This window comes from Streptomyces sp. WAC 01529, assembly GCF_003945545.1.
In the GTDB taxonomy this organism is placed as follows: domain Bacteria; phylum Actinomycetota; class Actinomycetes; order Streptomycetales; family Streptomycetaceae; genus Streptomyces; species Streptomyces anatolicus.
On sequence record NZ_CP029617.1, the window covers coordinates 4806557 to 5033257 of the forward strand.

The 226701-nt window shown below is 71.0% G+C and carries 212 protein-coding genes, 4 tRNA genes, 1 pseudogene and 2 riboswitches (1 of these 219 running past the window's edge); of the genes and pseudogenes, 149 read left to right on the forward strand and 68 right to left on the reverse strand.

Annotated elements, in window-relative coordinates:
* The 8 genes from DMA15_RS21705 to DMA15_RS21740 all read left to right on the forward strand — a co-directional run.
* Positions 1-590 carry the 3' portion of an NADH-quinone oxidoreductase subunit J gene (locus tag DMA15_RS21705; RefSeq protein ID WP_125514440.1) on the forward strand. The gene continues 16 nt to the left of window position 1, outside the view, so only the last 590 of its 606 coding nucleotides appear in the window; its start codon lies beyond the left edge, outside the window; its stop codon occupies positions 588-590.
* The gene (gene nuoK / locus DMA15_RS21710) at positions 590-1006 is read left to right on the forward strand and encodes an NADH-quinone oxidoreductase subunit NuoK (protein WP_125514441.1); all 417 of its coding nucleotides are present in this window, start codon (positions 590-592) and stop codon (positions 1004-1006) included. Before DMA15_RS21705 ends, nuoK begins: the two co-directional genes overlap by 1 nt.
* Positions 1003-2997 (forward strand): NADH-quinone oxidoreductase subunit L, encoded by a 1995-nt coding sequence (locus DMA15_RS21715; RefSeq protein WP_125514442.1) that lies wholly within the window; start codon positions 1003-1005, stop codon positions 2995-2997. Before nuoK ends, DMA15_RS21715 begins: the two co-directional genes overlap by 4 nt.
* Before the next feature lie 6 nt (positions 2998-3003).
* Complete coding sequence (locus DMA15_RS21720; RefSeq protein WP_125514443.1) at positions 3004-4593, forward strand: NADH-quinone oxidoreductase subunit M; 1590 nt, start codon at positions 3004-3006, stop codon at positions 4591-4593.
* Positions 4590-6140, forward strand: a complete 1551-nt coding sequence (locus tag DMA15_RS21725; protein WP_240659888.1) for an NADH-quinone oxidoreductase subunit N — start codon at positions 4590-4592, stop codon at positions 6138-6140. The genes DMA15_RS21720 and DMA15_RS21725 overlap by 4 nt, the downstream gene beginning before the upstream one ends.
* Before the next feature lie 181 nt (positions 6141-6321).
* Positions 6322-7185 (forward strand): zinc metalloprotease HtpX, encoded by an 864-nt coding sequence (gene htpX, locus DMA15_RS21730; RefSeq protein WP_125514444.1) that lies wholly within the window; start codon positions 6322-6324, stop codon positions 7183-7185.
* A complete protein-coding gene (locus DMA15_RS21735) occupies positions 7182-7577 on the forward strand; it encodes a YccF domain-containing protein (RefSeq protein WP_125514445.1) in 396 nt (131 codons plus the stop codon). The genes htpX and DMA15_RS21735 overlap by 4 nt, the downstream gene beginning before the upstream one ends.
* Positions 7578-7638: 61 nt before the next feature.
* Positions 7639-8187, forward strand: a complete 549-nt coding sequence (locus DMA15_RS21740; protein ID WP_125514446.1) for an SMI1/KNR4 family protein — start codon at positions 7639-7641, stop codon at positions 8185-8187.
* A gap of 120 nt (positions 8188-8307) precedes the next feature.
* Here the strand turns inward: DMA15_RS21740 and DMA15_RS21745 are convergent, their stop codons facing one another.
* Positions 8308-9558, reverse strand: a complete 1251-nt coding sequence (locus tag DMA15_RS21745) for an APC family permease (protein WP_125514447.1) — start codon at positions 9556-9558, stop codon at positions 8308-8310.
* 103 nt (positions 9559-9661) lie between these two features.
* On the opposite strand from DMA15_RS21745, the gene DMA15_RS21750 reads away from it, so the two are divergent.
* Positions 9662-9928 carry a GlsB/YeaQ/YmgE family stress response membrane protein gene (locus DMA15_RS21750; protein WP_125514448.1) on the forward strand — a complete coding sequence of 89 codons (267 nt, stop codon included), beginning with the start codon at positions 9662-9664 and terminating at the stop codon, positions 9926-9928.
* Positions 9929-10018: 90 nt separating this feature from the next.
* Here DMA15_RS21750 and DMA15_RS21755 read toward each other — a convergent pair whose 3' ends face one another.
* Both DMA15_RS21755 and DMA15_RS21760 read right to left on the reverse strand, forming a co-directional pair.
* On the reverse strand, positions 10019-10405 hold the full coding sequence (locus DMA15_RS21755) for a hypothetical protein (protein WP_125514449.1): 387 nt from the start codon (positions 10403-10405) through the stop codon (positions 10019-10021).
* A 63-nt stretch (positions 10406-10468) separates the two neighbouring features.
* Positions 10469-10957 carry a YajQ family cyclic di-GMP-binding protein gene (locus tag DMA15_RS21760; protein ID WP_125514450.1) on the reverse strand — a complete coding sequence of 163 codons (489 nt, stop codon included), beginning with the start codon at positions 10955-10957 and terminating at the stop codon, positions 10469-10471.
* Positions 10958-11153: 196 nt separating this feature from the next.
* Here DMA15_RS21760 and DMA15_RS21765 point away from each other — a divergent pair.
* A tRNA-Tyr gene (locus DMA15_RS21765) sits at positions 11154-11235 on the forward strand.
* Positions 11236-11303: 68 nt separating this feature from the next.
* On the opposite strand, the gene DMA15_RS21770 is transcribed toward DMA15_RS21765, so the two are convergent.
* Positions 11304-14012 (reverse strand): NACHT domain-containing protein, encoded by a 2709-nt coding sequence (locus tag DMA15_RS21770; RefSeq protein WP_240659889.1) that lies wholly within the window; start codon positions 14010-14012, stop codon positions 11304-11306.
* 163 nt (positions 14013-14175) lie between these two features.
* Here DMA15_RS21770 and DMA15_RS21775 point away from each other — a divergent pair, with 163 nt between their 5' ends.
* Positions 14176-14388, forward strand: coding sequence for a hypothetical protein (locus DMA15_RS21775; protein WP_125514451.1), 213 nt, complete (start codon positions 14176-14178; stop codon positions 14386-14388).
* A gap of 51 nt (positions 14389-14439) precedes the next feature.
* Here DMA15_RS21775 and DMA15_RS21780 read toward each other — a convergent pair whose 3' ends face one another.
* Together DMA15_RS21780 and DMA15_RS21785 are read right to left on the reverse strand one after the other, a co-directional pair.
* Positions 14440-15096: an SDR family oxidoreductase gene (locus DMA15_RS21780; RefSeq protein ID WP_125514452.1), complete on the reverse strand. Its 657-nt coding sequence runs from the start codon at positions 15094-15096 to the stop codon at positions 14440-14442.
* An 83-nt stretch (positions 15097-15179) separates the two neighbouring features.
* Positions 15180-16451, reverse strand: a complete 1272-nt coding sequence (locus tag DMA15_RS21785; RefSeq protein ID WP_125514453.1) for an amidohydrolase family protein — start codon at positions 16449-16451, stop codon at positions 15180-15182.
* Positions 16452-16716: 265 nt separating this feature from the next.
* Between DMA15_RS21785 and DMA15_RS21790 the strand changes: the two genes are divergently transcribed.
* The 6 genes from DMA15_RS21790 to DMA15_RS21815 all read left to right on the forward strand — a co-directional run bounded on the left by DMA15_RS21790 (position 16717) and on the right by DMA15_RS21815 (position 19310).
* Positions 16717-16789 (forward strand) — tRNA-Thr (locus DMA15_RS21790).
* 48 nt (positions 16790-16837) lie between these two features.
* A tRNA-Met gene (locus DMA15_RS21795) sits at positions 16838-16910 on the forward strand.
* 89 nt (positions 16911-16999) lie between these two features.
* Complete coding sequence (rpmG, locus tag DMA15_RS21800; protein ID WP_006604855.1) at positions 17000-17164, forward strand: 50S ribosomal protein L33; 165 nt, start codon at positions 17000-17002, stop codon at positions 17162-17164.
* A gap of 100 nt (positions 17165-17264) precedes the next feature.
* Positions 17265-17729 (forward strand): MaoC family dehydratase N-terminal domain-containing protein, encoded by a 465-nt coding sequence (locus tag DMA15_RS21805; protein WP_125514455.1) that lies wholly within the window; start codon positions 17265-17267, stop codon positions 17727-17729.
* 4 nt (positions 17730-17733) lie between these two features.
* On the forward strand, positions 17734-18162 hold the full coding sequence (locus DMA15_RS21810; RefSeq protein ID WP_125514456.1) for a MaoC family dehydratase: 429 nt from the start codon (positions 17734-17736) through the stop codon (positions 18160-18162).
* Positions 18163-18254: 92 nt separating this feature from the next.
* Positions 18255-19310: a UDP-N-acetylmuramate dehydrogenase gene (locus DMA15_RS21815; RefSeq protein ID WP_125514457.1), complete on the forward strand. Its 1056-nt coding sequence runs from the start codon at positions 18255-18257 to the stop codon at positions 19308-19310.
* Here DMA15_RS21815 and DMA15_RS21820 read toward each other — a convergent pair.
* Both DMA15_RS21820 and DMA15_RS21825 read right to left on the reverse strand, forming a co-directional pair.
* A complete protein-coding gene (locus DMA15_RS21820) occupies positions 19300-20322 on the reverse strand; it encodes an adenosine deaminase (RefSeq protein ID WP_125514458.1) in 1023 nt (340 codons plus the stop codon). The genes DMA15_RS21815 and DMA15_RS21820 overlap by 11 nt on opposite strands.
* Positions 20323-20464: 142 nt before the next feature.
* Complete coding sequence (locus tag DMA15_RS21825) at positions 20465-21691, reverse strand: pyridoxal phosphate-dependent aminotransferase (protein WP_125514459.1); 1227 nt, start codon at positions 21689-21691, stop codon at positions 20465-20467.
* Positions 21692-21872: 181 nt separating this feature from the next.
* On the opposite strand from DMA15_RS21825, the gene DMA15_RS21830 reads away from it, so the two are divergent.
* The 11 genes from DMA15_RS21830 to DMA15_RS21885 all read left to right on the forward strand — a co-directional run bounded on the left by DMA15_RS21830 (position 21873) and on the right by DMA15_RS21885 (position 36226).
* A tRNA-Trp gene (locus tag DMA15_RS21830) sits at positions 21873-21945 on the forward strand.
* A gap of 107 nt (positions 21946-22052) precedes the next feature.
* Positions 22053-22340: a preprotein translocase subunit SecE gene (secE, locus tag DMA15_RS21835; protein WP_055564537.1), complete on the forward strand. Its 288-nt coding sequence runs from the start codon at positions 22053-22055 to the stop codon at positions 22338-22340.
* Between the two features lie 77 nt (positions 22341-22417).
* Entirely contained in the window at positions 22418-23365 is a 948-nt protein-coding gene (nusG, locus tag DMA15_RS21840) for a transcription termination/antitermination protein NusG (RefSeq protein ID WP_125514460.1), read from the forward strand.
* 192 nt (positions 23366-23557) lie between these two features.
* Positions 23558-23992 carry a 50S ribosomal protein L11 gene (gene rplK / locus DMA15_RS21845; RefSeq protein ID WP_030782612.1) on the forward strand — a complete coding sequence of 145 codons (435 nt, stop codon included), beginning with the start codon at positions 23558-23560 and terminating at the stop codon, positions 23990-23992.
* Positions 23993-24082: 90 nt separating this feature from the next.
* Positions 24083-24805: a 50S ribosomal protein L1 gene (gene rplA / locus DMA15_RS21850; protein WP_125514461.1), complete on the forward strand. Its 723-nt coding sequence runs from the start codon at positions 24083-24085 to the stop codon at positions 24803-24805.
* Positions 24806-24963: 158 nt separating this feature from the next.
* Entirely contained in the window at positions 24964-25866 is a 903-nt protein-coding gene (locus DMA15_RS21855; protein ID WP_125514462.1) for a hypothetical protein, read from the forward strand.
* A gap of 123 nt (positions 25867-25989) precedes the next feature.
* Positions 25990-26844: an LppX_LprAFG lipoprotein gene (locus tag DMA15_RS21860; RefSeq protein WP_125514463.1), complete on the forward strand. Its 855-nt coding sequence runs from the start codon at positions 25990-25992 to the stop codon at positions 26842-26844.
* 283 nt (positions 26845-27127) lie between these two features.
* On the forward strand, positions 27128-27658 hold the full coding sequence (rplJ, locus tag DMA15_RS21865) for a 50S ribosomal protein L10 (protein ID WP_030782600.1): 531 nt from the start codon (positions 27128-27130) through the stop codon (positions 27656-27658).
* A gap of 108 nt (positions 27659-27766) precedes the next feature.
* Positions 27767-28150, forward strand: coding sequence for a 50S ribosomal protein L7/L12 (rplL, locus tag DMA15_RS21870; protein WP_005313624.1), 384 nt, complete (start codon positions 27767-27769; stop codon positions 28148-28150).
* 577 nt (positions 28151-28727) lie between these two features.
* The gene (gene rpoB / locus DMA15_RS21880; protein WP_125514464.1) at positions 28728-32213 is read left to right on the forward strand and encodes a DNA-directed RNA polymerase subunit beta; all 3486 of its coding nucleotides are present in this window, start codon (positions 28728-28730) and stop codon (positions 32211-32213) included.
* 98 nt (positions 32214-32311) lie between these two features.
* Positions 32312-36226 (forward strand): DNA-directed RNA polymerase subunit beta', encoded by a 3915-nt coding sequence (locus DMA15_RS21885; protein ID WP_125514465.1) that lies wholly within the window; start codon positions 32312-32314, stop codon positions 36224-36226.
* 74 nt (positions 36227-36300) lie between these two features.
* On the opposite strand, the gene DMA15_RS21890 is transcribed toward DMA15_RS21885, so the two are convergent.
* The 6 genes from DMA15_RS21890 to DMA15_RS21915 all read right to left on the reverse strand — a co-directional run bounded on the left by DMA15_RS21890 (position 36301) and on the right by DMA15_RS21915 (position 42787).
* Positions 36301-37302 carry a M48 family metalloprotease gene (locus tag DMA15_RS21890; protein WP_125514466.1) on the reverse strand — a complete coding sequence of 334 codons (1002 nt, stop codon included), beginning with the start codon at positions 37300-37302 and terminating at the stop codon, positions 36301-36303.
* A 22-nt stretch (positions 37303-37324) separates the two neighbouring features.
* Positions 37325-37849, reverse strand: a complete 525-nt coding sequence (locus DMA15_RS21895) for a Pycsar system effector family protein (protein WP_125514467.1) — start codon at positions 37847-37849, stop codon at positions 37325-37327.
* Positions 37846-38886: a hypothetical protein gene (locus DMA15_RS21900; protein WP_125514468.1), complete on the reverse strand. Its 1041-nt coding sequence runs from the start codon at positions 38884-38886 to the stop codon at positions 37846-37848. Before DMA15_RS21900 ends, DMA15_RS21895 begins: the two co-directional genes overlap by 4 nt.
* Positions 38887-38939: 53 nt before the next feature.
* Positions 38940-41147 carry a hypothetical protein gene (locus DMA15_RS21905; protein WP_125514469.1) on the reverse strand — a complete coding sequence of 736 codons (2208 nt, stop codon included), beginning with the start codon at positions 41145-41147 and terminating at the stop codon, positions 38940-38942.
* Positions 41144-41941: a hypothetical protein gene (locus DMA15_RS21910; RefSeq protein ID WP_125514470.1), complete on the reverse strand. Its 798-nt coding sequence runs from the start codon at positions 41939-41941 to the stop codon at positions 41144-41146. The genes DMA15_RS21905 and DMA15_RS21910 overlap by 4 nt, the downstream gene beginning before the upstream one ends.
* 132 nt (positions 41942-42073) lie before the next feature.
* Positions 42074-42787, reverse strand: a complete 714-nt coding sequence (locus DMA15_RS21915; RefSeq protein ID WP_125514471.1) for a Crp/Fnr family transcriptional regulator — start codon at positions 42785-42787, stop codon at positions 42074-42076.
* A gap of 358 nt (positions 42788-43145) precedes the next feature.
* Between DMA15_RS21915 and rpsL the strand changes: the two genes are divergently transcribed.
* The 35 genes from rpsL to truA all read left to right on the forward strand — a co-directional run bounded on the left by rpsL (position 43146) and on the right by truA (position 65310).
* Positions 43146-43517, forward strand: a complete 372-nt coding sequence (rpsL, locus tag DMA15_RS21920; RefSeq protein ID WP_003948652.1) for a 30S ribosomal protein S12 — start codon at positions 43146-43148, stop codon at positions 43515-43517.
* 2 nt (positions 43518-43519) lie between these two features.
* On the forward strand, positions 43520-43990 hold the full coding sequence (gene rpsG, locus DMA15_RS21925) for a 30S ribosomal protein S7 (protein WP_003974303.1): 471 nt from the start codon (positions 43520-43522) through the stop codon (positions 43988-43990).
* A gap of 39 nt (positions 43991-44029) precedes the next feature.
* Positions 44030-46156: an elongation factor G gene (gene fusA, locus DMA15_RS21930; RefSeq protein WP_125514472.1), complete on the forward strand. Its 2127-nt coding sequence runs from the start codon at positions 44030-44032 to the stop codon at positions 46154-46156.
* Positions 46157-46299: 143 nt separating this feature from the next.
* Complete coding sequence (gene tuf, locus DMA15_RS21935; RefSeq protein ID WP_125517934.1) at positions 46300-47493, forward strand: elongation factor Tu; 1194 nt, start codon at positions 46300-46302, stop codon at positions 47491-47493.
* Between the two features lie 531 nt (positions 47494-48024).
* A complete protein-coding gene (rpsJ, locus tag DMA15_RS21940; RefSeq protein ID WP_003948644.1) occupies positions 48025-48333 on the forward strand; it encodes a 30S ribosomal protein S10 in 309 nt (102 codons plus the stop codon).
* 14 nt (positions 48334-48347) lie between these two features.
* On the forward strand, positions 48348-48992 hold the full coding sequence (gene rplC / locus DMA15_RS21945; RefSeq protein WP_030782583.1) for a 50S ribosomal protein L3: 645 nt from the start codon (positions 48348-48350) through the stop codon (positions 48990-48992).
* Between the two features lie 8 nt (positions 48993-49000).
* Positions 49001-49654, forward strand: a complete 654-nt coding sequence (rplD, locus tag DMA15_RS21950) for a 50S ribosomal protein L4 (protein WP_125514473.1) — start codon at positions 49001-49003, stop codon at positions 49652-49654.
* Positions 49654-50073: a 50S ribosomal protein L23 gene (rplW, locus tag DMA15_RS21955; RefSeq protein ID WP_125514474.1), complete on the forward strand. Its 420-nt coding sequence runs from the start codon at positions 49654-49656 to the stop codon at positions 50071-50073. Before rplD ends, rplW begins: the two co-directional genes overlap by 1 nt.
* Before the next feature lie 39 nt (positions 50074-50112).
* Positions 50113-50949 (forward strand): 50S ribosomal protein L2, encoded by an 837-nt coding sequence (gene rplB / locus DMA15_RS21960; RefSeq protein ID WP_055698225.1) that lies wholly within the window; start codon positions 50113-50115, stop codon positions 50947-50949.
* Between the two features lie 12 nt (positions 50950-50961).
* Positions 50962-51243 (forward strand): 30S ribosomal protein S19, encoded by a 282-nt coding sequence (gene rpsS / locus DMA15_RS21965; protein WP_125514475.1) that lies wholly within the window; start codon positions 50962-50964, stop codon positions 51241-51243.
* Positions 51244-51285: 42 nt separating this feature from the next.
* On the forward strand, positions 51286-51633 hold the full coding sequence (gene rplV / locus DMA15_RS21970) for a 50S ribosomal protein L22 (protein WP_004571827.1): 348 nt from the start codon (positions 51286-51288) through the stop codon (positions 51631-51633).
* Complete coding sequence (rpsC, locus tag DMA15_RS21975) at positions 51633-52475, forward strand: 30S ribosomal protein S3 (protein WP_125514476.1); 843 nt, start codon at positions 51633-51635, stop codon at positions 52473-52475. The genes rplV and rpsC overlap by 1 nt, the downstream gene beginning before the upstream one ends.
* Positions 52476-52480: 5 nt before the next feature.
* The gene (gene rplP, locus DMA15_RS21980) at positions 52481-52900 is read left to right on the forward strand and encodes a 50S ribosomal protein L16 (protein ID WP_030782563.1); all 420 of its coding nucleotides are present in this window, start codon (positions 52481-52483) and stop codon (positions 52898-52900) included.
* On the forward strand, positions 52900-53124 hold the full coding sequence (rpmC, locus tag DMA15_RS21985; protein ID WP_005481220.1) for a 50S ribosomal protein L29: 225 nt from the start codon (positions 52900-52902) through the stop codon (positions 53122-53124). The genes rplP and rpmC overlap by 1 nt, the downstream gene beginning before the upstream one ends.
* On the forward strand, positions 53124-53408 hold the full coding sequence (rpsQ, locus tag DMA15_RS21990) for a 30S ribosomal protein S17 (RefSeq protein WP_125514477.1): 285 nt from the start codon (positions 53124-53126) through the stop codon (positions 53406-53408). Before rpmC ends, rpsQ begins: the two co-directional genes overlap by 1 nt.
* A 97-nt stretch (positions 53409-53505) precedes the next feature.
* On the forward strand, positions 53506-53874 hold the full coding sequence (gene rplN / locus DMA15_RS21995) for a 50S ribosomal protein L14 (RefSeq protein WP_003974257.1): 369 nt from the start codon (positions 53506-53508) through the stop codon (positions 53872-53874).
* 2 nt (positions 53875-53876) lie between these two features.
* Entirely contained in the window at positions 53877-54200 is a 324-nt protein-coding gene (gene rplX, locus DMA15_RS22000; RefSeq protein ID WP_030685463.1) for a 50S ribosomal protein L24, read from the forward strand.
* Positions 54200-54757, forward strand: coding sequence for a 50S ribosomal protein L5 (gene rplE / locus DMA15_RS22005; RefSeq protein ID WP_125514478.1), 558 nt, complete (start codon positions 54200-54202; stop codon positions 54755-54757). The genes rplX and rplE overlap by 1 nt, the downstream gene beginning before the upstream one ends.
* Positions 54758-54762: 5 nt before the next feature.
* Positions 54763-54948, forward strand: coding sequence for a type Z 30S ribosomal protein S14 (locus tag DMA15_RS22010; protein ID WP_003956452.1), 186 nt, complete (start codon positions 54763-54765; stop codon positions 54946-54948).
* Between the two features lie 220 nt (positions 54949-55168).
* Positions 55169-55567 (forward strand): 30S ribosomal protein S8, encoded by a 399-nt coding sequence (gene rpsH / locus DMA15_RS22020; RefSeq protein WP_018528360.1) that lies wholly within the window; start codon positions 55169-55171, stop codon positions 55565-55567.
* A gap of 21 nt (positions 55568-55588) precedes the next feature.
* A complete protein-coding gene (gene rplF, locus DMA15_RS22025) occupies positions 55589-56128 on the forward strand; it encodes a 50S ribosomal protein L6 (protein WP_125514479.1) in 540 nt (179 codons plus the stop codon).
* A gap of 3 nt (positions 56129-56131) precedes the next feature.
* Complete coding sequence (gene rplR, locus DMA15_RS22030; RefSeq protein WP_125514480.1) at positions 56132-56515, forward strand: 50S ribosomal protein L18; 384 nt, start codon at positions 56132-56134, stop codon at positions 56513-56515.
* Between the two features lie 41 nt (positions 56516-56556).
* Positions 56557-57165 carry a 30S ribosomal protein S5 gene (rpsE, locus tag DMA15_RS22035; protein WP_007384078.1) on the forward strand — a complete coding sequence of 203 codons (609 nt, stop codon included), beginning with the start codon at positions 56557-56559 and terminating at the stop codon, positions 57163-57165.
* On the forward strand, positions 57165-57347 hold the full coding sequence (rpmD, locus tag DMA15_RS22040; RefSeq protein WP_005481207.1) for a 50S ribosomal protein L30: 183 nt from the start codon (positions 57165-57167) through the stop codon (positions 57345-57347). Before rpsE ends, rpmD begins: the two co-directional genes overlap by 1 nt.
* A 1-nt stretch (position 57348) precedes the next feature.
* Positions 57349-57804: a 50S ribosomal protein L15 gene (gene rplO / locus DMA15_RS22045; RefSeq protein WP_125514481.1), complete on the forward strand. Its 456-nt coding sequence runs from the start codon at positions 57349-57351 to the stop codon at positions 57802-57804.
* Positions 57805-58029: 225 nt separating this feature from the next.
* Positions 58030-59343 (forward strand): preprotein translocase subunit SecY, encoded by a 1314-nt coding sequence (gene secY, locus DMA15_RS22050; protein WP_125514482.1) that lies wholly within the window; start codon positions 58030-58032, stop codon positions 59341-59343.
* Positions 59343-59996, forward strand: coding sequence for an adenylate kinase (locus DMA15_RS22055; protein ID WP_125514483.1), 654 nt, complete (start codon positions 59343-59345; stop codon positions 59994-59996). The genes secY and DMA15_RS22055 overlap by 1 nt, the downstream gene beginning before the upstream one ends.
* Before the next feature lie 118 nt (positions 59997-60114).
* Positions 60115-60954 (forward strand): type I methionyl aminopeptidase, encoded by an 840-nt coding sequence (map, locus tag DMA15_RS22060; protein ID WP_125514484.1) that lies wholly within the window; start codon positions 60115-60117, stop codon positions 60952-60954.
* Between the two features lie 153 nt (positions 60955-61107).
* Entirely contained in the window at positions 61108-61329 is a 222-nt protein-coding gene (infA, locus tag DMA15_RS22065; RefSeq protein ID WP_003948620.1) for a translation initiation factor IF-1, read from the forward strand.
* A gap of 58 nt (positions 61330-61387) precedes the next feature.
* Complete coding sequence (gene rpmJ / locus DMA15_RS22070; RefSeq protein ID WP_003948619.1) at positions 61388-61501, forward strand: 50S ribosomal protein L36; 114 nt, start codon at positions 61388-61390, stop codon at positions 61499-61501.
* 189 nt (positions 61502-61690) lie between these two features.
* On the forward strand, positions 61691-62071 hold the full coding sequence (gene rpsM / locus DMA15_RS22075; RefSeq protein WP_030782528.1) for a 30S ribosomal protein S13: 381 nt from the start codon (positions 61691-61693) through the stop codon (positions 62069-62071).
* Between the two features lie 65 nt (positions 62072-62136).
* Positions 62137-62541, forward strand: a complete 405-nt coding sequence (gene rpsK / locus DMA15_RS22080) for a 30S ribosomal protein S11 (protein WP_003948617.1) — start codon at positions 62137-62139, stop codon at positions 62539-62541.
* Between the two features lie 114 nt (positions 62542-62655).
* The gene (locus DMA15_RS22085) at positions 62656-63678 is read left to right on the forward strand and encodes a DNA-directed RNA polymerase subunit alpha (RefSeq protein ID WP_016645160.1); all 1023 of its coding nucleotides are present in this window, start codon (positions 62656-62658) and stop codon (positions 63676-63678) included.
* Positions 63679-63813: 135 nt separating this feature from the next.
* Positions 63814-64314 carry a 50S ribosomal protein L17 gene (gene rplQ, locus DMA15_RS22090; RefSeq protein ID WP_125514485.1) on the forward strand — a complete coding sequence of 167 codons (501 nt, stop codon included), beginning with the start codon at positions 63814-63816 and terminating at the stop codon, positions 64312-64314.
* Positions 64315-64455: 141 nt separating this feature from the next.
* On the forward strand, positions 64456-65310 hold the full coding sequence (gene truA / locus DMA15_RS22095; protein ID WP_125514486.1) for a tRNA pseudouridine(38-40) synthase TruA: 855 nt from the start codon (positions 64456-64458) through the stop codon (positions 65308-65310).
* Between the two features lie 30 nt (positions 65311-65340).
* Here the strand turns inward: truA and DMA15_RS22100 are convergent, their stop codons facing one another.
* Entirely contained in the window at positions 65341-66219 is an 879-nt protein-coding gene (locus DMA15_RS22100; protein WP_164551803.1) for a hypothetical protein, read from the reverse strand.
* 74 nt (positions 66220-66293) lie between these two features.
* Here DMA15_RS22100 and DMA15_RS22105 point away from each other — a divergent pair, with 74 nt between their 5' ends.
* The 4 genes from DMA15_RS22105 to glmM all read left to right on the forward strand — a co-directional run bounded on the left by DMA15_RS22105 (position 66294) and on the right by glmM (position 70203).
* Entirely contained in the window at positions 66294-67499 is a 1206-nt protein-coding gene (locus tag DMA15_RS22105) for a glycosyltransferase 87 family protein (protein ID WP_125514487.1), read from the forward strand.
* A 244-nt stretch (positions 67500-67743) separates the two neighbouring features.
* Positions 67744-68187 carry a 50S ribosomal protein L13 gene (gene rplM / locus DMA15_RS22110; protein WP_030782512.1) on the forward strand — a complete coding sequence of 148 codons (444 nt, stop codon included), beginning with the start codon at positions 67744-67746 and terminating at the stop codon, positions 68185-68187.
* Positions 68188-68229: 42 nt separating this feature from the next.
* A complete protein-coding gene (rpsI, locus tag DMA15_RS22115) occupies positions 68230-68751 on the forward strand; it encodes a 30S ribosomal protein S9 (protein ID WP_030782509.1) in 522 nt (173 codons plus the stop codon).
* Between the two features lie 93 nt (positions 68752-68844).
* Positions 68845-70203 carry a phosphoglucosamine mutase gene (gene glmM / locus DMA15_RS22120; protein WP_125514488.1) on the forward strand — a complete coding sequence of 453 codons (1359 nt, stop codon included), beginning with the start codon at positions 68845-68847 and terminating at the stop codon, positions 70201-70203.
* On the opposite strand, the gene DMA15_RS22125 is transcribed toward glmM, so the two are convergent.
* Together DMA15_RS22125 and coaA are read right to left on the reverse strand one after the other, a co-directional pair.
* On the reverse strand, positions 70200-71147 hold the full coding sequence (locus DMA15_RS22125; RefSeq protein ID WP_125514489.1) for a DUF389 domain-containing protein: 948 nt from the start codon (positions 71145-71147) through the stop codon (positions 70200-70202). The two genes, glmM and DMA15_RS22125, sit on opposite strands and share 4 nt — an antisense overlap.
* Positions 71148-71189: 42 nt before the next feature.
* Entirely contained in the window at positions 71190-72185 is a 996-nt protein-coding gene (gene coaA / locus DMA15_RS22130) for a type I pantothenate kinase (RefSeq protein WP_125517936.1), read from the reverse strand.
* A 102-nt stretch (positions 72186-72287) separates the two neighbouring features.
* On the opposite strand from coaA, the gene DMA15_RS22135 reads away from it, so the two are divergent.
* From DMA15_RS22135 to DMA15_RS37575, 6 genes are all read left to right on the forward strand, one after another.
* Positions 72288-72656, forward strand: coding sequence for a holo-ACP synthase (locus DMA15_RS22135; RefSeq protein ID WP_125514490.1), 369 nt, complete (start codon positions 72288-72290; stop codon positions 72654-72656).
* A 625-nt stretch (positions 72657-73281) separates the two neighbouring features.
* Positions 73282-74721: an NAD(P)H-hydrate dehydratase gene (locus DMA15_RS22140; protein ID WP_125514491.1), complete on the forward strand. Its 1440-nt coding sequence runs from the start codon at positions 73282-73284 to the stop codon at positions 74719-74721.
* A 176-nt stretch (positions 74722-74897) separates the two neighbouring features.
* Positions 74898-76058, forward strand: coding sequence for an alanine racemase (gene alr, locus DMA15_RS22145; RefSeq protein WP_125514492.1), 1161 nt, complete (start codon positions 74898-74900; stop codon positions 76056-76058).
* A gap of 33 nt (positions 76059-76091) precedes the next feature.
* A complete protein-coding gene (locus tag DMA15_RS22150; RefSeq protein WP_125514493.1) occupies positions 76092-77306 on the forward strand; it encodes an alpha/beta hydrolase in 1215 nt (404 codons plus the stop codon).
* Between the two features lie 10 nt (positions 77307-77316).
* Complete coding sequence (gene tsaE / locus DMA15_RS22155) at positions 77317-77829, forward strand: tRNA (adenosine(37)-N6)-threonylcarbamoyltransferase complex ATPase subunit type 1 TsaE (protein WP_125514494.1); 513 nt, start codon at positions 77317-77319, stop codon at positions 77827-77829.
* A 193-nt stretch (positions 77830-78022) separates the two neighbouring features.
* The gene (locus tag DMA15_RS37575; protein ID WP_125514495.1) at positions 78023-78235 is read left to right on the forward strand and encodes a hypothetical protein; all 213 of its coding nucleotides are present in this window, start codon (positions 78023-78025) and stop codon (positions 78233-78235) included.
* Here DMA15_RS37575 and DMA15_RS22165 read toward each other — a convergent pair.
* A complete protein-coding gene (locus DMA15_RS22165; RefSeq protein ID WP_125514496.1) occupies positions 78207-78752 on the reverse strand; it encodes a hypothetical protein in 546 nt (181 codons plus the stop codon). The genes DMA15_RS37575 and DMA15_RS22165 overlap by 29 nt on opposite strands.
* A gap of 111 nt (positions 78753-78863) precedes the next feature.
* Between DMA15_RS22165 and tsaB the strand changes: the two genes are divergently transcribed.
* The 4 genes from tsaB to DMA15_RS22185 are packed head-to-tail and all read left to right on the forward strand — an operon-like array spanning position 78864 to position 81412.
* On the forward strand, positions 78864-79520 hold the full coding sequence (gene tsaB, locus DMA15_RS22170) for a tRNA (adenosine(37)-N6)-threonylcarbamoyltransferase complex dimerization subunit type 1 TsaB (protein ID WP_125514497.1): 657 nt from the start codon (positions 78864-78866) through the stop codon (positions 79518-79520).
* Positions 79521-79561: 41 nt separating this feature from the next.
* Entirely contained in the window at positions 79562-80047 is a 486-nt protein-coding gene (gene rimI, locus DMA15_RS22175; protein ID WP_164551948.1) for a ribosomal protein S18-alanine N-acetyltransferase, read from the forward strand.
* Positions 80040-81158 carry a tRNA (adenosine(37)-N6)-threonylcarbamoyltransferase complex transferase subunit TsaD gene (gene tsaD, locus DMA15_RS22180; protein WP_125514499.1) on the forward strand — a complete coding sequence of 373 codons (1119 nt, stop codon included), beginning with the start codon at positions 80040-80042 and terminating at the stop codon, positions 81156-81158. The genes rimI and tsaD overlap by 8 nt, the downstream gene beginning before the upstream one ends.
* Complete coding sequence (locus DMA15_RS22185) at positions 81155-81412, forward strand: hypothetical protein (RefSeq protein ID WP_125514500.1); 258 nt, start codon at positions 81155-81157, stop codon at positions 81410-81412. Before tsaD ends, DMA15_RS22185 begins: the two co-directional genes overlap by 4 nt.
* A gap of 159 nt (positions 81413-81571) precedes the next feature.
* Here DMA15_RS22185 and DMA15_RS22190 read toward each other — a convergent pair whose 3' ends face one another.
* The gene (locus tag DMA15_RS22190) at positions 81572-82846 is read right to left on the reverse strand and encodes a class I SAM-dependent methyltransferase (RefSeq protein ID WP_125514501.1); all 1275 of its coding nucleotides are present in this window, start codon (positions 82844-82846) and stop codon (positions 81572-81574) included.
* Positions 82847-82928: 82 nt separating this feature from the next.
* On the opposite strand from DMA15_RS22190, the gene DMA15_RS22195 reads away from it, so the two are divergent.
* From DMA15_RS22195 to groL, 3 genes are all read left to right on the forward strand, one after another.
* A complete protein-coding gene (locus DMA15_RS22195; protein WP_125514502.1) occupies positions 82929-83855 on the forward strand; it encodes a polysaccharide deacetylase family protein in 927 nt (308 codons plus the stop codon).
* A gap of 524 nt (positions 83856-84379) precedes the next feature.
* A complete protein-coding gene (groES, locus tag DMA15_RS22200; protein ID WP_017239619.1) occupies positions 84380-84688 on the forward strand; it encodes a co-chaperone GroES in 309 nt (102 codons plus the stop codon).
* Positions 84689-84824: 136 nt separating this feature from the next.
* A complete protein-coding gene (groL, locus tag DMA15_RS22205) occupies positions 84825-86453 on the forward strand; it encodes a chaperonin GroEL (RefSeq protein ID WP_125514503.1) in 1629 nt (542 codons plus the stop codon).
* 238 nt (positions 86454-86691) lie between these two features.
* On the opposite strand, the gene DMA15_RS22210 is transcribed toward groL, so the two are convergent.
* Positions 86692-87465, reverse strand: a complete 774-nt coding sequence (locus DMA15_RS22210; protein WP_125514504.1) for an SDR family oxidoreductase — start codon at positions 87463-87465, stop codon at positions 86692-86694.
* Between the two features lie 106 nt (positions 87466-87571).
* On the opposite strand from DMA15_RS22210, the gene DMA15_RS22215 reads away from it, so the two are divergent.
* A complete protein-coding gene (locus tag DMA15_RS22215; RefSeq protein ID WP_125514505.1) occupies positions 87572-88468 on the forward strand; it encodes a LysR family transcriptional regulator in 897 nt (298 codons plus the stop codon).
* 59 nt (positions 88469-88527) lie between these two features.
* Here DMA15_RS22215 and DMA15_RS22220 read toward each other — a convergent pair whose 3' ends face one another.
* Positions 88528-88857: a WhiB family transcriptional regulator gene (locus tag DMA15_RS22220; protein WP_055534091.1), complete on the reverse strand. Its 330-nt coding sequence runs from the start codon at positions 88855-88857 to the stop codon at positions 88528-88530.
* A 388-nt stretch (positions 88858-89245) separates the two neighbouring features.
* Here DMA15_RS22220 and DMA15_RS22225 point away from each other — a divergent pair, with 388 nt between their 5' ends.
* The 4 genes from DMA15_RS22225 to DMA15_RS22240 all read left to right on the forward strand — a co-directional run bounded on the left by DMA15_RS22225 (position 89246) and on the right by DMA15_RS22240 (position 93600).
* A complete protein-coding gene (locus DMA15_RS22225; protein WP_003948568.1) occupies positions 89246-89857 on the forward strand; it encodes a response regulator transcription factor in 612 nt (203 codons plus the stop codon).
* 266 nt (positions 89858-90123) lie between these two features.
* Positions 90124-90699, forward strand: coding sequence for a sigma-70 family RNA polymerase sigma factor (locus tag DMA15_RS22230; protein ID WP_125514506.1), 576 nt, complete (start codon positions 90124-90126; stop codon positions 90697-90699).
* A 147-nt stretch (positions 90700-90846) separates the two neighbouring features.
* Entirely contained in the window at positions 90847-92364 is a 1518-nt protein-coding gene (gene guaB / locus DMA15_RS22235; protein ID WP_125514507.1) for an IMP dehydrogenase, read from the forward strand.
* A gap of 111 nt (positions 92365-92475) precedes the next feature.
* Entirely contained in the window at positions 92476-93600 is a 1125-nt protein-coding gene (locus DMA15_RS22240) for a GuaB3 family IMP dehydrogenase-related protein (protein WP_125514508.1), read from the forward strand.
* 74 nt (positions 93601-93674) lie between these two features.
* Here the strand turns inward: DMA15_RS22240 and DMA15_RS22245 are convergent, their stop codons facing one another.
* Positions 93675-94928 (reverse strand): nucleotide sugar dehydrogenase, encoded by a 1254-nt coding sequence (locus DMA15_RS22245; RefSeq protein WP_125514509.1) that lies wholly within the window; start codon positions 94926-94928, stop codon positions 93675-93677.
* 228 nt (positions 94929-95156) lie between these two features.
* Between DMA15_RS22245 and DMA15_RS22250 the strand changes: the two genes are divergently transcribed.
* On the forward strand, positions 95157-96866 hold the full coding sequence (locus DMA15_RS22250; RefSeq protein ID WP_125514510.1) for a glycerol-3-phosphate dehydrogenase/oxidase: 1710 nt from the start codon (positions 95157-95159) through the stop codon (positions 96864-96866).
* Here the strand turns inward: DMA15_RS22250 and DMA15_RS22255 are convergent.
* Positions 96863-98092, reverse strand: a complete 1230-nt coding sequence (locus DMA15_RS22255; protein ID WP_125514511.1) for a serine hydrolase domain-containing protein — start codon at positions 98090-98092, stop codon at positions 96863-96865. The genes DMA15_RS22250 and DMA15_RS22255 overlap by 4 nt on opposite strands.
* Before the next feature lie 135 nt (positions 98093-98227).
* Between DMA15_RS22255 and DMA15_RS22260 the strand changes: the two genes are divergently transcribed.
* The 7 genes from DMA15_RS22260 (at position 98228) to DMA15_RS22290 (ending at position 112207) form a co-directional block, all read left to right on the forward strand.
* Entirely contained in the window at positions 98228-100297 is a 2070-nt protein-coding gene (locus tag DMA15_RS22260) for a serine/threonine-protein kinase (RefSeq protein WP_125514512.1), read from the forward strand.
* A gap of 154 nt (positions 100298-100451) precedes the next feature.
* Entirely contained in the window at positions 100452-103241 is a 2790-nt protein-coding gene (locus tag DMA15_RS22265) for a protein kinase (RefSeq protein WP_125514513.1), read from the forward strand.
* Between the two features lie 72 nt (positions 103242-103313).
* Positions 103314-104972, forward strand: a complete 1659-nt coding sequence (locus tag DMA15_RS22270; RefSeq protein WP_125514514.1) for a serine/threonine-protein kinase — start codon at positions 103314-103316, stop codon at positions 104970-104972.
* 123 nt (positions 104973-105095) lie between these two features.
* Positions 105096-106760 (forward strand): serine/threonine-protein kinase, encoded by a 1665-nt coding sequence (locus tag DMA15_RS22275; RefSeq protein ID WP_125514515.1) that lies wholly within the window; start codon positions 105096-105098, stop codon positions 106758-106760.
* A gap of 108 nt (positions 106761-106868) precedes the next feature.
* Complete coding sequence (locus DMA15_RS22280) at positions 106869-108530, forward strand: serine/threonine-protein kinase (RefSeq protein ID WP_125514516.1); 1662 nt, start codon at positions 106869-106871, stop codon at positions 108528-108530.
* Positions 108531-108675: 145 nt separating this feature from the next.
* Positions 108676-110292 (forward strand): succinic semialdehyde dehydrogenase, encoded by a 1617-nt coding sequence (locus DMA15_RS22285; RefSeq protein WP_125514517.1) that lies wholly within the window; start codon positions 108676-108678, stop codon positions 110290-110292.
* 76 nt (positions 110293-110368) lie between these two features.
* Positions 110369-112207, forward strand: a complete 1839-nt coding sequence (locus DMA15_RS22290) for a GMC family oxidoreductase (RefSeq protein WP_125514518.1) — start codon at positions 110369-110371, stop codon at positions 112205-112207.
* 107 nt (positions 112208-112314) lie between these two features.
* On the opposite strand, the gene DMA15_RS22295 is transcribed toward DMA15_RS22290, so the two are convergent.
* A complete protein-coding gene (locus tag DMA15_RS22295; RefSeq protein WP_240659890.1) occupies positions 112315-113301 on the reverse strand; it encodes an LAETG motif-containing sortase-dependent surface protein in 987 nt (328 codons plus the stop codon).
* A 263-nt stretch (positions 113302-113564) separates the two neighbouring features.
* Here DMA15_RS22295 and DMA15_RS22300 point away from each other — a divergent pair, with 263 nt between their 5' ends.
* From DMA15_RS22300 to DMA15_RS22310, 3 genes are all read left to right on the forward strand, one after another.
* Positions 113565-113930 (forward strand): hypothetical protein, encoded by a 366-nt coding sequence (locus tag DMA15_RS22300; RefSeq protein WP_206302790.1) that lies wholly within the window; start codon positions 113565-113567, stop codon positions 113928-113930.
* Positions 113931-114083: 153 nt separating this feature from the next.
* Positions 114084-114902 (forward strand): hypothetical protein, encoded by an 819-nt coding sequence (locus DMA15_RS22305; RefSeq protein WP_125514520.1) that lies wholly within the window; start codon positions 114084-114086, stop codon positions 114900-114902.
* Between the two features lie 138 nt (positions 114903-115040).
* Entirely contained in the window at positions 115041-115778 is a 738-nt protein-coding gene (locus DMA15_RS22310; RefSeq protein WP_240659891.1) for a hypothetical protein, read from the forward strand.
* A gap of 684 nt (positions 115779-116462) precedes the next feature.
* Here the strand turns inward: DMA15_RS22310 and DMA15_RS22315 are convergent.
* The gene (locus DMA15_RS22315; protein ID WP_125514522.1) at positions 116463-116837 is read right to left on the reverse strand and encodes a chorismate mutase; all 375 of its coding nucleotides are present in this window, start codon (positions 116835-116837) and stop codon (positions 116463-116465) included.
* Positions 116838-117248: 411 nt separating this feature from the next.
* On the opposite strand from DMA15_RS22315, the gene guaA reads away from it, so the two are divergent.
* Positions 117249-118835, forward strand: a complete 1587-nt coding sequence (guaA, locus tag DMA15_RS22320) for a glutamine-hydrolyzing GMP synthase (RefSeq protein WP_125514523.1) — start codon at positions 117249-117251, stop codon at positions 118833-118835.
* Positions 118836-119052: 217 nt separating this feature from the next.
* On the opposite strand, the gene DMA15_RS22325 is transcribed toward guaA, so the two are convergent.
* Positions 119053-119532: a pyridoxamine 5'-phosphate oxidase family protein gene (locus DMA15_RS22325; RefSeq protein ID WP_125514524.1), complete on the reverse strand. Its 480-nt coding sequence runs from the start codon at positions 119530-119532 to the stop codon at positions 119053-119055.
* A 65-nt stretch (positions 119533-119597) separates the two neighbouring features.
* On the opposite strand from DMA15_RS22325, the pseudogene DMA15_RS22330 reads away from it, so the two are divergent.
* From DMA15_RS22330 to DMA15_RS22340, 3 genes and pseudogenes are all read left to right on the forward strand, one after another.
* Positions 119598-119932: pseudogene (locus DMA15_RS22330) on the forward strand (class II aldolase/adducin family protein); the annotation flags it as partial.
* A 172-nt stretch (positions 119933-120104) separates the two neighbouring features.
* Positions 120105-121370, forward strand: a complete 1266-nt coding sequence (locus DMA15_RS22335; protein WP_125517937.1) for a hypothetical protein — start codon at positions 120105-120107, stop codon at positions 121368-121370.
* 167 nt (positions 121371-121537) lie between these two features.
* Positions 121538-122083, forward strand: coding sequence for a DoxX family protein (locus tag DMA15_RS22340; protein WP_240659892.1), 546 nt, complete (start codon positions 121538-121540; stop codon positions 122081-122083).
* Here DMA15_RS22340 and DMA15_RS22345 read toward each other — a convergent pair.
* Positions 122080-122319 (reverse strand): hypothetical protein, encoded by a 240-nt coding sequence (locus DMA15_RS22345; protein ID WP_125514525.1) that lies wholly within the window; start codon positions 122317-122319, stop codon positions 122080-122082. The genes DMA15_RS22340 and DMA15_RS22345 overlap by 4 nt on opposite strands.
* Complete coding sequence (locus DMA15_RS22350) at positions 122306-123673, reverse strand: PspC domain-containing protein (protein WP_125514526.1); 1368 nt, start codon at positions 123671-123673, stop codon at positions 122306-122308. Before DMA15_RS22350 ends, DMA15_RS22345 begins: the two co-directional genes overlap by 14 nt.
* Positions 123674-123856: 183 nt before the next feature.
* Between DMA15_RS22350 and DMA15_RS22355 the strand changes: the two genes are divergently transcribed.
* Together DMA15_RS22355 and DMA15_RS22360 are read left to right on the forward strand one after the other, a co-directional pair.
* Positions 123857-125146 carry an ATP-binding protein gene (locus tag DMA15_RS22355; RefSeq protein WP_125514527.1) on the forward strand — a complete coding sequence of 430 codons (1290 nt, stop codon included), beginning with the start codon at positions 123857-123859 and terminating at the stop codon, positions 125144-125146.
* Entirely contained in the window at positions 125143-125871 is a 729-nt protein-coding gene (locus DMA15_RS22360) for a response regulator transcription factor (protein WP_125514528.1), read from the forward strand. Before DMA15_RS22355 ends, DMA15_RS22360 begins: the two co-directional genes overlap by 4 nt.
* A gap of 51 nt (positions 125872-125922) precedes the next feature.
* On the opposite strand, the gene DMA15_RS22365 is transcribed toward DMA15_RS22360, so the two are convergent.
* Both DMA15_RS22365 and DMA15_RS22370 read right to left on the reverse strand, forming a co-directional pair.
* Positions 125923-126561 carry a hypothetical protein gene (locus DMA15_RS22365; RefSeq protein WP_125514529.1) on the reverse strand — a complete coding sequence of 213 codons (639 nt, stop codon included), beginning with the start codon at positions 126559-126561 and terminating at the stop codon, positions 125923-125925.
* A gap of 162 nt (positions 126562-126723) precedes the next feature.
* The gene (locus DMA15_RS22370) at positions 126724-127806 is read right to left on the reverse strand and encodes a C40 family peptidase (protein ID WP_125514530.1); all 1083 of its coding nucleotides are present in this window, start codon (positions 127804-127806) and stop codon (positions 126724-126726) included.
* A 344-nt stretch (positions 127807-128150) separates the two neighbouring features.
* Here DMA15_RS22370 and DMA15_RS22375 point away from each other — a divergent pair, with 344 nt between their 5' ends.
* Positions 128151-128504 carry a hypothetical protein gene (locus tag DMA15_RS22375; protein WP_125514531.1) on the forward strand — a complete coding sequence of 118 codons (354 nt, stop codon included), beginning with the start codon at positions 128151-128153 and terminating at the stop codon, positions 128502-128504.
* Positions 128505-128624: 120 nt separating this feature from the next.
* Here the strand turns inward: DMA15_RS22375 and DMA15_RS22380 are convergent, their stop codons facing one another.
* Complete coding sequence (locus tag DMA15_RS22380) at positions 128625-129842, reverse strand: C40 family peptidase (protein WP_125514532.1); 1218 nt, start codon at positions 129840-129842, stop codon at positions 128625-128627.
* Positions 129843-129849: 7 nt separating this feature from the next.
* A riboswitch (cyclic di-AMP (ydaO/yuaA leader) is annotated at positions 129850-130006 on the reverse strand.
* 243 nt (positions 130007-130249) lie between these two features.
* Between DMA15_RS22380 and pcrA the strand changes: the two genes are divergently transcribed.
* Complete coding sequence (pcrA, locus tag DMA15_RS22385; protein WP_125514533.1) at positions 130250-132796, forward strand: DNA helicase PcrA; 2547 nt, start codon at positions 130250-130252, stop codon at positions 132794-132796.
* A gap of 21 nt (positions 132797-132817) precedes the next feature.
* Here the strand turns inward: pcrA and DMA15_RS22390 are convergent, their stop codons facing one another.
* Together DMA15_RS22390 and DMA15_RS22395 are read right to left on the reverse strand one after the other, a co-directional pair.
* Complete coding sequence (locus DMA15_RS22390; protein WP_125514534.1) at positions 132818-134350, reverse strand: M23 family metallopeptidase; 1533 nt, start codon at positions 134348-134350, stop codon at positions 132818-132820.
* A gap of 215 nt (positions 134351-134565) precedes the next feature.
* Entirely contained in the window at positions 134566-135402 is an 837-nt protein-coding gene (locus tag DMA15_RS22395) for an alpha/beta fold hydrolase (RefSeq protein WP_240660242.1), read from the reverse strand.
* A gap of 604 nt (positions 135403-136006) precedes the next feature.
* On the opposite strand from DMA15_RS22395, the gene DMA15_RS22400 reads away from it, so the two are divergent.
* On the forward strand, positions 136007-136423 hold the full coding sequence (locus DMA15_RS22400) for a cobalamin B12-binding domain-containing protein (RefSeq protein WP_125514536.1): 417 nt from the start codon (positions 136007-136009) through the stop codon (positions 136421-136423).
* Positions 136424-136616: 193 nt separating this feature from the next.
* On the opposite strand, the gene DMA15_RS22405 is transcribed toward DMA15_RS22400, so the two are convergent.
* Both DMA15_RS22405 and DMA15_RS22410 read right to left on the reverse strand, forming a co-directional pair.
* Positions 136617-138542: a DUF5691 domain-containing protein gene (locus DMA15_RS22405; protein ID WP_240659893.1), complete on the reverse strand. Its 1926-nt coding sequence runs from the start codon at positions 138540-138542 to the stop codon at positions 136617-136619.
* Between the two features lie 23 nt (positions 138543-138565).
* A complete protein-coding gene (locus tag DMA15_RS22410) occupies positions 138566-139906 on the reverse strand; it encodes an SWIM zinc finger family protein (RefSeq protein WP_125514537.1) in 1341 nt (446 codons plus the stop codon).
* Between the two features lie 153 nt (positions 139907-140059).
* Between DMA15_RS22410 and DMA15_RS22415 the strand changes: the two genes are divergently transcribed.
* The 6 genes from DMA15_RS22415 (at position 140060) to sucD (ending at position 149663) form a co-directional block, all read left to right on the forward strand.
* Positions 140060-141193 carry an AAA family ATPase gene (locus DMA15_RS22415; RefSeq protein ID WP_125514538.1) on the forward strand — a complete coding sequence of 378 codons (1134 nt, stop codon included), beginning with the start codon at positions 140060-140062 and terminating at the stop codon, positions 141191-141193.
* On the forward strand, positions 141190-143631 hold the full coding sequence (locus tag DMA15_RS22420) for a DUF5682 family protein (protein WP_125514539.1): 2442 nt from the start codon (positions 141190-141192) through the stop codon (positions 143629-143631). The genes DMA15_RS22415 and DMA15_RS22420 overlap by 4 nt, the downstream gene beginning before the upstream one ends.
* A gap of 157 nt (positions 143632-143788) precedes the next feature.
* On the forward strand, positions 143789-144970 hold the full coding sequence (locus DMA15_RS22425; RefSeq protein ID WP_125517940.1) for a VWA domain-containing protein: 1182 nt from the start codon (positions 143789-143791) through the stop codon (positions 144968-144970).
* Positions 144971-146238: 1268 nt separating this feature from the next.
* Positions 146239-147255: a hypothetical protein gene (locus DMA15_RS22440; RefSeq protein WP_125514541.1), complete on the forward strand. Its 1017-nt coding sequence runs from the start codon at positions 146239-146241 to the stop codon at positions 147253-147255.
* A gap of 322 nt (positions 147256-147577) precedes the next feature.
* On the forward strand, positions 147578-148756 hold the full coding sequence (gene sucC, locus DMA15_RS22445) for an ADP-forming succinate--CoA ligase subunit beta (protein WP_125514542.1): 1179 nt from the start codon (positions 147578-147580) through the stop codon (positions 148754-148756).
* A gap of 22 nt (positions 148757-148778) precedes the next feature.
* Complete coding sequence (sucD, locus tag DMA15_RS22450) at positions 148779-149663, forward strand: succinate--CoA ligase subunit alpha (protein WP_125514543.1); 885 nt, start codon at positions 148779-148781, stop codon at positions 149661-149663.
* Positions 149664-149746: 83 nt separating this feature from the next.
* Here sucD and DMA15_RS22455 read toward each other — a convergent pair whose 3' ends face one another.
* A complete protein-coding gene (locus DMA15_RS22455; protein ID WP_125514544.1) occupies positions 149747-151027 on the reverse strand; it encodes a helix-turn-helix domain-containing protein in 1281 nt (426 codons plus the stop codon).
* Positions 151028-151178: 151 nt separating this feature from the next.
* Here DMA15_RS22455 and DMA15_RS22460 point away from each other — a divergent pair, with 151 nt between their 5' ends.
* Positions 151179-153146 carry a DUF6350 family protein gene (locus tag DMA15_RS22460; RefSeq protein ID WP_125514545.1) on the forward strand — a complete coding sequence of 656 codons (1968 nt, stop codon included), beginning with the start codon at positions 151179-151181 and terminating at the stop codon, positions 153144-153146.
* A gap of 116 nt (positions 153147-153262) precedes the next feature.
* Here DMA15_RS22460 and DMA15_RS22465 read toward each other — a convergent pair whose 3' ends face one another.
* Positions 153263-154039, reverse strand: a complete 777-nt coding sequence (locus DMA15_RS22465) for a hypothetical protein (RefSeq protein ID WP_240659894.1) — start codon at positions 154037-154039, stop codon at positions 153263-153265.
* Between the two features lie 214 nt (positions 154040-154253).
* On the opposite strand from DMA15_RS22465, the gene purN reads away from it, so the two are divergent.
* Positions 154254-154892: a phosphoribosylglycinamide formyltransferase gene (gene purN, locus DMA15_RS22470; RefSeq protein WP_240659895.1), complete on the forward strand. Its 639-nt coding sequence runs from the start codon at positions 154254-154256 to the stop codon at positions 154890-154892.
* Between the two features lie 11 nt (positions 154893-154903).
* Entirely contained in the window at positions 154904-156484 is a 1581-nt protein-coding gene (gene purH, locus DMA15_RS22475; protein WP_125517942.1) for a bifunctional phosphoribosylaminoimidazolecarboxamide formyltransferase/IMP cyclohydrolase, read from the forward strand.
* A 115-nt stretch (positions 156485-156599) separates the two neighbouring features.
* On the opposite strand, the gene DMA15_RS22480 is transcribed toward purH, so the two are convergent.
* Positions 156600-157226 (reverse strand): hypothetical protein, encoded by a 627-nt coding sequence (locus DMA15_RS22480; protein WP_125514546.1) that lies wholly within the window; start codon positions 157224-157226, stop codon positions 156600-156602.
* Positions 157227-157471: 245 nt separating this feature from the next.
* Between DMA15_RS22480 and DMA15_RS22485 the strand changes: the two genes are divergently transcribed.
* From DMA15_RS22485 to DMA15_RS22545, 13 genes are all read left to right on the forward strand, one after another.
* On the forward strand, positions 157472-158332 hold the full coding sequence (locus DMA15_RS22485; RefSeq protein WP_125514547.1) for a bifunctional methylenetetrahydrofolate dehydrogenase/methenyltetrahydrofolate cyclohydrolase: 861 nt from the start codon (positions 157472-157474) through the stop codon (positions 158330-158332).
* 20 nt (positions 158333-158352) lie between these two features.
* Positions 158353-158877, forward strand: coding sequence for a DUF3017 domain-containing protein (locus DMA15_RS22490; protein ID WP_125514548.1), 525 nt, complete (start codon positions 158353-158355; stop codon positions 158875-158877).
* Positions 158878-159083: 206 nt separating this feature from the next.
* Positions 159084-160268 carry a sensor histidine kinase gene (locus tag DMA15_RS22495; protein ID WP_125514549.1) on the forward strand — a complete coding sequence of 395 codons (1185 nt, stop codon included), beginning with the start codon at positions 159084-159086 and terminating at the stop codon, positions 160266-160268.
* 31 nt (positions 160269-160299) lie between these two features.
* On the forward strand, positions 160300-160989 hold the full coding sequence (locus DMA15_RS22500; RefSeq protein ID WP_125514550.1) for a response regulator transcription factor: 690 nt from the start codon (positions 160300-160302) through the stop codon (positions 160987-160989).
* 390 nt (positions 160990-161379) lie between these two features.
* Positions 161380-162513 (forward strand): XRE family transcriptional regulator, encoded by a 1134-nt coding sequence (locus DMA15_RS22505; RefSeq protein WP_125514551.1) that lies wholly within the window; start codon positions 161380-161382, stop codon positions 162511-162513.
* 359 nt (positions 162514-162872) lie between these two features.
* Entirely contained in the window at positions 162873-163862 is a 990-nt protein-coding gene (locus DMA15_RS22510) for a malate dehydrogenase (protein WP_125514552.1), read from the forward strand.
* 129 nt (positions 163863-163991) lie between these two features.
* Positions 163992-164237, forward strand: a complete 246-nt coding sequence (locus DMA15_RS22515) for a helix-turn-helix transcriptional regulator (RefSeq protein ID WP_125514553.1) — start codon at positions 163992-163994, stop codon at positions 164235-164237.
* Complete coding sequence (locus DMA15_RS22520; RefSeq protein WP_125514554.1) at positions 164237-164800, forward strand: hypothetical protein; 564 nt, start codon at positions 164237-164239, stop codon at positions 164798-164800. Before DMA15_RS22515 ends, DMA15_RS22520 begins: the two co-directional genes overlap by 1 nt.
* Positions 164801-164994: 194 nt before the next feature.
* The gene (locus tag DMA15_RS22525) at positions 164995-166524 is read left to right on the forward strand and encodes an aldehyde dehydrogenase family protein (RefSeq protein WP_125514555.1); all 1530 of its coding nucleotides are present in this window, start codon (positions 164995-164997) and stop codon (positions 166522-166524) included.
* A gap of 64 nt (positions 166525-166588) precedes the next feature.
* Complete coding sequence (locus tag DMA15_RS22530; protein ID WP_125514556.1) at positions 166589-168136, forward strand: GMC oxidoreductase; 1548 nt, start codon at positions 166589-166591, stop codon at positions 168134-168136.
* Entirely contained in the window at positions 168133-169275 is a 1143-nt protein-coding gene (locus DMA15_RS22535) for a glycine betaine/L-proline ABC transporter ATP-binding protein (RefSeq protein ID WP_125514557.1), read from the forward strand. Before DMA15_RS22530 ends, DMA15_RS22535 begins: the two co-directional genes overlap by 4 nt.
* Positions 169275-171251, forward strand: a complete 1977-nt coding sequence (locus tag DMA15_RS22540) for an ABC transporter permease subunit (RefSeq protein ID WP_125514558.1) — start codon at positions 169275-169277, stop codon at positions 171249-171251. The genes DMA15_RS22535 and DMA15_RS22540 overlap by 1 nt, the downstream gene beginning before the upstream one ends.
* A gap of 1 nt (position 171252) precedes the next feature.
* Complete coding sequence (locus tag DMA15_RS22545; protein WP_125514559.1) at positions 171253-172218, forward strand: ABC transporter substrate-binding protein; 966 nt, start codon at positions 171253-171255, stop codon at positions 172216-172218.
* 96 nt (positions 172219-172314) lie between these two features.
* On the opposite strand, the gene DMA15_RS22550 is transcribed toward DMA15_RS22545, so the two are convergent.
* Genes DMA15_RS22550 through DMA15_RS22560 form a run of 3 tightly spaced genes read right to left on the reverse strand, consistent with a single transcriptional unit; the run spans position 172315 to position 174040 of the window.
* Positions 172315-173058: an isocitrate lyase/phosphoenolpyruvate mutase family protein gene (locus DMA15_RS22550; RefSeq protein WP_125517943.1), complete on the reverse strand. Its 744-nt coding sequence runs from the start codon at positions 173056-173058 to the stop codon at positions 172315-172317.
* Complete coding sequence (locus DMA15_RS22555) at positions 173055-173501, reverse strand: carboxymuconolactone decarboxylase family protein (RefSeq protein ID WP_125514560.1); 447 nt, start codon at positions 173499-173501, stop codon at positions 173055-173057. The genes DMA15_RS22550 and DMA15_RS22555 overlap by 4 nt, the downstream gene beginning before the upstream one ends.
* On the reverse strand, positions 173498-174040 hold the full coding sequence (locus DMA15_RS22560) for a carboxymuconolactone decarboxylase family protein (protein ID WP_125514561.1): 543 nt from the start codon (positions 174038-174040) through the stop codon (positions 173498-173500). Before DMA15_RS22560 ends, DMA15_RS22555 begins: the two co-directional genes overlap by 4 nt.
* A 47-nt stretch (positions 174041-174087) precedes the next feature.
* Between DMA15_RS22560 and DMA15_RS22565 the strand changes: the two genes are divergently transcribed.
* The 3 genes from DMA15_RS22565 (at position 174088) to DMA15_RS22575 (ending at position 177534) form a co-directional block, all read left to right on the forward strand.
* Positions 174088-175494, forward strand: a complete 1407-nt coding sequence (locus tag DMA15_RS22565; RefSeq protein WP_125514562.1) for a PLP-dependent aminotransferase family protein — start codon at positions 174088-174090, stop codon at positions 175492-175494.
* Positions 175495-175602: 108 nt separating this feature from the next.
* Positions 175603-176493 carry an NAD(P)-binding domain-containing protein gene (locus tag DMA15_RS22570; protein WP_125514563.1) on the forward strand — a complete coding sequence of 297 codons (891 nt, stop codon included), beginning with the start codon at positions 175603-175605 and terminating at the stop codon, positions 176491-176493.
* 231 nt (positions 176494-176724) lie between these two features.
* Positions 176725-177534: an SAM-dependent methyltransferase gene (locus tag DMA15_RS22575; RefSeq protein WP_125517944.1), complete on the forward strand. Its 810-nt coding sequence runs from the start codon at positions 176725-176727 to the stop codon at positions 177532-177534.
* 78 nt (positions 177535-177612) lie between these two features.
* Here the strand turns inward: DMA15_RS22575 and rocD are convergent, their stop codons facing one another.
* On the reverse strand, positions 177613-178836 hold the full coding sequence (gene rocD, locus DMA15_RS22580) for an ornithine--oxo-acid transaminase (protein WP_125514564.1): 1224 nt from the start codon (positions 178834-178836) through the stop codon (positions 177613-177615).
* A 117-nt stretch (positions 178837-178953) separates the two neighbouring features.
* A riboswitch (ZMP/ZTP riboswitch) is annotated at positions 178954-179045 on the forward strand.
* A 38-nt stretch (positions 179046-179083) separates the two neighbouring features.
* On the opposite strand from rocD, the gene glyA reads away from it, so the two are divergent.
* The 4 genes from glyA to DMA15_RS22600 all read left to right on the forward strand — a co-directional run bounded on the left by glyA (position 179084) and on the right by DMA15_RS22600 (position 183378).
* Positions 179084-180382 carry a serine hydroxymethyltransferase gene (gene glyA, locus DMA15_RS22585; protein WP_125514565.1) on the forward strand — a complete coding sequence of 433 codons (1299 nt, stop codon included), beginning with the start codon at positions 179084-179086 and terminating at the stop codon, positions 180380-180382.
* A 99-nt stretch (positions 180383-180481) separates the two neighbouring features.
* Positions 180482-181495 carry a tryptophan--tRNA ligase gene (trpS, locus tag DMA15_RS22590; protein WP_125514566.1) on the forward strand — a complete coding sequence of 338 codons (1014 nt, stop codon included), beginning with the start codon at positions 180482-180484 and terminating at the stop codon, positions 181493-181495.
* Between the two features lie 55 nt (positions 181496-181550).
* Positions 181551-182138, forward strand: a complete 588-nt coding sequence (locus tag DMA15_RS22595; RefSeq protein WP_125514567.1) for a 2'-5' RNA ligase family protein — start codon at positions 181551-181553, stop codon at positions 182136-182138.
* Between the two features lie 37 nt (positions 182139-182175).
* Positions 182176-183378 carry a hypothetical protein gene (locus DMA15_RS22600; RefSeq protein WP_125514568.1) on the forward strand — a complete coding sequence of 401 codons (1203 nt, stop codon included), beginning with the start codon at positions 182176-182178 and terminating at the stop codon, positions 183376-183378.
* A gap of 18 nt (positions 183379-183396) precedes the next feature.
* On the opposite strand, the gene DMA15_RS22605 is transcribed toward DMA15_RS22600, so the two are convergent.
* On the reverse strand, positions 183397-184152 hold the full coding sequence (locus DMA15_RS22605; RefSeq protein ID WP_125514569.1) for a decaprenylphospho-beta-D-erythro-pentofuranosid-2-ulose 2-reductase: 756 nt from the start codon (positions 184150-184152) through the stop codon (positions 183397-183399).
* 13 nt (positions 184153-184165) lie between these two features.
* The gene (locus DMA15_RS22610; protein WP_125514570.1) at positions 184166-185545 is read right to left on the reverse strand and encodes an FAD-binding oxidoreductase; all 1380 of its coding nucleotides are present in this window, start codon (positions 185543-185545) and stop codon (positions 184166-184168) included.
* 160 nt (positions 185546-185705) lie between these two features.
* Here DMA15_RS22610 and DMA15_RS22615 point away from each other — a divergent pair, with 160 nt between their 5' ends.
* Genes DMA15_RS22615 through DMA15_RS22630 form a run of 4 tightly spaced genes read left to right on the forward strand, consistent with a single transcriptional unit; the run spans position 185706 to position 188626 of the window.
* Positions 185706-186227, forward strand: coding sequence for a phosphatase PAP2 family protein (locus DMA15_RS22615; RefSeq protein ID WP_125514571.1), 522 nt, complete (start codon positions 185706-185708; stop codon positions 186225-186227).
* Positions 186220-187176 (forward strand): decaprenyl-phosphate phosphoribosyltransferase, encoded by a 957-nt coding sequence (locus tag DMA15_RS22620; protein WP_125514572.1) that lies wholly within the window; start codon positions 186220-186222, stop codon positions 187174-187176. Before DMA15_RS22615 ends, DMA15_RS22620 begins: the two co-directional genes overlap by 8 nt.
* Positions 187173-187667: a GtrA family protein gene (locus DMA15_RS22625; RefSeq protein WP_206302794.1), complete on the forward strand. Its 495-nt coding sequence runs from the start codon at positions 187173-187175 to the stop codon at positions 187665-187667. Before DMA15_RS22620 ends, DMA15_RS22625 begins: the two co-directional genes overlap by 4 nt.
* Complete coding sequence (locus DMA15_RS22630; protein ID WP_125514573.1) at positions 187655-188626, forward strand: YihY/virulence factor BrkB family protein; 972 nt, start codon at positions 187655-187657, stop codon at positions 188624-188626. Before DMA15_RS22625 ends, DMA15_RS22630 begins: the two co-directional genes overlap by 13 nt.
* Here DMA15_RS22630 and DMA15_RS22635 read toward each other — a convergent pair.
* Positions 188571-189827, reverse strand: coding sequence for a D-alanyl-D-alanine carboxypeptidase (locus tag DMA15_RS22635; RefSeq protein WP_346428919.1), 1257 nt, complete (start codon positions 189825-189827; stop codon positions 188571-188573). The two genes, DMA15_RS22630 and DMA15_RS22635, sit on opposite strands and share 56 nt — an antisense overlap.
* A 109-nt stretch (positions 189828-189936) precedes the next feature.
* Between DMA15_RS22635 and DMA15_RS22640 the strand changes: the two genes are divergently transcribed.
* Positions 189937-190179, forward strand: coding sequence for a hypothetical protein (locus DMA15_RS22640; RefSeq protein ID WP_125514575.1), 243 nt, complete (start codon positions 189937-189939; stop codon positions 190177-190179).
* 2 nt (positions 190180-190181) lie between these two features.
* Positions 190182-191408 carry a metallophosphoesterase gene (locus DMA15_RS22645; protein WP_125514576.1) on the forward strand — a complete coding sequence of 409 codons (1227 nt, stop codon included), beginning with the start codon at positions 190182-190184 and terminating at the stop codon, positions 191406-191408.
* 4 nt (positions 191409-191412) lie between these two features.
* On the opposite strand, the gene DMA15_RS22650 is transcribed toward DMA15_RS22645, so the two are convergent.
* The 6 genes from DMA15_RS22650 to DMA15_RS22675 form a co-directional block, all read right to left on the reverse strand.
* The gene (locus tag DMA15_RS22650; RefSeq protein ID WP_125514577.1) at positions 191413-191862 is read right to left on the reverse strand and encodes a VOC family protein; all 450 of its coding nucleotides are present in this window, start codon (positions 191860-191862) and stop codon (positions 191413-191415) included.
* Between the two features lie 162 nt (positions 191863-192024).
* Positions 192025-192795, reverse strand: a complete 771-nt coding sequence (locus tag DMA15_RS22655; RefSeq protein WP_125514578.1) for a succinate dehydrogenase iron-sulfur subunit — start codon at positions 192793-192795, stop codon at positions 192025-192027.
* The gene (gene sdhA, locus DMA15_RS22660) at positions 192795-194549 is read right to left on the reverse strand and encodes a succinate dehydrogenase flavoprotein subunit (RefSeq protein WP_125514579.1); all 1755 of its coding nucleotides are present in this window, start codon (positions 194547-194549) and stop codon (positions 192795-192797) included. The genes DMA15_RS22655 and sdhA overlap by 1 nt, the downstream gene beginning before the upstream one ends.
* Positions 194550-194565: 16 nt before the next feature.
* Positions 194566-195060 (reverse strand): succinate dehydrogenase hydrophobic membrane anchor subunit, encoded by a 495-nt coding sequence (locus DMA15_RS22665; protein WP_125514580.1) that lies wholly within the window; start codon positions 195058-195060, stop codon positions 194566-194568.
* 8 nt (positions 195061-195068) lie between these two features.
* Positions 195069-195449, reverse strand: coding sequence for a succinate dehydrogenase, cytochrome b556 subunit (gene sdhC, locus DMA15_RS22670; RefSeq protein ID WP_125514581.1), 381 nt, complete (start codon positions 195447-195449; stop codon positions 195069-195071).
* Between the two features lie 170 nt (positions 195450-195619).
* Entirely contained in the window at positions 195620-196141 is a 522-nt protein-coding gene (locus tag DMA15_RS22675; protein WP_240660244.1) for a 2-oxo-4-hydroxy-4-carboxy-5-ureidoimidazoline decarboxylase, read from the reverse strand.
* 439 nt (positions 196142-196580) lie between these two features.
* Here DMA15_RS22675 and DMA15_RS22680 point away from each other — a divergent pair, with 439 nt between their 5' ends.
* The 4 genes from DMA15_RS22680 to DMA15_RS22695 all read left to right on the forward strand — a co-directional run bounded on the left by DMA15_RS22680 (position 196581) and on the right by DMA15_RS22695 (position 200362).
* Entirely contained in the window at positions 196581-198209 is a 1629-nt protein-coding gene (locus DMA15_RS22680) for a glycoside hydrolase family 20 protein (protein ID WP_125514582.1), read from the forward strand.
* 95 nt (positions 198210-198304) lie between these two features.
* Positions 198305-199129, forward strand: coding sequence for a DUF4328 domain-containing protein (locus DMA15_RS22685; RefSeq protein ID WP_240659896.1), 825 nt, complete (start codon positions 198305-198307; stop codon positions 199127-199129).
* A gap of 64 nt (positions 199130-199193) precedes the next feature.
* Positions 199194-199700: a hypothetical protein gene (locus DMA15_RS22690; protein WP_125514584.1), complete on the forward strand. Its 507-nt coding sequence runs from the start codon at positions 199194-199196 to the stop codon at positions 199698-199700.
* 95 nt (positions 199701-199795) lie between these two features.
* Positions 199796-200362 (forward strand): hypothetical protein, encoded by a 567-nt coding sequence (locus tag DMA15_RS22695; RefSeq protein ID WP_125514585.1) that lies wholly within the window; start codon positions 199796-199798, stop codon positions 200360-200362.
* A gap of 52 nt (positions 200363-200414) precedes the next feature.
* On the opposite strand, the gene DMA15_RS22700 is transcribed toward DMA15_RS22695, so the two are convergent.
* Positions 200415-202889 (reverse strand): FG-GAP-like repeat-containing protein, encoded by a 2475-nt coding sequence (locus DMA15_RS22700; RefSeq protein WP_240659897.1) that lies wholly within the window; start codon positions 202887-202889, stop codon positions 200415-200417.
* Between the two features lie 319 nt (positions 202890-203208).
* On the opposite strand from DMA15_RS22700, the gene DMA15_RS22705 reads away from it, so the two are divergent.
* From DMA15_RS22705 to DMA15_RS37060, 3 genes are all read left to right on the forward strand, one after another.
* The gene (locus tag DMA15_RS22705; protein ID WP_125514586.1) at positions 203209-204219 is read left to right on the forward strand and encodes a hypothetical protein; all 1011 of its coding nucleotides are present in this window, start codon (positions 203209-203211) and stop codon (positions 204217-204219) included.
* Between the two features lie 146 nt (positions 204220-204365).
* Entirely contained in the window at positions 204366-204992 is a 627-nt protein-coding gene (locus DMA15_RS22710; RefSeq protein ID WP_125514587.1) for an RNA polymerase sigma factor, read from the forward strand.
* Positions 204989-205630, forward strand: coding sequence for a hypothetical protein (locus DMA15_RS37060; RefSeq protein ID WP_206302796.1), 642 nt, complete (start codon positions 204989-204991; stop codon positions 205628-205630). Before DMA15_RS22710 ends, DMA15_RS37060 begins: the two co-directional genes overlap by 4 nt.
* 118 nt (positions 205631-205748) lie before the next feature.
* Here DMA15_RS37060 and DMA15_RS22720 read toward each other — a convergent pair whose 3' ends face one another.
* The 10 genes from DMA15_RS22720 to DMA15_RS22760 form a co-directional block, all read right to left on the reverse strand.
* Entirely contained in the window at positions 205749-206504 is a 756-nt protein-coding gene (locus DMA15_RS22720) for a succinate dehydrogenase/fumarate reductase iron-sulfur subunit (RefSeq protein WP_125514588.1), read from the reverse strand.
* The gene (locus tag DMA15_RS22725) at positions 206501-208450 is read right to left on the reverse strand and encodes a fumarate reductase/succinate dehydrogenase flavoprotein subunit (RefSeq protein WP_206302798.1); all 1950 of its coding nucleotides are present in this window, start codon (positions 208448-208450) and stop codon (positions 206501-206503) included. The genes DMA15_RS22720 and DMA15_RS22725 overlap by 4 nt, the downstream gene beginning before the upstream one ends.
* The gene (locus DMA15_RS37065; protein ID WP_206302800.1) at positions 208451-209152 is read right to left on the reverse strand and encodes a succinate dehydrogenase; all 702 of its coding nucleotides are present in this window, start codon (positions 209150-209152) and stop codon (positions 208451-208453) included.
* A gap of 110 nt (positions 209153-209262) precedes the next feature.
* Complete coding sequence (locus DMA15_RS22730) at positions 209263-210327, reverse strand: Gfo/Idh/MocA family oxidoreductase (RefSeq protein WP_125514589.1); 1065 nt, start codon at positions 210325-210327, stop codon at positions 209263-209265.
* Positions 210324-211784 carry an NDP-hexose 2,3-dehydratase family protein gene (locus DMA15_RS22735; protein ID WP_125514590.1) on the reverse strand — a complete coding sequence of 487 codons (1461 nt, stop codon included), beginning with the start codon at positions 211782-211784 and terminating at the stop codon, positions 210324-210326. The genes DMA15_RS22730 and DMA15_RS22735 overlap by 4 nt, the downstream gene beginning before the upstream one ends.
* 85 nt (positions 211785-211869) lie before the next feature.
* Complete coding sequence (locus DMA15_RS22740) at positions 211870-213171, reverse strand: nucleotide disphospho-sugar-binding domain-containing protein (protein WP_125514591.1); 1302 nt, start codon at positions 213169-213171, stop codon at positions 211870-211872.
* A 24-nt stretch (positions 213172-213195) separates the two neighbouring features.
* Positions 213196-213981 carry an SDR family NAD(P)-dependent oxidoreductase gene (locus tag DMA15_RS22745; RefSeq protein WP_125514592.1) on the reverse strand — a complete coding sequence of 262 codons (786 nt, stop codon included), beginning with the start codon at positions 213979-213981 and terminating at the stop codon, positions 213196-213198.
* On the reverse strand, positions 213978-215282 hold the full coding sequence (rfbH, locus tag DMA15_RS22750) for a lipopolysaccharide biosynthesis protein RfbH (RefSeq protein WP_125514593.1): 1305 nt from the start codon (positions 215280-215282) through the stop codon (positions 213978-213980). Before rfbH ends, DMA15_RS22745 begins: the two co-directional genes overlap by 4 nt.
* Positions 215283-215386: 104 nt before the next feature.
* Entirely contained in the window at positions 215387-216598 is a 1212-nt protein-coding gene (locus DMA15_RS22755; RefSeq protein ID WP_125514594.1) for a nucleotide disphospho-sugar-binding domain-containing protein, read from the reverse strand.
* Positions 216599-216735: 137 nt separating this feature from the next.
* The gene (locus DMA15_RS22760) at positions 216736-217815 is read right to left on the reverse strand and encodes an NAD(P)-dependent oxidoreductase (RefSeq protein ID WP_206302802.1); all 1080 of its coding nucleotides are present in this window, start codon (positions 217813-217815) and stop codon (positions 216736-216738) included.
* A 105-nt stretch (positions 217816-217920) separates the two neighbouring features.
* On the opposite strand from DMA15_RS22760, the gene DMA15_RS22765 reads away from it, so the two are divergent.
* Positions 217921-218544 carry a dTDP-4-dehydrorhamnose 3,5-epimerase family protein gene (locus tag DMA15_RS22765; RefSeq protein ID WP_125514596.1) on the forward strand — a complete coding sequence of 208 codons (624 nt, stop codon included), beginning with the start codon at positions 217921-217923 and terminating at the stop codon, positions 218542-218544.
* Here the strand turns inward: DMA15_RS22765 and DMA15_RS22770 are convergent.
* The gene (locus DMA15_RS22770; protein WP_240660246.1) at positions 218538-219776 is read right to left on the reverse strand and encodes a nucleotide disphospho-sugar-binding domain-containing protein; all 1239 of its coding nucleotides are present in this window, start codon (positions 219774-219776) and stop codon (positions 218538-218540) included. The genes DMA15_RS22765 and DMA15_RS22770 overlap by 7 nt on opposite strands.
* 202 nt (positions 219777-219978) lie before the next feature.
* On the opposite strand from DMA15_RS22770, the gene DMA15_RS22775 reads away from it, so the two are divergent.
* Positions 219979-221154, forward strand: coding sequence for a nucleotide disphospho-sugar-binding domain-containing protein (locus DMA15_RS22775; RefSeq protein WP_125514598.1), 1176 nt, complete (start codon positions 219979-219981; stop codon positions 221152-221154).
* A 109-nt stretch (positions 221155-221263) separates the two neighbouring features.
* Here the strand turns inward: DMA15_RS22775 and DMA15_RS22780 are convergent, their stop codons facing one another.
* The 5 genes from DMA15_RS22780 to DMA15_RS22800 all read right to left on the reverse strand — a co-directional run bounded on the left by DMA15_RS22780 (position 221264) and on the right by DMA15_RS22800 (position 226689).
* Positions 221264-221995 carry a VC0807 family protein gene (locus tag DMA15_RS22780; RefSeq protein ID WP_125514599.1) on the reverse strand — a complete coding sequence of 244 codons (732 nt, stop codon included), beginning with the start codon at positions 221993-221995 and terminating at the stop codon, positions 221264-221266.
* A complete protein-coding gene (locus tag DMA15_RS22785; RefSeq protein WP_125514600.1) occupies positions 221992-222804 on the reverse strand; it encodes an NAD-dependent epimerase/dehydratase family protein in 813 nt (270 codons plus the stop codon). Before DMA15_RS22785 ends, DMA15_RS22780 begins: the two co-directional genes overlap by 4 nt.
* 116 nt (positions 222805-222920) lie before the next feature.
* Positions 222921-224627 carry an FAD-dependent oxidoreductase gene (locus tag DMA15_RS22790; RefSeq protein WP_125514601.1) on the reverse strand — a complete coding sequence of 569 codons (1707 nt, stop codon included), beginning with the start codon at positions 224625-224627 and terminating at the stop codon, positions 222921-222923.
* Complete coding sequence (gene rfbB, locus DMA15_RS22795) at positions 224624-225628, reverse strand: dTDP-glucose 4,6-dehydratase (RefSeq protein WP_125514602.1); 1005 nt, start codon at positions 225626-225628, stop codon at positions 224624-224626. Before rfbB ends, DMA15_RS22790 begins: the two co-directional genes overlap by 4 nt.
* Complete coding sequence (locus DMA15_RS22800; protein WP_125514603.1) at positions 225625-226689, reverse strand: glucose-1-phosphate thymidylyltransferase; 1065 nt, start codon at positions 226687-226689, stop codon at positions 225625-225627. Before DMA15_RS22800 ends, rfbB begins: the two co-directional genes overlap by 4 nt.
* Positions 226690-226701 lie beyond the last annotated feature (12 nt).

Consider the following 226701-nt stretch of genomic DNA (forward strand, 5'->3'; position numbering starts at 1 on the left):
CCACCGCGGTCTCCGCGGCCAAGACCGCCGGGACCGCCGAGACCCACGGGTTCCTCTCCCCGACCGGCGTCGAGATCGCCTTCCTCCTCGTCGGCCTCGTCACGCTCGGCGCGGCCGTCATCACCGTCACGACCAGGCAGCTGGTGCACGCCGCCCTGTGGCTGGTCGTGGCGCTCGGCGGCCTCGCGGTCGAGTACCTCCTGCTGACCGCCGAGTTCATCGCCTGGGTGCAGGTCCTCATCTACGTAGGTTCCGTCGTCGTCCTCCTCCTCTTCGGCCTGATGCTCACCAGGGCGCCCATCGGCCGCTCCCCGGACGCCGACTCGGGCAACCGCCCGGTCGCGCTCGCGGTGGCCGCCGCCGCTGCCGCCGCCCTGGTCTGGGTCGTCGTGGACGCCTTCCGCACCACGGTGATCGACCTGGACGGCGCCGCCCAGGGCTCCACCGACGTCACCGGCTCGGTCCTCTTCCGGCACTGGGTGCTCCCCTTCGAGGCGCTCTCGGTCCTCCTCCTCGCCGCCCTCGTCGGCGCGATCGTCCTGTCCCGCAAGACGGCCAAGGGCACGCCCGCCCCGGAGGGAGACCGCTGATGCACCTCCACCTCGCCTATCCCGCCGTCCTCGCCGCCCTCCTCTTCTGCGTCGGCCTCTACGGCGTACTCGCCCGGCGCAACGCGATCCTGGTCCTGATGTCCGTCGAGCTGATGCTCAACGCCGTCAACCTCAACCTCGTCGCCTTCGACGTCTGGCTCCGCGACTCCCTCCACGCCGGCCAGGCCCTGACGCTCTTCGTCATCGCCATCGCCGCCGCCGAGATCGGCATCGGCCTCGCGATCGTCCTCGCGGTCTACCGCAACCGCGGCACCTCCGCCGTCGACGCCCTCCGCGACACCGCCGAGCCCTCCGCGCCGGACGAGTCCCAGGAGGCGCAGGAGCCTGACGACTCGCAAGAACCCCAGCAGTCACAGCAGTCACCGCAGTCGCAGAAGGCCGAGGCCACCGCGTGACCACGACCACCCTCGCCGTCCTCGTCCCCCTTCTGCCGTTCCTGGGCGCGGCCGCGGGCCTGCTCCTCGGCCGCCGGATCCCCGGACTCGTACGCCCCCTCGCGGTCCTGCCCACGCTGACGGCCCTGGTCCTCGCCGTGCTCGTGGCCGTCCGCCAGGGCGGTGACCGGCCGGTCGACGCCGCGACCGAGCTGACCCCGACCGGCTCGGTCCCCATCGAACTCGCCCTGCACATCGACGGCTTCGCCGCCCTCGTCGCCGTCCTGGTCGGCGTCGTCGCCTCCTGCGTGCAGATCTACTCGACGGGCTACCTGCGCGACGACCCGCGCTACCCCTCCTACGCCGCTCTCGTCTCCCTCTTCACCTCCGCGATGCTGCTCGTCGTCTACTCCGGCGACCTGATGGTGCTCCTGGTCGGCTGGGAGATCATGGGCATCTGCTCGTACTTCCTCGTCGGCCACTACTGGGAGACGCCCGAGGCGCGCGCCGCCTCCCTGAAGGCCTTCCTGGTCACCAAGCTCGGCGATGTCCCCTTCCTCATCGGCCTGTTCGCCCTCGCCGCGGACGCGGGCTCGTTCCGCGTCACGACGATCCTCGCGACGGTCGCGGACGGCGGCCTGGACCACCCCACGCTCATCGCCTTGCTGCTCCTCGCGGGCGTGGCGGGCAAGTCGGCGCAGTTCCCGCTGCACACCTGGCTGCCCGACGCGATGGCGGGCCCCACGCCCGTCTCCGCGCTGATCCACGCCGCGACGATGGTCGCCGCCGGCGTCTACTTCGTCGCCCGCCTCCTCCCGGTCTTCGCCGCCTCCGGGGCGGCCCTCGTCGTCCTCGCCGTCATGGCCGCCGTCACCATGGCCGGTTCGGCCCTCGCCGCGCTCGCCCAGGACGACATCAAGCGCGTCCTCGCGTACTCGACGATCGGCCAGCTCGGCTACATGACCGGCGCCCTCGCCGTCGGCGACCGCGGCGCCGCCGTCTTCCACCTCCTGTCCCACGGCGCCTTCAAGGCGCTGCTGTTCCTCACCGCGGGCGTGATCATCCACGCCGCCGGCACCAACTCACTGGCCGCCATGTCCCGTATGAAGGGCCTGCGCGACCGCGTCCCCGACGCGTACTGGACGATGACCGTGGCGCTCCTCGCGCTCGCCGCGATCCCGCCGTTCAGCGGCTTCTTCTCCAAGGAGGCCGTGCTCGGCGCCGCCGAGCACACCGCCACGGGCCACGCCGCGTCCGTGCCCACCGCCGCGGGCTGGATCGTCCTCGTCGCCGGTCTGCTCACCGCCCTCCTCACCGCCGCCTACGCGACGCGCCTGTGGCTGCTCGCCTTCCACGGCAGGGGCGCCGACGCTCCCGACCACGGGAAGCAGCCCCTCGCCATGACGGCCGTGCTGTGGGTGCTGGCCGTGCCCTCCCTCGCCTTCGGTACCGCCGTCGGGGTCCTGCCGGACTGGTTCGACGGCCGCTCGCTCTCGCCGACGCTCACCACCTCCGTCCTCGGCACGGGCCTCGCCTTCGGCGGCGCCCTCGTCACCTACGGCGCGTGGCGCCACACCACCGCGCTCGCCGCCCGCGTCCCGATGGGCGCCGTCGCGGTGAGCCCGGACGGCGACGGGGGACAGGTCGAGGCGGAGGCCATCGCCTCGCACGCCCCCGCGTACGGTGACGTGGCATCGGCCCACGACCCGGCCGACCCGGGCCGTCTGCTGCTCGGTCCCCTGCACCGCCACGCGGCCGCCGGCTTCCGCCTCGACGCCGTCTACGCGGCCCTGTTCGTCCGCCCGGTCCAGGCCGCCGCGCGCCTCGTCCGCTTCCTCGACCGCGAGGTCGTCGAGACGTACGTGCGCGGCGCGGGCACCGCGCCCCGCTGGCTCGGCACGGCCGTCCGGCGCGCGCAGACCGGCAACGTACAGACCTATCTGAGCGCGCTGCTCGCAGGCACGGTCGTCCTGGCCGTCGCCGCCGTCCTCGTCGCCACCGCCGGAGCGTGAGCAGCCGTGATCGGTATCAGTGAGTCCGTGATGCAGTTTCTTCTGGCGTTGATCGTCGCCGGCCCGCTCATCGGCGCCGTGGCCGCTCTCCTCCCGGCCCCGCCCGGGCTGAAGGGGAACTCGCCCGACCAGGCCGTGCTCCGCCACGGCGTGACCGTGACCGGTGCCGTCCTGCTCGCCGCGCTCGTCCTCGCGCTCGGCTTCGACCACGACCACCCGTCGAAGATGCAGGCCACGACCGACATCAGCTGGATCCCCGCACTCGACGTGCGCATCCACCTCGGCATCGACGGCATCTCGCTCCCCCTTCTGGTCCTGACCGCGCTGCTGACCTTCCTCTGCGCGCTCTACAGCTACTTCAAAATGCCGACGGGCCCGTCTCCCAAGGCATTTGTCGCACTGATCCTCGTCCTCGAGTCCGGCACCCTCGCGACCTTCGCCGTCCTCGATCTGCTGCTGTTCTTCCTGGCGTTCGAGATGGTGCTCATCCCGATGTACTTCCTCATCGCCCGCTGGGGCGGTGCACAACGCACGCAGGCGGCCTGGAAGTTCATCCTCTACACGCTGCTCGGCTCCGTCGTGATGCTGCTCGGCCTCCTCCTGATCGGGCTCAAGTCCGGCACGTTCGACATGGTGGCACTCGCCACTGACAACGGCCCGGGCCTGACCACATCCGTGCAGGTCATCGCCGTTCTGGCGATCGGGATCGGGCTCGCGGTCAAGACGCCGATGTGGCCGCTGCACAGCTGGCTGCCGGACGCCCACACCGCCGCGCCGACCGTCGGCTCGGTCCTGCTGGCCGGCGTACTGCTGAAGATGGGTACGTACGGTTTCGTCCGCATTCTGCTGCCCATCACCCCGGACGGGATGCGGGAGTTCGCGCCCTACCTCGCGGCCTTCGCGGTCGTCGGGATCATCTACGGTTCGCTGGCCTGCCTCGCGCTCGCCAGGCGGGGCGCGAAGGGCGACCTCAAGCGCCTCATCGCGTACTCGTCCGTCGGCCACATGGGCTTCGTCCTGCTCGGCATCGCGACGATGAGCCCGACCGGCGTGAACGGCGCGCTGTTCGCCAACATCGCGCACGGCCTCATCACCGGCCTGCTCTTCTTCCTCGTCGGCGCGCTCAAGGACCGCACCGGCACCACCGACCTCGACTCCCTCGCACAGGAGTCCGGCGCCGCGCTCTACGGCAAGGCGCCCCGCCTCGGCGGTCTGCTCGCCTTCGGCGCCGTCGCCTCGCTCGGCCTGCCGGGCCTCGCCGGGTTCTGGGGCGAGATGCTCGCGCTGTTCGGCGCGTTCGAGCCCGCCGACGACCTGAGCCGCCCCGCCTTCCTCACCTTCATGGCGATCGCCGCCTTCGGCACCCTGCTCACCGCCGCGTACATGCTCGTCGTCGTACGCCGTGTCTGCATGGGCCCGATGCCGCGGCCCGACGCCGAGCCCGCGCCCAAGGCGCTCGCCGACGTCCAGGGCTATGAACTCGCCGCCTGGACCCCGCTCGTCGCCCTCACCGTCCTCGCCGGACTCTGGCCCGCGGCTCTCCTCGGCCTGACCGACCCGGCCGTGCAGAAGCTCCTCACTGGAGGCAAGTCGTGACCGTGGCCGCCGAAAGCGCCTCAAGCTTGGTCCAGTCGGTCGACTGGCTCGCGATCGCGCCGCCCACCATCACGGCCGTCGTCGGCCTCGTCGTGCTCGTCGCCGACCTCTTCGTGGGCGACGGCAAGAAGGCCGTCCTCGGCTGGCTCTCCGTGGCGGGCCTGGCCGCGGCCGCGCTCTCCCTGCTGCCTCTCCTGGACGACGACCGCTCGACCTTCTGCCTGACCGGAAGCGGCACGCACGCGTGCAGCTACACCGCCGACCGCTTCACCCTCGTCATCCAGCTCCTCGTCCTCGGCGGCGCCCTGCTGGCCGCCCTGCTCTCCATGAGCACCCTGAAGGACGAGGAGGGCACCAAGGGCGAACTCCCCGCGGGAGAGTTCTGGTTCCTGCTGCTCTCCTCCGCGGCGGGTGCCGCCCTGCTGCCCGCCTCGCGCGACCTCGCGACCCTCATCGTCGCCCTGGAGGTCGCCTCCCTGCCCGCGTTCGCCCTCGTCGGCCTCAGGCACGGCGACAAGCGCTCCTCCGAAGCGGCCCTGAAGTTCTTCCTCTCCTCGGTCACCGCGACCGCCGTGAGCCTCATGGGCGTCAGCTTCGTCTACGCGGCGACCGGCACCCTGCACCTCACCGAGATCGCCACCAAGCTCCAGAGCGACCAGGTCACCGACGGGCAGCTGCACACGCTCGCCCAGGCCGGCGTCGCCCTCACCCTCGTCGGCTTCGCCTTCAAGGTGGCCGCCGTGCCCTTCCACTTCTGGGTACCGGACACCTACGTAGGCGCGCCCCTGCCCGTCGCCGCGTACCTCTCGGTCGTCGGGAAGGCCGTCGGCTTCACCGGGCTCATCCTCGTCACCGTCGTCGCCTTCCCCTCGTACGCGGACGTCTGGGGCCCGGTGCTCGCCGTCCTCGCCGCGCTCACCATGACCGCGGGCAACGTCGCCGCCCTGCGCCAGCGCTCCACGCGCGCGTACAGCGCGGTCCGCCTCCTCGCCTGGTCCTCGGTCGGCCAGGCCGGCTACCTCCTGGTGCCGATCGCCGCCGCCGGATACGCCGACAACGAGGCGGGCGCGGAGAAGGCCATCGGATCCACCGTCGCCTACGCCCTGATGTACGCGGCCGTGAACCTCGGAGCCTTCGCCGTCGCCGCGCTCGTCGGCCGCACGCAGCGCCTGAACCGCGTCAGCGACTACCGGGGCCTGTACGCGCGCAGTCCCCTGGCCGCCCTCGTCCTGGCCTTCTTCCTGCTTTGCCTCGCGGGCCTGCCGCCCGGCATCATCGGCCTCTTCGCCAAGGTCACGGTCTTCTCGGCCGCGGTCGACGCGGGCCTCGGTTGGCTCGCCGTGGTGATGGCCGTGAACGTCGTGATCGCCCTCTACTACTACCTCCAGTGGACCGCGCTCCTCTTCCGCGCCCCCGAGGGCGAGCCGGTCAGGCACCGCGTACCGGCGCCCCTCACCGCGGCCATCGCGCTGACCGCGGTCCTCGGCATCGCGCTCTCCGGAGCGCCCCAGCTCGTCCTGAGGTTCTCGGACACCGGTCTCTTCTGACGGGCCACCGAGGCCCTCCGGGTCGCCACGCGGGGCCTCACCCGCGTGGCGTACACCGCTCCTGAGCGCACAAGGGAACTAGTGCTCCCCGCCTGGCGTTGACCAGTACGGGAGGGTCCACTGAACAGTGGAAGCACCAGTCAGCAGAGGGTTCCCCCACGCACCACCAGGAGGGCGTACCGTGCACCGCCGGCACAACGGGTTGAAGACCGCCGTACTCCTCGGGGGACTGTCCGCGCTCATCCTCGTGATCGGCAGCTTCTTCGGGCGTACGGGCCTGTTCGTCGCGCTCTTGGTGGCCCTCGGCACCAATGCGTACGCGTACTGGAACAGCGACAAGCTCGCCCTGCGGGCCATGCGCGCCCGCCCGGTGAGCGAATTCGAGGCCCCCGCGCTCTACCGCATGGTCCGCGAGCTCTCCACCCAGGCCCGCCAGCCCATGCCCCGCCTGTACATCTCGCCGACCGAGGCCCCGAACGCCTTCGCGACCGGCCGCAATCCACGGAACGCGGCGGTGTGCTGCACCGACGGCATCCTGCGCCTCCTCGACGAGCGCGAGCTGCGCGGCGTCATCGGCCACGAGCTGAGCCACGTCTACAACCGCGACATCCTGATCTCCTCGGTCGCGGGCGCCCTGGCCTCCGTGATCATGTTCCTGGTCAACTTCGCCTGGCTGATCCCCGTAGGCCGCTCGAACGACAACGACGGCCCCGGCATCTTCGGAATGCTCCTGATCATGCTGCTCGGCCCGCTGGCGGCCTCGATCATCCAGCTGGCCATCAGCCGTTCCAGGGAGTACGAGGCCGACGCGTCCGGCGCGCAGCTGACCGGCGACCCGCTCGCACTGGCGAGCGCCCTGCGGAAACTGGACGCCGGCACGAAGCAGTTGCCGCTACCGCCCGAGCCCCGTCTCGAGACGGCGAGCCACATGATGATCGCGAACCCCTTCCGCCCGGGGCAGGGCATGTCCAAGATGTTCTCCACGCACCCGCCGATGGCGGAGCGCATCGCCCGACTCGAGCAGATGGCAGGTCGTCACCAGTGAAGACAATCCTCAACGTCATATGGCTCGTCCTCTGCGGCTTCTGGATGTTCCTGGCCTACCTGCTGGCGGGCGTGCTGCTCTGCGTCACGATCATCGGCATCCCGTTCGGCCTGGCCAGCTTCCGCATCGGCCGCTATGCCCTGTGGCCCTTCGGCTACACCACGGTCGACCGCCGCGACGCGGGCGCGCCCTCGTTCGTGGGCAACGTCCTGTGGCTGGTCCTCGCGGGCTGGTGGCTCGCGATCGGCCACATCGTCACGGGCTTCCTCCTGTGCGTCACGATCATCGGCATCCCCCTGGGCGTCGCCAATTTCAAGCTGATCCCGGTCTCGCTGCTGCCGCTCGGCCGCGAAATCGTCCGTACGGACCAGCCGTTCGCCGCGCGCCGGTAGGAAGCGGGCGGGGGAGCGGCGCCCGGGGCCGATTGTCAGTGCCGTGGTCCACCATGAACTCATGACCGACACCGAGCAGTTGCTGGCCCGCGTCACCGCTGAGGCGCGCGCCACCCGCCCCTGGGGCTGGGACGTCCTGCCCACGCCCGTGGACGCGGACACCCTGGCCCGGGCGGAGGCGGCCCTGGGCTTCCGCCTGCCACCCCTGCTCGCCGCGCTGTACACCCGCGTAGGCGACGGCGGATTCGGCCCGGAGTACGGCCTGTTGCCCTTGCTGGAAAACAAGTCCTCCGGAGGCGAGCCCGCGGTCGTCGAGAAGTACCTGGGGATGCGCCACGCCGACGACTGGGGCTGGCCGGAAGGCGTGCTGCCGATATCCCACTGGGGCTGCGCGATGTACGCGTGCGTGGACTGCCGCACCGACTCCGCCCAGGTCCTGCTCTTCGAGCCCAACGGCGGCGACCCGGAACACGCCTGGTTCATAGACTCCCCGAGCCTCATGGCCTGGTTGACGGCATGGCTCGACGGCACCGGTTGGTACGAGGAGGACAACGAGGGCGTGGAGCTACCACGTTGGCAGCACGCCCAGACCCGCACCACCCAGGCCTGAGGCCCGGCCCGCCACCCGGCGCCACCCCGCCCCAAGCTCCCACCGCTCCGAGCCCCCGCCACCCCAAGACCCGCCACCCCGAGCCGCCCCGCCCAAGACCCCCACCCAAGCCCCCCGCCCTCAACGAACCCGCCGAACCCGCCGAATCCGACGCACCCCATAGGCCCCCGCCCCCACCGCCAGCACAGCCCCGCCCGCCAGCACCGAGGACACGGGTAGGGCGAACGCCAGCGCCACGCAGCCGAGACCGCCGATCGCGGGCAGGACGCGGACCGCCGGGGAGGAACCGAGCGTCCACGCCGAGGCGTTGGCGATCGTGTAGTACACGAGCACCCCGAAGGAGGAGAAGCCGATCGCCCCCCGCACGTCCGCCGTCGCGGCCGCCACCGCCACCACCGCGCCCACGGCCAGCTCCGCGCGGTGCGGCACCCGGAAGCGCGGGTGCACGGCCGCGAGCGCACCCGGCAGGTGCCGGTCCCGCGCCATGGCCAGCGTCGTCCGCGAGACGCCCAGGATCAGCGCGAGGAGCGAGCCGAGCGCCGCCACCGCGGCCCCCACCCGCACGACGGGCACGAGCCCCGGCACACCCGCCGCCCGCACCGCGTCGGCCAGCGGCGCGGTCGCCCCGGCCAGCCCCGAGGGCCCGAGGACGGACAGCACCGCGACCGCCACGCCCGCGTACACGCACAGGGCGATGCCCAACGCCACCGGGACCGCCCGCGGAATGGTCCGCGCCGGATCGCGTACCTCCTCGCCGAGCGTCGCGATCCGCGCGTACCCGGCGAAGGCGAAGAACAGCAGCCCCGCGGCCTCCAGCGCCCCGCCGACCCCGCCCGAGAGCCCCACATCGAGCCGCCCCGCGTCGGACGCCCCCGACCCGAGGCAGGCGACGACGACCGCCGCCAGCACGGCGAGCACCACCGCCACGATCCCCCGCGTCAGCCACGCCGACTTCTGAACGCCCAGATAGTTCACGGCCGTCAGCAGCACCACGGCCGCGACCGCCACCGCGTGCGCCTGCCCCGGCCAGACGTACGCCCCCGCGGTCAGCGCCATCGCGGCGCACGACGCGGTCTTGCCGACGACGAACGCCCAGCCCGCCAGATACCCCCAGAACTCCCCGAGCCGCTCCCGCCCGTAGACGTAGGTGCCGCCCGACGCGGGATAGCGGGCGGCGAGCCGCGCCGACGCCGTCGCGTTGCAGTAGGCGACCACGGCGGCGACCGCGAGCCCCACCAGCAGCCCCGACCCCGCGGCGCCCGCCGCGGGCCCGAGCGCCGCGAAGATGCCGGCCCCCACCATCGAGCCGAGACCGATCACCACCGCGTCGAACACACCAAGGGTCCGCCGGAGCTCTGGCTGTTGTGTCATGCGCCGCACCTTACGGATCACCGCAACCGCGTCACTCCGTGGAGACGTCCTTCAGGACAACAGCGCACAAAAGCTCACCGCGCGAGAAAGGCCGGGTCATCGCATGGGCATCATCAGCTGGATCGTTCTGGGGCTGCTCGCGGGAGCCGCCGCCAAACTGCTGCTGCCCGGCCGCGACCCGGGCGGCTTCATCGGCACGACCGTCATCGGCATCGCGGGCGCCTTCACCGGCGGCTGGATCTCCGCCCGCTACCTCGACCGCCCGATCGAAAGCCACTTCTACGACGGCGCCACCTGGGCGGCGGCCATCGGCGGCTCCCTCGTCCTACTGGTCGCCTACCGCATCCTTTTCGGCCACTCACGACGCTGAGCCAGCCCCGCGAAGTCCCCCCGAAGCGCCGCCCCTCGCACTGCGGCCAACGGCAAAGGGCGGGCCCCGACTAGGGACCCGCCCGTCAGCTCAGCCGGTGACCACCGGCACGATCACGGCCGCGACGGCGGACGCGAGACCGCCCACGGCGATGAACGCCCCGAACTTCTCCTTGGCGGTCGGGAAGACCGCCCTTGAGATGTCTCCCGCCTTGCTCCGCAGAACCATCAGCTTGATCTTCTGCCACCGATGCTGTCGGAGCCCGCAGCCCATCAGGATCCCCGAGGCGTTGCGCCGGCAGTAGGTGCCGTTGCGGTTCACCGCTCCGCACCACACGGGAAGCTGAAAGGCCGCGTACGAGACGACCGCCAGCGAGAGGACCACAAGCACAGCGGTGGCAGCACCGCTGCTCCAGGCGACGATCAGAGCCGCCGCCGCGATGTAGCCCCAGTACGTCCACATCCCCCTCATGTTCATGGCTCGGGACGGTACTGCCGGGGTGGTGATCATGCACAGGGCGAGAATGAGCCAGCGCGATTACTACCGGTAGTTCACGAACTGCAGTGCGAAGTCGAAGTCCTGGCCCTTGAGCAGCGCCTGCACGGCCTGGAGGTCGTCCCGGCTCTTCGAGCTGACGCGCAGCTCGTCGCCCTGGACCTGCGCCTTGACGCCCTTCGGGCCCTCGTCACGGATGATCTTGGCGACCTTCTTCGCGTTCTCCTGGGAGATGCCCTCCTCGATCGAGGCGAAGATCTTGTACTCCTTGCCGGACAGCTGCGGCTCGCCCGCGTCCAGCACCTTCAGCGAGATGCCGCGCTTGACCAGCTTGGTCTGGAAGACATCGAGGATCGCCTTGACGCGCTCCTCGCCGCTCGCCTCCATCAGGATCTTCTCGCCGGACCACGAGATCGAGGCACCGGTGCCCTTGAAGTCGTAGCGCTGCGAGATCTCCTTGGCGGCCTGGTTGAGGGCGTTGTCGACTTCCTGCCGCTCGACCTTCGAGACGATGTCGAAACTGGAGTCGGCCATGTCCTGTGGCTCCTTGTATCGGGGTATGCGTACTCAGCGGTTACACGGCCGCCTGACGCTGGCCGCATCCGCAAAGCCTAGCCATCGCCCCGGTGCCGGGTGCCGATCAATCGGGTGGCGGAGCACCCCTGTCCATCAGGTATCGTTTACGTCGTTGCCACGGAGCACCGCGAAAGCGGAGCGAGGCAGCAACCCCGGCGGTGTGCCCGAGCGGCCAAAGGGAGCAGACTGTAAATCTGCCGGCTCAGCCTTCCCAGGTTCGAATCCTGGCGCCGCCACATGAAGGTAAACCCCCTCCGATCTGCGGAAACGTAGATCGGAGGGGGTTTCTTCGTTCCGCACCGTTTCACGCCGTGCTGGGGCAGCCTCGTACGACCTTCGTGGACTCCGGAAGCAGATGCGAGCCGACGAGTTCGGCGTCTTCCGGGACGCGGAGCGTGAGCAGGGAGCGCACCCTCTCCAGAGTGCTGAGGTCGATGCTCGGATGGAGTGTCTCAATGGTGAGTACACGCAGTGCGGGGAAGTGGCCCAGCCAGTCCCAGGCGGGCCCCATGTCGGACTCGACCCAGAGGTGGGTGAGGCGCTGGCTCGGGCACGTGGCGATGAACTCGTCGACGGCGAACTCCCCGGTGATCTTGATGCGGGAACGGCCGCCGAAACTCCGCAGCGCGGAGAGTTCCCGCAGGTTCGAGACGGGGAAGTAGAGGCCGTCCTCGGCGAGGTGTGCGACGACTTCCTGGCCGTACAGGTCGGTGTCGTACCTGCTCCACGCCTGTGCGAGTTCGCTGCGCACCCGCAGGTCCGGGTGGTCGCGGTACAGGGCGAGCACCTCGATGGCGGCGTCGGTCGCGATGGGCGTCGCCGTGAGCACTGTGAAGTACGCCTCATCCGCCACCGCCTGGTACGCGGCTTCGGCCGCCGCCGCCTCGGCTTTCTGCTCGTCAGTGGCGAAGGGGTCCAGGGCGGCCGGGCGCGGCGGGAGTTCCCGGGGGCCGGTCAGCAGTTCGAGTACGACAGGGCCGATCGCGGCCAGGGCGCGGGCCCGGTCCGTCGAACGCGGCGGGATCAGCGCCGCGGCTCGCTCCTGCACCTCGGCTCGCACCGCGGGATCCAGCTCTGTGGCGTGTTCCAGGCAGGCGGCCGCGAGGAGATGGAGACGGTCCCGGCCCTGCCGTGAGGTGTTCTCGCGCCTGATGAGGCCCGTCAGGAGGTGGGTCCGCTCCGTGGGCCGCGCGTGGGCGACGGCCATCCTGATGACGTCCTCCCACTGGTCCAGGTGCGCGTTGGCGATGAGGAAGTCGAAGTCGAGTTCCTCGACCGCCGCCTTGGCTCCCAGGTAGTCCTGGAACGTCCGGTGGACGAAGTCCATGGAGTTCGCACTCGGCTCCCGGAGCAGACCGCTGCGGACGAGCAGATGCCGGTACACGGCTTCCGGCGTGCCCTGCTCCGCGACCTTGGGCATGGCGGGCAGGACGCGGCGCAGCAGCTCCACCGCGTCCGTGCGGTTCATCTCGGAGCGGCCGTTGCGGATCATCCAGTAGGCCAGTTTCTGGATGAGCTGGATGTGTTCGGCCTCGCTGATGTGGATCGGGCCGGATTTGAGGACTCCGCGTTCGCGGTCACGCCGGAAGAGCAGCATGGACAGGGCCGCGTCGTAGATCTCCTTTCGGCCGTCGGGCAGATAGCCGCGGCGGTCCTGGTGCAGGGCGCAGATCAGGCCGCACATCAGGGGGTTGACCGCGAGCCCGCTCAGGTCCTGCTGGGCCCGGATCGCACGGAGCAATTCGGTGGCGTACTGGTCGCTGATGCCGGCGGCCTTGTGCCATCGCTGGATGAACTCGGCGATGTTGTCCCGGTTCATGGGGGCCAGGTCCAGCTCGGCGAAGTCGTCCTCGGCCAGCCAGCGTTCCCGTACGGCCGACGGCCTGGAGGTGACGAGCCAACGATTGTCCGGGTAGGCGCTGAGGAGTTCGCGAAGCCAGCGGCGGGCGTCACCGCGGTCGTCCTCGGGAATCTCGTCGATCCCGTCGATCAGGATGAGACCCCGGCCGGCTTGCAGCACCCGGTCGATCCACCCGGGCGGCTGGCTCCCGGCGATCGGGCAGTCCACCGCGGACAGGAACCCGTCGGGGGCGGGAAGCGGGGCACCGCTGCGCGTCAGCGTGCGCAGGGGCAGCACGAACGGTACGAGCCCATAGAGGTAGAGCAACTGTTCGTTGAGCGACTTCTTCGCCGTGGACACCGCCAGCCACTGGATGAGGGTGGTCTTCCCCGAGCCCGCCACGCCGCGCAGGAGTACGCGGTCGCGGCCCGCGAGGACGTGGTCGGCCGAGACCACCGTGGGGACGGGACTCAGCGCGTCGACGGCCGCGTCCAGGCGGAGATAGGCCACGTCGAGTCGCCAGCTCTCCGGAGCCCCGGACAGGTCGAGACCGAAGATGCTCAACTTGCCGTGCTTGGCGGCGATGTAGTGCGCGTACCGCTTCTCGAAGGGACCGTCCGCGGGGGGCGGCGACCGGGTGATCAGAGCGTCGATCTTCCGGGTCAGCTCCTCGATGCCGCGGCTCTGTTCGAGGAGTGTGCGCGGCACGAAGGTGGACCGCTGGGTGAAGAAGTTCAGAATGTGCAGGCAGGCGGTGTCCATGACGCCCGCATGCAGCGTGACGGCGTCGTGGGACAGGCCGAGCGTGGCCGTCCTGTTCTGGGCGCGCAGCTGCCTGGAGAGCGCGAGATGACCGAGGCGTACGGCCTGGACGTCGTCCATCGCGAGCGTGCCGAGAGAACGCAGTGAATCGGTGACGGCGTGGACGACGGCCCGCTTCTCGAAGGAAGGCAGTTCGTCCTCGACGCCTGTCGAGTGGGCGGCGCGCCTGACCAGCTCTTCCGCGATCTTGTACAGGTCCTTGTCGGAGAGTGTCCGCTTCTCGCCCCGGAAGGAGACGAGACCGGATACGGCGACGGGCCGGTCCACCAGGTCGGCCCCGGGACCTTCGGATACGAACAGTTTCTTGACCAGCGGCCCCACGATGCTCGACGCGAGCCGAGCTCCGATCACGGCGGGTTCCATCAGCCCTCCGAGGCGTCCATGCGGCGCGATGTGCACGTCGCCTTCGGGGCAGGATAGGGCGGAGCGCTCGGAGGCATCGCCCAACTTGACAAACAGGGAGCCGAGTTGGAGCGCAGACGTCGCCGAGGTCCGCAGGGCTCAGAATGGGACCATGTCGTCCCGCCGCAGAAACTGCCCGGAGTGCCGCCGCGAGATCGCCGTCGTCGGCGGACGGTTCGCCCGCCACGACCCGCCGGGCCAGCGCGTCACCGGCGACCTGGTCTCCTGCCCGGGATCCCGCAGGCACGCCCAGCTCGGCGCCGTACAGCCCGCTCTGGACGGCTACACGGTCCCGGACCTGCCGGGCCAGCTCCCGCTGTTCTGAACGCGCCTGAGGGGCCCTCAGGGCCGCTCAGGGCCTCCCTGTCAGCGGGCTTCAGTTCCCCGCAACGGACTTGACGGCCACCGACACCGGCACCGAGCCACTGACCAGCTCCAGCGTCAGCCCAGCCGTCGCCGACGTCTCCAGAAGCTCGGCGAGCACCGCGGCGACGTCGTCCCTAGGGATCGGCCCCCGCCCGGTCGACGCCTCCAGGCGTACGAGGCCGGTGCCCGCGTCGTCCGTCAGCATCCCCGGACGCAGGATCGTCCAGTCGAGCGCGGCACGCGCGCGTACGTTCGCGTCCGCCTCGCCCTTGGCCCGCAGATACGCGTCGAAGACCTCGTCGCCCTGGTGCGCGGCGTCCGCGCCCATCGACGACACGACGATGTACCGCCGCACCCCGGCCCGCTCCGCCGCGTCCGCGAAGAGCACGGCGGCGCCCCGGTCCACGGTGTCCTTGCGGCCGGCGTCGCTGCCCGGCCCCGCGCCCGCCGCGAAGACCGCCGCGTCGGCACCGCGCAGATGCCCGGCGACCTGGTCGACCGAGGCCGACTCCAGGTCGCACAGGACCGGTTCGGCACCGGCCTCGCGCAGATCCGCTTCCTGCCCGGCGTTCCGGATCAGCCCGGCGACCTCGTCACCACGCGCGGCGAGCAGACGCTCCAGCCGCAGCGCGATCTGACCATGACCTCCAGCGATGACAATGCGCATGTCTCCGACCGTACGGCAGCACGACCGCGTTCGCCGCGCGCGGAGAGTTCAGGCCACTCGAAGCAAGCCCCCCACAGCCGCCGTCAGGAGCCCCGCCCCGGCTCGTCACCTCCCTTGGCACGCCCCTGGCGCGGCAGATCCAGGGCCACGGCGGCAGCCGAGTCGCAGTACTCGCGCACCGCACTCGTCCGCGCCACCACACGCCCCCGGTGCACCACGATCCGGCTGTACGCGAGCGACAGCGCCCCCGCCAGCCGGTCACCGCGCACCGCGAGCAACTCGGCCGGGAAACCCGCCTCCACCCGGACCTCGGGCATCCCCATGGCCGCCCGCGCCGCCCCGCTCACCGTGTCGTACGCGTCCTCGGGCCGCAGCCCGCACCGCGAGGCCAGCAGGTACGCGGCCTCCAGGGGATCGCCCCGCCCCACGGGGTTCGACACATCCCGCATCGCCCCGCTCCCCGCGGCCACCCGCACCCCCGCCGCCCGCAGCAGCCGCACCGGCGCGAGTCCGCGCCGCTCCGCGCTCCCGCAGCCGCCCTGCGGCAGGCAGACCACCGTCACGCCGGCCGCCGCCAGCTGCTCCGCCGCCCGCGAGGCCACCTCCCTCGGCAGCCGCCCGAGGCCCCCGCACGGGCCGATGGTGACCCCGGCCCGCAGCCCGGCTGCCATCGCCGCGAGCCGCCCGAGCCGCGCCGGGTCGTCACCGTCCGTGTGCAGGTCGACGGGACAGCCGTGCTCGGCGGCCAGCTCCAGGACCGCCTCCGTGTACCCCGTCGGATCGGGGTCGAGATCCGGACAACCGCCCACTACGGAGGCGCCCATCTTCACCGCGTCCCGCAGCATCGCGAGCCCGTCCGCGCCCGCGACGCCGGTCAGCAGCCGCGGCACCGCGACCGCCGTCAGATCGACGAGCCCCCGCAGCGACCGGCGCGCCTGGAGCACGGCCTCCATGGGGTCGAGCCCCTGCACGTCACCGATCCGCACCTGCGACCGCAGGGCCGTCGCCCCGTGCCCGAGCTGGAGCAGGGCCGCCTCCGTGGCCCTGCGCTGCACGTCGGGGATGTCGTACGAGACCGGGCCCGGCACGTCCGCCGACAGCGCGGTGTCACCGTGCGCGTGCGGCTCCGCGGGGGCCGGCAGCAGCAGATAGCCGCCGAGGTCCACGCGCGCGGCGTGCGCGGGCAGGCTGCCGGCCGTACCGACCGCCTCGATGCGCCCGCCGCCGAGCCGGACGTCCACGGTCCTGCCGTCGGTGAGCCGGGCGCCGCAGAGCAGCAGCGACCCGGATTCGGCCGTGGGATCGGAACCGGAGGAGCCGGAGGAGTGGGGCTGCTGCGGCTGGCTGTCGGGCATCGCGCTCCTGGCGTTCGGGGGCGGCTGCTGTCGTTCGGGGCATCAAGATCACGCAGCGTGTGCCGAGCCTAGGGCGGCGAAAGGTCCGCTTCGCGGAGGAGCGCAATAGTCGTACCGGTGTGGTGCCACGGTCGTACGGGTGTGGTGCCAGGGCGTGGATGAGGCATCCGGAGAGGCCTGGGACGGCCCCGCCGATCCCCCCGGACGGCCCTGGCGAAACGGATTTGGGCGATCGGCGACCAACCGTGTAATGTCTTCATCGCTCGCCCCAATAGCTCAGTCGGTAGAGCGTCTCCATGGTAAGGAGAAGGTCTGCGGTTCGATTCCGCATTGGGGCTCTGATGTCGAGTGATCCTCGCCTTCGTGGCGGGGAGATCCGGCATCGCAGCGGTGTAGCTCAGTCGGTAGAGCAAGCGGCTCATAATCGCTGTGTCACCGGTTCAAGTCCGGTCACCGCTACTCCTGGTAGCCGATTGTGGGGTCGGTCCTTCGATCGGCTACTCTTTTATGCGTTCATCCGTCCATCCGTCCGTCCAAGGAGCACTCACGTGGCTGCCACCGACGTCCGCCCGAAGATCACGCTGGCCTGCGTGGAGTGCAAGGAGCGGAACTACATCACCAAGAAGAACCGGCGTAACGACCCGGACCGTCTTGAGATGAAGAAGCACTGCCCGCGCTGCAACTCGCACACTGCTCACCGCGAAACGCGCTGACACACAGGCTCGTACACGAGGCCGTCCCCGTTCGTCGGGGGCGGCCTCGCGTCGTTTTGCACGGTTCCACAGAAAACCAACCACAGGAGGTACCGAGTCCATGGCGCTCGACCAGTCCTTCGTGGGGCGGTCCTATCCGCCCACCGATCCTTATGAGGTCGGCCGGGAAAAGATCCGCGAGTTCGCCGAGGCGGTGGGCGACGCCAATCCCGCGTACACCGACTCGGAAGCCGCCAAGGCACTCGGTCATCCCGATGTGATCGCCCCGCCGACTTTTGTGTTCGCGATCACTTTCAAGGCCGCCGGGCAGGTAATACAGGACCCGCAGCTGGGGCTCGACTACAGCCGCGTCGTCCACGGCGACCAGAAGTTCGCCTACACCCGCCCCGTGCACGCGGGTGACCGGCTCACGGTCACCTCGACCATCGAGGCCGTCAAGTCGCTCGCGGGCAACGACATCCTGGACGTCCGCGGCGACGTCCACGACGCGGCCGGAGAGCACGTCGTGACCGCCTGGACGAAGCTCGTCGCGCGTGCGGCGGAGCCCGCGGCAGAGGAGGCCTGAGGCGATGACGGCGAAGATTTCCTACGACGATGTCGAGGTCGGCACCGAGCTGCCGGCGCAGACCTTCCCCGTGACGCGCGCCACTCTCGTCCAGTACGCGGGCGCCTCCGGGGACTTCAACCCGATCCACTGGAACGAGAAGTTCGCGCTCGAGGTCGGTCTTCCCGACGTCATCGCGCACGGCATGTTCACCATGGCCGAGGCGATCCGCGTGGTGACCGACTGGGCGGGCGACCCGGGAGCGGTCGTCGAGTACGGCGTGCGCTTCACCAAGCCCGTCGTCGTCCCCAACGACGACAAGGGCGCCACCATCGACGTCAGCGCCAAGGTCGCGGCCAAGCTGGACGACCGGCAGGTCCGGGTCGACCTCCTCGCCAAGAGCGGCGACCAGAAGGTCCTCGGCATGTCACGGGCGGTCGTGCGGCTGGCCTGACGGCCACCGGCCCGGGCCTCGCGCCCGCGGAATCGGCCCCGCGGAAACGGCCCCGCCAGGACCGGCGGGGCCGTTCTCGTACTCTTGGGCACGTGCAGGAACTCCATGACGCCCCCCTCGCCCCGCTGACCACCTTCCGCCTCGGTGGCCCCGCGACCCGTCTGATCACCGCGACGACCGACGCCGAGGTGATCGCCGCCGTCCGCGAGGCCGACGACGTCGGGACCCCGCTGCTGCTCATCGGCGGCGGCTCGAATCTGGTCATCGGCGACAAGGGCTTCGACGGAACCGCCCTGCGCATCGCCACCAAGGGCTTCGCGCTCGACGGCACGGCGCTGGAGCTCGCCGCCGGTGAGGTCTGGACGGACGCGGTCGCCCGCACCGTCGAGGCGGGCCTCGCGGGCATCGAGTGCCTCGCCGGGATCCCCGGCTCCGCGGGCGCGACGCCGATCCAGAACGTGGGGGCGTACGGCCAGGAAGTCTCGTCGACGATCACCGAGGTGATCGCCTATGACCGCAGGACGCGCGAGACGGTCGTCATTCCGAACGCCGAGTGCGCCTTCTCGTACCGCCACAGCCGCTTCAAGGCCGACCCCGACCGCTTCGTGGTCCTGCGGGTCCGCTTCCGGCTCGAGGACGCGCAGGGCATGAGCGCCCCCATCAAGTACCCCGAGACGGCCCGCACGCTCGGCGTCGAGGCGGGGGAGCGGGTGCCGGCCGCGGTCGCCCGGGAGACCGTCCTGAAGCTCCGCGCGGGCAAGGGCATGGTGCTCGACCCCGAGGACCACGACAGCTGGTCGGCCGGGTCCTTCTTCACCAACCCGATCCTCACCGACGAGGAGTTCGCGGCCTTCCACGCGCGCGTGGCGGACCGCCTCGGCCCGGACGTCTCCCCGCCCGCCTTCCCGACGGGCGACGGCCGCGTCAAGACCTCCGCCGCCTGGCTCATCGACAAGGCGGGCTTCACCAAGGGCTACGGAGAGGGCCGGGCCCGCATCTCCACCAAGCACACCCTGGCCCTCACCAACCGCGGCGGCGCGACCACCGAGGACCTGCTGGCCCTCGCCCGCGAAGTCGTCGCCGGGGTACGGGACGCCTTCGGGGTCACGCTGGTCAACGAGCCGGTGACGGTCGGCGTCAGCCTGTAGAGAGCCACGCGTCGACCCCGGAGAGCAGCTTCTCCCGTACGTCGACGGGGGCGGCCGAGCCGCGGATCGACTGCCGCGCCAGCTCGGCCAGCTCGGCGTCGTCGAAGCCGTGGTGCTCGCGTGCGATCTCGTACTGGGCGGCCAGCCGCGACCCGAAGAGCAGCGGGTCATCGGCGCCGAGCGCCATCGGCACCCCGGCGTCGAAGAGGGTGCGCAACGGCACGTCCTGCGGCTTCTCGTAGACCCCGAGGGCGACGTTGGACGCCGGGCACACCTCGCACGTGATGCCCCGGTCCGCGAGCCGCTTCAGGAGCCGCGGGTCCTCGGCGGCCCGCACCCCGTGCCCGATGCGCGCCGCGTCCAGGTCGTCCAGGCAGTCCCGGACCGAGGCGGGCCCGGTCAGCTCGCCGCCGTGCGGCGCCGCGAGGAGTCCCCCCTCGCGCGCGATGGCGAACGCCCGGTCGAAGTCCCGCGCCATGCCGCGCCGCTCGTCGTTGGAGAGCCCGAAGCCGACGATGCCCCGGTCCGCGTAGCGCACCGCGAGACGGGCCAGCGTGCGCGCGTCCAGCGGGTGCTTCATGCGGTTCGCGGCGACGAGGACCCGGATCCCGAGGCCGGTCTCCCGCGAGGCGCTGTCGACCGCGTCCAGGATGACCTCGAGGGCCGGGATCAGCCCGCCGAGCCGCGGCGCGTACGAGGTCGGGTCGACCTGGATCTCCAGCCACCCCGAGCCGTCGCGCAGATCCTCCTCCGCGGCCTCCCGCACCAGCCGCTGGATGTCCTCGGGCTCACGCAGACAGGAGCGCGCGGCGTCATAGAGCCGCTGGAAGCGGAACCAGCCGCGTTCATCGGTGGCGCGCAGCTTCGGCGGTTCGGCGCCGGTCAGCGCCTCCGGGAGCCGTACCCCGTACTTGTCGGCGAGTTCGAGCAGGGTGGCCGGCCGCATCGACCCGGTGAAGTGCAGGTGCAGATGGGCCTTCGGCAGCTCTCTTACGTCTCGTACACGCTCCATTCGAGGATCTTGCCGTACGCACCGGGGGTCCCGGTAGCGGCTTTCCCCCTTCGAGTCCGCCCCCGAACGAAGAAACGGGCCGCCTCTTCCACAGGAGAGACGGCCCGCACGCGCGCGTGGAGCGCTGTTTCGCGCCGGAACCTCAGTCGCGGGCCTCCGACAGGAGCTTCTGGATCCGCGAGACGCCCTCGACGAGGTCCTCGTCACCGAGCGCATAGGAGAGACGCAGATAGCCCGGCGTCCCGAAGGCCTCGCCCGGGACGACCGCGACCTCGGCCTCCTCCAGGATCAGCGCGGCCAGCTCGACCGAGTCCTGCGGGCGCTTGCCCCGGATCTCCTTGCCGATCAGGCCCTTCACCGAGGGGTAGGCGTAGAAGGCGCCCTCGGGCTCGGGGCAGATGACGCCCTGGATGTCGTTGAGCATCCGCACGATGGTCTTGCGGCGCCGGTCGAAGGCCTCCCGCATCTTCTCCACGGCCACCAGGTCGCCGGAGACGGCCGCGAGCGCGGCGGCCTGCGCGACGTTGGAGACGTTGGACGTGGCGTGCGACTGGAGGTTCGTCGCGGCCTTCACCACGTCCCTCGGGCCGATGATCCAGCCGACCCGCCAGCCGGTCATCGCGTATGTCTTCGCGACGCCGTTGACCACGATGCACTTGTCGCGCAGCTCGGGGAGGATCGCGGGGAGCGAGGTGAACTTCGCGTCTCCGTAGACGAGGTGTTCGTAGATCTCGTCGGTCATCACCCACAGGCCGTGCTCGACGGCCCAGCGGCCGATCGCCTCGGCGTCGGCCTCGCTGTAGACGGCGCCCGTGGGGTTCGACGGCGAGACGAAGAGCACCACCTTCGTGCGCTCCGTACGGGCGGCCTCCAGCTGCTCGACGGAGACGCGGTATCCGGTGGTCTCGTCGGCGACGACGGGGACCGGGACACCGCCGGCGAGACGGATCGACTCCGGATACGTCGTCCAGTAGGGGGCCGGGACGATGACCTCGTCGCCCGGGTCGAGGATCGCGGCGAACGCTTCGTAGATGGCCTGCTTTCCGCCGTTCGTCACCAGGATCTGCGAGGCGTCCACCTCGTACCCGGAGTCGCGCAGTGTCTTCGTGGCGATGGCCGCCTTCAGCTCGGGGAGGCCGCCGGCCGGCGTGTAGCGGTGGAACTTCGGGTTCTTGCAGGCCTCGACGGCCGCCTCGACGATGTAGTCCGGAGTGGGGAAGTCGGGCTCACCCGCGCCGAAGCCGATCACCGGGCGCCCGGCGGCCTTGAGGGCCTTGGCCTTGGCGTCGACGGCGAGGGTCGCGGACTCGGAGATCGCGCCGATGCGCGCGGACACCCGGCGCTCGGTCGGAGAAGTTGCAGCGCTCATGACCCCATCGTTCCAGACCTGAAACGCCCCCGGTGCGCGGGTTTCCAAGACCATCGGAACCCATCTTGTTCGACGGAGCGCCGTAGACCACGTACACTCACTGCTCGTTGGCCCTCACCGGCCGCACCCTCTCGACGCACTCCGTGCACATGGGCGGATGCGGTAGGTTGGGGGAAATCAAAGGGTCGTAGCTCAATTGGTAGAGCACTGGTCTCCAAAACCAGCGGTTGGGGGTTCAAGTCCCTCCGGCCCTGCTACACACTCCTTCGCCAGGATGTGTGCGCATGTACGTACTGCATTGCACCGCCGTGCGGCTCAACCGGGCGCGGCACGGCCACGACCCGGAATCAGGTGAGGACGAGTGACGGACGCCGTGGGCTCCATCGACATGCCTGATGCCCAGGACGAGGCGCCGGAGTCCAAGAAGAAGGCCCGCAAGGGCGGCAAGCGCGGCAAGAAGGGCCCCTTCGGCCGTCTCGCGCTCTTCTACCGCCAGATCGTCGCGGAGCTCCGCAAGGTCGTCTGGCCGACTCGCAGCCAGCTCACGACCTACACCACAGTGGTGATTGTCTTCGTCGTCATCATGATCGGTCTTGTGACCGTGATTGACTATGGCTTCAGCCACGCTGTCAAGTACATCTTCGGCTGAGCCGAGAGCGAAGGGCGCCGTTCCTGGCGCCCCTTTCGCGCGTTCCACCCCTCTGTATCCAGGAAGAAGCAGCCACCGTGTCTGACCCGAATCTGAACGACGCCGTTGAGCCTCGCGGAGAGGACGCGGAGTCCGTGGAGGACCAGCTCGACATCGTCGAGGCGGCGGACGCCGTGGAGCCGGATCAGGCCGAGGCCGCCGATGCCGCCGCGGGCGAGCCCGCCGAGGAGGCGGCCGTCCACCTGGAGGACGACGCCGAGGCTGTCGCCGAGACCGCGGACGACGAGACCGCTGACGATGTCGTCGGCGATGACATCGACGCCGAGGCCGTAGAGCCCACCGACGCCGAGGCCGCCGACGAAGACGGTGCCGCCGACGAGGAGAGCGTCGAGGAGGAGGCCGCGCCGGTCGACCCGATCGCCGCCCTGCGCGAGGAGCTGCGCACCCTCCCCGGCGAGTGGTACGTCATCCACACCTACGCCGGTTACGAGAACCGCGTGAAGACCAACCTCGAGCAGCGCGCCGTCTCGCTCAACGTCGAGGACTTCATCTTCCAGGCCGAGGTGCCGCAGGAAGAGGTCGCCCAGATCAAGAACGGCGAGCGCAAGACGATCCGCCAGAACAAGCTCCCCGGCTACGTGCTGGTGCGCATGGACCTGACGAACGAGTCCTGGGGCGTCGTCCGCAACACCCCCGGCGTCACCGGCTTCGTGGGCAACGCCTACGACCCGTACCCGCTGACCCTGGACGAGATCGTCAAGATGCTCGCCCCCGAGGCCGAGGAGAAGGCCGCCCGCGAGGCCGCCGAGGCCGAGGGCAAGCCGGCTCCCGCCCGCAAGGTCGAGGTCCAGGTCCTGGACTTCGAGGTCGGCGACTCGGTCACCGTCACCGACGGCCCGTTCGCGACGCTGCAGGCGACGATCAACGAGATCAACGCCGACTCGAAGAAGGTCAAGGGCCTCGTCGAGATCTTCGGCCGCGAGACCCCGGTCGAGCTGAGCTTCGACCAGATCCAGAAGAACTAGCCGGCGGCCCTCGCGGCTGCCTCGGCTTCCTCTGGAACACACGCCTCCGAACAGGTCAGACGGGCTGTCAAAGCCGGTCTGACCTGCTCGGTTTTTAGCCGCGCGACTATACCCGTTATCGTTGTGCGGTATGCCTCCATCCGGATGACCGGACGGTCGGCTGAAAACTCTCACTAGGACCCGGAGAGAGCAATGCCTCCCAAGAAGAAGAAGGTCACGGGGCTGATCAAGCTCCAGATCCAGGCTGGTGCCGCCAACCCGGCCCCGCCGGTCGGCCCCGCCCTGGGCCAGCACGGCGTCAACATCATGGAGTTCTGCAAGGCCTACAACGCCGCGACCGAGTCGCAGCGTGGCTGGGTGATCCCGGTGGAGATCACGGTCTACGAAGACCGTTCCTTCACCTTCATCACCAAGACGCCGCCGGCCGCCAAGATGATCCTCAAGGCCGCTGGTGTCGAGAAGGGCTCCGGCGAGCCCCACAAGACCAAGGTCGCCAAGGTCACCGAGGCGCAGATCCGTGAGATCGCGCAGACCAAGATGGAAGACCTCAACGCCAACGACCTGGACGCCGCGTCGAAGATCATCGCCGGCACCGCCCGTTCCATGGGCATCACGGTCGAGGGCTGAGACTCCTCCCCCCGTCTGACCTTTCTCCAGTGGTAGGGCCAAGCGCTGGCCCGCACCACGACTCCATACCTGAACACACCAGGAGCAGAAGTGAAGCGCAGCAAGACTCTCCGCGCTGCGGACGCCAAGATCGACCGGGAGAAGCTGTACGCCCCGCTCGAGGCCGTCCGTCTCGCCAAGGAGACCTCCGCGACCAAGTTCGACGGCACCGTCGAGGTCGCCATGCGTCTGGGCGTCGACCCGCGCAAGGCCGACCAGATGGTCCGTGGCACCGTGAACCTCCCGCACGGCACCGGCAAGACCGCCCGGGTCCTGGTCTTCGCGACCGGTGACCGTGCTGCGGCCGCGGAAGCCGCTGGCGCCGACATCGTCGGCTCCGACGAGCTGATCGACGAGGTCGCGAAGGGCCGCCTGGACTTCGACGCCGTCGTCGCCACCCCGGACCTCATGGGCAAGGTCGGCCGCCTCGGCCGCGTGCTCGGTCCGCGTGGTCTGATGCCGAACCCGAAGACCGGCACCGTGACCCCCGATGTCGTCAAGGCTGTCAACGACATCAAGGGCGGCAAGATCGAGTTCCGCGTCGACAAGCACTCGAACCTGCACTTCATCATCGGCAAGGTGTCCTTCGACGACACCAAGCTGGTGGAGAACTACGCCGCGGCCCTGGAGGAGATCCTCCGTCTGAAGCCGTCGGCCGCCAAGGGCCGCTACATCAAGAAGGCCGCCATCACCACCACGATGGGCCCCGGCATCCCGCTGGACTCGAACCGCACCCGCAACCTCCTCGTCGAGGAGGACCCGGCCGCCGTCTGAAACTGACGGCAGCCGCGTCGCGCACGCGTTCTGTGGACGGGCCCCGCAACCTTTCGAGGTGCGGGGCCCGTCCTGTTTGTGTACAAGCCTTTCGGATACGTCTGTCACAGGCCCGCGCCGGTGCGCGCGGGCGTCACAAAGCCAAGGGGTGGGACGAGATGAACACGACCATGCGGCGTACGGGCCTTTCGATCGCGGTGGCGGCCGCGCTGACGGGCCTGGCGGCCTGCGGTTCGGGGGACTCGGGCGGTTCCTCCGACAAGGCCGGGGGCGGGGCGAAGGACAAGGGCGGGATAAACGCCAGTCCGATAGCCGCCCTGCGCACGGTCGAGAAGTCGACCGACAGCGCGGACACCGCCCGGATCGACGGCACGACCACCATGGGCTCGCAGGCGTCCATGGAGATGAAGGGCGTCATGGGCTGGTCCGACGGCATCACGGGCGAGGTCACGGTGACCTTCACCGGTGGCGCCCAGGCCCAGCAGATGCAGCAGATGGGCCAGTCGAAGATCGACTACCGCTATCTGAAGAACGGCTTCTACGCGAACATGGGCGACAAGTTCGCGGCCCAGGCGGGCGGGGGCAAGCACTGGCTGGAGTACGACTACGACACGCTGGCCGAGATGAGCGGGGCCGCGGGCCAGGCGTTCCAGGACCAGATGCAGAACACCACGCCCAACCAGTCGGTGAAGATGCTGCTGGCCTCCGGCGACGTGAAGCGCGTCGGCGAGGAGGAGGTCCGCGGGACGAAGGCCACCCACTACTCGGGCGAGGTCGGCATCGCGGACTTCACCGCCAAGAGCACGAACCTCGACAAGGACCAGCTGACCGAGCTGAAGAAGCAGTTCGAGCAGGCCGGCATGGAGACGCAGACGATCGACATCTGGGTCAACGACGACGATCTGCTGGTCAAGAAGGTCGAGAAGGCCGACACCAAGAACGGCGCCTTCTCCCAGACGGCGTACTACAGCGACTACGGCACCCCGCTCTCCGTCCAGAAGCCGCCGGCCTCGGACACGGTGAGCTTCAAGGACGTCATGAACAAGCAGCCCGCCGCCTGAGGACGCACGGCTCTGCGCCCCTGACCACCGGATAACCCGGAGGAAGGCGCCGCTTTCCTTCGGGTAATCTCAGCCCACCGCAGCACATGGATCAAATGTTCTGATTTTCCTAGGGGTGGGGTCATGAGTATTTCCGTACGTATGGGGCGCAAGAGAGCCGCGAGTGCCGCGCTGGCGGCCATGCTGCTCGCCGGTGGAGCGGTCGGCTGCGGGTCGGAGAAGTCCGACAAGGCGGGGGAGGACATGGCGCCGGCGGCGGCCGTGAAGAAGGCCGCGGAGAAGACCGAGGACCTGACCTCCTTCACCTTCCGGATGAAGGGCACCGTCCCGGGGGACGGGAAGGTCCGGGCCGACGCGGCGATGAGCACCAAGCCGCTCGCCATGAGCATGAAGATGTCCGCGCCCGACCAGGGCCCGGAGAAGATGGAGCTGCGCTACGTCGACGGCGCGGTCTACCTCGGCGGCGGCAAGGAAGCCGCCAAGGAGATGGACGGCAAGAGCTGGATCAAGTTCGACGCCGCGGCCATGGGCAAGGCCGGCGGCAAGCCCGCGGCCACCTCGGCGGCCGGGCAGGCGGACAACAACCCGGCCGACCAGTCCACGCTCCTGACCAACTCCAAGGACCTGAAGAAGATCGGCAGCGAGTCGGTCGGCGGCGTCGAGACCACCCACTACGCCGGCACGGTCACGCTGGACCGGATCCGCGAACTCGCCAAGGACAAGGACGCGGCCGCCCGCAAGCGTGACGAGAAGGGCATCAAGCAGTACGAGGAAATGGGCATCGAGAAGCTCACGATGGACCTGTGGGTCGACGGCGAGGACCACACCAAGCAGTTCCGCGCCCGCGGCAAGGGCGACAAGGGCCCCCTCGACATGACCATCACCTTCGTCGACTACAACAAGCCGGTGAACGTCCAGGCTCCGCCGGAGAAGCTGGTCATGGACATCGGCAAGGAGATGAAGGGCATCGAGGGCTGACCAGGTTTGAACGGGGACCGGCCCGATTTGCCTGACCCGAACCTCTTCACGTAGTCTTCCCCAGAAGCCAAAGACCGCTGGTCGTTGCTGTGTTCTCACCTGAGGGTGCAGTGGCCGAAGGATCCGCTGAAACTGCGGACGACCCGCGTAGGTGACTGTGGAATGTGCTCCCGGACGGGATTCTGTTCGGTTGAGCTCACGCCCCGTGCGCCTGCGCCGGGGCGTCTCGTTTTTCCCAGCCCCTTCTGAGCGGTCCTCATCACCCGGAAGGAGGCCGACGCTCATGCCGACGCCCGACAAGGCTGCCGCGGTAGCCGAGCTCACGGACAAGTTCCGCAGCTCGAACGCCGCCGTGCTGACCGAGTACCGGGGTCTCACCGTGGCCCAGCTCAAGCAGCTGCGCCGTTCCCTCGGTGCGAACTCCGAGTACGCCGTGGTGAAGAACACGCTGACCAAGATCGCGGCCAACGAGGCCGGGATCAACACGCTCGACGACCTGTTCACGGGTCCGACGGCGGTCGCCTTCGTCACCGGTGACCCGGTGGAGTCGGCGAAGGGTCTTCGTGACTTCGCCAAGGAGAACCCCAACCTCGTCATCAAGGGCGGTGTCCTTGACGGCAAGGCGCTGTCCGCCGATGAGATCAAGAAGCTCGCGGACCTCGAGTCCCGCGAGGTTCTGCTCGCCAAGCTGGCGGGCGCCATGAAGGGCAAGCAGTCGCAGGCTGCCGCGCTCTTCCAGGCGCTTCCCTCGAAGTTCGTCCGCACCGCGGAGGCGCTTCGTGCCAAGAAGGCCGAGCAGGGCGGTGCCGAGTAATTCGGCTCGCACACTGACCGCCGCCTGAGGCGACGGTCACCGCGGGCCCAACGTACGCCCGCCTCCAAATACACCCGGCACCCGCCGAATTAGTGGAAGGACGCCATCATGGCGAAGCTGTCCCAGGACGACCTGCTCGCGCAGTTCGAAGAGATGACCCTCATCGAGCTCTCCGAGTTCGTGAAGGCCTTCGAGGAGAAGTTCGACGTCACCGCCGCCGCCCCGGTCGCCGTTGCCGCTGGTGGCGCCGCTGCCGCCCCGGCCGAGGCCGAGGCCGAGCAGGACGAGTTCGACGTCATCCTCACCGGCGCCGGCGAGAAGAAGATCCAGGTCATCAAGGTCGTGCGTGAGCTGACCTCGCTGGGCCTGAAGGAGGCCAAGGACCTCGTCGACGGCACCCCGAAGCCGGTCCTCGAGAAGGTCGCCAAGGACGCCGCGGAGAAGGCTGCCGAGTCCCTCAAGGCTGCCGGCGCCTCCGTCGAGGTCAAGTGACCTCACGAGTCGTCTGACTCTCTTCACCGCACGTACGGCGGAAACGCTGTAACGCGCGGGACGCCAAGGGCGATCACCCATGTGGGTGGTCGCCTTTCGGCGTTCCCGGGCATGCGTGTGAGGGCGCCTTGCGATGTCGGTCCCGGCGAGTATGGTGATCTTCGTTGTGCCTCCGAGCGGCCCGTGACGGTGACGCTCTCAGGGCCAAGTCGGGGCAAGGGGGGCCTTGACGAACCGCACGCAGCGCGCAATTCTCAGGACGCGTCGTCACAACGATCCGCATCCGAGGCATGGATCGGTGGCGAAGAGGGCAGTATCGATGTGCATCGAGGGCGTGGCTTGCAGCAGGGGTTGAGAAAAACGAGGGTCTCCCAGAACCCGCACTGGACATCAGTGGGCCAACTGGCTACACTGACCCTTTGCGCTGCCTGTTAGCTGCCTCCTGCCCGTCACCAGGGGCATGACCATGCTTGAGCACTGTGGACCGAAACTTCCCTGACCTGGGATTTTCTGTCCCTGTGTCCCGCCTGGGACCGGTACGCGCGTAGTGAGTCCGAGCCCTCGGAAGGACCCCCTCTTGGCCGCCTCGCGCACTGCCTCGACCGCGAATACGAACAACGGCGCCAGCACCGCCCCGCTGCGCATTTCCTTTGCAAAGATCAAGGAGCCCCTCGAGGTTCCGAACCTTCTTGCGCTGCAGACCGAGAGCTTTGACTGGCTGCTCGGCAACGACGCGTGGAAGGCTCGTGTCGAGGCGGCTCTTGAAAGCGGACAGGACGTCCCCACCAAGTCCGGTCTGGAGGAGATCTTCGAGGAGATCTCCCCGATCGAGGACTTCTCCGGGTCGATGTCCCTGACCTTCCGCGACCACCGCTTCGAGCCTCCCAAGAACTCGATCGACGAGTGCAAGGAGCGCGACTTCACGTTCGCCGCCCCGCTCTTCGTCACCGCCGAGTTCACCAACAACGAGACCGGCGAGATCAAGTCCCAGACGGTCTTCATGGGCGACTTCCCGCTCATGACCAACAAGGGCACCTTCGTCATCAACGGCACCGAGCGTGTCGTCGTGTCGCAGCTCGTCCGTTCGCCGGGTGTCTACTTCGATTCCTCGATCGACAAGACGTCCGACAAGGACATCTTCTCCGCCAAGATCATCCCGTCCCGGGGTGCCTGGCTGGAGATGGAAATCGACAAGCGCGACATGGTCGGTGTGCGCATCGACCGCAAGCGCAAGCAGTCGGTCACCGTTCTGCTCAAGGCTCTCGGTTGGACGACCGAGCAGATCCTCGAGGAGTTCGGCGAGTACGAGTCCATGCGCGCCACCCTGGAGAAGGACCACACCCAGGGCCAGGACGACGCGCTGCTCGACATCTACCGCAAGCTCCGTCCGGGCGAGCCGCCGACCCGTGAGGCCGCTCAGACGCTGCTCGAGAACCTCTACTTCAACCCCAAGCGCTACGACCTCGCGAAGGTCGGCCGCTACAAGGTCAACAAGAAGCTGGGTGCGGACGCTCCGCTCGACGCGGGCATCCTCACGGTCGAGGACATCATCGCCTCGATCAAGTACCTGGTGAAGCTGCACGCCGGTGAGACCGAGACCGTTGGCGACAGCGGTACGTCGATCGTCGTCGAGACCGACGACATCGACCACTTCGGCAACCGCCGTCTGCGCAACGTCGGCGAGCTCATCCAGAACCAGGTCCGCACGGGTCTGGCTCGTATGGAGCGCGTCGTCCGCGAGCGCATGACGACCCAGGACGTCGAGGCGATCACGCCGCAGACCCTGATCAACATCCGCCCGGTCGTGGCGTCGATCAAGGAATTCTTCGGCACCTCGCAGCTGTCGCAGTTCATGGACCAGAACAACCCGCTGTCGGGTCTCACCCACAAGCGCCGTCTGTCGGCGCTTGGCCCGGGTGGTCTCTCCCGTGAGCGGGCCGGCTTCGAGGTCCGTGACGTGCACCCGTCTCACTACGGCCGCATGTGCCCCATTGAGACGCCCGAAGGCCCGAACATCGGTCTGATCGGTTCGCTCGCCTCCTACGGCCGCGTCAACGCGTTCGGCTTCGTCGAGACGCCGTACCGCAAGGTCGTCGAGGGTCAGGTCACCGACGACGTCGACTACCTGACCGCCGACGAGGAGGACCGCTTCGTCATCGCGCAGGCCAACGCGCCGCTGACGGACGACCTCCACTTCGCCGAGGCCCGCGTCCTGATCCGCCGCCGTGGCGGAGAGATCGACTACGTGCCCGGCACGGACGTCGACTACATGGACGTCTCGCCGCGCCAGATGGTGTCCGTCGCGACCGCGATGATCCCCTTCCTGGAGCACGACGACGCCAACCGTGCCCTCATGGGCGCGAACATGATGCGTCAGGCCGTGCCGCTGATCACCGCCGAGGCTCCCCTCGTCGGCACCGGCATGGAGTACCGCTGCGCGGTCGACGCCGGTGACGTGATCAAGGCCGAGAAGGCGGGTGTGGTCCAGGAGGTCTCCGCGGACTACGTCACCGTCACCAACGACGACGGCACGTACACCACGTACCGCATCGCCAAGTTCTCCCGGTCGAACCAGGGCACCTCCGTCAACCAGAAGGTTGTCGTCGACGAGGGCGCCCGCGTGATCGAGGGCCAGGTCCTGGCCGACGGTCCCGCGACCGAAGAGGGCGAGATGGCCCTCGGCAAGAACCTGCTCGTGGCGTTCATGCCCTGGGAGGGTCACAACTACGAGGACGCGATCATCCTGTCGCAGCGCCTCGTGCAGGACGACGTCCTCTCCTCGATCCACATCGAGGAGCACGAGGTCGACGCCCGTGACACCAAGCTCGGCCCGGAGGAGATCACCCGGGACATCCCGAACGTCTCCGAGGAGGTCCTCGCCGACCTCGACGAGCGCGGCATCATCCGCATCGGTGCCGAGGTCGTCGCCGGCGACATCCTCGTCGGCAAGGTCACGCCCAAGGGTGAGACCGAGCTGACCCCCGAGGAGCGCCTGCTCCGCGCGATCTTCGGTGAGAAGGCGCGTGAGGTGCGCGACACCTCGCTGAAGGTGCCGCACGGTGAGATCGGCAAGGTCATCGGCGTCCGCGTCTTCGACCGCGAAGAGGGCGACGAGCTGCCGCCGGGCGTGAACCAGCTGGTCCGTGTCTACGTGGCGCAGAAGCGCAAGATCACCGACGGTGACAAGCTCGCCGGCCGCCACGGCAACAAGGGTGTTATCTCGAAGATCCTTCCGATCGAGGACATGCCGTTCCTCGAGGACGGAACTCCGGTCGACATCATCCTCAACCCGCTGGGTGTGCCGTCCCGAATGAACCCGGGACAGGTCCTGGAGATCCACCTCGGCTGGCTCGCCAGCCGCGGCTGGGACGTCTCCGGCCTCGGCGACGAGTGGGCGCAGCGCCTCCAGGCCATCGGCGCCGACAAGGTCGACCCCGGTACGAACGTCGCCACCCCCGTCTTCGACGGTGCGCGTGAGGACGAGCTGGCCGGTCTGCTCCAGCACACGATCCCGAACCGCGACGGCGAGCGCATGGTGCTCCCCTCCGGCAAGGCGCAGCTGTTCGACGGCCGCTCCGGCGAGCCGTTCCCGGACCCGATCTCGGTCGGGTACATGTACATCCTCAAGCTGCACCACCTGGTCGACGACAAGCTGCACGCGCGTTCGACCGGTCCGTACTCGATGATCACCCAGCAGCCGCTGGGTGGTAAGGCCCAGTTCGGTGGTCAGCGCTTCGGTGAGATGGAGGTGTGGGCGCTTGAGGCTTATGGCGCCGCGTACGCCCTCCAGGAGCTCCTGACGATCAAGTCCGACGACGTGACCGGCCGCGTGAAGGTCTACGAGGCCATCGTCAAGGGCGAGAACATCCCCGAGCCCGGCATCCCTGAGTCCTTCAAGGTGCTCATCAAGGAAATGCAGTCGCTCTGCCTCAACGTGGAGGTGCTGTCCTCGGACGGCATGTCCATCGAGATGCGCGACACCGACGAGGACGTCTTCCGCGCGGCGGAGGAGCTCGGCATCGACCTGTCCCGGCGCGAGCCGAGCAGCGTCGAAGAGGTCTGACGGGTCTGGTCGGGGCCTCCTCGTGAGGCCCCGGCCCTGCCCCGGACCCGTACAGACCATGATTGAGACTCGACCCCGAAAGAGGGATTGACGACAAAGTGCTCGACGTCAACTTCTTCGACGAGCTGCGGATCGGCCTTGCCACCGCGGACGACATCCGACAGTGGTCCCACGGCGAGGTCAAGAAGCCGGAGACCATCAACTACCGCACGCTCAAGCCCGAGAAGGACGGACTCTTCTGCGAGAAGATCTTCGGCCCGACCCGGGACTGGGAGTGCTACTGCGGCAAGTACAAGCGTGTCCGCTTCAAGGGCATCATCTGTGAGCGCTGTGGCGTAGAGGTCACCCGCGCCAAGGTGCGCCGCGAGCGGATGGGCCACATTGAGCTGGCCGCTCCCGTCACCCACATCTGGTACTTCAAGGGCGTTCCCTCGCGCCTCGGTTACCTCCTCGACCTCGCCCCGAAGGACCTCGAGAAGGTCATCTACTTCGCGGCGTACATGATCACGTTCGTGGACGAGGAGCGTCGTACCCGCGACCTGCCGTCCCTGGAGGCGCACGTCTCCGTAGAGCGTCAGCAGATCGAGAACCGTCGCGACTCCGACCTGGAGGCCCGCGCCAAGAAGCTCGAGACCGACCTGGCCGAGCTCGAGGCCGAGGGCGCCAAGGCCGACGTACGCCGCAAGGTGCGCGAAGGTGCCGAGCGCGAGATGAAGCAGCTGCGCGACCGTGCGCAGCGCGAGATCGACCGTCTCGACGAGGTGTGGAACCGCTTCAAGAACCTCAAGGTCCAGGACCTCGAGGGCGACGAGCTGCTCTACCGCGAGCTGCGTGACCGCTTCGGCACGTACTTCGACGGCTCCATGGGTGCCGCTGCCCTGCAGAAGCGCCTGGAGTCCTTCGACCTCGACGAGGAGGCCGAGCGCCTCCGCGAGATCATCCGTACCGGCAAGGGCCAGAAGAAGACCCGTGCGCTCAAGCGCCTCAAGGTCGTCTCCGCGTTCCTGCAGACCAGCAACAGCCCCAAGGGCATGGTGCTCGACTGCGTGCCGGTCATCCCGCCGGACCTGCGTCCGATGGTGCAGCTGGACGGTGGCCGCTTCGCGACCTCCGACCTGAACGACCTGTACCGCCGCGTGATCAACCGCAACAACCGCCTGAAGCGGCTTCTCGACCTCGGCGCGCCCGAGATCATCGTGAACAACGAGAAGCGCATGCTCCAGGAGGCCGTCGACGCGCTCTTCGACAACGGCCGTCGTGGTCGCCCGGTCACGGGCCCCGGCAACCGTCCGCTCAAGTCGCTGTCCGACATGCTCAAGGGCAAGCAGGGTCGTTTCCGTCAGAACCTGCTCGGCAAGCGTGTGGACTACTCCGCGCGTTCCGTGATCGTCGTCGGTCCGCAGCTGAAGCTGCACCAGTGCGGTCTGCCGAAGGCCATGGCGCTGGAGCTCTTCAAGCCGTTCGTGATGAAGCGCCTGGTCGACCTGAACCACGCGCAGAACATCAAGAGCGCCAAGCGGATGGTCGAGCGCGGCCGCACGGTCGTGTACGACGTCCTCGAAGAGGTCATCGCCGAGCACCCGGTTCTGCTGAACCGTGCGCCCACGCTGCACCGCCTCGGCATCCAGGCCTTCGAGCCGCAGCTGGTCGAGGGCAAGGCCATCCAGATCCACCCGCTCGTCTGCACCGCGTTCAACGCGGACTTCGACGGTGACCAGATGGCCGTGCACCTGCCGCTCTCCGCGGAGGCGCAGGCCGAGGCCCGCATCCTGATGCTGTCCTCGAACAACATCCTCAAGCCCGCCGACGGTCGTCCGGTGACGATGCCGACCCAGGACATGGTCCTCGGTCTGTTCTTCCTGACCACCGACGGTGAGCTGCGTGACACCAAGGGCGAGGGCCGCGCGTTCGGTTCCACCGCCGAGGCGATGATGGCGTTCGACGCCGGGGAGCTCGCTCTCCAGTCGTCCGTCGACATCCGCTTCCCGGTGGGCACCATCCCGCCGCGTGGCTGGACCCCGCCGGTCAGCGCCGAGGGCGAGGACTTCGGCGACGAGCGTGCCTACCAGCCGGGTGACAGCTTCCGGCTGCGTACGTCGCTGGGTCGCGCGCTCTTCAACGAGCTGCTGCCCGAGGACTACCCCTTCGTCGACTACTCGGTCGGCAAGAAGCAGCTCTCCGAGATCGTCAACGACCTCGCCGAGCGCTACCCCAAGGTCATCGTGGCGGCGACGCTCGACAACCTGAAGGCGGCGGGCTTCTACTGGGCGACCCGTTCCGGTGTCACCGTGGCCATCTCCGACGTCGTCGTGCCCGAGGCCAAGAAGGCCATCGTCAAGGGCTACGAGGAGCAGGACGAGAAGGTCCAGAAGCAGTACGAGCGCGGTCTGATCACCAAGGACGAGCGCACGCAGGAGCTCATCGCGATCTGGACCAAGGCGACCAACGAGGTCGCCGAGGCGATGAACGCGAACTTCCCCAAGACGAACCCCATCTTCATGATGGTTGACTCGGGTGCCCGAGGAAACATGATGCAGATGCGTCAGATCGCCGGTATGCGTGGTCTGGTGTCGAACGCGAAGAACGAGACCATCCCGCGTCCGATCAAGGCCTCGTTCCGTGAGGGCCTGACCGTTCTCGAGTACTTCATCTCCACCCACGGTGCCCGTAAGGGTCTGGCGGACACGGCTCTTCGTACCGCCGACTCCGGTTACCTCACCCGTCGTCTGGTCGACGTCTCCCAGGACGTCATCATTCGCGAGGAGGACTGCGGCACCGAGCGCGGTCTGAAGCTGAAGATCGCGGTCAAGGGCGAGGACGGTGTGCTCCGCAAGACGGAGAACGTCGAGACCTCGGTCTACGCCCGCATGCTGGCCGAGGACGTCGTCATCGACGGCAAGGTCATCGCGCCGGCCAACGTGGACCTCGGTGACGTGCTCATCGACGCCCTGGTCGCCAACGGCGTCGAGGAGGTCAAGACCCGCTCGGTCCTGACCTGTGAGTCCGCGGTCGGCACCTGTGCCTTCTGCTACGGCCGCTCGCTCGCCACCGGCAAGCTGGTCGACATCGGTGAGGCGGTCGGCATCATCGCCGCCCAGTCCATCGGTGAGCCCGGTACCCAGCTGACGATGCGTACCTTCCACACCGGTGGTGTGGCCGGTGACGACATCACCCAGGGTCTGCCCCGTGTCGTCGAGCTCTTCGAGGCTCGTACGCCGAAGGGTGTCGCCCCGATCTCCGAGGCCGCGGGCCGTGTCCGCATCGAGGAGACCGAGAAGACCAAGAAGATCGTCGTCACCCCGGACGACGGCAGCGACGAGACGGCGTTCCCGATCTCGAAGCGTGCCAAGGTCCTGGTGCGTGAGGGTGACCACGTCGAGGTGGGCCAGAAGCTCACCTTCGGTGCCACCAACCCGCACGACGTGCTGCGGATCCTCGGTCAGCGCGCGGTCCAGGTCCACCTGGTCGGCGAAGTCCAGAAGGTCTACAACAGCCAGGGTGTGTCGATCCACGACAAGCACATCGAGATCATCATCCGGCAGATGCTGCGCCGTGTGACGATCATCGAGTCCGGCGACGCGGAGCTGCTGCCGGGCGAGCTGGTCGAGCGTTCGAAGTTCGAGACCGAGAACCGTCGTGTGGTCACCGAGGGCGGTCACCCCGCCTCCGGCCGTCCGCAGCTGATGGGTATCACCAAGGCCTCGCTGGCGACGGAATCCTGGCTGTCGGCCGCCTCCTTCCAGGAGACGACCCGAGTCCTGACGGACGCGGCGATCAACGCCAAGTCCGACAGCCTCATCGGCCTCAAGGAGAACGTCATCATCGGTAAGCTCATCCCGGCCGGTACGGGTCTGTCCCGCTACCGCAACATCCGGGTGGAGCCGACCGAGGAGGCCAAGGCCGCGATGTACTCGGCCGTCGGCTACGACGACATCGACTACTCCCCGTTCGGCACGGGCTCCGGCCAGGCCGTTCCGCTGGAGGACTACGACTACGGGCCGTACAACCAGTAGGACTCAGGTCTGCCGGCAAGGCTCAGGTCTGTTGAGGGGCGGTCACCTTTTGGGTGGCCGCCCTTTGGCGTTTCCTACCGGCGCTGCCCGAGGTAGGGGCGCAGGCGGTGCACCCTGGTCGCGTAGTCGGGGTGGGTGGAGAGCAGGCGGGTCAAAAGCCCCGGTTCGGCGGGGGGACCGGCGGTGGCGGTGGGTCGCCGGCCGGCCTCGGTCTCGGCCGCATGCATGGACTGCAGCACCTGCGTGAGCATGGGGGCGAAGCCGAGGACCGCGGCGTGCCGGTCAGCCCGCAGCTCCGCCCGGCGGCCGACGGCCGCAGTGAGATACGGGGTGATCAGCAGCAGGAGGGGCAGCCCGTACAGGAGCGTGATCGTGGCGTATGTGAGGGTGCCGATCAGAAGCACCAGCGCGGCGGTCGCCCACCAGGAGAGCTGGCTGGTGAGGACCACGGTGTAGACGATGACCCACCGGATCGCGTACCAGGCTGCACGGCCCGGGAGTGTGTACCAGTAGCCCAGCAGGGACACCCAGACGTGGCCGCCTGCGTGGTGTCCCAGCTCGTGCGCGAGGACCGCGGCGAGCTGGGAACTCGGCAGCCGGTCCAGGGCGAACCGGGTGACCCCCACGATGTGCCCGGCCGCGGCATAGGCGTTGAGTTCCTCGCTGTCCTCCACCCATAGCTCGTACGTACGACCGTCGATGCCCGCGCGTGCGGTCACCTCCTGCCATACGGGGTCCAGCCGCGCGTACTCGTCGGGCATGGGACGTTGCAGCCGCAGGAGGTAGCGGGCGAGCAGGTCCTCGGTGGGGCGGTGGAAGAGCAGGGCCCCGGAGGCGAGCCAGACGGTCGGTGCCATCCAGGTCGGCAGGCCGAGCCAGGCCTTCAGCCCGGCGGAGACCAGGAGGACCACCAGCAGGCTCAGGGCCGTTCCAGGGACGTACAGGAGCAACTGGCCGAAGGCCGTGGCGTCGAATCCCCGGTGGCGGGTGACGTGGTGGACGCGCCTGCCACGGTGCAGGTACTCGAGGTCGTCGTCAGGGGGCTCAGGGCATGGCGGGCCGGTCGGTCGGGGCATGGTCAACCTCCAGAGGGGGGCGTCAGCCGATGAGGAGGGAGCTGGGGAGCAGTACGACTGCGGTGGCGAGGGCGATGAGGCCCGTGCGGATCCACTGGTGCTTGCGCAAGGCGATACGGCTGGTCTCGGACAGGGCTGCGACAGCACTCGCGGACGTGGTGCGTTCGGTCTCGGCCAGTGCCTGCTCCAGGCGGCCGCAGCGGGCGGCCTGCCGGACGTCGGCGAAGTGCGTCAGGGGAGCGCCTGGAGTCCAGCCGCGGGCGTCGTAGCGGGGCAGGACGGCCATGAGCAGGGCCACTACGGCCAGGCCCAGGGCGAGCAGACCCGCCCACCACGCGGAGCTGCCGGGTGCGGAGCGGGCGGCCGGTGACCACCCGTGCTCGGCCAGCAGGGTCGTGGCGGTGCCGGCGGTCACGCCGAGGGCCGCCATCAGCACCGCTGCCTTGGTGTCAGCGCGGGCGATCTCGGCACGGAGTTCCAGAAGCAGGCGTGCGGCCGCTTCGGCACCCGGCTCGGGAGCGGGTGTCCGGGTGTCGGCGCCGGTCATGGTGCCGACTCGGCTTGCTCGTCGCCGCCGTCCTGTTCCCGCTCTGATGGCGCGGCGGGGGAGCTGCCGTATCCGGGAGGTGGTCGCAGGCCGGGGAAGGTGTCGGGAAAGTCTGCCGTGCGAGCACCGGGAAGCGTCTGGCTGAAGACCTTGTCGATGACTTCCATGGCCCGTCGTTTGGGGCCTTCCAGCTCGTAGTTCTCTGTGCCGGCGCTGTGCAGCAGCTCCCGCGCCAGCTGGATCTCGGTGTGCAGCAGGCGGAGCTGGTCCTCTCGCATGTTGTCGAGGACCAGCCGTGAGTCCTCCGGGTGCGCGGCCAGGTGCATCGCCCAGGCCACCGTGCCGCCCTGTTCCAGGTGCTTCTGATAGAAGGCGATCTTCTGCAGCTCCAGCTCCCGTAGCTCCGCCATGCCGTGCCGTTCGGTACGGATCTGCTCGACGGCGGTGTGATCGATGGACTGGAGCCGCCGCTCGTGGTCGATGGCCTGCTGATCGCGCCGGAGCCGCAGGGTCCAGGTCACCCGCAGACCACAGGCGGCGCCGGGCGGCCCCAGACGGGCCAGCAGCTCCGTTTCGGCGGCAGCGCTGTCACCGATGGCGAACCGGCGGGTCAACGGACGTGCCGCCTGTCGCAGTTCGCCGAGAAGCAGGACGGGTACGTCCCGGTGGCCACTCCGCACGAAGAGCGCGGGGTCGCGGACCTGCCAGGAAAGGTCGACCTCGGCGGCGAACTCGAAGGCGTCGTTGTCACTGGGCAGAGTGATCTCGGCGTGATGCTGATGAACGCCCATGTCGACCTCGTACACAGCGGTGTAGTGGTTGGCGACCGCCTGCCTGCGGCTCGGTCGCAGGGGCGGGAGGTAGGACTCGTATCCGCCCCCGGCGGTCGAGAAGACCAGGGCGTGGTCGATTCGGGTCAGTGCCCTGCGGGCGAAACCGAACCGCGAGATCTGGCGCACGGTGACGACGGGATCGACGAGCGAGCTGTGCCGACCGGAGGGCTGCTGCCAGTCCGGTGCTTGACGGAAATCGGGCATGGCTCTTGTCTCCTTGACCGGTTCGTATGAGAGATGAGGGGAGGCGCGCGTGTTCAGCGGCGGTACGGGAGGGCGGTCAGCAGGCGCGTGGCCACCGGAGGCGGGGACAGGCCGTCCTCGCCGCGCACGGTGCGCAGGAGATGGCTGATGCGCCGCTGTTCCGCGGCGGTGGTGACCAGGGCGGGCAGCATGGCTGCCAGTGCCCACTCGCTCGTCGGGTCCAGATCGGCGACGCGGACCCAGTCGCCCAGCTCCTTGAGCGCGTCCTTCGTGTGGTGACGGTCGTCGAGCACCGAGCGCCAGAGTCGGCCGATCCCCGCCGCGGCACGTCCGCCGTCCGCCGCGGAGGTGCCGTACCAGTGGAGGACCAGCGGCTGTCCGTGCCGTTCGTCGTTCTCTCTGCGGCGGCAGGCGCTGAGGAAGCCGTTCAAGGCGAGTTCCCGTACGGGTCGGTCCTCGTCGAGGCCCCGGAGCAGTTCGTCGAGAACCTGGTCGCGGACGGTCGACAGCAGCAGCAGCTCCACCGACTGCGCGAGCTGCCCCACCATGAGCTGGTGGGTGCCGTTCGCGTCCGCCTCGGCGTCCGGCTCCATCCCGTCGTACTCCTTGCGGGCGGCCGCGCGGAGAGCGGCGACGGTCTGCTCCGGGCGTTCCGCGCCGATCAGGCCGTACGTGCGAATGGCCACCCAGCGCAGTCTCTGGTCATCGCCGCCGCTCCACGAGTCGAGGATGCTCGGGATGTTCGGTGCGTCGAGGAGATGGGCGAGCGTGAGCGCGTTCACGGCCACGAGGCGTCGGCGGAACAGGTGGGACCTGGCCCAGGGCTCGATGATCAGCGCCATGGTGGAGGGCAGGTCCGCGTACGCGAGGACGGCCACGGTCGAGGCCGCCCGGGTGCGTACGAGAGGTCTCCCGTCGTCGGCGAGTTGTCGCAGCCACCGCACCAGGGCGGGCCTGACCGAGGGGTGGCCGGTCCACACCTCGCGCAGCAGGACGAGCGAGATCCTGTCGTCGCGGAAGGCGGCCTTGGACTGGGTGACGGGGCCCCACTCCGTGTGCTCCTCCTCCTGATAGCGCTTGGCACGCGCGAGTTGGAGCCGTTTGCCGATATGGGTGCCGAACACGGGGACCCGGGGGCGCAGAGCGGCATCCTCAGTGCTCTGCAAGGCGGCGTAGAGCAGGTCGCTCAGCTCGGCCGTGAGCGCGTACGGACCACCGTCGAAGGCGGCCAGCGCGACCAGAAACGCCTTGTCCCGCAGCGGGACGCGTTCCTCGTCCTCCTCGAACCACTCCTGCACCTGGCGCTCCAGAGCCGCCAGTGAGAACCTCCCGATGGTCTCTTCGCCCTCCTCCCCGTCCGCGTACCGCCCAAGGGCCCGGGCGAAGGCCTCGACCTCGCGCAACTGGTGATCACGGTCAAGGAACTCGGCGACGGCGGGCAGGGAGAGCAGTCGCTCCGCCGTCGCCTCGTCGGTCAGTTCGCGCACATGTGCGGCGAGGACCGCGGCGGCGCCCGGCGGCCGCCACTCGATCGCGCGGATGTCCTCCAGCGCGGCCTGGGGGCCGACAGTGATCACCAAGTAGGCGTCATCCTTGGCGAGTTGCCCGCGGGCGGCGAGAAGGTGGGGTTCCCTGAGCGGTTGGTCGCGCCGCGTCGTCAGGTCGCACAGCACGTATCCCTTGGCGGGGTGCTGCTCGTCACTGAGCTGCTGCACCAGTTCGGCCGGGGTGGTGTCGCGGACGAGGGTGCGGACGGGGGAGACGCCCAGGCGGTGGAGCAGCATCAGTGCCGCGGTGCGGCGGCCCGTGAAGTGGGCGCCGGACAGCACGACGACCCGTTCGGCGCGGAGCCGTGCCAGGAGGCCTTCGAAGGCGGTCTCGTCGGTGACGAAGAAGGGCGCGAGGCGGTCCAGCGTCGACTGCGGCACCTCGCCGGATCCATGACTCACGGCGGAGAATCCGTAGTGGTGGATCTCCGTCTTGCTGCCCATGATCACATCGCCGGCGACCAGGCCGCCGCTCACGCCGTGCTGATCACCGGTGACCAGGCTGCCGCCGAAGCGGGCGTTGGCGCCGACGCCCATGGCCTTCGGGCTGTGGTCCACCAGGTCCCGCCGGGCGGACCACGCGTCCTGGGGCTGGTCCTGCTCCTCCTCCTTCTCGGCACTCTCACCGGCGCCGCTCCCCGGGCCGGGCTGCTGGGCGGCGTCGCCGTCCTTGTCACCGGGGCTTTGCGGAGGGCCCGGTTCGCCAGTGGTCATGCACGCTCACCGCGCCCGCGGGCATCGCCGCCTCCGAGGTGGACGTCCCCGTGCACGACGCCGCCGCTCACGCCGTGCTGGTCACCGTTGACGAAGCCGCCGCCGAACGACGGGGAGCCGCCGAGGAAGGTGACGGAGGCGGGTTCGGTACGCGTCGGACGGGGGGATCCGGCCGCGTGGTCCGAGCCGTCGGGGGCGTCGGGAGGGTCCGGGGTCATGTCCTGCGGTACCGGCCCGTGCAGCCACGCCCGCAGCGGCCCGTTCTTGCTGTCCACGGTGACGGCGTGGAACTCGTCCCTGGGAATGCCGGGGTAGTCGTGCCGGACGATCCCCCCGTGCACGGCCTCCGAGACGCACAGGGCGAAGTCGTCGGGGCGTTCCCGCAGTGCGGCGCGCAGGAGTTCGCCGTCGAGCAGACGGCAGGCGCGGTTCAGATCGGAACCCACCCAGCCATCGAGTTCGTCGATCGCGACGTAGCCCGTGGCCAGCACGGCCCGGAGCCGGATCTGGGCGGACATCGACGCCATCCGGTTCACTGTCCGCAGCTCCATCGGCGCCGCGGTCAGCAGGGCGCGGAGCAGAGCGGTCATCGAGGCAGCGGCGTCTATCAGCTCCATGACGGAGTCGCCGCGGTCGGCGCGACGGCGCAGGGTGGCGTCGATGCCCGCGCTCTCCAGGACACGGTCGGTGATGCCGTAGAGCATCCGCCGCAGGTAGGACTGCTCGACGTCGTCCCTGTCGCTGTACTTCTCGATGTCGAGCAGGAGGATGGTCCGGCTCACGGGATCGCTCATGGTCACCTCTCAGCGGGGGAACTGTGCCGCGCAGCAGCTTGGCGGCGGGGTGACCCGGACCGTGAGGTCGTCTGACGCACTCGAAGTGTGACCGCGTGCACAGAACGGATCCGGAGCGTGGGGGCGGGCCCGTCAGACGTCGGGGTGTTCGGCGCGGGCGATGCGCCGCAGCACATCAGGCCGCACGATGAGCAGAGTCCGGCGCCCGGTGACCACGACACCGCGGGCACGCAGCTCTTTGAGCAGGCGCTGGACCGCCTCCCTGGACGCTCCGACGGACCCGGCCAGCTCCTGCTTGCTCAGGGGTACGCACAATTCGATGCCCTCGTCGTTGCGTCGGCCGTGCGTGCGAGCCAGGTCGAGCAGTAGTACGGCGAACCTCTCGCGCACGCTCATCGACGCGAACTCCAGGCGTCGGCGGTCCGCGGCTCGGGTGCGGTCGGAGGTGAGTCCCAACAGCGCGAACGAGACGGTGGGGGAGCGCGAGAGGAAGTCGGTGAAGCGCTCACGCTCCACGGCCACGGCCTGCACCTGTTCCAGGGCGGTCACCGTCGCCGACCGCGGCCGACCGGTCAGCGCGGCTGACTCCCCGATGACGTCGCCGGGCCCGCGCAGCGCGAGCAGGGCCTCGTAGCCGTTGGGCGCGGCCGCGGTCACCTTTGACCAGCCGTGCACGAGGAAGAGGACGTGGGACGACGGATCACGTTCGTGCAGGAGAACGACGCGGGGCGCGAAGTTCATCATGTGGCCGAGGGCCAGGAGCGCGGATCGATCGGCACTTTCCAGCCGCGCGAGGAACGGCACCTGGTCGTCCAGGCCCCCGCCCGGTAAATACGCCCCCGTCATACGACCCTCCTTGATCGGTACGCACTGCACCGTTCAAGTTACTTAAAGTGTCCATGACATGGATCGGAATGGTCCAGCCGGTGATAGATCAAGGTCGAGAAGTCCGGCGTGTCGCGGTGGCCTGCATTTGTTTTGACCAGACTCGATGAGGTAGGTACGCTCAGACCTTGTGCCTGGGGTGTGCCTGGGCTCGTGCGCGTGTCTTCAACCGCATCGCGAGTCCGTCAACAAGGCCACCGCAATCTGCGCCCCCCTCCGCCTTGCGGCGGGAGTCTGCAGGATTCGACACACCCGACCGCGTGGGTCGGGGACGTTTCAGGTTAGCTTTACTATTCGGCACACAGAAACCGGAGAAGTAGTGCCTACGATCCAGCAGCTGGTCCGGAAGGGCCGGCAGGACAAGGTCGAGAAGAACAAGACGCCCGCACTTGAGGGTTCGCCCCAGCGCCGTGGCGTCTGCACGCGTGTGTTCACGACCACCCCGAAGAAGCCGAACTCGGCCCTCCGTAAGGTCGCGCGTGTGCGTCTGACCTCCGGGATCGAGGTTACGGCCTACATTCCGGGTGAGGGACACAACCTGCAGGAGCACTCCATCGTGCTCGTGCGTGGTGGCCGTGTGAAGGACCTGCCTGGTGTTCGCTACAAGATCATCCGCGGTTCCCTCGACACCCAGGGTGTCAAGAACCGCAAGCAGGCCCGCAGCCGCTACGGCGCCAAGAAGGAGAAGTAAGAATGCCTCGTAAGGGCCCCGCCCCGAAGCGCCCGGTCATCATCGACCCGGTCTACGGTTCTCCTCTGGTGACCTCCCTCATCAACAAGGTGCTGCTGAACGGCAAGCGCTCCACCGCCGAGCGCATCGTGTACGGCGCCATGGAGGGCCTGCGCGAGAAGACCGGCAACGACCCGGTCATCACGCTGAAGCGCGCGCTTGAGAACATCAAGCCGACCCTCGAGGTCAAGTCCCGCCGCGTCGGTGGCGCCACGTACCAGGTCCCGATCGAGGTCAAGCCCGGTCGTGCCAACACCCTGGCGCTGCGCTGGCTCGTGGGTTACTCCCGCGCCCGTCGCGAGAAGACCATGACCGAGCGTCTGCTCAACGAGCTCCTCGACGCCTCCAACGGCCTCGGTGCCGCTGTGAAGAAGCGCGAGGACACCCACAAGATGGCCGAGTCCAACAAGGCCTTCGCGCACTACCGCTGGTAGTCGCTACCCACATCGAGACCGAGAGAAGACTGAGCCGACATGGCTACCACTTCACTTGACCTGGCCAAGGTGCGCAACATCGGCATCATGGCTCACATCGACGCGGGCAAGACGACGACCACCGAGCGGATCCTGTTCTACACCGGTGTCTCGTACAAGATCGGTGAGGTCCACGACGGCGCCGCCACGATGGACTGGATGGAGCAGGAGCAGGAGCGTGGCATCACGATCACCTCTGCTGCCACCACCTGTCACTGGCCGCTGAACGACGTCGACCACACCATCAACATCATCGACACCCCGGGCCACGTCGACTTCACCGTCGAGGTGGAGCGTTCGCTCCGCGTGCTCGACGGTGCCGTGACGGTGTTCGACGGCGTCGCCGGCGTTGAGCCCCAGTCCGAGACCGTGTGGCGTCAGGCGGACCGCTACGGCGTCCCGCGCATCTGCTTCGTCAACAAGCTCGACCGCACGGGTGCCGAGTTCCACCGCTGCGTCGACATGATCGTCGACCGCCTCGGTGCGACCCCCCTCGTCATGCAGCTGCCCATCGGCGCAGAGGCTGACTTCAAGGGCGTCGTCGACCTCGTCACCATGAAGGCCTTCGTCTGGTCCGCCGAGACCAAGATGGGCGAGGCCTACGACATCGTCGACATCCCCGACACGCACACCGAGGCTGCCGAGGAGTACCGCGGCAAGCTGCTCGAGGCCGTCGCGGAGAACGACGAAGAGATGATGGAGCTGTACCTCGAGGGCCAGGAGCCCACGGTGGACCAGCTGTACGCGGCGATCCGTCGCATCACCATCGCCTCCGGCAAGGGCGGCGACACCACCGTCACCCCCGTCTTCTGTGGCACCGCGTTCAAGAACAAGGGCGTCCAGCCCCTGCTCGACGCGGTCGTGCGCTACCTGCCCTCCCCCCTGGACGTCGAGGCCATCGAGGGCCACGACGTCAAGGACCCGGAGCTGGTCGTCAAGCGCAAGCCGTCCGACGACGAGCCGCTGTCGGCCCTCGCGTTCAAGATCGCGAGCGACCCGCACCTCGGCAAGCTCACCTTCGTCCGGATCTACTCCGGTCGCCTGGACGCCGGCACCGCGGTGCTGAACTCCGTCAAGGGCAAGAAGGAGCGCATCGGCAAGATCTACCGCATGCACGCGAACAAGCGTGAGGAGATCGACTCGGTGGGCGCCGGTGACATCGTCGCCGTCATGGGCCTGAAGCAGACCACCACGGGTGAGACGCTCTCCGACGACAAGAACCCGGTGATCCTGGAGTCCATGGACTTCCCGGCGCCGGTCATCGAGGTCGCCATCGAGCCGAAGTCCAAGGGCGACCAGGAGAAGCTGGGTGTCGCCATCCAGCGCCTCTCGGAGGAGGACCCCTCCTTCCGCGTGCACTCGGACGAGGAGACCGGCCAGACCATCATCGGTGGTATGGGCGAGCTTCACCTCGAGGTGCTCGTCGACCGCATGAAGCGCGAGTTCCGCGTCGAGGCGAACGTCGGCAAGCCGCAGGTGGCCTACCGCGAGACGATCCGCAAGGCCGTCGAGCGCGTGGACTTCACCCACAAGAAGCAGACCGGTGGTACCGGTCAGTTCGCGAAGGTGCAGATCGCGATCGAGCCCATCGAGGGCGGCGACGCGTCGTACGAGTTCGTGAACAAGGTCACCGGTGGCCGCATCCCCAAGGAGTACATCCCCTCGGTGGACGCGGGTGCTCAGGAGGCCATGCAGTTCGGCATCCTGGCGGGCTACGAGATGACGGGCGTTCGCGTCACGCTCATCGACGGCGCCTACCACGAGGTCGACTCCTCCGAGCTCGCCTTCAAGATCGCCGGTTCGCAGGCCTTCAAGGAGGCCGCGCGCAAGGCCAGCCCCGTGCTGCTCGAGCCGATGATGGCCGTCGAGGTCACCACGCCCGAGGACTACATGGGCGACGTCATCGGTGACATCAACTCCCGCCGTGGCCAGATCCAGGCCATGGAGGAGCGCAGCGGCGCTCGCGTCGTGAAGGGCCTCGTGCCCCTCTCGGAGATGTTCGGCTACGTCGGAGACCTCCGCAGCAAGACGTCGGGTCGCGCAAGCTACTCAATGCAGTTCGACTCCTACGCCGAGGTTCCGCGGAACGTCGCCGAGGAGATCATCGCGAAGGCCAAGGGCGAGTAACTCACCCGAGTTCACGCTTTAGGCTTGACACCATCCGCCGGGGTTCGACCCCGCAGGGCGAGAACCCCGGCGGCTGGCTTCCCAGCAAAGATCACCTGGCGCCGATGAAGCAAGGCGTACAGAACCACTCCCAGGAGGACCCAGTGGCGAAGGCGAAGTTCGAGCGGACTAAGCCGCACGTCAACATCGGCACCATCGGTCACATTGACCACGGTAAGACGACCCTCACGGCCGCCATTACCAAGGTGCTGCATGACGCGTACCCCGACCTGAACGAGGCCTCGGCCTTCGACCAGATCGACAAGGCTCCCGAGGAGCGCCAGCGCGGTATCACGATCTCCATCGCGCACGTCGAGTACCAGACGGAGACGCGTCACTACGCCCACGTCGACTGCCCCGGTCACGCGGACTACATCAAGAACATGATCACGGGTGCGGCGCAGATGGACGGCGCCATCCTCGTGGTCGCCGCCACCGACGGCCCGATGCCGCAGACCAAGGAGCACGTGCTCCTGGCCCGCCAGGTCGGCGTTCCGTACATCGTCGTCGCCCTGAACAAGGCCGACATGGTGGACGACGAGGAGATCATGGAGCTCGTCGAGCTCGAGGTCCGTGAGCTCCTCTCCGAGTACGAGTTCCCGGGCGACGACCTTCCGGTCGTGCGCGTCTCGGCGCTGAAGGCGCTCGAGGGCGACGCCGAGTGGGGCAAGTCCGTCCTCGACCTGATGAAGGCCGTCGACGAGTCGATCCCGGAGCCCGAGCGCGACGTCGACAAGCCGTTCCTGATGCCGATCGAGGACGTCTTCACGATCACCGGTCGTGGCACCGTCGTCACCGGTCGTATCGAGCGTGGTGTCCTCAAGGTCAACGAGACCGTCGACATCATCGGCATCAAGACCGAGAAGACCACCACCACGGTCACCGGCATCGAGATGTTCCGCAAGCTGCTCGACGAGGGCCAGGCCGGTGAGAACGTCGGTCTGCTCCTCCGTGGCATCAAGCGCGAGGACGTCGAGCGCGGCCAGGTCATCATCAAGCCCGGTTCGGTCACGCCGCACACCGAGTTCGAGGCCCAGGCCTACATCCTGTCGAAGGACGAGGGTGGCCGTCACACCCCCTTCTTCAACAACTACCGCCCGCAGTTCTACTTCCGCACCACGGACGTGACCGGCGTCGTGACCCTCCCCGAGGGCACCGAGATGGTCATGCCGGGCGACAACACTGAGATGACCGTTGAGCTCATCCAGCCCGTCGCGATGGAAGAGGGCCTGAAGTTCGCCATCCGTGAGGGTGGCCGGACCGTCGGCGCCGGCCAGGTCACCAAGATCAACAAGTAAGCTTCCCGCTTGCTTGAGGATCGGGGAGACCCGGTCGCTCTGAACTGAGCGCAGCGAAAAGCCCCGTCCACCTCCGGGTGGGCGGGGCTCTTTGCGTACGCGGTACCCGCGCGATCCCGGCCGTGGCAGCTTGACAGTTCGGCCCGATTGGCCTTCGGCGTGCCCCGTATGGCACACTGTTCAGGTTGCTCGGTTGAGTGCCGATGCTGTGCGCCTCCCGCCGGGAGGACTGGAAGCGAGTCCCACAGTACTCGTCGCCTCATCTGCCGAGGGCCCTGAAAAGCCCGCAGGCAGCGCTGTGGCGGACGTACGGGAATCTTTCGGGAAGTGCGGTGCGGCGGCTCGGCCAGGCGCCCGGTGGGTTTCTTCCCCCGGACCCGCGGTCATCAGGGCCGCAGCCCCTAGCAGGGAAATCCTTCGGGAAATCTGTGTGAGCGGGACTGCGACACGCCCGACCGCGTGGGTCGGAGGAAGTAGAAAAAAGGGCCTTCCGGGGCCAGAGCGTTCGAGACAAAGGACTACTAAGTAGCCATGGCGGGACAGAAGATCCGCATCCGGCTCAAGGCCTACGACCACGAGGTCATCGACTCTTCGGCGAAGAAGATCGTCGAGACGGTGACTCGCACTGGTGCGTCGGTCGCAGGCCCGGTGCCGCTGCCCACTGAGAAGAACGTGTACTGCGTCATCAAGTCGCCGCACAAGTACAAGGACTCGCGCGAGCACTTCGAGATGCGCACGCACAAGCGCCTGATCGACATCCTCGACCCCACCCCCAAGACCGTTGACTCGCTGATGCGCCTGGACCTTCCGGCCGGCGTTGACATCGAGATCAAGCTCTGAAGGGCGAGCGAGAGATGACCAAGCAGATCAAGGGCATCCTGGGCGAGAAGCTCGGCATGACCCAGGTCTGGGACGAGAACAACCGTGTCGTCCCGGTGACCGTGGTCAAGGCCGGACCCTGCGTCGTTACCCAGGTCCGTACGAATGACAGCGACGGCTACGAGTCGGTCCAGATCGCCTTCGGCGAGATCGACCCGCGCAAGGTGAACAAGCCCCTCAAGGGCCACTTCGCCAAGGCCGACGTGACCCCCCGTCGCCACCTCGTCGAGATCCGTACCGCTGGTGCCAGCGAGTACACCCTCGGCCAGGAGCTGACTGCCGAGACGTTCGAGGCCGGTATCAAGGTCGACGTCACCGGCAAGAGCAAGGGCAAGGGCTTCGCCGGTGTGATGAAGCGTCACAACTTCCACGGCGGCAAGGCCTCCCACGGTGCCCACCGCGTGCACCGCAAGCCCGGTTCCATCGGTGGCTGTGCCACCCCCGGCCGTGTCTTCAAGGGCATGCGCATGGCGGGTCGCATGGGCAACGAGCGGGTCACCACCCAGAACCTGACCGTCCACGCCGTTGACGCGGAGAAGGGTCTGCTGCTCATCAAGGGCGCGGTCCCCGGTCCGAACGGCGGCCTCGTCCTGGTCCGTACCGCGGCCAAGGGGGCCTGAGGTAACCCATGAGCACCATTGACATCCTTTCGCCGGCAGGCGACAAGACCGGGACGGTCGAGCTCCCCGCGGAGATCTTCGACGTCGAGAAGATCAGCATCCCGCTGCTTCACCAGGTCGTCGTCGCGCAGCTGGCCGCGGCCCGTCAGGGCACGCACAAGACCAAGACCCGCGGTGAAGTCCGTGGTGGTGGCCGCAAGCCGTACCGCCAGAAGGGCACCGGCCGCGCGCGCCAGGGTTCGACCCGTGCGCCGCAGTTCGCCGGCGGTGGCGTCGTCCACGGCCCGCAGCCGCGTGACTACTCCCAGCGCACGCCCAAGAAGATGAAGGCTGCCGCTCTGCGTCACGCCCTCACCGACCGGGCGCGCAACTCCCGCATCCACGTCGTCTCCGGCGTGGTCGAGGGCGAGATCTCGACGAAGGCCGCGAAGAGCCTGCTCGGCAAGGTCAGTGAGCGCAAGAACGTGCTCCTGGTCATCGAGCGCTCGGACGAGCTTTCCCTGCTCTCCGCCCGCAACCTGCCCCAGGTGCACATCCTGGAGCCGGGCCAGCTGAACACGTACGACGTGCTCGTCTCGGACGACGTGGTCTTCACCAAGGCCGCGTTCGAGTCCTTCGTGTCCGGCCCGAAGGCCACTGACACCGAAGGGAGCGAAGCCTGATGGCCATTCGTCACCAGAGCATCGCGTCCAAGGCTGCGAAGGCCGCCAAGGCCGCGCGTGTCGCCAAGGCGAAGCGCATCGCGACCGAGGGCAAGATCGCCGTTGAGCCCACCCCGCTGAGCAAGTCCTTCTCGGACCCGCGCGACGTCCTCGTCAAGCCGGTCGTCTCCGAGAAGTCGTACGCGCTGCTCGACGAGGGCAAGTACACGTTCATCGTGGCCCCCGGCTCCAACAAGACCCAGATCAAGCAGGCCGTCGAGGCGGTCTTCTCGGTCAAGGTCACCGGAGTCAACACGATCAACCGTCAGGGCAAGCGCAAGCGCACCAAGTCTGGTTTCGGCAAGCGTGCCGACACCAAGCGCGCGATTGTGACCCTTGCTGAGGGCGACCGTATCGACATCTTCGGCCAGGCCTCCTAACGGAGCGCCCTGGTCCGAATATCGGACGAGGACTGAGAAATGGGAATCCGCAAGTACAAGCCGACTACGCCGGGCCGTCGTGGCTCCAGCGTCGCCGACTTCGTCGAGGTAACGCGGTCCACGCCGGAGAAGTCGCTGGTTCGCCCGCTGCACAGCAAGGGCGGCCGTAACAACGCCGGTCGGATCACCGTTCGCCACCAGGGTGGCGGACACAAGCGCGCCTACCGCGTCATCGACTTCCGTCGTCACGACAAGGACGGCGTGCCGGCGAAGGTCGCGCACATCGAGTACGACCCCAACCGCACCGCGCGCATCGCGCTGCTGCACTACGCGGACGGCGAGAAGCGCTACATCCTCGCCCCGCGCGGCACGCAGCAGGGTGACCGGATTGAGAGCGGCCCTGGCGCCGACATCAAGCCCGGCAACAACATGGCGCTGCGCAACATCCCGGTGGGTACGACCATCCACGCCATCGAGCTGCGGCCCGGCGGCGGCGCGAAGTTCGCCCGCTCCGCGGGTGCCTCCGTGCAGCTGCTCGCGAAGGAAGGCGCCATGGCGCACCTTCGTATGCCGTCCGGTGAGATCCGTCTGGTCGACGTCCGCTGCCGCGCCACCATTGGCGAGGTCGGCAACGCCGAGCAGTCGAACATCAACTGGGGCAAGGCCGGCCGCATGCGCTGGAAGGGCGTCCGCCCGACCGTGCGTGGTGTCGTGATGAACCCGGTCGACCACCCGCACGGTGGTGGCGAAGGCAAGACCTCCGGTGGTCGTCACCCGGTCTCGCCGTGGGGCAAGAAGGAGGGTCGTACTCGTGATCGCAACAAGGCGAGCAACAAGTACATCGTCCGTCGCCGCAAGTCGAACAAGAAGCGCTAGGAGCGGGTTTAGATGCCGCGCAGTCTCAAGAAGGGGCCCTTCGTCGACGACCACCTCGTAAAGAAGGTGGACGTCCAGAACGAAGCCGGCACCAAGAACGTCATCAAGACCTGGTCCCGTCGCTCGATGATCATTCCCAGCATGCTGGGTCACACGATCGCGGTGCACAACGGCAAGACCCACATCCCGGTGTTCGTCACCGAGTCGATGGTCGGCCACAAGCTCGGCGAGTTCTCGCCGACTCGCACCTTCCGCGGCCACGTCAAGGACGACCGGAAGTCGAAGCGCCGCTAGCGCGGGGTGGAAACGACTATGACTAACACCGAAGGGACAACCATGGAAGCCAGGGCCCAGGCGCGGTACATCCGCGTCACGCCCATGAAGGCCCGCCGCGTGGTGGACCTCATCCGTGGCATGGATGCCACGGAGGCTCAGGCGGTCCTGCGTTTCGCCCCGCAGGCCGCGAGCGTGCCGGTCGGCAAGGTGCTGGACAGCGCCATTGCCAACGCCGCGCACAACTACGACCACACCGACGCCTCTTCGCTGGTCATCAGCGAGGCGTACGTGGATGAGGGCCCGACCCTGAAGCGGTTCCGTCCGCGCGCTCAGGGCCGTGCCTACCGGATCCGTAAGCGGACCAGCCACATCACCGTGGTCGTCAGCAGCAAGGAAGGAACCCGGTAATGGGCCAGAAGGTAAACCCGCACGGGTTCCGGCTCGGTGTCACGACCGACTTCAAGTCGCGTTGGTACGCCGACAAGCTGTACAAGGACTACGTCAAGGAAGACGTCGCCATCCGTCGGATGATGACGTCCGGCATGGAGCGCGCCGGCATCTCGAAGGTGGAGATCGAGCGCACCCGTGACCGTGTGCGTGTGGACATCCACACCGCGCGTCCCGGCATCGTCATCGGCCGCCGTGGCGCCGAGGCCGACCGCATCCGCGGCGACCTCGAGAAGCTCACGGGCAAGCAGGTCCAGCTGAACATCCTCGAGGTCAAGAACCCCGAGGTCGACGCTCAGCTCGTGGCCCAGGCCGTGGCGGAGCAGCTGTCCTCCCGCGTCTCCTTCCGTCGTGCCATGCGCAAGAGCATGCAGTCGGCGATGAAGGCGGGCGCCAAGGGCATCAAGATTCAGTGTGGTGGCCGTCTCGGCGGCGCCGAGATGTCCCGGTCCGAGTTCTACCGCGAGGGTCGTGTGCCGCTGCACACGCTGCGCGCGAACGTGGACTACGGCTTCTTCGAGGCCAAGACCACCTTCGGCCGTATCGGCGTGAAGGTCTGGATCTACAAGGGCGACGTCAAGAACATCGCCGAGGTCCGCGCCGAGAACGCCGCGGCCCGTGCGGGTAACCGCCCGGCCCGTGGTGGCGGCAACGACCGCCCGGCCCGTGGTGGCCGTGGTGGCGAGCGTGGCGGCCGCGGCCGCAAGCCGCAGCAGCAGTCCGCGCCGGCTGCCGAGGCCCCCAAGGCCGACGCTCCCGCCGCCGCTGCCGCTCCGGCTGAGAGCACCGGAACGGAGGCCTGACCGAAATGCTGATCCCCCGTAGGGTCAAGCACCGCAAGCAGCACCACCCGAAGCGCCGTGGTCAGGCCAAGGGCGGTACGACGGTTGCGTTCGGCGAGTACGGCATTCAGGCCCTCACGCCGGCGTACGTGACCAACCGCCAGATCGAGGCGGCTCGTATCGCGATGACCCGCCACATCAAGCGTGGCGGCAAGGTCTGGATCAACATCTACCCGGACCGCCCGCTGACCAAGAAGCCTGCCGAGACCCGCATGGGTTCCGGTAAGGGTTCGCCTGAGTGGTGGGTCGCGAACGTTCACCCGGGTCGGGTGATGTTCGAGCTGTCCTACCCGAACGAGAAGATTGCTCGTGAGGCGCTTACCCGCGCTGCTCACAAGCTTCCGATGAAGTGCCGCATCGTCCGGCGCGAGGCAGGTGAGTCGTGATGTCGGCCGGTACCAAGGCTTCCGAGCTGCGCGAGCTGGGCGACGAGGAGCTTCTCAACAAGCTCCGCGAAGCCAAGGAAGAGCTGTTCAACCTCCGCTTCCAGGCGGCGACGGGCCAGCTCGAGAACCACGGTCGGCTCAAGGCCGTCCGTAAGGACATCGCGCGGATCTACACCCTGATGCGTGAGCGCGAGCTGGGCATCGAGACGGTGGAGAGCGCCTGATGAGCGAGAGCAACGTGACTGAGAACACCGAGACCCGCGGATTCCGCAAGACCCGTGAGGGTCTGGTCGTCAGCGACAAGATGGACAAGACCGTCGTCGTCGCCGTCGAGGACCGCGTCAAGCACGCGCTGTACGGCAAGGTCATCCGCCGTACGAACAAGCTCAAGGCGCACGACGAGCAGAACGCTGCCGGCGTCGGCGACCGCGTCCTCCTGATGGAGACGCGTCCGCTGTCGGCGACCAAGCGCTGGCGCATCGTCGAGATCCTCGAGAAGGCCAAGTAATTCTCCCAGGGGTATCCCTAGGAGTTCGTTCCGCCAGGCTCCCGGGGCAGTTCACTGAACTGCCCCGGGGGAACCGGCAGACAAACAGGAGATAGACGTGATCCAGCAGGAGTCGCGACTGCGCGTCGCCGACAACACGGGTGCGAAGGAAATTCTCACCATCCGTGTTCTCGGTGGCTCGGGTCGCCGCTACGCGGGCATCGGTGACGTCATCGTCGCCACCGTCAAGGACGCGATCCCCGGTGGCAACGTGAAGAAGGGTGACGTCGTCAAGGCGGTCATCGTTCGCACCGTCAAGGAGCGCCGCCGTCCGGACGGCTCGTACATCCGCTTCGACGAGAACGCCGCCGTCATTCTGAAGAACGACGGCGACCCTCGCGGCACCCGTATCTTCGGCCCCGTCGGCCGTGAGCTGCGCGAGAAGAAGTTCATGAAGATCATCTCGCTCGCGCCGGAGGTGCTGTAAGCATGAAGATCAAGAAGGGCGACCTGGTTCAGGTCATCACCGGTAAGGACAAGGGCAAGCAGGGCAAGGTCATTGCCGCTTACCCGCGCGAGGAGCGCGTCCTGGTCGAGGGTGTCAACCGGGTCAAGAAGCACACGAAGGCCGGCCCGACCGCCAGCGGCTCGCAGGCCGGCGGCATCGTGACCACCGAGGCCCCCGTCCACGTCTCCAACGTCCAGCTGGTCGTGGAGAAGGATGGCAACAAGGTTGTCACGCGTGTCGGTTACCGCTTCGACGACGAGGGCAACAAGATCCGCGTTGCCAAGCGGACGGGTGAGGACATCTGATGACGACCACCACCACTCCGCGTCTCAAGACGAAGTACCGCGAGGAGATCGCGGGCAAACTGCGTGAGGAGTTCTCGTACGAGAACGTCATGCAGATCCCCGGCCTCGTCAAGATCGTGGTCAACATGGGTGTCGGCGACGCCGCCCGTGACTCGAAGCTGATCGATGGCGCCATCCGCGACCTCACCACGATCACCGGCCAGAAGCCGGCCGTGACGAAGGCCCGGAAGTCCATCGCGCAGTTCAAGCTGCGCGAGGGTCAGCCGATCGGCTGCCACGTCACGCTCCGTGGCGACCGCATGTGGGAGTTCCTGGACCGCACCCTGTCGCTCGCGCTGCCGCGCATCCGCGACTTCCGTGGTCTGTCCCCCAAGCAGTTCGACGGCCGTGGCAACTACACCTTCGGTCTCACGGAGCAGGTCATGTTCCACGAGATCGACCAGGACAAGATCGACCGCGTCCGGGGTATGGACATCACCGTGGTCACCACGGCGACCAACGACGACGAGGGCCGTGCCCTCCTTCGTCACCTCGGCTTCCCGTTCAAGGAGGCGTAAGCGAGATGGCGAAGAAGGCTCTGATTGCCAAGGCTGCTCGTAAGCCCAAGTTCGGTGTGCGTGCGTACACCCGCTGCCAGCGCTGCGGCCGTCCGCACTCCGTCTACCGCAAGTTCGGCCTGTGCCGCGTGTGCCTTCGTGAGATGGCTCACCGTGGCGAGCTGCCGGGCGTGACCAAGAGCTCCTGGTAGTCCTGCCCTTCAAGGGTTTTCAAGGACTCCTGGATCTCTCGGTAAGTAAAGGGTCGGCAGAGGCCCGCCCCTCCATGGCTTAGGCTAGGAGGGTTGGGCGTCTGCCGCCCTGACCGACTTACTACGCCGTAGGTCCCCGCGCCGCACCCGTCCCGCCTCTGAGTGGGGAGAGGGATGGCGCAGATAGGAAACCCCGGCGAGAGAGGCCGAAGGCCAATTCATGACCATGACTGATCCGATCGCGGACATGCTGACTCGTCTGCGTAACGCGAACTCGGCGTACCACGACACCGTGGCGATGCCGCACAGCAAGATCAAGTCTCACATCGCGGAGATCCTCCAGCAGGAGGGCTTCATCACGGGCTGGAAGGTCGAGGACGCCGAGGTTGGCAAGAACCTCGTTCTCGAGCTGAAGTTCGGCCCGAACCGTGAGCGCTCCATCGCGGGCATCAAGCGGATCTCCAAGCCCGGTCTCCGGGTTTACGCGAAGTCCACCAACCTGCCGAAGGTCCTCGGCGGCCTGGGCGTGGCGATCATCTCCACGTCGCACGGTCTCCTGACCGGACAGCAGGCAGGCAAGAAGGGCGTAGGTGGGGAAGTCCTCGCCTACGTCTGGTAGTCGGGAACGGAGGAATAGCTAATGTCGCGTATTGGCAAGCTCCCCATCACGGTTCCCGCCGGCGTGGACGTCACCATCGACGGCCAGACGGTCGCGGTCAAGGGTCCCAAGGGCACCCTGAGCCACACCGTCGTCGCGCCGATCGAGATCGCTAAGGGTGAGGACGGCGTTCTGAACGTCACCCGCCCGAACGACGAGCGTCAGAACAAGGCCCTCCACGGCCTGTCCCGCACGCTGGTGGCGAACATGATCACCGGCGTGACCCAGGGTTACGTGAAGAAGCTCGAAATCAGCGGTGTCGGTTACCGCGTCCTGGCGAAGGGCTCCAACCTGGAGTTCTCGCTCGGCTACAGCCACCCGATCCTGATCGAGGCGCCCGAGGGCATCTCCTTCAAGGTCGAATCGGCGACCAAGTTCTCGGTCGAGGGCATCGACAAGCAGAAGGTCGGCGAGGTTGCGGCCAACATCCGCAAGCTGCGCAAGCCTGACCCGTACAAGGCCAAGGGCGTCAAGTACGAAGGCGAAGTCATCCGCCGCAAGGTCGGAAAGGCGGGTAAGTAAGCCATGGCATACGGTGTCAAGATTGCTAAGGGCGACGCTTACAAGCGTGCTGCCATCAAGCGTCGTCACATCCGGATCCGTAAGCACATCTCGGGTACGGCTGAGCGTCCGCGCCTGGTCGTGACGCGCTCCAACCGCCACATCGTGGCCCAGGTCATCGACGACATCAAGGGTCACACCCTGGCGTCGGCGTCGACCCTGGACGCCACGATCCGCGGCGCCGAGGGCGACAAGTCGGCGCAGGCCAAGTCGGTCGGCGCCCTGGTCGCCGAGCGCGCCAAGGCCGCCGGTGTCGAGACTGTCGTGTTCGACCGTGGTGGTAACCAGTACGCCGGGCGCATCGCCGCCCTGGCGGACGCCGCCCGCGAAGCCGGACTCAAGTTCTGAGTCGGTTCCGTAGCTAGCGGAAACAGAGAGAGGTAATTCCAATGGCTGGACCCCAGCGCCGCGGTGGCGGTGCCGGTGGCGGCGAGCGGCGGGACCGGAAGGGTCGCGACGGTGGCGCTGCTGCCGCCGAGAAGACCGCGTACGTTGAGCGCGTTGTCGCGATCAACCGCGTCGCCAAGGTTGTGAAGGGTGGTCGTCGCTTCAGCTTCACCGCGCTGGTCGTGGTGGGCGACGGTGACGGCACCGTGGGTGTCGGTTACGGCAAGGCCAAGGAGGTGCCGGCCGCCATCGCCAAGGGTGTTGAGGAGGCCAAGAAGCACTTCTTCAAGGTCCCCCGTATCCAGGGCACCATCCCGCACCCGATCACGGGCGAGAAGGCCGCGGGCGTCGTCCTGCTCAAGCCTGCTTCCCCCGGTACCGGTGTTATCGCCGGTGGCCCGGTGCGTGCCGTGCTCGAGTGCGCCGGCGTTCACGACATCCTGTCGAAGTCGCTCGGTTCGTCGAACGCGATCAACATCGTGCACGCGACCGTGGCGGCCCTCAAGGGTCTGCAGCGTCCCGAGGAGATCGCGGCTCGCCGTGGTCTGCCCCTCGAGGACGTCGCTCCCGCGGCTCTGCTGCGGGCGCGTGCCGGGGCTGGTGCTGCGTAATGGCACAGCTCAAGATCACGCAGACGAAGTCGTACATCGGCAGCAAGCAGAACCACCGCGACACCCTGCGTTCCCTTGGTCTCAAGGGCATCAACACGCAGGTCGTCAAGGAGGACCGCCCCGAGTTCCGCGGAATGGTGCACACCGTCCGCCACCTCGTGACGGTTGAGGAGGTCGACTGACATGGCGGAGCAGAACCCGCTGAAGGTCCACAACCTCCGGCCCGCCCCGGGCGCCAAGACCGCCAAGACCCGTGTGGGTCGTGGTGAGGCGTCCAAGGGTAAGACCGCTGGTCGTGGTACCAAGGGCACCAAGGCCCGTTACCAGGTTTCGGAGCGCTTCGAGGGTGGCCAGACCCCCCTCCACATGCGTCTTCCGAAGCTCAAGGGCTTCAAGAACCCGTTCAAGACCGAGTTCCAGGTCGTGAACCTCGACAAGCTGAGCGCGCTGTACCCGGAGGGTGGCGAGGTCACCGTCGAGGGTCTCGTCGCCAAGGGTGCCGTTCGCAAGAACAGCCTTGTCAAGGTCCTCGGCCAGGGCGAGGTCTCCGTGGCGCTGCAGGTGACGGTCGACGCCGTCTCCGGCTCCGCCAAGGAGAAGATCACCGCCGCGGGCGGTACCGTCACCGAGCTCGTCTGATTCCCTCAGACGTGTCGATGACATGAGCGATTCCCAGCCGGGGATGCCCCACAAAAGGGGCATCCCCGGTTGGTCGTTCCAAGGGGGGCACGGTCGCCGGTAAGGTGGCGTGCACTGTCTAAGCTCCGTGCGGTCTGCCCGCACGGTTTTGTTGACTGATACGTATTCGTCGAACCTCAAGACCACCACCTCTGGCGCACGCGCGCGGGGGTCGCAGGAGGCACCGTGCTCACCGCGTTCGCCCGGGCGTTCAAGACGCCCGACCTGCGCAAGAAGCTGCTCTTCACGCTCGGCATCATCGTGATCTACCGGCTGGGTACGCATGTGCCGATCCCCGGTGTCAACTACAAGAACGTCCAGACCTGCGTCGACAACGCCAGTCAGAACCAGGGCCTGTTCGGTCTCGTCAACATGATGAGCGGTGGCGCGCTGCTGCAGATCACGATCTTCGCGCTCGGCATCATGCCGTACATCACGGCGAGCATCATTCTGCAGCTGCTGACCGTGGTGATCCCGCGGCTCGAGGCCCTCAAGAAGGAGGGCCAGGCAGGCACGGCGAAGATCACGCAGTACACGCGCTATCTGACCATCGCGCTCGCGATCCTTCAGGGCACCGGCCTGGTGGCCACGGCTCGTACCGGCTCCCTCTTCCAGGGCTGCCCGGTCGCCAGCGAGATCGTCCCCGACCAGTCGATCTTCGTCACCATGACCATGGTCATCACGATGACCGCCGGTACGGCGTGTGTGATGTGGCTCGGTGAGCTGATCACCGACCGCGGCATCGGCAACGGCATGTCGATCCTGATGTTCATCTCGATCGCCGCGACCTTCCCGGCCGCCCTGTGGGCCATCAAGGAGGAGGGCTCGCTCGCCGACGGCTGGATCGAGTTCGGCACGGTCATCGCGGTCGGTCTCGTCATGGTCGGCCTGGTGGTCTTCGTCGAGCAGGCGCAGCGGCGCATCCCCGTCCAGTACGCGAAGCGCATGATCGGCCGCAGGTCCTACGGCGGTACGTCGACGTACATCCCGCTGAAGGTCAATCAGGCGGGCATCATCCCTGTGATCTTTGCCTCTTCGTTGCTCTACATTCCGGCGCTGGTCGCCCAGTTCGCGGGTGGCAACTCGGGATGGAAGCTGTGGATCGACGCGAACCTGACCAAGGGTGACCATCCGATTTACATCACCACGTACTTCGTGCTGATCGTCTTCTTCGCCTTCTTCTACGTCGCGATCTCCTTCAACCCCGAGGAAGTCGCCGACAACATGAAGAAGTATGGTGGCTTCATCCCGGGCATCCGGGCTGGCCGTCCGACCGCTGAGTACCTGAGCTACGTACTCAACCGGATCACCTGGCCGGGTTCGCTGTATCTGGGTCTGATCGCTCTTGTGCCGACGATGGCGTTGGTGGGCTTCGGGGCCAACCAGAACTTCCCGTTCGGCGGGACGAGCATCCTCATCATCGTGGGTGTGGGTCTGGAAACCGTGAAGCAGATCGAGAGCCAGCTCCAGCAGCGCAATTACGAAGGGTTCCTCCGCTGATGCGAATCGTCCTCGTCGGGCCGCCCGGTGCGGGCAAGGGAACGCAGGCCGCGTTCCTCGCCAAGAACCTGTCGATCCCGCACATCTCCACGGGCGACCTCTTCCGTGCCAACATCAGCCAGGGCACGGAGCTGGGCAAGCAGGCGAAGGCGTACATGGACGCCGGGAACCTCGTGCCCGACGAGGTGACGATCGGCATGGCGAAGGACCGCATGGCGAAGCCGGACGCCGAGAACGGCTTCCTGCTCGACGGGTTCCCGCGCAACGTGTCGCAGGCGGAGGCGCTGGACGTGGCGCTGAAGGCCGATGACGTGAAGCTCGACGCCGTCCTGGACCTGGAGGTCCCGGAGGACGAGGTCGTCAAGCGGATCGCCGGCCGCCGGATCTGCCGCAAGGACTCCAGCCACGTCTTCCACGTGACGTACTCGCAGCCGAAGCAGGAAGGCGTCTGTGACGTCTGCGGCGGTGAGCTGTACCAGCGCGAGGACGACAGCGAGGACACCGTCCGCAAGCGCCTCGAGGTCTACCACACGCAGACCGAGCCGATCATCGACTACTACCGGACCCAGGGCCTGGTCGTCACGATCTCGGCGCTCGGCAAGGTGGACGAGGTCACCGCGCGTGCGATGGAAGCCCTGAAGGGCGACAAGTAGTCAGTACGCTGTTTCGGCCGCGGTGCCCGTGAGGGGACCGCGGCCTTACTGTTGTCTACGTACTCGGTACGTGTGTACGTAGCCGGTTTGCCGACGGATGACGGAGAGCGGAAGCCCCATGGTGCAGATCAAGACCCCCGAGCAGATCGCGAAGATGCGTGAGGCGGGCCTTGTCGTCGCCGCCATCCACGCGGCCACCCGGGAGGCCGCGGTGCCCGGGGCCACGACCAAGGATCTCGACGAGGTCGCCCGCAAGGTGATCGCCGAGCACGGCGCGAAGTCGAACTTCCTCGGCTACGGCGGCTTCCCCGCGACGATCTGCACGTCCGTCAACGAGGTCGTCGTGCACGGCATCCCCGACGACAAGACCGTCCTCAAGGACGGCGACATCATCTCCATCGACGCGGGTGCGATCATCGACGGCTGGCACGGTGACGCGGCCTACACCGCGTTCGTCGGCACCGGTCACGCTCCGGAGCTGGTGGAGCTCTCCCGGGTGACCGAGGAGTCGATGTGGGCCGGCATCGCGGCGATGAAGCAGGGCAACCGCCTCGTCGACATCTCCCGCGCCATCGAGACGTACATCCGCCGCCAGCCGAAGCCGGGCGGCGGCAAGTACGGGATCGTCGAGGACTACGGCGGTCACGGCATCGGCACCGAGATGCACATGGACCCGCACCTCCTGAACTACGTCGAGCGCCGCCGAGGCAAGGGCCCCAAGCTGGTCCCCGGGTTCTGCCTGGCGATCGAGCCGATGGTCTCCCTCGGCACGCCGCGTACGGAGGTCCTCGAGGACGACTGGACCGTGATCACCACGGACGGCACCTGGTCCTCGCACTGGGAGCACTCGGTCGCCCTCACGGAGGAGGGTCCGCTCGTCCTGACGGCGCCGGACTGCGGGCGTGAGCGGCTCGCGGCTTACGGGGTGACTCCGGCGCCGGACCCGCTGGGTTCGTGACCCCCTTGCTTAAGGATCTTCGCGGTGGGGCAGACTTTCTCGATTCGTCTTTCCGAGTGCACTGACGTAGACTGACGCGTCGGCTCTCGTGCATCCGTGTGTCTGCATACGGAGCATGAAGTCGATCAAGGTAGTCGATTCGAAGGGCGAAGCGTGGCCAAGAAGCAAGGTGCCATCGAGATCGAAGGCACTGTCGTCGAGTCTCTTCCGAACGCCATGTTCAAGGTGGAGCTCCAGAACGGCCACCAGGTCCTGGCACACATCAGCGGCAAGATGCGTATGCACTACATCCGCATCCTCCCTGACGACCGGGTCGTGGTGGAGCTGTCTCCGTACGACCTGACGCGTGGCCGGATCGTCTACCGGTACAAGTAGATCTTGCCCGCACTCCGCTCACGCGGGGTGGTGGCACTGACCCGGAGAACCTCACCCAATGAAGGTCAAGCCGAGCGTCAAGAAGATCTGCGACAAGTGCAGGGTGATCCGCCGTCACGGCCGGGTCATGATCATCTGCGACAACCCGCGCCACAAGCAGCGCCAGGGCTGACGTACGACTGCAGTTCGCAGATTTTCGCGCGACGCAAGCAAGTAGATACGCAGGACCCGTCCCTCTTCAGTTCCATCAGGTAATGGAGGGCGACACCCCCGGTCGGAGGCCGGGGACCCAGTAGGTACCTCATACGGCCGCTGGGAGTGGTTCTGCTGAAGACCTCCGAAGAATCAACAGGAGCCATGAATGGCACGCGTTGAAGGCGTTGACCTCCCGCGCGAAAAGCGCATCGAGGTTGCCCTCACCTACGTGTTCGGCATCGGCCGCACGCTGGCCCAGCAGACGCTGGACGCCACCGAGGTGGACCGCAACACCCGCGTCCGCGACCTGACCGAGGAAGACCTCGTCAAGATCCGCGAGTACGTGGACGCCAACATCAAGACCGAGGGTGACCTCCGTCGAGAGATCCAGGCCGACATCCGCCGCAAGGTCGAGATCGGTTGCTACCAGGGTCTGCGCCACCGTCGTGGCCTGCCGGTCCGCGGTCAGCGCACCAGCACGAACGCCCGCACCCGCAAGGGCCCGCGTCGCGCCATCGCCGGTAAGAAGAAGCCGGGCAAGAAGTAGTCCTCGCTCAGCGGTCTATCGACAGCTGTCGCTGCAGGACCGACCACCTCCCGTAGGAGTTATAGATGCCCCCCAAGGGTCGTCAGGGCGCTGCCAAGAAGGTGCGCCGCAAGGAAAAGAAGAACGTTGCCCACGGGCACGCTCACATCAAGAGCACGTTCAACAACACGATCGTGTCCATCACGGACCCGACCGGCAACGTGATCTCGTGGGCCTCCGCCGGCCACGTCGGTTTCAAGGGCTCGCGCAAGTCCACGCCGTTCGCCGCGCAGATGGCCGCCGAGTCGGCTGCCCGTCGCGCGCAGGAGCACGGCATGCGCAAGGTCGACGTCTTCGTCAAGGGCCCGGGTTCCGGTCGTGAGACCGCCATCCGTTCGCTCCAGGCGACCGGCCTCGAGGTCGGCTCGATCCAGGACGTGACGCCCACGCCGCACAACGGCTGCCGTCCGCCCAAGCGCCGCCGCGTCTGACGCACGGTTGTACTGAGGTCCGGGCGGTACGGCTCTTCGGAGGCGTGCCGCCCGTACCCTTGTAGTGAATTCAGGGCATCAAATAGTGGGTGCCCCTGACTGAAGGATTCCTTCATGCTTATCGCACAGCGCCCGTCGCTGACCGAAGAGGTCGTCGACGAGTTCCGCTCCCGGTTCGTCATCGAGCCGCTGGAGCCGGGCTTCGGTTACACCCTCGGCAACTCCCTGCGTCGTACGCTCCTCTCCTCGATCCCGGGTGCGGCCGTCACGTCCATCCGCATCGACGGTGTCCTGCACGAGTTCACCACCGTGCCGGGCGTCAAGGAGGACGTCACCGACCTCATCCTCAACATCAAGCAGCTGGTCGTCTCGTCCGAGCACGACGAGCCGGTCGTGATGTACCTGCGCAAGCAGGGCCCGGGTCTGGTCACCGCCGCCGACATCGCCCCGCCGGCCGGTGTCGAGGTGCACAACCCCGACCTCGTCCTCGCCACGCTCAACGGCAAGGGCAAGCTGGAGATGGAGCTGACCGTCGAGCGCGGTCGCGGCTACGTCTCCGCCGTGCAGAACAAGCAGGTCGGCCAGGAGATCGGCCGTATCCCGGTCGACTCGATCTACTCGCCGGTCCTCAAGGTCACGTACAAGGTCGAGGCGACCCGTGTCGAGCAGCGCACCGACTTCGACAAGCTGATCGTCGACGTCGAGACCAAGCAGGCCATGCGGCCGCGCGACGCCATGGCGTCCGCCGGTAAGACGCTGGTCGAGCTCTTCGGTCTGGCGCGCGAGCTCAACATCGACGCCGAGGGCATCGACATGGGCCCGTCCCCGACGGACGCCGCCCTCGCCGCCGACCTGGCGCTGCCGATCGAGGAGCTCGAGCTCACCGTTCGGTCGTACAACTGCCTCAAGCGCGAGGGCATCCACTCGGTGGGCGAGCTCGTCGCCCGCTCCGAGGCGGACCTGCTCGACATTCGCAACTTCGGTGCGAAGTCGATCGACGAGGTCAAGATGAAGCTGAACGGTATGGGCCTGGCCCTCAAGGACTCGCCTCCCGGGTTCGACCCGACCGCTGCGGCTGACGCCTTTGGCGCCGACGACGACGCGGACGCCGGGTTCGTCGAGACCGAGCAGTACTGACGCTCGGGCCCGACGGTCTGATTTTGCTGCGGGATCGTCGTGGTTGATCGCGCAGTTCCCCGCGCCCCTTACGGGGCGCGGTGCCACTGACTCCGGTACCTGATACGGCCGGGGCAGACATCAAGGAGAAACACCATGCCGAAGCCCGCCAAGGGTGCCCGTCTGGGCGGCAGCGCCGCGCACGAGAAGCTTCTGCTGGCGAACCTCGCCAAGCAGCTCTTCGAGTACGGCCGCATCACCACCACCGAGGCGAAGGCCCGTCGTCTGCGTCCGTACGCGGAGCGTCTGGTCACCAAGGCGAAGAAGGGTGACCTTCACAACCGCCGCCAGGTGCTGTCCGTCATCACCGACAAGAGCATCGTGCACACGCTCTTCACGGAGATCGGCCCGCGCTACGAGAACCGCCCGGGTGGCTACACCCGTATCACCAAGATCGGTAACCGTCGTGGCGACAACGCGCCCATGGCGATCATCGAGCTGGTGGAGGCCCTGACCGTGGCCCAGGAGGCCACCGGTGAGGCCGAGGCGGCGACGAAGCGTGCCGTCAAGGAAGACTCCCTCAAGAAGGACGAGGCCGTCGAGGCCAAGTCCGACGAGGCCACCGAGGCTCCGGCCGAGGAGTCCAAGGACGCGTAAGTGTCCTGCCGGGGACCGCGCGTCGTCGGCTGCGGCCTCGTCGTGGCTTGTCGCGCAGTTCCCCGCGCCCCTTCGGGGCGTCGCGGGCCCGCCCCTTGCGGGGGGCGGGCCCGCTTTTGTGTTGCCTGAGAGGATCCACGAGTGAGTGACGAAGCAGAGCCCGGGTTCGTGCGGGTGCGACTGGATCTGTCGTACGACGGCAGGGACTTCTCCGGCTGGGCCAAGCAGCGGGACGGGCAGCGGACCGTCCAGGGCGAGATCGAGGCCGCGCTGCGGACCGTGACGCGGTCGCGGGAGACGTACGAGCTGACCGTCGCGGGACGCACCGACAGCGGGGTGCACGCACGGGGGCAGGTCGCCCACGTCGATCTGCCCGAGAGCGTGTGGGAGGAGCACCGCGAGAAGCTGCTGCGCAGGCTCGCGGGCCGGCTCTCGCACGACGTGCGGGTGTGGAAGGTCGCCGAGGCGCCCGCCGGGTTCAACGCGCGGTTCTCCGCCGTGTGGCGGCGCTACGCCTACCGCGTCACCGACCACCCCGGTGGCGTCGATCCGCTGCTGCGCGGTCATGTGCTCTGGCACGACTGGGAGTTGGACCTCGACGCCATGAACGCCGCCGCCGAGCGGCTGATCGGCGAGCACGACTTCGCCGCGTACTGCAAGCGGCGCGAGGGCGCCACGACCATTCGTACGCTCCAGGAGCTGCGGTGGGAGCGGCGGGCCGACGGGATTCTGGAGGCCACCGTGCGGGCGGACGCGTTCTGCCACAACATGGTGCGCTCGCTCGTCGGCGCCATGCTGTTCGTGGGGGACGGCCACCGGCCCGTGGAGTGGCCGGGGAAGGTCCTCGAAGCGGGGGTCCGGGACTCGGCCGTGCACGTCGTGCGGCCGCACGGGCTCACGCTGGAGGAGGTCGGCTATCCGGCCGACGAGCTGCTCGCCGCCCGCAGCAAGGAAGCGCGCAACAAGCGGACGCTGCCCGGCGCCGGGTGCTGCTGAGCTTCGGCCGCCGCGGCGCCGGCCGCCGGATTACTCCGGCGCCGCCGCCGCGGCCGACGCCTGGGCCTGGCCGCGCTGGTTGATCCGCTGGAAGGCGAAGCGGGCCATGGTGTCGCCGACGGCGTAGGCCTTGCGGTCGCTCGTCGTCACGTTCTTGCCGCTGGGGTAGCCGGTGGTGGTGAAGTACGCGTAGCGGCCGTAGGCGTTGTACGTCCCGCGGCACACGCCCGTCTGGCAGAAGCCCGGCACGCCCTTGCCCGGCAACGCGTTGACCAGGCCCTTGTCCACCTGCTTCTTGACCTTCGCGGCCTCGGCCGAGGTGTCGAAGACGGCGACGCCGATGGTGACCGCGAGGCTGCCCTTGACGTAGCTGGCGCGGATCAGGCGCGTGCAGTCGTTCTTCGTGAGGATCGCGCCGAGGGCGGGCTGGGTGACGGACGCGCACTGCTTGGTGCTGTCCGTGGCGCCCTTCTTGTAGACGTCCTCTCCCGAGGTGAACGTCTTCCCGGGGAAGAGGCCCTCGGGGGTGAGCGGCGCCTTGTCCTTCTTGGCGCTGGAGATGAAGTCCTTGGGGTCCGGCGGGGGCGGCGGGGTGGTCGGCTTGAAGGTCGGGCCCGGCTCGTCGCTCGCGCCGGGGATGTCCGCGGTCGCCGGCAGCTCGCTGGCGGGCTTGTTCGAGGCGGAGGCGTCGTCGCTGTTCGCGGAGACGACGGTGATCGCCACGGCCGCCGCGATGCCGATGGTGGCGAGCGCGCCGCCGCCGATCATCAGCCACTTGCGGCGCCGGGCGCGCGCCTCGGACGCCTCGGCGAGCGCCGCCCAGTCGGGTGTGGGCCCGCCACCGGGGCCGCCGCCGAGCCCGCCCGTTCCGCCCGGACCCCACTGAGGTCCCCCTTGCCCAAAGCTCATGGGGCGCATCTTAGACGGGGAGTTGGGGATGTTGAGCGGGGGTCACAGGGGCTTCCCGGCCTAGCCTGAGCCGTATGGATACGGGCAAATCGGCTGTTAGCGGATGGTTGTCGCGACCCGCCGGGTGGCATGTCCGGGCCGTCCTCGGTCTGGTGCTGGTCGCCGGGGCCGTCCGCGTGGGGCTGCGGACGCCGGACGGGGGGATGGACAACGCCATCGTGGTGCGTGCCGCCGAGGCGTGGATCCACGGGCGTTCGCCCTACGCCGACCGGCACTTCCTCTATCTCCCGGGTGCCGTGCTCGCCGCGGTGCCCCAGGCCCTGCTGCCGACCGCCGTGACCCGCTATCTGGTGCCCGCGGGCGTCACGGCGGGACTCGTCGTCGGGTGGGCGTGCGCGCTGCGGCTGTACGACGTGGACTGGCGCAGCCGGTTCGCGGTGTACGGCCTGCTGGGGCTCGCGCTCGGCTTCACGCCCTTCGGTCACCTCGTCCAGCTCGGCAACTGGACGGTGGCCTCCGCGGCGGCACTGCCGCTCGCGCTGCTGCTCGTGTGCCGGGGGCGCTGGGTCGGCGCCGGGCTCGTCATCGGCGCCGCCGTCGCCGTCAAGCCGCTGCTCGTACCCGTCGTGCTCCTCTTCGTCTTCGCGGGGCGGTGGCGGGCGCTGGGGGCCGCGGTCGCGGTGCCCGCGGTGGCGTCGCTCGCGGCGGCGCTGGTGATGCCGGACCCCGCCGGGTTCTTCACGCGGACGCTGCCCTTCCTGCTGCGGGGCGACGACGCCTTCGTACGCCTGTATGAGGCATCGCCGTCCGCGGTGCTCGCGCGGCTGGGAGTGCCGCAGTCGGCGGCGACGCTTCTCGCGGGGTGTGCGGCGGCGGCCGGGGTGTGGTGTGCCTGGCGGCGCTGGGGGAGGGGGGACGCGGGGCCTTCGCGGGTGGCGGAGTGCGCCACGATGCTGATGCTCTCCGCCTTTCTCGTCTCCCGGCCCTCCTACGACCATTACCTGCTGGTCGTCCTGCCGCTGCTGCTCGCGGGCGCGCTGCGGGCGGGGGCACCGGCGCGCGGTCCGTGGTTCTGGGTGGCGCTCGTGCCGCAGGTGCCGGGATTCGCCTGGCCCTGGCTCGAACCCATGACGCGGCGCGCCTTCAAGGACGCGGCGACGCTGTGTCTGCTCGCGGTCACGGTCGGGCGGGCGTGCGCGGCCGGGGCGCTGCGCGGTCGGTATGGAGTGGGACGGGCGGGCCGTTACCCTGAGGAGTGCAGACCTGTCCGTGGTGTGTGAGTCTCCGGTGCAGGTCTTCAGGGCCGCGTTTTGACCGGTACGGGGCGGCGCGGGTACTCTCGGGGATTGATACGTATTGGTGTCCTCGATCTCACGCGAAAGGGCCCTTACGTAGGTTCCCTGGAGCAGTTACCAGTGGCTCGCATACGGGCAGCGTCCCCGGCATTGTGAGCCCCAGCTGCATGATCGCTTCCTGGGTGCCGTGTGTCTGGACCCCATCCACTGAAGAAGCGAAGGCTACTAAGTGCGTACGTACAGCCCCAAGCCTGGCGATGTGACCCGCCAGTGGCACGTCATCGACGCCCGGGACATCGTCCTCGGTCGTCTGGCGACCACCGCCGCCACCCTCCTGCGTGGCAAGCACAAGCCGATCTACGCCCCCCACGTTGACACCGGTGACTTCGTCATCATCATCAACGCGGAGAAGGTGCACCTCTCCGGCAACAAGAAGACCCAGAAGATGGCGTACCGCCACTCCGGTTACCCGGGTGGTCTGCGTTCCGTCCGTTACGACGAGCTGCTCGAGAAGAGCCCCGAGAAGGCCGTTGAGAAGGCCGTCAAGGGCATGCTCCCCAAGAACACCCTGGGCCGTCAGATGCTCTCGAAGCTGAAGGTCTACGCGGGCGACCAGCACCCGCACGGCGCTCAGCAGCCGGTCCCGTTCGAGATCACCCAGGTCGCGCAGTAGTTCCGGCCACCCCCTAAGACGAAAAGAAATCTGAGGAGAATCGTGGCCGAGACCACCGTTGAGCAGCCGGTCGAAGAGACCGAGGTTGTTGACGTAGAGCAGTACACCACCGAGTCCGAGGCTCCCCTTGAGGGCGAGTACACCTCGGAGTCGAACGCCGCGCGCTTCGGCGACCCGCAGCCGGCCGCCGGCCTGGGCCGTCGCAAGAACGCCATCGCCCGCGTCCGGATCGTCCCGGGCACCGGCAAGTGGAAGGTCAACGGGCGCACGCTCGAGGACTACTTCCCGAACAAGGTCCACCAGCAGGAAGTCAACGAGCCCTTCAAGGTGCTCGAGCTCGACAACCGCTACGACGTCATCGCCCGCATCTCGGGTGGCGGCGTCTCCGGTCAGGCCGGTGCGCTCCGTCTCGGTGTCGCCCGCGCGCTGAACGAGGCCGACGTCGAGAACAACCGCGGCGCCCTGAAGAAGGCCGGTTACCTCAAGCGTGACGACCGTGCGGTCGAGCGCAAGAAGGCCGGTCTCAAGAAGGCCCGTAAGGCCCCGCAGTACAGCAAGCGCTAATCGCTGCCTGCTCGTACTTCTCGTTCGCCCCGGCGGCACTCACCGTGCTGCCGGGGCGTTCGTCTATCAGGAACGAACGTTCGGAGGACAGCAGTGGGACGACTCTTCGGCACGGACGGCGTGCGTGGTGTCGCCAACGCGGATCTGACGGCCGAGCTGGCGCTCGGACTCTCCGTGGCGGCGGCGCACGTACTGGCCGAGGCGGGCACCTTTGAAGGCCATCGCCCGGTGGCGGTGGTCGGGCGTGACCCGCGCGCGTCCGGGGAGTTCTTGGAGGCCGCGGTGGTCGCGGGCCTCGCGAGCGCGGGCGTGGACGTCCTGCGCGTCGGTGTGCTGCCCACCCCCGCGGTGGCGCATCTCACCGGGGCGCTGGGCGCCGACCTCGGCGTGATGCTCTCCGCCAGCCACAACGCCATGCCCGACAACGGCATCAAGTTCTTCGCCCGCGGCGGCCACAAGCTCGCCGACGAGCTGGAGGACCGCATCGAGGCCGTGTACGAAGAGCACGGCACCGGCGCTCCCTGGCAGCGGCCCACCGGGGCGGGCGTCGGCCGGGTCAAGTCGTACGACCAGGGGCTCGACCAGTACATCGCGCACCTGCTCGGCGTGCTCCCCAACCGCCTCGACGGACTGAAGATCGTCCTCGACGAGGCGCACGGCGCCGCCGCCCGCGTCTCGCCCGAGGCGTTCACGCGCGCCGGTGCCGAGGTCATCACCATCGGGGCGCAGCCCGACGGCCTGAACATCAACGACGGCTGCGGCTCGACCCATCTCGACCTCCTCAAGGCCGCCGTCGTCGAGCACGAGGCGGACTTCGGCGTCGCGCACGACGGGGACGCGGACCGCTGCCTGGCCGTGGACCACACCGGCGCGGAGGTGGACGGCGACCAGATCCTCGCGGTGCTCGCCCTCGCCATGCGGGAGCACGGCACGCTGCGTCACGACACCGTTGTCGCCACCGTCATGTCGAACCTCGGCTTCAAGCTCGCCATGGAGGCCCAGGGCCTGTCCCTGGTGCAGACCGCCGTCGGCGACCGGTACGTCCTGGAGTCGATGAAGGAGCACGGCTTCGCCCTCGGCGGCGAGCAGTCCGGGCACGTCATCGTCCTCGACCACGCGACGACCGGTGACGGCACGCTGACCGGCCTGCTCCTCGCGGCACGCGTCGCCGAGACCGGGCGGACGCTCGCGGACCTCGCGAGTGTCATGGAGCGCCTGCCGCAGGTCCTCATCAACGTGCCCGACGTCGACAAGGCGCGCGTGAAGACCTCCGCCGAGCTGTCCGCGGCCGTCACCGAGGCCGAGCGCGAGCTGGGCTCCACCGGCCGGGTGCTGCTGCGCCCCTCGGGGACCGAGCCGCTGGTGCGGGTCATGGTCGAGGCCGCCGACATCGAGCAGGCGCGGTCCGTCGCCGAGCGCCTCGCCGACGTGGTGAAGTCGGCGCTGGGCTAGACGCTCCGCGACTTCGCGGTACGTTCGCGCTGACCGGCCCAGAGTGCCTTCTGGGCCAGCAGCGTGAGCGTACCGGCGAGGACGATGCCGAGGAGGTTCAGCAGGAGCTGCTCGGTGGAGCCCCACGCCTGCTTGTACTCGTTGTAGCTGAACGCGACCGCCGCGTTCGCCGCCGCGGGGACCGTCGTCACGGAGATCGCCACTCCCACCAGGGCGCCCGACTTCGCCGAGGTGAGCGAGAGCGTGCCCGCCGCGCCCGCGAGGACCGCCACCACGAACGAGAACCAGTCCGGGCGGTAGATGAAGTTCGTGTTGGGCCGCTCCGCCTTGAGGGCCTCGTGGCTGAAGAGGTCCGTGGCGTCCATGAAGTAGCTGAACCCGACCGTCACCAGCATCGCCACCAGGAAGCCCACGAGCAGCGCGATCAGTGAGCGCAGGGCGAGCCGGGGCGCGCGCCGCACCAGGGCCGTGCAGAAACCGGCGAGCGGGCCGAACTCCGGTCCGACGGCCATCGCGCCCACGATCAGGATCGCGTTGTCCAGGACGACACCGCAGGCCGCGATCATCGTGGCGAGCGTGATGAACGCGATATACGTGATCGAGAGCGTCGACTCCTCGTGGGTCGCCTCGGTCAGCTGCTCCCACAGGACCGCGTCCGAGCCCTCTCCCGGCGCCTCGTCCTCGGCCTTGTCGGCGCGCTCGGAGAGGGAGAGGTCGATGTTCTCGACCGCGATCGAACCGCACTTGTCGAGGTCCAGCGCGCGCAGGCCCTCGATCAGCTCGTCGCCCGCCTCCCGGGCGACATCGCACATGATGACGTCGCCCGTGGGGTTGCGGGCCGCGCCGGGGACCACGGCGAGGTGCGTGGTGCCGGTCGTCCCCTCGATCAGGCGCAGCACGTCGTCGGTCTTGTCCGCGGGGGAGATCAGGCGCAGGTGCAGCATGTGCGCAGGGTAGTCGGGCGCGGAGGGCCGGGAGGCGGCGCCTCAGAGTTTGCGCAGGCTCAGGCGCTGGACCTTGTGGTCGGGTCCCTTGCGGACCACCAGGGTGGCGCGGCCGCGGGTGGGGGCCACGTTCTCCACGAGGTTCAGCTTGTTGATGGTGCGCCAGGTCGTACGCGCGTAGTCGAGGGCCTCCTCCTCCGACACCTGCGTGTACTTGCGGAAGTACGAGGACGGGTTCTGGAAGGCCGTACCGCGCAGCTTCTTGAAGCGGTTCAGGTACCAGCGCTCGATGTCCTCCGTGCGGGCGTCGACGTACACGCTGAAGTCGAAGTAGTCCGCGAGGCCCACGCGGGTGCGGCCGTCCTTGCCGGGGAGCGCGGGCTGGAGGACGTTCAGGCCCTCGACGATGAGGATGTCGGGGCGGCGGACCGTGAGGCGCTTGCCCGGGACGATGTCGTAGATCAGGTGGGAGTAGACGGGGGCGGTGACCTCGGCCTTGCCCGCCTTGATGTCCGCCACGAAGCGGGTGAGGGCGCGGCGGTCGTACGACTCGGGGAAGCCCTTGCGGGACATCAGGCCGCGGGCCTCCAGCTCCTTGGTGGGCAGGAGGAACCCGTCGGTGGTCACCAGTTCCACGCGGGGGTGTTCGGGCCAGCGGGAGAGCAGGGCCTGGAGGAGGCGGGCGACGGTCGACTTGCCGACGGCCACGGAGCCGGCGACCCCTATGACGAAGGGGGTTCCGGACTGGGAGCCCTTCTCGCCGAGGAAGGTGTTGAGCGCTCCGCGCAGGCCGTCCGTCGCGCCCACGTAGAGGTTCAGGAGGCGGGAGAGCGGGAGGTAGATGTCGCGGACCTCGTCCAGGTCGATGACGTCACCGAGGCCGCGCAGCTTCTCCACCTCCTCCGCCGTCAGGGGCAGCGGCGTCTTCTCCCGCAGAGCGCTCCACTCGGCGCGGGTCAGGTCGAGGTAGGGAGTCGCCTCCGGCTTGTGCCGGTGGGCGCTCCGCTGCGCCTTGTCTGGCGCGGAGACCGAAGAGATCACAGTCCATTGTTACGGCTGTTTGAACGGCTGGGGGGTGGGGGTGTGGTGGGGTGTGTCACGCTGGGCCGATGATTTTCGGGTGCTTTGTGGGGTGAGCCTGTGATTATTGGGGTCGGCATCGATGTCGCCGAGATCGAGCGGTTCGGGGCGGCGATGGCCCGGACGCCGGGGATGGCGGAACGGCTGTTCGTGGAGAGCGAGTTGCTCTTGCCGAGCGGGGAGCGGCGGGGGGTGGCCTCGCTGGCGGCCCGTTTCGCCGCGAAGGAAGCGGTGGCGAAGGCGCTGGGGGCGCCGGGTGGGCTTCGGTGGACGGATGCCGAGGTGTATGTCGAGGACAGTGGGCAGCCGCGGGTGCGGGTGCGGGGGACTGTGGCCGAGCGGGCCTCCCTGTTGGGGGTTCGGGCCTGGCATGTTTCCTTGAGTCATGACGCGGGGGTGGCGTCGGCGGTGGTGGTGGCGGAGGGATAGCGGGCTCTGGCCTCTGGCCTTGGGCGGGGTTTGACTCGGCTCCCCGTTCTTCTGGCCCGCCCCGGCTTCCTTTTCTGGCTCGCCGCGGCATCCTCTCTGGTCCGGCGCTGCTTCTTTTCCTGGCCCCGTCGCCGCTTCCCTTCTGCCCCGCTGCTGCTTCCCTTCTGGTCCGTCGTTGCTTGCTTGGTGGCCCTGCCGTCGCTTCTCTCCTGGCCCGGCGCTGCTTCCTTGCTGGTCTGCCGCCGCTCTTTTTCTGGCCCGTCGCTGCTTCCTTTTCTGGCCCGCCGCTTCGCGGCGGATGCTTTCCCACCCACCCACCCGTCTCGCTGCGCTGGTGTGGTGCGGGAGGGGGTGGTCGCCTGCCCCTCCTCAGCCTCCGCGGTGCGGGGTAAACGGGTGGGTGGGTGGGGAGCACTCGGTGAGGTGCGGCGGGGTGGGGCTTTGTGGGGACGGCGCCTTGGGTGCGTTGGTGGTGCGGGGTGAACGGGTGGGTGGGTGGGGAGTATCCCGTGCGGAGCGGCGGGGCGGGGGGTTTTGCGGGGGCGGCGCCCTGGGTTATGGAGGTGCGGGGTGAACGGGGGGAGTGCCCCGCGCGGAGTGGGGGGTGGGTGGGCACACTGGGGGGATGCGTAGTGCGTATGGCGTGGAGAGTGTCCGGGCCGCTGAGCGCGAGGTCATGGCGCGGGGGCCCGAGGGCGCGCTGATGCGGAGGGCCGCGGCCGGCCTCGCCGCGGAGTGCGCCCAGCTGCTCGGCAAGGTGTACGGAGCCCGGATCACGCTGCTTGTGGGCAGCGGGGACAACGGCGGCGACGCCCTGTACGCGGGCGCGGGCCTGGCCCGGCGCGGCGCGGGAGTCACCGCCGTGCTGCTCAGCCCGGAGCGGACCCACGCCGGCGGCCTCGCGGCGCTGCGCGCGGCCGGCGGGACGGTCGTGGGCGGTGACGAGGACCGGGCGGAGCGAGCCGTCGCGCGGGCCCGCCTCGTCGTGGACGGGATCGTCGGCATCGGGGGGCGCGGCGGGCTTCGGGAGCGCGCCGCCCAGCTCGTCGCCGCCGTCGCGCGGGACGCCCTCGTCGTCGCCGTGGACCTGCCCAGCGGCATCGACGCGGACACGGGCGAGGTGCACGGAGAGGCGGTGCGCGCCGATGTGACGGTGACATTCGGCGCGTACAAGCCGGGGCTGCTGATCGATCCGGGGCGCGAGTACGCCGGTGCGGTGCGGCTCGTCGGCATCGGGCTCGAACTGCCCGCGGGCGAGCGGGTGCTGGAAGCCCTTCAGTACGTGGACGTGGCGGGGCTGCTGCCTCAGCCGGGCGGGGAGAGCGACAAGTACCGGCGCGGTGTCGTCGGCGTCGTCGCCGGGTCCGCGCGGTACCCCGGCGCCGCCGTGCTCTGCGTGGCCGGGGCGCTGCGCGGCGGCGCGGGCGCCGTGCGGTACGTGGGGCCCGCCGCGGACGCGGTAATCGCGCGGTTCCCCGAGGCCCTGGTGTCCGCCGGGCCGCCGTCGAAGGCGGGGCGGGTGCAGGCCTGGGTCGTGGGGCCCGGGCTCGGGGACGACGAGGAGCGGCTGCGGGACGTGGTCGCCGCCGAGGTGCCCGTACTGATCGACGCGGACGGCCTGCGGCTCGCGGGGGAGCGGGAGGTGCGGGCCCGGCGCGCGCCGACGCTGCTCACACCGCACGCCGGGGAGGCCGCCGCGCTTCTCGGCGTCGCCCGTGAGGAGGTGGAGTCGGCCAGGCTCTCGGCCGTGCGGGAACTGGCGGGGCGGTTCGGCGCGACCGTGCTCCTGAAGGGGTCCACCACGCTGGTCGCCTCCGGGGAGGGCGCCGTGCGCGTCAACCCCACCGGCACGCCCTGGCTCGCCACCGCGGGCAGCGGTGATGTCCTGTCCGGGCTCGCGGGTTCCCTGCTCGCGGCGGGCCTCGGCGCGCGGGACGCGGGTTCCGTCGGCGCGTATCTCCACGGCCTCGCCGCGCGGCACGCTTCGGACGGGGCGCCGGTGGCCGCGCAGGACGTGGCGGACGCGATTCCGGCCGCGTGGCGGGATGTGCGGCGGCCTGGCTGACCGGGACCGGCCCCACGGTCAGGGCGCCCCGTCGGTCAGGGCGCGCCGTCGGTCAGGGCGCGGGGACACGGAGGTACGGAAGCCGTCCGGGGCGAGCCGCCCGCCTCGGCCCGCGCCGGACCGGCAGAGGCCCGGCGCAGCGGGGCAGGCCACGCGCTCTGAGAGACTTGTGCGCGATGAACGAGACAGCACCCTTCCGTGTCCGGGCCGAGATCGACCTCGCCGCCCTCCGCGCCAACGTGCGCGCGCTGCGTGCCCACGCGCCGGACGCCGCGTTGATGGCCGTGGTGAAGGCCGACGCGTACGGCCACGGAATGGTGCCCTGCGCCAAGGCCGCCGTCCAGGCCGGTGCCGGCTGGATCGGGACCGCGACGCCCGAGGAGGCCCTGGCCCTGCGCGCTGCGGGGCTGCCGGGGCGGATCATGTGCTGGCTGTGGACGCCGGGCGGCCCCTGGCGCGAGGGCGTCGAGGCCGACCTGGACATGGCGGTGAGCGCGCTGTGGGCGCTGGAAGAGGTGACGGCGGCCGCCCGTGCGGCGGGCCGCACCGCCCGTGTCCAGCTCAAGGCCGACACCGGCCTCGGTCGCAACGGCTGCATGCCCGCCGACTGGCCCGAATTGATCGCCGCGTCCCTGCGCGCCGAGGCCGAGGGGCTGATCCGCGTCACCGGGCTCTGGTCGCACTTCGCGTGCGCCGACGAGCCGGGCCACCCGTCGATCGCCGCCCAGCTCAGCGTCTTCCGCGAGATGGTGGCCTTCGCCGAGGAGCAGGGGATACGCCCCGAGGTGCGGCACATCGCCAACTCCCCGGCGACGCTCACGGTCCCGGAGGCGCACTTCGACCTCGTACGGCCGGGCATCGCGATGTACGGCGTCTCGCCGAGCCCCGAGGTGGGCACTCCCGAGGACTTCGGGCTGCGGCCCGTCATGACGCTCTCCGCCTCGCTCGCCCATGTGAAGCACGCTCCGGCCGGTCACGGGGTCAGCTACGGACACCACTACGTCACCCCGGGCGAGACGACTCTCGGTCTCGTCCCCGCCGGGTACGGCGACGGCGTCCCCCGCCACGCCTCCGGTACGGCCCCGGTCCTCGTCGACGGCAAGTGGCGTACGGTCGCGGGCCGCGTGGCGATGGACCAGTTCGTGGTCGACCTCGGCGGGGACGAGCCCGAAGTGGGCACCGAGGCGGTGCTGTTCGGACCCGGTGACCGCGGCGAGCCGACCGCCGAGGACTGGGCGCAGGCCGCGGGCACCATCGCGTACGAGATCGTCACCCGCATCGGATCGCGTGTCCCGCGCGTCTACGTGAATGAGCGGCCCGGCATCGGAGAGATGTGAACGAGCAGTCCGACCACTGACTAGGAGCGGCACGTGAGCGAGAGCAGCACGGGGGCTGCCGCGGCGGAAGCGGTGACGGAGGCCGCCGCCGCGGCGGGGAACTGGCGCCGGGCCGGAGTGGCCGGTACCGCGCTGGGCGTGCTCGCCGCGGGCGCGGCCGCCGGGGTCGCCATCGAGCGGCTCACCGTGGGGCGCGGCATGCGCAAGAAGGCCCGCCTCGCCCTGGACGCCTCGGGTCCGTACGGCTCGCTGCGCGGCATGCCCGGCACGGCGTACGCGGACGACGGCACCGAACTCTCGTACGAGGTCGAGGAGGTCGAGACGGACGGCGAGCAGGCCGCGCGCGTACGCCGGGGCTTCGGACGCCGCTCCTCCGCGCCCGTCACCGTCGTCTTCAGCCACGGCTACTGCCTGAGCCAGGACTCCTGGCACTTCCAGCGGGCCGCCCTGCGCGGCGTGGTCCGCGCGGTCTACTGGGACCAGCGCAGCCATGCCCGCTCCGGGCGGGGCGTCGACCAGGCCGAGCGTGATGTGCCGGTCTCCATCGACCAGTTGGGGCGCGATCTGAAGGCCGTCATCGACGCGGCCGCGCCCGAGGGGCCGCTCGTCCTCGTCGGGCACTCCATGGGCGGCATGACGACGATGGCCCTCGCCGACCAGTTCCCCGAGCTGATCCGCGACCGCGTCGTGGCCGTCGCCCTCGTCGGTACGTCGTCGGGGAAGCTCGGTCAGGTGAATTTCGGGCTTCCGGTCGCCGGGATGAACGCGGTCCGCCGGGTGCTGCCCGGCGTGCTGCGGGCGCTCGGCTCGCAGGCGGAGCTGGTGGAGCGGGGGCGGCGGGCCACCGCCGACCTCTTCGCCGGGGTCATCAAGCGCTACTCGTTCTCGCGCAGGGACGTGGACCCGGCGATCGCGCGGTTCGCGGAGCGGATGATCGAGGCGACGCCGATCGACGTGGTCGCGGAGTTCTACCCGGCGTTCGCCGAGCACGACAAGGCGGCGGCGCTCGGGCACTTCGCCGGGCTGCCGGTGCTGGTGCTCGCGGGGGAGAAGGACCTGGTCACGCCGAGCGAGCACAGCGAGGCGATCGCGGCGGTGCTGCCGGACGCCGATCTTGTGCTGGTCCCCGACGCCGGGCACCTGGTCATGCTGGAGCACCCCGAGGTGGTCTCGGACCGTCTCGCGGAGCTGCTGGCGAGGGCGGGCGCCGGGCGGGCGGCAGCCGATGCGGGGTCGTCCAGCGGCTAACGTGGACGGTATGGAAGCACCGCACCACCAGGCCCCCGCCAACGTACTCAAGATCACCGTCAACTCCCCCGAACAGATGGGCGAGTTGGGCCGCCGCCTCGCGAAACTCCTGCGCCCCGGTGACCTCGTGATGCTCACCGGCGAGCTGGGCGCCGGAAAGACGACGCTGACCCGCGGCCTCGGTGAGGGCCTCGGCGTGCGCGGCGCCGTCACCTCCCCGACCTTCGTCATCGCCCGCGTCCACCCCCCGCTCGGGCAGGGCCCCGCGCTGGTGCACGTCGACGCGTACCGCCTGGGCGGCGGGCTCGACGAGATGGAGGACCTGGACCTCGACGTCTCGCTGCCCGACTCGGTGGTCGTCGTCGAGTGGGGCGAGGGCAAGGTCGAGGAGCTGTCGGACGACCGGCTGCACGTCGTCATCGACCGGGCCGTGGGCGACACGACGGACGAGGTGCGCGAGGTGACGCTGACCGGGCTCGGCGGGCGGTGGTCGGACGCGGACCTGGCGTCGCTCGCGGCGTGAGCCGCGCGGGGCGTTCGGCCTCGGTCACGCGGCGCCCCGCGGCCTGAGTCGCGGCGGCTCGGTAGGTTCACCCAAGGTTCCGACAAGCCGTCGGCAAAATCTTGCGTTGCGTGCGCCGGGCGTGGTCACATGGGTACCGGTACTGGTTAGGTCTACCTAACCACGTCTGCCCCCGGGAGCCCAGGAGGCATCCATGCCGGCTTCAGAACGTGACGTACAGCCGCGGCCGCCGCACGTGCTGCCGGGACCTGTGGCCGTCTCGCGCCCCGCGCACCCGTCGATGAGTGAACTGCTGGCCTCGTGCGCCGCCGCGACCGCGGTCTCCACGCCGCCGCGCGATCCGGCGCCCCGCGCTCCGGCGCCCGCCGGGAGCACCCCTACGGAACGACGACGACCTTCTTGCTGATCGTCGCGAACTCCCACATGGCGTTGCCGTGCGCGCGCGACTCACGGATGCCGCCCGTCTTCTTCGACGGGTCCGGCTTCGGCGTCGAGCCGTCGACCGCCGCGCTGAAACCGATCGTGATCCCGTCGACGGTCGTGAACCGCACGACGTGCTCGATCGGCACCCCGTCCGAACCGGTGACGGTCCCCGAGCGCGAGGTGACGGCGTACGTGCCCGGGGCGGGGTCCACCGAGCCAGGCGTGACCTGGAACGTGATCCGCGGCTTGCCGGACGCCTCGACCAGCCAGACCCGGTCCTCGCTCACGGAGTACACGACCCGCTCGCCCGCGCCGGACTCGGCCGGCACCACCGCCGGGTTCGCCCGGTCCCTGGGGGAGCGGGGGGCGCTGGCGCCCGGCGACTGCTCGGGCTTGGCCGGATCGGGAACGCCGGCCGAGGCCTGATAGGCGAGGAAACCGATCGCGGCGACCGCGGCGGCGGTGAGCCCGGCCACAAATCCCGAGCTGCTCCTTGACACCTTGCGCCACCCACCTTTTCGTACTGCGACGGCTGTGAGGCGACGGTAGCAGGGGGTAACCGACATCCCGGGGCGGCCGTGCGGCGGGCGCGGGAGCCGTAGGCTGTTCGCGTGCTCTTGCTCGCTCTTGATACCGCAACGCCCGCCGTCACCGTCGCCCTCCACGACGGCTCGTCCGTCGTGGCCCAGTCGAGCCAGGTGGACGCCCGGCGCCACGGGGAGCTGCTGCTCCCGGCCGTCGACCGCGTGCTCGCCGACGCAGGTCTGAGACTCGACGCCGTCACCGCCGTCGTCGCCGGAGTGGGCCCCGGCCCCTACACCGGGCTGCGCGTCGGCCTGATGACCGCCGACACGTTCGGCCTCGCCCTCGGCGTGCCCGTGCACGGGATCTGCACGCTGGACGGCCTCGCCTACGCCTCCGGCATCGAGTCCGGCCCCTTCGTGGTCGCCACCGACGCCCGGCGCAAGGAGGTCTACTGGGCGCGCTACGACGACGTGCGCACGAGAGCGAGCGAGCCCGCGGTCGACCGGCCCGCGGACATCGCCGCCGAGGTCGCGGGGCTGCCCGCCGTCGGCGCGGGCGCGCTGCTCTACCCCGACACCTTCCCCGACGCCCGCGCCCCCGAGCACGTCTCGGCGGCGGCGCTCGCGTCCCTGGCCGCGGAGAGGCTGGCCGCGGGCGAGGAACTGCCCGAGCCCCGGCCGCTGTACCTGCGCCGCCCCGACGCGCAGGTGCCCAAGAACTACAAGGTGGTCACACCCAAGTGACCGAGGCGACCGAGGTGCCCGCGGCCGCCGGGCTGCGCGAGATGCGCTGGTGGGACATTGACGCGGTGTTCGCCCTGGAGAAGGAGCTCTTCCCCGACGACGCCTGGTCGCGCGGCATGTTCTGGTCCGAGCTGGCCCACTCGCGCGGACCGCTGGCCACCCGCCGCTATGTGGTGGCCATGGACGGCGACCGCCTCGTCGGGTACGCGGGGCTCGCCGCCTCCGGGGACCTCGCCGACGTCCAGACCATCGCCGTCGCCCGCGACCACTGGGGCACCGGGCTCGGCGCCCGGCTGCTCACCGATCTGCTGCAGGCCGCGACCGCCTTCGAGTGCCCCCAGGTCATGCTCGAAGTACGGGTCGACAACACCAGGGCGCAGAAGCTGTACGAGCGCTTCGGCTTCGAGCCCATCGGCTTCCGGCGCGGCTACTACCAGCCCGGCAACGTGGACGCCCTGGTCATGCGCCGCACCGATCCCTCCACCCCCGCACCGACTGGCGTACAAGGAACCGAGATTCATGGCTGACTCGCGCGACGAACCCCTCGTCCTCGGCATCGAGACCTCCTGCGACGAGACCGGCGTCGGCATCGTCCGCGGCACGACCCTGCTCGCCGACGCCGTCGCCTCCAGCGTCGACGAGCACGCCCGGTTCGGCGGCGTCGTGCCCGAGGTCGCCTCCCGCGCGCACCTGGAGGCGATGGTGCCGACCATCGAGCGCGCCCTGAAGGAAGCGGGGGTGAGCGCGAAGGACCTCGACGGCATCGCGGTGACCGCCGGGCCCGGGCTCGCGGGCGCGCTGCTCGTCGGCGTCTCGGCCGCGAAGGCTTACGCGTACGCGCTCGGCAAGCCGCTGTACGGCGTCAACCACCTCGCCTCGCACATCTGCGTGGACCAGCTGGAGCACGGGCCGCTGCCCGAGCCGACCATGGCGCTCCTGGTCTCCGGCGGCCACTCCTCGCTGCTGCTCTCCGCCGACATCACCTCGGACGTGCGGCCGCTCGGCTCGACCATCGACGACGCGGCGGGCGAGGCCTTCGACAAGATCGCGCGGGTGCTGAACCTCGGCTTCCCGGGCGGTCCCGTCATCGACCGGTACGCGCGCGAGGGCGACCCGAACGCCATCGCCTTCCCGCGCGGGCTCACCGGGCCGCGCGACCCCGCGTACGACTTCTCCTTCTCGGGTCTGAAGACGTCCGTCGCCCGCTGGATCGAGGCGAAGCGGGCCGCGGGCGAGGACGTGCCGGTGCGGGACGTGTCGGCCTCCTTCCAGGAGGCGGTCGTCGACGTGCTGACCCGCAAGGCCGTGCGCGCCTGCAAGGACGAGGGCGTCGACCACCTCATGATCGGCGGTGGCGTGGCCGCCAACTCGCGGCTCCGCGCGCTGGCGCAGGAGCGGTGCGAGAAGGCCGGGATCCGCCTGCGCGTGCCGCGCCCGAAGCTCTGCACGGACAACGGCGCGATGGTCGCGGCCCTCGGCGCGGAGATGGTGGCGCGCAACCGTTCGGCGTCGGCCTGGGACCTGTCGGCGGACTCGTCGCTGCCGGTGACGGAGCCGCACGTGCCGGGCCACGCGCACACGCACGCGCACGATCACGACCATGTGCACGAGGTCAGCAAGGGGAACCTGTACTCGTGAGCGTCGCGCTGATGTGGGAGGCCCGTGCCGTGGAGGGGCGGGGCGCCGAGCTGCTCGCGTGGGCGCGCGAACAGCGGTTCGACGTCGCGCCGCTGCGGCGGGAGACCTTCCGCGCGCCGCAGGACCGGGTCCTCGTCATCACCTGGTGGGACGCGGCGTACGACGCCGACCTGCCGGAACTGCCGGAGCCCGCACCGGAGTTGGTGACACGGGCGGTGCATCGCTGGCGTTTCGAGCCGGTCGACGCGGACTGACGCTCACCGCTGGCGGTGCGTCAATAAGTACCGCCAAGCGGGGGCGTGTGGGTGCCGCGCGGCAGGGGTGGTGGTTGCTCGCGCAGTTCCCCGCGCCCCTTACGGGGCCCGTGGTGCGCCCCGTAAGGGGCGCGAGGATCCGCCGGTGTACGGGGGCCCTCAGCGCACCGGATGGCCGATCAGCATCGTCGGCGCGCCCGCCACCCGCGTCAGGAACACCGTCGCCGCGTTCTTGCCCTGCGGCTTCACCTTGCGGCGCAGTTCCTCCGGCTCCACCGCCGAGCCCCGCTTCTTCACCGTCAGGGTGCCGACCTCCCGCTCCCTCAGCAGGGCCTTCAGCTTCTTCACGCCGAAGGGGAGCCGGTCGGTGATCTCGTACGCCACCGCGTAGGGCGTCTCGTGCAGCGCGTCGGACGTGACGTACGCGATGGTCTCGTCGATCAGCCCGCCGCCGACCCGTGCCGCGACCTCCGCGACCAGATGCGCACGGATGACGGCGCCGTCGGGCTCGTACAAGTACCGCCCCACGGGCCGCACTCCGGGGTCGGGCAGCATCGTGGCCAGCGGGCTCCACAGGGAGACGTTCCGGGGCAGGAGCGTCGCGCGGTGCGAGGCGGGCGCGTCCGTGCCGAACCACAGCACGGCCTCCTTCACGTCGCCGCCGTCCGAGATCCACTCGGCCTCGGCCTCGGCGGGGATCGCCTCGTGCGGGATGCCGGGGGCGATCTTCAGCGCGGCGCGCGGGGCCGCGCGGGCCGTCTCGATCGCCCAGGACAGCGGCGGGGAGTAGGACTCCGGGTCGAAGATGCGGCCGCGCTTGGAGGAGCGCCGCGCCGGGTCCACGAACACCGCGTCGTACGCCGACGTGTCCACGTCGGTGACATCGGCCTCCCGGACCTCGATCAGATCGGCGAGGCCGAGCGCCCGGGCGTTGGCGCGGGCGACCGCGCAGGTGAGCGGGGACCGGTCGACGGCGAGCACGGAGATCCCGGCCCGCGCGAGGGCGATCGCGTCGCCGCCGATGCCGCAGCACAGGTCGGCGAGGGAACGCACCCCCAGCTTCCTGAAGCTCGCGGCGCGATGGGTGGCGACGGAGGCGCGGGTGGACTGCTCGACCCCGTCGGGCGTGAAGAACATCCGGGCCGCGTCCTCGGCGCCGAACTTCGCCGCGGCCCGCCGGCGCAGCCGCGCCTGGGCGAGGGCGGCCGAGACCAGCGGCGCCGGGTGGTCGCGGCGCAGCCGGGTGGCGGCGGCCAGCTCCTGCGCGGGCTCGACGTCCCGCACCTCGTCGAGCAGGGCGCGGCCCGCTTCGGTGAGCAGGGCGGCGAAGGCGGCGAGGGGATCGCCGAGGCCGGTGTCCTTGGTGCCTCCGGTGGCGCGGTCGGCGGCAGGGGCGCTCGGCGGCGGCGTGTTCGGGTCGTTCACCCGCCCCATTGTGGGCCAGTCGGTGGATGGTGCGCGGCCGGTGGCGGTGTCGGCCCCTGGGAGCGCCGGTGAGCTGCGAGGATCCGGCGCCATGCAACTTGTACGACAAAAGGAAGAATCCGCCGCACGGCGGAAGAATCAGACGCGTGCCGTCGTGGCGGTCCTGACCGCCGCGGCGATCGCCTCGGGCTGCGCCTCCGGGGACGGCTCCGACCCCGTGCGGCCCGCCCACGGCCAGCAGCCGCTCAAGGCCCCGCCCGCCAGGGCCCTCGACTCCTACGCCCAGCAGCTGGGCGCCGCCCAGGCCGCCCGGGTCGCGGCCGCCAAGCGCTGGCGCCTCGCCAAGACCCCGCTGGCCGCGCCCGCACCCCCGAGGGCGAAGCCGCGGCTCACGACCCGCAAGGGCTTCGAGGTCAAGGGTCAGGCCAAACTGCCGCCGGTCTTCACGACCATCCCGACCAAGCAGAAGGTCGTCTTCCTCACCATCGACGACGGCGCCGAGAAGGACCCGGCGCTGCTGCGGATGATGAGCGACCTGAAGATCCCGTACACCGCGTTCCTCAGCGACTACCTGGTCAAGGAGGACTACGCGTACTTCAAGAAGATGCAGTCGCGCGGGGTGACCCTGAACAACCACACCCTCAACCACCGCTACATGCCCGGTCTTTCGTACGAGGGTCAGCGCCGCGAGATCTGCGGCATGCAGGACACCATCGAGAAGCACTACGGCAAGCGGCCCGAACTCTTCCGCCCGCCCTACGGCAACTACAACGAGGACACGCTGCGGGCCGCGAAGTCCTGCGGCATCAAGGCGGTGCCGCTGTGGAACTCCGAGGTCTTCGCGGACCGCATGGAGTACCGCGAGTGGGACCGTGACCTGCACCCCGGTGACATCATCCTCACCCACTTCAGGGGCCGCGAGGACTGGAAGGGCACCATGCCCGACATGGTCCGCAGACTCATGAAGACGGTCACGGACAAGGGGTACGCGGTGGCCAGGCTGGAGGACTACCTGTGACCCGGCGGGCGCGAGCGCACCGCCGCCTCCTCGCCGGGGCCCTCCTGTGCGGAGTACTCGCGCCCGCGCTGCTGACGTCCTGCGCGGAGTCGGTCGACCCGATCGAGCGACTGGGCCGCAAGGCCGCGGAGAAGCTCCCCGACAGGGAGCCGCCCGCTCCCGCCTGTGGGCAGGCGTTCCGCAGGGCGGAACGGGTGGGCACAGCCCCAGGTGCCGGGCGACAGAAAACGAGGCCTCCGCGAGCCGCAGACAGGGAACCCGCAGTCACCGAGAGCCGTTGCCCCGAACGGGGGAAAACGCCGCCTGCCCCGGCCCGGGGCACCTCGATCCGCTGAAGCCAGGCGCCGCCGATTGGCACTCCGCTTGACCGAGTGCTAACCGCCGTCCTAGTCTCGCTCCTGGCACTCCCCGTTGGAGAGTGCCAACAGCGACGGGCAGGTCCGGCACCCGCGACGACGGATCCACCTGGTCGCCACACCTAAGACTGTTAACCCCGTGAGATCTCCGAAGGGGGAGACCGGATCGTGACGACCACCAGCTCCAAGGTTGCCATCAAGCCGCTCGAGGACCGCATTGTGGTCCAGCCGCTCGACGCCGAGCAGACCACGGCCTCCGGCCTGGTCATTCCGGACACCGCCAAGGAGAAGCCCCAGGAGGGCGTCGTCCTGGCCGTGGGCCCGGGCCGCTTCGAGAACGGCGAGCGTCTGCCGCTCGACGTGAAGACCGGCGACATCGTGCTGTACAGCAAGTACGGCGGCACCGAGGTGAAGTACAACGGCGAGGAGTACCTCGTCCTCTCGGCTCGCGACGTGCTCGCGATCGTCGAGAAGTAGTTCACCGCTTCACCTGCATCACCTGCTTCACCAGCAGATTTGCTTTTGAGCTGCGCCCCTGGTCACCCCGCTGATTGCCGGGCGGCGAGGGGCGCGGTTCGTTCACCCGAGTTTTCGAGAGGGCTGAATCGCTCCCATGGCGAAGATCCTGAAGTTCGACGAGGACGCCCGTCGCGCCCTTGAGCGCGGCGTCAACAAGCTTGCCGACACGGTCAAGGTGACGATCGGCCCCCGCGGCCGCAACGTCGTCATCGACAAGAAGTTCGGCGCCCCGACCATCACCAACGACGGCGTCACCATCGCCCGTGAGGTCGAGGTCGAGGACCCGTACGAGAACCTCGGCGCCCAGCTGGTGAAGGAGGTGGCGACCAAGACCAACGACATCGCTGGTGACGGCACCACCACCGCCACCGTGCTCGCCCAGGCCCTGGTCAAGGAAGGCCTGCGCAACGTCGCCGCCGGCGCCTCCCCGGCCGCCCTGAAGAAGGGCATCGACGCCGCCGTCGCGGCCGTCTCCGAGGAGCTGCTCGCCACCGCCCGCCCGATCGACGACAAGGCCGACATCGCGGCCGTCGCCGGTCTGTCGGCCCAGGACCCGCAGGTCGGCGAGTTGATCGCCGAGGCGATGGACAAGGTCGGCAAGGACGGTGTCATCACCGTCGAGGAGTCCAACACCTTCGGCCTGGAGCTGGACTTCACCGAGGGCATGGCCTTCGACAAGGGCTACCTGTCCCCGTACATGGTCTCCGACCAGGAGCGTATGGAGGCCGTCCTCGACGACCCGTACATCCTGATCCACCAGGGCAAGATCTCCTCCATCCAGGACATGCTGCCGCTGCTGGAGAAGGTCATCCAGGCCAACTCCTCCAAGCCGCTCCTGATCATCGCCGAGGACGTCGAGGGCGAGGCCCTCTCGACCCTGGTCGTGAACAAGATCCGCGGCACCTTCAACGCCGTCGCGGTGAAGGCCCCCGGCTTTGGCGACCGCCGCAAGGCGATGCTCGGCGACATGGCCACCCTCACCGGTGCCACCGTCATCGCCGAGGAGGTCGGCCTCAAGCTCGACCAGGTCGGCCTTGACGTGCTCGGCACCGCCCGCCGCGTCACCATCACCAAGGACGACACCACGATCGTCGACGGCGGCGGCAACAAGGCCGACGTCGAGGGCCGCGTCGCCCAGATCAAGGCCGAGATCGAGGCCACGGACTCCGACTGGGACCGCGAGAAGCTCCAGGAGCGCCTCGCGAAGCTGGCCGGCGGCGTGTGCGTCATCAAGGTCGGCGCCGCCACCGAGGTGGAGCTGAAGGAGAAGAAGCACCGTCTGGAGGACGCCATCTCCGCGACCCGCGCCGCGGTCGAGGAGGGCATCGTCTCCGGTGGTGGCTCCGCCCTGGTCCACGCCGTCAAGGTGCTCGAGGGCAACCTCGGCAAGGAGGGCGACGAGGCCACCGGTGTCGCCGTCGTCCGCCGCGCCGCCGTCGAGCCGCTGCGCTGGATCGCCGAGAACGCCGGCCTGGAGGGTTACGTCATCACCTCCAAGGTCGCCGAGCTGGAGAAGGGCTTCGGCTTCAACGCCGCGACCGGCGAGTACGGCGACCTGGTCAAGGCCGGCGTCATCGACCCGGTCAAGGTCACGCGCTCCGCGCTGGAGAACGCCGCGTCGATCGCTTCGCTGCTGCTGACGACCGAGACGCTGGTCGTCGAGAAGCCGGCGGACGACGAGGGCGACGCGGGTCACGGGCACGGCCACGGTCACTCGCACTGACCGCTGCTCGCTTGAACGGTGACTGAGGCCCGGCTTCCCCTGCTTGCGGGAAGCCGGGCCTCGGCTTTTTCGGGGGCGTGCGGGTCTGTTCTTGGCTGGTCGCGCAGTTCCCCGCGCCCCTGACGGGGCCGGTGGCGCGCCCCGTCAGGGGCGCGGGGAACTGCGCGAGGACGGACCACGGCCCGCACCCGGCAACGCGGACCAGCCCGGCAGACGCGGCCCGCCCCCGCCCAAAGACCTACTGAGGCCCGTACTTGCGGCCCGTGCGAGACGTGACACCTCCCAGGAGGGACCTCGGCGTCACCTTCACCAGGCCCATCAGGGCCTTGTAGCGCGGATCGGGGATGGATACGGTCCGGCCCCGCGCCAAGTCGGCCAGCGCCGAAGCGACCAGCTTGTCCGCGTCCAGCCACATCCAGCCGGGAATGTTGGCCGTGCCCATCCCGGCCCGCTCGTGGAACTCCGTACGCACGAAGCCGGGGCACAGCGCCATCAGCCGCACCCCGCTGCCCGCCAGGTCCTTCGCCGCGCCCTGCGTGAACTGCACGACCCACGCCTTCGAGGCGCCGTACGTGCCGCGCGGCACGAAGGCGGCGACCGAGGCGACGTTCACGACACCGCCCCGGCCGCGCTCCCGCATCGACTCCGTGGCCGCCGACGTCAGCCGCAGCACCGCCTCGCAGTGCACCTTGAGCATGGTCAGCTCGTCGGCCATCGGCACCTCCAGGTAACGGCCCTTGTTGCCGAACCCGGCGTTGTTGATCAGCAGGTCCACCGCGTCCCTGCGGTGCGAAAGCCGCTTCTCGACGGCCTCGATGCCCTCGTCCGTGGCGAGGTCGGCGGTGAGCACCTCCGCCTCGATGCCGTGCCGGTCGTGCAGTTCGGTCGCCTGCTCGCGCAGCCGCTTGGTGTCGCGCGCCACCAGGACGAGGTTGTGGCCGTCACCGGCGAGGCGGCGCGCGAAGGCGGCGCCGATGCCCGCGGTGGATCCCGTAATCAGAGCCGTAGTCATGGGCCAAGGCTAGTGACCACCGCGACCCGAGGCGCGACCCGAAGCCCGACCCAAAGGCGCCACGCGACATTTCACGCGGAGCCCAAGCCTCGCTTATGCTCGAAGCATGATCGAGGCCCGTCATCTCCGTGTCCTGCGCGCCGTGGCCGCCACCGGCTCCTTCTCGGCCGCGGCCCGCGAGCTGGGCTGCACCCAGCCCGCCGTGAGCCAGCAGATGAAGGCCCTCGAATCCTCCACGGGCACGCCCCTGCTCATCCGCACCGGCCGTGAGATGCGCCTGACGCAGGCGGGCGAGGCCCTGGTCAGGCATGCCGCGGGCATCCTCGCCGGGCTGACCGCAGCCGAGGAGGAGGTCGCCGCCATCGCGGGCCTGCGCGCGGGCCGGGTGCGGCTCGTCTCCTTCCCCAGCGGCAGTTCGACGCTCGTGCCCGGCGCCCTGGCGGCGCTGCGCGCGGCCCATCCGGGTACGCGCGTCTCGCTCGTGGAGGCCGAGCCGCCGCGCTCGGTGGAGATGCTGCGCGAGGGCGACTGCGATGTGGCGCTGGCGTTCCGGTACGACGGCGCGTCCGCGGCGGAGGAGTGGGACGACCTCGTCGTACGGCCCCTGCTCGCGGACCGGCTCGTCGGTCTCGTCCCCGAGGGGCACCGGCTCGCGGAGGCGGACGCGGTCACCATCGGGGAGTTCGCCGACGAGCCCTGGATCGCGGGCTGCCCGCGCTGCCGCAGGCAGCTGGTCGAGGTCTGTGAGAGTGCGGGCTTCGCGCCCCGTATCGACTTCGCGACCGACGACTATCCGGCCGTGATCGGCCTGGTCGGGGCGGGCCTGGGAGTCGCGGTGCTGCCCGAACTCGCGATCGAGTCGGTACGTCCGAGGGGCGCCCGTACGGTCACGGTGGAGCCGGCGGTGCGGCGGGAGATCGTCGCGCTCACGCTGCCGGACCTGGCGCAGGTGCCGGCCGTCGCCGCCACCCTCGACCATCTCGCGCGGGCCGCGGCGCGCTGACGGGCAGCCGCCGGCCCGGCGTTTGCAGAAACGTTCCTTCAGCGAGGTGACACGGCATCTCAGTGGTGCGTGACAGGTCTCCCCGCCGACGCGGCCGCCGTCACCAGGCGATTGCGCGCCCGCCCCATCAGCTCTTCGCGCTCATCCTCCGTCAGTCCGCCCCATACGCCGTACGGCTCGCGCACCGCGAGTGCGTGAGCGGCGCACTCCGCGCGCACCGGGCACCGCATGCAGACCTCCTTGGCGGAGTTCTCTCGTGCGCTGCGCGCCGCGCCCCGCTCGCCCTCCGGATGGAAGAAGAGCGAGCTGTCCACCCCGCGGCAGGCCGCGAGGAGCTGCCAGTCCCACAGATCTGCGTTCGGTCCGGGAAGGCGGGAGAAATCTGCCATTGCTGGTCCCCTTGAAGCCGTTCTGACGCGGGTCGGTGCCCATGACCGTACATCTACTGTCTAAGGAGATGAAAATATGACTCATTGCGAATCTAGCCACAGACACCGAGAAAAGGGAAGAAAAGGCGCTAAATGGGGCATAGCTTGTGATGAAACCTTGAGGGTCTCCCGCGCGCTCTGCGCTGTGTCCGCGCCCTCACGTAGAGTGCCGAAGATGGCTGACTGCCCCGTAACTCTTTCGGGTGACCGTCGTTGAGAGTGCGAGGCGGTTGAAAGAAGAAGCGCTCGGGCAGGTGTCCGAGAGCGTCAACCGCACAGGTGACGAATATGTACCAGCCTGGAGGCTCAAGGTGACGCGCAGCAGCTGTGAGAGCCGCGGAGGACAGTCATGACATCCGTCCTCGTCTGCGACGACTCCCCGCTTGCCCGAGAGGCGCTCCGCCGCGCGGTCGCGACCGTGCCCGGTGTCGAGCGCGTGACGACGGCGGCCAACGGCGAGGAAGTCCTCCGCCGCTGGGGCGCCGACCGCTCGGACCTGATTCTGATGGACGTACGCATGCCCGGTCTGGGCGGCGTCGAGACCGTCCGGCGGCTGCTGTCCGCCGACCCCGGTGCGCGCATCATCATGCTCACCGTCGCCGAGGATCTCGACGGGGTCGCGCTCGCGGTCGCCGCCGGTGCCCGCGGCTATCTGCACAAGGACGCCTCGCGCGCCGAACTGCGCGCGACGGTCACGCAGGCGCTCGCCGACCCGACGTGGCGGCTCGCCCCGCGCAGACTGCGCTCGGCCGAGATGGGCGCCGCGCCCACACTCACCGCGCGGGAGATCCAGGTGCTGGAGGGCATGAGTCACGGCCGGTCGAACGCGGAGATCGGACGCGAGCTGTTCCTCTCCGAGGACACGGTGAAGACGCACGCCAGGCGCCTCTTCAAGAAGCTCGGCGCCTCGGACCGGGCGCACGCGGTGGCGCTCGGCTTCCGCTGGGGTCTGGTCCGCTGAGTGTGCCGCAGCGGGGGCCCGGCGCTCCCCGCCCGCCGACCGGTGGGCGGGGTGACCGGCGCCCGCGGCGCCCCTCCTCGGGAGCGGTTGCCGTCGCTTCGCGGCGGATGCCGCATCCTTGAGGTGTGGAGTTCCTCGGGGACGAGTCGATCGAGCGGGAGGGGAGGGCGCAGGAGATGAGTTCCGGCGCACCTGCTCATAACGCTTCAGTGCACAACTACGGACGCGGTGCCGCAGATCAGTCGCCACCAAGGCACCATGGACCGATGCGCGATGACAAGACGACGGTGATCGGTGCCCTCGTCCTTCGCGCCGTAGAGGGCGACGAGCAGGCCACGCACGACCTTCTCGCACACGTGCACCCCCTCGCCCTGCGCTACTGCCGCACCCGGCTCTCCCGGCTGCCGGGTGATGCCCGCCACTTCGTGGAGGACCTGGCGCAGGAGGTCTGCGTCGCCGTCCTGCTCGCCCTGCCGCGCTACAAGGACACCGGACGCCCCTTCGAGGCGTTCGTCTTCGCGATCGCCGCGCACAAGGTGGCCGACCTCCAGCGCGCGGCGATGCGCCGCCCCGGCTCCACCGCCGTGCCCTCCGACGAGATGCCCGAGCGCCCCGACGACTCGCTCGGCCCCGAGGAGCGCGCCCTGCTCTCCAGCGACGCGGAGTGGGCCAAGAAGCTCCTCGCCAACCTCCCGGAGAACCAGCGCGAGCTGCTGCTGCTCCGGATCGCCGTCGGCCTCACCGCCGAGGAGACCGGCCAGATGCTGGGGATGTCCCCGGGGGCGGTGCGGGTGGCCCAGCACCGGGCGCTGAGCCGGCTGCGGGCGCTCGCCGAGCAGTAGCCGTACGGGAACTCGCCGAGCAGTAGTCGTACGGGAAGACGTGCGAACGTACAAAGAATGCCGATGATCTTGGTCGTGGAATGAGACACCCCTCGTTCCCGTTAGCATGGACATCCGCACCGATCAAGGCCATTTGGGGAAGGTGTCATGACTGCAAACGGCGGTTCTTCGACTGGGGTGCCCGAGAAATTCGCGACACTCGGGCTGACCTACGACGATGTGCTGCTGCTGCCGGGCGCGTCGGACATGGCGCCCGACCAGATCGACACCTCCTCGTACATCTCGAAGAACGTCCGGGTGAACGTCCCGCTGCTCTCCGCCGCGATGGACAAGGTCACCGAGGCCCGCATGGCGATCGCCATGGCGCGCCAGGGCGGCGTCGGCGTGCTGCACCGCAACCTCTCCATCGCCGACCAGGCCAACCAGGTCGACCTGGTCAAGCGCTCCGAGTCCGGCATGGTCACCGACCCGATCACGGTGCACCCGGACGCGACGCTCGCCGAGGCCGACGCGATCTGCGCGAAGTTCCGCATCAGCGGTGTCCCGGTGACCGACGCGGCGGGCAAGCTGCTCGGCATCGTCACCAACCGCGACATGGCCTTCGAGAACGACCGCAGCCGCCAGGTGCGCGAGGTCATGACGCCGATGCCGCTGGTCACCGGCAAGGTCGGCATCTCCGGCGTGGACGCCATGGAGCTGCTGCGCCGCCACAAGATCGAGAAGCTTCCGCTGGTCGACGACGCGGGCGTCCTCAAGGGCCTCATCACGGTCAAGGACTTCGTGAAGGCCGAGAAGTACCCGAACGCCGCCAAGGACGGAGAGGGCCGCCTGCTCGTCGGCGCCGCCGTCGGTGTCGCGGGTGACGCCTTCGAGCGCGCCCAGGCGCTGGTCGCCGCGGGCGTCGACTTCATCGTCGTCGACACCGCGCACGGCCACTCCCGCCTGGTCGGCGACATGGTCGCCAAGATCAAGTCCGACGCCCCCGGCGTCGACGTCATCGGCGGCAACATCGCCACCCGCGAAGGCGCCCAGGCGCTCATCGACGCTGGTGTCGACGGCATCAAGGTCGGCGTCGGACCGGGCTCCATCTGTACGACGCGTGTCGTCGCCGGTATCGGCGTGCCGCAGGTGACGGCCATCTACGAAGCGTCGCTCGCCGCCAAGGAGGCCGGTGTCCCGGTCATCGGCGACGGCGGCCTGCAGTACTCCGGAGACATCGCCAAGGCCCTCGTCGCCGGCGCGGACACGGTCATGCTGGGCTCGCTGCTCGCCGGGTGCGAGGAGTCGCCGGGTGAGCTGATGTTCATCAACGGCAAGCAGTTCAAGTCCTACCGCGGCATGGGCTCGCTCGGCGCCATGCAGTCCCGCGGCGACCAGCGCTCCTTCTCCAAGGACCGCTACTTCCAGGAGGGCGTCGCCTCCGACGAGAAGCTGGTGCCCGAGGGCATTGAGGGCCAGGTGCCCTACCGCGGCCCGCTCTCGGCCGTCGTCCACCAGCTGGTCGGTGGCCTGCGCCAGTCGATGTTCTACGTCGGCGGACGCACCGTCCCCGAGCTCCAGGCCAACGGCCGCTTCGTGCGCATCACGTCGGCGGGTCTCAAGGAGAGCCACCCGCACGACATCCAGATGACGGTCGAGGCGCCGAACTACAGCCGTCACAAGTAGTCTTCCGGCTCCACGCGCGCGTGGAGGGGCGGTCCCGGCTCACCGGGGCCGCCCCTTCCGTGTGTGTCGGGGATACTGGACAGGCAGACCAAGAGGGAAAGGCCCCACAACGTGACTGAGATCGAGATCGGGCGCGGCAAGCGCGGCCGCCGCGCGTACGCCTTCGACGACATCGCCGTCGTACCGAGCCGGCGCACCCGCGACCCGAAGGAGGTCTCGATCGCGTGGCAGATCGACGCCTACCGCTTTGAGCTGCCCTTCCTGGCGGCCCCCATGGACTCCGTCGTCTCGCCGCAGACGGCCATCCGCATCGGCGAGCTGGGCGGCCTCGGCGTCCTGAACCTGGAAGGCCTCTGGACGCGGTACGAGGACCCGCAGCCGCTGCTCGACGAGATCGCCGAGCTGGACGCGGAGACCGCCACCCGCCGCCTCCAGGAGATCTACTCCGCCCCGATCAAGGCCGACCTCATCGGGCAGCGCATCAAGGAGGTGCGCGACTCCGGTGTGGTCACCGCCGCCGCGCTCTCCCCGCAGCGCACCGCCGAGTTCTCCAAGGCCGTCGTCGACGCCGGTGTGGACATCTTCGTGATCCGCGGCACCACGGTCTCCGCCGAGCACGTCTCCGGCGCCGCCGAGCCGCTGAACCTGAAGCAGTTCATCTACGAGCTGGACGTCCCGGTCATCGTGGGCGGCTGCGCCACCTACACCGCCGCCCTGCACCTGATGCGCACGGGCGCCGCGGGCGTCCTGGTCGGCTTCGGCGGCGGCGCCGCGCACACCACGCGCAACGTCCTGGGCATCCAGGTGCCGATGGCCACCGCCGTCGCCGACGTCGCCGCCGCCCGCCGGGACTACATGGACGAGTCCGGCGGCCGGTACGTGCACGTCATCGCCGACGGCGCCGTGGGCTGGTCCGGCGACCTGCCCAAGGCCATCGCGTGCGGCGCCGACGCCGTGATGGTGGGCTCCCCGCTGGCCCGTGCCACGGACGCGCCCGGCAAGGGCCACCACTGGGGCATGGAGGCCGTCCACGAGGACGTGCCGCGCGGCAAGAAGGTCCACCTGGGCACGGTCGGCACGACCGAGGAGATCCTCACCGGTCCCTCGCACATCCCGGACGGCTCGATGAACTTCTTCGGGGCGCTGCGCCGCGCGATGGCGACGACGGGCTACAGCGAGCTGAAGGAGTTCCAGCGCGTCGAGGTGACGGTCGCCGACGCGCAGCACAAGCGGTGACGCTCGCGCTGAGCGTGTGACGTCGTGAAGGGGCCCGGACGCGGACGCGTCCGGGCCCCTTCACGCGCGCGTGCCTACAGGCGGTGGGCCGCGCCCGCCGGGGTCGCGCCCCGGGTGTCGAGGAGCAGCTGGGCCTTCACGGCCAGGCCTTGCAGGTCGTACGTGCGGTGGTGCTGGAGGAGGATCGTGAGGTCGGCGTCGGCGGCCGCCTCGTAGAGCGAGTCCGCGCGCGGGACGGGCCGGCCCAGGATGTTCCAGTGGGGGACGTAGGGGTCGTGGTAGCTGACGGCCGCGCCCAGCTCCATGAGGCGGGTCGCCACCTCCTGGGCGGGGGCGCCCTGCTGGTCGGCGAGGTCGGGCTTGTAGGTGACGCCGAGGAGCAGGACGCGGGCGCCGCGGGCGGACTTGCCGTGTTCGTTGAGCAGGGTCGCCGAGCGCTGGATGACGTACTGGGGCATGCGGTCGTTGACCTGCTGGGCCAGTTCGACCATGCGCAGGGGGCGGGCGCCGCGGGACGGGTTCGGGATGTCCAGGGGGACGCCGTGGCCGCCGACGCCGGGCCCGGGGCGGAAGGCCTGGAAGCCGAAGGGCTTGGTCTCGGCGCAGCGGATGACGTCCCACAGGTCGATGCCGAGGTCGTGGCAGAGCACCGCCATCTCGTTGACCAGGGCCATGTTCACGTGCCGGTAGTTGGTCTCCAGGAGGTGCACGGTCTCGGCCTCGCGGGGGCCCCGGGCGCGGACGACCTTGTCGGTGAGGCGGCCGTAGAAGGCGGCGGCCGACTCGGTGCAGGCCGGGGTGAGCCCGCCGATGACCTTGGGGGTGCCCGCGTAGCCGTGCGAGCGGTTGCCGGGGTCGAGGCGGCCGGGGGAGTACGCGAGGTGGAAGTCGCGGCCCGCGCGCAGGCCCGAGCCCGACTCGAGGATCGGACGGACGAATTCCTCGGTGGAGCCCGGATACGTGGGGGATTCGAGGATCACGGTGGTGTGCGGGCGCAGCCGCGCGGCCAGGGCGCGGGCGGCCTCGGCGACCTGGCTCAGGTCGAGCGAGCGGTCGGCGGCGGGCGGAGTGGGGGCGCAGATGACGGCGGTGCGGACCCGGCCGAGGTCGGCCGGGTCGGTGGTCGGCCGGAAGCCCCCCGAGAGCATCCGGCGGACGTCGGCGGCGGTGAGGATCCCCTCGGCGCCGTCGCAGGGCAGGCGGCCGCCTGCGAGGTCGGTGGCGCGGACGGGGTCGTAGCCGATGGTGGCGATGCCGCGTGCGACGGCGGCCTGCGCAAGGGGCAGGCCGAGGTGGCCGAGACCGATGACTGCGAGATCTGCGGGCATGGCGGTGGGCCGTCCTCCCAATAGCCGGAGCGGGACGAGCGCGCAAGCCCTGTGGACAAGGCGGACCAGCGCAATGTCAGACTAGGAGTAAATATGACCGATTTACGGTATTGCGCCGCGCCGAAGTCCGGAGTGTTGTCCACAGGCTGCGGGGTGCGATCGGCGAGCGGGGACGAAATCTGGGCATGATGTGAGTCCGACCACACCCGATCACAGCGGGAGGCAGCGGTGAGGACAGCGACACTGGGGCCGGCCGAGCGTGCCGAGTCACTTGCGGGAATGGCCGACCGGGAGCTGGACATCCTGGTCGTGGGCGCGGGGGTGGTCGGCGCGGGGACGGCTCTCGACGCGGTCACCCGCGGCCTGTCCACCGGCCTGGTCGAGGCCAGGGACTGGGCGTCGGGCACCTCCAGCCGTTCGAGCAAGCTGATCCACGGCGGCCTGCGCTATCTGGAGATGCTCGACTTCGCACTCGTGCGGGAGGCGCTGAAGGAGCGCGGCCTGCTCCTGGAGCGGCTCGCCCCGCATCTGGTGAAGCCCGTGCCGTTCCTCTACCCCTTGCAGCACAAGGGCTGGGAGAGGTGGTACGCCGGATCGGGCGTCGCGCTCTACGACGCCATGTCGATGTCGCGCGGGCACGGCCGCGGCCTGCCCATGCACCGCCATCTGACGCGCCGCCACGCCCTGCGCGTCGCCCCGTGCCTGAAGAAGGACGCCCTGGTCGGCGCGATGCAGTACTACGACGCGCAGATGGACGACGCCCGCTATGTCGCCACTTTGGTGCGCACGGCGGCGGCGTACGGCGCGAAGGTCGCCAACCGCGCGCGCGTCACCGGCTTCCTGCGCGAGGGCGAGCGCGTGGTGGGTGCCCGGGTGCAGGACGTGGAGGGCGGCGGGGAGTACGAGATCCGCGCCAAGCAGGTGGTGAACGCGACGGGCGTGTGGACGGACGACACGCAGGCGATGGTCGGCGACCGCGGCCAGTTCCACGTCAGGGCGTCCAAGGGCATCCACCTGGTCGTGCCCAAGGACCGGATCAACTCCACGACCGGACTGATCCTGCGGACCGAGAAGAGCGTCCTGTTCGTCATCCCCTGGGGACGGCACTGGATCGTGGGCACGACCGACACGGACTGGGACCTCGACAAGGCGCACCCGGCCGCGTCGAGCGCCGACATCGACTACCTCCTGGAGCATGTGAACTCGGTCCTTGCGGTCCCGCTCTCGCGCGACGACGTCCAGGGGGTCTACGCCGGGCTGCGCCCGCTGCTCGCCGGGGAGTCGGACGCCACGAGCAAGCTGTCCAGGGAGCACACGGTCGCGCACCCGGCGCCCGGCCTCGTCGTCATCGCGGGCGGCAAGTACACGACGTACCGCGTCATGGCCAAGGACGCCGTCGACGAGGCCGTGCACGCCCTCGACCAGCGGGTCGCCGAGTGCGTCACGGAGGACATCCCGCTCGTCGGCGCCGAGGGGTACAAGGCGTTGTGGAACGCCCGGGCGAGGATCGCCGCGCGGACGGGCCTTCATGTGGTGCGCGTCGAGCACCTGTTGAACCGGTATGGCGCACTGGCCGAGGAAGTGCTCGAACTGATCACCGCGGACCCGGCCCTCGGCGAACCGCTGCCGGGAGCCGACGACTATCTGCGGGCCGAGATCGTCTACGCCGCGTCGCACGAGGGCGCCCGGCACCTCGACGACGTACTGACGCGGCGCACCCGCATCTCGATCGAGACGTTCGACCGGGGCACGCGCAGCGCCCGGGAGTGCGCCGAGCTGATGGCGCCCGTCCTCGGCTGGGACAAGGACCAGATCGAGCGGGAGGTGCAGCACTACGAGAAGCGGGTGGAGGCCGAGCGGGAGTCGCAGCGCCAGCCCGACGACCTGACGGCGGACGCGGCGCGGCTGGGCGCGCCCGACATCGTGCCGCTCAGCTAGCGGGGCGGCCCGTCCGGGGCGCGGGGGCAGAACTCGGCGGTGAGAAGCGCCGCTTCCAGCCCCGGGTCGGCCAACTTGTCCGTGTTGATGCGGAAGGTGAGGACATGTCGGCCGTCGCGGGTGGCGGCGGTGCGGACGTAGTTCCCGGCGATATGGCCGTTGTGGCCCCACACCGTGGTGCCGCAGGGGAGCTTTCGCGGATACAGGCCCATGCCGTAGTGGCCGTGTGCGGCGCGGGTGTTGAGCATCTCGCGCAGGAGGGGCGCGGGGAGGAGGAGGCCGGTGAGCAGGGCGGCGTAGAAGCGGTTCAGGTCGGCGAGGGTGGAGATCACCTCGCCGGCGGCGCCCGCGACGCGTGGGTCGAGCCTGGTGACGTCCTTGCCGTCGCCCGAGTAGGCGCGGCCGTGCGGTGGGGGGAGTGTGGTGCGGGCGCCGGGGAACGAGGTGCCGGTGAGTCGGAGGGGGGCGAGGACGCGGCGCTCGGCCTCGGTGGCGTACGTGTTGCCGGTGACGCGTTCGATGACCATGCCGAGCAGGACGTAGTTCGTATTGGAGTACGCCCAGCGGCCCTTGGGGGTCCCGGGGCGGGCCAGGGCGGTGCGGACCGCCTGGGCGGGGGTGACGGGGGTGGTGCCGTGAGTGACGGCGGTGAAGTCGGAAAGGCCGCTGGTGTGGGTGAGCAGGGCGCGCAGGGTGAGGGTCCGGCCGTCGGCGCCGGGGCCGCGTACGAGCCCGGGCAGGTGGCGCTCGACGGGGTCGGACAGGGAGAGCCGGTGCTCGGCCGCGAGTTGGAGGACGACCGTCGCGATGAACGTCTTGGTGATGCTGCCCACCCGGAAGTGATCGGCGGGGGCGGGAGCGGGGCCGGTGCGGGCGGCGTGGGCGAAGTGGACACGGAGGCGGGCGTGCGGTCCCGGGGCGGCTGCCGCCGCCCGGGACCCTCTCGGCCGCGGCGCGCCGGATACCGGCGGTGCCGGGCGTACGGGCCTTGTCCCGTGGGGCTGTTGTGGCTCCGCGGGGGGCCGCTGGTGGCGCGGTCCTGCGGTGCTCGGGAGCGGTGCGGTCAGTTCGCGGGTCAGGAGGGCCGCGGCCGGGGCCTTGCCTCGGCCGATGAGCAGCGGAAGAGTGGCGTCCGTGGTCGACGTCGTGGGTTGCGGCGGGCCTGCCGTCAGGCTGATGAGGGTCGCCGCCACGACGATGGCCGCCAGTGAGCGCGGTGTCGGCATGGCGCTCCCTCCTTGTGCGCGGTCCATCATGCGGGACGGTGGACCCTGGGCGCCGGCCGGTCCCCGAGTAGGGGACAATGAAGGCTCTGTCAGGGCGGGTTGCGCGGGTAGCAGCGGTAGCAGCAGAGGGGACGCATGTCGGACGCGGAGCAGACGGGTGAGTCCCGTCGGGACAGGAGCGAACGTCTCCTCGCCGGCCGGTACCGGCTGGGAGAGGTGCTCGGCCGCGGCGGCATGGGCACCGTGTGGCGCGCCAAGGACGAGACACTGGGCCGTACGGTCGCGGTGAAGGAGCTGCGGTTCCCCTCCAGCATCGACGAGGAGGAGAAGCGGCGGCTCATCACGCGGACGCTGCGCGAGGCGAAGGCGATCGCGCGGATCCGCAACACCAGCGCGGTGACGGTCTACGACGTGGTCGACGAGGACGACCGGCCGTGGATCGTGATGGAGCTGGTCGAGGGCAAGTCCCTCGCGGAGGCGATCCGCGAGGACGGGGTGCTCACGCCGAGGCGGGCGGCCGAGGTCGGCCTCGCCGTGCTCGACGTGCTGCGCTCCGCGCACCGCGAGGGCATCCTGCACCGCGACGTGAAACCGTCGAACGTGCTGATCGCCGAGGACGGCCGGGTCGTGCTCACGGACTTCGGTATCGCGCAGGTCGAGGGCGATCCGTCGATCACGTCGACGGGCATGCTCGTCGGCGCTCCCTCGTACATCTCCCCGGAGCGTGCCCGCGGGCACAAGCCGGGTCCCGCGGCCGACCTGTGGTCGCTGGGCGGTCTGCTGTACGCGGCGGTGGAGGGCGTGCCTCCGTACGACAAGGGGTCGGCCATCGCGACCCTCACCGCGGTGATGACCGAGGACGTCGATCCGCCGAAGAACGCCGGTCCGTTGGAGAAGGTCATCTACGGCCTCCTCGCCAAGGACCCCGAGCAGCGGCTCGACGACGCGGGGGCGCGGGCGCTCCTGAGGGACGTGATCCACGCGCCGGAGCCCAAGGCGGAGCCGGACCCGGTCGAGGCGACCAAGGTCGTGCCGCTGCCTCCGGTGCCTCCGGCGCCGAAGAAGACGGCCAGGACGGCCAAGCCCGTCAGGGCGGGCACGCCGGCCCGGCTGACGAAGAAGTCGGGCGCGGCCGCCGGTGCCGCGGGCGCCGCCGGTGCGTCCGGGGCCGTCGCGGGCCGCAAGGGCGAGGAAGCCGCCGACGGGCTGAAAGGCGCGCTGCGCTCGGTCCGCAAGGCGGCCTCGGCGGCGACGGGCGCAGCGGTGGGCGCGGTCTCCGGTCCGCAGGCGGGGACGGGTTCGGCGACGGGGCCGGGTGCCGGCTCGGTGGCGGGCGTACCGCCACGTCCGAGTGCGTCGCCGATGGCACCTGCGGGTGCGTCGCCGCGCGTGGCTCCGAAGGCGTCGCTCACCGATGTGGTGCCGCGTCGGACGCTGGTGATCGTGTCCGTGGTGGCCGTGCTCGCCGTGCTCGGTACGGTGCTCGCCTTCGCGCTCTCGGGCGGGGAGGACGGCGACTCCGGCAAGGACAGCAAGGGCGGCGACAAGGCCGCGTCCAGCGGGGCGAGTGCCGGGGGCGACGGGCAGGGCAAGGACGGCGCCGACGCCGGTAAGGGCGACGCCGGTAAGGACACGGACAAGGGCTCCGGTTCGGGCTCCGGGTCCGGGGACGACAAGGAAGAGGGCCAGGGCACCGACCCGGGCAAGGGTTCGGACGCCGACGAGGGCGAGGGCCACGACCCGGGCCAGGACGACGGCAAGAAGCCGGGTGACGGCGCCGAATCCACGTACGAGCACTCCCAGGGCTTCAAGATCGGGCTGCCGAAGGGGTGGAAGTACCAGTCCACGAGCGTCGCGGGCGCGCGGTTCACCGGGCCCGACGGGCAGAAGCTGCTGGTCGGTTGGACGACCGCGCCCAAGGACAACCCGGTGCTCGACTGGAAGAACCAGGAAAGGCACATGGTCCGGTCGCAGTATGACCGGATAAGGATAGAGAAGGTGGATTTCCGCGGGTGGAACACCGCCGACTGGGAATTCACCTATGTGGAGGGCGGGACCAAGTACCGGTCCGTCGACCGGGGCTTCGTCGTCAACGGCGGACTGGGCTACGGAATCATGTACACGGCCAAGGCCGACGACTGGAAGGGCGATCAGCGGCGGGACACGTGGCGGACCTTCACGAAGACGTTCCAGCCGAAGTCGTGAGTCCGCGCCGGGCCTGAGATTGCGGTGACGGGATCTCGTATCCCCTCATTGCGGTTCGCCCACGGCACGTATCGTGAGTGCCTGCGGACCGTACGCAGCCGCAACGAGCCACAAGACGAACGGAATTGACCACCGGGCGGACGGGGGAGGCATCGTGGACGACTATGCGGGACGGGTGCTCGCCGACCGCTACCGCCTGCCGCTGCCGCCCACGGACGAGTACGAACTCGCCGAATCCCGCGCCTTCGACACGTACAGCGGGCAGGAAGTCCTCGTCAGGCAGGTCCCGCTGCCGGAGATCGTCGAGGCGGAGGTCCTTGAGGAGGACGACCTGCCCGAGGGGTTCGTCCCCCGGGCGGGTGCGGGCGGCGCCGGAGTGCGGCGCTCCGCGGCGCGGACGACGCGCAGGCCCACGGATCCGGCCGTGCGGCGCGCGATGGAGGCGGCGCAGACAGCCGCGCAGATACCGGACCACCCCCGGCTCGACCAGGTCTTCGACGTGTTCGCGGAGGGCGGCTCGCTCTGGATAGTGAGCGAGTTGGTGGCGGCGAGGCCGCTGGCGGCGCTCCTCGCGGACCGCCCGCTGAGTCCGTACCGGGCGGCGGAGGTCGCGGCGGACGTCCTCGCGGCGCTGCGCGTGCTGCACGCGCACGGGTGGGTGCATCGGAACATCACCGCGCGCACGGTCCTGATCTGCGACGACGGCCGCGTGATGCTGACGGGCCTGGCGGCCGGGGCGGCCGAGGAGGCCCTGTGCGGGTACGACCCACGGCCCGTGGAGGCGGGGGAGGCCACGGGTTCCGCGGGGTCGGTCGGGAATGTGGCGGCGTACGAGTCCGGGGACGTGCCGCTCGAACCCGCACCGGAGGCGTACGAAGGGGCCGAAGCGTACGAAGGGGCCGACGAGGCCGTCGAGTTCGGGGGGCGCGCGCGGGGCGGCGGGGATGCCGTGGCGCGGCGGGCTGTCGAGGCGTCGGAAGCGGCGGAGACCGCGGGCGCCGCGGGGGCTGCCTGGGGCGAGGCGCGGGGCGGGCGCGGCGGGTCCATCGCGGCGTACCGCGCGGGGGCGGCGCGGGCGGCGGCCCGGGTCGACGAGGAGACTCCCGGGGTGCCGGGGCCGCGGAGCGGTGAGGGCGGCGGCTTCGGGACGGCCCCGGAGACGGCCGGGTACGAGACGGCGTATGAGTCGGCGTACGAGGCGGCGGGCGGAGAGTGGGAGCCCGGGGCGGCCGGGCGGATCTCGGACCCCTACGGAGTCGGCGAGACGAAGCCCTGGCACGGGGCGGTGCCGCGGGGGCCCGGCGCCGGTGCCGGTCGAGGCGAAGCCACCGTCCCCGGCCAGGGCGTGATCCCCAGTCAGGGCATGCCCCGCAGTCAGAGCGGCCCCGGTCCGGGCGTGAGCTTTGGCCAGGGCCCGGCCTACAAGGAGCACGGAGAAGTCGGCGAGGAGTACCGGAACCGGGAGCAGGGCGCCCGGGAACAAGCCCCGGAGCAAGCCCGGGAACAAGCCCCGGCGCAAGGCGACTGGGGCGTGCCCGAGGGCGAGGCGGCCGGGCTGCGCGGGCCCACCACCGCTCTGGCCGCCGAGCGGGCCCGGCACGCCCGCATGGTCGTCGTCGGCGCCGTCACCGAGCGGTGGGCGCCCGAACAGGCCGGCCCCGTGCACGAGAACTGGCAGCTCGCCGCGCCGATCGGTCCCGCCACCGACCTGTGGGCCCTCGGGGCGCTGCTCTTCCGCGCCGTGCAGGGACACGCGCCCTACCCCGAGGACAACACCGCCGAGCTGGTGCAGCTGGTCTGCGCCGAGCCGCCCGCCTTCGCCGAGGAGTGCGGCCCGCTGCGGCCCGTCGTCGAGTCCCTGCTCCGCCAGGACCCCACCGAGCGGCTCGACTTCGAGGAGCTGGGCGGCTGGCTGCGCTCGTTGGTGCGCTCCGCGCCGGAGCCGGAGGCCGGGGCGCATGTCGTGCCGGTGCCGCCCTACGACGCCGGACGACTGCCCGTCGTACGCCGCAGGGGCGAGGTCGTGCGCAGGTGGCGTGCGACGGCGCCCGCCACCACCGGCGGGCCGGGGCACGGGCGGCACAAGCGGGGGCGCGGCAAGGACGTGCGGGCCGCGCGCGGGCGCCGCGACCGCGAGCCGCGAAGGGTCCGCGAGACCGCGCCGCCGCGCGAGCCCAGGCTGGTCCACGAGACCGGGCCGAGCCGCGCGCCGCGGGCCAGTGGCCCGGCGCGGCCCCGCTCGCTCGGGCGGCTGCTGCTCCTCGCCATCCTCGTCGGGCTCGTCGCGGCGATCGCGTACGCGATGTTCTTCATGCCCAAGAGCGACGACAAGGCGTCGGGCGACCGCGCCGGGACCGTGGGCGAGGCGAGCACGGACCCTGGCCGCGAGGCCACCACGGGCCCCGGCCGCGAGCAGACGGCGCCGCCCGGCGATGACGAGCCCAGCAGAAGCCCCAGCTCACAGGAGCCGCAGACCTCCGGCCCCGAGCCGGCGCAGGGATTCGCGCTGCGCAAGGACGCGGAGGGCTTCCGCGTCGCCGTGGCGCGCGGCTGGGACCGTCAGCCCAAGAACGGGCGCGGCCAGGTCCGTTACACCCACGGCGGATTCGAACTGCTCGTCGTGCCGGGCCGCGACACCACGGACGGTTACGGCAGCGACCCCATGGAGTACCAGCGCGAGCACGAGCGCGAGCTGCAGCCGTTCCGCGACTCCTCCTGGGCGACCTCCAGCGGCATGCGGCGCATCGACGTCGGCGGACGTGCCATGGCCGAGGGGCAGTTCACCTGGCAGGACGCGCAGGGCCGCGAGATCTACGTACGCAATCTCGTGATGGTCGTCGGCGGGAAGTACCACGTCGTGCAGGTGCGCGGGCCCGAGGCGGAGCGGGACGAGGTGTCGCGGCTGTACGAGCAGGCGTCGAAGACGTACCAAGTATCCGGCTAGCGACGGCCCCTGTGGTTCCCCGCGCGCTCCTCCCTCCTTAACCTGGCCTTGTCAAGACCATTGCGGGGGAACGTGAATCAGAGCCAGGGCCTGCTCCTCGCGGGCCGCTACCGACTCGGGGAGCCCATCGGCCGCGGTGGCATGGGACGCGTGTGGCGCGCCCAGGACGAGGTGCTGCACCGTGCCGTCGCCGTCAAGGAGCTGACGGCCGCGCAGTACGTGCAGGAGGCCGACCGCGCGGTCCTCTTCGCGCGCACGCGGACCGAGGCGCGGGCGGCCGCCCGGATCAACCACCCCGCTGTCGTCACCGTTCACGACGTCGTGGAGTACGACGACCGGCCCTGGATCGTGATGGAGCTGGTCGAGGGCTGTTCGCTGGCGGACGCCGTCAGGGAGCGGGGCCGCGTCGAGTCCGGCGAGGCCGCCCGCATCGGCCTGTGGACCCTCAGGGCCCTGCGCGCCGCGCACGCCGCCGGGGTGCTCCACCGTGACGTCAAGCCGGGCAACGTCCTGCTCTCCGAGGACCGGCGGATCCTGCTCACCGACTTCGGGATCGCGGCGATCGAGGGGGACTCGACGGTCACGCGGACCGGCGAAGTCGTCGGTTCCGTCGACTACTTGGCGCCCGAGCGGGTCAGCGGCGCCGTCCCGGGCCCGGCGTCCGACCTGTGGGCGCTCGGCGCCACGCTGTACACGGCGGTGGAGGGGAACTCCCCGTTCCGGCGCACGTCACCGATCGGCACCATGCAGGCCGTGGTCACCGAGGAGCCCGCGCCACCCGGGCACGCGGGCGTCCTCGCACCTGTCATCAGCGCCCTCCTGCGCAAGGACCCGGCGGCCAGGCCCACCGCCGAGGAGGCCGAACTGATGCTCGCCGAGGCGGCGGAGGGGCGGCGGCCGAGCGGGGTGCAGGCGTACGAGCCGACGCGGGTGCACGCGCGACACCCCGTACCCGGGCGGAGCGGGACCGACTCCGGGCTGAGCGGGACCGACTCCGGGCGGAGCGGTTCCGACGCCGCGACCGTGGTCGAGGGGGCCGCCGGGGGCCCGGACGCGGGTGGCGGTGAAGGCTCCGCCGGGGCGCGCGACAGACCCGCGTCCGCACCGTCCGGCCGCTCCGCCGGAAGCCGCGGCTGGCCCGCCGTCGTCGCCCTCGCCCTCGTGGCCGCGCTGGTCGGCGGCGGTGGCGTCTTCGGCTACCTGCGCTTCATGGCCGACGACGACGGCCGGACGCGGGCCCCGGCGGCCGAAGGCGGCCCGGGCGAGACCGTCAGCGGCATCCCCGAGAACTGGCGGCGGGTGCACGACCCGAACGGCTTCAGCCTCATGCTGCCCAAGGGCTGGAAGCGTGAAGTCGACGGCGACCAGGTCGACTACACACCCGACGGCGGCCGCCGCTTCCTGCGCATCGCCGTCGAGAAGAACCCGCAGTACGAGACCCCGTACCGGCATCAGCTCTCCCTGGAGAGACCCCTGCGCGAGAAGCTGCCCGACTACCGGCGGCTGCACCTCAACTCCAACACGTTCCGCGACCAGCGTGGCGCCCTCTGGGAGTTCAGCTGGACGGCGGGGGCGAACGACACCACCGCGGGCCCGCGCCGCGCCATCGAGCAGATGTATATCGGCCGTGACGGCGTCGAGTACGGCCTCTACATGTCGGCCCCCGCCGACAACTGGGCGAGCACCAGGCAGCAGTTCGACGCGATGCTGCGGGGATGGCGAGAGGGGTGAGCGCCCCCGCGCGCTCCTGGGGCATCCGGTGCGCCCCCGATGCGCCCAACGACTGCGGCCGGAACCCGTCCGCCACTCGGTGAGACCCATTCCGTTCGCACACCTGTGGGGCATGATGGCCGCATGGGGAGCCTGGGAGACCGCGCAGGTGGGGGCAGCGACCGTGTGATCGCCGGCCGTTACCGCCTGGAGGCGCGACTCGGCCGGGGCGGGATGGGAATCGTATGGCGCGCCACCGATCTGCTTCTCGGGCGGCAGGTCGCCGTGAAGGAGCTGGAGCGGGACGAGACGCTCTCCGACACCGAGGCGACGCAGCAGCACGAGCGGTCCCTGCGTGAGGCGCGTGCCGTGGCCCAGCTGCGGCATCCGCACATCGTCGTCGTCCATGACGTGGTCGTGGAGGACGAACAGCCGTTCATCGTCATGGAGTTGATCGAGGGCGGTTCGCTGGCGGCCCGCATCGCGCGGCACGGGCCGATCGACGCGGAGACCGTCGCCCGCATGGGCATCGACCTGCTCGGCGCCCTGAGCACCGCCCACGAGGCGGGCATCCTGCACCGCGACCTCAAGCCCGGCAACGTCCTCATGGAGCGGGACACCGGCCGTGTCGTCCTCACCGACTTCGGGATCGCGCAGGTCACAGGGGCGACGACGCTCACGGAGGTGGGGTCGTTCGTCGGCTCGCCCGAGTACACCGCGCCCGAGCGCATCGCGGGGGAGCACACCGGCCCCGAGTCCGACCTGTGGTCGCTCGGCGCGCTGCTCGTCACCGCGCTCGCCGGTGAGTCACCCTTCCGCAGGGACTCCATCGGCGGAGTCCTGCACGCGGTCGTCTACGAGGAGATACGCCCGCCGGACAGCGCGGCACCGCTCCTCCCGGCCGTCCTCGGCCTCCTGGAGCGCGACCCCCGGCGGCGGCTGGCCGCCGCGGAGGCGGAACGGCTGCTGCGCGCGTACGTCGACACGGGGCGGATGCCCGAGCGGCCGGGGAACGGCAGGCCCGGCCCGCTCACGCCCGCGCCCGGCGGCTTCCTCCACCCGCGCCGCGGGTCCGCACCCGGCGGCTTCCTCCACCCGCGCCGCGAACTGTTCCCGGGGCGCGCCGAGCCCGCCGGGCCGCGGGGCCGCCAGAGCCGGGCCATGCTGATCGCCGCGGCGCTGGTGGCGGCCGTGGCCGGGGCCGGGGTCTCGGCCACCGCGCTCCTGCTGGGCCGGGACGGGGACGGCGGCACGCCGACCAACTCGGCCTCGCCCTCCACCACCGTCGGCGACCCGACCCCCACGGTGACGGTCACTCAGGGCACGCGTACGCCCGAACCGGCCCCGCCCAGGCCGTCCACGCCCCAGCCGCCCGAGGGCTACCGGCTGGCGAAGGACCCCGAGGGCTTCACGATCGCCGTGCCGAAGGGCTTCAAGCGGAAGACCGACGGGCCCCGGGTCTTCTACATCTCGCCGAGCGGCACCTACCGCGTCGGCATCAAGGAGACGGACCCCGAGCCGGGCGGCCCGCTCGCCGCGCAGCGCCGCGCCGACACCGAGGGGCCGCGGAACAACCCCGGCTACCGCAACAGCGAGGTCACCGAGACCACGCGCAACGGCCGGCCCGCCGCCCTGTGGGAGTTCACCTGGGACGGCTTCAGCGAGACGGAGGGCGAGCGGCACACCTACGACCTGTGCTGGGAGGAGGGCGGCAGGATGTACGACGTGTGGGTCTCGGGCCCGGCGGAGCAGGCGGAGCAGACCCGGAAGTACTTCGACACGGCGGTCGACACGTTCGTACGCGGGTAGCGGCGGACCCCGCGCGCCATGGCCCCTGCGTGACCTCGTGCATCACCCCGGTCACAAGTCGAGGGTCTGGCTGGAAACCGAGGTACCCCGCACGGTAATCATGGGGACATGAGTAATGACGGGGGCACCTCATACGGCCCGTACGAGCCCACCAGCTACGGCCTGCAACCGCCGCGACAGCCCGGCGTCCCCGGACAACTCGGCCCGAATCCATACGTCCAGCCCGCCCACGTCGCCCCCGTACCGGACCAGCCGTCCGAGATCGACCCCGGCGCGGGCCGTCTGATCGCGGGACGCTACCGGCTGCTGGCCAAGCTCGGCCACGGCGGCATGGGAACGGTGTGGCGCGCCAAGGACGAGACGGTGGACCGCGACGTCGCGGTGAAGGAGCCGCGCCTGCCCGACCACCTGCCCGAGCGCGAGCGCGCCAACGCCTTCGAGCGGATGCGCCGCGAGGCGCGCGCCGCCGCCCGCCTCGACCACCCCGCCGTCGTCAACGTCCATGACGTGGCGGTCGAGGACGGGCAGCCGTGGATCGTCATGGAGCTGGTCCAGGGCCGTTCGCTCGGCGCCGCGCTCCAGGAGGGCACCCTGGGCGCCCGCGAGGCCGCCCGCATCGGCCTCCACGTCCTGAACGCCCTGGACGCCGCGCATCAGGCCGGCATCCTGCACCGGGACGTGAAGCCGGACAACGTCATGCTCGGCAGGCACGACCGGGTCATCCTCACCGACTTCGGCATCGCCCAGATCGAGGGCGAGACCAATCTGACGGATACGGGCGGCTTCGTCGGCTCGCCCGAGTTCATCGCCCCGGAGCGGGTCCTCGGCCAGCGCCCGGGCCCGGCCTCCGACCTCTGGTCGCTGGGTGTCGTCCTGTACGCGGCGACCGAGGGCGTCTCGCCGTTCCGCCGCAGCAACACCCCGGCGACGCTCCAGTCCGTCCTCAACGCGACGCCCGCCGCGCCCGCCGCGGCCTCCGGCCCGCTCGCCGAGGCGATCAACGGCCTGCTCGCCAAGGACCCGGCGCACCGCCCGGACGCGGCGCGGGTCCGCGCCCTCCTGGAGGAGGCGGCCAAATCCCCGCAGCCGGCGCCGACGCAGGTCGTCACGGTCGCGGGCGGCGGCGACGGGCGCGGCGGCAAGGGAGTCTTCCTGAGCCGCAAGGCGCTGGCGGTCATCGCCGGGGTGGTCGTCGTGGCCGTGGCGGCGGGCGTGCTGGCGGCGCTGAACCCGTTCGCGGGTTCGCAGGCCGAGGGGTGGAAGGAGCACGAGGCGAAGGAGTTGGCGGCGACCGTCTCCGTGCCCGACGGGTACAAGAAGACGGAGGACGACAACTCCGAGGAGAAGAAGCACTGGGTCCAGTACACCGACCCGAGCGGCAGCGTCTGGGTCAACCTCTCGCTGATGAAGAAGGCCGAGGACAGCAGCGGGGAGATCGCGGCCACGGCGGCCGCGGAGATGTACGACGACGACGCCGTCTTCAAGGAGTCCGGCAACTACGAGTTGGGCATGGCCTCCGACCCCGTACCCAAGAGCGACTCCAAGGAGACCGAGTTCAAGGAGGAGAAGGCCGCCGAGAACACGGTCGTCTACTCCACGACGGACAGCGAGAACCCGCGCCCGCGCGAGCTGAAGGCCTTCTACTACAAGACCAAGTCGGGCGACATGTACCGGATGCTGATCGGCTACCCCGGCAAGGGCGACTTCACCGAGCGGGGCCGCGAGGTCGCGAGGACCGCCATCGAGAACCTGGAACTCGACAAGCTCTGAAAAGGTCTCCCCGAGGGGCGTGGCGGGTGACAACGCGCTGATCAGCAGCTTTGTCGCCAGCAATCACTGGCGTCTTGCGAGTGGGCGGTGAAGGCTGATTACCGATGGGTACCCAAAACCCTGACGTGCGCCTACTCTCACGAGCATGACGGACACGCAGGCCACCGCAGCGCCCCTCGGAACGAACCCGACCGCCCCGGCCCCCGCAGGCGCGCGCACCGCCGCCGACGTGGTCACGCCCGAGCTGATAGCCCAGCTCACCCGTGACGTCATAGGTTCGGGGCGCACGGCCAACCACACGCCGCTCACCGGCGAGAAGCTGGCCGACCTGCCCGAGTCCACCCCCGAGGACGTGGCCACCGCGTTCCAGCGGGCCCGCACCGCCCAGATCGCCTGGGCCAGGACGCCCGTACGGCAGCGCGCCGCGGTGCTGCTCCGCTTCCACGACCTGGTGCTCCAGCGCCAGGCCGAGGTGCTCGACCTGATCCAGCTGGAGACCGGCAAGGCCCGCCTCCACGCGCACGAGGAGATCCAGGCCGTGGTGGTCGCCGCCCGGCACTACGGCCGCAAGGCCCCCTCGTATCTGAGCCCCAAGCGGCACACCGGCGTCGTCCCGGTGCTCACCAAGGTCACCGAGAACCGCCAGCCGCGCGGGGTCGTCGGACAGATAGCTCCCTGGAACTACCCCCTCGAACTCTCCATCGGCGACGCGCTCCCGGCGCTCGTCGCGGGCAACGCGCTCGTGATGAAGCCCGACACGGAGACCTGCCTCACCGCCCTGTGGGCCCGTGACCTGATCATCGAGGCGGGCCTGCCGTCCGAGGTCTTCCAGGTCGTCCTCGGCGAGGGCCCGGTCGTCGGCCCGGAGATCGTCAAGCACGCCGACTACGTCTCCTTCACCGGCTCCACGCGCACGGGCCGCGAGGTCGCGCAAGGCGCCGCGGCCCGCCTGGTCGGCGTCTCGCTCGAATTGGGCGGCAAGAACGCGATGCTGGTCCTGCACGACGCCGACATCGACAAGGCGGCGGCCGGCGCGGTGCGCGCCTGCTTCTCGTCGGCGGGCCAACTCTGCATCTCCATCGAGCGGTTGTACGTCCACGAGTCGATCGCCGACCGGTTCGTGGAGCGCTTCGCCGAGCGGACGCGGGCGATGCGGCTCGGCACGTCCCTCGCGTACGGCGCCGACATGGGCTCACTCGTCGGCGAGCGGCAGCTGGAGACCGTGACCCGGCACGTCGAGGAGGCCGTCGCCAAGGGCGCCACGCTGGTCACGGGCGGCGTCGCGCGCCCGGACATAGGCCCCTACTTCTTCGAGCCGACCATCCTGGACAACGTCGAGGCCCCGATGGCGGTCTGCACCGAGGAAACGTTTGGTCCGGTCGTCTCCCTCTACCGCTTCACGGACGAGAACGAGGCGATCGAGCTGGCCAACGCCACGTCGTACGGCCTGAACTCCTCGGTCTGGACGAAGGACGGCAGCCGCGGCCGCAAGATCGCCGCCCGCCTGCGCACCGGCACGGTGAACGTCAACGAGGGCTACGCGCCCGCCTACGGCAGCGCCCAGTCCCCGATGGGCGGCATGAAGGAGTCGGGCCTCGGCCGCCGCCACGGCTCCGAGGGCATCCTCAAGTTCACCGAGGCGCAGACCGTCGCCCACCAGCGGCTCATGCCGCTGGCGCCGTCCTTCGGCCTCGACGACGAGAAGTACGCGGCGTTCATGACCACGAGCCTCAAGGTCATGAAGGCGCTCCGACTGCGTTAGCTGCGCCCCGTAAGGGGCGCGGGGAGCTGCGTGAGCAACCACAGACGGCCTGCGGGCAATTTGACGAGGAGAGTCGATGTCACAGGAGAGCTCTGCCCGGAACCAGGGCACCGACGTGCCCGGCGACGCGTACGACAGCGACGCGTACGACTACGACGTCATCGTCGTGGGCAGCGGCTTCGGCGGCGCGGTCTCCGCCCTGCGTCTGACGGAGAAGGGCTACCGCGTCGGCGTCCTCGAAGCCGGGCGCCGCTTCACGCGCGCGACGCTGCCCAAGAACTCCTGGGACCTGAAGAACTACCTCTGGGCGCCCGCCCTCGGCCTCTTCGGCATCCAGCGCATCCACCTGCTCGGCAACGTGATGGTCCTCGCGGGCGCCGGAGTCGGTGGCGGCTCGCTCAACTACGCCAACACCCTCTACGTACCGCCCGCCCCGTTCTTCAACGACCCGCAGTGGAAGAACATCACGGACTGGCAGGACGAACTGAGCCCCTACTACGAGCAGGCCAAGCGCATGCTCGGCGTACGGCTCAACCCGACGACGACACCCTCGGACGTCCATCTGAGGGCCGCCGCCGAGGAGATGGGCGTCGGCGACAGCTTCCACATGGCGCCGGTCGGCGTCTTCTTCGGCGACAAGGACGACGCGGACGGTACGTCGACGACCCGGCCCGGCGCCGAGGTCCCCGACCCCTACTTCGGCGGCGCGGGGCCCTCGCGGCGCGCCTGCACCGAGTGCGGCGAGTGCATGACCGGCTGCCGGCACGGCGCGAAGAACACCCTCAACGAGAACTACCTCTACCTGGCGGAGAAGGCCGGGGCGGTCATCCACCCCATGACGTCGGTCGTCGCCGTCACCGAGGACTCACGGGGCGGTTACGCCGTCGCCACCCTGCCCACCGACGACAGGCGCAAGGGCAAGGGTCGGGTGTTCAAGGCCCGCAAGGTCGTCATCGCCGCCGGTACGTACGGCACGCAGACGCTCCTGCACCGCATGAAGGACAGCGGCCTGCTCCCGCGCGTCTCCGCCCGGCTCGGCACGATGACCCGCACCAACTCCGAGGCCCTGGTGGGCGCCCAGACCACCGACCGCCGCTACCGCAAGCGGCACGGCGGGCAGAAGGTCGACTTCACCAAGGGCGTCGCGATCACCTCCTCGATACACCCGGACGAGAACACGCACATCGAGCCCGTCCGCTACGGCAAGAAGTCCAACGCCATGGGCAGCCTGACCGTCCTCCAGGTCCCCTACAGCGCGAAGGGCGGCAAGGCGCGGGTCGCCGGCTGGCTCGCCAACGTCGCCCGCCACCCCATGCTCACGGTCCGGTCGCTCTCCAACCGGCGCTGGTCGGAGCGGGTCATCATCGGCCTGGTCATGCAGTCGCTCGACAACTCCCTGACCACGTACCGCAAGGAGAAGGGGATCGGGAAGGGCCTGCTCACCGCCCGGCAGGGCCACGGCGCGCCCAACCCCGACCAGATACCGGAGGCCACGCGCGCGGCGACGCTCCTGTCCAAGGAGATCAACGGCTTCGCCGGTTCGAACATCGGCGAGCTGATGGGCACCCCGCTGACCGCCCACTTCCTCGGCGGCTGCCCCATCGGCGACTCGGCCGACACCGGTGTCATCGACCCCTACCACCGGCTCTACGGCCACCCGGGGATCTCGGTGGTCGACGGCGCCGCCGTCTCCGCGAACCTGGGCGTCAACCCGTCCTTGACCATCACCGCGCAGGCCGAGCGCGCGATGTCGTTCTGGCCCAACAAGGGGGGTGTGGACCCGCGTCCGACGCAGGGCGAGCGGTATGTGCGGCTCACGGCCGTGGAGCCGAAGACCCCGGCGGTCCCCGCGGACGCCTTCGGCGCGCTGAAGCTGCCGTTCCTGGGGATGCCGACGGTGCCGCCCAAGCGGTGAGCGGGGTCGGACGCGCGTCCGGAGATACACGTAAGGACCTGCGCCCCCCTCCGAGCGCAGGTCCTTCCGCGTGCTTGTGAGCCGCCGTCATCCGGCGGCGCGCCGCCCTATCCGGTGGTGTCGGCGGTGTTGGCGGTCTCGGCTTCGGTCTTGCGGCGGCGTACGACGAAGACCGCGCCCGCACCGACGACCACGGCGGCGCCGCCGACGAGGCCGATGGCCGGCAGCGCCGAGCTGGAACCGGTCTCGGCGAGGCTGGGGGTCACGGGGAGATTCTTGGCACCACCCTGCGGCTGGGTGACGACGGACGGCTTCTTCGTCGGCTTCTTCGGCTTCGGCGTACCCGGGTGCTCGTTCTCGCTGCCGGGCTTGAGGATCGTCAGCGGGTACTCCGTGAACGAGTTGTGTACGCAGTCCAGCTCGGAGTCGACGTAACCGCCGAGGCCGAGCGCGTAGCCCGCACCGGCCGGGGCCTTGGCGCTGATGTTGAGCCGCAGCTTGATGTCGACGCTCTCCTCGGCGCCCAGCTCGACGACGCCGAAGGCGAGGCCGCCGTTCAGGTCGCTGTCGACCGAGGTCCAGGTCCCGGTCTCGGGGTCGAGGAACTGAAGGTCGGCGTGGTTGCTCAGCCAGTCCTTCGTGTCGTCGCTCTCCGACTCGTTCTCCACGGCCGCGGACCAGTTGACCTCGCCGAACGCCTCGTCGGTGGGGTTGGTGGCGGTCAGCTTGAACGGGTGCCAGCCGCTGCCCGCGACGATCTTGCCGGGCAGGCCGGTCAGCTCGATCTCCAGCTCGGAGTCGAGGTCGACGCCGGTGTCCTCGTCGACCGGGCAGTCGGCGGGCTCCGGCTCCTCCTCGTCGTCCTCCGGGTGCTGCGACTCGTCCGTCGTCTCGTCGTCCGTGGGCTCGGGGCCGGGCTCACCCGGCTCTTCGGGGTCTCCGGGCTCTTCGGGGTCTCCCGGCTTCTCCGGGTCCGCCGGCTTGTCGGCCGGGGGCTTCGGCGGGGCGGGCTTCTTGGTCGGCTCGGCCGTCTCAGCCAGTGCAGGGGCGGTGCCCTCGGTGGCGTACGCGGCCGGAGCCGACAGAAGCGCCATCGGGGCGATGACAGCCGTAGCGGCCGCTGCTGCCATGGCACGGCGAAGCTTCATGAAGTCCCCGGGAGTGGCTGGGTGGAGTGGCTTTTGTCGGAGTGGTTTCTGTTACTGCATGCATGACCTGCGATCCCTGTGAATGGTTGTCCTCGCACTCACGGAATCCTTATGTGGCGTGGCTCACACCGCTTGTGCCGCTGCGACGGGGTGCCGTAGAACTGCCCCCGCCCGAGGGGGCGATGGGGAGATATGGGGAGGGGACAGCGTTGGCCATACCCGAGGAGGTGTGGGAGAGGTTCGAGAAGGACAGCGAGCGGGACATTCGCTCGTCCGCGCCGAAGGAACCGTCCGCGCGGGCCCGCATGGTGGCCGAAAGGCTGCGGCGCCTGGACGAGGAGGCCGCGCGTGAACAGGTGCGCCAGGCCGGGCGGTTGCGCCGCAGGCGGGCGAGGCGCGATGCCGAGTCCGTGCGGTGGCGGCCGGACGACTGGCGCTCGGCGCCCCTCGGCCCGCGCCGCGACGCACGTTCCGAGCGCCGCCGCCGGATGTGGAGCGTGGTGATCGTCATCGGCTGCATGGCCCTGGCGATCGCGGTGCTCAGCCCGTTCCGGTTCTGGATGTGGGGCTGGTGACTCCCGGCCCGGTGCGGGGAGCGGGCGGGGTGGAACCGTAAGCGATCTTCTGCCGTCGTAGAAGTGGTGCGAGTGCCCTCGTAGCAGTGGTGGTGCGTACCGCGAGACGTAAGTGAGCTGAGCAGGTGAGCTGAACAGGTGGGGGCAGAGATCGTGAAGTCAGCTGTGTCGCGGGTCGTGGTGGCCGTCTCGGTGGTGGCCGCTCTCGGAGCGACCGCGGCTTGCGGCGGAGGCGGCGACGACGGCAAGGATTCGGCCAAGCCGGGCGCGGGTGCCTCGAAGGACGCGTCGACGGACGCCTCGAAGGGCGGTGCCGAGGCGGCCGGCCGGCTGGAGAAGGCGGCCCTCGCCACGGGTGACGTCAAGGGCTACAAGGTCGAGAAGCCGAAGACCCCCGATGCCTCCGCGGCCGCGGCCCCGGCCGCCGGGAAGACCTCGCCCGCGGTGTGCGCCCCGCTCACCGCCCTGCTCGACCCCGACGTCTCCGCGAAGCCGAAGCCGAAGTCGGTGCCGGAGCCGAAGGCGCACGTCGGCCGGATCCTGACCAACCCCGGCGGCAGGGCCCTCACGACGACCGACGTCGGACTGTCCGCCTACACGCGGGCCGACGCCGAGCGCGTCATGGCCGACCTGCGCACCGCGGCGAAGTCGAAGAAGTGCGCCGCGTTCCGCGTCGACGGCCGCCGCTACCTCGACGTCAAGGCGCTGCCCGCGCCGGACAAGGGCGACGAGGCGGTCTCGTACAAGCTGACCCATCGCAAGGGCGAGTACACGGCGCGGGAGCGCGTCACGGTCGTACGCGACGGCTCCACGCTCCTGACCTTCGACGCGTCGAACCTGTACGACCCCGCGGGCGTCCAGGACGACCGGGAGGCCGAGCGCGAGGGCATGAAGGGCATCGGCACGCCCAAGGCCGACGAGGACCCGAAGGTGGACACCGCGATCATCGACGCGCAGCTCGGCAAGCTCTGATTTCACACGCGCCCCGTACAACCTTTTCGGCGGTTTCTGATCGTTATGCAAATCGCTGGCAAAGTTGGCGTGTTTGCAGCTTTCATTTCGCCTCGGTGCGGGCCTGTCGCCCGCGCCACGCGAATGAAGGTAGGAAACGTGAAGTCATCTGTGTCTCGGGCCGTCGTGGCCGCGTCCGTCACGGTCGCGCTGGGCCTGACCGCAGCGTGTGGCAGCGACGACGACGGCAAGAAGCCGTCGGAACCGGCCAAGTCCGCGCAGGGTTCCGGGGGTGGCAAGGACGCGAAGCCGGCCGGCGCGAAGCAGGGTGCGCTGACCACCGCCGAGCTGGAGAAGGCGGTGCTCGCCAAGGGCGACCTCAAGGGCTACAAGCTGGAGAAGCTGTCCGCCGCGGACATGCCCGCGCAGACCGTGCCTTCCGACCCGGTCAAGTGCCAGCCGCTCGCGGACATGTTCATGTTCGCCACCGACCCGGCCTCCAAGGCCCGCGTCGGCCGGACCATGACCGGTCCGGACGAGATGGACGCCACGATCATCACGCTCGCGCTGCTCGCCCACGAGAAGGACGACGCGGAGAAGGTCATGGACGGCCTCCGCACGGCCACGGAGAAGTGCGAGGCGTACGAGCACGCGGGTTCCAAGTACCGCGAGGTCGCGCCCCTGTCCGCCCCGAAGTCGGGCGACGACGCCGTCTCGTACAAGGTCGTGGGCCTCATCGAGGGCCAGAAGACGCCGATGAGCTTCACCGTCGTACGCAGCGGTTCGACGCTCGCCGCCTTCTACTCGATCAACCTGCTCAAGCCGAAGGAGTTCGGCGTGCCGAGCAAGATCGTCGAGGCGCAGGTCGACAAGCTCGCCGAGGCCGGAAAGCGGTAGCGCTGACTGGCTGTCTGACTGGCTGTCTGTAGCTGTAGCTGTAGCTATAGCTATGCCGGTTGTGTACAGAGCGAAGGGCCCCGCGGGACGGATCCGCGGGGCCCTTCGCTGTCAGCACCGACGTCAGGGCAGCGTCGGTGCCGCGGGGCGACGCCGGGGGAGTGCGCCGCTGGTTCCTCGGTGCGCCGGTGGCCGACCCGGCGCACAGGGGGCGCTCGCGTGGTATCGACCATTGGCAGTGCGGTGGTGGACGGGGGCCCGGAGGCTGTCCGCCCTCCTGGGCATCGTGCTCGATGGGCTGCCGGGGACGCAACCGTTTCGACCACATCTAGAGGGAAATTCGACCGCGTCCAGAGGGAAACTAAAGGGAAATGGGGAGGGGCGGCAGGGGAGTGGGACGGAGGCCGGCCGGCCCCGGGCGTCCCCGGAGCCGACCGTTCTCTTGGGTGACCGGGCTGCTGTCCCCTGCCGTCCGGTCACATCGCTGGAGCGAGGTCCCACGGCGTACGACATGATCCGTACGCCTCATCGCTCCAGCGGAGCCACGCGTGGTTCTTACGGGACCGCCCCTGGCTGACACGGACATCGGGACCAACGAACCCCGCCCGGAACCGGTCACGCGCCGTACGGGTGAGAAGCGACCCGAACTCAGATCCGCAGGTGCCCGGGGTGGGGGCGGCGGGGTCAGACGCGGCCCCGGCACAGCTCAAGAAGCGTCATCGCGAGCGTGGTGCCGGGCTTGCCGAGCGCGTCCCTGTAGTGGCCGAGGACCTCCATCTCGCGGGAGAGGTTCACCCGCCGCCCGCCCGAGGTGATGCGGGCCTCCTGGATCACGGCCGAGACGGCCATCCGTTCCTGGACGAGACCGATGATGCGGTCGTCGAGCATGTCGATCCGCTCCCGGGCGTTCTCGATCACACCGGCGGCCTCGGCGGTACGGGCACCGGTCTTCTCGGTGGGGGTGGCGATCGCGGAGGTGGCGACGGCGGAGGCGGTGACGGAGTTCGCGGAGGTCGCGGAGGTGGCGACGGCGGAAGCGGTGGTGGCGGTGGCGGTCATGTGGGGCTCCTTGTGGTTCCTGGGGTTCTCGCGGAAAGGTGCCCCGGAGCGACGAGGCCCGGAAATGACAGAACGCCCCGGGCCTTGTCGGCCCGGGGCGCCTGGGAAGTCGCTTGTCAGTGGATCAAGCAGCTCGACCATGGCAGCCGGCGAGCCGGGTGCCATAGGTAAAGAGGAAGCCGAGGTGCTTGTTCACGGGGCCAGTATGCCCTCACCCGCGCGTGCCCGGTCAATCCGATACGGCGGGTCGCCCGGATGCTGAGACGCCTGTCCGGGGACGCGCTCCCTGCCGCGGACTTCCGTCGGATGCGACGAGGGAGGCCCCACCGCGCCCGGTAGAATCGACAAAACAGACCCCCTGCACACGCACTGAGCCTCTCGCTCAACGCTCAACGCCGGAAGGCCGCCGCCGTGCCATCAGCGCCCCACGCTGCCGCCGCTCCCGACACCGTTCTGGTCGTCGACTTCGGAGCGCAGTACGCCCAGCTCATCGCCCGTCGCGTCCGTGAGGCCCGGGTCTACAGCGAGATCGTGCCGAGCACGATGCCCGTCTCCGAGATGCTCGCCAAGAAGCCGGCGGCGATCATCCTCTCCGGCGGCCCCTCGTCCGTGTACGCGGAGCAGGCGCCCACCGTCGACCGCAGCCTCTTCGAGGCCGGCGTCCCCGTCTTCGGCATGTGCTACGGCTTCCAGCTGATGGCGACCACGCTCGGCGGCACCGTCGACGACAACGGCGCGCGTGAGTACGGACGCACGCCCCTGACCGTCTCCAAGCCCAGCTCGACCCTCTTCGAGGGCACCCCGACCGAGCAGTCCGTGTGGATGTCGCACGGCGACGCGTGCAGCGCGGCGCCCGAGGGCTTCACGGTCACCGCGTCCACGGACGTCGTGCCGGTCGCCGCCTTCGAGGACGACGAGAAGAAGCTGTACGCCGTGCAGTACCACCCCGAGGTGATGCACTCCACGCACGGCCAGCAGGTCCTGGAGCACTTCCTCTACCGCGGCGCGGGCCTCAAGCCCGACTGGACCACCGGCAACGTCATCGACGAGCAGGTCGCCGCCATCCGCGAGCAGGTCGGCACCAAGCGCGCCATCTGCGGTCTGTCCGGCGGCGTCGACTCCGCGGTCGCCGCGGCCCTCGTCCAGAAGGCCATCGGCTCCCAGCTGACCTGCGTGTACGTCGACCACGGTCTGATGCGCAAGGACGAGACCGAGCAGGTCGAGAAGGACTTCGTCGCCGCGACCGGCGTCCAGCTGAAGGTCGTCGACGCCCAGGAGCGGTTCCTGGCCGCGCTCGCCGGGGTCTCCGACCCCGAGGAGAAGCGGAAGATCATCGGCCGCGAGTTCATCCGGGTCTTCGAGCAGGCCCAGGCGGAGATCGTCGCCGAGGCCCCGGGCGACCAGCCGGTCGAATTCCTGGTCCAGGGCACGCTCTACCCCGACGTGGTCGAGTCCGGCGGCGGCACCGGCACGGCCAACATCAAGTCCCACCACAACGTGGGCGGCCTCCCCGAAGACCTCGAGTTCAAGCTCATCGAACCGCTGCGCAAGCTGTTCAAGGACGAGGTCCGCATGGTCGGCGCCGAGCTGGGCCTTCCGGACGAGATCGTCCAGCGCCAGCCCTTCCCGGGCCCCGGCCTCGGCATCCGCATCGTCGGCGAGGTCACCAAGGACCGCCTCGACCTGCTGCGCGAGGCCGACGCCATCGCCCGCGAGGAGCTGACCAAGGCCGGTCTCGACCGGGACATCTGGCAGTGCCCGGTCGTGCTCCTCGCGGACGTCCGCAGCGTCGGCGTCCAGGGCGACGGCCGCACCTACGGCCACCCGATCGTGCTGCGCCCGGTCTCCTCCGAGGACGCCATGACGGCCGACTGGACCCGCATGCCGTACGACGTCCTCGCGAAAATCTCCACCCGCATCACGAACGAGGTCGCCGATGTGAACCGCGTGGTCCTCGACGTCACGTCGAAGCCGCCGGGCACCATCGAGTGGGAGTGACCCCCAGGGTCTTCCCCAAGGCTTGCTGAGCGCCGGTGCCGCCACTTCACGACAGGAGTGGCGGCACCGGCGCTCTCGCGTCCACCGGGGCTTCTGTGTCCACCGGAGCTTTTCCATCCACCCGAGCTTCTGTGTCCGTTGGCGCTCGCACCTCCGCCCCCGGCAGGCGAGCGCCGATTCGCGTCGTGTCCCCTGCCTCACGGTCGTGTCCCCCGCCTCACGTCCGCCGGGACGTGCGCAGCGGGACGCCCGGCTTCCAGAGCTGCACCGCCAGGTACTTCTCGTCCTCGATGTAGGTGCGCACCACCTCCGTCAGCTCGGCGCGGAAGAGATGGAACGCGTCCGGATCGGGCGGATTGACCTCCTCCGTATACCGCGCTCTCTCCTGCGGGTCCCGCACCTCGACCGCGCGGCCCGCGACGCGGACATCGCCGCCCGCCATCTCCGTGCCGGGCCCCGGGTTCGCCTGCAGCGCGAAGCGCGGATCGCGGCGCAGATCGAGCGCCTTGAGGGAACCCGGCATCATTCCGAGCCACAACTCCCCGTGCAGGAAACGGACTTCGATCCCCGTGGTGCGCGGCGAGCCGTCCTTGCGGAGCGTGGCGAGGACGTGGTGGGTGAAGGCGCCGAAGCGACCCTCGACGGTGCCGGCCAGAGCAGGTTCCGCGGCGGCGAAGGCCGCCCAATTCGACTTCATGCGCCGATTGTGGCGCCGATACCCGACATCCTCTGTCGCCTATCGATTCCCCCTTGCGCACTCTCTTCTCCGGGCACGCCCAGGCGCACCTCGCTCGGCCCGATGTCGTCGCCGTCGCGCACTGCCACTCCCCGCAGGGCAGCGCGCTCTCCACGCTCGGCGAACTCCTGGATCCGATCACCCAGGAGGCTGCGCCTTCCACGAGAGCCACGCGCTGTACGGCGGCTACACGGGCGTCGTCGTGGACGCCGAGGAGGGGCGCAGGATCGCGTCCGCGCTCGGCGGCCACAAGCAGGCGGTGCGGACCCGGGAGCAGCTCGGCAGCGATCCGGTCGCGTGGATCAACTACCAGCCCCCGTGGCAGGAGATCAGCCGCAGCGAACCGGGCCTGCTGACCTGAGATCCCTGCCGGCGCCCGCCACCGGTCCGTCAACACGCAGTTGGCCCATTCACCCCCGCTGACCTGACCCACGGGATCCATTCACCCTTCAGTGCGGCACAATTCCCTTTCTCTGCAAGGAAGTTCACAACAGCCCCCAGGGGCTTCGAGGGTGGGGAAGGCGGCGTACGCGGTGGCGGTGCAGGAGGCGAGACAGGGCGCGCACGGGGGCGGCTGCACGTGCGGCGGCTGCCCGCACGGCGCGCGCGAGGGGCACCGGCGTGCCGTGGCCGCGTTCCTCACCAAGCGCGACGAACTGGCGGCCGGGCGGGGGCTGCCCGCGGCCGTCGCGCACTCGGCGGGCGCGTCACGGCAGTGGGTGTCGGACGAGCTGACGCAGTCCGCGCAGGCGGTCGCCGAGCGCGGCAGGGCCGAGGGGGAGGCCTGGCTGCGGCGGCTGTGGACGCGCACGCTCGGCGTCGTCTGGGGCACCTTCGTCGTGCTCCTCCTGGTCCAGGCGCTCACGGCGATCGGCACCGGCTGGACGACGGCGCGCACGGCAGGGCTCCTCGCCGCGCTGGCCGTGGGCGGGCTGCTGACCGGCGCGGCATACGTCCACCGGGAGCGCGGCGGCATCCTCGCCCCCGTCATCGGTGAGGACAACCGGCTCTCGACCTCGCGCTCCGTGGCCGCCTCCTGGGTGCTCCTCGTGGTCTTCGCGCTCCTCGTCCTCGCGGGCCAGCTGGCAATGGCCTCGGGGAACGGACGGCGGGACGAGCTGATCGCCGGGCTGGAAATCGGCCGTGCCGCCGGGATGATGACCGTCCTCGCCGCGGTGTGCGGGGCCGCCGTCCTCGTACGCGGGGTGGTCGGTCTGCGGGTGCTGGGCCGGCGGCTGCAGAAGGTGCCCGCGGACCGGCCGCGGGCCGCCGATCCACTCACCGACGACGCGGGCCGCGGCAGCTTCGCCGACACGCAGTACGTCCTGATCAGCAGCGTCGCCGTGGTCTTCGCCGCCGTACGCCTGGCGCGGCGGCCCGAGCAGCTGCCCGATCTGCCGTGGGGGCTCGCCGTGCTGGTGCTGGTGTCGGCGGCGACATACCTGGCCGCCAAATTCTCCGAAGGCGGCCGCCCCGTGATCCTCTCCGTCGTCCGCGCGCGGGAGGCCGGGGATCTCGACGCCCCGATCCGCACGGGCGACGACATCGAGATCCGCGGCGCCGGTTTCGTCCCGCCCGGCGCCGGTGACGCGGACCGGCTCGCCCGCATGGTCGTCCGCATCGGCGCCGTGCACGTCCACGTACCTCTCGTGCCCGTGCCGGGCGGCTTCAGCAATCCGGCTGACACGACACTGACCGTGCCCGTCCCCGTCGACGTCGAGCCGGGTCGCGTGGACGTGCAGGTGATCACCGCCGCAGGTCTGGAGACGAACCGCGTCACCATCGACGTCACGGACTGAACCAACGGGCCCAGCCATCGGCTGCACCACCTCGGCTGACGCATCAGAGCCTCCCCCTGGGGCTTCCCGGTCGATGTCATGGAATTCCGCCGCACGCCGGTGAGCAGCGGCCTCTTCTCGTACGTATGGTCAGAAGACGGGGTCGACGGGAGAGGCGGCGCGAAGCCATGGCTCACGGCATGCGGACGGACCGGCACACCAGCTACGCCCGGCGTGAGGACTGGCGGGAGACCGCGACTCGCTACGCCCTGCTCCCCCTGCGGATCTTCCTCGGCGTCACCTTCGTCTACGCCGGTCTGGACAAGCTCACGGACAGCTCCTTCATGCGGGCGGACGGAACGGGCTCGATCGGCGAGATGATGGAGGGGGTCCGCGACATCTCCGCGATCCCCGCCCTGGTCGACCTCTCCCTCAAGAACCCCGTCGGCTTCGGCTACGCCATCGCCCTCGGTGAACTCGCCGTTGGCATCGGTACCTTGATCGGCCTGTTCGCCCGGGTCGCCGCGCTCGGCGGTGCGCTCATCTCACTCAGCCTCTGGCTGACCGTCAGCTGGCACGAGGAGCCCTACTACTACGGCAACGACCTCGCGTACCTGATGGCGTGGCTGCCGCTGGTGCTCGCCGGGGCCTCGGTCCTCTCCGCCGACGCCAAGCTCGCCGCCCGCCGCAGGAACCGCTACGACTCCGCTTCCCCAGGTTCCCCAGGGCTTTAGTCCCCCAGCTTTCCGGAGCCCCGCGAGCCGCCTTCCGGGCGGGCCGTGCCGCGCGGGCGTATCCCGTGGATCGTCGCCGCCACCCCTGCCAGGAGCAGGCCCGCCATCACGAGCGGGAACGCGACGAACCACGGCGCTTCCCAGGCGCCGCCCGCATCGCCCGCGTACACGACGGCGACCGTCAGCAGGGAGAGGCCGGCCACCAGCTTGCCGGGGTGGAATTCATGACGTAGCACGGGTCACCTTCGCTTGTCCGATGCCGACTTCGAGCCGCAGATCGATCGTGCCGCCGTCCTTGCCGCCCGTGGGCGGCTTCAGCGTCACCTTCTCCTCACGGCCCGGAGCGACGTCCACGTCCTTGCCCTTGTCGCCCGGCAACACGATGTCGCCGACACCCACTTCCGCGTGCAGCCGCACGGTGGCGTCCTTCGGCACGATCACCCTGAGATCCCCCACGCCGGTCTCGGCACTGGTCTTCAGCGTCCGGTCCTTGCCGACGTCGATCTTGCTCAGGTCGAGCGTGCCCGTGCCGAGCCCCACCTCGTACTGCGGGCGGACTTCCGCCGCCGACGCCGGTATCCATTCGGCGCGGGCGTAGTGCGTGGTGATGTTCTTCGGGAGGGCTGCCGTGGCCGCGAGGAGAGCCGCGGTGAGGACCGCGAGCACGATCGAACCGGCACCCGTGCGGCCCAGGAAGGCGCTGAGCGCGATCCCGATACCGAACACCGCGAGCGCGCACGCCAGGCCCGTCTGCAACGTCGTGCCGAGCGGCTGGTCCTCCCAGGTCAGGCCGGTGCCCAGGCCTCCCGCGAGCAGGGCCAGGAGGAACACCCAGCCACCGATCCAGCGCGGTCCGCGGGGTGTGGGCGGCGGGAGAGGAGTCGCCGGCTCGGGGCTGCTCCCACCATGGTGGTGGGCCGTCGGCTGATAGGCGATGCCGGGGCCCTCGGGGCCCCAGAAGTAGCCGGAGCCCCCGTCGTGCGTGCCGTCCTTGACTATCGGGTCACGCCACCAGGACGGGCCCTCGACGACGGGCGGCGCCTTCGCCTCGGGCGGGGCATCCGCGGCGGCCTGCGCGGCGACCGGGTCGGGATCGAGGGCCCCGCGCTGCTGCGACCAATACCCCGCGCCCGCGAGGAGGAGGGTGAGGACGGCGGCGAAGGTGAGCGCCCCGCCGTTGTTCAACAAGGTGAGGAAGACGCCGCAGCCGACGAGCGCGAAGAGCACGGCCGTCAGGGCCTGGCCGTCGACCCGGCCGGAGAGGACCCTGCGGGCCTCGTTCTCCTCCTCGTCCTCGTACGGCACGAGGAGCCAGGCGAAGCCGTAGACCACCAGGCCGAGGCCGCTGGTGATCGCGAGGATCGCGACACCGATGCGGAAGATCACCGGGTCCATGTCGCAGTACCGCCCGAGCCCCGCGCACACCCCGCCGAGCCTTCTGTGCCGGCGGTCGCGGCGGAACTTCCGCTCCTGCGCGGGCAGGCCCGGCTCCTGGCCGTACGCCGGGCCGTGCGGCTCGCCGGGCGCGCCGGGCAGGGCGTCGCGGATGGCGGCCTCGGTCTCCGTCTCGGCGGGCTGCTGATCTGTCATGTGTCCATGGTGACGGTCCGGGGCCCGCCGCGGCAGTCGGGAAAACCCTGGTCCGACCCTGAGATCGCCCCTGAGACCCGGCGGGCGCTCACCCTGACAGGGCTGGGCCAGGGGCCGAGATCAGGGAAGTCTCGGGGGTCGACCCTGATGCCCGCGTCCGCGCCCGCGTGTGAATATCGAGACATGCCGGAAGCCGCCGCACCACCCCTCGACGCCGTCAGACCGCTGCGCAAGCTCTACCGCAGCGGCGACGGGCGTTGGCTCGGTGGGGTCGCGCGCGGTCTCGCCGGGCATCTCGGGCTGCCGGTGATCTGGGTCAGGCTCATCTTCGTCGGCCTGTTCACGGCGGATGGCCTCGGCGCCCTGCTGTACGGGGCGTTCTGGTTCTTCGTCCCGCTCGGTATCGGCGGCGTCGACGCCGAGCGGCCGCCCGCGGCCGTCATGACTGACACTTCGCCGGACGGCCGCCGCAGACTCGTGGCCCGCAAGCCGGACAAGGGTCAGATCGTCGCGCTCCTCGCGATGGTCGTCGTCTCCATGGTCTTCGTCGGCAATGTGAACCTGGACGGCTCGACCAAGGCCTACGTCGTGCCGACGCTGCTCGTCGCCGCCGGAGTCGCGCTGGTCTGGCGCCAGGCCGACAATGCCCGCCGGGCCCGCTGGATGGCCGTCGGCCGCCGTCGGCGCACCCTGACGCTCGCCCGTTCGGCGGCCGGGGTACTCCTGGTCGGCGCCGGTGTCAGCGGCATATTCGTGCTCCAGGGCTCCGCGGCGCACCTGGGCGCCGTGTTGCAGGCCGCGCTGGCCGTGCTCGTCGGTATCGCGCTCCTCGCCGGCCCCTACCTCGTCCGTATGACGCAGGACCTCTCCGAGGAGCGGCTGATGCGCATCCGCGCCCAGGAGAGAGCCGAGGTCGCCGCCCATGTGCACGACTCCGTGCTGCACACCCTGACGTTGATCCAGCGCAACGCGGAGAGCCCGAGCGAGGTCCGCCGCCTCGCCCGTGCGCAGGAGCGCGATCTGCGGGTCTGGCTCTACAGACCCGAGGGCACCGGCAAGGACGAGGATGAGGAGCCGGACACCGTCGCCGAGGCGGTCCGCCGGAGCGCGGCGGAGGTCGAGGACAAGCACGGCGTCCCGATAGAGGTCGTCGTGGTCGGCGACTGCCGGCTCGACGACCGGCTGACCGCGCAGATGCAGGCCGCGAGGGAAGCCATGGTGAACGCCGCCAAGTACGGTGGCGAGGGCGGCGCGGTGCAGGTCTTCGCCGAAGTCGAGGAGGAGAAGGTCTTCGTGTCCGTCCGGGACCGCGGGCCCGGCTTCGACCTGGATTCCGTTCCCGACGACCGCATGGGCGTACGAGAATCGATCATCGGCCGCATGCAGCGCAATAGCGGCACGGCGCGATTGCGCGCGGTGCCCGGCGGCGGCACGGAAGTCGAGCTGGTTATGGAGAGGACGGCGACGACATGAGCGACGCGACCGAGGCGGGCGGACCCGCGGAACCGACGGGGTCGGACGAGGGCGGTGCGGGCGGGCGTCGTGTGCGGGTCGTCCTCGTCGACGACCACCGGATGTTCCGTACCGGCGTGCAGGCGGAGATCGGCCGGACCGACATCACCGGCGTCGAGGTGGTCGGCGAGGCCGCCGACGTCGACCAGGCGGTCACGGTGATCACGGCGGCGCGCCCCGAGGTCGTGCTCCTGGACGTGCACCTCCCCGGTGGCGGCGGCGTGGAAGTGCTCCGCCGCTGCGCGCCGTTGATGGCCGATGTGGAGAACCCGGTGCGTTTCCTCGCGCTCTCGGTCTCGGACGCCGCCGAGGACGTCATCGGTGTCATCCGCGGCGGCGCCCGCGGCTATGTCACCAAGACCATCACCGGCACCGACCTGGTGGACTCCATCTTCCGTGTGCAGGAGGGCGACGCGGTGTTCTCGCCGCGCCTGGCCGGCTTCGTCCTGGACGCCTTCGCCTCCACCGACGCGCCCCCGGTCGACGAGGACCTGGACCGCCTCACACAGCGCGAGAGAGAGGTGCTGCGGCTCATCGCCCGTGGATATGCGTACAAGGAGATCGCCAAGCAGCTCTATATCTCCGTGAAGACGGTCGAGTCGCACGTCTCGGCGGTGCTGAGAAAGCTTCAGCTCTCCAACCGCCATGAGCTGACGCGGTGGGCGACGGCGAGACGGCTGGTCTGAGCCCCGGCGCACCGGCGGTCTGCTCCGAAATTTCGCGGTCGGCCCTGAGCCCTAGCGGGCGGTGACGCCGGGCGTCGGTGCCGGACCTCGCGTCCGGAGTGCCCAGCGGTAGTGGCCGGCGGCCTTCGCGGCGCCCACGAGGCCCGTCAGCCACAGGATCAGGCCGACGCCCATGCCGAGGACGACGTCGGCGTAGGTGTCGCGGCCCGGTTCTGCGTACGCGGCCGCGGCGAAGGACGCCCACAGGCCGAGCGCGCACACGGCGAGGGAGGACAGGAGCCACAGGAGGCTGAGGCCGGGGGAGCGCAGGCGGGCGTCAGACACCGGGTGGTGGTCCAACGCGAGCCAGGCGTCGGTCAGTTCCCGTATGCGCCGGTCGCGGCGGATGCCGAGGGCGACGCCGACCACCGCGGGGCCCAGCGCCGCGAGGCCGAGGACCGCGAGGACCGGGCCGAGGATGATCCCCGTGGCGTCCCCGTCCTCGATGTACTTGAGCGGCCGCACCAGCAGCACCCAGCCGATGACGGCGCCGAACCCGCACAGCCACAGCAGGAGCAGCCGGTGTACGCCGAGGTGGCGCCTGCGCAGTTCGTGCAGGGCCAGGCCGCGGTCGGTGAGCATCGTCTGCCGGTCCGGCCAGGTGCGCAGATGCACGGGAGGGGGAGGCGGTGGCAACGTACGGCTGAGCATGAACCCGACAGTACTTCGGGCCCGGGGAGCGGCTGAACGGTGGCTGGTGGGCGCCGCGGGTTCGGCGGCGAGGCGCCCTCCTCGGGGCGCGGGGCCCGGTCATGCCGCCCGCGGACGGCATCTGGCCACGTCACCCGTGTGGCACCCGCCAACGGCATCTGGTCACGCCACCCGCGTGGCACCCGCGAACGGCATCTGGTCGATCGGCGCGAGCCGCACCGGGGCGCTCGGGTTGGGGGCGTGGATCATCTGGCCGTTCCCGACGTAGATGCCGACGTGACTGATGCCCGAGTAGAAGAACACCAGGTCACCGGGGCGCAGCGCCGAGCGCGGGACTCGTTGGCCCGCGGCGATCTGGGCGTAGGTGGTGCGGGGCAGGGAGACGCCCGCCGAGCGGTACGCGGCCTGCGTCAGGCCTGAGCAGTCGAAGGCGTTCGGACCTGTGGCGCCCCAGACGTAGGGGCTGCCGATGGCTTTGTACGCGTAGGAGACGGCGGCCGCGGCGCGGGCGTTGGGGGCCTTGGCGGCGGTGCCACGCTGAAGGGTGCGGGCGTCGAGCTCGCGGGCGCCCGGCTGAGGGGCGCGGGTGTCCGAGCGGGCGGCCCGGCCGTGGTCGCCGGTGAACTCCGCGCGCTCTTCCTCGGTGAGCTGGGCCAGCAGCCGCTTGGCCTCGCCGAGCTTGGTGATGACGGTCCTCTTGTGCTTCCTCAGGTCCGCCTGGCGTGAGCGGAGGGCGGATAGGCGGTCGTCGGCCTCGGTGCGCAGCTGGTCGATCTCCCGAAGCTGCTTGCGTACGCCGCCGACGGCCGCGGCCTGACGGCTGCCCGCCCGGTCGACGAGCGAGGCACGGTCCAGGAACTGTTCGGGGTCCGAGGAGAGCGCGAGCTGGACGGAAGGGTCGATGCCGCCCGCGCGGTACTGGGCGGCCGCGTAGGAACCGAGGCTGTCACGGGCGGCGTTGAGCTTCTCCGTCTTGCGGGCCGCCTCGTCACGCAGCCCGCCGAGCGATTTCTCGGCCTTCCGGGCCTTCTCCTTCGCGCCGTTGTACTTCTCGGTGGCGACCTCCGCCTCACGGTAGAGCGCGTCGACCTTGGATCTCACCTCGGCGGGGCTGAGCCGGGGGTCCGCGTGTCCCGAGCCTTCGAGGGCGGTCGCCGAGGCGGCTCCCGCGAGGGCGAGGGTGGCGGCGGTGCGGGCCGTGTGGCCGGTGAGCGAGCGCTGTCTGGGCTTGCGGTGCGCTGCCACTAAGAGGGCTCCTTACCTGTCCGGCGGCGGCCCGCACAGGGGGAGCGCGCCGCCGCCGGATTTCTCGGCGGTGGTGGCCGACTGCTGCCCTCGGCGGGCGGCGGTGGGGAGCCGGTCACCTGGTGAAGGACGCTAAACCTGGCCGTCACGGGCCGGTGTCGGATTGCGCGTAATCGTCATAAGTGGGCGGAATGGCGAACGTTTCTGTCCGTACCGATGGTGAGGCGATGCCCTCTTCGCTCACAACTGCGACTAGTAGGGCGTTTGTGCCTACCGGGGCCGTAGCGGAGTGGTATGGGGCCGCCTACGGGGAGCGGTGAGGGGCCCGGCTAGGCTCCGGCCTCATGGACGTACTCATCCATCTCTTCGTCGGCCTGCACATCATCGGCATCGCCTCGCTCCTGGGCGGCTTCCTGACCCAGATGAAGCAGATGGGCCAGGGCACCGCCCGCTTCAGCCCCGCGATGCTGCACGGCGCGCTGGTCATGCTCGTCACCGGTGTGGCCCTGGTGGGCCTCAACCAGGCGGACGACAACACGGTCAACAACCTCAAGATCGGCATCAAGATGGCCGTGTTGATCGTGATCCTCGCGCTGGTCTATGTGAAGCGGGACGAGGAGAAGGTCGACAAAGGCATGTTCGGCGCGGTGGGGCTGCTGACCACGGCGAACATCTTCATCGCCGTCCTGTGGACCTGATGCCTCTGCTGGACCTGACGGCCTCTGCGGACGAACGCCCCCTGAGCGCCCTCTACGCGCGCGTGGCACGCACTCCCGGGAGAGTGCGTGCCACGCGCGTAGAGGGCGCTTTTTTCGTGGTCAGGCCGGGCGCACCACGCTGTGGATCGGCATGTAGTAGATCGACTCGACCCGTACGTTCGTGCCCGGCTTCGGGGCGTGGATCATCTTGCCGTCGCCGATGTAGATCCCTACGTGACTGATGTCGTCGTAGAAGAAGACCAGGTCACCGGGTTCGGCGTCGGCGGTCTTCACGGTCGTGCCGGCCTTCACCTGGTCCCACGTGGTGCGCGGCAGCGAGATGCCCGCGGCCTTCCACGCGTCCTGGGTGAGGCCCGAGCAGTCGTACGAGTCGGGTCCCGTGGCGCCCCAAACGTACGGCTTGCCGATCTGGGCCTCGGCGAAGCGGATCACCTTCGCGGCCTTGGTGGCGTAGCCGCCGTCCGTGCTGCCGGAGCCGGAGCCGCTGCCTGAGCCCGCGCCGCTGCCCGAGCCGGAGCCCTCGCCCTGCCCTTGGCCCTGGCCCCCCTGCCCCTGCTCTTTCTCCTTCTCCTTCTGCGCCGCCTCTTCCGCCTCGCGCTTGCGCTCCGCCTCCGCGGCCTGCTCGCGGGCCAGCTCCTCGGCCTTGCGCTTCGCCTCCCGCTTTTTCTCCCGCTCGATCGCGGCGAGCCGCGCCTTCTCCTCGGCGGTCAGCTCCGACAGCAGCCCGCGCGCCTCGCCCAGCTTCTTCTGTACGGCCCGCTTGCTCGTCCTGAGATCGTCCCGGGACTCGCTGAGCGTCTTGAGGCTCTTCGCCGCCTTCGTGCGCTGCTTCGTCGCCGACGCCTGCTCCGCCTGGTAGTCGTCGACGGCCTTCTTCTGCCGGGAGGTGAGCCGGTCCGCCAGGTGGTGCTGGTCGAAGTAGCCCTGCGGGTCGTCGGCGAGCATCATCGTGGCCGTCTGGGACGCGCCGCCCGTGCGGTACTGGGCGGCGGCGAAGGAGCCGAGCTGCTGGCGCGCCTCGTTCAGCCTGTCCGCGCGCTTGGCCACGTCGTCGAGCAGGCGGCCGACCCTCTTGCGCTGCTTCTCGGTCTTCTCCTTGGCCGAGTTGTACTTCTGGGTGGCCACGCCCGCCTGGTGGTAGAGGTCGTCGACCTTCTTGCGTACCTCTTCGAGGCTGGGCTTCGCCGGCGAGGAGGGTGCTGCCTGTGCGCTCTGCGACAGGAGCGCCACGGAGGTGAGGGCGGCCGTGGTGATGCCGACGGCCGGGGTGGTGCGTACGCCGGCTGACCGGGCCCGCGGCTTGCGGTGCGACGCCAAGGGAGGCGACTCCTTCCGTAGACCGCCTACCGGGTTAGCTGTCGGGTTCGGGCGGGTGGTCCGGAAGGTTGCCCTACAGTCCCGTACGAAGTACGGGACCGATTCACCCCAAGTTTTCGGTGGGTCCCCGGCTCCGAACATGTCGGACTCGGCGGAGGCCACCCGTTCCCGGCGGGGTTCGCCGGTGGGGGACGAGCGGCCCGCGCAGCACGCTAGCCAACTCGTGTGGCACGTGTGAAGGTTGATGTTCGATATGCCCGATACATTTCCGTGACTTTACGAGGGCCGGGGTACGGGCCCCGCAGCGGCGTGGCGGAGCGTGACGGGCCGCGGGCGGGGCGTGAGTGGAGTCCGGTGACCGGAACCCGGGGCGGGTTGTCAGTGGGGCCGCCTAGACTCGGGAGGCGATGAGCAGCCTCTTTGATGACAGCTTCCTGGCGGACATGCGGCCTTCCCGGGCCGCGGACGAAGAGCCCCCGCCGCCGCCCGAGGACAGCGCTCCGGAACCGGTTCCGGACGACTTGTTCAGCGGGAAGTTCGACGTGCCCATGGGCCGGGACACGCACTACCGCGACGGAGCCCCGCGCCCGGTCATCGACCCGGCGACGCTCCTGGAGGGGCTGAACGAGAACCAGCGCGCGGCCGTGGTGCACGCGGGCTCCCCGCTGCTCATCGTCGCCGGCGCCGGTTCCGGCAAGACGCGCGTCCTGACCCACCGCATCGCGTACCTCCTCGCCGAGCGCGGTGTGCACCCCGGCCAGATCCTCGCGATCACCTTCACGAACAAGGCCGCGGGCGAGATGAAGGAGCGCGTCGAGAACCTCGTCGGCCCCCGGGCCAACGCGATGTGGGTGTCGACCTTCCACAGCGCCTGCGTCCGCATCCTGCGGCGGGAGTACAAGAAGCTGGGCTTCACGTCCTCCTTCTCGATCTACGACGCCGCGGACTCCAAGCGCCTGATGGCCCTGGTCTGCCGTGATCTCGACCTCGACCCCAAGAAGTTCCCGCCGAAGTCCTTCAGCGCCAAGATCTCGAACCTGAAGAACGAGCTGATCGACGAGGAGGACTTCGCGGTCCAGGCCGCCGACGGCTTCGAGAAGACCCTCGCCCAGGCCTACGCCATGTACCAGTCGCGTCTGCGCGAGGCGAACGCGATGGACTTCGACGACCTGATCATGACGACGGTCCACCTCCTGCGTGCCTTCCCGGACGTCGCCGAGCACTACCGCCGCCGCTTCCGCCACGTCATGGTCGACGAGTACCAGGACACGAACCACGCCCAGTACGCCCTGGTGCGCGAGCTGGTCGGCCCCTCCGGAGGCGAGGGCGACGACCCGGCCGAGCTGTGCGTGGTGGGTGACGCGGACCAGTCGATCTACGCCTTCCGCGGCGCCACCATCCGCAACATCCTCCAGTTCGAGGAGGACTACACCGACGCGACGACGATCCTCCTGGAGCAGAACTACCGCTCCACGCAGACGATCCTCACCGCGGCGAACGCGGTCATCGAGCGGAACGAAAGCCGCCGCCCGAAGAACCTGTGGACCAACCAGGGCGCGGGCGCCCGCATCACCGGCTACGTGGCCGACACCGAGCACGACGAGGCGCAGTTCGTCGCCGACGAGATCGACAGGCTCACCGACGCGGGCGACGCGAAGGCCGGCGACGTCGCGATCTTCTACCGCACGAACGCGCAGTCCCGTGTCTTCGAAGAGATCTTCATCCGCGTCGGCCTGCCCTACAAGGTCGTCGGCGGCGTCCGCTTCTACGAGCGCAAGGAGGTCCGCGACGTCCTGGCCTACCTGCGCGTGCTCGCCAACCCCGAGGACGCGGTCCCGCTGCGGCGCATCCTCAACGTCCCCAAGCGGGGCATCGGCGACCGCGCCGAGGCGATGATCGACACGCTCGCGCAGCGCGAGAAGATCTCCTTCCCGCAGGCGCTGCGCCGCGTCGACGAGGCGTACGGCATGGCGGCCCGCTCGACCAACGCCGTCAAGCGGTTCAACACGCTCATGGAGGAGCTGCGGACCGTCGTCGAGTCCGGCGCGGGCCCGGCCGTCGTCCTGGAGGCCGTGCTCGAACGGACGGGCTACCTCGCCGAGTTGCAGGCGTCGACCGACCCGCAGGACGAGACCCGCATCGAGAACCTCCAGGAACTCGCTGCCGTCGCCCTGGAGTTCGAGCAGGAGAACGCCCAGGCGGCGAGCGTCCAGGAGGGCGCCCAGGAGGGCGACCAGACGGATGACGGTCAGACGGAAGGCGGGTCGGCGGAAGGCGACGAAGGGGCCGCGGCCCCGGCCGGTACGCTCTCCGACTTCCTGGAGCGCGTCGCCCTCGTCGCCGACTCCGACCAGATTCCGGATGAGGAGGACGACGGCTCCGGAGTCATCACGCTCATGACGCTGCACACCGCGAAGGGCCTCGAATTCCCCGTCGTGTTCCTGACCGGCATGGAGGACGGCGTCTTCCCGCACATGCGCTCTCTCGGGCAGGTCAAGGAGTTGGAGGAGGAGCGCCGCCTTGCCTACGTGGGGATCACCCGCGCGCGTGAGCGGCTCTATCTGACGCGGTCCTCGATGCGCAGCGCCTGGGGCCAGCCCTCGTACAACCCGCCGTCCCGCTTCCTCGAAGAGATTCCGGATGTGCATCTGGACTGGAAGCGGAAGGGCTCCGTCGGCGCCCCCGCGTCGTCCGGTCCCGCCGCGGGCATCGCCTCGTCGCTGTCGTCCTCGCGCTCGCGCACGGGCGGCGCGCAGGGCTTCGCCACGCGCCGCGCCTCGGAGAAGCCGGTGGTCTCGCTGGCGGTCGGGGACCGGGTCACGCACGACCAGTTCGGTCTCGGGACCGTGGTCGGGGTGAAGGGCACGGGGGCGAACGCGGAGGCGACGGTGGACTTCGGCGAGCCCAAGCCGAAGCGGCTCCTGCTTCGGTACGCGCCGGTCGAGAAGTTGTAACGCCGGGGGCGGCGGCCGGAGTTACGTCGGGTCGAGGCCGTGGCTGCGCAGCCACGGCAGCGGGTCGATCGCCGAGCCGCCGCTGGGGCGCACCTCGAAGTGCAGGTGCGGGCCGGTGGAGTTGCCGGAGTTCCCGGAGAAGGCGATCGTCTCGCCCGCCTTCACGGGACCGCTGGAGATCTTGTGCGAGGAGAGGTGGCAGTACCACGTCTCCGTGCCGTCCTTGGCGGTCACGATCGCCATGTTGCCGTAGGCGCTGTTCCACTTCGTGGTCACGGTGCCGTCGGTCGCGGCGAAGACCTCCGTGCCGTACGACACGGGGAAGTCGATGCCGGAGTGCGCCGACATCCAGTTGACGCCGGCCTGGCCGTACTGCGCGCTCAGACCGTGCTGCTTCACCGGCAGCGCGAACTTGGGGCGGAGCCGCTCCTTGCGCGCCGCCTCCGCGGCCGCCTTCTTCTGGGCGGCCACCTTCTCCGCCTTCAGGTCGATGCGCTCCTGCGTGCGGCTCGCGCGGTCCGCGAAGTCGCCCGCGTCCGCGGAGAGGTTGGCCAGCTGGGTGTCGAGCTTGTTGTTGGCGGCGGAGGGCTTCACGGACGTGGTGGTGTCCGGGGCCGAGGCCGTCGTGTCCTTCTCGTCGTCCCCGCCGAAGCTGCCCACGGAGGCGGCGGCCACCCCGGCGACACCCATCACACAGGCCGATGGCACGGCGACGGTGAGGAGGGCGGAGCGCTTGGCGGGGGTACGGCGCCGCGTTCTGGAGCGGCCCGCGCCCGATCCGCCGCTCTTGCCGCGAGCGGCGCGGGGGGCGGGGGCCGGGATCTCCGAGGTGGACCCGGACTCCGCGTCCTCGTACGGGGCCTCGCCGCCGTACGGGCTCTCGCTGTCGTAGGGGGCTTCGGGGGAGATCTCGTACTGCTCGGTCAGCTCGTACGGCTGCGGAGTCTCGTGCGACTGCGGGGCTTCGTGCGGCTCGTGCGATTCGTGTGGCTCGTGCGACTCGTGTCGCTCGTGTGACTCGTCGGCGGTGTTCCACGCCGTCGCGTCGTACGCGCCCGTGTCGAAGGACTGGGTGTCCCACTGGCCGGTCGCCGGGCCCTGGTCCCAGGAGGAGGTGTCCCACTGGCCCGTGCTGTCGGGGGTCGGTTGCGACGGGATGTCGGCCAGGTTCTGGTAGCCGCCGGTCGACCAGCCCGAGGTGTCGTAGCCGCCGGTGTCGTAGGTGGCGGCGTGCTGCTGTGCGGCGTACGCGTCGTAGTCCAGCGTTTGCTGGGTACTCGTGTGCTGGGTGCTCGTGGTCGCCCACTGGCCCGTGTCGTACCCGCTGTCCGCGGCGGTGCCGGTACTGGCGCCGGGCATGTCGCCGAAGAGGGGGTCGGTGGCGAAGCTTCCGGTGCTGATGCTTCCGGTGTCGAAACCGCCGGTGGAGTAGGCGTCATAGCCGTAGCCGCCGGGCTGGGCGCTTTGCTGGTCGTACGTCGCGTAGTGCGCGTAGTCGGCGCCGGGTGCCGAGGGCTGGGGAGTCGAGCTCCCCGACGGGTGACGGTCGTTCACCAACTTCTCTTTCGCCTCGGCAGCAGGGGCAGAGCAGTGCGGCGACTGTACCCGGCGGTATACGGGCGCGACAATCTACGGCAGGTTTCATGGTCTCAGGAAACGGGCATTCGGCCGTCTTTCGGCGGTCTGCGGGCACAGCCTTGGCCCTGCGTTCGAGCAACGTTCGATACTGAAGCTCTTTCTGGGAGCCCTGGTTCGGTGCCTCGCCGTGGTCAGGCGACCGTGAGTCCGCCCGGTGCTTCCCTGGCGTCGGCTCCTGGATGGGCCAGGTCGAGCGCCTGGCGTATGCCGTTCGCGACCGCCGGGTGCACGGGTAGCGCGAGATGGCCGATTCCGGTCACACGGATGTTCTGCGCGACGAGGTCGGGGTGGTCGACGCACGCCGTCTCCAGCGGGTCCATGATCTGGTCCAGGTCGCTCCAGAAACTCACGAACTGCGTGCGGCAGTCCGGCGCCGGTTCCTTCAGCTCCTCGATCACCGCGGAGCCCGGGCGCATCTGCCGCACGATCGGGTGCGCGTCCGCGAGCGGCGCGACGCGGGTACCGCCGTGCGGTGTGCCTAGCGTGACCAGCGTGCGTACGCGTACGTCGCCGCCGAGGCGCTGTGTGTAATAGCGGGCGATCAGGCCGCCGAGGCTGTGCCCGACGATGTCCACCTGGCGGTGGCCCGTGCGCTCGCACAGCTCATCGACGTGGCGGCCGAGCAGCTCGGCCGCGGTACGGATGTCGCAGGTCAACGGGGAGTAGTTGAGTGACTCCACGCGGCGCCCGCCGTCCTGGGACAGGGCGCGGCGGAGCAGGACGAAGACCGAGCGGTTGTCGATGAAGCCGTGCAGGAGGAGGACCGGGGGCCTGCTGTCCACGGGGAGGCGGGGTGCGTCGGGGGGCGGATGGACGGGCGTCGCCCTGCGCTCCTGGGCGATGCCCGAGGGGTAGAGGACGAGGTGGCCCGCGAGGACCGCCACTTCGAGGGCGGTCGCCTTCAGAAGGGCCAGGGAGACGCGGCCTGCCACCTGGGCGGAGAGCGCGGGGAGTGCTGCTCCCGGCAGCCTCGCCAAACCTGGCAGCCTCGCGAGACCCGGCACCCTCGCCAGACCCGGCAGGCTTGCCAGCCCCGGTAGTCCCGGTAGCCCCGCCAGTCCCAGCAGACCCGTGAGTCCCGGGGGCCTCGGCAGTCTCGGCAGCGGAAAGCTGAGCGCGCGAAAGGGGCGGGCTCCTGTGAGCGGCATCGTCGACCTCCCGAGTGGCGCACGGGAGGACGGCTCCGTCCCCCGTGTGCCCTAGGGGGAGTCGTGAGCGAGGAGTCGGCTGTGCGACGGCGTTCTGCGGCCACCGTGGTGCGGTGACGCCCTGCCCCCGTTGCGTCGCCGATGCGCTGGAGCGCCACGCCGGGCGACTGCCGACGCGGTGGTCCAACGATCTCGTTGCGGCTCCCCTCGCGCCTGGTCCGGGTGCGGAGCGTGAGCCCCTGGTAGTGGACGGCGCGCAGCGAACGTGTCCCAACGTGTGATTTCCCCCTCCCTCTCCACCGCGAAACTGCCGCTTGCGCGATGCTGGAGATAACGTTCGTTCACTTCCCCGGCCGGTGCGGTGCGGGGTATCTGTGCTTGGACAGATGGATGTCGGTACGGATATCGGTACATGGAGGCAGTGATGGGTGTGGCAGCCGGGCCGATCCGCGTGGTGGTCGCCAAGCCGGGGCTCGACGGGCACGACCGCGGGGCCAAGGTGATCGCGCGGGCCTTGCGTGACGCCGGTATGGAGGTCATCTACACCGGGCTGCACCAGACGCCCGAGCAGGTGGTGGACACCGCGATCCAGGAGGACGCCGACGCGATCGGCCTCTCCATCCTGTCCGGGGCGCACAACACGCTGTTCGCGCGGGTGCTGGAGCTTTTGAAGGAGCGGGACGCGCAGGACATCCTGGTGTTCGGCGGCGGCATCATCCCGGAGGCGGACATCGCGCCGCTGAAGGAGAAGGGCGTCGCGGAGATCTTCACACCCGGGGCCACGACGACTTCGATCGTGGAGTGGGTCCGGGCCAACGTGCAGGAGCGGGCCGGGGCGTGATCGGGCGGGGGCGTCTTGGACGGGGGCCCTCGGGCGAGGGTGCCTGACCGGGGCTTGGGGGTCGGCTCGTCTGCTTGATGACTCCGTAGCGATAGGGGCTGTGGCAGCGGGTGTGGCTGTGGCCGGGGTGTCTGCGGCCGTTGCCCGGGTGAGCGTGCGGCTCCCCGCGCCCTGGTTGGGCCCTATAGCGGCCCTACAGCGGCGGCAGCTCCTCCCGTATCGCCGCGCGGAGGCGCAACGTGGTGACCAGGCGCTGGAACGCCTCCGACCAGTAGCTTCCCGCCCCCGGTGACGCGTCCTCCGGTTCGTCGGGTATCGCCGTGAGCGCTTCCAGGCGGACCGCTTCCGCCGGGTCGAGGCAGCGTTCCGCGAGGCCCATGACCCCGCTGAAGCTCCAGGGGTAACTGCCCGCGTCCCGCGCGATGTTCAGGGCGTCCACGACCGCTCGGCCCAGTGGCTCGGACCAGGGGACCGCGCATACGCCGAGGAGCTGAAACGCCTCGGACAGGCCGTGCGAGGCGATGAAACCGGCCACCCAGTCCGCCCGTTCCGCAGTGGGCAGTGCGGCGAGGAGCTTGGCGCGCTCGGCGAGCGATACGGCCCCCGGGCCCGCGGCTTCCGGCGCCGCGGGCCTGCCGAGCAGGGCCCTGGACCAGGTCGCGTCGCGCTGCCGTACGGCAGCGCGGCACCACGCGGCGTGCAGCTCGCCCCGCCAGTCGTCGGCCACCGGGAGCGCCACTATCTGGGCCGGGGTGCGGTTGCCGAGCCGCGCGGGCCAGGTGGCGAGCGGGGCCGCTTCCACCAACTGGCCCAGCCACCAGGAGCGTTCGCCGCGCCCGGCGGGGGGCTTGGGGACCACGCCGTCCCGTTCCATCGCCACGTCGCACTCGTGCGGCGCCTCGACCATGAGGGTCGGCGTACTGGATACGTGGTCCACGGCCACGCAGGAGGCGGCCCGGGACGCCATCCGCCCGGCCAGTGCCGATTCGGGGAGCGCGGAGAGCAGTTCCGCCGCGGTGGCGCGGACGTTGCGGCTGCGGTCGGTGAGCGCCTGCTCCAGGAACGGCTCGTCCGCGGCGGAGAGGCCGGTGCGGAGCGAGTCGAGGAACATCAGGCGGTCCTCCGCCCGTTCCGTCGGCCAGGTCGTGGCGAGCAGGTCCCGGGCGGCGTGGGGGTCGTGGGCGCGGAGTGCGGCGAGGAGGGCCACCCGCTCCGCGAAGAGGCCTTCCTCCCAGAGCCGTTGGGTCTGGGCTGCGTCATCCGCGGCGGGCAGTGCCATGCCGCTGCCCGGGGTGGCGCGGAGGGCGAACTTCCAGTCCGGGTTGAGCCGGGCGAGCCACAGGGCTCTGGGTCCCGCGAAGGTGAGCGCCTGGGGGCGCAGGTCCGTACGGCCGCGAGCCGCGTTGAGGAGGGCGGGCAGCAGCTCGGGCGGCGCCCCGTAGCCCCGGGTGTTGGCCAGGGCCAGCCACTGGGGGAGGAGTTCCATCAGGTCCGGAGTGGCGCCTCGCCTGCCGCCGCTGCCGGTGCCGGGCTGGTCGGTGAGGAGCGTGGCGAGCCTGCGCCGGGCCGCGGGCGGCAAGGGCGGCCTGGGGTCCTTCGCCGCGGGCTCGGGCGGGGCGGCGGCCGGCACGGGGCGCAGTCCCGCCCTGCGTCGGACCGTCTGCACGGCTGCCTCGTCCAGGAGCGCGATCGGCGCCTCCTTGCCGGGGGCGTGCAGGGCGGCCGGCAGCGCGCGTCGATCAGTACCGAGCAGCGCAGCGGTGACCAGCTCCTCCCAGGAGGGGGGCGGGGGCGTTTGCTCGTCCCGAGGGGGGTGGGGGGTGGCCTGATCGTCCCGAGGGGTGTGGGGAGTGGTTACCCGGTTCCGAGGGGCGTGCGGGGCGGCCGGGTGGTCCTGAGAGGGGCCCGGGACCGGCGGGTTGTCCAGGGGAGGGTGCGGGGTGGGCAGGTTGTCCCGGAAGGGATGCAGGGTGGCCAGGTCTTCCTGGGAGGGATGCGGAGCTGCCCGGTCCTCCCGGGTAAGGCCGGGCGGGGTCGGCTCATCCCGGGGCAAGGGCGGGGTGGCCGGGGTCTGGCGAGAGGTGGGTGAGGGCGTGGTCCTCGTGGCAGGGCTGGGCATCTGTTCCTCCTCGCGTTCGTTCCTCAGCACAGCGGCACCGTCTCTCCCGTGCCCTGGGGCCAGGCCGCCAAGGGGGTGAAGCCCCGGTGGCCGCACTCGCCGAACACCGTCAGCGGTGCGCCTCCGGACAGGGCGATCAGGCGCCAGAGACCCGGCGAGGGAGTCGCGGGCGCTATGGGGAGCGCCGACGTGCCGTCCGCGTCGGCCAGTTGCCATCCGGTGTCGGTCCGGGCCGGTATGACCTCGGAGAGCGTCGCGGGCCAGGACTCCAGCCAGGGATCGTCCCGCAGCGCCTCGCCGTACAGGGCGGCTGCCTCCTCCGTCCGTACCCCCGGTGGACGCTCTGCCGTGGGCGCCGGGGCCGTGAACTGCTCGCCCAGGTCCGCCCGCGGCTGCCGCGCGCCCGGGTATCCGGTCAGCTCCGCGTCGAGCGCGAGGCCCACCGGCAGGGCGAGCGTCGGGGCGCGGCCCGCGGCGCCGTAGGAGAGGAGCAGCGCGGTGCGTCCGGAGTCCGTGCCGTAGAGCCAGATGCGGCGCGTGGTCAGCTTGCTGTCCGCCGTGTCGTATTGCGCGAGGACCAACCAGTGGTCCCGCAGCGGGGGATTCTCCGGCTGGGCGGGCAGGCCGACGCGGGAGCGGACCGTGGCCGCCAGCTCGTGCGGCAACTGGTCACGGCGGAGCCAGCCCTGGTCGAGGAGGTGCAGCAGGGCGCACTCCTCCAGAAGGCGCACCGGCCAGCCCGGACCCGAGGAAGGTATCGCCCCCAACTCCCGTACCCGCGCGGCCAGTCCCGGCGCCTGCGCGTCGACCATGCGGGCCGCCGTCTCCTCCCACAGGCCATACCCCGACCGCTCGGCCGAGGCCGTGCCGGCGCGCAGCAGGTCGGCCAGGCGCTGCTCCAGCTCCGTCGCCCCCGCCGTGATCCGCTCGGCCCGCTTCTCCGCTCTCCTGCGCGCCGCGTCAGCGTCCGCCGCGGGCGGAGCGGGCGAACTCCGCTTTTCCTCCGCTCTCTTGCGGCGGGACGCCAGCCACTCCTCGGCCCAGGCGGGCGGCGCCCCGTCCGGCACGGTGCCGTCGCCGCCCGACCAGATCAGCAGCAGTCCCAGCGCGTGCTTGCACGGGAACTTGCGGCTCGGGCAACTGCACTTGTACGCCGGACCCGCCGCGTCCGCGATGTCCACGACCGTCCGGTACGGCTTGCTGCCGCTGCCTTTGCACAGCCCCCACACCGCCCCCTCGTCAGAACTGCCCGCCTCCGACCATGGGCCGGCGACGCCGAGTTTGCTCCCCGCCTTGCGTGACGGAGCGTCAGGCGCCAGTGCCAGCACCTGATCCGCCGTCCAGCGCACCCCCTGCTGAGTCATGTCTCGAAGGTAGGTCCCGCCACTGACAATTGACCTGGGCGCGACTATTTATGCAGGTCAGAGGCGTGCGAGGGGCGATTGTCAGTGGCGTGGTGCACGGTGGAGACACATCCGGGCCAGACGTGCCCGGGCGAGCTGGAGGGGGATCGCTCCATGACCGTTTCCGTCGACGCGCCGACGTCCGCGACCGCGAATCCGTCGAATCCGTCCGGGGTGCTGCGCCCCCACGCCGAGCACGCCTTCGCCGCCGAACTGGCCGCGCTCGCCGCGCAGGACGACCGCCCGAGGCCGCAGCGGTGGAAGCTCTCGCCGTGGGCGGTGGCGACGTATCTGCTCGGCGGCGAGCTGCCCGACGGCACCGTGATCACCCCGAAGTACGTGGGGCCGCGCCGCATAGTCGAGGTCGCCGTCACCACGCTCGCCACCGACCGCGCCCTGCTGCTGCTCGGCGTGCCCGGCACCGCCAAGACCTGGGTCTCCGAGCATCTGGCCGCGGCGGTCAGCGGTGACTCGACACTGCTCGTGCAGGGCACGGCGGGCACGCCGGAGGAGGCGATCCGGTACGGGTGGAACTACGCCCAGCTCCTCGCGCACGGCCCGAGCCGCGACGCCCTCGTGCCCAGCCCCGTCATGCGGGCGATGGCCGAGGGCATGACCGCCCGGGTCGAGGAGCTGACCCGCATCCCCGCCGACGTACAGGACACGCTGATCACGATCCTGTCGGAGAAGACCCTGCCCATTCCAGAGCTGGGCCAGGAGGTGCAGGCCGTGCGGGGCTTCAACCTCATCGCCACCGCCAACGACCGCGACCGCGGGGTCAACGACCTGTCGAGCGCCCTGCGCCGCCGCTTCAACACCGTCGTCCTGCCGCTCCCGGAGAGCGCCGACGCCGAGGTCGACATCGTCTCGCGCCGCGTCGACCAGATCGGCCGCTCGCTCGACCTGCCCACGGGCCCCGAGGGCATCGACGAGATACGCCGTGTCGTCACCGTCTTCCGCGAGCTGCGCGACGGGGTCACGGCCGACGGGCGTACGAAGGTGAAGTCGCCCAGCGGCACCCTGTCGACGGCCGAGGCGATCTCCGTCGTCACCAACGGGCTCGCCCTGGCCGCCCACTTCGGGGACGGGGTCCTGCGCCCCGGCGACGTCGCGGCCGGCATTCTCGGCGCGGTCGTGCGCGACCCCGCGGCGGACCGGGTGATCTGGCAGGAGTATCTGGAGGCGGTCGTGCGTGAGCGTGACGGCTGGAAGGACTTCTACCGCGCGTGCCGCGAGGTGAGCGTATGACGGGGCAGCGCACGGAGTCCGCGGCGAGGGCCGGGGGGACGCTGCTGCTCGGGGTGCGGCACCACGGGCCCGGGTCGGCCCGCGCGGTGCGGGCCGCGCTCGACGAGGCACGGCCCGATGCCGTCCTCATCGAGGGGCCGCCGGAGGCCGACTCCTTGGTGCACCTCGCCGCCGACGAGGCGATGCGGCCGCCGGTCGCGCTGCTCGCGCACGTGGTGGACGAGCCGGGCCGCTCGGCGTTCTGGCCGCTCGCCGGGTTCTCCCCGGAGTGGGTCGCCATCCAGTGGGCCGCCGGACGTGGCGTGCCGGTCCGCTTCATCGACCTGCCGGCGGCGAACTCGCTGGCGCGGGCCGAAGAAGGGGGCGGGGCGGCGGGTCCGGAGGGCGATACCGCGCCGGTGGGCGAGGCGGCGCCGGGGGACGAGGTGGCTCCGGGCGCTGAGCCGGCCTCGGGAAACGACTCGGCTCCTGAGGGTGAGGACGCCGTGCGGATCGATCCCCTCGCCGTCCTCGCCGAGACCGCCGGGTACGACGATCTCGAGCGCTGGTGGGAGGACGTCGTCGAGCACCGGGGGTCGGGCGCCGACGCGTTCGCGCCCTTCGAGGCGCTGGGCGAGGCCATGGGGGCGCTGCGCGAGGCGTACGGGGACGGCGGGCACGGCCGCGACCTGGTGCGCGAGGCGCATATGCGGCTTCGGATGCGGGCCGCGCAGAAGGAGTTCGGGCCCGACCGGGTGGCCGTGGTGTGCGGGGCCTGGCATGTGCCCGCGCTGCGGCGCAGGGTCACCGTGGCCGCCGACCGGGCGCTGCTCAAGGGGCTCCCCAAGGTGAAGGCGGAGATGACGTGGGTGCCGTGGACGCACCGCAGGCTCTCCCGGGCCAGTGGGTATGGGGCGGGCATCGCGTCCCCCGGTTGGTACGGCCACTTGTTCGATGCCCCCGACCGGCCTGTCGAGCGCTGGATGACGAAGGTCGCGCGGCTGCTGCGCGAGGAGGACCGGCCCGTCTCGTCCGCGCACGTCATCGAGGCGGTCCGGCTTGCCGACACGCTCGCCGCGATGCGGGGGCGGCCGCTGGCCGGGCTCACCGAGACGACCGACGCGGTGCGGGCGGTGATGTGCGAGGGCTCGGACATCCCGCTCGCCCTCGTGCACGACAGGCTCGTCGTCGGGGATGTGCTGGGGGAGGTCCCCGAGGCGGCGCCCGCGGTGCCGCTCCAGCGCGACCTGACCCGGCTCCAGCGCAGGCTGCGTCTGAAGCCGGAGGCCCTGGAGCGGGAGTTGGAGCTGGACCTCCGCAAGGAGACGGACGCGGTCCGCAGCACACTGCTGCACCGGTTGCGGCTTCTCGGCATCGGCTGGGGTGAGCCGGTGCGGTCCCGGGGGAGCACGGGGACGTTCCGGGAGACCTGGCGGCTGCGGTGGGAGCCGGAGCTATCCGTGCGGGTCGCGGAGGCGGGGGTGTGGGGCACCACGGTGTTGGGCGCGGCCGGCGGAAAGGCGGCGGTAGACGCGGTCGGGGCGGTGACCCTCGCCGAGGTCACGGCGCTCGCCGAGCGGTGCCTGCTGGCGGAGTTGCCGGACGCGTTGCCCGTGGTGATGCGGGTGCTCGCCGACCGGGCGGCGCTGGAGGCGGACGTCGGGCACCTCGCGCAGGCGCTGCCCGCGCTCGTGCGATCACTGCGGTACGGGGATGTGCGGGGGACGGACACGGCGGCTCTGGGCCAGGTGGCTCTGGGCCTCGCCGAACGGGTCTTCGTCGGGTTGCCGCCTGCCTCCACGGGGCTCGACGCGGATGCGGCACTGGAGATGCGGGGGCATGTCGACGCGGTGCACCAGGCGGTGGGGCTGCTGGGGGAGTTGACGCCGGGGAAGCCGACGGCGGGGGCGACGGGGCCGGGCGGGGCGGGTTCTCAGGGGGTGCGGGACCGATGGGGCTCCGTGCTGCGTGCGCTCGCCCGGCGGGAGGCCGTCGCCGGGGTCGTGCGGGGGCGTGCTGTGAGGCTGCTGCTGGACGGCGGGGAGTTGGCGGACGAGGAGGTCGCCCGGCTCATGGGCCTCGCGCTGTCCCGGGGGAGCGATCCGGCTCAGGGGGCCGCCTGGATCGAGGGTTTCGTCGGCGGCGGATCCGGGGGCGGAATGCTGCTCGTGCACGACGACCGGCTCCTCGGCCTCGTGGACGACTGGCTGAGCGGGGTGTCGGCCGACGCGTTCATCGACGTACTGCCGCTGCTGCGCCGCACGTTCTCGGCGTACGAGCCGGGGGTGCGGCGCACGTTGGGGGAGCTGGTGCGGCGCGGGGCGGCAGGGGGCGGGGCAGCGGTGGGCGGGACCGGTGGTGTCCCCGGTTTCGCGCAGGAGATCGATGTGGTGCGGGCGGACGCGGTGGTGGCGACGGTACGGGTGCTGCTCGGGGCGGCGCCGGTAGGGGGGCGGTGACGTCGTGGGGGCGATGGGTGGGGCTGGAGTGGCTGGTGGGTTGAAGCGGGCGGCCGACGTGTCCGGAGTGGCTGCTGACGGGTCGGAGAGGGCGGCTGGCGTGTCCGGAGAGGCTGACGAGTCGGAGAGGGTGGCTGGCGTGAGGGACGGGCTTGAAGTGGGGGCAGACGTGGCTGAGGGGCGGGAAGAGCGGTTGCGGCGGTGGCGGCTTGTGTTGGGCGGGGCCGAGGGGGAGGGGACGGGGTGTGTGCTTGCGGGGCGGGATGCGGCTATGGATGGCGCGCTCACCGCGTTGTACGGGGCGGGGAGTGGGAAGGACGGCCGGGGGCGGGAGCGTGCGGCGGGGCTCGGGGGGTCGGCGCCGTCCGTGGCGCGCTGGCTCGGGGACATCCGGACGTACTTCCCCTCGTCCGTCGTCCAGGTCATGCAGCGCGACGCCATCGACAGGCTCGGCCTCTCCACGCTGCTCCTGGAGCCGGAGATGCTGGAGGCCGTGGAGGCGGACGTGCACCTGGTGGGCACGTTGCTCTCCCTCAACAAGGCCATGCCCGAGACGACCAAGGAGACCGCGCGGGCCGTCGTGCGCAAGGTCGTCGAGGAGTTGGAGAAGCGGCTCGCGACGCGGACCCGTTCCACGCTCACCGGAGCGCTCGACCGCAGCGCGCGCGTGAGCAGGCCCCGCCACCACGACATCGACTGGAACCGCACGATCGCGGTCAACCTCAAGAACTACCTGCCGGAGTACCGGACGATCGTGCCCGAGCGGCTCATCGGGTACGGGCGGGCCTCGCACTCCGTGAAGAAGGAAGTCATCCTCTGCATCGACCAGTCGGGCTCGATGGCGGCGTCCGTCGTCTACGCCTCGGTGTTCGGCGCCGTGCTCGGCTCCATGCGCGCGCTCAACACCCGGCTCGTCGTCTTCGACACCAACGTCGTCGACCTGACCGAGCAGCTCGACGACCCGGTGGACGTCCTCTTCGGCACGCAACTGGGCGGCGGCACCGACATCAACCGCGCCCTCGCGTACTGCCAGTCGCGGATCACCCGGCCCGCCGACACGGTCGTCGTCCTCATCAGCGACCTCTACGAAGGCGGCATACGCGACGAGATGCTGAAGCGGGTCGCGGCGATGAAGGCTTCCGGGGTGCAGTTCGTGACGTTGCTCGCGCTCTCCGACGAAGGGACACCCGGGTACGACCACGAGCACGCGGCGGCGCTCGCCGCGCTGGACGCACCTGCCTTCGCCTGCACGCCGGACCTCTTCCCGGAGGTGATGGCCGCGGCGATCGAGCGGCGACCACTTCCCATACCGGACACGGCCGCAGCGAACGGGACATGAGTGTGCATCGGGAGCAGGGGGCTTGCGCGGGGCCGGGCGTTCCGTGCGAGGATCGGCGCGCCGTGCGTGCGGAGTGACGCGTTCCGCAGGCCTGACGCTTCATCGCAGCAGAGGAATCTCTCCGTCTTGATCCCCGCTTCCGCAGCCGTTCCGTCCGGGGCCGCCGTGCGTGTCGTGCGCGCGGTGGCCGGGCGGCGCGCGTTGCGGGTGGCGTTGCGGGTGGCGCTGCTGCTCGGGGGGTTGCTCGTCCTCGGGTTCCTGTTCGGGGAGCGGGCGCAGGCGGCGGATGGGCCGCTGCGGCCGGCGGAGCGGGTTCAGCCCGGGACGCGGGCCGTCGCGGAGCAGCAGGCGCGGCTGGATTCCGGTGCGCTCTCCTCCGCTTCCTCTTCCGCTTCCTCTTCCGCCTCCGCTTCCGCTTCCGCCTTCGCCTCCGCTCCCGCCCCTGACCCCGCCTCTGCTTCCGTCTCTGCCTCCAGCTCCGTCTCTGCCCCCGCTCCGGCCTCCCGCGCCGTGCGGAACATCGCTGAGCCTGTGGCCGATCCGGCTGTCGATGCGGTGGATGCAGTGGATGCGGTCGATGCGGTGGTCGTGCCGGTCGTGGAGCCTGTTGTGCGGCGTGCCCCGCGTCCCGTGGGTGAGGGTGTTGACGACGTCGCCGATGCGGTGCGCAAGGCGCCGCCCGCGGCGGAGCTGCTTCCCGAGCAGCCGTTGCCGGGGCCAGGCCTGGACCCCGGTCACGGTGCCGAGCCCGCGCCCGCCCCGGGCCCCGCGCCCGCCCCGGGCCCCACGCCCTCCCCTGCCCCCACCCCGGCGTCCGCCCCCGAGGCACACGCAGAAGCAGGACCGCAGGGCCACGGCGGCCCCTGTCACGGCCTCGGCCGGCAGGGTGGCCGTCAGGGTGGCCGTGACGCAGGCGCGGGTGAGTACAGGACGGCGCGCGTGCCTTCGCCTCCGTCCGGGCCGGTCGCGCCCGGGGGCAGCCTCGGTGGCGCCACCGCCGTTGACGGCGGTGCCTCGCGGCACGGTGATCTGCATGCCGCCGCGCTCGACGGGCGGGCGCCGGTTCGGCTCCTCGCGGGACCCGGGTGTGCCGCGGGCCCCTTCCCGACGTGCGACAGGCACCGGGACATTCCCGAATTCCCTGGCTAGGGCAGCCCTTTCCCCGCGATGACCTGCCGCGCGGGGGCGGAACAGGTCTGCCCGCCGGTCCGTGGACTCCCCGGACCGGATCCGAGCCAGAGCACGAATTCGAAGGATCTGACGTAAGCATGAACAAGAACATCCGCCGTTCCCTCGTCATAGCCGCCGGTGTCACCGGGGCGTGGGCCCTCGGCTCCGCCGTCGCCAGCGCCGACGAGCTGCCGCAGCACTCCGTCGCGGTGCCGGACCAGGCGTCCGACGCGGTCTCCGACGTCACGGGTGACGTCGCCCGCGTGCCCGGCGATACCGCCGACGTGCGGGACAAGGCGTCCGACCTGCGGGACAGCGCGTCCGACGTACGGGACAGCGCGTCCGACGTGCGGGACAAGGCGGCCCACGTACAGGACGAGGCGCCCCACGCCCGTGGCGCCCAGGGCAAGCTCTCCCAGCCCAAGGCCCCCACCGCCCCCACCGCGCCCGCCACCCCCGCCCCCTCCGCCACCGCTGACTCCCTGAACGACGACGTCGACTACCTCTTCGGCCCCCTCTCCACCTTCGCCCCGCACCTCACGCAGGCCCCTGCCGAGGCCCAGGACACCGCCACCCCCATCGCCGACGAGACCGCCGCCGCCGTGCTGCCGCCCATCGCCGCCACCGCCGTCGACGGCGTCGTGCCGGTCGCCGGGCAGGCCGTCGGGGACGTGGCCGGGCTGGCGCGGGGCGTGGTCGGCGACGTACGGCCGTTCGCGGGCGGGGTCGTCGGTGAGGTCCCGCCGTTCACGCGGGCGGTCGTGGGCGAGGACGTCCAGCCCTTCGCGGACGGCGTCGTCGGCTCGGTCACGCCGCTCGTGCGGACGGTCGCCGACCAGGTGCGGCCCGTCGTGCGGGGCGTCGGCGGCAGCGCCGAGGGGCTGGCGCGGGGTGTGACCGGTGATGTCCAGCCGTTCGCGGGCGGCGTCACCGCGCGGATCCAGCCGTTCGCGCAGGACCTGACCGGCGGCACCGTCACCCCCCACGCCCGGACCCTCGCGGGCCACGCCGTCACCGGCGTCCAGGACGTGGCCGACGACGTGACGCCGAGCTACCTGCCGAGCGAGGGCCCGGCGTACGACTCGGTCGCCTCGTACGCCCCGTACGCCATTTGATCGCCGGTGCAACGGAAGCAATCGCCGGTGCAACGGAAGTAAACGGGCGGCCCCTGCCTCAGCAGGGGCCGTCCCCCGTTCCCGCCCCCGCGCCTTCGCGGCAGCGATCTGTGACCGTCATCACCGCCCAAATGTGATCTGCGATTTAGGGACCCACGTCCCACGGCGATAACCTGCGGGACGGACATGCCGCGTACTGGACTCCGTCCTACGCCTCCCTTGTGACAGCGCAGTCACGTTGCCCTCCGCGGCACGCCCACGCAGACAGCTGACACCAAAGCAGCGAGATCGCAGCGAGATCACGGATTAGGGACGGACGCGCGTGGACCTGTTCGAGTACCAGGCGAGGGACCTCTTCGCCAAGCACGGTGTACCGGTGCTGGCCGGTGAAGTCATCGACACGCCTGAGGCGGCGCGCGAGGCCACCGAGCGTCTTGGCGGCAAGTCGGTCGTCAAGGCGCAGGTGAAGGTCGGTGGCCGAGGCAAGGCCGGCGGCGTGAAGCTGGCGGCGAACCCGGACGAGGCCGTCGCTCGCGCGACGGACATCCTCGGCATGGACATCAAGGGCCACACGGTCCACAAGGTGATGATCGCCGAGCTGTCTCCGGAGATCGAGGCCGAGTACTACGTCTCGTACCTCCTCGACCGCACCAACCGCACCTTCCTGGCGATGGCCTCGGTGCAGGGCGGCATGGACATCGAGGAGGTCGCGGAGAAGACCCCCGAGGCCCTCGCGAAGGTCCCGGTCAACGCCGTCGAGGGCGTGACCATCGAGAAGGCCCGCGAGATCGTCGCGCAGGCGAAGTTCCCGGCCGACGTGGCCGAGGGTGTCGCCGAGGCCATGGTGACCCTGTGGGAGACCTTCGTCGCCGAGGACGCGCTCCTCGTCGAGGTCAACCCGCTGGTGAAGACCAAGGACGGCCGCATTCTGGCCCTGGACGGCAAGGTCTCGCTCGACGAGAACGCCGACTTCCGCCAGCCGGAGCACGAGGCTCTCGAGGACAAGGACGCAGCTAACCCGCTCGAAGCTGCTGCCAAGGCCAAGGGCCTCAACTACGTGAAGCTCGACGGCGAGGTCGGCATCATCGGCAACGGCGCGGGTCTCGTCATGAGCACCCTCGACGTCGTCGCGTACGCCGGTGAGGCGCACGGCGGCGTGAAGCCCGCCAACTTCCTCGACATCGGTGGCGGCGCCTCCGCCGAGGTCATGGCGAACGGCCTGGAGATCATCCTTGGCGACCCGGACGTCAAGTCCGTATTCGTCAACGTCTTCGGTGGCATCACCGCGTGCGACGAGGTCGCCAACGGCATCGTGCAGGCCCTGGAACTGCTCGCCTCCAAGGGCGAGAAGGTCGAGAAGCCGCTGGTCGTGCGCCTCGACGGCAACAACGCGGAGCTGGGTCGCAAGATCCTGAGCGACGCCAACCACCCGCTCGTGCAGCGCGTGGACACCATGGACGGCGCGGCCGACAAGGCCGCCGAGCTCGCGGCTGCGAAGTAAGGGAAGAGGTTAAGACACCACCATGGCTATCTTCCTCAACAAGGACAGCAAGGTCATCGTCCAGGGCATGACCGGTGCCACGGGCATGAAGCACACCAAGCTCATGCTGGGTGACGGCACCAACATCGTCGGCGGCGTGAACCCGCGCAAGGCGGGCACGAAGGTCGACTTCGACGGCACCGAGGTCCCGGTCTTCGGCTCCGTCAAGGAGGCCATGGAGAAGACGGGCGCCAACGTCTCCGTCCTCTTCGTGCCGCCGGCCTTCTCCAAGGCCGCCGTCGTCGAGGCGATCGACGCCGAGATCCCCCTCGCCGTCGTCATCACCGAGGGCATCGCCGTCCACGACTCCGCCGCCTTCTGGGCGTACGCGAAGTCGAAGGGCAACAAGACCCGCATCATCGGCCCGAACTGCCCCGGTCTCATCACCCCGGGCCAGTCGAACGCCGGCATCATCCCGGGCGACATCACGAAGCCGGGCCGCATCGGCCTGGTCTCGAAGTCCGGCACGCTGACGTACCAGATGATGTACGAGCTGCGTGACATCGGCTTCTCGTCGGCCGTCGGCATCGGTGGCGACCCGGTCATCGGCACGACGCACATCGACGCCCTGGAGGCGTTCGAGGCCGACCCCGACACCGACCTGATCGTGATGATCGGTGAGATCGGCGGCGACGCCGAGGAGCGCGCGGCGGAGTACATCAAGGCCAACGTGACCAAGCCGGTCGTCGGCTACGTCGCGGGCTTCACGGCGCCCGAGGGCAAGACGATGGGCCACGCCGGCGCCATCGTCTCCGGCTCCTCCGGCACGGCCGCCGCCAAGAAGGAGGCCCTCGAGGCCGCGGGCGTCAAGGTCGGCAAGACGCCGACCGAGACGGCGAAGCTGGCGCGAGCCATCCTGGCCGGCTGACCCAGCCTTCGAAAGAGCGGGCCCGCACCTCTTGTGAGGTGCGGGCCCGCTTCTCATTTCTCCGGGGCGCCTCGCGGCGGGCGCTACTTGGCCTGGGGGACGAGGCGGTGGGGCCCGCTCGGCACCTCCCCGCGGAGTTTCGCGCGCAGTTCCTCCTCCTCGTACGTGAGGGGGCCCGGGCCCATGAGGGGCGGCACGCCGCTGACGGCCCGGCCCGGGGCCTGCGGGGGCTCGTAGTGGGTGGGGGCCGTGCGCAGGGTCAGGGCCGTGGCGCCGATGATCAGGGTCGTGAAGGCGATGGCCGCGCGGGTCCAGACGCGGGCGCGGTGCTCGCCGGTGATCCTGACCCGTTCCGGTTTCGGCGGCCGGAGCTTCTCCGCGCCGCCCAGCGCGGCGAGGCGCCGGTGCAGTGTCTCGGGCTCGGCCAGGTCGGGCAGCCGCTCGGCGATGGCCTCGCGCGCGTGCAGGAGGCGGTTCGCGGCGGTGGGCGTGCTCGCCTCCGTCTCGGCCGCGGTCTCCGGCAGGTCGAGGCCGACGCCGTCGTAGAGCAGCAGGGTGCGGCGCTGGGCGGGTGACAGGCTCAGGAGTACGTCGAGGAAGGCGCGGTCGGCCGGTTCGGCGGGCGGGGCGTCCGGGCGCCGCAGGGAGGGGCGGAAGCTGTGCCAGGGCGACATCGCGTACTCGTGCACGGCGGCGCGGACCCAGCCCGCGGGGTCGCGGTCAACGGCCACCTCGGGCCAGCGGTACCACGCCTGCTGGAAGGCGCGCTCCACCGCTTCCTGCGCCAGGGTGCGGCGTCCCGTGAGCACGTAGGCCTGGCGGACCAGGGCGGGGGCCGTGTGGGCGCAGAGGGCGTCGAAGGCTTGTGCGGGGGTGGCGGGCCGAGCGGGGGTGGGGGGCTGTGGGGCCGAGGGCTCGGGGGTGGCCTCCGCTGCGGGCTCGGCGTCGGCTTCCGGGGCGGGCTTGGGCTCGGGCTCGGGGGCGAGGGTGAGGGCGAGGGGTGACGGCTGGTGGGCGTGGCCGGTCACCGCGACCGGGGCCGGGGCCACTGCCGTCGGGGTGTACGGTTTCGCCGCGCGTTTGACCGGGGGCTCGGGTCTAGTCGTCGACCGGCTGCCGTCCGTGCGGGGCGCCTGCCTGTTCCGCCGTGGAGCGGCCTGTTCCTCCGCCAGGGCGTTCAGGAGCTTCGCGTACGCCTCATGGGAGCGGCCACGGGGGTGCGTGCGGCCCTTTTCCCAGGAGCGGACCGTTTCGCGCGTGACGCCCAGCTTCGCGGCGACATCGGCATGGCTCAGCGACTTCGCCTCGCGCAGCCTGCGGCGTTCCTTGGGGGACGGCAGAGACGTGGCAGGGCTCTGGGGCATGTCGGGTTCTCCGCAGCGTGGGCCGACGTGCGACGGGCGGCCGGGCGCAGCCGATCCGCCGTACGAAAAAGTACATAAACGTATATTGAGCGACACATCCGATATTCGCCTGTTACGGGAAGAAAGCGCGTGTCGTTGGGAGCATGGGCCGGTGACCCAGACGACCGATCACAGCGCCTCGTCGCCGCCGTTGCTGTCGCGTGAGCACACGCCCGTCCGTTCCCCCGGGTTCGCCACCTGCCTGGCGGGCGGGGCCGTCGCGGCGGGCCTGGGGCTCGGCGCGCTCGCCGTCCTGGTGATCGTCCTGTGGATCAGTTCGCCGTATCCGGACAGCGGTCCCGACGGGGCGCTGCACGTCGCGGCGGGGCTGTGGCTGCTCGCGCACGGCACGGAACTGATCAGGACGGACACCCTCGCCGGGCCGCCCGCGCCGGTCGGCGTGACACCGCTGCTCCTCGTCCTGCTGCCGGGCTGGCTCGTGCACCGCGCGGCGCGGGACGCGACGGCCCCCGAGGAGCGCGGGCACCCGGCGCGGACCGCCTGGTGCGGGGTGGTGAGCGGCTATCTGCTGGTCGGCGTGGCCGCGGCGCTGTACGCGACGGGCGGCGAGCTGCGGCCCGACCTGGTCGGCGCGGCGATCCATGTGCCGCTCCTTGTGGCGGTGGCGGCGGCGCTCGGGGTGTGGACGGCGCACGGCTGCCCGCGCGGGCCGCTCCCGGTCTCCCTGCGGCCCGCGCTGGCGGCGCTGCCCCAAGGGGTACGGGCTCATTGCGTACGAGGGGTCTTCGTGCGCGGCACCACGCTTGCCGTGGCGCGGGCCGGTCTTGTGGGGGCGGCGGTGCTCGTGGTCGGCGGCGCGGTGCTGGTCACGGTGTCGATCGCGCTGCACGCGGGGCTCGTACGGGAGTCGTTCGCGCAGGTCACCGACGTGTGGTCGGGGCGGTTCGCGGTACTGCTTTTGATGCTCGCGCTGGTGCCGAACGCGGGGGTGTGGGGCGCGGCGTACGGCCTCGGCCCCGGCTTCGTACTCGGTACGGGGAGCGTGGTGAGCCCCCTCGCGGCGGACGCGGTGCCGATGCTGCCGGCGTTCCCGCTGCTCGCGGCGGTGCCTTCGCAGGGGCCAGGGTCGCCGCTCACCTGGGCGGCCGGGGCGGTGCCGGTGGGGGCGGGGCTCGCGGTGGCCTGGTGCGCGGTCCAACTGGCGGCGCCCGCGTTCGGGGAGCGGGAGGAGGCCTGGTCACGGAGGCGCACGGCGGCGGCAGCGGCGATGGCGGCGGCGATGTGCGGGGCGACCATGGCGGGCCTCGCGGCGCTGGCGGGCGGCCCGATGGGAGTGGCGGTATTGGCCGACTTCGGCCCGGTGTGGTGGCAGACGGGCGCGGCGGCACTGGCGTGGACGGCGGTGGTGGGGGTGCCGGGGGCATTGGCGTTGCGGGGGTGGCGGGTGCGGGTGCGGGTGCTGGCCGGGGCGCCTCAAGCGGGGGTGCCTGGTCCCGGGGGCGGGGTGGGGGCTTCCCGTGGCCGCGCGCTGATCGGGGCGCCGAGGGCGCTGGGGCGCCGGGTTTGGCGTCGGGGTTCGGGGCTCACTGGGCCCGGTGCCGGGCCGACTGACGCGGGGGGATCCCCCGGTGCGGTGCCCGCCGGGCCGTCCGACAGCGAGCCCTCGCCCGGCGCCACCCGCCGGGCCTGGCTCCCCCCGAGGCGGGAGCGGCTGCCGCAGCCCGCAACGGAGCACGACGGACGCCCGCGCCTGGGGTTGCCCCGCGTCAGCCTTCCTTGGCGGAGCCGAGCCACCACGGACACGCCCTCGCCCCAGGAGACGGCTGCGGAGCCGGGCCCGCGGCCGAGCGAGGACACCCCTGGCCCCGAACCCTCCAACCCCTCCGAGCCTCCTGGACTCCCCGAACCCCCCGCCACCCCGCCCGACTTCGAGCCGTACAGCTTTCTGCCCGAGAAGGCGGCGCCCCCGCGCGCCAAGCGTCCCGACCTCCCCTACGACGACGCGTCCCCCTGGCACGACGACGCGTTCCGCGAGGCCCGCTGGCGGGCGTTGAAGGAGGCGGGGGAGGAACAGCCGCCCGAGTCACCCAAGTCACCTGAGTCGCCCGAGCCCCACTGAAGCGACCCCCGGCCCCACCCGCACAGAAGACCCACCCGCACAGAAGGCCGCCCACACAAAAGGCCCGCCCCCTCCCCGCATCGCGGAGTAAGGGCGGGCCCGAGTCCAGGGAAGCCTTAGTCCTGCTCCCCCAGGAGCGGACGCAGCTGCTTCGGGAGCAGTTCCTCGCAGGACTGCTTCGACGTGCTGGTGAGCGCGTCGTCCACGCACGTGTAGTAGTCCCGGTACACCAGCTGCGCCGTGAACGTCCCCGCCACCATCAGCAGCGCCAGCGCCCCCGTGACCAGGCCACTGATCGCGGCCGTCGTCTGCGGGCGCGTCGTCGAGGGAGGCCCGGCCGCGCCGCCCGGAGCGGCGGCGGCAGGCGCCGGGGCCGTCGGGTCCTGCGTACGCGGCTTGGCGCGCAGCGACTGGATGGCCCAGTTCAGCGCGAGCGCACCGAGCAGCAGCGCCACGTACCGCCAGCCGAAGAGCGCGAAGAAGAAGGCCCACATGCCCGAGAGCAGGGCGTAGCGCGCACGGCGCTGGGCCGGGTCCGTCGGGTCCCAGCGCAGGCCACCGCCGCCGGGACCGGAGGGGCCTTCCTTGCCGGGCCCGCCGCCCTGCTGGCCCGGGCGCTCGCCGAAGCCGCCCGGGGAGCGCCCGGGCTGGCGGTCGCTCCACTGGCTGCCCCACGGGGAGCCGGTGGAGCCGTCGTCCGAGCCGTCGGGCGAGGGCGAGGAACCGTCCGAGGGGCGGCGCGGCTGCCACGGCCGGTCCGGCGTCCCCTCCGGCGGCGGCGCGAAGGGGTTGTCGTCGTCCTTGCCCGTCCCCCGGGAGCCCGGGCCCCGGGACTCCGGTCCCTGGGAGTCGGGATCCTGCGGTGGAGACGAAGGGCGGCTACGGTCCGGCATCAGGTGTGCGTCTTCCCCTAGGTAGGTGTTCGGCGCCTTTCCCCCAGACGCTACCTTCCGTCCGCGCCCCCGTCCCGTGAGGGGCGGTTCCGTGTGCCGGTATCGTTGCTGGCGGTCGGCCGCTTTGGAGAGTTCCCCGTATCGCGGGGCCCGAAGCCTTCGTACGACCGTACAAAGACGCATCTCCCGAGAACTCCCGAGAAAGGGCCCCGCTGTGGCCGAGAGCGCTGTGGACCCGCGCCCCAAGCGACTCGTCGTGCTGGTCTCAGGGTCGGGCACGAACCTGCAGGCCCTGCTCGACACCATCCACGCCGAGGGGCCGGGGGCCTACGGGGCCGAGGTCGTCGCCGTCGGCGCCGACCGTGGCGGCATCGCGGGCCTGGAGCGCGCCGAGCGCGCCGGGATCCCGACCTTTGTCTGCCGGGTGAAGGATCACGCGACCCGCGAGGAGTGGGACGCCGCCCTGACGGCGGCGACCGCCGCGCACGAACCCGATCTGGTCGTCTCCGCCGGGTTCATGAAGATCGTGGGGAAGGAGTTCCTCGCGCGCTTCGGCGGGCGGTTCGTGAACACCCACCCCGCGCTGCTGCCCAGTTTCCCGGGGGCCCACGGCGCGCGCGACGCGCTCGCGTACGGCGTGAAGGTCACCGGCTGCACCGTCCACTTCGTCGACGACGGCGTCGACACCGGCCCGATCATCGCCCAGGGCGTGGTCGAGGTCCGGGACGAGGACGACGAGAGCGCTCTGCACGAGCGCATCAAGGAAGTCGAGCGCACGCTGCTCGTCGATGTCGTGGGGCGTCTGGCCCGGCACGGCTACCGCATTGAGGGACGAAAGGTTCTTATCCCGTGACCGCCGAAGCTATGAACACCGCGAACGCCGCAGGCACCGACGGCACGCGGCGCCCCATCAAGCGCGCCCTCGTCAGCGTCTACGACAAGACCGGCCTGGAAGACCTCGCGCGCGGCCTGCACGAGGCGGGCGTCGAGCTGGTCTCCACCGGTTCGACCGCCGCGCGGATCGCCGCCGCCGGGGTGCCCGTCACCAAGGTCGAGGAGCTGACCGGCTTCCCCGAGTGCCTGGACGGCCGCGTCAAGACCCTGCACCCCAAGGTCCACGCGGGCATCCTCGCCGACCTGCGCCTGGCGGACCACCGCCGCCAGCTCGACGAGCTGGGCGTCGAGCCCTTCCAGCTGGTCGTCGTGAACCTCTACCCCTTCAAGGAGACCGTCGCCTCCGGGGCCACCCCCGACGAGTGCGTCGAGCAGATCGACATCGGCGGCCCCTCGATGGTCCGCGCCGCCGCCAAGAACCACCCCTCCGTCGCGGTCGTCACCGACCCGCAGCGGTACGCCGACGTCCTCGCGGCGGTCAAGGCGGGCGGCTTCGACCTGGCCGCGCGCAAGCGGCTCGCGGGAGAAGCGTTCCAGCACACGGCCGCGTACGACGTCGCGGTCGCCGGCTGGTTCGCCGAGGGGTACGCCGCCGCGGACGACTCGGGCCACCCCGGGTTCCTCGGCGCGACGTACGAGCGCAAGAACGTCCTGCGCTACGGCGAGAACCCGCACCAGGGCGCCGCGCTCTACGTCGACGGCACGGGCGGTCTCGCCGAGGCCGAGCACCTGCACGGCAAGGAGATGTCGTACAACAACTTCACGGACACGGACGCCGCGCGCCGTGCCGCGTACGACCACGACGAGCCCTGCGTCGCGATCATCAAGCACGCCAACCCGTGCGGCATCGCGATCGGCGCGAACGTCGCCGAGGCGCACCGCAAGGCGCACGCCTGCGACCCGCTCTCCGCGTTCGGCGGCGTCATCGCCGTCAACCGTCCGGTGAGCAAGGAGATGGCGGAGCAGGTCGCCGACATCTTCACCGAGGTCATCGTCGCGCCCGAGTACGAGGACGGCGCCCTAGAGGTCCTCACCCAGAAGAAGAACATCCGCGTGCTGCGCGCCCACCGGGCGCCGTCGAGCGCGGTCGAGGTCAAGCAGATCGACGGCGGCGCGCTGCTCCAGGTCACCGACCGCCTCCAGGCCGACGGCGACGACCCCGCCAACTGGACGCTCGCCACGGGCGACGCCCTGAACGAGGGCGAGCTGGACGAGCTGGCGTTCGCCTGGAAGGCGTGCCGCGCGGTCAAGTCCAACGCGATCCTGCTCGCCAAGGACGGCGCCTCGGTCGGCGTCGGCATGGGCCAGGTCAACCGCGTCGACTCCGCGAAGCTCGCCGTCGAGCGGGCGGGCGAGGAGCGGGCGCGCGGTTCGTACGCCGCCTCCGACGCGTTCTTCCCCTTCCCCGACGGTCTGGAGATCCTGACCGCCGCGGGCGTCAAGGCCGTGGTGCAGCCGGGCGGTTCGGTCCGCGACGAGCTGGTCGTGGAGGCCGCGAAGAAGGCGGGCGTCACGATGTACTTCACGGGGACGCGGCACTTCTTCCACTGAGCCGCGTCCGACGTGCGACTGAACTGAGCCGCATCTGACCCGCATACGACGGTGGCCGCGCCCTTCCTCCAGGAAGGACGCGGCCACCGTCAGTGCCCCGTGCGGGCCAAGTCGCTCAGTAGCGCGGCCGGTTGAACCACGCGGTGCCGCTGGGGACGACCGGGGCCATCGTGATGACGACGGCGAAGACGACCCAGATGAGCGGGCCGATGATCGCGCTCGCGAGGCCCGAGTCGAGGCCGACGAAGAGGCCGATGAGGCCGACGATCCCGCCGAGCGCGCCGTAGATCACGGTGGTGATCCGCACGCCCTGGCCGCCGCGGCTGAACTTCACGCCGAGCGTGATCGACAGCGCCGCGAACCCGGCCGCGATCAGCGCGCCGATCACGGCGATGCCGGTCAGCGCGTCACCGCCGTCACTCACACCGCCGAGGCCGAAGTCGTCGGCGTTGTCGGAGACGTCGTTCGCGATCGCGGCGACGTAGAGGTAGATGATCGCGAACAGGATCTGCACCGCCGAGATCAGGAACAGGAAGACGCGCGCGGTGACCAGGAGACCCGGCATCGACTGCGGCATCATGTTGCCGCCCGGGTAGCCGGGGTACGCCGGCTGCTGCGGGTAGCCGTAGCCCTGCTGCGGCGGGACGCCGGGCGGGGCCTGCTGGGGGTAGCCGTATCCGGGAGCGGGCGGGGGCTGCTGGGGCGGCTGCCCGTAAGGGTTGTTCGGGTCGCCGTAACTCATGGCGGTCTTCCTCCGTCGGGTAGTGCGGGGACGACGCGGCACATCACGGAGGAATGTTCTACAGATGCGGTCCGTCCCCCCGACACTGCCCGCGGCACTGTGCCGCTCATCGTTCTTTAGGCCCGGCTTATTTGTCCAGCCGCATTCGGTATGTGTTGTGCAAGTGCAACCTCGCTGATCAGCGGGCGGGACCGCCGGGGCGCCCTGATTGGTACCGGGCGGGTCTCATCCGGGAAGATGGGGTCATGACCGCCCAGATTCTCGATGGCAAGGCCACCGCAGCCGCGATCAAGTCCGAACTGACCGCCCGCGTGGCGGCCCTGAAGGAGAAGGGCGTCACGCCCGGACTCGGTACCGTCCTGGTCGGCGACGACCCGGGCAGCCAGAAGTACGTCGCGGGCAAGCACCGCGACTGCGCGCAGGTCGGCATCGCCTCCATCCAGCGCGAACTGCCCGCCACCGCCTCCCAGGAGGAGATCGAGGCGGTCGTACGCGAACTGAACGAGGACCCCGCCTGCACCGGCTACATCGTCCAGCTCCCGCTGCCCAAGGGCATCGACGAGAACCGCGTCCTGGAGCTGATGGACCCGGACAAGGACGCCGACGGACTGCACCCGATGAACCTCGGCCGTCTCGTCCTGAACGAGCCGGCCCCGCTGCCCTGCACCCCCTACGGCATCATCCGGCTGCTGCGCCGGCACGACGTGGAGATCAAGGGCGCCGAGGTCGTGGTCGTGGGCCGCGGCGTGACCATCGGCCGGCCCATGCCGCTCCTGCTCACCCGCAAGTCCGAGAACGCGACCGTCACGCAGTGCCACACCGGCACCCGTGACCTGGCCGCGCACCTGAAGCGGGCCGACATCATCGTGGCCGCCGCGGGCGTCCCGCACCTCATCAAGCCCGAGGACGTGAAGCCGGGCGCCGCCGTCCTGGACGTCGGCGTCTCGCGCGACGAGAGCGGCAAGATCGTCGGCGATGTCCACCCCGGCGTCGCCGAGGTCGCCGGGTGGATCTCCCCGAACCCGGGCGGCGTCGGCCCGATGACCCGCGCCCAGCTCCTGGTCAACGTCGTCGAGGCCGCCGAGCGAATCGCCGCCGCGAGCTGACCCGGGGAAGGGGCGAGCGCATGAACGCAGAACCTGAGCCGGAGACCAGACCGGTCCCGGAGGCCGAGCCCGCTCCCGAGGCCGAGCCCGCTCCGGAGGAGGCCGTGCACGCCAAGGGCACGGTCAGCGCACCCGGACCGGACGGGCAGCCGCGCAAGGTCTCGCGCCGCTTCCCGCTCTTCACCCGGGACACGGCACGGCCCGAGGGCGGCGGCCGCGCGGCTTCCGGCGACGCGCCCGCGCCCGCCCGGCAGTGGCCGCTGCTGAGCGTCGCCTCCGTGGTCGGGCTCGGACTGCTGCTCACCGCGCTCGACGTCTTCCGCGTCGGCACGATGCTGGTGGGCGTCGCGCTCATCGGCGGCGCCGTGCTGCGGTGGGCGCTGCCGGACGTGGGCATGCTGGCGGTGCGCTCGCGCTTCACGGACATGGTCACGTACGGCGCGCTGGGCGTCGCCATCGTGCTCCTCGCGATGATGGCGCAGCCCCATCCGTGGCTGGAGATCCCGTTCCTGGACGACACGCTGCACTTCACGATCGACAGCTAGCCGCAGCTGGGCGACGGTGACCCGTCCTCCCCCGAGGGGACGGGCCACCGCTGGTCAACGACGCTACGCGCGCCCCCGCCGGGCGTCGTCCCCCGCTCGGCGGAGATCCCGCTGCTCCCGCCGTCGTATCCGCGCGGTTCCTACAACTTCCGCGGTACCGCGGGAGGTTGACGTTCCGCCGGCCGCACGCGGGTTACGCTGCGGCGATGCGGATGCGCCCCCTCGTCGTCGACGCGCTCATCGCGGCCGCCCTGACCACGGTGGCGGTGCTGCTCGGCCAGGAGTCCGTGCGGCAGGGCTGGCCCGCACTCGACGCCACCGGTTACGCGTTGGTGGCGCTGGCCAATCTCCCCGCAGTGCTGCGCGGCAAGGCGCCGCTCGCCGTGCTCCTCTTCATCCACAGCGTGTGGATCGTCTACGTCACGGCCGGCTACTGGCCCGTCCTGAACACCTTCGCCCCCATGCTCGCCCTCTACACGGTCGCGTCGCTGCGCCCCGCCCGCGTCTCCCTGCCCTGCGCGGTGCTGTTGGGCGCCGCCTGGATCTACGCGGGCCTTGTGACGGACGGCTCGACCATGACCGCCGTCGTCGCCCAGGCCATCGGCTTCCCCCTGGTGATCTGGCGCTTCGGGTACGCCGCCCGCCGGACGGCCGAACTGGCCAGGCAGCTCAAGCGGGAGCAGGACGAGCGGGCCCGGCGCGAGGTCGCCGAGGAGCGCGGCAGGATCGCGCGCGAGCTGCACGACGTGGTCGCCCACCACATGTCGGTGATCTCCGTGCAGGCGGGCCTCGCCACGTTCGTCTTCGGCTCGGACCCCGCCACGGCGCGCGCCGCGCTCGGCACCATCGCCGGGACCAGCGGCGAGGCCCTCGAAGAGCTGCGCCGCATGCTGCGGGTGCTGCGCGCGGAGGAGCCCGGAGACGGCGGGGACGGCGACGGGACCGGCGGGGACGGCCCCGCGGCGCCCATGCCCGGCCTGGCCCGCCTGGGCGAGATGGTGGAGCGGGTGCGGGCGGGCGGCGTCCCCGTCGAGCTGCGCGTCACGGGAACCCCTCGCCCGCTGGCCCCCGGTATCGAACTGTGCGCGTACCGCGTGGTGCAGGAGGCCCTGACCAACGTACTGAAACACGCCCACGGCGCCTCATCGGCCGTCGAACTCGTCTACCGGGAACGGCATATCGAGGTTTCGGTCAGCAACGACGGGCAGGGGGTGATTCAGGACAGAGTGCGCACCGGCAGTGGACACGGCTTGATTGGGATGCGGGAGCGGGCCAAGCTCTACGGCGGGACGATCAGCATCGGCCCGCTGAGCGAGGGGGGATTCGCCGTGCGTCTCACCCTGCCGACCTCGGCGCGGGCCGAGGCTCGGGGGGACGACGGGGCGGGATGACCGCTCGGGGGGACGACGGGGCGATGACCGGATGACCGGCTCCATCAAGGTACTTGTCGTCGACGACCAGTTCCTCATCCGCGCGGGGCTGGTCGGTCTGCTGCGCGCCGCGCCCGGCATCGAGGTCGTCGGCGAGGCGGGCGACGGGGACGAGGCCGTCGAACTCGCCGCCCGGACCCGGCCCGACGTCATCCTCATGGACATCAGGATGCCGGGCATGAACGGCATCACGGCCACCGCGCGGATCCTCGCCGAGGCCCCCGAACCGGCCCCGCGCGTCCTGGTGTTGACCACCTTCGACCTCGACGAGTACGTGTACGGGGCACTGCGCGCCGGTGCCTCCGGCTTCCTGCTCAAGGACTCCGGGCCCGAACGACTCCTTGCCGCGGTGGCCGCGGTCGGTGGCGGCGACGCGCTCTTCGCGCCCAGCGTGACGCGCCGCCTCGTGGAGGCGTTCGCGCGGCAGACCGCGGGGCCCGGCGGCGACGAGGGCGAACCGCTGCCCGACCTCGCGGCGCTGACCCTGCGCGAGGTGGAGGTCCTGAAGCTGATCGCGCGCGGTCTGACCAACGCGGACATCGCCGAGCGGCTCTACATCAGCGAGGCCACCGTCAAGACGCACCTCAACCGCACGATGAGCAAACTCGGCCTGGACAGCCGGGCGCAGGCGGTGGTGGTCGCGTACGAGACGGGGCTCGTCAGGCCGGGGACCCCGGGCTGAGCGCGCGACGGGACGGCGCCCGTCCTCTCCCCCGTGGGAGGACGGGCGCCGCCGTTCGGTGAGGGTGTTCCGGCGGATCGCTGGGACTCCCGGAATCTCCCGATGTAAGCGGTGCGTTCCGCTCGAGATCCAGAGTCATGGACGCGCCAATCGCGTTCAAGGGATGCCCTGGCCCTGTGGCACGGAGGTGACCATTCCGCAACGGTGTTCGCGGCCTGCAACGAGCCTGATCCGAAAGTCCGGTCGATTGTCCGGGGCGCCGGGAACTGACAGCGTTGCTCCGCGCATCCCTCTGGGTAGCGTCGGAGGGCGGACGCCGGGCACCGGCGGGGGTGGGGAGGGGAACGTACGGGGGCAGGACAGGCACGTACGGGGGGAAGAGGGGGAGCAATGCCTCGTTGGAAGGCGCTGCCGGACGAACTCGGCCCGGAGGTCAGGGAGTTCACCGACCAGTTGCGTAGGCTCGTCGACCACAGCGGTCTGAGTATCGCGGCGGTCTCGGACCGGACCGGCTACAGCAAGACGTCGTGGGAGCGCTATCTGAACGGGCGGCTGCTCGCGCCGAAGGGCGCGGTCGTCGCGCTCGCCGAGGTGACGGGCACGCAGCCGGTCCACCTCATCACCATGTGGGAGCTGGCGGAGCGGGCCTGGAGCCGTTCCGAGATGCGGCACGACATGACCATGCAGGCGATACGGATCTCGCAGGCACGGGCGGCGCTGGGGGAGCTGGGGGAGCCGGGCCGGGCACGCCCGCCGTCGGAGCCGAAGGCGAAGGCGCGCAACGGCACCGGGGGCGTCGGGAGCCTCACCGGTGTGGCCGGGCCGGCGGGCGTCTCACCCACGGTGCCGCCACAGGCTTCACCTACGGTGCCGCCACAGGACTCGCCCACGGTGCCTCCGCAGGCCTCGCCCCCCTATGGCGCGGCCTCCTCTTCGTACGCTGATGTGTCCACGTCGGCCTTCGGCGCGGCACCGGCACCGGCAGCGGGAACGGCACCGGCGGCCGTATCGCCCGACGGGCAGCGGCGGCGGCGGAAGCTGACGATGTTCCTCGCGGGCGTGGTCGGGGCGCTCGTCGTCATCGCGGCGGCGCTCTTCCTCACGGACCGGGGCGGCGACGGCGAGGAGAAGGCCGGGACCGAGCCGTCCGCGTCGCCGACCACGAGCGACGCCAAGCTGCCCGCCGGGGTGGAGTGCCGGGGCGCGGACTGCGCGGGCAAGGACCCCGAGAACATGGGGTGCGGCGGCGAGCTGGCGAGGACGACCTCGCGGGCCACGGTCGGCAAGACGCTGATCGAGGTGCGGTACAGCAAGACGTGCGCGGCCGCGTGGGCGCGGATCACCCAGGCGACGCCGGGTGACGAGGTCACGGTCACGGGGTCGGGCGGCGGCGCGTCGGCCAAGCAGAGGGGCACGGTGAACGAGGACTTCGACGCGTACACCCCGATGGTCGCGGTCAAGGCGGGGACCACGGCCAAGGCCTGCGCGGTGCTGACGTCGGGGGAGAAGGGCTGCACGGAGTAGGCGAAAAAAAGTGGGGTGCGGAGGTGCATGACCTCGAAAGGGGAGGGCAGGCGGAACGTACCCCCACGGGAGTGGTCACACCCCCACGGCGGCCGTCACGCTCCCTCCCCCGAGGTGACGGCCGCCCCCCGTTCGAGGGTGCGGAAGGGCTGTGGGCCGGGCCACATGTGACCCGGCGTTCACGGAAGGCCCGGGCGCGATAGCCTGACCGCCGGATCTCTCTTGATGCCAAGAGATCGATCATCGAGAGGCGATCGAGGACTCGAAGAGGCGTCGGCGGGGATCCAGGAAAAAGGGGATCCAGGACACCAGTCCGAGGGACAGGGAACCCCACCGCCAGCTGTCTTACGGAGATCGCCATGACCCGCACTCCCGTGAATGTCACCGTCACCGGCGCGGCCGGCCAGATCGGCTACGCGCTGCTCTTCCGCATCGCCTCCGGCCACCTGCTCGGCGCTGACGTGCCGGTCAACCTGCGCCTTCTTGAGATCACGCCGGCGCTGAAGGCCGCCGAGGGCACCGCCATGGAGCTCGACGACTGCGCCTTCCCGCTGCTGAACTCGATCGAGATCAGCGACGACCCGAACGTGGCCTTCGACGGGGCCAACGTCGCCCTGCTCGTCGGCGCCCGCCCCCGCACCAAGGGCATGGAGCGCGGCGACCTCCTGGAGGCCAACGGCGGCATCTTCAAGCCGCAGGGCAAGGCCATCAACGACCACGCCGCCGACGACATCAAGGTCCTGGTGGTGGGCAACCCCGCCAACACCAACGCGCTCATCGCGCAGGCCGCCGCCCCGGACGTACCGGCCGAGCGCTTCACCGCGATGACCCGTCTGGACCACAACCGCGCCCTGTCGCAGCTGTCGAAGAAGACCGGCGCCCCGGTCTCCGACATCAAGCGCCTGACGATCTGGGGCAACCACTCGGCCACCCAGTACCCGGACATCTTCCACGCGGAGATCGCCGGCAAGAACGCCGCCGACGTCGTGGGCGACCAGTCCTGGCTCGCCGACGAGTTCATCCCGACCGTCGCCAAGCGCGGTGCCGCGATCATCGAGGCCCGTGGCGCCTCCTCGGCCGCCTCCGCCGCCAACGCCGCCATCGACCACGTCCACACGTGGGTCAACGGCACGGCCGCGGGCGACTGGACCTCCATGGGCATCCCCTCGGACGGTTCGTACGGCGTTCCGGAGGGGCTCATCTCCTCCTTCCCCGTCACCGCCGAGAACGGCACGTACAAGATCGTCCAGGGCCTGGAGATCAACGAGTTCTCGCGTGCCCGCATCGACGCGTCCGTCAAGGAGCTGACCGAGGAGCGCGAGGCAGTGCGCGCGCTCGGCCTCATCTGAGTCCTCTTCCAGGGCGCTCCCGCCCCCGGCAGCCGTGCACCGCGGCCGCCGGGGGCGGTTCTGTTTCCGGGGCAGGTTTCCCGTCCTGGACCGTTGCCTACGTACTCATGAATGTAGTACTTCTTATACATGAGCGAGCAAGTGCACAACAGATTGGCGATGGTGCGCGCCGAACGGAAGGTGTCGCGTCAGAGCCTGGCCGAGGCGGTGGGGGTCCACTACCAGACCATCGGCTACATCGAGCGGGGGCAGTACAACCCGAGCCTCGACCTCGCACTGAAGATCGCGAAGTTCTTCGGGCTGCCGGTCGAGGCCGTGTTCTCCCTCGAGCCGTTCCGCCCGCTCACGGATGAGGTCTACGGGAGGAACCAGTGATGACGACCAGCGAGCAGCGCCCCCTGACCGGCTACGACCGGCGGATGTACCGGCTGATGAACCGCCGTGAGGCGGCGCCGCTGCACGCCACCGCCGCGCGCAGGCGTGCCGTGGTCTGCGCGCACATCGCCCTGACCGGCGTGAGCGTGGCGGCCTGGCTGTGCACCGTCGTGGGGGACCGGCGCTGGGCGCTGTTCGCCATGCTCGGCCTGCTGCTGCCGTGGTGCTTCGCGACCGGCGTCATCAACAGTTCGACGCGCGGCCTGCTCGAACTGCGCGTGCGCGCCCTCGACGAGCGGCAGCGCGCGGAGAAGAACCGGGTGGCGGCCCTCGCCCACCGCGCGATGCTCTGGGTGCTCCTCGCGGCGACCGTCGGCTCGGGCGCCGCCGCTCTCGCGGACGTGGAGATCGAGGGGCTCGTCTTCCCCGCCCTGTTCACCGTCTTCGTCGTGCACTGGCTGATGCCGCTCTGGGTGGCCGGGCTCACCGCGCGGGACGAGCCGGACCTCGACGACGACCTCGTCGAGGCCGGGGGGTCCGCGGCGGCCACCGGCGGAGTGTGAGTCAGGACTCCTGGACGTCCCGTAGAGCGGACACGCGGGTACGGTCAGGAGGTCGACAGCATGGAACAAAGCGCACTTTTCACCCCCGCTGTCGGCACGCGCAGTGACAAGGCGCACTTTCGGCCACCGAACAGGCATGCTTTTCCCGCCGTGGGGCAGGTGCACCCGGCTACCGCGAGTGACGGGCGGGGCATATGACAGGAACGGAAGGCAAACGGGACGTGTCCGCACAACAGACCATTCATGTGGGCGGAGAGTGGCTGAGCGCCGCCTCCGGCGCCACCCGCGAGATCCTCGACCCGGCAGACGCCAAGCCGTTCGCGCTGATCGCCGAGGGCGGGACCGAGGACGCGGACGCGGCCATCGCCGCCGCCCGCAAGGCCTTCGACGACGGACCGTGGCCGCACACGCCCGTCGCCGAGCGTGCCGCGCTGCTCCGCAGGGTCGCCGACCTCCTCGTACGCGACCGCGAGGAGATCGGTCTCCTGGAGAGCCGTGACGCGGGCAAGACCCTCGAAGAGGGGCGCGTCGACGTGGACTGCGTCGCGGACGCCTTCCGTTACTTCGCCGATCTGGTCATCGGCGAGGGCGCGGGCCGCGTCGTCGACGCCGGTTCCGACGACATCCACAGCGTCGTCGTGCACGAGCCCGTCGGCGTCTGCTCGATGATCACGCCCTGGAACTACCCGCTGCTCCAGGCCAGCTGGAAGATCGCCCCGGCCCTCGCCGCGGGCAACACCTTCGTCATCAAGCCCAGCGAGATCACCCCGCTGACGACGGTCGCGCTCATCGACCTCCTCGTCGAGGCCGGGCTGCCCGCCGGTGTCGCCAACATCGTCACCGGCCCCGGCCACACCGTCGGCGCCCGCCTCGCCGACCACCCCGACGTCGACCTGGTCTCCTTCACCGGCGGCCTCGTCTCCGGCACCAAGGTCGCCCAGGCCGCCGCGCTCGGCGTGAAGAAGGTCGCCCTGGAGCTGGGCGGCAAGAACCCCAACGTCGTCTTCGCGGACGCCTGCGCCACCGACGAGAGCTTCGACACCGCCGTCGACCAGGCGCTCAACGCCGCCTTCATCCACAGCGGGCAGGTCTGCTCCGCCGGTGGCCGCCTCATCATCGAGGAGTCCGTCCGCGAGCGCTTCGTCGCCGAACTGGCCCGCAGGGCCCGCAAGATCAAGCTCGGTCGCGGCACCGAGGACGGCGTCGAGTGCGGTCCGCTCGTCTCGCAGCAGCAGCGCGAGAAGACCGAGATGTACGTCGCCTCGGCCCTGGAGGAGGGCGCGGTACTCCGCTCCGGCGGCAAGCGCCCCGAGCCGAGTGACGTCCGGCCCGCCACCGGCTACTTCTACGAGCCGACCGTGCTCGACCAGTGCCACCGCGAGATGAAGGTCGTACGCGAGGAGGTCTTCGGACCCGTCCTGACCGTCGAGACCTTCCGCACCGAGGACGAGGCCGTCGCCCTCGCCAACGACACCGAGTACGGCCTCGCGGGCGCCGTGTGGACCAGCGACCCGGGCCGCGCCCGCCGCATGGCCCGCCGGATGCGCCACGGCACCATCTGGATCAACGACTTCCACCCCTACCTGCCGCAGGCGGAGTGGGGCGGCTTCGGCAAGAGCGGCGTCGGCCGCGAGCTGGGCCCCGCGGGCCTCGCCGAGTACCGCGAGTCCAAGCACATCTACCAGAACCTGGCGCCGCAGCCGGTGCGCTGGTTCGCCGGCTGACACCCGCCCGCCCCTTACGCGCAAGCACCTTGCACGACCTCGCAGGAAGAGGAGTAGCTACCCCATGGCCGAAACGCCCCAGTCCGCAACCGAGTACGACTACGTCATCGTCGGCGGCGGCACCGCAGGATCGGTGATCGCCTCGCGCCTCACCGAGAACCCGGACATCACCGTCGCCGTCATCGAGGGCGGCCCCAGCGACATCGACCGCGAGGACGTGCTCACGCTCCGCCGCTGGCTCGGCCTGCTCGGCGGTGACCTCGACTACGGCTACACCACCACGGAGCAGCCGCGCGGCAACTCCCACATCCTGCACAGCCGTGCCAAGGTGCTCGGCGGCTGCTCGTCGCACAACACCCTGATCTCCTTCAAGCCGCTGCCGTCCGACTGGGACGAGTGGGAGGAGGCCGGGGCCACCGGCTGGAACGCCAAGGCGATGGACCCCTACTTCGGCAAGCTGCGCAACAACATCGTGCGCGTCGCCAAGAAGGACCAGAACCAGATCGCCACCGACTGGGTCGAGGCGGTCAAGACCGCCCTCGGCGTCCCGGAGGTCGTCGGCTTCAACGACCAGCCGTTCGACGAGGGCGTCGGCTTCTTCGACCTCGCCTACCACCCGGAGAACAACAAGCGCTCCTCCGCCTCCGTCGCCTACCTCCACCCCCACATGGAGGCCGGTGACCGCCCGAACCTCCATCTGTTCCTGGAGACCTGGGCGACCAAGCTGGAGCTGGACGGCAAGACCGCGCGCGGCGTCCACGTGCGGATGAAGGACGGCGAGGAGTCGCTGCTGACCGCCCGCCGCGAGGTGCTGGTCTGCGCCGGTGCGGTCGACACGCCCCGGCTGCTCATGCACTCCGGCATCGGCCCCGAGAAGGACCTCGAAGCGCTCGGCATCCCGGTCGTGCACGACCTGCCCGGCGTCGGCGAGAACCTCATCGACCACCCGGAGTCGGTCATCGTCTGGGAGACCAACGGGCCGATCCCCGGCAACTCCGCGATGGACTCCGACGCCGGTCTCTTCGTGAAGCGGGACCCGGACCACAAGGGCCCGGACCTGATGTTCCACTTCTACCAGATCCCCTTCACGGACAACCCCGAGCGCCTTGGCTACGAACGCCCGGAGCACGGCGTCTCGATGACGCCGAACATCCCCAAGTCCCGCGCGCGCGGCCGCCTCTACCTCACGTCGGCCGACCCCGAGGTGAAGCCCGCGCTCGACTTCAAGTACTTCGAGGATGAGGGCGACTACGACGGGCGGACGCTCGTCGACGGCATCAAGCTGGCGCGCGAGGTCGCGCAGGCCGAGCCGTTCAAGAAGTGGCTCAAGCGCGAGGTCTTCCCCGGCCCCGAGGTCACCGACGACGCCGAGATCAGCGAGCTGGTGCGCAAGGCCGCCCACACCGTCTACCACCCGGCGGGGACCTGCCGAATGGGCGCTTCCCATGATGAACTCGCCGTGGTCGACCCGGAGTTGAAGATCCGGGGCATGGCAGGAATCCGTATCGCGGACGCATCCGTCTTCCCGACGATGCCCGCCGTGAACCCGATGATCGGAGTACTCATGGTCGGGGAGAAATGTGCCGAGATCCTTGGTGGTGACGGCCGATGAGCGAAGCCACCATGACGAACGGGACCGAGACCACGACGCCCGCCGCAGGGCCCGTGTTCGCCGTCAAGAACCTCTGGAAGGTCTTCGGCCCCCGCGCCGGACGCATACCGGACGACACCTCGCTGCACGGCCTGAGCCCCGCCGAACTGCGTGAGCGCACCGGCTGCACGGCCGCCGTGCGGGATGTGTCCTTCGAGGTCAACAAGGGCGAGGTCTTCGTCGTCATGGGCCTGTCGGGCTCCGGCAAGTCGACCCTCGTACGCTGCCTGACCCGGCTCATCGAGCCGACCTCCGGCACCATCGCCATCGACGGCGAGGACGTCCTCGCCATGGACAAGGCCCGCCTGCGCGAACTGCGCCGCCACCGCGCCTCCATGGTCTTCCAGCACTTCGGCCTCCTGCCGCACCGCTCGGTCCTCGACAACGTCGCCTACGGCCTGGAGATCCAGGGCGTCGGCAAGGCCGAGCGCCGCGCCAAGGCCCTCGAAGTCGTCGAGAAGGTCGGCCTCGAAGGTCTTGAGCAGCGCAAGCCGGGTCAGCTCTCCGGCGGCCAGCAGCAGCGCGTGGGCCTGGCCCGCGCCCTCGCCGTCGACCCCGAGGTCCTGCTCTTCGACGAGCCGTTCAGCGCCCTCGACCCGCTGATCCGCCGCGACATGCAGGAGGAGGTCGTCCGCCTGCACCGTGAAGAGGGCCGCACGATGGTCTTCATCACCCACGACCTCAGCGAGGCCCTCAAGCTCGGCGACCGCATCGCCCTGATGCGCGACGGCCGCGTCGTCCAGTGCGGCACGCCCGAGGAGATCGTCGGCTCCCCGGCCGACGACTACGTCCGTGACTTCGTACGCGATGTCGCCCGCGCCGACGTGATGAGCGTGCGCAGCGCCATGCGCCCCGCCACCGGCGACGACGAGAGCCGCGGCGCGGCCCTCGGGCCCGACGCCAAGGTCTCCGAGGCCATCGAGGCCGTCGCCCGCTCCGGCTTCCCGGTGCGCGTGATGGACGGCAAGCGGTGCCTCGGCGTGGTGGACCACGCGGGGCTGCTCGCCGTCGTCGCCGGGACCGCGGCCCCCGCGCCGACGCCCCCGGCCCCGGCCGCCCCCACGCCAACCGTCCCCGGCCAGGGCGAGGTGGTCGGCTGATGGCCACAGCCACCGCATCGAGTCCCGTACGGGAAACCGGAATCGGCGCGCTCCTGCGCCACCGTGCCGTCGGCAAGCTCCTGCTGCTCGCCGTCGCCGCGGCGGTTCTCGTGCCGATACTCAACGCCAAGTGGGCCTCCGGCGCCTGGCCGGACGCGCTCACCGTCGACCTGACCGAGCCGCTCGGCAGGACGACCGACTGGATCATCGACAACCGCGACAACCACCCGCTGTTCATCTACTTCCTCGGGCACATCAGCAACGCCATCGTGCTCTCCGTGCGCGGCGTCTACCTCGTGCTGCTCGCCGCCGGATGGGCCGGCGTGACCATCGGCGCCGGGCTCGTCGCCTGGCGCGTGGCGGGCGTCAGGCTCGCGGTCATGGCGTCCGCCGCGTTCGCCGTCTGCGGTCTGCTCGGCATGTGGGTGCCGACCATGCAGACGCTCGCCCTGATGATCGTGGCCGTCCTCGCCTCCGTGGTGATCGGCCTGCTGCTCGGCCTCGCGGGCGGACTCAACGACCGCTGCTTCCGCGTCCTGCGCCCGGTGCTCGACACCATGCAGGTGCTGCCCGCGTACGCCTACCTGCTGCCGTTCGCCCTCGTCTTCGGCATGGGCGTGCCCGCGGCCATCATCGCCACCGTCGTCTACGCCGCCCCGCCCATGGCCCGCCTCACCGCGCTCGGCCTGCGCGGCGCCGACGGCGGCGTGATGGAGGCGGTGACCTCGCTCGGCGCGACCGGGCGCCAGCGCCTGTTCTCCGCGCGCCTGCCGCTCGCGCTCAAGGAACTCCTGCTCGGCCTCAACCAGACGATCATGATGGCGCTCTCCATGGCCGTCATCGCCTCGGTGATCGGCGCGGGCGGCCTCGGCGACCGCGTCTACCAGGCGCTGTCCACCGTCGACGTCGGCCAGGCGCTCGCCGCCGGCATCCCGATCGTGCTGCTCGCCGTCGTCCTGGACCGGGTGACCGGCGCGGCCGGTGAGCGAGCCGGTGCCAACGCCGAGGACAGCTCCCCGCTGCGCGGCGGACGCGGCTGGGCCGTCGCCGCCGCCGGGACGGTCGTCGCCGCACTCGCCGCCCGCTTCGCGGACCGCGTGGACTGGCCGACCGGCTGGGTCGTCAACATCGCCCCGTCGGTGAACACCGCCAAGGAGTGGATGGTCGACCACATCTACACCGGCGTGCCCGTCGTCGGCGGCACCGCCGACTGGGCCGCCCACTTCACCGACTGGGTCCTGAACCCGGTCAGGGACGGCCTCCAGGGCCTGCCCTGGTGGTCGGTCCTGCTCGTCGTCGCCGCCCTCGCCTGGCTGATCGGCACCTGGCAGACGGCCCTCACCGCCGTCGCCGCGATGGGCGCGATCGGCGTGCTCGGCGTGTGGGACAAGTCCCTCGACACGCTCGCGCAGGTCCTCGCAGGTGTCGCGGTGACCCTCGTCCTCGGCTTCGCGATCGGCGTCGCGGCCTCCCGCAGCAAGCGGTTCGAGAGCCTGCTGCGCCCGGTGCTCGACGTCTTCCAGACGATGCCGCAGTTCGTCTACCTCATCCCGGTCGTCGCCCTCTTCGGCATCGGCCGCGCCCCCGCGGTCGCCGCCGCCGTCGTCTACGCGCTGCCCGCCGTCGTCCGCATCACCACCCAGGGCCTGAACCAGGTCGACGCCTCCGCGATGGAGTCCTCGCGCTCGCTCGGCGCCACCAGCTGGCAGCAGCTGCGCCAGGTCCAGCTTCCGCTGGCCCGCCCCGCGCTCATGCTCGCCCTCAACCAGGGCGTCGTCCTGGTCCTCGCCGTCGTCGTCATCGGCGGTCTGGTCGGCGGTGGCGCGCTCGGCTACGACGTCGTGTTCGGCATCGCGCAGGGCGACCTGGCGACCGGCCTGGTGGCCGGTATCGCGATCGTCTGCCTCGGCCTGATGCTCGACCGCGTCACACAGCCGACGGCACGCCGGGAACCCAGCGCCAAGAAGGGAGCGTGACATGCGAGTTCGTACGCGTGTCATGAGTGCCGTCACGGCCGGCGGCGCGCTCCTCGCGCTCTCCGGCTGCGGCGCCGCCGACATGAGCAAGCAGGCGTCGCCGTACGCGAACGCCGCCGGGGCCAAGACCGTGACCCTCTCGGTCCAGTCCTGGGTCGGCGCGCAGGCGGACGTCGCCGTCGCCGAGTACCTGCTCAAGAACGAGCTGGGCTACCGCGTCGACAAGGTCCAGATCGACGAGGTGCCCGCCTGGGACGCCCTCAGCCAGGGCCGCGTCGACGCGATCATGGAGGACTGGGGCCACCCGGACCAGGAGCAGCGGTACGTCAAGGAGAAGAAGACGATCGTCTCCGGCGGCGACATCGGCGTCACCGGGCACATCGGCTGGTACGTACCGACGTACTTCGCCAAGAAGCACCCGGACGTCACGGACTGGAAGAACCTCAACAAGTACGCCGACCGGTTCCGCACCTCCGAGAGCGGCGGCAAGGGCCAGCTCATGGACGGCTCCCCGTCGTACGTGACCAACGACAAGGCGCTGGTGAAGAACCTGGACCTCGACTACGAGGTCGTCTTCGCCGGGTCCGAGGCGGCGCAGATCACCCAGATCGAGCAGTTCGCCAAGGAGAAGAAGCCGTTCCTCACCTACTGGTACAAGCCGCAGTGGCTGTTCGAGAAGGTGCCGATGACGGAGGTGAAGCTGCCCGAGTACAAGGAGGGCTGCGACGCCGACCCGGCCAAGATCAAGTGCGCCTATCCGCACACACCGCTCCAGAAGTACTTCAACGCGGACTTCGCCAAGAAGGGCGGCGACGCCGCGGAGTTCCTGAAGAACTTCAAGTGGTCGGAGGAGGACCAGAACGAGGTCTCCCTGATGATCGCCGACAAGAAGATGTCCCCCGAGGACGCCGCGAAGGCGTGGGTGGACAAGAACGAGTCGAAGTGGAAGGGCTGGCTTCCCAAGTAGCCGCTCCTCCCGTTGTGGGCAGGCGTGCCGCAGGGCGGCACGGGTGGGCACAACGCACCGGTGCCGGGCGCCTTTTGAAGGGGCGCCCGGCACGGTTCAGACCAGCTCGCCGGCGATGTCCCGCAGGGCGCCCAGGCTCCGGTGGAGCAGACCGGGCCCGAAGGTGATCCGGGTGGCCCCGAGCTTCCCCAGCTCCTGAGGCGAGGGTCCGCCCGCCCCGGCCACCGCGTTGAGCGGCCCCTCGATGCCCGCCCGCAGCGCGGGAAGCGCCTCGGGCGGCGCCAGGATCGGGTAGACGCAGTCCGCTCCGGCCGCCACGTAGAGGCGGGCCCGCTCGACCGCCGCCGCCACCTCGGGAACGCCCCGCAGGAACGTGTCCACGCGGGCGTTGACGAAGAGCCGGTCCCCCGCCGCGGCCCGCACCTCCGCGAGGAAGTCGGCCTGCTCGGCGGGTTCCCTGAGCACGCCTTCGCCGCCGCCCTCGCCGCCGCCTTCGCCGCGGACGGAGTCCTCCAGGTTGCAGCCGACCGCGCCGGTCTCCAGGAGCCGTTCCACCAGCTCCTTCGCCGGGAGGCCGTAGCCGCCCTCGATGTCCGCGCTCACGGGCACCGAGACCGACCGCACGATGCGCGCGATCGCCGCGAACATCTCCCCGGGCGGCACCTGACCGTCCTCGTACCCGAGGGAGAGCGCGATCCCCGCGCTCGGCGTGGCAAGCGCGGGACTGCCCGCCTCCTCGAACACCCGGGCGCTCGCCGCGTCCCACGGCCCCGGCAGGACCAGCGGATCGCCGGGGGCGCGGTCGTGGTGCAGGGCGCGCAGGGCGGCCACCGGGCTCACCACGGCCGGGCGCCCGGCTCGACGCGGCGGCTGACCATCAGGCGGTTCCAGCCATTGATGACGGTGATCAGGCCGATGAGATGGGCGAGGTGCGCCTCGTCGAAGTGCGCGGCGGCCTCCTCGTACACCTCGTCCGGTACGAAGCCGTCGGTGAGGACGGTGACGGCCTCGGTCAGCGCGAGGGCGGCGCGCTCGCGCGCGGTGAAGAGGTCCCCGGCCTCCTCCCAGGCGTTGAGGAGGGCGATGCGCCTGGCGCTCTCGCCGTTCTTGAGGGCGATCTCCGCATGCATGTCGAGACAGAACGCGCACGCGTTGATCTGCGACGCCCGGATCATCACCAGCTCGGCGAGGGCCGGGTCGCCCAGCCCCTGCTTGGCGGCGGCGCTCAGCGCGGACATCGCGGCGCCGACACCCTGGTCCAAGTAGGTGGTGCGCGCGGTCACTTGAGGTCTCCGGCCTTGTAGTGGCCCGGCACCTGGCGGGTCGTGACGCCGAAGCGGTTCCACGCGTTGATGACGGTGATCGCGGCGATCAGCTGGGTCAGCTCCGCCTCCTCGAAGTGCGCGGCGGCCCTCTCGTACACCTCGTCCGGCACGAAGCCGTCGGTGAGGACGGTGACCGCCTCGGTCAGCTCGATCGCGGCGACCTCCTTGGCCGTGTAGAAGTGCCGGGACTCCTCCCACGCGCTGAGCTGGATGATCCGCTCGACGCTCTCGCCCGCGGCGAGCGCGTCCTTGGTGTGCATGTCCAGGCAGAGGGCGCAGCGGTTGATCTGGGAGGCGCGGATCTTCACCAGTTCGTAGATCACCGGGTCGAGGCCCTTACGGGCCGCCGCGTCGAGTCTGATCATGGCCTTGAAGACCTCGGGAGCATGCGTGGCCCAGGCGAGGCGGGGCGTGTGCTCGTGGACGTACTCCTTGGCGGAGGAGTTCGCGGGGGCGTTCTCGGACGTGTTCTCAGGGGCGGTCTCGTGCGTCGTCATGCCCTCGACCCTACGGTCGGGGTAGCCCACCGGTATGGTCCATTTCCATGGCGGAATCCTGGGCCAATCTCGGCGTCGACCTGCATCTGGAGACGGGCGGCGACGCGTCCCGCAACGGCGTGCGCAAGGGCCTGACGGACGCCCTGCGCGCGGCGGTGCGCGGCGGCCGTCTCGCCCCCGGCACCCGGCTGCCCTCGTCCCGCTCCCTCGCCGTCGACCTCGGCATCGCGCGCAACACCGTCGCCGACGCCTACGCCGACCTGGTCGCCGAGGGCTGGCTCACCGCCCGCCAGGGCTCGGGCACGCGGGTCGCCGAGCGCGCGATCACCCCGCCGGTGCGGCCCGCGCCGACCCGCAGGCCCGCGGGCGCCCCGACGTACGACCTCACCCCCGGCACGCCCGACCTGGCCGCCTTCCCGCGCGCGGAGTGGCTCAAGGCGGCCCGGCGCGCGCTGTCGGCGGCGCCCAACGCCGCGTTCGGGTACGGCGATCCCCGTGGCCGCGTCGAACTCCGCGAGGCCCTTGCCGGCTACCTCGCGCGGGCCCGCGGCGTGCACGCCGACCCCGACCGCGTGATCATCACCGCCGGATTCGTGCACGGCCTGTCCCTCCTGGGCCGGGTGCTGCGGGCGCGCGGTCTGCGGGCGGCGGCCGTGGAGTCGTACGGCCTGGACATCCACTGGAACCTGCTGCACCGCGCGGGCCTGCGGACGAGCCCCCTCGACTTCGACGACCTGGGCACCCGCACCGCGGGGCTCGACGCGGGCGCCGCGAAGGCGGTGCTGCTCACGCCCGCACACCAGTTCCCGATGGGCGTACCGCTCCACCCCGACCGGCGCGCGGCGGCCGTCGACTGGGCGCGGCGCGAGGGCGGGCTGATCCTGGAGGACGACTACGACGGCGAGTTCCGCTACGACCGCCAGCCCGTCGGCGCGCTCCAGGGCCTCGACCCCGAGCACGTGGTCTACCTCGGCACGGCCAGCAAGTCCCTCGCACCCGGGCTGCGACTCGGCTGGATGGTGGTGCCGTCGGGGCTGCGCGACGAGGTGCTCGGCGAGAAGGACGCGGCCGGGTGGTCCTGCGGCACGCTCGACCAGCTGACGCTCGCGGACTTCCTCACGTCGGGTGCGTACGACCGTCATGTGCGCGCCGCCCGCCTGCGCTACCGGCGCCGCCGCGACCAGCTCGTGGCGGCCCTCGCCGAACGGTCCCCCGAGACCCGCGCCTCGGGCATCGCGGCCGGCCTCCACGCGGTCCTCGAACTCCCGCCGGGCACCGAGCAGTCGGTCGTCCAGGCCGCCAACTGGGAACGCCTCGCCGTCCAGGGCCTGGCCCGCTTCCGCCATCCGCTCGCGGGGGTGGGGGAGCGGGACGCGCTGGTGGTGGGGTACGGGACGCCCGCGGAGCACGCGTGGGCGGGGGCGCTGGACGCGCTGTGCCGGGTGCTTCCGTGACCCGGCGCGCTCGTCCCCGCGGTCCTGTGGGCCTGCGCCCAAAGCCGTAACCGGCCTCGGCCGCCGGACCGATCCGATCGCGCCACACCCCCAACTACCGTCCCACGCATGACGAAAACGACACCGACAGGTGAGGGGCCGACCGGCCGGGTGACCGTGCTCGGCCTGGGCGACATGGGCTCGGCGATCGCAAGGACCTTCGTGGAGCACGGCTTTGACACCACGGTCTGGAACAGAACCGCGTCCAAGAGCGCGCCACTGGTCGACGCCGGGGCGACGGCGGCGGAGACGGCCGCGGGGGCGGTGGCGGCGAGCCCGCTCGTCGTGATCTGCCTGCTCGACGGCGCGGCGGTGGACGAGGTCCTGGCGGCCGTGGAGGGGGCGGTCGCGGGCAAGGTCCTGGTGAACGTCACGAGCGGCTCTCCCGCGCAGGCGCGGGCGAACGAGCGCTGGGCGGGCGAGCGTGGCGCGGAGTACATCGACGGCAAGGTCATGGGAGACCCGCCGGACGTGGGCAAGCCGCACGTCAGGTTCCCCTTCAGCGGCTCCCGCGCGGCCTACGAGGCCCATGAGCCGACGCTGCGGCTGCTCGGCGGCATCGCGTACCACGGGGAGGACGCGGGGGCCGCGGCCGTGGAGTTCATGGCCCAGGTCGCGATGGGCTTCGAGATGCTCATCGGCTTCCTGCACACGCTCAAGCTGGTGCGGGCGGAGGGAGGCGACGTGGCCGCTTTCACCGAACGCTTCGCGGACTCACTGTCCGGCTACCCGCCCCTGCTCACCTCGATGGCCGACGCGATCAAGACCGGCGAGTATGGCCCGGACCTCGGCTCGCTCAACGTCCAGGCGGCCCTGATGGACGACTTGATCAGCCACCGGGAGTCGGTCGGGGTGGAGGCGGTACGGATGCGAGAGGTAAAGACCTTGATGGACCACCGAATAGCAACCGGCCACGGCGAACAGGGCTTCTCCAGCCTGTTCGAACTCCTGACCAAGTAACCCTGCCGAAGAACGCCCCGGGCATGGGCGCCCCGTCAGGGGCGCGGGGAACGGCGCGCTCAGCCACAACGCACCCGCAGGGAAGGAACCGGAGCACAGGCGCCCCGCCAGAGCCCGCCGGGGAACGGCACACTCAGCCGTACCCCCAATACCCTTGGGTAGGCTGCCCGTTGAACCGCGCCGCCGCGTGCCACCGCCCCCACCGCCCAGGAGCCCCCCGTGCCCGAGTCCATGCCAGAGACCGAGTCCGACCTCAGCAGAGTCGACACCGCCCGGCCCCACACGGCCCGCATCTGGAACTACTGGCTCGGCGGCAAGGACAACTACGAGGTGGACCAAGAGGCGGGCGACCGCATCCGCGAACTCCACCCTGGCATCGGCGAGTACGCCCGCGCCGACCGCCTCTTCCTGGGCCGCGCGGTGCGTCACCTGGTGAAGGACGAGGGCATCCGGCAGTTCCTCGACGTCGGCACGGGCCTGCCCACCGCCGACAACACCCACGAGGTAGCCCAGCGCCTCGCCCCCGAGTCCCGCATCGTCTACGTCGACAACGACCCGCTGGTCCTCGCCCACGCCCGCGCCCTGCTCACGAGCTCCGCCGAGGGCCGCACCGACTACCTCGACGCCGACATGCGCGACGTCGACACCATCCTCGAACACGCCGCCCGCACCCTCGACTTCAGCGAGCCGGTCGCCCTGATGCTGCTCGGCGTCGTCATCTTCATCGACGACGACACGGAGGCGTACGACACCGTGCGACGGCTCCTCGACGGCCTGCCCGCGGGCAGCCACCTCGTCCTCAGCCACACCGTCACCAGCCCGTCGATGCCGGACGTGGACGCGGCCGTGGCGTTCTGGAACGAGCACGGGACACCGAAGCTCACCCAGCGCACCCCGGACCAAGTGGCCCGCTTCTTCGACGGGTTGCGCCTCCTAGAGCCGGGCGTGGTGTCGTGCAACCGCTGGCGGCCCGAGCCGGCCGAAGCCGACGCGCCGCTCCCGGACGAGGTGGCGATGTTCGCCGGCGTGGGCCGCAAGTGAGGTGACTGACGGCGGGCCGAGCCGCGCGGCGCCGTACCGGGGACAGGGGCGCAGGGCCCCCGGTACGGCACCGGACCGCTAGCTCAGCACCGACCGCAGCTGATCAAGACCCCAGTCCAGATCCTCCTTGCTGATCACCAGCGGGGGAGCGATGCGGATCGTCGCCCCGTGCGTGTCCTTGACCAGCACCCCCCGGTCCATCAGCTTCTCCGAGACCTCCCGGCCCGTGCCGTGCGACGGGGCGATGTCGACGCCCGCCCACAGCCCGCGCCCGCGCACCTGAGTCACCTTGCCGGTCCCCGTCAGCAGCCCCAGCTCGGCGTGGAGATGGTCGCCCAGCTCCGTGGCCCGCTCCTGGAACTCGCCGGTCGACAGCATGGCGATCACCTCCAGCGCCACGGCACAGGCGAGGGGATTGCCGCCGAACGTCGACCCGTGCTCGCCCGGCCCGAACACCCCGAGCACATCGGCGTCCGCGACCACCGCCGACACCGGCACGACCCCGCCGCCGAGTGCCTTGCCCAGTACGTACACGTCCGGCACCACGCCCTCGTGCTCACACGCGAACGTACGTCCCGTCCGGCCGAGCCCCGACTGGATCTCGTCCGCCATGAAGAGCACCCCGCGCTCCCGGGTCAGCTCCCTGACCCCCGCCAGATACCCGGCGGGCGGCACGAGCACCCCGGCCTCGCCCTGGATCGGTTCGAGCAGCACCGCCACGGTGTCGTCGGTGAGCGCGGCCCGCAGCGCCGCCAGATCCCCGTACGGCACGATGTCGAAACCCGGGGTGTACGGCCCGTAGTCCGCCCGCGCCTCGGCGTCCGTGGAGAAGCTGATGATGGTCGTGGTCCGGCCGTGGAAGTTGTCGGCGGCGACGACGATCCTCGCCCGCCCGTCCGGCACGCCCTTGACCTTGTACCCCCACTTCCGCGCGGTCTTCACCGCCGTCTCGACGGCCTCCGCGCCCGTGTTCATCGGCAGCACCATCTCCTTGCCGCACAGCTCGGCCAGGCGCGTGCAGAACTCGGCGAACCGGTCGTGGTGGAAGGCCCGCGAGGTCAGCGTGACGCGGTCCAGCTGGGCCTTGGCCGCATCGACCAGCCTGCGGTTGCCGTGCCCGAAGTTGAGCGCCGAGTACCCGGCGAGCATGTCGAGGTAGCGGCGCCCCTCGACGTCGGTCATCCACGCGCCCTCGGCGGAGGCGACCACGATGGGCAGCGGATGGTAGTTGTGCGCGCTGTGCGCCTCGGCCGAGGCGATGAACTGCTCGCTGGCCGTGCGGGGAGATGGCGTACTCGACACGGGGTCTCCGTTCGTCCTGCGGCGTGAAGCGATGGTGGGCCGGTAGGCCAATTTCTATCGTCGCTCGCATCGCGGACGAAGAAACCTGCCACAACGGCGTGCCAGCTATGGTGGCCCCAACAGCACGGCGACTGGCGCACGGGGAACCGACCCCGAGGAAGCCGTGCGAAGGCAGAACCTTCGAGGTGCCGACCGCCTGGGCACCCGGGACACGACCGGACACACACCGCTCGCCCCGGAGGACGCCATGACTCCCTCTTCTTCTCCTTCCCCTTACGCTGCCGCTCAGCACCACCCCGCCCTCGCCGCCGAGGACCCCGAACTCGCCGCCCTCATCGGCGCCGAGGAACGGCTCCAGGCCGACACCCTGCGGCTGATCCCCAGCGAGAACTACGTCTCCTCCGCCGTCCTCGAAGCCTCCGGCACCGTCCTTCAGAACAAGTACAGCGAGGGCTACCCGGGCCGCCGCTACTACGAGGGCCAGCAGAACATCGACCCCGTCGAGCGCCTGGCCATCGCCCGCGCCAAGGCCCTCTTCGGCGTCGAGCACGCCAACGTCCAGCCCTACTCCGGCTCCCCGGCCAACCTCGCCGTCTACCTCGCCTTCGCCGAGCCCGGTGACACCGTGATGGGGATGGCCCTGCCCATGGGCGGCCACCTCACCCATGGCTGGGGCGTCTCCGCCACCGGCAAGTGGTTCCGCGGCGTGCAGTACGGCGTACGCCGGGACACCGGGCTCATCGACCTCGACGAGGTCCGCGACCTCGCCCTCAAGGAGCGCCCCAAGCTGATCTTCTGCGGCGGCACCGCGCTGCCCCGCACCATCGACTTCGCGGCCTTCGCCGAGATCGCCCGCGAGGCCGGCGCCGTCCTGGTCGCCGACATCGCGCACATCGCCGGACTGATCGCGGGCGGCGCCCACCCCTCACCGGTACCGCACGCCGACGTGATCTCCACGACCACCCACAAGACCCTGCGCGGTCCGCGCGGCGCGATGCTCATGGCCCGCGAGGAGCACGCCAAGGCCATCGACAAGGCGGTCTTCCCCGGCCTCCAGGGCGGCCCGCACAACCAGACCACCGCCGCCATCGCCGTCGCCCTGCACGAAGCCTCCCGGCCCTCCTTCCGCGACTACGCCCACGCGGTCGTCGCCAACGCCAAGGCCCTCGCCGAGGCCCTGCTCGCCCGCGGCTTCGACCTGGTCTCCGGCGGCACCGACAACCACCTGATCCTGATGGACCTCACCCCCAAGGACGTACCGGGCAAGATCGCCGCCAAGGCCCTGGACCGGGCCGGGATCGTCGTCAACCACAACACCGTGCCCTTCGACCCGAGGAAGCCCTTCGACCCCTCGGGCGTGCGCATCGGCACCCCCTCCCTCACCTCCCGGGGCCTCGGCACCGAGCACATGGCGGCCGTCGCCGACTGGATCGACCGCGGTGTCGCCGCCGCGCGCGCCGAGGACGAGGACGCCCTGACGAAGATCAGGGCCGAGGTCGCCGACCTGATGTCCGCCCACCCGGCCCCCGGCCTGCCCACCGACTGACGCCCGCCCGCCTGGTCGGCCTCCCGGCGGAGGTTGACCAGGTCACATCACCGCAAGCCTGTTTCCGAGCTATGAGAGTCACCTGAGAGAATGGGGCGCATGGCCTCTGAACGACCTCGTGTGCTCTCCGGAATCCAGCCCACCGCCGGCTCGTTCCACCTCGGCAACTACCTCGGCGCGGTCCGCCAGTGGGTGGCCCTCCAGGACTCCCACGACGCCTTCTACATGGTGGTCGACCTGCACGCGATCACGGTCCCGCAGGACCCCGCGGAACTGCGCGCCAACACCCGGCTCGCCGCCGCCCAGCTGCTGGCCGCCGGTCTCGACCCGGAGCGCTGCACGCTCTTCGTCCAGAGCCACGTCCCCGAGCACGCCCAGCTCGGCTGGGTCATGAACTGCCTCACCGGCTTCGGCGAGGCCTCCCGCATGACGCAGTTCAAGGACAAGTCCGCCAAGCAGGGCGCCGAGCGCGCCTCGGTCGGCCTCTTCACGTATCCGGTCCTCCAGGTCGCGGACATCCTGCTCTACCAGGCGAACGAGGTGCCGGTCGGCGAGGACCAGCGCCAGCACATCGAGCTGACCCGCGACCTCGCCGAGCGCTTCAACGGCCGCTTCGGCCAGACGTTCACGGTCCCCTCGGCGTACATCCTCAAGGAGACGGCGAAGATTTACGACCTTCAGGACCCGTCGATCAAGATGAGCAAGTCGGCGTCCACGCCGAAGGGCCTGATCAACCTCCTCGACGAGCCGAAGGCCACCGCCAAGAAGGTCAAGAGCGCCGTCACCGACACCGACACGGTGGTCCGCTACGACCTGGCCGAGAAGCCGGGCATCAGCAACCTCCTCAGCATCTACTCCACGCTCACCGGCACCGGTATCGCGGAACTGGAGCAGAAGTACGCCGGCAGGGGCTACGGTGCGCTGAAGACCGACCTCGCCGAGGTCATGGTCGAGTTCGTGACCCCGTTCCGGGACCGCACCCAGGAGTACCTGGACGACCCGGAGACGCTCGACTCGATCCTGGCCAAGGGCGCGGAGAAGGCCCGTGCCGTCGCCGCCGAGACCCTCGCGCAGGCGTACGACAAGGTGGGCTTCCTGCCCGCCAAGCACTGAGCAGCGCCCTCCCGCCCACCGGCACGACGAATCGACACGACGACAGGAGTACGACGTGGGGACCGTAACGATCGGCGTCTCGATCGCGGTCCCGGAGCCTCACGGCAGCCTGCTCCAGGAGCGGCGCGCGGGCTTCGGTGACCCCGCGGCGCACGGCATCCCCACGCACGTGACCCTGCTGCCCCCCACCGAGGTGGAGGCGTCCGCGCTGCCCGCGGTGGAGGCGCATCTCCTCTCGGTGGCGGCGGCGGGCCGCCCCTTCCCGATGCGCCTCTCGGGGACCGGCACCTTCCGCCCGCTGTCGCCCGTCGTCTTCGTGCAGGTGGTGGAGGGCGCCGCGGCCTGCTCCTGGCTCCAGGAGCGGGTGCGGGACGCGTCGGGGCCGATAGCACGCGAACTGCAGTTCCCCTATCACCCGCATGTCACGGTGGCGCACGGCATCGCCGAAGAGGCCATGGACCAGGCGTTCGAGGAACTCTCGGAGTACGAGGCCCAGTGGCCCTGCACCGGCTTCGCGCTCTACGAGCAGGGTTCCGACGGCGTCTGGCGCAAGCTGCGCGAGTTCGCCTTCGGCGGCCGCGGCCCCGTGGTGCCCCCTCAGACACCCTCCTCGCAGGCCCGGGGTACGCTGCCCGCTCGCTGACCGGGGCAGCCCTCCGGTCGACCGTGCTGGGGGGACCATGCGCAGATCAGCGGCGGCCGTCGCCGTGCTCGCCGTCGTGGCGGCGGGCTGCGGGGCGCAGGAACGTGGCGGAAACACCGACGGCAGGCCGGACGCGCCGGACAGGCCGCGCGCGGCGGGGCTCTCCTGGGCGTACGAGCGCGTCGACGAGGTGGACGGCGAGCTGATCGACGGCGCCGTCATGGCGCCGGACGACATCTGGGCCATCGGCAGCGACGGCGCCGGCACGGACGGGCGGTTCGCGCGCGGGCACCTGCTCCACTTCGACGGCGAGAAGTGGTCGCGGAAGCCGATGCCGGTCGAGGGCGACCCCGCCCTCTCGCGGCTGGAGTCCCTGGGGTCGGCGGGCATCCGGCTGACCACCGCGGAGGGGACCTCCTCGGCTCCGGAGAAGCCGCGTCACGCCCTGTGGGACGGCACCCGCTGGGGTCCCGTGCGGAACGCCCCGGCCGGTCCGCTCACCCACGTCGAGGTCATCGCCCCCGACGACGTGTGGGCGCTGCGGGGCGACGGGAAGGTCACGCACTGGGACGGCGACCGCTGGACGGTGACGCCGATGCCCGCGCAGAACGTCGTCGCCCTCGCCGGTTCGGCGCCGGACGACGTGTGGGCGGTCGGCTCCCGCACGACGGGGCCGGGCATCGGCGGCGCGGGAGGCCAGGTGTCACAGCCCGCCGCGATGCGGTACGACGGCGAGAAGTGGACGCTCACCAAGACACCGACGATGCGCTTCCCCGCCCCCGTGCCGCCCGAGCCCTTCGCGGGGTTCACGGAGATCGACGTCGCCTCCAGGACGTACGCCCTTGCCGTCGGGCAGCACTCCTTCAAGGGGTATGACGCGGAGGAAAACCCCGACCCGCGCCCCTCGTCCTTCACGCTGCGCTGGAACGGCTCCCGCTGGACGGAGGCCGAGCCGTTCCCCGGAGCGTGCGCGTACCGTCGCCCGGTCATCCGGGACGGCGACGGCGGCTTCTTCATGGACGGCAACTGGCACCTGGCCGCCGACGGCGCCTGCACCAAGATCAAGAAGCCGCGGCTGCCCGCCACCGGAGGCGTGCGCCCCGAGTCGCAGCAGCAGCTCTGGCTCAAGAGGATCGTCCCGGTGCCCGGCACGGACAAGGTGATCGGTTTTGGCACCGTCGACGTGCTCCAGAGCGGGCCGCCCGCGTCGAAGGCCGTCGTCGTCACCCTCAAGCGCTGAAGCGGCGGGCGCGGTGCCTCACAGCGGCAGGCGCCGGAACAGCGGCCTCGGCACGTGCCGCAGCGCCGACATGACCATCCGCAGCGCCCCGGGCACCCACACCGTCTCCGAGCGGCGCCGCAGACCGGTCTCGATCGCCTCCGCCACCGCCTCCGGAGTGGTCGCCATGGGCGCCTCCTCCAGGCCCACCGTCATCTTCGTGCGCACGAAGCCGGGGCGGACCACCATCACGTGCACCCCGGTGCCGTACAGCGCGTCCCCGAGGCCCTGGGCGAACGCGTCGAGGCCCGCCTTGCTGGAGCCGTAGATGAAGTTGGCGCGGCGGGCCCGCTCGCCCGCCACGGAGGAGAGCACCACCAGGGAGCCGTGCCCCTGGGACTGAAGCGCCCGCGCGCAGACCAGGCCCGCGGAGACCGCCCCGGTGTAGTTGGTCTGGGCGACGCGCACCGCGGCGAGGGGCTCGTCCTCGTCGCGTGCCTGGTCGCCGAGGACGCCGAAGGCGAGCAGCACCATGTCGATGTCGCCCTCGGCGAAGACCTTGCCGAGGTTCTCCTCGTGGGACTCGGGGTCGAGCGCGTCGAAGGCGACGGTGCGCACGTCCGCCCCCAGGTCGCGCAGCCCGGACGCGGCCTTCTCCAGGGCCGGTGAGAGGCGGCCGGCCAGCCACACCGTGCGGGTGCGGCGGGCGACGAGGCGCCGCGCGGTGGCGAGGCCGATCTCGGAGGTGCCGCCGAGGACGAGCAGGGACTGGGGGGTGCCGAAGGCGTCTTTCATGAGTACCGGTCTCCTAGAGGGCGAGGCGGCGGGAGAGGTCCGAGCGGAACACGCCGCGCGGGTCGAGATCGGCCCGCAGGGCGCGGAAGTCGTCGAGCCGGGGGTACATCGCGGCGAGCATCTCGGGCCGCAGCCGTGAGTCCTTGGCGAGGTAGACGCGCCCGTCGGCGGCGGCCACCTCCTCGTCGAGTTCGTCGAGGAAGGCGCCGAGCCCCGGCAGGTTGGCGGGGATGTCGAGGGCGAGCGTCCAGCCGGGCATCGGGAAGGAGAGCCAGCCCGGGTCGCCCTGACCGAAGCGCTTCAGGACGGCGAGGAAGGACGGGCAGCCGCGCTCCGAGATGCGCCGCACGACGCGGCGCAGGGCCTCCTCCTTGCCGTACCCGACGACGAATTGGTACTGCACGAAACCGCTGCGGCCGTAGACGCGGTTCCAGTGCGGGACGCCGTCCAGGGGGTGGAAGAAGGTGGAGATCTTCTGGAGTTCGCCGGTGCGTGAACGGGGCGCTCTGCGGTACCACAGCTCGTTGAAGAGGCCCACCGAGGTTTTGCCGAGCAGCCCCTCCGGCACGAAGGAGGGGGCGGCGGGGAGCTGTCCGGGGCGGAACGCGAGCGGGGCCCTGCGCGCGCGTGCCCGGGCCGGAAGCGCGTCCAGGGGGGCGTGGTCGCCGCGGGTGAGGACCGAGCGGCCCATGGCGGTGCCGCGCGCCAGGAGGTCGATCCAGGCGACCGAGTAGCGGTAGCGGTGGTCGGTGGCGGTGAGGCGGGCCATCAAGTCGTCGAGGTCCGTGGCGCGTTCCGTGTCGACGCTCATCAAGGAGGTCTCGACCGGCTGGAGTTGGACGGTCGCCGACAGGATGACGCCGGTCAGGCCCATGCCGCCCGCCGTGGCGTCGAAGAGCGGGGTGCCGGGCGTGACGGTGTGGACCGTGCCGTCGGCCGTGAGCACGTCCATCGAGAGGACGTGGCGGGAGAACGACCCCGAGACGTGGTGGTTCTTGCCGTGGATGTCGGCGCCGATGGCCCCGCCGACCGTCACATAGCGGGTGCCCGGCGTCACCGGCACGAACCAGCCGAGGGGGAGCAGGACTTCCATCAGGCGGTGCAGCGAGACCCCGGAGTCGCACACGACCGTGCCCGCGTCGGCGTCGATGACGCGCACCCGGTCAAGGCCCGTCATGTCGAAGACGGCACCGCCCGCGTTCTGCGCCGCGTCGCCGTAGGCCCGGCCCAGGCCCCTCGCGATGCCGCCCCGCTCGCCGCAGTCGCGTACGGCGGCCGCGGCCTCCTCCGGTGTGCGGGGTCTCACCAGCCGGGCGGTGGTCGGGGCCGTGCGGCCCCAGCCGGAGACGGACGCGGCTTCGGAAGGGGGCAGTGCGGGGGATTCGGCAGGCATGTCACCGACCGTAACGCCCCGTTAGGGATAGTTCGCCATAAATCATCAGTACTCTCACCGAAATGGGTGATTAAGGGAGTGTCATCACAAGATTGCCGGAATTATTTGAGGGTTGGCCACAAGAGTCGAGGTGTCCGGTTCCCGGCGAAAAAGGGGTCACATGTACGACATGGACCACAGGTTGCTGTCGGCCCTGCGCGACTGCGGCACCGACCCGCGCGTGGCGAGGGCCGCGCGCGCCCTCTCCTGGAGCGGCGAACACGGCGCGCTCTGGATCGCCGCGGGCCTCGTGGGCGCCGCCGCCGACCGCGAGCGGCGCGGCGCCTGGCTGCGCGGCACCGCGCTGACCGCCGCCGCCCACCTGGCGAGCATGGGCGTCAAGCGGATCGTCCGCCGCCCCCGCCCCGCGGGCCGAGCCGGTGCCGAACCCCTGGTGCGCACCGCGGGCCGGCACTCCTTCCCCAGCTCGCACGCCACTTCGGCCGCCGCCGCCACCGTCGCGTACGGCGCGCTGCGCCCCGCCGGCGCCCGTCTCGTGCCGCCGCTGGCCGCCGCGATGTGCGTCTCCCGGATGGTCGTCGGCGTCCACTACCCCTCGGACGTGGCCGCCGGCGCGGCGCTCGGCGCGCTCACTGCGCGCGTGGGGGCCGCCTGGATGAACGGGAGCCGCAGCGATGCCTGAACGTATCTCCACCGTCCTCGAACGCCCTCGTCCGCCCCAGCCCTCGAAGCCGGGCCCCATCAGCCTGCCGCTCGGCCTCCTGAAGACCGCGCGTCCGCGCCAGTGGGTGAAGAACATCCTGGTCGTCGCGGCCCCCGCGGCGGCGGGCGAACTGTTCGCACGCCACGCGCTCGTCCAACTGGCGATCGTCTTCGCGCTGTTCACGGCCGCCGCGTCCGCCGTCTACCTGATCAACGACGCGCGCGACGCGGACGCCGACCGCGCCCACCCCACCAAGTGCCGCAGACCGGTCGCGGCCGGCCAGGTGCCGGTGCCCGTCGCCTACGCCGTCGGCGGGCTCCTCGCGTTCCTCGCGCCGGTGGCCGCCTACGTCCTGTGCACCCCGCTGACGGCCGCGCTCCTGGCCGGTTACGTCTGCATGCAACTCGCCTACTGCGTCAGCCTCAAGCACGTACTCGTCGTCGACCTCACGATCGTCACGACCGGCTTCCTGATGCGCGCCATGATCGGCGGACTCGCGCTCGACATCCCGCTCTCGCGCTGGTTCCTGATCACCACGGGCTTCGGCGCGCTCTTCATGGTCTCCGCCAAGCGCTACTCCGAATCCGTCCAGATGTCCGCGCGCTCCGAGAAACTGGGCGCCACGCGCGCGTTGCTCACCGAGTACACCACCGGCTATCTCCGCTTCGTGTGGCAGCTGGCCGCCGGGGGCGCCGTCCTCGCGTACTGCCTGTGGGCCATGGAAGCGGGCGGCACCGCCAACGGCAGCCTGCTGCCCTGGCGCCAGCTGTCCATGGCGGCCTTCATCCTCGCGATCCTGCGCTACGCCGTCTTCGCCGACCGCGGCACCGCGGGCGAGCCGGAGGACGTCGTCCTGCGGGACAGGGCGCTCGCCGTGATCGGCCTCGTGTGGGTCGCGATGTACGGCCTCGCGGTCGCGAACTGGTGAGCTGGGACCGTCTCCGCGGCCGCCTGCGGTCGCTCGGACCCGAACTGCTCGGCTTCGCCGCCGCCGGGATCTGCGCGTACGCCGCCGACCTCGGCCTCTTCATCTGGCTGCGCGGACCGGTGGGCATGGACCCGCTGACCGCCAAATCGCTCTCCTTCGTGGCGGGCTGCTCCGTGGCGTACGCGGGCAACGCGCTCGGCACCTACCGGCGCAGGGCGGCAGGGGTCCCACGGCTGCGCCAGTACGCGGTCTTCTTCGCCGTCAACATCGCGGGCGCCCTCGTCCAACTGCTGTGCATCGCCGTCTCCCACTACGGCCTCGGCCTCACCTCACCGCGCGCGGACGCCGTCTCGGGCGCCGGAGTCGGCATGGCCCTCGCCACCGTGCTCAGATTCTGGGGAACCCGGACTCTGGTATTCCGCGTGGCGGGCGGGACTTCGGGCACGTCTTCGGACAGGACCGCAGGCAGGGAGGCGTCATGGACTGGCTGAAGAAGCTGCCCGGCATCGGGCCGTACATCGAGAAGGGCATGCGCACGCACGCGTGGCGCGCGTACGAACGGCTCGACGGCGTCCACTGGACCCGCCTCGCGGCCGCGATGACGTTCATCAGCTTCCTGGCACTCTTCCCGCTGATCACCGTCGGCGCCGCGATCGCCGCGGCCACGCTCACCAAGAAGCAGCAGAACACCCTTGAGGACAAGCTCTCCGAGCAGGTCCCCGGCATCTCCGACCAGCTGAACCTCGACGCCCTGGTCGCCAACGCGGGCACCGTCGGCCTCGTCGCGGGCGCCCTGCTGCTCTTCACCGGCATCGGCTGGGTCGGCTCGATGCGGGAGTGCCTGCGGGCCGTCTGGGAGCTGCCGGACGAGGACGAGAACCCCTTCCTCGGCAAGGTCAAGGACGCCGGGGTGCTCATCGGGCTCGGCGGCGCGGGCCTCGCCTCCTTCGCCGCCTCCGCGCTCGCCTCGACCGCGGTCGGCTGGACCGCCGACCTCTTCGGCATCGACGAGACCGGCTGGGGAACGGCCCTGCTCCAGGCCATCGCGTTCGCCATCGCCGTCCTCGCGGACTTCCTGCTGCTCCTCTACGTCCTGACGCTGCTGCCCGGCGTCCAGCCGCACCGGCGCGACCTCATCACCGCGGGACTGATCGGCGCGGCCGGCTTCGAACTGCTCAAACTGCTGCTCGGCGGCTATATGAAGGGCGTCGCCGCCAAGAGCATGTACGGCGCCTTCGGTGTGCCCGTCGCGCTGCTCCTGTGGATCAACTTCACCGCGAAGCTGCTGCTCTTCTGCGCCGCCTGGACGGCGACGCGGAAGGCCTCACGCGCGACGGACGGCTCCTCCGCGGAGTCCGCCACGGAGTCCGCCACAGAGGAGGAGACGCCCGCCGTCAGTCCTGACCCGGGCGACGGCCGGACTGGCCGGGCAGCGGCATCCGGCGCCTGACGACGAAGACACCCGCGGCGAGCACCGCGATCACACCGCCCGTCACCGCGAGCGCGACGCCCATGCCGCCCGCCCCGTCGTCGGAGCCGTGCGCCATGTTCGCGGCGGCCGACCCGCTCCCGCCGCCGCCCGGAGCGCCCTTGCCCGCACCCGTGGACCCCTTCGGCGCGACCAGCTGACCCACCGGGTCGACCTTGCCCGCGGCCTTGAAGCCCCAGTCGAAGAGCCGTTCGGTCTCCTTGTAGACGGCGTGGGCCTCCCCGGAGGAGGGGTTCATGACGGTGACGAGAAGGACCTTGCCGCCGCGCTCGGCGACACCGGTGAAGGTGTTTCCCGCGTTCGTGGTGCTGCCGTTCTTGACGCCCGCGATGCCCTTGTACGGGCTGAGGCCGAGGTCACCGGTGAGCAGGCGGTTGGTGTTCTGGATGCCGAAGGACCCGCGCTTCGTCTTGCCCTTGTCCTTGCCCTTGGTGATCTTCTTGGTCTCGCCGGGGAACTGGGCGGTGGCCGTCGAGCAGTACTCCCGGAAGTCCTTCTTCTGCAGCCCGGAGCGGGCGAACAGCGTCAGGTCGTACGCCGACGAGACCTGCCCCTTGGCGTCGTAACCGTCCGGCGAGACCACGTGGGTGTCCAGGGCCTGGAGGTTCTCGGCGTGCTTCTGCATGTCCTCGACGGTCTTGTCGACGCCGTCGTTCATCGCGGACAGGACGTGCACCGCGTCGTTGCCGGACCGCAGGAAGACACCGAGCCACAGGTCGTGGACGGAGTACGTCTCGTTCTCCTTGATGCCGACCATGCTGCTGCCCGCGCCGATGCCCTCCAGGTCGGAGAGGGCGACCTTGTGCTTCTGCGTCTTGGGGAACTTCGGCAGGACCGTGTCCGCGAAGAGCATCTTCAGGGTGCTCGCCGGGGGCAGCCGCCAGTGCGCGTTGTGCGCGGCCAGGACCTCGCCCGACTCCGCGTCCGAGACGATCCAGGAACGCGCCGACAGGTCCTTGGGCAGCACCGGGGCGCCCGCCTTGAGCTTCACCTGGGTGCCCGGCTTGCCGAGCAGGGGGCCGCCGACCGTCGACATCGAGGCGGGCGGCTGCGGCTTGTCCTTGTCCTTCGGCTCGCCGTCCGCGAAGGCGGGCGCGGTGGTCGACACGGTCAGCAACGTCGCGGAAGCGAGCAGCACGGCGGCTTTTTTGGAGGCAGGCACGGACGAGAACGTACAGGGCCGGCTCAGGGGGTTCGCCGCCGAGGTCCGCTGTGTTCCGTCGTCCCCACCCCGGCGGCGAGGGGCGAGGAACCCTCGCGATACTGAACGTATGAAGCTCAGCCGCCCTGTCTCCTGGTTCCTGCTCGCCTTCGGGGTGTGGAGCTGGTTCATCTGGATCACTTTCGTCAAGAACCTGTGGAAGGACGGCAGCGGGCTCGCCTTCGATGACGCGGGCGACCCGACCGGGTACTTCTGGGTGCACCTGACGCTCGCCGTTGTCTCCTTTGTCTTGGGGACGGTGGTAGGGACCATCGGGTTCCGTGGAATCCGCGCACTGCGCCGTACGTCATAGCCGTGGCCGTCATCGCGGTCCTCGTGGGCCTCGCCGTCCTCGCGGCCTTCGCCGTACTCCACTGGTACGTGTGGCGCCGCCTCGTGCGGGACACCACGGCCGGGCCGGGGCCCGCCCGGCGCGCGGGCACGGTGCTCTTCGTCGCCGCCCCGCTCCTGATGTTCGGCGCGCTCGTCGCCGAGCGGTCCGGGGCACCCTTCCTGCTGCAACAGGTGCTCGCCTGGCCGGGCTTCCTCTGGCTGGCCCTCGCGCTCTACCTGCTGCTCGCGGTGCTCGTGGGGGAGTTGGCGCGTCCGCTGGTGCGGCGGTGGGCGGAGCGGGGGGAACGTACGCCCTCCGTAGAGGCCGGTTCCGAGGCGGCCCTCTCCGAAGAGCCCGCCCAAGTCCCGGCGCCGGAACCCGCCCCCTCCCGCCGCCTCTTCGTCTCCCGTGTCGTCGGGGGCGCCGCCGCTGCCGCCGCTGTGGGGACCGTCGGCTACGGGACGTACGGCGTCCTGCGCGGCCCCAAGGTGAAGCGCGTCACCGTGCCGCTGGCCAAGCTGGCGCGCGGGGCGCACGGATACCGGATCGCCGTGGTCAGCGACATCCACCTCGGGCCGATCCTCGGGCGCGGTTTCACCCAGCGCGTGGTCGACACCATCAACGCCACGCAGCCCGATCTGATCGCCGTCGTCGGCGACTTGGTGGACGGCAGTGTCGAGGACCTCGGCCCGGCCGCGGCCCCGCTCGCCGGGCTGCGGGCGCGGCACGGCGCGTACTTCGTGACGGGCAACCACGAGTACTTCTCCGGGGCCGAGCAGTGGGTCGACCACGTACGTGAACTCGGCCTGCGCCCGCTGCGCAACGCCCGCACCGAACTGCCCTGGTTCGACCTCGCGGGCGTCGACGACGTGGCGGGCGAGGACGAGGGCAAGGGCCCGGACTTCACCAGGGCACTGGGCGACCGGGACCGTTCACGGGCGTCCGTGCTCCTCGCGCACCAGCCGGTCGTCATCCACGACGCCGTCGAACACGGCGTCGACCTCCAGCTCTCCGGCCACACGCACGGCGGCCAGCTGTGGCCGGGCAACCTCGTCGCGGACCTGGCCAACCCGACCCTCGCGGGCCTGGAGCGGTACGGCGACACGCAGCTCTATGTGACGCGGGGCGCGGGCGCCTGGGGCCCGCCGGTACGGGTCGGGGCGCCCTCGGACATCACGGTGGTGGAACTGGCCGCACGGGGCGCCTGAGCCCTCAGGAACTGCGCGCCAGCTCCGGCCGCTTGAGGTAGTCCGTGAAGCCGGTGATGTTGCCCCACGGATCGGCGATCTCCACCGTCCACCCGGTGGCGACGGAGAACGGCTCGGCGAGCAGCACGATCCCCGCCTCCGCGAGTGCCCGGCCCTTGGCGCGGGCGTCCGGCACCTCCAGCCAGACGCGGGGCGAGGGCCACGGCGGCGTACGCGGCACGATGCCGTCCTCCACGCGCAGCAGCACGCCCGGGGTCTCCTTGCCGACCTTCAGGATGGCGAGCCCGATCTCGTCGAGCCGGAACGAGACCGGGAACCCGGCCCGTTCGTAGAACCCGACGGCCTCGCCCAGATCGCCGACGGGAAACAGGACGTTGTCGAAGCCGAGCAGTTCCGCGGCGGGGTCGGCGGTGAGCTGGTCAACGGACAGGCCGACCGACTGGTTGTCTGACATTCCGTCAGCGTAGGACGGTGCCCGCCGTCCGGGCGCAGACGCGCGAGAGCGACGCCGCGACCGCCCCCATCTGGCCCGCACCGGGGACGTGCCGGGGACGCGCTGTGGGCCCCGCTCCTCGAAAGGAGCGGGGCCCACAGGGACGTACAGACGGCGAGCAGATCAGAAGCGACGCGTGATCAGCGCGCGCTTGACCTCCTGGATCGCCTTGGTGACCTCGATGCCACGCGGGCACGCGTCCGTGCAGTTGAACGTCGTGCGGCAACGCCACACGCCGTCCTTGTCGTTCAGGATCTCCAGGCGCTGCTCACCCGCCTCGTCACGCGAGTCGAAGATGAAGCGGTGCGCGTTGACGATCGCGGCCGGGCCGAAGTACTGCCCGTCGTTCCAGAACACCGGGCACGAGGACGTGCACGCGGCGCACAGGATGCACTTCGTCGTGTCGTCGAAGCGCTCGCGGTCCTCGGCGGACTGCAGACGCTCGCGCGTCGGCTCGTTGCCCTTCGTGACGAGGAACGGCATCACGTCGCGGTACGCCTGGAAGAACGGGTCCATGTCGACGACCAGGTCCTTCAGGACCGTCAGACCCTTGATGGGCTCGACCGTGATCGGCTTGCCCGGGTTGATGTCCTTGATCAGGGTCTTGCAGGCGAGACGGTTCTTGCCGTTGATCCGCATGGCGTCCGAGCCGCAGATGCCGTGCGCGCAGGAGCGACGGAACGTCAGCGTGCCGTCCATGTCCCACTTGACCTTGTGGAGGGCGTCGAGGACACGCTCCTTGGGGTCGATCTCCAGCTGGAAGTCTTCCCAGGTGGCGTCCGCCGAGACCTCGGGGTTGAAGCGGCGGACACGCAGGGTGATCGTGATGTACGGGGAGTCGGCGAAGCCCGCCTCGGGCTTGACGTCTTCCTTGTCGAGGGTCGGGGTTGCCATCAGTACTTACGCTCCATCGGCTGGTAGCGGGTCTGGACGACCGGCTTGTAGTCGAGACGGATCGTCTCCGTGCCGTCGTCGCCGACCTCGCGGTACGCCATGGTGTGGCGCATGAAGTTGACGTCGTCGCGGTTCGGGAAGTCCTCGCGGTAGTGACCGCCGCGGGATTCCTTGCGGGCGAGCGCGGACTGCGCCATGACCTCGGCCAGGTCGAGCAGGTTGCCCAGCTCGATGGCCTCCAGGAGGTCGGTGTTGAACCGCTTGCCCTTGTCCTGGATCGAGACGTTGAGGTAGCGCTCGCGCAGCTCCGCGATCTTCTCGACCGCCGTCTTGATCGTCTGCTCGGTGCGGAAGACCATGACGTTGGCGTCCATGGTCTCCTGCAGCTCCTTGCGCAGCTCGGCGACCCGCTCGGTGCCCGTGGCGTCACGCAGGCGCTCGACCTGGGAGACGACCAGCTCCTGCGCGTTCTCCGGAAGCTCGACGAAGTCGCTCTTCGCGGCGTACTCGGCGGCGGCGATGCCCGCGCGCTTGCCGAAGACGTTGATGTCCAGGAGCGAGTTGGTGCCGAGGCGGTTGGCGCCGTGCACGGACACGCAGGCCACCTCGCCCGCCGCGTACAGACCCGGGACGACCGTCGTGTTGTCCGCGAGGACCTCACCCTCGACGTTCGTCGGGATGCCGCCCATGGCGTAGTGCGCGGTCGGCTGGATCGGGATCGGGTCCGTGTAGGGCTCGATGCCGAGGTACGTGCGCGCGAACTCGGTGATGTCCGGGAGCTTGGCGTCCAGCTGCTCCGGCGGGAGGTGCGTGAGGTCGAGGTAGACGTGGTCGCCCTCGGGACCGCAGCCGCGGCCCTCACGGATCTCCGTGTAGATGGAGCGCGAGACGACGTCACGGGAGGCGAGGTCCTTCATGACCGGCGCGTACTTCTCCATGAAGCGCTCGCCGTCCTTGTTGCGCAGGATGCCGCCCTCACCGCGGGCGCCCTCCGTCAGCAGGATGCCCATGCGCCAGATGCCGGTCGGGTGGAACTGGAAGAACTCCATGTCCTCCAGCGGGATCCCGCGCCGGTAGCAGGCCGCCTGGCCGTCGCCGGTGAGCGTGTGCGCGTTCGAGGTCACCTTGAAGAACTTGCCGGTGCCGCCGGACGCGTAGATCACGGACTTGGCCTGGAAGATGTGGATCTCGCCGGTGGCCAGCTCGTACGCGACGACGCCCGCGCTCTTCTTGACCCCGTCCACCTCGACGATGATCTGGTCGAGGACGTAGAACTCGTTGAAGAACTCCACGCCCTCCTTGACGCAGTTCTGGTAGAGCGTCTGGAGGATCATGTGGCCGGTGCGGTCGGCCGCGTAGCAGGACCGGCGCACGGCGGCCTCGCCGTGGTTGCGCGTGTGACCGCCGAAGCGGCGCTGGTCGATGGTGCCGTCCGGGGTGCGGTTGAACGGCAGGCCCATCTTCTCCAGGTCGAGGACCGCGTCGATGGCCTCCTTCGCCAGGATCTCGGCGGCGTCCTGGTCGACCAGGTAGTCGCCGCCCTTGATCGTGTCGAAGGTGTGCCACTCCCAGTTGTCCTCCTCCACGTTGGCGAGCGCGGCGGCCATGCCGCCCTGCGCGGCGCCCGTGTGGGAGCGGGTGGGGTACAGCTTGGTGAGCACGGCGGTGCGGCTGCGCTTCGTCGCCTCGATGGCGGCGCGCATGCCGGCGCCGCCCGCGCCGACGATGACGGTGTCGTACTTGTGAATCTTCACTGAGGTCGCCTCGGCTTTAGCGGATGTTCGGGTCGAAGGTGAAGATCACCAGCGTGCCCAGAAGGATGGTGAACACCGTGGCGGTGTACAGCAGGCCCTTGAGCCACAGACGCGTGTTCGGACGCTCGGCGTAGTCGTTGATGACCGTGCGCAGGCCGTTGGCGCCGTGCAGCATCGCGAGCCACAGCATCAGCAGGTCCCAGACCTGCCAGAACGGCGAGGCCCAGCGGCCCGCGACGAACGCGAAGCCGATCTTCGATACGCCGCCGTCGAGCACCAGCTGGATCAGCAGGTGGCCGAGGACGAGGACGACCAGGACGACACCGGACAGGCGCATGAAGAGCCATGCGGCCATCTCGAAGTTGCCGCGGGTCGAGCGCGGGGTCTTGGAGGTGCGCTTGCGCGGCGCCTCGATGAGGGGGGCCGGGTGGTCCACGTCGTAGAGCGAGGCACCCTCGACGGGGCCGACGCCGGACGTGCCGGACTTATCGAGCGTGGTGTCAGCAGACATGTCTGGCGTCAGCTCCCGAAGACTTCGCGGACGGCGTGGCCGAGGATCGGGTAAAGGGCCCCGACCATCAGGACGACCCAGATGCCGACGACGGTCCAGAGCATCTGCTTCTGGTAGCGGGGCCCCTTCGACCAGAAGTCGACGGCGATGACGCGCAGGCCGTTGAGTGCGTGGAAGAGGATGGCGGCGACCAGGCCGTACTCGAGGAGTGCGACGATCGGCGTCTTGTAGGTGCTGACGACGTCGTCGTACGCCTCGGGGGAGACGCGGACGAGAGCGGTGTCCAGCACATGCACGAACAGGAAGAAGAAGATGAGGACGCCGGTGACTCGATGAGCCACCCAGGACCACATTCCTTCCCGGCCGCGGTACAGCGTTCCAGCCGGCACGGAAGTTCCTCCGGGAGCGGGGATTGGGGCCGGCCGCCAGTCTTCTAACTAAAGAAGAAGCAGCTCTGTCGGACGAGCCCGGCCGGGTACGGTCCACCGGCCGCTCGTCATCGTATCGACGAGTCGTTGCCAGCCCTGCGTCGGGTCCACTGGTGCGGTCAAACAGGCAATCAAACAGGCACGTACGGGCTATCGGGGCGGGCCTGCGGGCGCTCGTCCCGGGCGGGGGCCTCGGGGGCCTCGGCGGCCGCGTGGGTGCGGGTGAGGCGGGTGAGACGGCCCCGGGCCAGGCGGCGCAGCTCCTCGGCGGCGATGGCGCGTTCCTCCTCGGGATCGTTGCCGAGGCGTGACCGAACGGCGCTGAGCAGGTGGTCCAGGGCCTCGGCGCGGGCGACGTCGTCGAGGCAGACCACGAACGTGTGGCCGAAGCGGCTCTCGTACGCGGCGTGGGCGGCGCGGAGCGCGGTGTGCGCGGCGGTGTACGTGCCGTGGGGCGGCGCCGCCGGGTACTCGTGGGCCAGGGCCTCGGCGAGGTCGCCGGGGGAGAGGTCGTACGCGGCTTCGTCGCCGGCGGCGAGCAGGGCGTCGAGGTCGGGGTAGGGCCGGTGCTCGGCGACGCGGCGGGCCCAGCGGAGGCTGCCGATGCAGGTGAGGAGCGCGGCCTCGGCCTCGCGGGGCGTGGCGGAGTTCAGCTGTTCCGGCGTGGCGAGCGGGCCGACGGCGTGGGGCCGGAGGGAACGGTGCGGGGACAGCGGGCGCTCCTGGGCAGGGGGCGGTTGGGGACGGGTGGGGGGAGGGGTCGTTCGGGCGCGCGGGCGTGTGCGGGTGGTGTGGGTGGTGAAGGTGGGGCGTGTGTGGGGTGCTCGTAACGGTAGCGAGCGGGTGGAGAAAGCGTCCGGAGGATGGCCGGATTTCACCTGGATGGGCGAGTTTCGTTGCTCGGTGTGGACGGGTGGCTCGCGGGGGCGCGTCGTAGCGTGGCTGTATGGCTGTTACTTCTGGTGCGGTTCGGGGGCAACGGTTTTGGCTCGGGACGCCTTGGGGTGACGGGCCCTGTCCCGCCGCTTCGAGGCGGATGTTCCCCACCCACCCACCCGTTTGCCCGGCGCTGGCGTCGGCGCGGAGGGCGCTGTGAGGCGGGGAGGCCTCCTGGGGAGTGGAGGTGTTGTTGTTGCGGGGGTGCTTGTTCTGGGGGTTGCTCTGGGGTGTGGTGGGGGCTCTTCCGGGGGGTCCGCGCCGGTTACGGCGGGGACCTCCGTGCCGGAATCGTCGGGCGCCACCACATCCGCTCCCTGGGACGCGCAGTCGCCTCCGGCGAGGCCCCGCGAGAGTTACCCCGTCTCCAGGGCCCCGGCCACCATCCCCGCCGTGCGCGAGCACACCGCCGCCCGCGGCCCCGGCTGGCGCCCCGCCGAGGACAAGGCCCGCGTGGTCGTCCGCGACAAGGGCCTCGCCGACGAGGGCCGCCTCCTCGCGGGCGAGCTGCGGCTGAAGTACGCCGGTGAGGACAGGCCCCGTCAGGGGGACGTGGAGCTGGCGCTCAGCGAGGGGGACGGGCAGGGGCCCGAGTCGTACACCCTCACCGTCAAGGACCGCCGGGTCCGCATCACCGCCCCCGCCGAGGCCGGCGTCTTCTACGGGACCCGCACCCTCAAGCAGGAGGTGAAGGGCGGCAGGACGGCCCCCGAGGGCACCGTGCGGGACCGGCCCGCCAAACCGCGCCGCGGCCTTATGCTCGACATAGCCCGCAAGCACTTCGACGCCGCGTGGATAGAGGACCGGATACGCGAGCTGGGCGACCTGAAGTTCAACCAGCTCGGCCTGCACTTCTCCGACGACCAGGCCTTCCGTGTCGCCTCCGACTCGCATCCCGAGATCGTCTCCTCCGACCACCTCACCAAGGACCAGGTCCGCCGCATCCTGAAGCTGGCCGCGAGCCGCCACATCACCGTCGTGCCGGAGATCGACTCGCCGGGCCACCTCGGCGCGGTCATCCGGCAGCACCCCTCCCTCCAGCTCCGTGACGCCCGGGGCGTCGCCACCCCCGGCGCGGTCGACATAGCGAACCCGGCAGCCGCCGAGATCGTCGACGACCTCTTGAAGGAGTACGCGGAACTCTTCCCCGGCCGCCACTGGCACCTCGGCGCCGACGAGTACCGCGCCCTCACGGTCGAGGACCCCGAGACCTCCTACCCCCGCCTTGCCGCCGCCGCCCGCGAGCGGTACGGGCCCGACGGCCGCGTGCGGGACCTGGCGACCGGCTGGCTCAACGACCGGGCCGAAACCGTCCGCCCGCACGGGAAGAAGCCGCAGGCGTGGAACGACGGCTTCTTCCCCGGCGGGCAGGCCCAGGCGGCCGACGACATCGAGGTCGCGTACTGGACGGGCAAGGAGATCGGCGCCCGCGACCCCGTGGAGTATCTGAAGGACGGGCGCGATCTCATCAACTACAACGACGAGTACCTGTACTACGTCCTCGGGCAGCCCAACGACTTCCGCTATCCGACCGGGCAGCGGATATACGAGAGCTGGACCCCGCTGGTGCTCCGCGGCACCCGGCCGGTGAGCGCGGAGTACGACGACCAGATCCTCGGCGGCTCGTTCGCGGTCTGGTGCGACCTCGCCGGATCGCAGACGCAGGAGCAGGTCGCCCAGGGCATCCGCATGCCGCTCGCGGCCACCGCCCAGAAGCTGTGGGACCCGCGAAAGCCCGCGCTCACGTGGAACGACTTCGTGAAACTCGCTGGTACGGTCCATTAGCCGCCGCGCACGCCCTGGGGAGGGACGCGGGCGGATCACCGTATGCCCGTGAACCCGTGGGGGGTCCCTCAGCGATGCTTTGCACGTCCTGTCAGATGAATACGGCGACGACGCCCGAGGGGCTCTGCGCCGCCTGCGTCCAGGCCGCCGCGGCCGCGCCGCCGCCCCCGGCGGACGGTCGGGCCAAAGCGGGCGGGGCCCCCGCCTGGCTCCGCTCGCCGGTGGGGCTCGGCCGGGCGGTCGTCGCACTGCTCGGGCTCGTCGTCGCCGCCGACCTGTACTCGCTGTGGGCGGGCACGGTGATGCTCGACGTGATGAACGACCTGATCGCCGGGGAGTTCGGGGCGGACATCGAGCGGCGGGCGGAGCGCGCCGACACGCTGTACGCGTACAGCGGGGGCCCGCAGCTGGTGGCGCTGGTCGCGACCTGCGTCGTCTTCCTCGTGTGGTTCCACCGGGTGCGCGTGAACGCCGAGGTGTTCGAGCCGTACATCCACCGCAAGAAGCGGGGCTGGACGGTGTGGGGCTGGTTCGTGCCGGTGGTGAACTTCTGGTTCCCGCGGCGGATCGCCGTCGACATCTGGGACGCGAGCGCCGCCCGCCCGGCGGGATCGGACCCCGCGGTGCCGCTCGACCCGTCGGCGGAGCGCGGCCCGCACCCCCTCGTCAACACCTGGTGGACGCTGTGGGTGGCGAGCCTCTTCGCCGACCGGTGGGCGGCCAAGTCGTACGCGCGCGCCGAGGAGGCCGACGAGATCAGGTCGGCGGTCGGCAACATGATGTTCTCGGACGCCCTGCACATCGCGGCCGCCGCGCTCGCCGTCGTCTTCGTGCTCCGGCTCACGCGCATGCAGGACCGCAAGGCCAGGTCGGGCCCGCCCCAGGCGCAGCCCGTGCCGGCGCCTGCCGCCGGCCCGTGATTTTTCCGCCCCGGGAGCGGGCAGAAGGCTGAACACGGTACGGAGTGCAGCGGGGGGACGCGCCATGGGCTACTGGGGCTGTTACGTCGTCGGCAGAAGCGAGCGGCCGCTCGCGGAGTTCCCGGCGCTCACGGGCGTACGGGACGACCTCGCCCTTCTCGACCGGCGGCCCGACGGCTGGCAGGTGTGGGAGGTGCCGGGCGGCGAGGGCGTGCGGGACGTGGGGAACATGAACACGCTGGCCCTGGAGACGGGCGCGCCCGCCCTCTTCGGCTATGTGATGGACAGCGACTGCGTCGTCATCGAGGCAGCGGCGCCCGAGAGCGGCGCGTGGACGACGTGTCTGGCGCGGCGCGCGATGGCCGTCTACCTCGGCGAAGGCGAACTGACCGTGGAGGACTACTTCCTGGAGCCGCGCGACGCCGCCGGACGCGCGGTCGTCTGGGCCGCCGAGTCGGGCAGGACGGTCCGCGCGGCCCCGCTCCTCGACGTCCTGAAGGCCGAGGCGCAACCCTCCGCGGAGGAGCTGTTCTTCCGCTTCCTGGACCGGCTCGGCGTCGTGCCGCAGTGACGGCGGGGTGACGGCGGCGACGACGGCAGTGACGTTCCCGGGGCAGCGCACGCAGTAAGGGTGAAGCGCAGGGTCCGGGACGGGAGACGTACAGCATGAGCCTGGTGGAGCTGATCGCACAGGCCGATGAGCGGGGCCTCGCGGCCAGCGGATTGGCCTGCCTCGACCGCTGCGTGCCGGTGCTCGGCGGCGACGACGACCTGCTGCGGCCCCTGTGGGCGCGGCTCGCGGAGGGCGGTGACTGGGGCGGGCCATTGGCCGAGGCCCGCTCGGCGCTCACGCCCGCGCCGAGAGCCCCCGGAGCGTCCGGCGAGGCGACCGCGCTGGCCCGCCGCATGCTCGACGCCGTGCCCGCGGGGCAGTCGGGGCCCGCGGTGCGGGAGTGGGCCGACGGCTGTTCCGTCGCCGCCCTCCAGGTCCACCGCCTCCTGGACGCCGCTCCGTGGGGCTCGGCCCGCCCGGTGACCGCGCGCCGCGAGGGCCGCACGGACGGCATGTCACCCCTGGTCGCGGCCGAACTGCGGCGCCAGATCCGCATCCTGGAGCTGCTCGCCGCCAAGGACACCGGCGCCGACGGACTGCGCCAGGCCCTGGACGTGTCCCGCGAGGGACGCAGGGTGCTGCGAGCGGTGGTGTCGCGCCGGGCGCGAGGGCGGCACTGACAGGCGGGGCGCCGCCCCCCGGGGATTCCGGGGAGCGGCGCCTCGTCGGGGGTTACGGCGTCAGCGTCTGGCCGAGGCGGGCGCCCGCCGGGGTTCCCAGCGTCGTACGCCCGTAGTAGACGCCGCTCGCGCCGGGCACGCCCGAGCCGTCGCTGTCCAGCTGGAGGATCGTGCCGTCGCCCGCGTCCTCGCCGTCCACGCCGATGGCCAGGTCCGCGCGGCCGGAACCGGAGAGGTCGGCCAGGGTCACCGAGGAGCCGAGGCGGTCGCCGGACTCCGTGGAGCCCGGCACGTCCGGCTCGTCCTGCGAGAAGGCCTTCGCGCCCGTGCCGGTGAGGCCGGACGAGGAGCCCTTCAGGAGCAGGGACGTGCCCGCGTCCTTGCGGCTGGTGCCGGAGCGGGTGATGTCCTCGCCGGGGGCGCCGGTCAGGACGTCCGCGTAACCGTCGGCGTCGTAGTCGCCCGCCGCGACCGACCAGCCCATCGCGTCACCCGACTCGGCCGCGCCGATGACGCCGTCCGTCGCCTGGTGGACGGTCCTCATGCCGGTCGTGGTGAACCCCGTCGACGTGCCCGGGACCACCGTCACCTGACCGCCCGCGTGCGCACCGGACTCGGCGGTGTACGGCTGGCCGATGACCAGGTCGTCGTAGCCGTTGCCGTTGACATCGCCCACCGCGACCGAGCGGCCGCCGGGGACGGAGAGCACGCCGACCCGGCTCAGGCCCGAGCGGCCGCCCCTGAACCAGGCGACCTTGGCCTTGCCCGCCTGGTCGCGGTAGGTGAGCGCGACGTCCGCGTAGCCGTCGCGGTTGAAGTCGCCGGACGCGGCGTCCGCGTCCGCTATGGCGGTGTCGCCCGGGGTGAGGCTGCCGCCCGACTCGCGGTCCGCGTCGAGCCGCGCGGCCCAGGAGCCGCCCGTGCCCGTGGCCGCCGCGAAGACGTCCGCCTTGCCGTCGGCGTTGAAGTCGCCGGACGCGACCGCCGAGCCGAACCGGGCCTTGGCGTAGTGGAAGTCGTCCGAGAGCTGCATGTCCGTGCCGGAGGTGAAGGACGGGCCGTACAGCATGGTGACGGCGCCGCGGTCGGTGTTGCCCGAGCCGTCGTCCTCGCCCGGCGCGCCGATGACGAGGTCCGCGTACCCGTCGGCGTTCAGATCGCCCCACGCGGTGGCGGCCGCCCACTCGTCGCCGGGCTCGGAGACGCCGGGGACGCCGGTGCTGGTCTGCGTCAGGGAGATCTTCGCGTCGCCCACCGGGCCGTCTTCACCGCCGGGTATGACGGTCAGGCGCCCGCGGCCGCCCGACGCCTTCGGGGTGCCCGCGACCAGGTCGGTGATGCCGTCGGCGTTGAAGTCGCCGGTGGGCGCCGCGGAGTTGGCGCCCGGGCTGCCCGCGAAGCGGCGGATCTCGCCCAGCTCGGCGTAGAGGTTCTTGCCGGGGCCCGGGGCCGCTTCGGCGTCGCGCTGCCCCGAGACCGCGTACAGCGAGGCCTGTTCGCCCTTCTTCCACACGCCGGTGTCCTCGGACGCGGTCAGCGTGGCCTTGCCGGTCGGGCTTGTGTCGTACTGGCCGAGCTTCCAGGCCGCCACGCGCGCCACCGACTCCAGGGCGGCGCGGCTCGGCCTGCCCGCGGGCCCGCCCGTCGCCGGATCGCCCTCGAAGTCGCCGAGGACGGCGACGCCCGTCGACTCGCCGTCGAAACCGCGGGTGTGCGCGCCGCGTACGGATATGTCGGCGCCGCGGCCACCGCCGCCGCGGCCCTCGAAGACGCGGCCGCACTTGTCCACGAGGAAGTTGTAGCCGATGTCCTCGCGGCCCTCGGTCCGCACCTGGTACGTCAGCAGGCCGCGGACCAGGGCGGGGGACTGGGCGCAGCTGTAGTCGTTCGTGCCGCCCGTGTGGTGGACGAAGACCGCCTTGACCTTGTCGACATACGTCGGCGGGTCCTTGACCAGCGACTCGTCGGCGCCCCAGGCCGCGCGCTTGATGAGGGGCGGTTGGGTGACGGTGGACGGCGGGGCCGTCGGCCTGGCCGGGGTATCGCCGTCGGCGGCGAAGGCGGCGGGGGCCATGGACTCCTTGGACGTGACGCCCGGGTCCACGAGGTTGACCTCAAGTCCGCTGGGCAGCACGTCACTTGAGCCTCCGTCGGCCGTGCCGTCGGCTGCGCTGCCGGTCGCGGTGACCCGGACCTCCACGCCGTCCGAGGGGCCGACCCAGAGCGGCTCGGACGCGGCCCGTGCGCCCGCTTCCGAGGGGTGCGGCTCCAGGCCCAGGGTGCGCCAGCCGCTCCACTCCCCGGAGCCGAGTGCGCGGGTGCGGACCTGCGCGGTGCCCTTCAGCTCCGCGGCGGCGCCGCTCCACGAGACGCCGAGCAGGGAGAACTGCTCGGTCGACGTGCGCGGCAGCTCCCGCTTGGCGGCGCCGTCACCCTTGAGCGCGAGGTCGTGCACGCGTGCCGGTCGCTCGGCGCGCGGATCGGCGGGCCCGTCCCCGGAGTTCGGGCCGGCCGTCGCGTACGTCACCGCCCCCGCACCTCCCAGCACGACGGCACCGATCGTCAGCCACGCCCTGCGCTTGAGGCTCAGTGGCCTGTACGCATGCGTGGTACGCGCCTTTTCACGCGGTTTGCGCGGGCTCAAGTGCCCCACCCCTTAGCGAATTTCCGGAGAACCAGCGAGTCCGTAGGACCGCCTCGAAGGGTAAATGGTTGTACCCGCCAGCAGAATTTCTCGCGTGATGTATCCCGCACGCCCGAGGTGTGACGAGCCGAGGGACGCGTGCGCTGGGCCATGTGACAGTTGTGAAGTGACGCAACGGGTGGGGACTCGGGTGGGAGTACAGGTGGCACGTCGCGTGAACGGCCGGGCGGGGCACCGCGGACGGTGGGTGCGGGCGGCGGCACTCTCCCTCGCGATGGGCGCGGCGGTGGGCACTCTCGCCTCGTGCGGGTCGGACCGCCCGGTGACGTACTCCGGCGGCACGTTCGACGACGTGGACCGCGCGGAATCCACGACCGGCGACGGCGGCCGGGACGGGGGCGCGGCGTCCGCCTCCGCCGAGGAGGTGCGCGGCAGGAAGCTCGGCCTGGCGGGCATGGAGCTGCTCAAGTCGGCCGACACCGTGCGCATCGGCGTCGAGATGAAGACCGCCAAGGGCCGCCAGAAGGTCTCCCTGCACATGGACCGCGAGAACAACTGCACGGGCACCTTCGACGCGGGCCCCGCACAGCAGGGCGACTTCATCATGATCGCGGGCGGTGCGATGTACGTGCGGTTCGACGACGCCGCGCTCGACGCGATGGGTGAGATGGGCGACCGGCGCGGTCCCGAGGCGGGGGCCCGGGTCCGCGAGCGGACGGCGCTGGCGCGCGGGAAGTACCTGAAGATACCGGCGGGTTCCGGCACCCGAGGTCCCGCGATACCCATGGGCAGCTGCGACCTCGACAAGATCACCGAGAAGATCGGCACCACGGAGCTGGACGAGGTCATCGAGGCCCGGCCCACCACCCGGCGGTACGGCGAGGACGTCACCCCGCTCGTCGAGAAGGAGGACGGCGGTGAGACGACGGTGTACGTGGCGGCGTCCGGCGAGCCGTACATCCTCGGCGTCGAGGCGACGAAGCGCGGCGGCACGGGTGGCTCCGGTGGATCGGGTGGCGTCGGTGGCTCGGGTGGCTCCGGTGGATCGGGTGGCGTCGGTGGCTCGGGTGGCTCCGGTGGGGAGCAGACCATGAAGATGCGGCTGTCCGACTACGACGAGCCGGTCGCCGCGGTGGCCCCGGCGCCCGCAGCGACGCTCGACATCTCGCGGATCGGCCCGGGGGGCCCGGGCGGCGGCCTCTTCGAGGTCTGAGCGTGCGGGTCCGCCCGGGCCGCCGCGGGGCGCCGGGGGAGGTAGCCGTACGCTCTCGCGCTGTGACATTTCCGCGCCCGGCGACGCTGGTGACGGTGGGGGCATGGGCGCGCGGGGCGTGCCGCGTTCGGCCGGATGGGAGAGCGTTGGGCCAGGGTGGGGAGCCGCGTCGCGCAAAGGCGCGCGACGAGGAGCTGGGCAGAGCCGTCGCGGCGGCCCAGGAAGGCGACGAGGCGGCTTTCGCGGTCGCGTACCGGATCGTCCAGCCGGGACTCGTCGGCTATCTGCGCGGTCTCGTCGGCACGGACGGCGAGGCGGCCGAGGACGTCGCCGCCGAGGCCTGGCTGGAGATCGCCAGGGACCTCGGGCGCTTCCGCGGGGACGGGGCGGGCTTCCGCGGCTGGACCGCGACGATCGCGCGGCACCGGGCCTTCGACCACCTGCGCCGCCAGAAGGCGCGGCCGCGCCCCACCGCGCTGGAACAGGACCTGCTCGAACTGCCGGGCCCGCACAGCACGTCGGCGGCGGCCCTGGAGGCGGTCTCGACCGAGCGCGTGCTCGCCCTGGTCGCGACCCTGCCGCGCGACCAGGCGGAGGCGGTACTGCTGCGGGTGGTCGTCGGCCTCGACGGCCCGGCGGCGGCGCGGGTACTGGGCAAGCGCCCCGGCGCGGTGCGGACGGCCGCGTACCGGGGGCTGAAGAAGCTGGGCGAGCGGCTGGGGCTCGACGGTGTGACGGATGACGGTCCCGGCGCGCTGGGGGAGTCGAGATGAACGCAGACGAACCCTTGGGCCCTGAGGGTACGCAGGGCCGCCCCTCCCTTCCCGAACTGCTCGCCGCGGCCCTGCTGCCCGGCGCGGACGACACGGACAACGCGGACCGTAGAGCCAGCGCGGTGGACGCGGACGCGGAGCGCGCGGCGGTGGCGGCATTCCGCGCGGCGCGCGACGCGGGCGCGCACCGGGCGCGTACGCGGCGCCGCGACGACTGGCGGCCCCGGGAGCCCGGCCGCGCCCGGTTCTCGCTGCGGGCCGCCGGGGGCGTGGTGCTGGCCGGGGGTCTCCTGGGCGGCGTGGCGCTGGCGGCCGCCGGCACGGTGACCGACGACCCGCCCCCCAGGCCCACCCCCCGCCCGGCCGCCACGTCCCCTAAGACCCCGGCCACCACGCCCCCGCGCCCCGAGGCCCCGGCGCCCTCGCGGTCCGTGCCGCCCGCGCGGCAGGAGCGTACGGAGACGCCCGCGAAGCCCGGCCCGAAGGCCAAGGACAAGAGCGAGACGCCTAGGGAGAAGAGCAAGCCCCCCAAGGACAAGGGAAAGCCGAAGAAGCCCCCCAAGTCCGAAAAGCCGCACCCCAAGGACAAGGGCAAGGGCAACGCCAAGCCCAAGCCCAAGCACGACCGCAAGGGATAGGAAGGGCGGGTGGGTGGGGAGGCACCAAGCCGCGAAGCGGCGAAGGCGCCCCGAGCAACAAAACCCAGCCGCGCTACAGCCGCGCCTCCGGCGCCTCCTCCTCGGTGGGAACCCCGCGCTAGGAAGCGGTCCTCTTGTCCTTGCGGTTCGCGCGGAGCCACTCCTTGTTCATGTGGGTGATGGAGAACAGCGGAATGCCCTTGGGGCAGGCCGTGGCGCACTCACCGGTGAGCGTGCAGCCGCCGAAGCCCTCGTGGTCCATCTGCCCGACCATGTCCAGGACGCGGCTCTCCCGCTCGGGGGCGCCCTGCGGCAGGACGTTGAGGTGGTTGACCTTGGCCGAGGTGAAGAGCATCGCCGAGCCGTTGGGACAGGCCGCCACGCACGCCCCGCAGCCGATGCACTCGGCGTGCTCGAAGGCGAAGTCGGCGTCGGGCTTGGGCACCGGGGTGGCGTGCGCGTCGGGCGCGGAGCCGGTCGGGGCGCTGATGTAGCCGCCGGACTGGATGATCCGGTCGAAGGCCGTGCGGTCCACGACCAGGTCCTTGACGACCGGGAAGGCCGCGGCGCGCCACGGCTCGATGTCGATGGTGTCGCCGTCCTTGAAGGACCGCATGTGGAGCTGGCAGGTGGTGGTGCGCTCGGGGCCGTGCGCGTCGCCGTTGATGACGAGCGAGCAGGCGCCGCAGATGCCCTCGCGGCAGTCGTGGTCGAAGGCGACGGGGTCGTCGCCCTTGACGATGAGCTCTTCGTTGAGGGTGTCGAGCATCTCCAGGAAGGACATGTCCTTGGAGATGCCGTCCACCTCGTAGGTGGACATGGCGCCGGGGGCGTCGGCGTTCTGCTGGCGCCAGACGCGCAGGGTGAGCTTCATGCGTAGCTCCGCTGAGTGGGGTGGACGTAGTCGAAGACGAGGTCTTCCTTGTGCAGGACGGGGGCGGCGCCGGTGGCGGTGAACTCCCAGGCGGCGGCGTAGGAGAACTCCTCGTCGCGGCGCTCGGCCTCACCGTCGGGGGTCTGGGACTCCTCGCGGAAGTGGCCGCCGCAGGACTCGGCGCGGTGCAGGGCGTCCAGGCACATCAGCTCGGCCAGCTCCAGGTAGTCGACGACCCGGTTGGCCTTCTCCAGGGACTGGTTGAACTCCTCGCCGGTGCCGGGCACCTTGATCCGGCGCCAGAACTCGTCGCGGATCTGGGGGATGCGCTCCAGGGCCTTGCGCAGCCCGGTCTCGGAGCGGGCCATGCCGCAGAACTCCCACATCACTTCGCCCAGTTCGCGGTGGAAGGAGTCGGGGGTGCGGTCGCCGTCGACGGCGAGGAGGCGGGCGAGGCGGTCCTCGGTCTCGCTCATCACCTCGCGCACGACCGGGTGTTCGGCGCTGACCTCGTCCTTGTGCGGGTTGCGGGCGAGGTAGTCGTTGATGGTCGAGGGCAGCACGAAGTAGCCGTCGGCGAGGCCCTGCATGAGCGCGCTCGCGCCGAGCCGGTTCGCGCCGTGGTCGGAGAAGTTGGCCTCTCCGATCGCGAAGAGCCCGGGGACGGTGGTCTGGAGGTCGTAGTCGACCCAGAGACCGCCCATCGTGTAGTGCACGGCGGGGTAGATCCGCATCGGCGTCTTGTACGGGTCCTCGTCGGTGATGCGCGCGTACATGTCGAAGAGGTTGCCGTACTTGGCCTCGACCTTCTTCTTGCCCATGCGCTTGATGGCGTCGGCGAAGTCGAGGTAGACGCCCTGCCCGCCCGGGCCCACGCCGCGGCCCTCGTCGCATACGTTCTTGGCGGCGCGGGAGGCGATGTCGCGGGGCACGAGGTTGCCGAAGGAGGGGTAGATGCGCTCCAGGTAGTAGTCGCGCTCGTCCTCGGGGATCTCGTTGGCCGGGCGGGTGTCGCCCTTGGCCTTGGGCACCCAGATCCGTCCGTCGTTGCGCAGCGACTCGCTCATCAGGGTGAGCTTGGACTGGTGGTCGCCGGTGCGCGGGATGCAGGTGGGGTGGATCTGCGTGAAGCAGGGGTTGGCGAAGTAGGCGCCGCGCCGGTGGGCCCGCCAGACGGCCGTGGCGTTGGAGTTCATGGCGTTCGTCGACAGGTAGAAGACGTTGCCGTAGCCGCCGGAGGCGAGGACGACGGCGTCCGCGAAGTACGTCTCGATCTTGCCGGTGATCAGATCGCGGGCGACGATCCCGCGGGCCCGCCCGTCGACCACGATCAGGTCGAGCATCTCGGTGCGCGGATGCATCTCCACGTTCCCGGCCGCGATCTGCCGGCTCAGCGCCTGGTAGGCGCCGAGGAGCAGCTGCTGGCCCGTCTGCCCGCGCGCGTAGAACGTACGGGAGACCTGCACGCCGCCGAAGGAGCGCGTGTCGAGGAGGCCGCCGTACTCGCGGGCGAACGGCACGCCCTGCGCGACGCACTGGTCGATGATCTCGACCGAGATCTGCGCGAGGCGGTGCACGTTGGACTCACGGGCGCGGAAGTCGCCGCCCTTGACGGTGTCGTAGAAGAGGCGGTGGACCGAGTCGCCGTCGTTGCGGTAGTTCTTCGCGGCGTTGATGCCGCCCTGCGCGGCGATCGAGTGCGCCCGGCGCGGCGAGTCCTGGTAGCAGAACTGCACGACGTGGTAGCCCTGTTCGGCGAGCGTGGCACCGGCCGCGCCGCCCGCGAGGCCCGTGCCGACGACGATCACGGTGTGCTTGCGGCGGTTGGCGGGGTTGACCAGCTTCGCCTGGAAGCGGCGGGTGTCCCAGCGCTCGGCGATCGGCCCGGCCGGGGCCTTGTCGTCGACGACGGGCTCGCCGACCGCGTATTCAGCAAAGGCACTCATCTAGCTCACCACTCCGGTCATGACACCCACGGGGACAGAAATGAAGCCGACCGTCAGCACCAGCGCGAGGCCGTTGGCGACGGCCTTCAGGGAGCGGTCGCGGACCCGGCTGCCGACGCCCAGCGTCTGCGCGGCACTCCACAGGCCGTGGCGCACGTGCAGGCCCATGGCGAGCATCGCGGTGATGTAGATGACGTTGCCGTACCAGGTCGAGAACGTGTCCACGACGTTGCTGTACGGCTTGCCCTCCTCGAAGCCCGAGTGCACGGTGCCGGTCGTGAGGTCCAGGATGTGCCAGACGATGAAGAGGCCGAGGATGACGCCGCCCCAGCGCATGGTGCGCGTGGCATAGGTGGCGCGCGGCTTCTTGTGCACGTATCCGGTGGGGCGCGCCTTGATGTCGCGACGGCTCAGCTGGTACGCCGACACGCCGTGCGCCACCACCGAGGCGAGCAGCACCACGCGCGCGATCCACAGCCCCCACTCACGGTGGAGGACCGGCTCTCCCATGACCCGCAACCAGTGCGCGTAGGCGTCGAAGCCGGCGGCACCCAAGAAGATCTTGGCGTTTGCCGCCATGTGAACCACAAGGTAAGCGATCATCACGAGACCGCTCGTTGCCATGACTGCCTTCTTGCCTACCGTCGAGTCCCACATGGAACGGGTCCTCGACGTGCTCGTCGTACGAGTCGCCAGAGTCATGGGACCGGATGCTATGCCCACTCATCGCAAGTGCACCAACTGTAGAAACACATGCTTTCCATAGGGAACGCCTATCGATGGGCTTCGCCCGCGCCCGCCCGCGGCAGGACCTAGGGCGGGGGAGCGGCCACAAGACCGGGACGCCTGGCCCCAGCCGTGCGGCGCACCGCCTCCAGCAGCTCCGCCTGGCGCAGCGACCGCGCCCCCCTGGGAGCCCCGCCGGTGCCGGAGCGCACCGCGCGGACGAACGCCCGCAGGGTGGCCGCCACCTGGTCGTGCGGGCTCAGCCGCAGCTCGCGCCGCTCGGCCGGCCCCGTGACCCGCAGCACCGGCTGGTGGTCGGCGGGCGGGGTGAAGGCGGGCTCCACCCGGATGCGGCCCTCGCTGCCCCACAGCTCGTAGGCGGAGCGGTAGGCGTGCGCCATGCCGAACGTGAGGTGGCCGGTCACCCCGTCCGGGGTGCGGACGAGGACGGCGCCGGAGGTGTCGACGGCCGACCCGGGACCGTACTCCAGACACGCCCCCACCACCTCCACGTCCGCGCCGAGGAAGTGCAGCGCGGCGCGCACCGGGTAGTAGCCGATGTCCAGGAGGGCGCCGCCGCCGAGGTCGGGGCGGTGCCGGATGTTCCCGGCGGGCGGCGGCGGCACGGCGAAGGCGGCGCTGAACGACCGGAGTTCGCCGATCGCCCCGGAGCCGAGCAGCTCCCGCACCACCGCGTGCTGCGGGTGGTGCAGGAACATCACGTTCTCCATCAGCACGAGACCGCGCTCACGCGCCAGGGCGAGCAGCGCCGCGGTCCGGTGCGGGTCCGCGGTGAGCGGCTTCTCGGCGAGTACGTGCTTCCCGGCGAGGAGGGCCCGCTCCACCCACTCGGCGTGCAGGGCGACGGGCAGCGGCACGTACACGGCGTCGACGCCGGGCCGCTCAAGCAGTTCCTGGTAGCCCTCGACGGCCGCGCAGCCGTACTCCCGGGTCAGCGCCGCGGCCCGGTCGCGGTCCCGGCTGGCCACCGCGACGAGCGCGGTCTCGGGCGCGGCGGCCATCGCGGGCAGCATGCGGCGGCGGGCGATGTCCGCCGTGCCCATGACGGCGATGCGCACCGGCGCCTCGCCGGGCCCGGCCGCGGGCCGCGTCTCGCCGTCCGGCCCGGCCAGGGGCTGCGTGGCGCTCATGTCCGCCGTGCCCCCATCGCGTTGAGGCAGGCGAGGAGGGTACGGGCCTGGACGTTGAGGTAGTGGCCGTGCCGGACCAGGGCGCTGAGCTGGGCGACGGTCGCCCAGGCGAAACCGGCGGGCGGGTCGGCCGGAGCCTGCCGCTCGTCCTGCGCCTCGATCACCAGGTAGCGGTTCTCGGCGTCGAGGAAGCGGCCGCCCTCCTCCGAGTGGACGGCCTCGTAACGGATGCGGGCGGGGTCGGCGTCCAGCACGGCGTCCAGGAAGGGGGGACGGTCCGCCGCGGGCAGGTCGGCGTAGTTGTCCGGGGCGTACTGGACGGTGGGGGCCAGTTCCACGGTGTCGAGGAAGCCGCCCTCGACGCGGGCGTGCACCAAAACGTGCAGGACGCCGTCGAAGGAGCGGGTCAGGAACGCGGCCACGCCCTTGCTTCGGGGCCGCACCAGGGGCTGCGTCCAGCCGGTGACCTCCCGGCTCTCGGCGTGCACCCGCACCGCCACGACGTCGAACCAGCGCCCGCTGTCGGAGCTGATCCGGTCCTCGGTGCGGTGCCAGCCGGGCAGCTCCGCCAGCGGGACCCGCTCGGCCTCCACGTCGTGGCGGGCGCGCTCGGCGGTGAACCAGGACAGCAGCTCGGTGTCGGCGAGCAGGGCGCCGAAGCGGGGGTCGAGGGAGCGGGCGAGGGCGTGCGCGAAGGAGTCGCCGTCCGAGGTGTTCCGCCCGGTCGGCGGGAAGCAGGCGAGGACGGTACGGGAGTCCATGTTCACCACGTTGTCCCGGTGCAGCAGCTCCGCGAGCTGGCCGAGCGTCAGCCAGCAGAAGTCGTCGTACAGCGGGACGTCGTCGTCCGCGTCCACCTCGACGATCATGTTGCGGTTGCTCTTGCGGAAGAACCACGAGCCGTGCTCGGACTGGAGCACGTCGGCGAGGACCCGGCCCCGGCGGGGGCCGTTGAAGTACTCGATGTACTTCACGTCGGCGCCCTTGTGGACCTTGGTGTAGTTGCTGCGGGTGGCCTGGACCGTGGGCGAGAGCTGGAGGAGGTTCGGGTTGCCGGGCTCCATCTTGGCCTGCATCAGGCAGTGCGGCACCCCGTCGAACTCCTTGACCAGGATGCCGAGGATGCCCACCTCGGGCTGTTTGATGATGGGCTGGTGCCACGCGCGGTAAGGGCCCTCGTCCGAGGTCACGCGCAGCCCCTCGACGGTGAAGAACTTCCCGCTGGCGTGTACGAGGTTTCCGGTGCCCTCCTCGAAGGACCAGCCGTCGAGTGCGGCGAAGGGGATCCGCTCGACCCGGAACCGGTGGGCGCGGCCCCGCCCGGCCAGCCACTCGGCGAAGTCCTCGGTGCGCAGGTGGGCGCCCTGGGTGGCGGCGGCGGACCGGGCGACCCGGTCGGTGAGCCCGGTGTCCTCGCGCGGCCGCAGGGCGGGCGACCGCAGGGGATGCGACAGCATGCGGGGTTCTCCTGGTGTGTGCGGGGGCGGATGCGTACGGCGGTTTGGCGGGGGCGGCCGTCGGGGGCCGGGACGCGGCAGGGCGTCAGGCGGTGGTGGCGCGGGCCTCGGCGAGGAGGCGGCCCGCGACCTCCGCCGGGGTGGGCAGCGCGCGCGCCTCGGCCCGCAGGCGGCCCGCCGCGGCCCGGTGGGCGGGGTCGTCGAGCAGGGCGCGCACATCCGCCGCGAGCAGGGCGCCGGGCCCCGCCGCGTCCGGCATCCCCGCGACCTCGTTGAGCGGGCGGTGCCGGGCGGCCCCCGCGGCGGCGAACCGGGCGCCGGTGAGCATCTGTTCGGGCCTGGGGGAGAGGATGAGCTGCGGCACCCCGGCCTCGGTGGCCGTCATGGTGGTGCCGCCGCCGCCCTGGTGGACCACGGCGGCGCACTCGGGGAGCAGCAGGCGCAGCGGCACTCCGCTGACCGCGCGCACGCCGTCGGGCTGTGCGCCGAGCCGCTCGCGCTGGGCCTCGGTGACGGCGAGCAGCACCTCGGTGCCGCCCGCGGCCAGTTCGTGGGCGGCGGCGAGCAGCGGGGGCGGCAGCGCGGGCCCGCCCGGCTTCAGCCGGTCGGCGGTGACCCCCCAGGTCAGACAGGTGCGGGGCTTCCCGGACGGCGGCAGCAGGCTCTCGGGCGCGCCGCCGGGTCCGTTGTACGGGACGAACCGGGCCGGTACGCGGGTCACCGGCGAGGGCAGGGTGAGGCTCGGCGGGCAGGGGTCGACCCACAGTCCCGGCTCGGCGGGGTCGAGGCCGTACCGCTCGAACAGCGCGCGGTAGCCGTCCAGGTGGGGGCCGTCCAGGCCCGCCCGGTTGAGGCGCATGACCGCCGGGCTGCCCCACAGGTGGGCGACGGCGGGGACGCCCAGGTCGGCGGCGGCGAGCGTGCCGGCGTAGGTGCCCGCGTCCTGCACCACCAGGTCGGGCCGCCAGGCGCGGGCGAAGCCGAGCAGGTCGTCGGCCATCGCACCGGCGATCCGCAGCTGCTTCTCGCCGAGGGCGCGCAGGATGCCCTGCTGGGCCTCGCTCAGCTCGTCGGCGCGGGCGGCCCAGTCGTCGGGCCAGCGGCCCTGGGTGTGCCAGGCGGCGAGGCCCCCGGAGGTGGCGTGCCCCGCGATGTCGGGGTCGGGCCCCACCGGCACGGGGGTCAGCCCGGCGTCCGCCACGGCCCGCACGCACCCGGGCGGCACGGCGACCCTGACCTGGTGCCCGGCGGCCTGGAAGGCCCAGGCCAGCGGCACCATCGGGTAGAGGTGGGAGGGGGCGGCCCAGGTGGTGAACAGGACGCGGGCACCGGCCGGTTCGGCCGCCGCGCCTGTCGTCCCCGGCGTCGCGGGGGTCGGCTCGGTCATGGGATCGGTTCCTTCGTACGGTGGTCAGCGGCCGCCGGAGACGGTCAGGGTTTCGCCCGTGATGTTTCCGTTGGCCGCGGAGCCCAGGAACAGGACGGCGGCGGCCACTTCCTCGGGCGTGGACAGGCGGCCCGTCGGCGTCGCGCGGACCTCGCGGTCGCGGACCGGCTCGGGCAGGCCCTCCAGGACGCGGGGGGTCGCGGTCAGGCCCGGGGCGACCATGTTGACCAGGACGCCGTCGCGGCCCACGTCCCACATCAGGGAGCGGGCGAGCCCGTGCAGACCGGCCTTCGCGGTGCCGTAGAACTCCTGGCCCCGGTTGCCGCCCAGGGCGTTGTGCGAGGAGATCAGGACGACCCGGCCCCAGCCGCGGGCACGCATGCCGGGAACGGCGCGCTGCACGGTCCGTACGGCGGGCACGAGGTTGTCGCCGAGGAAGGGCACCCAGTCCGTCTCCGGTACGTCCTCGAAGTGGGTGTCCGGCGCCCGCCTCACCCCCCAGCGGATGGCACCGGCCACCAGGACGTCCAGGCCTCCCCAACGCTCCTCCACCTGTGCCACCGCGCGGCCGGGCGACTCCGGGTCGGCCAGGTCGTACGCGACCGCGCACGCCCGGCCCGCGTCCGCGCCCAGCTCGTCGGCGAGCGCGCGGGCCCGCTCGGCCCCGCTGTGGTGGGCGACGGCGACGTTCGCCCCGGCGGCGGCGTAGGCGCGGGCCACCGCCTGCCCGATGCCGCCGGTGGCGCCGGTGACCAGGACGGTGCGGCCCGCCAGGCCGTAACCCGCGTAAGCGGTGGGGGTGTCGGTCATCCGCGGGCCTCCACGAACTCGCGTACGGAAGCGATCATGTAGTCGAGCATCTCGTCCGTCAGGCCGGGATAGACGCCCACCCAGAAGGTCTGCTCGGTGACGATGTCGCTGTTGGTCAGGGAGCCCACCACGCGGTGCGGCTGGTCGATGTAGGCGGGGTGGCGGGTGAGGTTCCCGGCGAACAGGCGGCGCGTGCCGATGCGCCGGTCCTCCAGGAAGGCCACCAACTCCGCGCGGCTGAACGGCGCTTGGGGGTCCACGGTCAGCACGAAGCCGAACCAGCTCGGGTCGGAGCGCGGCGTGGCCCGCGGCAGCAGCAGCCAGGGCACGTCCGCCAGGCCCTCGCTCAGCCGCCGCCAGTTGCGGCGCCGCGCCTCGACGAACTCGTCCAACTTCTCCAGCTGGGTCAGGCCGAGCGCGGCCTGGAGGTCGGTCGTCTTCAGGTTGTAACCGACGTGCGAGAAGATGTACTTGTGGTCGTAGCCCGCGGGCAGCGTGCCCATCTGGTAGTCGAACCGCTTCAGGCACTTGTTGCTCTCGCCCGGCTCGCACCAGCAGTCCCGACCCCAGTCGCGCAGCGACTCCACGATGCGGGCGAGCGCCAGGTTCGCGGTGAGCACGCAGCCGCCCTCGCCCATGGTGAGGTGGTGGGCCGGGTAGAAGCTCACGGTCGTCAGGTCGCCGAAGGTGCCGGTGAGCCGGCCGTCGTACGTCGAGCCCACCGCGTCGCAGTTGTCCTCGATGAGGAACAGGTCGTGGTCCTCGGCGAGTTGGGCGATCTCGGCGACCTCGAAGGGGTTGCCGAGCGCGTGCGCGATCATGATGGCGCGGGTCCTGGGGCCGATCGCCGCCGCCACCCGGTCGGCCGTCGCGTTGTACGTGCCGAGGTCGACGTCGACGAAGACCGGGATGAGGCCGTTCTGCAGGATCGGGTTGACCGTGGTCGGGAAACCGGCCGCGACGGTGATCACCTCGTCGCCGGGGCGCAGCCTGCGGTCCTCCAGCTGCGGCGAGGTCAGCGCGGTCATCGCCAGGAGGTTCGCCGACGAACCGGAGTTCGTCAGATGGGCCTTGCGCCGCCCCATCCTGCGGGCGAACCGCGACTCGAACCGGCGCGAGCTGGAGCCCGCCGCGATGCGCATGTCCAGGGCGGCCTCCACCAGGGCCACCCGGTCGGCCTCGTCGAGCACCGCCCCGGACGGCCAGATCTCCGTGACGCCGGGGACGAAGCCGTGGCCGTCCTCCCGCTCCAGGTGGTACTTGCGTACCTCGTCCAGTATCAGCGCCTTGTGGTCGCTCATCTCTCCCCCTCGTGCCTCTCGGATCGTTCCGTCACGTCCGCCGCCTCTCAGCCCGCCGTGTCCTGGCTCCGCGCCCTTTCGCCGTGCCGTGCCCGACACTGCCGTCACGCACTCGAACCGCCCTGGACAGCCGGTCGTACGCCGCCCACGCCGCCCCGCGCGGCCAGCCGCTCCAGCTCCGGCAGCACGTCGGCGGGGGAGGGGGTGCGGGCCATCTCCTCGCCGAGGCGCCGCGCGCCCGCGGCGAACCCCGGCTCGTCGAGCAGGCGGCGCACGGCGTCGGCGATCCGTCCCGCGCCGTCCGGGCCCTCGGCGCCGGGCAGGTGGAGTCCGGCACCCGTCGCGGCGATCCGCTCGCCGTGCTCGGCCGTCCACGGCGTCTGCGGCAGGACCAGCTGGGGCAGGCCCGCGGCGATCGCGGTCAGCCCGGTGCCGGTGCCGCCGTGGTGGACCACGGCGTCGCAGGTGTCCAGGAAGAGGCTGATCGGCACGGGGTCCACCAGGCGTACGGACGGCGGCACGACGAGCCCTTCGCGGTACTGGCGCTCCACGGTCGTGACCGTCTCCACCCCCGCCAGGGAGCCGAGCGCCTCCAGGATGCCGGTGAGCACATGGGGGCCCTCAAGGGCGAGGGTGCGCAGCCCGAGCGAGAGACACACGCGGCGCTCCGCGCGCCGGTCGGCGGCCCAGGCGGGCACCGTGCCCGCGCCGTTGCTCGGCACGAACCGCAGCGGCAGGCCGGGCGCCGCGTCCGGGTCCTGGAGCCCCGGCGGGCACGGGTCGAGCACCAGCGAGGGCGCGGGCAGCCCGTCGGCGAGCCCGTGCCGGGCGCAGATCTCCGCGAGGGCGTCGCGGACGCGCCCGAAGCTGCGCGTACTGAAGGAGTCGACGCCCCAGCGGTGGTGCACGACGGGGATGCCCAGGACGCCGCCGACGAGCAGGGAGGCGTGTTCGAGGGGGTCGGCGACGATGAGGTCCGGGCGCCAGGAGCGGGCGAGTGCGAGGACCGGCCCGGTCACCGACTCCAGCCGCGCGCGCCAGCGCTCGGCGAGCGAGTCCCAGGGCGGTTCCTGACGCGAGCCGCCCGCGCCGCCCGCGTCCGGCCGCCCGGTCGCCCGCACCGCGAGCCGCTTGCGCACCTCCTGTTCCTCGGTGCCGAGGACGGCCATCGAGAGCCCGCCCGCCGTGGCGACGGCCTCCAGATCCGGCTGCCCGCCGAGCAGCACCTGATGCCCGGCCCCGCGCAGCGCCCACACGAGGGGCAGCAGGGGGGTGAGGTGACTGGGGACGGGCGTGGCAAGCACCAGGACACGCATGGGGGCGGGGCTCCTTTGGGGTGGGGGTGCGGGTACGGGGTCGGTGTACGAGGCCGGTCACGGGGCGGGGCTTACGAGGCGGGGGGCACCTAGCGGCGCCGGGGGTCCGTGGGTGTGAGGTCCGCGCTGGGGCGGGGTTACTGGAGGGGCGCGGTCAAGGGCGCCGGGGCGGGCGGGGTGCTGGCGTGGAGCAGGTCCCGCAGGGACGTGTCCAGGTCGCGGCGCGGGCGCCAGCCCAGGACGCGATGGGCGCGGCCGATGTCCACCCGCTGCCACTCGACGTCGCCGCGCTGCCCGCGCCCGTCGTCCTCCTCGATCACCGGCACGTCGGCCCCGGCGAGGTCGAGCAGCCGCCGCACCAGGTGCCGGACGCCGGTGGCCTCGCCCCTGCCGATGTTGACGACCCGGTCGGCGGCCGGAAGGCCCGAGGTGTCCAGGCGGGCGGCGGCAAGCACGGCGTCGGCGACGTCACGGACGTCCACGAAGTCCCGGTGGGCGTGGAGCGGGGCGAGGCGCAGCGGGGCCGGTGCGCCGGGCGTCCCGGCGGCCCGCGCCAGGTGTGCCGCGACCGTGCCGAGCAGGCTGGCGCGCGGTGCGCCGGGCCCGGAGACGTTGACGACACGCAGTACGAGGCCGTCCGCGCGGCCTTGCGCGGAGGCGTCCAGAACGGCCCGCGCGCCCGCGAGTTTGGACCGCCCGTACGCGTTGACCGGCGCGGTTGGACCGTCCTCGCGGATGGTGGCGCCCGCCGGCACGGGCCCGTACTCGTGGACGGAGCCGAGCTGGACCAGCCTGGGCGGGTGGGGGAGGGCGGCGCACGCGGCGACGAGGGCGCGCGGCAACTGAGCGTTCGCCAGCTCCATTTGGTTCTCCGTCACACCCCAGACGGCACCCGCCGCGTTCACCACGACGTCCGCGCGCACCTCGGCGAGGAGCCCGGCGAGCCGGTCGGGCCCGGCCGCGGTCAGGTCGAGTGCGTGCCACTCGGTGCCGCTCCGGGCTCCCAGAACCTCTCCCCGCGCGCCAGGAACACCGGCCTCCGCGCCGGGAACGCCGATCTCCGCGCCGGGAACGCCTCGCGCGACCCCGACCACGCGCGCCCCGGCGTCCGCCAGCGCCGCGCGGACGTGCCGCCCCACGAACCCCGTGGCCCCGAGCACCACCGCCACGGGAGTGCCGCTCCCCGCCGCCCCGCCCTCGTACCGTCGGCCGCTCATCGACATGTCCCCTCCTCGGACCTCCCCTGCGGTACGCAGCGTGACGGCCGGGACTCAAGCGGCGGTTGACGCGGCACTTGAGTGCACCGGCCTAGCGTGCGCCGCATGGGGATCACTGAGACAGCGGTGCCGGACGCCTACCGCATCCGGCCGCGGTTGCGCGAAGACAGCCGCGGCAACTTCTACGAGTCGTACCGGTACGACGAACTGGCCCGCGAGACCGGCCACGTGTTCGCGCCCCGGCAGGCCAACTACTCCGTCTCCGCCCGCGGCACGCTGCGCGGACTGCACGGGGTGACCATCCCGCCGGGGCAGGCCAAGTTCGTCACCTGTGTGCGCGGCGCGCTCCTCGACGTCGTGGTCGACGTGCGGCTCGGCTCCCCGACCTTCGGCGCGTACGACACGACGGTGCTCGACGCGTCCGAGGGCACCGCCGTGTACGTGGCGGAGGGGCTCGCGCACGGCTTCGTGGCGCTGACCGACGACTCCTGCGTGAGCTATCTGTGCTCGACGCAGTTCGTGCCGGGCACCCAGTTCGAGATCCAGCCCTTCGACGCCGAACTGGACCTGCCCTGGGGCCAGGCGCTCACCGGCCCGGCGCTGCTCTCGGAGAAGGACCGCCGCGCCCCGGGCCTCGCCGCCGCCGCCGACCTGGGGGTCCTCGCGACGTACGAGGAGTGCCGCAAGCTCTACGAGCGGGCGCGGCGGGACGCCTCCGACGCCTACTGAGAAGCCAGCTTCTCCAGCCGGGGCACCAGGTCCGCGGGGGTGGGCAGCGCCGTCATCTCGGCGCGGACCCGGGCGGCCGCCGCCGCGTACGAGGGGTCGGCGAGCATCTCGGCGACCTCGGCCCGGATCGACACGGCGTCGGCGGTGGGGTTCGGCAGGGCGCGGCCCACACCGGAGGCGGCCAGGCGGCGGGCGTTCATCGGCTGGTCCACGCCGTTGGGCAGGGCCAGTTGCGGCACCCCCGCCGCGAGCGACGTCATCAGGCAGCCCGCGCCGCCGTGGTGCACGACCAGGTCGCAGCCGGGCAGCAGCAGGTGCAGCGGCGCCTGCTCCAGCAGCCGTACGCCCGGCGGGAGTGCGCCGATCCGCTCCCGGTCGGCGCCGGTCACCGCGAGGATCACCTCCACGTCGAGCTCGGCCAGCGCCTCCACGATCTTCGGTACGGCGAACGAGGCGTCACCGAACATGCTGGTGACCGAGGTGCCCCAGACGACGCAGACCCGGGGGCGCCCGGACCTCGGAGCCGGCGCCCCGGCCTGCTCCTCCGGGATCCCGGGCAGCCCGCCGGGGCCGTTGTACGGCACGAAGCGCACGGGGAGGCGTTCGGCGGGCAGCAGCCTCGGCGCCAGGTCCGCCGGGCACGGGTCGATCACATGGCTGACGTGGTCGAAGCTCACCTCGCCCACGCCGTGCCGCTGGAAGGCCTGGCTCATGTCGAGCGGCAGCAGCTTCAGGCCCGGCTCCTGTTCGTCGGTGCCCGCCGGGCCCCACAGGTGCAGGGCGGACGCCGTGCCGAGGACGCGCGCGGTGAGCAGGCCCTCCAGGCTGAGCAGGTCGTGCAGGATCAGGTCGGGGCGCCAGTCGCGGCCGAACGCGACGGCGGCGTCGGTGCTGCGGCGGGCCATGCCCTGGAGCCGGTCGTTGTTCTCGACGATCCAGTTCCGCAGGTCGAACTCCTCGACGGAGGTCAGCGGCACGCCCGTCAGCGGGTGCGGTGGCGCCACGTCGAAGGGCCAGCGGCCCTCCTTCCAGTTGAGGTAGTTGCCGATCCGCGCCTGGAAGGTCATCTCCCAGCCGTCCAGGATGGGGACCGGTGTCAGCCCCGCGCGGGAGACCGGTTCGCTCTGCGACGGCGCGCAGACCACCCGCACCTCGTGCCCGGCGGACTGGAGCGCCCAGCCCAGCGGCACCATCGCGAACCAGTGCCCCGGCCAGTCGGAAACACCCAGCATCACTCGCACAGCCGACTCCTCACCTCATGACGCTCAGAACTGAGGCGGACGGTAGGGGAGGCCACTGGAGCGGCACTTGGAGCGGCCGTGGAGCGCCCTCGCGGCCGAGGGCGGCCCGAGGGCGGCTCCAGCGGCCGGGCGCAGCCTGGGCCGCCGACCGGGCGGCCCGCGGGCCGCCGGAGCCGAGACGAACGGACGCCCCATGCGCGTACTGATCATCACCACCCCGGTGCCCACGCACTTCACGGCCCTGGCCCCCCTCGCCTGGGCGCTGCGCGGCGCGGGCCACGACGTGCTCGTCGCCGGACAGCCCGACGTGGCGCCCGCCGCGCGCGCGGCCGGGCTCTCCTGCCATGTGTTCGGCGCGCCCTTCGCCGCCCACGAACTGCTCGCGGTGAACCTGCCCGAGGGCGCCAGGCCCATCGAGGCGCACGGCCGTCCGGACGCCGCCGCGCTGGCCGGCGCCGTCCGCCCGTGGATCATGCACGCGCGCTACACGGCCGCCGCCTACGCCGAGTTCGCCCGCTCCTGGCGCCCCGATCTGATCCTCGCCGACCGCGTCGACTACGGCGCCCTGATCACCGGCGGCCTGCTGGGCGTGCCGGTCGTCCAGCACCGGTGGGGCGTGGACCCCATCGGCGAGAGCGCCTGGCGGATCGGGCAGCGGGCGCTCGGCCCGCTGTGCGCGCGGCTCGGCCTGCCGGGCGGGCTGCCCCGGCCGTCCCTGGTCCTCGACCCCTGCCCGCCCGGCGTGCAGAGCCCGGAGCTGACCCCGGGCGAGCCGATCCGCTGTGTCCCCAGCAACGGCTCCGGCGTCCTGCCCGCGTGGGCCGCCGCCCCGCCCGCCGGACGCCGCCTCCTGGTCACGCTCGGCACGATCAGCCTGGAGCTGAACGGCGCGCCCTTGCTGCGTACGGTCCTTGAGGCGTGCGCGGGCCTGCCGGACACGGAGGTCGTGGCGACGGTCCAGGCGGAGCACCGGGCGGGCCTGGGCGACGTACCGGCCGGGGTGCGCGTCGTCGACCCCGTCCCGCTCGACCTGGTCCTCGACCACTGCGCGGCGGTCGTCCACCACGGCGGCACCGGCACCCATCTGACCACCACCGCCTTCGGCCTGCCCCAGCTCGTGCTGCCCGGCCTCTCGGACACCTTCACCGTCGCCGACCGCGTCGTCGCGAGCGGCGCGGGCCTGAGCCTGGACACGGCCGACGCGCAGAACGACCCGGCGGCGGTCGGCGCGGCGGTCCGCCGGGTCCTCGACGATCCGTCCTTCGCCGCGCGGGCCGCCGAACTGGCCGAGTCCGTACGGAAGATGCCCGCCCCCGCCGCGCTCGTGCCCGCCCTCGTGGACCTCGCGCGGTCGGGGCCGCGCGCCTGACCCGCGTACGACATGAGCCTCGTACGACATGACCTGCGTACGACACGAAGGGCCCCCGTCCGGCGGACAACCGGACGGGGGCCCTTCGCGTGGGGGGGCTGGAGTGGGCTCAGGCCGCTGTGCCCGGGGTGGTTTCGGCGCGGGCCGCCTCGGCGTCGAGGAGTTCGCCGGGCGCGCCCAGCATGATGCCGCCGATCATGCTCAGGGCGACGATGGAGACGACGGTGACCACGGTGCCGAGCCACACCATCGTGTCCACCGGCAGCACGACCGCCCCGACGACGCGGACCGCGCAGTCGAGCAGCAGGCCCACGCCCCAGACCAGGCTTATCCGGGCGACACCCTTGCGGAACGCGGGGGAGGTGGCGGCCAGCCTCTCCCAGGCGGCCTCCAGATGGGGCTCGCCCTTCGTCTTGAACGGCCGCACCGCCGCCGTCATGATCGGCTGCGCGGTGAACGCGGACCAGGTGACGCACGCCCCCAGGATCCCGGTGGCCAGCGGCTCCCTGATCAGCATGGTGCGGGCGGACCCCGTCCGCAGGCTGAGGGCGGCACCGGCGACCGTGGTCAGCAGGACCAGGCCCGCCAGGCCGTTGAGGGTGCGCTCGCGGGCCCAGGCGAAGAGCACGCGCACGGCGGGCACGACGCCGCTCGCGAGCAGCGACACCATCGAGCTGAGGCCCACGCCGGCGTGCAGGACGTAGAAGACGCCGAGAGGTACCGCGACGTCGATGAGCAGGGGCAGCAGGGCGTGCCCGAGCGTGCCCTGTTGGGGCGCGCCTCCGGTCCCCTCGCGGCTCTCGCCCGGCCGGGCCGCGCCGGTCGACTTCGCGTTGTTCACTGCTGGCTCCTCTGTGCCGGTGTGGTGGGTCGGTACCGAAGGGTGCCAGGGTCCCCTTGAGCCGGAATCGAGTCGTCCGGCAGGAACTCGTCGAGGACCCGCCGGTAGTAGCCGGGCCCGAAGCCGAGGCCGGCCACCTCGGGGACGAGGGCGTACAGCTTCTCGACGGAGATGACGTGCTGGGCGGCGCGCGACTCCTGGTACTCCCGGCGCACGGCCGTGCCGAGCCTGCGTGCCAGATGGTCCACGATCCGCTCCACCGGGACGGCGTGCCCCGAGGCGAGGTTCACGGTCTCGCCGCACACCCCCCGGGCGAGCAGCCGGTCGATGACGGTCACCGCGTCGTCCACGGCGAGCAGGTCCCGGGCGGCGTTGCGGTGGATCCGCACCACGCCCTCGCGGACCTGGCGCAGCAGCACCGGAAGGAGCTGGTGCGGCGGCTGGTCGGGGCCGACCAGATGGCCGAGCCGCAGGATGAGGTAGGGGGCGCCCGACGCCTTCAACTGCTCCTCCAGGGAGAGCTTGTGGCGTCCGTACGGGGTGCAGGGGGTGACCGGGGCGTCCTCCCTGGCGGGCGCCTTGGCGAGCCCGTACATGCCGGTGGAGGAGGTGGAGAAGAAGAGCAGGCGGCGCCCGGTGGCGGCGCAGTCGTCCGCCACCCGGCGCAGCAGCGCGGCCTCCCGGGCGAAGTCGGCGGCCGAGGTGCCGCTGGCCCAGGAGACCCCGGCCGCGACCACGACCGTGTCCTCGTGCCGCGCGGCGATCGGGCGCAGACCGCGGGCGAGGAATCCGTTCCCGACGATTTCCATGTGTCAAGTCCTGGTGTGCGGAGGGTGGGTGGGGGCGGTGCCGTTCACGGCTGCGGGCCTTGTGGGGGGTCTTGGTGCGGGTCGGTCGTAGTTGCTCGCGCCGTTCCCCGCGCCCCTTACGGGGCGCTCACGCCGACGGCGGTCAGTACACCCAGCCCGTCGAGCACCGGGCCCGGCGGGCGGGCCGAGACGGAGGGGCCGGTCGCGGCCGTGTAGCCGTCCGGGCGCACCAGCACCCAGCCGCCGTGCGTCAGGCCGAGGGCGGCGCGCAGCAGGCCGCCCGGGTCGGGCAGCGGGAGCGGGCCGTCCACCGGGCCGTCGGGCGCGCTGTCGCCGCTGGTGGCCCCGGTGGCCCCCTTGCCGTTCAGTGTCCGCACCCGAACCGGGTAGCCCCGGGCGACCTCACGCAGCGCGTCGAGTCCGGCCGCGTCCGCGTCGGCGGCGAGCAGTGTCCAGCCGGGGCGGCGCAGTTCGGCGAGGAAGTGCCGCCAGCCCTCGGACGCGGCGAGGCCCTCCGCGGTGACCCGGGTGACGCGCGTGCCCGGCACGGGGCCGTCGGCGGGCGTGCCGGAGGCCTCGGCGGCGGCTTCGGGGGCGGCCAGCAGTCCTTCGGTGTAGTGCAGACCGAGCGCCGACATGCCGCCCATGATCTTGCGCTGGATCCTGGACTTCACCGGCCGCACCGCCCTGAGCACGGTGAAGACGGTGCGCAGCGCCGCCGCGGCGGTCCGGCTGCGCAACTGCACCAGGGCCGTGGCCATGCCGGTGGAGCGCAGCAGCTCCGCGCCGACCGGGACGCGTTCGGGGCCGTAGCTGTCGAGCACCGACTCCGCCGCCTCGCCGCGCACCACGGCGGCGAGCTTCCAGGCGAGGTTGACGGCGTCCTGGACGCCGGTGTTCATGCCCTGCCCGGAGGCGGGGCTGTGCACGTGCGCGGCGTCACCGGCGAGGAAGCAGCGCCCCGAGCGCATCCGCGGGATCATGCGCTGCTGGATGGTGAAGACGGAGACCCAGCTCGGCTCCTCGACCCGGACCGGGCGTCCGATGCCGGTGCCGATCTTCTCGGCGAACCGGCGGGCCACCATGGCGTCGTCCCCGCCGTAGGACGTCTCGGCGGTGTCGAGCAGGCGCCACTTGCCCGGTTCGGGGAAGGGCACCATCATCACCGTGCCCCGAGGGGTCCGCATCCAGTGGATGGAGTCGCGCGGCAGGTCGCAGTGGACGACGGCGTCGGCGATGAGCCAGGTCTCGCTGGAGTCGCCGACCAGGTCGATGCCGAGCCGCTTGCGCACGGTGCTGTGGCCGCCGTCGCAGCCCACGAGCCAGTCGGCCGCGACGCTCTCCACCCGGCCGTCGGGGTGGGCGAGCCGGGCCGTCACGCCCGCGCCCGTGTCCTCGAACTCCATGAGCCTGACGCCCCATTCGACGTCGACGCCGTACCGGGACGCCGCCGCGCGCAGCACTTCCTCGGTGATGACCTGGTCGACCATGAGCGTGAACGGGAAGCGGGTCGGCAGCCGGCTGTAGTCGGTGTCGAAGCGGATCAGGCGGCGGCCGTTCTGGTGCAGCGTGAAGTGTTCGACCCGCTGTCCGCGCGCCAGCAGCTCGTCGAGGACGCCCATCTGGTCGTACGTCTCCAGGGTCCTCGCGTGGTTGGCAAGGGCGCGGCTGGTGGTGGCGGGTCCCTCGGCGGCGTCGACGAGCCGGACCCGCACGCCGTGGCGGGCCAGTTCGTGGGCGGCGCTCAGGCCGACCGGACCGGCGCCGACGACCAGGACCTGCGGGGCCTGAGCGGGGGGCGGGGTGCCCGTGGTGCCGGTCATGCCGTCCGCTCCTCGTCGCCGTGCTTGGCCGCCTTCCACCAGCCGGGGTTGTCGCGGTACCAGGCGACGGTGTCGGCGAGCCCCTGCTCGAAGGAGACGCGCGGCTCGTAGCCCAGCTCCTCGCGGATCTTCGACTCGTCCAGGGCGTACCGCAGGTCGTGGCCCTTGCGGTCGGCGACGTGCCGCACGCTGCTCCACTCGGCGCCGCACAGGTCGAGGATGCGCTGTGTCATCTGGCGGTTCGTCAGCTCGTTGCCGCCGCCCACGTTGTAGATCTCACCGGCGCGGCCGCCGGTGAGGACGAGCTGGATGGCCCGGCAGTGGTCGTCCACGTGCAGCCACTCGCGCACGTTGGTGCCGTCCCCGTACAGCGGCACCCCCTCGCCCTCCAGCAAATTGGTGACGAACAGCGGGATGAGCTTCTCGGGGTGCTGGTAGGGGCCGTAGTTGTTGGAGCACCGGGTGATCGACACGTCCAGGCCGTGGGTGCGCCAGTAGGAGCGGGCGATCAGGTCGGACGCCGCCTTGGAGGCCGCGTAGGGGGAGTTGGGCAGCAGCGGCCACTCCTCCGTCCACGCGCCCCGCTCGATCGATCCGTACACCTCGTCCGTGGAGACGTGCACGACGCGCCGCACGCCCGTGGCGAGGCAGGCGTCGAGCAGGGTCTGGGTTCCGCCCACGTTGGTGTGGACGAACGCGGCGGCCGACTCCACGGAGCGGTCCACGTGCGACTCGGCGGCGAAGTGCACCACCGCGTCGTGGCCGGGCAGCAGGTCGAGCAGGAGCGAGCGGTCGGTGATGTCGCCGTGTACGAAGTCCAGGCGCGGGTGGGACGCCGGGAGGTTGGCGCGGTTGCCCGCGTAGGTCAGCTTGTCGACCACGGTGACGCGGGCGTCCGCGTACCCCTTGTACCCCCCGAGGCCCTCGTAGCCGCCGGCCAGCAGGGTGCGGACGTAGTGCGAGCCGATGAAACCGGCCCCTCCGGTGACGAGGATTCTCATGCCGCGACCTCCACGCGGGTGTGATCGCCGACCACCAGGCGGTGGTGGCTGCCGAGTTCGGAGCCGCTGACGGCGGCGGAGCGGCCGAGCAGCGAACCGCGCAGGCCGCCCACGTGGGAGACCGTCGCGTCGTCGAGGACGATGGAGTACTCCAGCCGGGCGCCGGTCAGGACGCAGTCGCGGCCGATGGTGGTGTGCGGGCCGACGCGGCTGTCCTCGATGACCGTGCCCGCGCCGACGATGGCCGGGCCCTCGATGACCGAGCGCACGACGCGCGCGCCCGGCTCGACGACGACCGCGCCGATGAGCGTGGACCGCGCGTCGACCTCGCCGCCCACCGCACGCTCGACGCCGTCGAGGAGTTCGCGGTTGCACTCCAGGACGTCCTCGACCTTGCCGGTGTCCTTCCAGTAGCCCGCGTACTCGTGGGCGCGTACCTCGTGGCCCTCGGAGAGCAGCCACTGCACGGCGTCCGTGATCTCCAGCTCGCCTCGGGCGCTCGGCGCGATGGCGGCGACGGCCTCGTGGACCGCGGCGGTGAAGAAGTACACGCCGATCAGCGCGAGGTCGCTGCGCGGCTCGGCGGGCTTCTCCACCAGGCGCCGCACCGCGCCCGCGCCGTCGACCTCCGCGACGCCGAACGCGCGCGGGTCGGCGACCTTCTGCACGACGACCTGCGCGGCCGGGCGCGCGGCACGGAAGGCGTCGGCGGCCTCACGCACGCCCTGCGGCAGCATGTTGTCGCCCAGGTACATCACGAAGTCGTCGTCGCCCAGGAAGTCCTTGGCCAGGGTGACGCAGTGGGCGAGCCCGAGCGGCGCCTCCTGGCGGAGGTAGGTGATGCGTACGCCGAGCCCGGACCCGTCGCCGAAGACGGCGGCGATCGCCGGTTCGTGGTCGCCGACGATGATGCCGATCTCGGTGACGCCCAGGTCCTTGATGTTGTCCAGGACGTGCTCCAGGACGGGCTTGTTGGCGATCGGGATGAGCTGCTTGGGCATCGAGTAGCTGAACGGTCGCAGACGGGTTCCGGTCCCGCCCGACAGCACCAGAGCTTTCATGGGTCCTCTTCT

Coding starts and splice junctions, on each gene's coding strand:
- DMA15_RS22465 (WP_240659894.1), bottom strand. CDS start 154,039: ATGCCGGACCGTAGCCGCCCTTCGTCTCCACCGCAGGATCCCGACTCC.
- DMA15_RS22220 (WP_055534091.1), bottom strand. CDS start 88,857: ATGGCAGATTTCTCCCGCCTTCCCGGACCGAACGCAGATCTGTGGGAC.
- DMA15_RS22730 (WP_125514589.1), bottom strand. CDS start 210,327: ATGAGCGCCACGCAGCCCCTGGCCGGGCCGGACGGCGAGACGCGGCCC.
- DMA15_RS21810 (WP_125514456.1), top strand. CDS start 17,734: ATGACGGCGAAGATTTCCTACGACGATGTCGAGGTCGGCACCGAGCTG.
- DMA15_RS22260 (WP_125514512.1), top strand. CDS start 98,228: ATGTCGGACGCGGAGCAGACGGGTGAGTCCCGTCGGGACAGGAGCGAA.
- purH (WP_125517942.1), top strand. CDS start 154,904: ATGAACACCGCGAACGCCGCAGGCACCGACGGCACGCGGCGCCCCATC.
- DMA15_RS22275 (WP_125514515.1), top strand. CDS start 105,096: ATGGGGAGCCTGGGAGACCGCGCAGGTGGGGGCAGCGACCGTGTGATC.
- rpsC (WP_125514476.1), top strand. CDS start 51,633: ATGGGCCAGAAGGTAAACCCGCACGGGTTCCGGCTCGGTGTCACGACC.
- DMA15_RS22740 (WP_125514591.1), bottom strand. CDS start 213,171: ATGACCGAGCCGACCCCCGCGACGCCGGGGACGACAGGCGCGGCGGCC.
- DMA15_RS21910 (WP_125514470.1), bottom strand. CDS start 41,941: ATGAGCGATCCCGTGAGCCGGACCATCCTCCTGCTCGACATCGAGAAG.
- DMA15_RS37060 (WP_206302796.1), top strand. CDS start 204,989: ATGAACGCAGACGAACCCTTGGGCCCTGAGGGTACGCAGGGCCGCCCC.
- DMA15_RS22530 (WP_125514556.1), top strand. CDS start 166,589: ATGGCCGAAACGCCCCAGTCCGCAACCGAGTACGACTACGTCATCGTC.
- rplP (WP_030782563.1), top strand. CDS start 52,481: ATGCTGATCCCCCGTAGGGTCAAGCACCGCAAGCAGCACCACCCGAAG.
- DMA15_RS22685 (WP_240659896.1), top strand. CDS start 198,305: ATGAATACGGCGACGACGCCCGAGGGGCTCTGCGCCGCCTGCGTCCAG.
- DMA15_RS22375 (WP_125514531.1), top strand. CDS start 128,151: ATGGACGTACTCATCCATCTCTTCGTCGGCCTGCACATCATCGGCATC.
- DMA15_RS22500 (WP_125514550.1), top strand. CDS start 160,300: ATGACCGGCTCCATCAAGGTACTTGTCGTCGACGACCAGTTCCTCATC.
- DMA15_RS21780 (WP_125514452.1), bottom strand. CDS start 15,096: ATGCGCATTGTCATCGCTGGAGGTCATGGTCAGATCGCGCTGCGGCTG.
- DMA15_RS22280 (WP_125514516.1), top strand. CDS start 106,869: ATGAGTAATGACGGGGGCACCTCATACGGCCCGTACGAGCCCACCAGC.
- nuoK (WP_125514441.1), top strand. CDS start 590: ATGCACCTCCACCTCGCCTATCCCGCCGTCCTCGCCGCCCTCCTCTTC.
- DMA15_RS22800 (WP_125514603.1), bottom strand. CDS start 226,689: ATGAAAGCTCTGGTGCTGTCGGGCGGGACCGGAACCCGTCTGCGACCG.
- DMA15_RS22600 (WP_125514568.1), top strand. CDS start 182,176: ATGCGCAGATCAGCGGCGGCCGTCGCCGTGCTCGCCGTCGTGGCGGCG.
- DMA15_RS22285 (WP_125514517.1), top strand. CDS start 108,676: ATGACGGACACGCAGGCCACCGCAGCGCCCCTCGGAACGAACCCGACC.
- rplX (WP_030685463.1), top strand. CDS start 53,877: ATGAAGATCAAGAAGGGCGACCTGGTTCAGGTCATCACCGGTAAGGAC.
- rplC (WP_030782583.1), top strand. CDS start 48,348: ATGACCAAGCAGATCAAGGGCATCCTGGGCGAGAAGCTCGGCATGACC.
- DMA15_RS21860 (WP_125514463.1), top strand. CDS start 25,990: ATGAGTATTTCCGTACGTATGGGGCGCAAGAGAGCCGCGAGTGCCGCG.
- tsaE (WP_125514494.1), top strand. CDS start 77,317: ATGGAAGCACCGCACCACCAGGCCCCCGCCAACGTACTCAAGATCACC.
- DMA15_RS22195 (WP_125514502.1), top strand. CDS start 82,929: ATGCAACTTGTACGACAAAAGGAAGAATCCGCCGCACGGCGGAAGAAT.
- DMA15_RS21820 (WP_125514458.1), bottom strand. CDS start 20,322: ATGGAGCGTGTACGAGACGTAAGAGAGCTGCCGAAGGCCCATCTGCAC.
- DMA15_RS22535 (WP_125514557.1), top strand. CDS start 168,133: ATGAGCGAAGCCACCATGACGAACGGGACCGAGACCACGACGCCCGCC.
- DMA15_RS21900 (WP_125514468.1), bottom strand. CDS start 38,886: ATGCCCGATTTCCGTCAAGCACCGGACTGGCAGCAGCCCTCCGGTCGG.
- rpsG (WP_003974303.1), top strand. CDS start 43,520: ATGCCTCGTAAGGGCCCCGCCCCGAAGCGCCCGGTCATCATCGACCCG.
- rplD (WP_125514473.1), top strand. CDS start 49,001: ATGAGCACCATTGACATCCTTTCGCCGGCAGGCGACAAGACCGGGACG.
- DMA15_RS22655 (WP_125514578.1), bottom strand. CDS start 192,795: ATGGCAACCCCGACCCTCGACAAGGAAGACGTCAAGCCCGAGGCGGGC.
- rplR (WP_125514480.1), top strand. CDS start 56,132: ATGGCATACGGTGTCAAGATTGCTAAGGGCGACGCTTACAAGCGTGCT.
- alr (WP_125514492.1), top strand. CDS start 74,898: ATGAACGAGACAGCACCCTTCCGTGTCCGGGCCGAGATCGACCTCGCC.
- rpmC (WP_005481220.1), top strand. CDS start 52,900: ATGTCGGCCGGTACCAAGGCTTCCGAGCTGCGCGAGCTGGGCGACGAG.
- rpsK (WP_003948617.1), top strand. CDS start 62,137: ATGCCCCCCAAGGGTCGTCAGGGCGCTGCCAAGAAGGTGCGCCGCAAG.
- DMA15_RS22695 (WP_125514585.1), top strand. CDS start 199,796: ATGAGCCTGGTGGAGCTGATCGCACAGGCCGATGAGCGGGGCCTCGCG.
- DMA15_RS22215 (WP_125514505.1), top strand. CDS start 87,572: ATGATCGAGGCCCGTCATCTCCGTGTCCTGCGCGCCGTGGCCGCCACC.
- rpsJ (WP_003948644.1), top strand. CDS start 48,025: ATGGCGGGACAGAAGATCCGCATCCGGCTCAAGGCCTACGACCACGAG.
- DMA15_RS22545 (WP_125514559.1), top strand. CDS start 171,253: ATGCGAGTTCGTACGCGTGTCATGAGTGCCGTCACGGCCGGCGGCGCG.
- rplQ (WP_125514485.1), top strand. CDS start 63,814: ATGCCGAAGCCCGCCAAGGGTGCCCGTCTGGGCGGCAGCGCCGCGCAC.
- DMA15_RS22515 (WP_125514553.1), top strand. CDS start 163,992: ATGAGCGAGCAAGTGCACAACAGATTGGCGATGGTGCGCGCCGAACGG.
- DMA15_RS22350 (WP_125514526.1), bottom strand. CDS start 123,673: ATGACAGATCAGCAGCCCGCCGAGACGGAGACCGAGGCCGCCATCCGC.
- DMA15_RS22640 (WP_125514575.1), top strand. CDS start 189,937: ATGAAGCTCAGCCGCCCTGTCTCCTGGTTCCTGCTCGCCTTCGGGGTG.
- DMA15_RS22360 (WP_125514528.1), top strand. CDS start 125,143: ATGAGCGACGCGACCGAGGCGGGCGGACCCGCGGAACCGACGGGGTCG.
- DMA15_RS22485 (WP_125514547.1), top strand. CDS start 157,472: ATGACCGCCCAGATTCTCGATGGCAAGGCCACCGCAGCCGCGATCAAG.
- rpsS (WP_125514475.1), top strand. CDS start 50,962: ATGCCGCGCAGTCTCAAGAAGGGGCCCTTCGTCGACGACCACCTCGTA.
- DMA15_RS22100 (WP_164551803.1), bottom strand. CDS start 66,219: ATGAGCTTTGGGCAAGGGGGACCTCAGTGGGGTCCGGGCGGAACGGGC.
- rpsM (WP_030782528.1), top strand. CDS start 61,691: ATGGCACGCGTTGAAGGCGTTGACCTCCCGCGCGAAAAGCGCATCGAG.
- DMA15_RS22405 (WP_240659893.1), bottom strand. CDS start 138,542: ATGCCCAGCCCTGCCACGAGGACCACGCCCTCACCCACCTCTCGCCAG.
- DMA15_RS22720 (WP_125514588.1), bottom strand. CDS start 206,504: ATGAAGCTCACCCTGCGCGTCTGGCGCCAGCAGAACGCCGACGCCCCC.
- DMA15_RS22520 (WP_125514554.1), top strand. CDS start 164,237: ATGACGACCAGCGAGCAGCGCCCCCTGACCGGCTACGACCGGCGGATG.
- DMA15_RS22665 (WP_125514580.1), bottom strand. CDS start 195,060: ATGTCTGCTGACACCACGCTCGATAAGTCCGGCACGTCCGGCGTCGGC.
- DMA15_RS22495 (WP_125514549.1), top strand. CDS start 159,084: ATGCGGATGCGCCCCCTCGTCGTCGACGCGCTCATCGCGGCCGCCCTG.
- DMA15_RS22785 (WP_125514600.1), bottom strand. CDS start 222,804: ATGGAAATCGTCGGGAACGGATTCCTCGCCCGCGGTCTGCGCCCGATC.
- DMA15_RS37065 (WP_206302800.1), bottom strand. CDS start 209,152: ATGACTCTGGCGACTCGTACGACGAGCACGTCGAGGACCCGTTCCATG.
- DMA15_RS21760 (WP_125514450.1), bottom strand. CDS start 10,957: ATGGCCGACTCCAGTTTCGACATCGTCTCGAAGGTCGAGCGGCAGGAA.
- DMA15_RS22245 (WP_125514509.1), bottom strand. CDS start 94,928: ATGCCCGCAGATCTCGCAGTCATCGGTCTCGGCCACCTCGGCCTGCCC.
- glyA (WP_125514565.1), top strand. CDS start 179,084: ATGACTCCCTCTTCTTCTCCTTCCCCTTACGCTGCCGCTCAGCACCAC.
- DMA15_RS22490 (WP_125514548.1), top strand. CDS start 158,353: ATGAACGCAGAACCTGAGCCGGAGACCAGACCGGTCCCGGAGGCCGAG.
- DMA15_RS22560 (WP_125514561.1), bottom strand. CDS start 174,040: ATGACGACGCACGAGACCGCCCCTGAGAACACGTCCGAGAACGCCCCC.
- DMA15_RS21825 (WP_125514459.1), bottom strand. CDS start 21,691: ATGAGCGCTGCAACTTCTCCGACCGAGCGCCGGGTGTCCGCGCGCATC.
- rpsE (WP_007384078.1), top strand. CDS start 56,557: ATGGCTGGACCCCAGCGCCGCGGTGGCGGTGCCGGTGGCGGCGAGCGG.
- groL (WP_125514503.1), top strand. CDS start 84,825: ATGGCGAAGATCCTGAAGTTCGACGAGGACGCCCGTCGCGCCCTTGAG.
- DMA15_RS21890 (WP_125514466.1), bottom strand. CDS start 37,302: ATGCCCCGACCGACCGGCCCGCCATGCCCTGAGCCCCCTGACGACGAC.
- DMA15_RS22420 (WP_125514539.1), top strand. CDS start 141,190: ATGACGGGGCAGCGCACGGAGTCCGCGGCGAGGGCCGGGGGGACGCTG.
- tsaD (WP_125514499.1), top strand. CDS start 80,040: ATGGCTGACTCGCGCGACGAACCCCTCGTCCTCGGCATCGAGACCTCC.
- DMA15_RS22615 (WP_125514571.1), top strand. CDS start 185,706: ATGTACGACATGGACCACAGGTTGCTGTCGGCCCTGCGCGACTGCGGC.
- DMA15_RS22225 (WP_003948568.1), top strand. CDS start 89,246: ATGACATCCGTCCTCGTCTGCGACGACTCCCCGCTTGCCCGAGAGGCG.
- DMA15_RS22055 (WP_125514483.1), top strand. CDS start 59,343: ATGCGAATCGTCCTCGTCGGGCCGCCCGGTGCGGGCAAGGGAACGCAG.
- DMA15_RS22620 (WP_125514572.1), top strand. CDS start 186,220: ATGCCTGAACGTATCTCCACCGTCCTCGAACGCCCTCGTCCGCCCCAG.
- DMA15_RS22755 (WP_125514594.1), bottom strand. CDS start 216,598: ATGCGTGTCCTGGTGCTTGCCACGCCCGTCCCCAGTCACCTCACCCCC.
- DMA15_RS22255 (WP_125514511.1), bottom strand. CDS start 98,092: ATGCCGACACCGCGCTCACTGGCGGCCATCGTCGTGGCGGCGACCCTC.
- DMA15_RS22125 (WP_125514489.1), bottom strand. CDS start 71,147: ATGCTGCACCTGCGCCTGATCTCCCCCGCGGACAAGACCGACGACGTG.
- DMA15_RS22745 (WP_125514592.1), bottom strand. CDS start 213,981: ATGACCGACACCCCCACCGCTTACGCGGGTTACGGCCTGGCGGGCCGC.
- DMA15_RS22415 (WP_125514538.1), top strand. CDS start 140,060: ATGACCGTTTCCGTCGACGCGCCGACGTCCGCGACCGCGAATCCGTCG.
- DMA15_RS22230 (WP_125514506.1), top strand. CDS start 90,124: ATGCGCGATGACAAGACGACGGTGATCGGTGCCCTCGTCCTTCGCGCC.
- DMA15_RS22605 (WP_125514569.1), bottom strand. CDS start 184,152: ATGAAAGACGCCTTCGGCACCCCCCAGTCCCTGCTCGTCCTCGGCGGC.
- DMA15_RS22455 (WP_125514544.1), bottom strand. CDS start 151,027: ATGCCCCAGAGCCCTGCCACGTCTCTGCCGTCCCCCAAGGAACGCCGC.
- DMA15_RS22355 (WP_125514527.1), top strand. CDS start 123,857: ATGCCGGAAGCCGCCGCACCACCCCTCGACGCCGTCAGACCGCTGCGC.
- DMA15_RS22775 (WP_125514598.1), top strand. CDS start 219,979: ATGCGCGTACTGATCATCACCACCCCGGTGCCCACGCACTTCACGGCC.
- rplV (WP_004571827.1), top strand. CDS start 51,286: ATGGAAGCCAGGGCCCAGGCGCGGTACATCCGCGTCACGCCCATGAAG.
- rplJ (WP_030782600.1), top strand. CDS start 27,128: ATGCCGACGCCCGACAAGGCTGCCGCGGTAGCCGAGCTCACGGACAAG.
- DMA15_RS22440 (WP_125514541.1), top strand. CDS start 146,239: ATGAACAAGAACATCCGCCGTTCCCTCGTCATAGCCGCCGGTGTCACC.
- DMA15_RS22105 (WP_125514487.1), top strand. CDS start 66,294: ATGGATACGGGCAAATCGGCTGTTAGCGGATGGTTGTCGCGACCCGCC.
- rplK (WP_030782612.1), top strand. CDS start 23,558: ATGCCTCCCAAGAAGAAGAAGGTCACGGGGCTGATCAAGCTCCAGATC.
- DMA15_RS22735 (WP_125514590.1), bottom strand. CDS start 211,784: ATGCTGTCGCATCCCCTGCGGTCGCCCGCCCTGCGGCCGCGCGAGGAC.
- DMA15_RS22480 (WP_125514546.1), bottom strand. CDS start 157,226: ATGAGTTACGGCGACCCGAACAACCCTTACGGGCAGCCGCCCCAGCAG.
- DMA15_RS21755 (WP_125514449.1), bottom strand. CDS start 10,405: ATGAACATGAGGGGGATGTGGACGTACTGGGGCTACATCGCGGCGGCG.
- rfbH (WP_125514593.1), bottom strand. CDS start 215,282: ATGAGCGACCACAAGGCGCTGATACTGGACGAGGTACGCAAGTACCAC.
- DMA15_RS22010 (WP_003956452.1), top strand. CDS start 54,763: ATGGCGAAGAAGGCTCTGATTGCCAAGGCTGCTCGTAAGCCCAAGTTC.
- sucD (WP_125514543.1), top strand. CDS start 148,779: ATGGCTATCTTCCTCAACAAGGACAGCAAGGTCATCGTCCAGGGCATG.
- rplL (WP_005313624.1), top strand. CDS start 27,767: ATGGCGAAGCTGTCCCAGGACGACCTGCTCGCGCAGTTCGAAGAGATG.
- guaB (WP_125514507.1), top strand. CDS start 90,847: ATGACTGCAAACGGCGGTTCTTCGACTGGGGTGCCCGAGAAATTCGCG.
- DMA15_RS21905 (WP_125514469.1), bottom strand. CDS start 41,147: ATGACCACTGGCGAACCGGGCCCTCCGCAAAGCCCCGGTGACAAGGAC.
- rplE (WP_125514478.1), top strand. CDS start 54,200: ATGACGACCACCACCACTCCGCGTCTCAAGACGAAGTACCGCGAGGAG.
- DMA15_RS22325 (WP_125514524.1), bottom strand. CDS start 119,532: ATGAAGTCGAATTGGGCGGCCTTCGCCGCCGCGGAACCTGCTCTGGCC.
- DMA15_RS22770 (WP_240660246.1), bottom strand. CDS start 219,776: ATGCTGGGTGTTTCCGACTGGCCGGGGCACTGGTTCGCGATGGTGCCG.
- DMA15_RS22525 (WP_125514555.1), top strand. CDS start 164,995: ATGACAGGAACGGAAGGCAAACGGGACGTGTCCGCACAACAGACCATT.
- DMA15_RS22570 (WP_125514563.1), top strand. CDS start 175,603: ATGACGAAAACGACACCGACAGGTGAGGGGCCGACCGGCCGGGTGACC.
- rpsH (WP_018528360.1), top strand. CDS start 55,169: ATGACCATGACTGATCCGATCGCGGACATGCTGACTCGTCTGCGTAAC.
- DMA15_RS21895 (WP_125514467.1), bottom strand. CDS start 37,849: ATGACCGGCGCCGACACCCGGACACCCGCTCCCGAGCCGGGTGCCGAA.
- DMA15_RS22540 (WP_125514558.1), top strand. CDS start 169,275: ATGGCCACAGCCACCGCATCGAGTCCCGTACGGGAAACCGGAATCGGC.
- rplW (WP_125514474.1), top strand. CDS start 49,654: ATGGCCATTCGTCACCAGAGCATCGCGTCCAAGGCTGCGAAGGCCGCC.
- DMA15_RS22760 (WP_206302802.1), bottom strand. CDS start 217,815: ATGAGCGGCCGACGGTACGAGGGCGGGGCGGCGGGGAGCGGCACTCCC.
- DMA15_RS22410 (WP_125514537.1), bottom strand. CDS start 139,906: ATGACTCAGCAGGGGGTGCGCTGGACGGCGGATCAGGTGCTGGCACTG.
- rplF (WP_125514479.1), top strand. CDS start 55,589: ATGTCGCGTATTGGCAAGCTCCCCATCACGGTTCCCGCCGGCGTGGAC.
- rfbB (WP_125514602.1), bottom strand. CDS start 225,628: ATGAGAATCCTCGTCACCGGAGGGGCCGGTTTCATCGGCTCGCACTAC.
- DMA15_RS22505 (WP_125514551.1), top strand. CDS start 161,380: ATGCCTCGTTGGAAGGCGCTGCCGGACGAACTCGGCCCGGAGGTCAGG.
- rplO (WP_125514481.1), top strand. CDS start 57,349: ATGGCGGAGCAGAACCCGCTGAAGGTCCACAACCTCCGGCCCGCCCCG.
- DMA15_RS22365 (WP_125514529.1), bottom strand. CDS start 126,561: ATGCTCAGCCGTACGTTGCCACCGCCTCCCCCTCCCGTGCATCTGCGC.
- rpsQ (WP_125514477.1), top strand. CDS start 53,124: ATGAGCGAGAGCAACGTGACTGAGAACACCGAGACCCGCGGATTCCGC.
- DMA15_RS21805 (WP_125514455.1), top strand. CDS start 17,265: ATGGCGCTCGACCAGTCCTTCGTGGGGCGGTCCTATCCGCCCACCGAT.
- DMA15_RS22630 (WP_125514573.1), top strand. CDS start 187,655: ATGGACTGGCTGAAGAAGCTGCCCGGCATCGGGCCGTACATCGAGAAG.
- trpS (WP_125514566.1), top strand. CDS start 180,482: ATGGCCTCTGAACGACCTCGTGTGCTCTCCGGAATCCAGCCCACCGCC.
- DMA15_RS22400 (WP_125514536.1), top strand. CDS start 136,007: ATGGGTGTGGCAGCCGGGCCGATCCGCGTGGTGGTCGCCAAGCCGGGG.
- DMA15_RS22210 (WP_125514504.1), bottom strand. CDS start 87,465: ATGACTACGGCTCTGATTACGGGATCCACCGCGGGCATCGGCGCCGCC.
- DMA15_RS22765 (WP_125514596.1), top strand. CDS start 217,921: ATGGGGATCACTGAGACAGCGGTGCCGGACGCCTACCGCATCCGGCCG.
- pcrA (WP_125514533.1), top strand. CDS start 130,250: ATGAGCAGCCTCTTTGATGACAGCTTCCTGGCGGACATGCGGCCTTCC.
- DMA15_RS21740 (WP_125514446.1), top strand. CDS start 7,639: ATGACCGACACCGAGCAGTTGCTGGCCCGCGTCACCGCTGAGGCGCGC.
- DMA15_RS22340 (WP_240659892.1), top strand. CDS start 121,538: ATGGCTCACGGCATGCGGACGGACCGGCACACCAGCTACGCCCGGCGT.
- DMA15_RS22565 (WP_125514562.1), top strand. CDS start 174,088: ATGGCGGAATCCTGGGCCAATCTCGGCGTCGACCTGCATCTGGAGACG.
- rimI (WP_164551948.1), top strand. CDS start 79,562: ATGCGCTGGTGGGACATTGACGCGGTGTTCGCCCTGGAGAAGGAGCTC.
- DMA15_RS22650 (WP_125514577.1), bottom strand. CDS start 191,862: ATGTCAGACAACCAGTCGGTCGGCCTGTCCGTTGACCAGCTCACCGCC.
- DMA15_RS21855 (WP_125514462.1), top strand. CDS start 24,964: ATGAACACGACCATGCGGCGTACGGGCCTTTCGATCGCGGTGGCGGCC.
- DMA15_RS21775 (WP_125514451.1), top strand. CDS start 14,176: ATGTCGTCCCGCCGCAGAAACTGCCCGGAGTGCCGCCGCGAGATCGCC.
- DMA15_RS37575 (WP_125514495.1), top strand. CDS start 78,023: ATGCCGGCTTCAGAACGTGACGTACAGCCGCGGCCGCCGCACGTGCTG.
- rpmD (WP_005481207.1), top strand. CDS start 57,165: ATGGCACAGCTCAAGATCACGCAGACGAAGTCGTACATCGGCAGCAAG.
- rpmJ (WP_003948619.1), top strand. CDS start 61,388: ATGAAGGTCAAGCCGAGCGTCAAGAAGATCTGCGACAAGTGCAGGGTG.
- DMA15_RS22315 (WP_125514522.1), bottom strand. CDS start 116,837: ATGACCGCCACCGCCACCACCGCTTCCGCCGTCGCCACCTCCGCGACC.
- DMA15_RS22190 (WP_125514501.1), bottom strand. CDS start 82,846: ATGGGGCGGGTGAACGACCCGAACACGCCGCCGCCGAGCGCCCCTGCC.
- DMA15_RS22510 (WP_125514552.1), top strand. CDS start 162,873: ATGACCCGCACTCCCGTGAATGTCACCGTCACCGGCGCGGCCGGCCAG.
- DMA15_RS21785 (WP_125514453.1), bottom strand. CDS start 16,451: ATGCCCGACAGCCAGCCGCAGCAGCCCCACTCCTCCGGCTCCTCCGGT.
- DMA15_RS22140 (WP_125514491.1), top strand. CDS start 73,282: ATGCGTAGTGCGTATGGCGTGGAGAGTGTCCGGGCCGCTGAGCGCGAG.
- DMA15_RS21745 (WP_125514447.1), bottom strand. CDS start 9,558: ATGACACAACAGCCAGAGCTCCGGCGGACCCTTGGTGTGTTCGACGCG.
- map (WP_125514484.1), top strand. CDS start 60,115: ATGGTGCAGATCAAGACCCCCGAGCAGATCGCGAAGATGCGTGAGGCG.
- DMA15_RS22575 (WP_125517944.1), top strand. CDS start 176,725: ATGCCAGAGACCGAGTCCGACCTCAGCAGAGTCGACACCGCCCGGCCC.
- rplB (WP_055698225.1), top strand. CDS start 50,113: ATGGGAATCCGCAAGTACAAGCCGACTACGCCGGGCCGTCGTGGCTCC.
- DMA15_RS22610 (WP_125514570.1), bottom strand. CDS start 185,545: ATGCCTGCCGAATCCCCCGCACTGCCCCCTTCCGAAGCCGCGTCCGTC.
- DMA15_RS21915 (WP_125514471.1), bottom strand. CDS start 42,787: ATGACGGGGGCGTATTTACCGGGCGGGGGCCTGGACGACCAGGTGCCG.
- DMA15_RS22790 (WP_125514601.1), bottom strand. CDS start 224,627: ATGACCGGCACCACGGGCACCCCGCCCCCCGCTCAGGCCCCGCAGGTC.
- DMA15_RS22725 (WP_206302798.1), bottom strand. CDS start 208,450: ATGAGTGCCTTTGCTGAATACGCGGTCGGCGAGCCCGTCGTCGACGAC.
- DMA15_RS21750 (WP_125514448.1), top strand. CDS start 9,662: ATGGGCATCATCAGCTGGATCGTTCTGGGGCTGCTCGCGGGAGCCGCC.
- DMA15_RS22690 (WP_125514584.1), top strand. CDS start 199,194: ATGGGCTACTGGGGCTGTTACGTCGTCGGCAGAAGCGAGCGGCCGCTC.
- fusA (WP_125514472.1), top strand. CDS start 44,030: ATGGCTACCACTTCACTTGACCTGGCCAAGGTGCGCAACATCGGCATC.
- DMA15_RS22290 (WP_125514518.1), top strand. CDS start 110,369: ATGTCACAGGAGAGCTCTGCCCGGAACCAGGGCACCGACGTGCCCGGC.
- DMA15_RS22085 (WP_016645160.1), top strand. CDS start 62,656: ATGCTTATCGCACAGCGCCCGTCGCTGACCGAAGAGGTCGTCGACGAG.
- DMA15_RS22295 (WP_240659890.1), bottom strand. CDS start 113,301: ATGGCGCTTCTGTCGGCTCCGGCCGCGTACGCCACCGAGGGCACCGCC.